Origin of the sequence: Tsukamurella hominis, assembly GCF_965137015.1 — a bacterium.
GTDB lineage: Bacteria > Actinomycetota > Actinomycetes > Mycobacteriales > Mycobacteriaceae > Tsukamurella > Tsukamurella hominis.
Map to the genome: position 1 here is coordinate 56,840 of NZ_CBCRZG010000004.1, position 223,563 is coordinate 280,402.

A 223,563-nucleotide genomic window follows, 5' to 3' on the forward strand; every position below is an offset into this window, starting at 1 on the left:
CGTCTTCGGGCAGCGCTCGCAGCTGTGGTGGGATCTGCCCACCGGCAAGTCGCTGGAGATCCTGGCCGCCGTGCACCGCCTCCCCGACGCCGTGGCGAAGGAGCGTTCGGACCGGCTCATCGAGCAGCTGGAGCTGGGCGCCTACCTCGACCGGCCGGTGCGCCAGCTCAGCCTGGGCGAGCGGATGCGGGCGGAAGTCGCCGCGTCGCTGATGCATTCGCCGGAGCTGCTGATCCTCGACGAGCCCACCATCGGCCTCGACGTGCTCAGCAAGCAGCGGCTGCGCGAGTTCCTCATCGCCGAGCGCGCGGAGCGCGGCCTCACCCTGCTGCTCACCACGCACGACATGGGCGACGTGGAGCGGCTGTGCGAGCGGATCCTCGTCGTCGACCGCGGGCGCACCGCCTTCGACGGCACGCTCGACGGGCTGGTCGGCACCGTCGGGGCGCCGCGCGTGCTGGTGCTCGACCTGGACCGGCCCACACCGGATCTCGAGGTCGACGGTGCGCGGCACCTCGCCAGCGAGGGCGGGGGCCTGCGCCAGCGGCTGGAGCTCAGCGCGCCGCTGCCCCAGGTGCTCGCGGCCGTGGCCGAGCGGGCGACGGTGCGCGACCTCACGGTGGACGAGCCGGACATCGAGGACGTGGTGCGGCGGCTCTACGAGCGCTCGCGCCCGAACACCTGAGCCCGCAGCACGTCCACCGGGTCGCCGCCGGCGCGCGCGGGCGGCGGTCCGGCCTCCGGAACCCCGAGCGGCCCCGTCAGGTCCTTCTCCCACCGCGTCCAGTCGGTGACCGCCCAGCGTTCGGCGATCGCCCACCGCCCGTCCCGCCGCTCGAACCGGTCGACGTAGCGCAGTCCCAGCGTCAGGTAGGCCTGCAGCTCGGCGTCCGGCGCGGACCAGTGCGTTGCGGTGCAGTAGGTCTCGACCACCGCGACGTCGCCCGCGATCTCGGACAGGTGGTTGCCGATCTGGTGGTGCGTGCCGCCGAGCGACTCCAGCTGCCCGCGCACCCAGGGCACGTACTCCTCGACGGGGCCGTCGAAGCCGGTGTGGTGATCGACGGCGCCCGAGTGGTAGCAGGAGCGCACCGCCTCGGGATCGAGGCGGTCGATGCCGCGGCAGTACCGCAGCACCACGTCCTCGATCTCGCGGCGGGCCAGGAGTTCGTCGACGGTCATGGCGCCAGTGGACCACGGGAGGTGGACCGCGCGGGCACGAACCGGTAGGCAGTATCCATGGGTTTCACCCGCGAGCAGCTGCTCGCCTACTCGGATACGACGGTGCCCGACCTCCTCGGTCCCGGCTGCCGCCTGCTGTTCTCCGGCATCAACCCCGGGCTGTGGACCGCGGCGACGGGCGCGCACTTCGCCCGGCCCGGCAACCGCTTCTACCCGGCGCTGTACGAGGCGGGCATCGTCGACCACGTCATCGACGCGACCGACGGGATGAGCTTCGCCGACCGGAACGCGCTGGTGGACGCGGGGATCGGCATCACCAACGTCGCACCCCGGGCCACCGCGAAGGCGAGCGAGCTGACCGCGGAGGAGCTCCGGGAGGGCGGCGAGGCGCTGGTCGAGCGGGTGTTGCAGGTGGCGCCGCGGATCCTCGCCGTCCTCGGGATCACGGCCTACCGCACGGCCTTCCACGAGCCGAAGGCCGTGCCCGGCCCGCAGGACCGCAGCATCGGCGAGACGCAGGTGTGGGTACTGCCCAACCCGAGCGGGCTCAACGCCCACGAGACCGTGCCGACGCTCGCGGCGGCGTACCGTCGGGCCGCCGAGGCGGCGGGGATCACCCTCGCTGCAGCGCGTCCGCCCGGACCTGCACCAGCGTGAGATCCAGCAGCGGTGTCGCGACGCCCAGCTCGCGGGCGCGCGCCGCGAGGTCGCCCAGGATGTGCTCGGCCTCGGTGGGCAGGCCCGCCACCAGGTCGCGGTAGAGCGACGAGGTCATCGCCGACTCCGGGTCCAGCAGCGTTGTGGCGGTCCGCTCGTGGGATTCCGCGGGCACCGGGTGGCCGGCGGCGGACGCGACGGCCTCGGTCTCCGCGATGATCGCCCGCACCTGCGGCTCCCCGCCCGCGGCGATGACCGGCCCGACGGGGCTGCGGAACAGGCAGCAGAGGATGCCGGTGGCCGCGATGAACGCCCACTTCGCCCACAGCGCGCCGGCGACGTCGTCGCTCACCGTGAGCCGGATGCCGGGCACGTCGAGCGCCAGCGCGACGTCGGGCGCACCGTCACCGATGGTGAGGGCCGACCAGTCGGTCATCTGGACGACGGCACCGTCGTCGATGGTGGCGACGATCATCGCGAGCGCGCCCAGCACGCGCGGCCCGAACTCGGCCTCGAGCCGGTCCATGTGCGCCATGCCGTTGAGGATCGGCAGGACGACGGTGCCCTCCCCCACCGCGGGGCGCAGATCGGCGATCGCGGCGTCGAGCGCCGGCGCCTTGACCGTGAGGATCACCAGGTCGAAGGCCTTCGGCGCGGCCGCGAGCTCGTCGGCGGTGAGCGCGGCGACGTCGTGCGTGCGGGTGCCCGCCGGATCGGTGAACCGGAGCCCGTCGCGGCGCAGGACGTCGGCCCGGGCCGGGCGGACCAGGAAGGTCACGTCCCGGCCCGCCTCGATCAGGCGGGAGCCGAAGGCCCCGCCCGTCGCGCCCGCACCCACGATGAGAATCCGCACGACCTACACCTTGTCGAGTTCCACGTCGCGCGTCTCGTGCATCACGAGGAGCGCGATGAGCGTGGCGCCGCCGGCGAGCGCGAGGTAGACGCCCACCCAGCCGACGCCGTAGGAGCTGACCAGCCACGTGGCGATGAACGGGGCGATGGCGGCGCCGAGGATCGACGCGAAGTTGTAGGAGATGCCGCTGCCCGTGTAGCGGACGTTGGTGGCGAAGAGCTCCGGCAGCACGGCGCTCATCGGGCCGAAGGTGAGGCCCATGAGCGTGAGGCCCGCGATGAGGACGGCGAGCATCGTGCCCTGTGTGGTGGTCGACGGGTCGAGGATCCACCGGAAGGACAGGCCGTAGACGATGATCGCGAGCGTCACGCCGATGAGCAGCTTGCGGCGGCCGACGCGGTCGGCGAAGTAGCCGGAGACGGCGACGAAGGCGGCGAAGAACAGTACCGCGACGAGCTGCATCTCGAGGAAGTCGATGTAGGAGATCCCGAGCTTGATGCCCGACTTGTCGACCACCTTGCCCGTGCCGTAGGAGACGATCCACGTGGTGACCAGGTAGAACAGCGTGTAGGTGGCGACCATGACGAAGGTGCCGATGATGAGCGGCCGCCACGCGGTGCGCAGCACCTCGCCCAGCGGCGCCTTGACCTTCTTGCCGTCCTGGACGGCCTTCGCGAAGACCGGCGTCTCGGTCAGCTTGAGGCGGACGTACAGGCCCACGATCACCATGACGGCCGAGGCGAGGAACGGGATGCGCCAGCCCCAGGTCATGAACGCGTGGTTCGAGGCGGAGGTCTTCGAGTCGAAGTCCATCAGCTGCATGATCACGAGGAAGGTGCCGTTGGCGAGGAAGAAGCCGAAGGGCGCGCCCAGCTGCGGCCACATCGCCGCCCACGCGCGCTTGCCCGGCGCGGCCGTCTCCGTCGCCAGCAGTGCCGCGCCCGACCACTCGCCGCCCAGGCCCAGGCCCTGCGCGAAGCGCATCAGCGCGAGCAGCGCCGGGGCCCAGTAGCCCACCTGGTCGAACGTGGGGAGCACGCCGATGAGGAAGGTCGCGACGCCCATGGTGAGCAGCGAGCCCACGAGGGTGGCCTTGCGGCCCACCCGGTCGCCGAAGTGGCCGAACAGGATCGAGCCGAGGGGCCGCGCCGCGAAGGCGAGGCCGAAGGTCGCGAACGAGGCGAGCAGCGCCGCGGTGTCGTCCCCCTTGGGGAAGAACAGGGTGGGGAAGACCAGCACTGCTGCGGTCGCGTAGATGTAGAAGTCGAAGAACTCGATGGTGGTGCCCACCATGGAGGCGACGACGATTCGCCTGCGATTCATTCGCAGGAGATTACGCGGGGCGACCGCGGCCGGACGCGGTGACCCGGGTCACCGTAGACACCTGCGGTACGGTCGACCGATGAACGACGCACCGCCCCGGTTCCGGGCCTCACGGGCGTTGATCCGCTTCCTCCGCACCGAGACCGTCGGCGGCACAGCCCTTCTCGTCGCGGCGGCGATCGCGCTCCTGTGGGCGAACTCCTCCTGGTCGGAGAGCTACGCCCACCTCGCCGAGATCAAGGTCGGCAGCGACGACTGGACGGTCTTCGGGCAGTCCCTCCACCTCCGGCTGACGCTGGCCGACTGGGCCAAGGACGGGCTGCTCGCGATCTTCTTCTTCGTCGCCGGCCTGGAGCTCAAGCGCGAGCTCGTCGTCGGCGAGCTTTCGACGGTGCGGGGCGCCGCCCTGCCGGTGCTGTGCGCGGTGGGCGGCGTGGTGGTGCCCGCGATCATCGCGTTCGGCATCGCCCGCGACAACCCGTACATCGGCAGCGCCTGGGCCGTCCCCATCGCCACCGACATCGCCTTCGCCCTCGGCATCCTGTCGCTCATCGGCTCCCGCCTCCCGTCGGGGGCGCGGGTCTTCCTGCTCGGCCTCGCCGTGGTCGACGACCTCATCGCCATCGCGGTGATCGCCGTGCTCTTCGCCGGCGATCTCAAGGTCGGGTGGCTGGCCGTGGCCGCGGTCGGCTGCGCGCTCTACTGGTTCGGGCAGCACCGTCGGATCGCCACACCCCTCTACTACGTGCCGATCGCGATCGTCGTGTGGGTCGCCATGCTGCAGTCGGGCGTGCACGCGACCATCGCCGGCGTCATGCTGGGCCTGCTCACCCGGGTGAAACAGGACCCGGGCGAGCACGAATCGCCCGCGGAGCGACTCGAGCACAAGATCCAGCCGGTCTCGGCCCTGATCTGCGTACCCGTCTTCGCCTTCTTCGCCTCCGGCGTCGCGGTGAACGGCGACGTCTTCCGCGAGCTGTTCACCGACGAGCTGGCGCTGGGCATCATGATCGGCCTGTTCTTCGGCAAGATCATCGGCATCTCGGGAGCCAGCGTGATCGCGGTCAAGCTGCGGCTCGCGGAACGCCCCGAGGGCCTCGACAACCGGGACATCCTGGCGCTCAGCGTGCTCGGGGCGATCGGCTTCACCGTGAGCCTCCTGGTCGCGGAGCTCGCGCTACCCGAGGGCGAGGCCGATCTCGCCAAGGCCGCGGTGCTGCTCACCTCCGTCGCGGCGTCGGTGATCGGGGCGCTGTTGCTCATGCGGCGCGGCAGGGTGCACGAGGCCCGGTGACGGACCGTGCGGGCGACGCGGAGGTCGACACGTCGTGGTCGCGCGGACACGCCGGGGTGACCTCTGGCACGATGACTAACAAATAGAGGAGGACCAACAGTGAGCTTGGACAGCACACCTACCGGCGGGACCCCGCGGACGCTCTCGGCGATCCCACTCACCGATCCGAATGTGACCGCCTCCGGCGATCCCACGATCGGCAGCCTGGTGCGGGACGCATCGACGCAGGTCTCCTCCCTGGTCCGCGCCGAGGTCGAGCTCGCCAAGGCCGAGACCATGCGCGACGTGAAGAAGGCGGCCACCGGCTCGGCGTTCTTCGCCATCGCGGGCGTCGTGGCCCTGTACTCGTCGTTCTTCTTCTTCTTCTTCCTCACCTGGCTGCTCAACGTGTGGCTGCCGATGTGGGCCGCGTCCCTCATCGTCTTCGTCCTCATGCTGGTCGTCGCCGGTGTCGCGGCGTTCCTGGGCTACCTCAAGGTCAAGCGCATCAAGGGCCCGCAGAAGACCATCGCCTCGCTCAAGGAGTCGCAGTCGCTGCTCGCCACCGGCGAGCGCGACGCGGCGGACGCACCGTCGACCGTCACGCGACGCTGACGGCACGACCCTGAGGCACCACCGGTGACCAGTCCCGATCCGTCGAGCGTCCGGTTCCCCGGCCCGTGGGAGCACCTCGACGTGCGCGCCAACGGCATCCGGCTGCACGCCGTCGAGTACCGGCCCGAGGGGACGGATCCCGACACCGACCGGCCGCTCGTGGTGCTGCTGCACGGTTTCGGCGGCTTCTGGTGGAGCTGGCGGCACGTGCTGCCGCAGCTGCACGAGGCCGGCTACCGGGCGGTCGCCTTCGATCTGCGCGGCTACGGCGACAGCGACAAGCCGCCGCGCGGCTACGACGGCTGGACCCTCTCCGGCGACGTCGCGGGGCTCGTCCGGGCGCTCGGCCACACGTCGGCGGCGCTCGTCGGGCACGGCGAGGGCGGCCTCGGCTGCTGGGCCGCCGCGACCCTGCACCCGCGGGTGGTCTCGGCGATCGCGGTCATCTCGTCCCCGCACCCCATCGCCCTCAAGCGGTCCGCGCTGCGCAACAAGGAGCAGCGCTCGGCGATGCTCGGCCCCATCACCTTCGCGCAGCTCCCCCGCGTCGCGGAAGATCGTCTGGTCCGGGACGACGGTGCCGAGATCGGCGCCGTGTACGCCGCCCGCAGCGGCGCGACGTGGCGGCGCAGCGCCGACTACGCCGAGGCCCTCCCGCGCTATCGCAGCGCCATCCAGATCCCCGGTACCGCGCACAGCGCCCTCGAGTACGCCCGCTGGGCGTGGCGCAGCCAGTTCCGGCCCGACGGGGCGCGATTCCTCAGCAGCATGAACCAGCGGCTGCACATCCCGGTGCTCGCCTTCCGCGGCGAGGTCGACCCGTACGTGCTGCCACAGCCGGTCTACTCCAGCCACGACTGGGCGACCGACTACCGCGTCCGCGCCGTCGAGAACGCCGGACACTTCGCGCACGAGGAGGCGCCCGGCACCGTCGGGCCGCAGCTCGTGGACTTCCTGGCGGGCCTGCCCGGGCCCCGCCTGCTCCCCTGACCTCCCGCGCCCGACGGTGCCGCCGGCTCGGCCTACCGGTTGACGCAGGCCCCCGTCGAGACGCCCGCGGTGGCGGTGGTGCCCGCCTGCAGCGCCGGCTCGACCTGCTTGGCGGTGAGCGCGAAGGCGGTGTCGGCGTCATCGACGGCCACGCCGAAGATCACGCCCACCACGTTGCCCTCACGGTCGAAGACGGGGCCGCCCGAGTTGCCGGGGCGGACCTGCCCGCGGAGCAGGTAGACGTCGCGGCGGACCTGCGCGTCGCGGTAGATGTTGCGGCCCTCGAGGGTCTGCTGACTGCGCACCCGCGACGACGACAGCGTCAGCGGGCCGCCGCCGGGGTAGCCGAGCACGAAGCCGGGGTCGCCCGGCTTGGCGCCGTTGAAGACGATCCGCAGCGGCTTGGCCTGCAGGCCGGGCACGTTCAGCACCGCGACGTCGGTCTGCGCGTCGAAGTAGACGACCTGGGCGCTGTACTTCTTGGTCCCGTCGACGGTCACCTGCACGCTGCGCGTGCCGGCGACGACGTGCGCGTTGGTGACCACGCGGCCCGGCGTCGCCACGAAGCCGGAGCCCTCGAGCGCGCGGCTGCACGACGGGGCCTGGCCGTCGATGCGGACCACGGAGGACCGGACGCGCTGCACGGCCGGGTCGGTGAAGTCGACCCGATCGGGGGTCTCCACGCTGACCACCGGGGTGTTCACGAACGGGCCCAGCGCCTGCGGCAGCCCGGAGTCGTCGATGATCGCGGAGAACTTCTGCGGCAGGCCGTCGGCACCGACCACCTTGGCGAAGTCGTTGACGGCGCCGAGCACCGCCGAGCCGTTCACCGACCGCGAGACCTGCGGCGCGGCCGCCGAGGTGAGCGGGATCGCGACCAACCAGGCCGCCACGAGCAGCGCGCCGACCTGCACCACGGCGCCCACGCCGGAGTCGACGGTGCGCAGGCCCGTGCTGCGGATCGAGCTGCGCACGGCGCGCCCGAGCACCATGCCGGAGAGCTCGCCGATGATCACCAGGCCGGCCAGCAGGCCCACGCCGAGGATCAGGCGGCCCTTGGCGTCGTCGACCGAGCCGAGGACGTGCGGGGCGAGCAGGACGCCGGCGGCGGCGCCGAGCACGACGCCGATGAAGGCGAGCACGGAGGCGGCGGCGCCCTGCCGGTACCCGGAGATCGCGGCGAGGATCATGAGGACGACGACGATCACGTCGACCCAGGTCGAACCGGTCATCGAGCGCTCTCCTGCCAGGTCTGGGCGCGGGCCGCCGCGGCGCGCACCTCGTCGGTGAGCGGCCGCACGTCCTCGGTGTCCCAGGGCTGCTCCCAGCCCGCGGCGCCGATCAGCGCGTTCACCAGGCCGCCGGTGAAGCCCCAGACCAGCATCGGGCCGGCCGCGAACGCGGGGCCGCGGTAGAAGGACTTGCGCACCATGAACCGGTGCGCGGGATCGATGAGCTCGGCCAGCGGGACGCGCCGCACCAGCGCGGTCTCGCCGGGATCGACGACGCGCACCTCGGAGGGTCGCGCCGCGTAGCCGATCACCGGCACCACGCGGAAGCCGGAGACGGGCACCTCGATGGGGTCCAGTTCGGCGACGATCTCGACGGAGTCGGGGTCGAGGCCGGTCTCCTCCCACGCCTCGCGCAGCGCGACGGCCACGTCGTCGGCGTCCTCGGGGTCGCGGGCACCGCCGGGGAAGGCCACCTGCCCCGCGTGCTGCCTCATCGCCGAGGCGCGCTGGGTGAGCAGCACCGTCGCGTCCTCGGGCGGCGTCGCGCCGGACGCGGCCGGGTCACCGTCGAACAGGATGAGCACCGACGCGCGGCGCGGGTTCCGCACGCGCTGCAGGGCGGCGACGGCGCCGCCACGCTGCTCGATCTCGCTCGCCACGTCGCCGAGGTTGCCGAGCAGCGGGTCCAGCCACCGCGGCGCGCTCACAGGGTGACTCCGAGCTCGGTCCGCAGCAGGGCGGCCACCTCGTCGACGGAGGTGAAGGGTTGGGCGTGCACACCGGCCACAGTGCCATCGGAACGCAACAGAACGGTCACGGGGTACGCCCGCGGCGCGCCGAGGGCCGTCGCGACGACGCCGTGCGGGTCCTGCACGGTGGGCAGCGCGACCTTCAGTTCCGCCAGCAGGTCGAGCCCGGCGACCGCGTTGGGGTCGGCGTGCACACCGAGCACCGTCAGCCGGTCGCCGGCGCGCGCCGCGACGTCGGCGAGCACGGGCAGCTCGACGCGGCACGGGCCGCACCACCAGGCCCAGACGTTGAGCAGGACGGGCTTGCCGCCCACGGCGGCCAGGTCGACGGGCGCGCCGTCGCCGAGGCAGGTCAGGGGTTTGCCGGCGAGGGCGGTCGCGCCGATGCCCGCGGGACAGGGTGGCAGGCCGGCCCGGGTGCGCGCGGCGGCCAGTTGGCCGGGGCTCGCGCTGGTCGACGGTGCCGCAGCGGGCGTCGTGGGCGCGGTACCGTCGTCCCCGCGGGGCCAGATGGCCACGGCCAGGGCGACGGCGACGATCGCGCAGACGATGATCCACCGCACGCCGGCGGGGATGCGGCTCCGCTCGCCGGGCAGCAGGGGCGCGGGCGCGCGCTCGGCGCCGGGCTTCTCGGGGTCGGTCACCGGGCGGCCCCCGGCTGGACGCGGCGGCGCCGCGGCGGGGGCGGGGCGATCTCGAGCAGGTGGTCGCGCTCGGGCCCCTTGACCAGCTCGGCGGCCTCCGCGGGGACGATCGGGCCGGCCCCGAAGGAGGGGCAGTCCTTGGCGAGCACGCAGACGCCGCACGCGGGCTTGCGGGCGTGGCAGACGCGACGGCCGTGGAAGATCACGCGGTGGCTGAGCAACGTCCACTCCTTGCGCGGGATCAGCTCGCCGATGGCGTGCTCGATCTTCACCGGGTCGCTCTCCTCCGTCCACTCCCAGCGGTGCACGAGCCGCGAGAAGTGCGTGTCGACGGTGATGCCGGGCACGTCGAAGGCGTTGCCGAGGATCACGTTGGCGGTCTTGCGGCCGAAGCCGGGCAGCGTCACCAGTTCCTTCATCGTGTGCGGCACCTCGCCGTCGAACCGGTCCACGAGCGCTTGGCCCAGCCCCATGATCGACGTGGCCTTGTTGCGGTAGAAGCCCGTCGAGCGGATGTACTCCTCCAGCTCCGCCCGGTTCGCCCCGGCGTAATCGGCGGCCGTCCGGTAGCGCGCGAACAACGCCGGTGTGACTTGATTCACGCGCACGTCGGTGCACTGCGCGGACAGGATCGTCGCGACCGACAGCTCCAGCGGGTCGGTGAAGTCGAGTTCGCAGTACACGTGGGGAAACGCGGTGGCGAGTGTCCGATTCATCCGCCGGGCACGGCGCACCAGTCCGAGGTGGGTCTCCGGCTCCGGGGGCATGGGAACCGATTCTAACGACGGTGCCGTGGCTCGTTCGTTGCCGTATCGAGACCTTGGCTGTGTTTACTGTCCGGCATGCAAGGATTGCTCGGGTTGCTGTTCCCGGTGGTGCTGATGCTCTTCGCGTTGGCCATGGAACGTATCGAGACGCGCGTGACGGCCGAGCCCGTCGCGCCCCCCGCCACCGGCGACGACGAGGTCCCCGACGTCGAGACTCTGGCGCGGATCGGCCTCCCCAAGGCCGTGGACAGCCTCGACCTCGACGGTGGAGCGGAGCGCCGCGCCAGCTGACCCGGAGCGGCCCCGACGGGCCCGGAGCGGCCACAATGCGGAACGCCGTCGTGCCCTTCGTCATGTGAACGGGTAACCTTTCCAGTAGTCGTCTGTGCGATTTCCCACATCTGCACGGAACGCTGCATAAACTCACACTTCAGGTCGCGGCGATGTCCGCCTGCGACGGTCGTCGATCAAGGAACGAGGTACCCCGTGGACGAGGTCCTGGCGCGGGCCGGCATTTTTCAGGGTGTCGAGCCGGGCGCAGTCGATGCGCTCACCAAGGATCTGCACGAGGTCGATTACCCCCGTGGCCACGTCATCTTCAATGAGGGCGAGCCCGGCGACCGGCTGTACATCATCCTCTCCGGCAAGGTGAAACTCGGCCGCCGCTCCCCGGACGGCCGGGAGAACCTGCTGTCGGTGATGGGCCCGTCGGACATGTTCGGCGAGATGTCGATCTTCGACCCCGGCCCCCGCACATCCAGCGCCACCTGCATCACCGAGGTCCGCGCGATGACGATGGACCGCGAGGCCCTGCGCGCGTGGATCCGCGACCGGCCCGAGATCGCGGAGCAGCTGCTGCGCGTGCTGGCCCGCCGCCTGCGGCGCACCAACAACAACCTGGCCGACCTCATCTTCACCGACGTCCCCGGTCGCGTCGCCAAGCAGCTGCTGCAGCTCGCGCAGCGCTTCGGTACGCACGAGAACGGCGCCCTGCGGGTGACGCACGACCTCACGCAGGAGGAGATCGCGCAGCTCGTCGGCGCCTCCCGCGAGACCGTGAACAAGGCCCTGGCCGACTTCGCGCACCGCGGCTGGCTGCGCCTCGAGGGCAAGTCCGTGGTGATCACGGACAGCGAGCGCCTGGCGCGCCGCGCCCGCTGACGACCGGGATCGGGGCGGGGAGACCCTGCTCACTGGGCTTCGCGCCCTCGGCTAGCGCCTCGGACACTGCAGAATCGTTCGCAGGCTCTCCCCGCCCCAATCCCTCGTTAGGCCGTCGCGTTGCGCCGCCCCATCCCGGTCACCAGCGTTCAGCCGTGCTCGGCTAGATACTTGAGCTGGACCTTGACCGACATGCGGGCGGCCGGCCAGGCCTTCTTGTCGACGTCGCGGTAGACGTGCTTGACGACCTTCATCGGCTTGGCGTCCGCCGCACTCACGCCCAGGTCGTCCAGCGCGTCGCGGACCTGCTGCAGCCGGTCCTGACGGTGCGCGGCGTACGCCGCGACGACGGGCCCCGCGTCGGGCAGGTCGGGGCCGTGACCGGGCAGCAGGACGCGGCCGGCGGCTACCGTCGACAACGACTCCAGCGAGCCGAGGTAGTCGGCGAGGGTCCCGTCGGTCGCGTCGAGCACCGTGGTGCCGCGACCCAGGATGGTGTCACCCGAGACCAGTGCGCCGGGTTCGCCCTCGGCACCGTCGACCAGGAAGCTCAGCGAGTCCGCGGTGTGCCCGGGCGTGTGCAGCACCGTGATCCGCAGCCCCGCGACGTCGATCACCTCGCCGCCGGTGAGCGGCGTCGCGGTGTTGATGCAGTACGTCGGGGAGAAGGCGCGGATGGGACTGCGCGTGAGCTCCTCCCACCGCTTGAGGCCGCCCGTGTGATCGGCGTGCCGGTGCGTCACCAGGGTGAGCGCGACCGTGCCCGCGGCCTTCGCGACCCGCTTGAGGTGCTTCTTCTCGCCCTTGGGCCCGGGGTCGACGACGACGGCCTCCGCGCGCCCCGGGGCGCGCAGGATCCAGGTGTTGGTGCCCTCGAGCGTCATCACCGACGGGTTGTCGCAGAGCAGCACCGCCGCGTAGGGCGTGACCTGCCGCAGCTTCCCCGGCGCCGGGTGCTCGGTCATACCTGGACCGTGAGCTCGACCTCGACGGGGGCGCCCAGCGGCAGCTCCGCGACGCCGACGGCCGACCGGACGTGCACGCCCGCGTCGCCGAAGACCTCGCCGAGCAGCAGCGACGCGCCGTTGAGCACCTGCGCCTGGTTGGAGAAGCCGGGCGCCGAGGCGACGTAGCCGGTGACCTTGACGATCCGCTTGACCGAGTCGATGCCGACGAGGGAGTGGATCGCCGCGAGCGCGTTCAGCGCGCACTGCCGGGCCGCGAACTGCGCGTCCTCGAGGTGGACGATGCCCTCGCGGTTCTCGCTGACCTTGCCCTGCGCGACGAGCTCGCCGTCGCGCATGGGCAGCTGACCGGAGGTGTAGACGAAGTCGCCGACCTGCGTGGCCGGGACGTACGCGGCGAGCGGGGGCACGACCTCGGGGAGGACGATGCCCAGCTCGGCGAGGCGCGCGGAGGCGGTCACGACGTGGCCCGCTTCATGTAGGCCACGTGCTGCTCACCCGTAGGGCCGGGGAGCACGGTGACCAGCTCCCAACCGTCGGCGCCCCAGGTGTCGAGGATCTGCTTGGTGGCGTGGGTCAGCAGCGGGATGGTGGAGTACTCCCAGGTGGTCTTCTCGCTCATGGCATCACCCTATCCACCGCGGGCGCGGCGCGACAGGCGCGATCCCTACGCCGGCGCAGAACGTGTTCTCGGTCGCATTGCCGGGGGAGGTTCACGTTAACGGCCCGGCCGTGTACGGACGTATGGATATGCTCCGGACGTGGTGGTGAGTGAGGCGGACCCCGGCGGGGTCGCGCAGGACGCGGGGACGACCTGGCCGGACGGGCTGCGGGAGTCCCGGCTGCACTTCGTGTCGGGCAAGGGCGGCACCGGCAAGTCGACGGTGGCCGCGGCACTCGCCCTGGCCCTCGCCTCCGGCGGCAAGAAGGTCCTCCTCATCGAGGTGGAGGGCCGCGGCGGCATCGCCCCGACGTTCGAGGTGGACGAGCTGCCCCCGGTCGAGACGAAGATCGTGACGGCCGACGGCGGCGGCGAGATCCACGCCCTGGCCATGGACGTCGAGGCGACCTTCCTCGACTACCTCAAGACGAATTACGGCATGGGCCTCGCGGCGCGGGCGCTCAAGTCGATCGGCGCCATCGAGTTCGCCACGACGCTCGCGCCGGGCCTCAAGGACATCCTCATCACCGGCAAGATCATGGAGTGCACGCAGCGCCGCGCGCGCGACGGGCGCTACACCTACGACGCGATCGTGGTGGACGCCCCGCCCACGGGCCGGATCGGCAAGTTCCTCGACGTCACGCGGGCGATGAAGGAGATCGCGAAGGCCGGGCCGATCGCGGGCCAGGCCGACCGCGTGGTGCGCCTGCTGCACTCCCCCGACACCGTCGTGCACCTGGTGACGTTGCTCGAATCCCTTCCCCTCCAGGAGACCGCGGAGGCCGCGAAGGAGCTGCACGCGCTGGACCTCAAGGTCGGCGCCGTGATCGTGAACCGCTCGCTGCCGCAGCTGCTCTCCGACGACGAGCTCGACGCCGCCGCCGACGGGACCTTGGACGGTCCGGCCGTGCGGGCCGCACTCGACGGCGCCGGGCTGCAGCTCTCCGACGACGACCTGGCCGGCCTGCTCACCGAGACCATCCAGTTCGCGCGGACGGTGCGCGGGCAGGACGAGGCGCGCGACGACCTGAGCGCGATCGACGCCCCCGGCCGACTGGAACTGCCGCTGCTCACCGGCGGCGTCGACCTGAACGGCGTCCGCGAGCTGTCGGGCGCCCTGATCGAGGCTGGGGTCCGATGATCGACCTGAAGCTGGGCCCGCAGCTGCTGGACCCGGGCACGCGCGTGGTCGTCTGCTGCGGCAGCGGCGGCGTCGGCAAGACCACGACCGCCGCCGCGATGGCGCTATGGGCGGCGGAGCACGGCCGCCGGGTCGTGGTGCTGACGATCGACCCGGCGCGCAGGCTGGCCCAGGCACTGGGCGTCGCGGACCTGACGAACGAGCCGCAGACCGTCGCGGTCCCGGGCGACGGGACGCTGCACGCGATGATGCTCGACATGAAGCGGACCTTCGACGAGATGGTCACGTCCAACGCGGATCCCGTTCGGGCGCAGGAGATCCTAGCGAACCCCTTCTACCAGACCGTGGCCTCGTCGTTCTCCGGAACGCAGGAGTACATGGCGATGGAGAAGCTGGGCCAGCTCACCGCCGACGACCGCTGGGACCTCGTGGTGGTCGACACTCCCCCGTCGCGCAACGCCCTCGACTTCCTGGACGCCCCGAAGCGCTTCGGCTCGATGCTGGACTCGCGCCTGATGGGCCTCATCGCGGGCCCAACCCGCGGCATCGGCCGGCTCGTCTCCGGCGGCATGGGCATCGCACTGAAGCTCGTGTCCACCATCGTGGGCAGCCAGATGCTCTCGGACGCTTCGACGTTCGTCTCGCAGATGGATTCCCTGATCGGCGGCTTCCAGGAGCGCGCCGACCAGACCTACGCCCTGCTCGCCCGCCCCAGCACCCGGTTCGTGGTGGTCGCCTCACCCGAGGAGGACACCCTGCGCGAGGCGACGTACTTCGTCGAGCGGCTCGCGGGGGAGTCGATGCCGCTGGCCGGCCTCATCGTCAACCGCACGCACCCCGGGCTCGCGGCGATCGGCGCGGACTCGGCCCGCGAGGCGGCGCGCCGGCTCGGGTCCGACGATGCCGCCCGCGCGGCGGAGGGATTGCTGCGGGTGCACGCGTGGCGCGCGGAGATCGCGGCGCGCGAGGTGCAGGTGCTCGGCGCCTTCGTCGGCCGGTGCCCGACGGTACCGGTGGTCGGGGTGCCCTCGCTCCCGTTCGAGGTGGCGAACCTCGAGGCGCTGCAGGCCGTCGCGGAGCAGATCGTCGGGTCCTGAGCCCCTGCCGGCTCCCCCGGCGAAAACGGTAGCTGGACAAACGAAAGGGCCTCGCACCGTCGGACGGTACGAGGCCCTGGTCACTCCCGGACGGGAGCCGGGGAATCAGCCCGCGGCGACGCGCTTGCGGTCGCGCTGGGCTTCGAAGAAGGAGCGCCAGCTGGTGACCTCGGGGTGCTGGCGGAGCAGGGCGCGACGCTGACGCTCGGTCATGCCGCCCCAGACGCCGAACTCCACGCGGCTGTCGAGCGCATCGGCGCCGCACTCGAGCTGGACGGGGCAGTGCCGACAGATGGTCGCGACCTTGCGCTGCGCGGCACCCCGGACGAACAACTCGTCGGGATCGACGTCGCGGCACTTGGCCTTGGAGACCCAGACCAGACGATCTTCGTCGTCGACCAGAACGCGTGCACTTGTCATGTGACTCCCCTTTCGCGTGGTGCGGCCCGAACCCGGTGACGGTCCTTCCCGGTGGTGTGCGGGGGGCCGACCGAGGTGCTCGCCACATCGTCTGCAATAGTGTTACCTGAATCACACGACGGAAACAAGTCGAGGGCCGAGGGAATTCGAACAGTGGTCCAAGAAATCCAGCACGCCCGTACCGATCGCCTGGTCGGCGCGTCGGGACCGGGGTTCACGGCGGGTCGGCACGTATCCTGGTGACCGTGTCGAAACCCGGAGTGATCGCGAAGCTGGCCGGCTGCGTCCTGCTGGCCGGACTGCTGGTCGCCGGCGTCCTGTTCCCCTACGTCGGCGGGCTGGGGCTGATCTCCAACCGCGCCGCGGACACCGTCGACAACATCAGTTCCGAACTGCTGGAGGGCCAGGTCCCGGAGGTCACGACGGTCGCCGACTCGACCGGTGCGCCCATGGCCTACCTGTACGACCAGCGCCGCGTGCAGGTCCCCTTCGATCAGATCTCGCCCGACATGGTGCGCTCGATCATCTCGATCGAGGACAAGCGGTTCATGGAGCACGACGGGGTCGACTACCAGGGCACCGTGCGCGCCTTCCTCAAGAACCAGTCGGCGGGCGAGGTGCAGCAGGGCGCGTCCACGCTGGATCAGCAATACATCAAGAACTACCAGCTGCTCGTGCTCGCGAAGTCGGACGCGGACCGCCGCGCGGCGGTCGCCACCACCCCGGCCCGCAAGCTCCGCGAGGTGCGGATGGCGCTGACCCTCGAGCGCACGCTCACCGAGCGCGCGAAGGAGGAGCACGGCGTCGACGATGCGCGCGCGAAGGTGATCGCCAAGGAGCAGATCCTGGCGCGCTATCTCAACCTGGTGCCCTTCGGCAACGGCGCGTACGGCATCGAGGTGGCCGCGCAGACCTACTTCGGCAAGCGCGCCTCCCAGCTGAACATCCAGGAATCGGCGATGCTCGCCGGGATGGTGCAGTCGAGCTCGTCGCTCAATCCCTACGCCAATCCGCAGGGCGTGATCGACCGCCGCAACACCGTGCTCGACACCCTCGTGGCGAACTTCCCGGACAAGGCGGCCGAGTACGAGGCCGCCAAGCGGACCCCGCTCGGCGTGCTGCCGCGCCCCAACACGCTGCCGGGCGGCTGCATCTCCGCGGTCGCGAATCGCGGCTACTTCTGCGACTACGTGCTGCAGTACCTCTCCGAGGCGGGCATCCCCAAGGAGACGGTGATGCGCGGCGGTTACACGATCCGCACCACTCTCGATCCGCGGGTGCAGGACTCGGTGCAGGCCGCCCTCAACGCCACCGCGAGCCCCACACTCTCGAACGTCGCGCAGGTCATGAACGTGATCAAGCCGGGCGAGAACTCGCACGACATCGTCGCGATGAACTCCTCGCGCGTCTACGGCCTGGACGTGGGCAAGCGGGAGACCGTCCAGCCCGAGCCCTTCGCCCAGGTCGGTGACGGAGCGGGCTCGACCTTCAAGATCTTCACCGTCGCGGCGGCGATGGAGAAGGGCATGGGCCTCGACACCAACGTGACGGTCCCGTCCACGGTGCAGGTCAAGGGCATGGGCCACGGCGGCTACGCAGGGTGTCCGTCGGACTCCTACTGCGTGAAGAACGCCGGCCCGTACCCGTACTCGATGTCGCTGACGCAGGCGCTCGCCACGTCGCCGAACACCCCGTTCATCAAGCTGATCGAGCAGGTGGGCGTGACCCCGGTCGTCGACATGGCGGTCAAGCTCGGCCTGCGCTCGTACACCCAGCCCGGCAGTTCGGGCTTCGGCAACGACAGCCTCGCCGACATGTTCAAGAAGCAGAACCTCGCGTCGTTCACGCTCGGCCCGACCGCGGTGAGCGCGCTGGAGCTGACCAACGTCTCGGCCACGCTGGCCTCGGGCGGCGTCTGGTGCCCGGCGAACCCGATCCAGTCGATCACGCAGCCCAAGCGCAACAGCGACGGCATCCAGACCGTCGGCCCCGACGGCAAGCCGGAGACCACGCCGGTGCCCTACAAGTCGGAGAAGTGCGAGCAGGTCATCGAGAAGGGCCTGGCGAACACCCTCGCCAATGCGCTCAGCGCCGACGACCGCGGCGCGGGTACGTCCGCCGCCGCGGCCTCGCGGGCGGGCTGGACGCTGCCGCTCTCGGGCAAGACGGGCACCACCGAGACCTTCCGTTCCTCGGCCTTCCTCGCGTACACGAACCAGTACGCCGGTGCCAGCTACGTCTACAACGACGGGAACTCCCCCGGGCCCATCTGCACCAGCCCGCTGCGCCCGTGCGGCGACGGCAACGTCTACGGCGGCAACGAGCCCGCCACGGCCTGGTACACGGCGCTCAAGCCGGTCTCGACGATCTACGGCCCGGTCGCCCTGCCACCGGTGGATCCGAAGTACAAGGACGGCTTCGGCCCGGGCAAGATCCCGAACGTCATCGGGCTCACCCAGGCCGCGGCGAAGTCCCGCGTCGAGGCGGCGGGCTTCAAGACCACGGTGGCGTGGGTCAACAACTCCGCGGCCAACGGCACCGTCGTCTCGACGTCGCCGTCGGGATTCAGCCAGCCCGGCTCGACGATCACGCTGAACCTGTCGAACGGGATCGCGCCGGCACCGTCGAACCCGTCGGCGCCGGGCGTGCAGACGGGGCCGGGCGGCACCACCATCACCATCCCGGGCTTCGGCCAGTTCACCATCCCCGGCGCGGGCGGCCGCGGCGGCGGCCCGGTGGAGACCCCGGCGCCGGAGCCCCCGGGCAACTGACGATGCTCGCGCGTCGGTGGGTCGCGGGCCTGGTCGTCGTCGCGACGGTGACCGCGTGCGGCGATCGCTCCGAACCGCCCGCCGGCACGACCGGCGCCTCCGCCGGTTCGGTCGCGGTCTCCGCCGGCCCGTCGACGACCACCTCGTCGGCGGCGCCCTCGCGCGACCTCGGCCCGGTCGGCCCCACCGCGGTCGACTCCCACGGCTACGTTCCCGGACTCGTCCGCAGCACCGGTTCCGACGGTGCCTCCACCTACGACGTGCAGGTCCCGACGCTCACCGGAGGGAACGCCGCCACCGCCGACCGGTTCACCGCATCGATGCGGGCCTCGCTCGCCGAGCGGGTTCGGACTCTCGGCGGGGCCCCGGGCAGGACCACGGTCACCGACGGTGCGCTGGCGAACGGGGAGCGCTCGCGCGTCACCCGCATCGGGTCGCAGGTCGTGGCAGGGCTCCTGCTGACGAACTACTTCATGCAGGGCGCGGCGCACCCCAACAACCAGATCGGGACCGTCGTGATCAATGCCGGGACGGCACAACCGATCCTGCTCACCGACGTATTGCCGACCCAGGGCGCTCGCGCCCGGGTGGCCGAGATGGTGAAGCAGCAGGCGACCGCGGCGGGCGCGCCGGCGCCCTTCCTCTCCGACCCCGAGCGCGACCTCGCGAACTGGGTGCCGTCGGGCGACGGGATCACCTTCTACGTACCCGTGGCGCACGCCGCGGGCGACTACCGGCCGTTCAACCTGTACTGGTTCGACTTCCGCCGTCTCCGGGCCGGGATCCCCGCCGACGTGCAGGCGGTTCTCGCTTCCTGACCGGCGGATCCGCCGGTCGTCCGATCAGCCGATCTTCGGCGTAGCGCGGTCGAGGATCGCGGCGGTGTCGACACCCTGCGGGAGGGTGCCGAAGACGTCGCCGCGGTCGCCCGCGAGGCGGGTGCGGGTGTAGGCGTCCGCGACGGCGGGGTGCCCGTAGCGCACCAGGAGCGAGCCCTGCAGCGCGGCGGCCATGTCGCCGACGAGGCGGCGCGCACCGAACTGCATCGCGACCTGGTCGGTGAGGTCCAGTGCGCCGAAGGAGCCCTTGAGCTTCGCGACGGCCTCGTCGTACGCGGTGTCCGCGCCGGTGGCGGCGTCCAGCTCGGCGAAGAAGGCCGCGACGGCCTGCGGCTCGCGGGCCATCGCACGCAGCACGTCGAGGGCCGCCACGTTGCCGGAGCCCTCCCAGACGGAGAGCAGCGGCGCCTCACGGTAGAGGCGCGGCAGCCGCGAGTCCTCGATGTAGCCGTTGCCGCCCAGGCACTCCAGGGCCTCGGCGGCGTGAATGGGGCCGCGCTTGCACACGTGGTACTTGGTGACGGCCAGCGCGATCCGGCGCAGCAGCGAGGCCTCCTCCTCGCCGGCGACGGACCGGTCGGTGAGGCCCGCGAGCCAGAGCCCGGCGGTGGTGGCGCCTTCGGCCTCGACGGCGAGGTCGGCGAGCACGTTGCGCATGAGCGGCTGGTCGATGAGGTCGGCGCCGAAGGCCTTCCGGTGCGCGGCGTGGTGCGCGGCCTGCGCGAGCCCGGCGCGCATGCCGGTCGCGGTGCCGAGCACGCAGTCGAGGCGGGTCATGTTGACCATCTCGACGATGGTGCGGACGCCGCGGCCCTCCTCGCCGACGAGCCAGCCGACGGTGTCGTCGTACTCGACCTCGCTGCTGGCGTTGGAGTGGTTGCCCAGCTTGTCCTTGAGGCGCTGCAGGGCGAAGACGTTGCGCGTCCCGTCGGGCAGCACGCGCGGGATGAAGAAGCAGGAGACACCCGACTCGGTCTGCGCGAGCGTGAGGAACAGGTCCGACATCGGGGCCGAGGTGAACCACTTGTGGCCCGTGATCCGGTACGTCCCATCGGATTGCGGGATCGCGCGCGTGGTGTTCGCGCGCACGTCGGAGCCGCCCTGCTTCTCCGTCATCGACATGCCGGCGATGAGGCCGCGCTTGCCCAGCGGCGCCCGCAGGCCGAAGTCGTACTCCTTCGCGGCGAGCAGCGGCTCGTACTGCGCGGCGAGCTCGGCGTTGGCGCGGAGCGCGGGCACGACGGCGTAGGTCATGGAGATCGGGCAGCCGTGGCCCGCGTCGACGTGGCCCCACACGCTGAACTTCGCGGCGCGCACCAGGTGCGCGTTCGGATCGACCTCGGCCCACGGCGCGGCGTGCAGGCCGTGCTCGACGGCGACCTTCATGAGCTGGTGGTAGGCCGGGTCGTAGACCACCTCGTCGACGCGGTTGCCGTACCGGTCGTGCGTCTTCAGGACGGGCGGGTGCGCCTCGGCGAGGTCGCCCCATTCGAGTGCCTCGGCCGTGCCGCCGAGCGCGCCGAGCGCGTGGATCGCGTCCACCTGCGCGGCGTCGACGTGGGCGCGCCGCAGCGCGTCGTCGATCATCGGGGTCTCGGCGGTGTTGAAGCCGAGCAGCGGCGGTACCTGGTTGGTCACTTCGTGGGTCGGCACGCCAGCTCCTTCGTTCGACGGTGCGCGGCCCGTCCGGGCCGTCACCCCAGTGTTGCATATCAGCGACAGTCGCACCAGATATGCAATGAAGTGGATGCCTGTCGGACCAGCCGACCGCCCGACCGCCCGCCGGGCCGCGGGGGACGAGGGGCGTGGGGCCGCGCCCTTGCCTTCGGCGCTCACGCCACTCTCGGATTCTGTCCGATTCGGACACGGCCCAGGCCTCCCCCTGGAACGTGGGGATGAGCTGAGCTGCGCCGCGCAGGATGCGCCGCCCGCGATCGACGTCGAGCGGAAGCGACTCGGCGCCACGCAGGAGAATCGGCGTTCGGCGCGGGAGAGCTGGCGCCGCGTGGGGGAATCGGCGCCGCGCGGGGGACGACCGGTCCCCCACCTCACGCACGGCGTTCCGTAGGGGAGCGAACGCCGGGGTCGCCTTTCGGCGCCGCGCGGGGGACGACGGAGCCTGCACCGACGGTACGGCAGCCGCGCTCCTGCACCGACGCGCGGCCGAGGCCCCCCGGGCCGATCGACTGCCGACGCTCGTTCATCGGGCGATCCGCGTTCATCGGGCGATCCGCGGAGCCCGTCGCGCGCGAGGCCGAGGCGCAGCGCCGCCCCCCGCGGCGTCCATGTCCGAACCGGACAGAATCCGAGAGTCACGACGACGCAGCACCGTCAGGCCCCCATCCCCGGCAGATCCGCGAGTACGTCCCGTCGGGCACGCCGCTGACCCGGCGTTCACGCACTCGCGGTGTAGCGTCGACGCCGATGTCCACGCCCCTCACCACCACGGTCTCGGCGCGCTCGGCCGTGCTGAGCCTGCTGCTGGGCGCGCACCCGCCGGAGCTGGAGGGTCGCGAGATCGTGGCCGCGATGCGGCTGTTCGGGGTCTCCGAATCCACGACGCGAGCGGCGATGTCGCGCATGGTGTCCGCCGGTGATCTGGTCCGCGACGGCGGGCACTACGCGCTGTCGGACCGGCTCGCGCAACGACAGGCGCGTACCGACTCCCCCGCGATGCTGCCCTGGGACGGGACCTGGGAGACGGCGATCGTGACCACCAGCGGACGCAGCGCCGCAGATCGCGCCGAGCTGCGCACCGAGATGACCCGGCTGCGCCTCGCGGAGCTGCGCGAGGGCGTGTGGATGCGGCCCGCGAACCTCGACCGGCCGCTCCCGGCGGCGGTGCGGCAGGTGACCACGCGCTTCACCGCGCGGCCGGACGACGACCCCGTCGACCTGGCGCGCACGCTGTGGGACCTGCCGGAATGGTCCCGCCACGGACACGCGCTGCTGGGCGCGATCGCCGACGCCGGCGACGACGGGCAGGCGCGCTTCCTCACGATGGTCTCGGTGGTGCGACACCTCTACCGGGATCCGCTGCTCCCGCCGGAGCTGCGGCCGGCGGACTGGCCCGCGGACGACCTCACCGCCGCCTACGCGGACTTCCGCGCGTGGCTGGCCGCGATGCGGATCGGCCGGGGCTGATCAGGCGAGCGAGTCGACCACCTTCGTGATCCGCGCCTGCAGGCGACGCAGCTGCAGCCCTTGGTCGTCGAGGCGGCGGGCGATGGAGTTGACCGCGTCGCACGAGCCGGTCTCGTGCAGGCTGCGGGCGTCGATCTGGAGGTCGTCGCCGGTCCGGCCGATGGACGCGGCGATGGTCGTGAGCTGAGTGGTGAGATCGTCGAGTTCGCTGCGGACGCCTGCGAGCCCCATGATGTTCCCTACTTTCCGCCGCAATCGGGTGTGCGGCAATGCGCCGCGGTGCGGCTCTCGACGACCCACCCGCTTGACCCTAGGCGGACCGTTCACCTGCACAGTAGGTGGCTGCTGTGACCGGTGTGACGAATTGCAGGTGACCGTTGCGTGTCCGTTACCCGACGAATCGTCGCTATCGCACAGATCCTTCGTCGTGGAACGCGCCGTGCCGCCCCGCACCGTCGGAGAACCGGGTCGCGCCCGCGACGGCGCCGTCGGCGAGGGAGGCGAGTCCGTACCGGTACTCGATCGCGAGGGCCTCGGCCTCGGACTCCGCCTCCCCGTCGAGCATCGAGAGGCGATCGTTGCGCAGGCAGGTCTGCGGGAATCCGGCGAGCTGCTGCCCGAGCTCGACGGCGGCCTCCAGGGCCGTTCCGGGCTCGACGGTGCGGTTGACCAGGCCGATCGCCTCGGCCTCGGCCGCGTCGACGGGCCGCCCGGTGAGGATGAGGTCCATCGCGCGGCTCGCGCCGATGAGCCGCGGCAGGCGCACGGTGCCGCCGTCGATGAGCGGCACACCCCAGCGGCGGCAGAAGACGCCGAGGACCGCATCGGTGGCGGCGACGCGCAGGTCCGCCCAGATGGCCAGCTCGAGGCCGCCGGCCACGGCGTGCCCCTCGATCGCGGCGATGACGGGCTTGCTCAGCCGCATCCGCGAGATTCCCATCGGTGCGTCCCCGTCGGGCTCCACGCGGTTCGGGGTGCCGGCGGCGACGGCTTTGAGATCGGCTCCAGCGCAGAAGGTCCCGCCCCGTCCGTGCAGCACGGCGACGGCGGCGTCCGGGTCGGCGTCGAAGGCGCGGAAGGCGTCGGCGAGGGCCTCGGCGGTGGCGCGGTCGACGGCGTTGCGCACGCCGGGCCGGTCGATCTCGACGACGGTGACCGGTCCCCGCCGGCTGACGAGGACGCTCATGACGACGTGGGTCCATGGACGGCGGAGCCGGTGGCGACCCCGGTGACGGTGCAGACGCCGAACCGGCCGTCGCGGTCGAACATGCTCGCCGAGGAGATGCTGATGCCGTCGACGATGACGAACTGGTCGGCCTCCAAGCCGATCTCGTCGCCGCGGGGTGCGCGGGCGATGGCCATGGAGACGTCGCCGTTGATGGTCTCGACGCCGCCGGTGCCCATACCGGTCACCAGATTGGTGCAGTCGGAGACCATCGCGGCGCGGGCGAAGGGCGTGGTCTCCTCGCCGTCGAGGACGCGCCAGCCGCGGGTCCAGACGCGCTTGCGCTCGGCGGTGGCCCAGTGCTCCGGGGTGTCGGACGAGACGTAGTCGCCGCTGCCGCCGGCCATCGCGAGGCGCGGCGCCTCGGGTGGCGGCGGGGCGGGCACGTGCGGATCGGACCAGACGACACCGTCGGGCTGCCGAGCCCGGTGATAGAAGGTGACGGCGGCACGGACGACGGTCTTGTCGTTCTGGATGATCTCCGCCTCCGCGACGCGGATGCGGCGGCCCGAGCGGACGAGGCGCGTGCGGACGTCCAGGTGGCCGGAGCGGACCATGCGGAACATGTCGCAGTGCCAGCGGGTCCCCACGAGGCCCTCGCCGAACTCGGTGTCGAGGACCTGCGCGAGCAGGCCCGCGATCGCCGGACCCGACAGGGTGCCGGGCGCCCAGCGGCCCTCCGCGGCGGGCAGCGAATCGAAGCCGCCGCCGCTGCGGGCGAACTGCGCGGGTACCTCCGGGGTGGTCATTCCATTGGGTTTACCAGGCGCCGCCGCGCGCCCTGTACTCGCATCCGCCGGAACGCCGCCGCGGAGGCCGCCATGCGGTACTCATGGAGCATGGGCGATTCGTTCTTCGTGAAGATGTGGCCGCGGCTGGTGCGCAACGAGCCGCCGCTGCTGACCGAGCTGCGGCGACGCAACCTGGCCGGGCTGTCGGGCCGGGTCCTGGAGGTGGGCGCGGGCACCGGCACGAACTTCGCGCTGTACCCGCCGGAGGTCACGACGGTGGTCGCGCTGGAGCCCGAGGACGCCCTGCGCTCGGAGGCGTCTGCGGTGGCGGACGCGCGCGTCGAGGTGCGGCCCGAGCGGCTCGACGAGTACGTCGCCGCGGAGCCCTTCGACGCCGTGGTGTTCAGCCTGGTGCTGTGCTCGCTGCCCGACCCCGAGGGCGCGGTGCGGCAGGTCCGCGGATTCCTGGGGCCCGACGGTGAGCTCCGCTTCCTCGAGCACGTCGCCGCGCGGGGCGGGATGCTGGAGGGCCTGCAGAAGGCGGCGGACGCCACCGTCTGGCCGCGCCTGTTCGGGAACTGCCATGCGCACCGCGACGCCGTCGGACTGATCAGCGGGGCAGGTTTCGCGGTGACCACGGTGGAGGATCGGATGCTGGCGCCCGCGTGGGTGCCGATCCCGACGTCGCCGCTGGTCCTCGGTCGCGCGCACGGCTGAGTCCGCCGGTCAGGCGGCCTGCCCGCAGGTGCACTGGCATTCGGTGAGCGTGCCGCCTGCGGCGGCCGTGTGCCGCCAGGCGGGGCTGCCGGGCACCAGCGCGGGCTCGCGCCTGGGGGTACCGTTCGTCGTGCCCGACGGTGCCGTGACGATCGTGTCCGCGGTCGTGGGCGCCGGGAGCGCGACAGGACCGCGGCGCCACAGAGCGGGCGCGAGGATCGCTCCAGCGGCAGCGATTCCGGCGAGAAGCCCCCAGGCCTGGACGAGCCCGAAGCGGTTCGCGCCCCAGCCCGCGATCGGGTAGGCGATGAGCCAGGCGAGGTGCGAGAGGGAGAACTGGGCGGCGAAGACGGCGGCCACATCGCTGGGTGCCGCGGCGGCGCGGAGCACCTTCCCGGTGGGCGTGATCGCCATCGCCGAGCCTGCGCCGCTCGCGAACCAGACGACCGCGGTGAGCGCCCACGACGGGGTGTCGGCGGCGGCCATCGCGACGGCACCGCCCGCCGCGACGGTGAGTAGCACTGCGCCCGTGAGCATCACGGACCTCTCGGTGAACCGGTCCAGGAGGCGCGGAACCGCGAGCGCCACGAGCAGGGTGCCACCGCCGGACGCGGCGAGCATCCACGCGACCTGGGACTCGCTGCCGCCCAGTCGATCGCGGACGTAGTTGACGGTGTTGACCACCACGATCGAGCCGGCGGCGGCCACCGCGAAGTTCACGGCGAAGACGCCCCGCAGGCTCGGGGTGCGCGCGAACAGCCTGACGCCGGACAGGATGCGGTCGGCGGGACCGCCCGCGGGCGCCCGGCGGGCGTCGGGCACCGTCGCCCGGAGGACCAAGAACGCGGAGACGACGAATCCGACTGCGGTACCTACGAACAGGACATCAAAGTCGATGAGCAGGAGCGCCAGCGCGGCGACGACGGGGCTGACCAGGCTCTCCATCGTGTACGCGACCTGCGACGCGGACAGCGCGGTGGTGTACTCGCGCTCGTCGGTGATGATGTCCGGGATCACCGCCTGGAAGGTGGGTGTGAACGCCGCCGACGCCGCCTGCAGGGTGCCGATGAGGACGTAGATCTGCCAGACCTCGGTGACGAAGGGCAGGGCGAGGACGATGCCGGCGCGCACGACATCGAGGGCCACCAGGAACGCCCGCCGCGGGAGCCTGTCGACGTACGCCGCGGCGAGCGGCGCGATGACCACGTACAGCACCATCTTGATCGTGAGCGCGGTGCCGAGCACGACGGCGGCTGAGGAGCCCGCGATCTCGTAGGCGAGCAGGCCCAGCGCGACGGTGGTCAGGCCGGTGCCGAGCAGGGCGACGATCTGCGCGCTGAACAGCAGCCGGAAGTCGCGGTGTGCGAAGGGGCCCACGGTAACTCTCCTGAGCTCGATGGTGAGGTAGTGGATTCGGGTCAGTGGTGGTGCGCGGCGTGATGGCTGCTGTGCGGGCCGGCGTGCGCGACGGGCTCCGCGCCGTCGACCGGCGCCTCCGACTCCGCGGCCGGGGCGGGCTCGCCGGCGACGAGCGTGAAGTCCGCGGTCCGGACGGTGCCGGCGTGCTGGAAGTCGAGGAACAGCCGGTACGTGCCCGCAGACGGGGCCATCGCGTGGAACCGGATGTCCGGGCCGGCGGGGGTGGCGGGGTCCGACGGGTCGCCCTCGGGATGGACGTGCAGGAAGGCGAGGTCGCCGGCGCGGAGCGCGACGAGGTGGCCGTACGCGGCGAGGTAGGGCTGCAGGTCCGTGACGGGGATGCCGCCGCGGGTGATGCGGGCGCGGAGCTCGGCCCCCTCGCCCGGCAGGAGCGCACCGTCGAGCGTGACGACGTAGTCGTCGACCGTCGACACGGTGCGGCGCTCGAGCAGGTCGCGCGGCCGGTAGTCGCCGGGGACGGCGACGTCGGCGCCGAGCACGATGCCCGCGCCGAGCGCCGTCGGGGCGACGTCGGCGAAGAAGCGCCACACGCCCGGCGTCAGGTCCAGCTCCACCGACCAGGTGCCGGCCGTGTCCATGACGGGGTGCACGTGCTGGAAGCCGCTGGTGTCGCGCTGGACGGCGATGAAGTGCAGCTTCCGGTCGTGCTGCTCGTCGAAGGCGGTGACCGGCGCGTCGTCGGGGCCGAGGATCGCGAACTCGACGCGGGTGCGGCCGGCGTCGAGGATCGTCAGCGACGGGGTGATGCGGTAGCCCTGATCCGCGGTCTGCAACCCCTGCGGGAACGGTGCGGCGGCGTGTGCGCTGTGGTCCATGACGTGCTCCTTCGGTGTGCGTGCGCGGCGGATCCACCGTCGTTCGGGTACCCCCTGAGGGTACTTGGATTTATACCCCCTAGGGGTATCCTCGTCAACCGTCTTCATGAAACAGACACCGATGGGGTCTCCCGCCGGCGGAAGGATTCACGCGGCGTCAGTCGTTGGGCACCGCCGCGAGGCGCGGCTTGGAGTAGTAGAGCGTGAAGCTGAGCCAGCTCCCGCCCTCGGTGATCTCGTCGTGCATGACGAGATCCTCGACCTCGATCGTGCCCAGCGCTTCGACCGTATCGGCGAACCTGCGCAGCAGCGCCGGCAGATCGTCCTGCCCGGCGCCCCGCGGGTTCCCCTGCGAGATGGATCTCAGCAGTGTGTGGTCATCAGCCATGCTGCGATGGTGTCACGGTCGTCGTGCCTGGTCGAGAAGGTTTCGCAGTCATACTTGGTCCATGCCTCTCGTTGACGTCACGTGCTCACCGAATGTCACCGCCCCGCAGAAGCGCAGGTTGTCGTCAGAGCTGCCGCATTGGGTGTCGGTCGCCGTCGAATGCAGCGACGAGCCGTACGACGGCGACTTGCAACCGGGGGACGTGATCATCCGCTTCCACGACCCCTCGCCCTTCGACCGTTTCGACCTGGACATCCTCGTTGAAGTGCACTCGAAATGGTTCGAGGACCGCGCCGCCAATCGCGCATCGCGCGCGGCAGCCATACTCGCGGCCGTCGAATCGATTGCACCTTCGTGCACAGCTGGCGTGTATCTCTCACTGCCACATGTCGCCTGGGATCAATCCGAATAGGTCGGGGCGATCAGATCAAGGCCCCTGCTGTCATCTCGACCACCCCAGGACTTCCGGGTTGAAGGGGAGAACCACCGCTCAACGACCTCGCTCCAGCCGCTAGTTGAGCCGGTGGAGTTCCGCACCGTCGGCGTCGCGTGTGATCACCGCGCCGGGTGCCCAGACGGAGACCCCGCCCTGCCAATGGACGATCTCGAGTTCATCGCCATAGGGATCCACGACGTCGGCCAGCATGTACTGCCCACCGCCGAGGTCGTACGTCGTCCCGCTCGGTTCGAACATGACCGTGAAGGGTGCGTCCCCGTCTGCCGTGAGCTTGATCCGCAGAAAGGGCTCTGGTTCAGGAGCCATGTCCATCCCACTCCTCGATCCGCCCCGACGCCCAAGGTCCCAACCAACAAGTAAGGCCCCTGGCCAGTGTTTCCACTGATCAGGGGCCCTGCTGTCGTCTCAACCAACGAGTCGGGGTGGCGGGATTCGAACCCACGACCTCTTCGTCCCGAACGAAGCGCGCTACCAAGCTGCGCCACACCCCGTGGTGACAACCTGCAATAGATTACTACAGCCACCGTCGGGCAGGAAATCGCCAGGTCAGGCCTGTACGGCCTCCGGTGCGATGACGGGGCCGAGCTCGACCTCCCGGTCGCGCACCGGCGCGCCGACGAGGGTGAGCAGCGAGGCCTCCGGCCGGCAGAAGGTGCGGAACGGCGCCCAGGGCGACGTGCCGAGCCCGGCGCTCACGTGCAGCTTCATGTGCGCGCCCCACGCGGAGGCGCCTTTCACCCGCGACCGGTCGAGGCCGCAGTTGGTGATCAGGGCGCCGTACACCGGCAGGCACAGCTGCCCGCCGTGCGTGTGGCCGGCGAGCGCGAGGTCGTAGCCGTCGTCGGCGAACCGGTCCAGCACGCGCGGCTCCGGCGAGTGGGTGAGCGCGAGCCGCAGGTCGACGGACTCGTCGGCGCGCCCGGCGATGGTCTCGTACCGGTCGCGCTCGATGTGCGGATCGTCGACGCCCGCGACGGAGATGGTGACGCCGCCCGCCTCCAGGCGACGCACCGCGTGCGTGGCGTCCAGCCAGCCGCGCTCCGAGAACGCCGCGCGCAGGTCCTGCCAGGGCAGCGGGTCGCCGTGCTTGCGCTCGTGGTTCTTGTCGAAGTACTTGGCCGGGTTCTTGGGCGTCGGCCCGAAGTAGTCGTTGGAGCCGAAGACGAACAGGCCCGGCCGGGCGAGCAGCGGATCGAGGGTCTGCACCACCGACGGGACCGCCCGCGGGTGCGACAGGTTGTCGCCCGTGTTCACCACGAGATCGGGCTCGAGCGCGGCCAGCTCGTGCACCCAGGCCTGCTTGAGCCGCTGACCGGGCGTCATGTGCAGGTCCGAGATGTGCAGGATCCGCAGCGTCGGCGAGCCGGGCGGCAGGATCGGCAGCGTGTGCTCGCGCAGCGTGAAGGCGTTGCGCTCGAAGACGGTGGCGTAGGCGATGGACGCGACGCCCGCGCCCGCCAGGCCGGCTCCGGCACGGAGAAGAGGATGAACTGCCATCACCCCAGGATACTCAGCTGCCGCGTCCTCGCACACCGCGTAACTTGGACGTCATGTCAGAAGTGAAGGCCGCTATCCGCGACGACCTCAAGACCGCGATGAAGGCCAAGGACACCCTGGTCACCGGCACGCTGCGCATGCTGCTCTCGGCGATCCAGAACGAGGAGACCGCCGGCACGGCGCATGCGCTGACCGACGAGGAGTTCCTCAAGGTGGTCGCGCGCGAGGTGAAGAAGCGCGGCGAGGCCGCCGAGATCTTCGCGTCCAACGGCCGCGACGAGCTGGCCGCCAAGGAGCGCGCCGAGGCCGAGGTCATGTCCCGCTACCTGCCGAAGCAGCTCGGCGACGACGAGCTGAACGCCCTCGTCGACGCCGCGATCGCCGAGGTGACCGCCGAGCTCGGCGAGGCCCCGACGGTGCGCCAGATGGGACAGGTCATGAAGGTCGCCAACGCCAAGGCGGCGGGCGCCGCCGACGGCAAGCGGCTCTCGACCGCCGTCAAGGCGAAGCTCGCGTAGTGGCGAGCGTGCGCCGCCCCGGCGCGATGTGGCTGTGGGTCCTCGTCTCGCTCGCCGCCGGCGCGGGGGCCATCGCCCTGTACGTGACGGCGATCATCCAGTGCTCGGCCCTACTCGGCACCACCGGCTATCCGGGGAATTTCCCCGCTTCGCCGCTGGGCGTGCGCACGATCACGATCCTGATCATCGCGATCGCCGGGCTCGTGGTGGTCGCGGCGATGGCCTTCACGGGTCTCTTCGCGCTGTTCGGGCAGCGTTGGGCGACGATGCTCTACGGCCTCGCCGCGTTCGCGAGCTTCCTGCTCGCCGCCGCGTCGGTGTTGCTCGGCAACGCCCGCGGCTACACCGATCCGGTGAGCCGCTTCGGCGTCGACCACAACGGCGCGCCGCTGGCGGGCCTACCCATGTGGGGCGCCCTCATCGTGATGTTCCTGATGCTGTTCTCGCTGGCCCTCACCCGGCCGGTGTACCGGTACGCGGTCGAGCGCAGCGGCGCGTGACGACCCTCGGTGCGTGTCGGCGACGACACGCCGGCCGCGCATCGCAGAGTCGCACCGAAGGTCAGAGCGCGCCGAGGGCGTAGCCGCCCCACACCGCGACGACGCTCGCGCCGAGCGTCGCCAGCCCGTACACCACGCCGTCGCGGTAGCGCTTGTCCCGCAGCAGGGTCAGGGTCTCGACGGTGGCCGTGCTGAAGGTCGTGTAGCCGCCGCACACGCCGGTGCCGAGGACGGCCAGCGCCGTCCCGCCGAGTCCTCCCCCGGCGACGGCTCCGGCGAGCAGTCCGAGCACGAATGAGCCCGAGACGTTGATCGCCGCCGTGGCCCAGAAGGAGAGACGGGCGCGGAGGGCACCGTCGACGAGGTAGCGCAGGACGGCCCCGAGGCCCCCGCCGACGGCGATCAGGAGGGTCGTCATCGTCGTGTCACCGCCGCCCCGGCGAGGGCCGCGACGAGGCCGAGGAGCACCATCGCACCGGCGTACAGCGCGCCGACGACCGGGGCCGCGTCGTGGATGTCCAGCGCGAACGCGCTGTAGGTCGTGAGGCCCCCACAGAAGCCGGTGCCGAGCAGTAGCCGGATCCGACGGTGCCGCTCGTCGTCGGGGCGCTGGGACAGAGCCTCGACGATGACGCCGAGGAGGAACGCGCCGAGCATGTTCACCGTGAAGGTGGACCAGGCGAAGGGGCTGTGCGGCAGCCAGTGCCCCACCTCGGCGCGAACGAAGGTACCGGCCGCGCCGCCCAGGAAGACGAGCCCCAGGGCGGCGGGCCGCAGTAGCGTGCTCAGGCGCCGATCAGACCGCGGTGGTCAGGTCGACGTCGATGTTGCCGCGCGTCGCGTTCGAGTACGGGCAGAGCTGGTGCGCCTTGGCGACGAGGGCCTCGGCGTCCGCCTGGGCGAGGCCGGGCAGCGTGGCCTTGATGGCGGCGTTGATGCCGAAGCCGGACTCGGTCTTGCCGAAGCCGACGGTGACGTCGACGGTGGTGTCGTCCGGGACGGCGACCTTCTCGTTGCGGCCCACGGCGCGGATCGCACCCAGGAAGCACGCCGCGTAGCCGGCCGAGAACAGCTCCTCGGGGTTGGTGCCCTCGCCGTTGCCGCCCATCTCCTTCGGGGGCCGGGTGTCCAGGTCGATGCGGCCGGTGGCCGACTTCACGTGCCCGTCGCGGCCGCCACCGGTGGCGGTCGAGGAGATGGTGTAGACGACGTCCAAGCTCATATCCGGCGCTCCTTCGCGTTGTGCCCGCCCGGTCCGGGCGGCGTTCCCCTTCGACAGTAGTCCCGATCACAACCGCCCTCCGGGCGATGCTCCGATCCGCCGCCGGGCGGTGGATCAGGGCGCGCAGTCGGGGCAGTAGCCCCAGAAGGTGACCTCGGCCTCGTCGATGACGAAGCCGTGGTCGTCGTCGGCGGTCAGGCAGGGCGCGGCGCCGACTGCGCAATCGATGTCGACGATCTTCGCGCACGACCGGCACACCAGGTGGTGGTGGTTGTCGGCGACGCGGGCCTCGTACCGGACGGCGGAGCCGGCGGGCTCGATCCGACGCAGCAGGCCCTTCTCGGCACACACGCGCAGCACGTCGTAGACGGTCTGCGTGGCGACGGTGCCGAGTCTGCCGCGCAGGTACTCGGCCACGTCGTCGGCGGTGGCGTGCGGGTGCCCGTCGAGGTAGCCGAGGGCGGCGACGCGGGGCGCGGTGATCCGCAGCCCCACGCCCCGCAGCCGGTCCTCGGCGGTGTCCACCTCAGTCATGCGAAATAGACTACGCCCGATTTTGGAATGATTCCAGGGTCAGTCGCCTGGTGTGAGCAGTCCGGCCACTCGGCCGCGCCACTGCCGTTTCCCCAGATGGGGCGTCCCCAGGAAGTCGTCGATCACCGGCGCCAACACTTCGGAGCGCGTCACCAGGTCCACGTGGCCGCCGTCGTGCCGGTACAGCGTGGCCCGCGGCAGCAGCGTCTCGAAGATCTTCCCGTTGATCATGGGGATGATCGGGTCGTCCTCGCCGAAGACGAGCAGCGTCTTCTGCCGGATCACCGGGAGCGCGAAGATCGATGTCCACACCGAGCCGGCCAGCAATTGATGCAGGTAGCCCATCTTCGAGCCGGCGTGCATCTGCCGGGAGAAGGTCTCGCCGACGGCCATCCCGTCCTCGCGGACCCCGCCGCCGTACAGCTCGCCCGCGACCTGCGCCGCGTACTCGGGATCGCGGAACCGCCGCGGCGTGACCATCTTCCGGAGCACGCGCGGGTCGCCGGGCACCATGATCGCGCCGGTGCCCGTGGACACGAGGATCAGGCGCCGGCAGCGCATCGGGTTCTGGAACGCGAACTGCTGCGCGAGCGCGCCGCCCCAGGACAGGCCCAGGATGTCGACGACGCCGATGTCCAGCTTGTCCAGCACCCTACCCAGCACCCACGCGAGGTAGGGGAAGCCGTACGGCAGGATCGACGTGGGCGACTCGCCCACGCCCGGCACGTCGAAGCGCAGCACGGGGCGCTGCGGATCGAGGGCGTCCACGAACGGGTCCAGCACCTCGAGGCTCGCGCCGATCCCGTTGCACAGCACCAGCGGAACGCCCACGCCGGGCCGGTAGCGCACCCGGATCCGCTGGCCGCCTGTGGCGATCAGCTCGTCGGGCAGGTCGACCTCGGTCGTCGTCTCACCGGACGTCGTGTCATCGCTCATCGGTACAACACCACCGTCTCGGCGATGCACGCCGGACGGTCGGCACCGTCGACCTCGTAGGTCAGGCGGATGACGGCCTCGATTCCGGCCGGCTTCTCCTGCGCCCCCACGAGTTCCACGGCGGCGCGCACCCGCGCGCCGACCGGGACGGGCGCCGGGAAGCGCACCTTGTTGAGCCCGTAGTTGACGCCGGCCTGGACCTTCTCGATCACCAGCGCCTCGGCGATGAACAGCGGTGCCAGCGACAGCGTGAGGTAGCCGTGGGCGATGGTGCGCCCGTACGGCCCGGCGGCCGCCTTCTCCGGGTCGACGTGGATCCACTGGTGATCGCCCGTGGCGTCGGCGAAGAGGTTGACCCGCTCCTGGTCGATGGTCATCCACTCGGTGGTGCCGAGCGGCTGCCCGACGAGGCCGAGCAGGTCCTGGGGGGTGGGGATCGTGGTGGTCATGGATGTCCTCACTTCTCGTGCACGAAGGTGCCGGGTGCGGGGGCGAGCGGCTCGTAGCCGGGGGCACCCAGCTGGGTGGGCGCGTCGACCTCGGCACCGCTGCGCTCGTTCAGCCAGGCGAGGTGGTGGGGCCACCAGGAGCCCGCCTGCTTCTCGGCCGCCTCGAACCACTCCTCGGGCGTCTGGTCCTGCAGCACCGGACCGGTGCGGAACGACGACTTCGGGTTGCCGGGCGGGTTCACCAGGGCGGCGATATGGCCGGCGGTCGACAGCACGTACGTGTTGTCCTTGCTCCCGAGCAGCGCGGCGCTGCGCTCGGTGGCCTGCCACGGGCAGATGTGGTCCGAGATACCGCCCAGCACGTAGGCGTCGCACTCGACCTTCGACAGGTCGACGGGAGTACCCATCATCATCTGCTCCCCCGGCGTCACCAGGGTGTTGTGGAGCCCCATCGTCACCATGTCCTTGTGCAGGTTCGCCGCCATCCGGGTGGTATCGGCGTTCCAGAACAGCACGTCGAACGGCGCGGGGGACTTGCCCTGGATGTAGTTGTTGACCCAGTACCGCCAGACCAGGTCCGTCGGGCGGAGCCAGGCGAACATCTCGGCCATGGCGGCACCGTCGAGGTACCCCTTGCTGGCAGAGCTGCGGATCGCGGCCTCGGCGCCGCGCTCGCTGGCCAGGGCCGAGCCGAGGCCGGCGTGGCTCTGGTCGAGGACGGTGACGCCCAGGGTGAGCCCGGCGATCCGATCGCCGTGGCCCGTCGCGAACAGGTGCGAGATCATCATCGAGGTGAGGATGCCGCCGGAACAGGTGGCGAAGATGTTCGCCTTATCGGCGCCGGTGATCACCTCGAGGGCGTCGAGCGCCTTGACGATGGACTGGCCGTACTCGTCGAAGCCCCAATCGCGGTGCCGCGCCGACGGATTGCGCCACGAGATCGCGAAGACCTGCTGGCCGCCCTTGACGTAGTACTCGATGAGGCTGCGGCCGGGCGCGATGTCCATGATGTAGAACTTGTTGATCACCGGCGGCACGAGCAGGATCGGCACCTCGCGCACCTGCTTGGTCTGCGGGGCGTAGTGGATCAGCTCGAACATCCGGGTCCGCAGGACGACGGTGCCCTTCGTGGTCGCCAGCGTCTCGCCCACCGTGTAGGCGTCGGGGTCGATCATCGACGGGATGCGGGGCGTGCTCGCCATGTCGCGGGCGAAGTTCTTCGCTCCGCGCAGTGCGGAGAGACCGCCCGTGTCGATGAGCGCCTTCCAGCCCAGCGGGTTGAGCAGCGGGCTGTTGGTCGGCGAGAGGCCCTCGATCGCGTTGTCGAGGACGAAGCGCATCTTCTCGGCGTCCTTCCAGTCGAGGTCCGCGTCCTCGTAGAGCTGGTCGGCGGTGTCCGACGCGGCGAGGTACGCCTGCTCGACGCGACGCAGCAGCGGGTTCTCCTTCCACGCCGGGTCCGAGAAGCGGAAGTCGCCCTTCTTCGGGGCCCGCTGGCTCTTGCCCGCGGCGATGAGGCCGAGCTCCTTGACCAGACCCGCGCCGCGCTCGGCGACGGTGACGGGCTTGCCGGCCAGGGACTGTGCCATCCGCGCCCAGGCGGCGTTGGGCATCATGCGGGAGGCGAAGGACTTCGTCGAGTTGACGAGCAGCATGTCGAGCGGGGCGCCGAACTCGTCCTCGGGGGTGCGATCGGTATCGGTGGTGGTCATGGCAGTGCCTCGACTCTCTGGAGGTTCGGGATTCAGGCGGAGTACTCGGACGGGATGGTGATGTCGCGCTTCTGGACCTTGCCGGTGGCGCCCTTGGGCAGCTCCGTCAGCACCCAGACGTGTCGCGGGTACTTGTAGGAGGCGACGCGCTCCTTGACGAAGTCGCGGACGGCCTCGGCGGTGAGGGTGCTGCCGGCCTTGAGCGCGACGGCGGCGCCCACCTCCTCGCCGAGCGAGGAGTGCGGGATGCCGACGACCGCGGCCTCCGCGATCTCGGGGTGGCTGTAGAGCACTTCTTCGAGCTCGCGCGGGTAGACGTTGAGGCCGCCGCGGATGATCATCTCCTTCTTGCGGTCGACGATCGAGAAGTAGCCCTCCTCGTCGACGATGCCGATGTCACCGGTCGAGAACCAGCCGTCGGCGTCGATCGCGGCAGCGGTGGCCTCGGGGAGGTTCCAGTAGCCCTTCATGATGTTGTGGCCGCGCACTTGGACCTCGCCGCGCTCGCCCTGCGGGACCTCGTTGCCGGCATCGTCGACGACGCGCATGAAGACGCCCTCGATCGGGGTGCCGATCGTGCCGGGCTTGCGGGGCTTGTCCGGGTGGTTGAAGCACGCCACGGGCGAGGTCTCGGACAGGCCGTAGCCCTCCATGATGATCGCGTTGAAGGCCTTCTCGAAGTCGGCGATCACCTGCAGCGGCAGCGCGGCGCCGCCGGAGCCGCAGGCCCGCAGCGAGGAGACGTCGTCGCCGGGCTGCAGCGCGGCGACGAGCGCGGCGTACATGGTGGGCACGCCCAGGAAGACGGTCACGTGGTCGCGCCCGATGACCTCGATGGCCTTGCGCGGGTCGAAGCGCGGGATCAGCGTGAGCGTCGAGGCGAAGCCCACCGCGGCGTTGAGACCGCAGGTGAGGCCGAAGACGTGGAACAGGGGCAGACAGCCCATCACCACGTCGTCGGTGGTCAGGTGCAGCAGTGTGCGGCCGGAGATCTCGCAGTTCATGCCGAGCCCCTGATGGGTCAGCTCCGCGCCCTTGGGCTTACCGGTGGTGCCGGAGGTGTGCAGGATGACCGCCGTGTCCGACGGTTCGCGGGGCTCGACCGCCGCGGTCGGCTCGTACTTCGCGAGGAGCGTCGCGAGGGCCGCGTCGTCGCCGAAGTGGCACGCGGCACCCGCGGCCTTCGCGCCGGCCTCCGCGTCGTCGGCGAAGACCGGGGTGGCGAACAGCGCCTTCGCGGAGGTGTTAGCCAGGTAGTACTCGACCTCGGCGGCCTTGAGGAGAGGATTCATCGGGACGGCGACGGCGCCGCGCCGCATGATGCCGTAGAAGACGATGGCGAAGGCCGGGGTGTTCGGGAGCATGATCCCGACGCGGTCGCCGGGCTCGATGCCCTGCTCCGCGAGGTAGGTGGCGAACCGGGCGGACGCGTCGTCGAACTGCGCGTAGGTGAACTGGAGATCATCGCACTTCAGGGCGATGGTGTCCGCGTGCGAAGCAGCGGCGTCGGTGAGGTTCTCGGCGAGGTTCGTCATCGGAGGTCCTTCGTGGGCGGGTGTCGGATTCGTCCTTTACAGAGTGACCCGGAACACCCTGTCGCGTCGATGGTGACGCAAACACCGTTCCGCCCGCTGGGGTGTCACGAAACACAATCACCACAGCTTGGAATTGCAGTCTTGCGACTACACGGCTTTGCCAGCCTTCATTACTGAACGGCCCCGGCGACGGCGAGCGGCGGCCGGCGCCGGTGGAAGTCGGTGACCCCCTGGTAGGCGTGCCCCGCCTGCAGGACCAGCTGCTCGGCGAACTCCCCGCCGACGAACTGGAAGCCGAGCGGGGTGCCCCGATCGGTGAAGCCGCCGGGGAGGGTCAGCGACGGCAGCCCGGCGATGTCCAGGGGCGCGGTGGGCACGAGTAATCCCGCGAGGAGCGCCTCGTCGCTGCCCAGGTTCGCCATCTGCGCGAGAGTCGGCGAGGCGATGCCCGTGCCGGGGAGCAGCAGCAGATCGACGGTGGCGAACAGCCTGCGGCAGCGACCGATGAAGTCGCGCCGCCACTCCAGCATCCCCTGGTATTCGACGCCGCCGATGCTCTGCCCGAGGGTGATCAGGTCGCGGAGGTCGGGCCCGTACTCGGCCTCCCGGCCGGGGAAGGTCGCGCGGTGCTCGTAGGCGGTCTCCACGGCGCACAGCGGTGCCCAGTGCTGCGCCGCCGCGGGGAAGTCCGGGGTCTCGACCTCGGCCACGAGGAAACCGAGATCGCGCACCGTCTCGACGACCCCCTCGAGCATGGCGCGCGTGGGCGCGTCGAAGGTCTCGTTGAGCCGGGGGTCGACGCCGAATCGTGGGGCGCGGCGCAGGGTGATGTCGCGCAGGTATTCGGGGACGGGGAGCAACGAGGCCGTGGGGTCGTTGACGTCCTGACCGGCGATGACGCCGAGGATGGCGGCGCAGTCCCGCGCACTGCGCGCCATCGGGCCGACGTGATCCATGCTCGCGGCCAGCGCCGTGCTGCCGTAGCGGCTCACCCGCCCCCAGGTGGGCTTGAGGCCGGTCGCGCCGTTCGCGCTGGACGGCAGCCGGATCGATCCGCCGGTATCGGTGCCCAGCGCGCCGAAACACAGCCCGGCGACGGGCGCCACGCCCGAGCCGCTGGACGAGGCCCCGGACCAGGTGTCCGCGTCCCAGGGGTTCACCGGCGTCGGCAGGTCGGGGTGGTGACTCGTGTACGCGCCCTCGGTCATCGTGAGCTTGCCCAGGATCACGGCGCCCGCCGCACGGAGCCGTGCGACGACGGTGGCGTCGTGATCGGAGCGGTGTCCCGCGTGCACCGTGCTGCCCGACGCGGTCGGGGCGTCGGTGGTGTAGAACAGGTCCTTCACCGCAACCGGAACGCCGTGCAGCGGCCCGCGCCACTGGCCGTGCGCGAGTTCGGCGTCCGCCCGCACGGCGGCCTCGCGCGCCGTCTCCCGACCCACATACGCGTAACTGTGCAGGGCCGGATCGAGGGCATCGATCCTGGCCAGGAGCGCCTCGGTCACCGCGGTGGAGGTGACCCGCCCCGAGCGGAGCAGCTCCGCGACGTCGGTCAGATCGAGGTGGGCGAGATCGTCCGTGTCGGGCATGGAGGCTCCTCCGGTCGCTGTGGCGCACGTCACCGTGCCGCGACCTCAGGCTGTCACATCGCGCGAAGCCCCCGCCTGGAAACGGACACGGGCGTCGACCTCGAACGCGAGGCAGAGCTCCGCGACCTCGCGGGGCGAGCCGACCGAGCGGCCCGTCAGCTGTTCGACCCGTCGGAGGCGGTGCCGGACGGTGTTGGGGTGCACGAACAGTGCGTCCGCGGCGTCCTTGACGTTCCCGTCGTGCGCGACCCACGCGCGGAACGTGGCGAACAGCGGCTCGCGGTCGTCGTCGGGCAGGTCGTACAGACCGCGGAGCACGCCCCGCGCCAGGTCGACGGTGGTCTCGGGCGCCGCGATCGCGGCCGTGCCGAGTACGGAACCGTCGAACACCGAGACCCCGGTGCCCGGCCCGACGAGTTCGCGGCGCGCGAAGGTCAGCCCCTGCGGGGTGTCGCGCAGGTCCCCGAAGGGCGCGCTCACGCCGACGCGGGCGACGGCCACCCGGCGCAGCAGGTCGATCACCGCGGTGCGCACCGGCGGCGTCGGGGCGTGGACGATGCCGATCTGCTGGTCCGGCAGCAGCCGCCAGGCGGAGTAGGCGTCGATCGCGCGGAGCCGGTCGGCGATGCCGGGCAGCGGTGCCCGCCCCACCTCGACGGTCGCCGCCGCGACCGCGAGGTACGGGCCGGTCGTGGGGATGCGCAGGATCGTCGCGATCTCCCACAGGCTCTGGTCGCTCGGGATCCGGCCCTGCAGAAGGTATTCCGCGAGCGCGGCGCGTTCGGCGGCGTCGTCGAGGGCCTGCTCGGTGGTCCGGTCGCGGTGCGCGCCGGCCATCGCATCGACGAACTGGTCCTGCGCCTCCCACATGTGCTGCGTCGCCGAGAGCAGCGCCTGCCGGCTCAGCTCGGGCCGCGCCTCCGCGATCGCGTGCACCTCCTGCCAGACGCGGTGCACGCCGATCCGGTAGGCGTGCATGACGGCGGCCAGCGGCACGCCCATCTCCGCCCGGGTGCGGCCCGTCGCGGCGGCCGGCGCGGTATCGAACGACGAGGCTGTCATCGCCTCCACCATGTACGTCAGGTTGTCGCGAACGGCCGCCGCCACCAACTCCTCGGAGACCGCGCCCTCGTCGGCGTAGATCGGGATCGATCGCCGGATCGACTCGACGACCGAGCGCGCGAGGTCGTCCATCCGCGCGGTCAGGGCGTCGCGGATCTGGGCGATCTCGGCGTCCACGGCATCACTCACGCCTGCCGATTGTCCTGGTTCCCGCGGCCGCGCGTGCGCGATTCGGCTGGCTAGACTCCGGCGCATGGATCTCATCCGGCACCTGCGCTTCTTCGTCGCGGTCGCCGAGGAGCAGCACTTCGGCCGCGCCGCGGACCGGCTCGGGATCACGCAGCCCCCGGTCTCGGCGGGCCTGCGCCGGCTCGAGGAGGCGCTGGGCGTCACCCTCATCGACCGCAGCCGACGGGGCGCCGACCTCACACCGGCCGGGCGCGAGCTGCTTCCGCGGGCCCGGGTCATGGTCCGCGACGCCGACCGGTTCGTGGCCGAGGCGGCGCGCCTCGGCGCCGGGGCCGGGGAACGCCGGGTCGCCCTCTGCGATGCGCTCGGCGGAGCGGTGGCCGCCGCCTGCGCCGCCGCGTTGGCCCCCGGGGTCGACGGTGCGCCGCTCACCCTCTCGGCCGGCGCGTCGCCGCAGCTGGCGCGGGCCGTCGCCGAGGACCTGCTGGACGTCGCGGTGGTCGAGCACCCCGTCCTGGGGGACGGCGCACCGTCGGGGCCCGTGATCGCGCTGCCGCGGGACTTCCTGGTGCCCGCGAGTTTCCGGTCGCCGCGCGCGGCGAATCCGCCCGCGGCGGACCTGCTACTGGACCGGCTCACGGCGCGGGGCATCACGTCGACGGTGCTCATCACCGAGACCGAGGCCGCCGCGCACGCCGCGGTGGCGGCCGGGCTGGCGTTCACGCCCGTCGCCGCCGGCGATGACGCACCTGCCGGGACCGCCCGGCGCGCGGCGACGGATTTCCCGTTGCGGGTCAAGGTCCTCGGCCGCCGCGACCACCCGGACGCGGCGCGACTGGAATCGGTGCTGTGGCGGCTGGCGCGATGACGGCGGCGCAGCGGATCGACGCAGTCTTCGCCGACGCCGGGTGCAACGGCTGGCTGCACGCGCGCGTCGTGGGGTCGTCGTCCCGCTGGGCGGCCGTGCTGTCGGTGGGCGGCGAGCAGCCGGTCGTCCCCGCGTCGATCTACAAGGTGGTGCTCCTGGTCGCGGCGGCGCGCGCCGTCGACGCCGGGGCACTCGACCCCCGCGCGCGGGTCGTCGTCGACCCGGCGGCCGCGACGCCCGGCCCGACGGGGATCGCGACGCTGTCGGACCCCGTCGAGATGAGTGTCCGCGATCTGCTGCGGTCGATGGTCGCGGTCTCCGACAACGCGGCGGCGGGCGTGCTGATGGGCCTGGTGGGGCTGGACGCGGTGCAGCGGACCGCGCGCGACCTGGGGCTGCACGGCACGCGGATCGTGGGCGGCGACGCCGAGATCCACGCCGCGATGATGGCGGAGACCGATACGCACACCGTGGCCGAGGCCTTCGCGGCGCTGGCGGACGACGACCTCGCGCGGCCCGTACGCGCCTACGACCCGACCTTCGGCAGCGCGACCACCGCCGCGGACATGACCGCGCTGCTCGCCGCGATCTGGTCGGACACCGCGGCCTCCGCGGAGCAGTGCGCCTTCGCCCGCTCGGCGCTCGCCGGGCAGGTCTTCCGGCACCGCGTCGCCTCGGGGTTCGGCTCGGCACCGTCGATCGCCGGCAAAACGGGCACGCTGGGCGCGCTCCGCAACGAAGTCGCGGTGGTGGAATACCCCGGCGAGCATCCCGTCGCGGTGGCGGTGTTCACGCACGCGGCGCGCAACGATCCGAGCCTGCCACGCGTCGACGCGGCCATCGGGACGGTCGCGGCGATCGCCGTCGACGCTCTTCGCGTACCGCTCGACCTGCACTGATAGCGGATCGCTATCGCCGACGCCGGTTTCGCTCTTTGGCGGGTATCGCCGCTCGCGGGTTGACTGGGCGCATGCGCTCCACCCCGCACCGGCCCGCCCGCCCCGCCCGCGGCGGCGCGGCGATCCTCGCGATCGCCGCCCTCGCGGCCTCGCTCGTCGCCTGTTCCGAGGACGACGTGGTGACCAAGTTCGCGACCGCCCTGTCGGGTCGGGACGCCTCGCAGGCCGCGGGCCTCACCTCCGATCCCGAGTCCGCCACGACCGCGCTGCAGGCCACGTTCGACGGCATGGGTGATGCGAAGCCGACCGTCACCGCCGGCAAGGACGGGGAGGAGCGGACGCTCACGTGGTCGTGGGCGCTCCCCCGCAAGCACGGCGTGCGGTTCACCACCAAGGTCGCCGCCGGGGGCGGCAAGGTCACCTGGAAGCCCACCGTCGTGCATCCCGACGCGACGTCCGAGGGCGCGCGGCTGCTCTACGCCGACGAGAAGCCTTACAGCACACCGGTCGTGGACCGGAAGAACGCGCCGTTCCTGACCTGGCAGACGGTCACCGTCGTGAACCTGGACCCGGCGAAGGCGACCTCCGCGGCGGACGCCCTCGCCACGCGGCTCGCCGCCGCCGACCCGACGGTGACCGCCGCCGGCCTGCGGAAGACGGTGGAGGGCAAGGACTCCCCCACCGCCGTGATCTCGCTGCGCGCCGCCGACGCGAAGAAGGTCGGCAGGCTCACCAGGATCGACGGGGTGACGGTCCGCGAGGAGGGCCGCCTGCTGACCGCCGCGCCGGTGCTGCGGTCGCCCGTCGTCGCGGGCCTGGAGGAGAAGTGGCGCAGCGCCGTCGACGCCGCGGCGGGCTCCTCGGTCACCGTCGTCGACGGGGAGGGCAAGCCCCTGCGCCTCGTCGACTCCTTCCCCGCCGCGCCGGTGCAACCGATACGCACCACGCTCGACGCCGGGCTGCAGCGCGCCGCGAACGCCGCCGTCGCGGGCGAGAAACGCGCGACGATGCTCGTCGCGATCCGCCCGTCCACGGGCGGCATCCTCGCGGTGGCACAGAACGCCGCCGCCGACAAGCAGGGCCCCGTCGCCCTGACGGGCCTCTACGCGCCCGGATCGACTTTCAAGACCATCACCACCGCCGCCGCGCTGGACGCGAAGATCACCACCCCCGACGCGCAGCTGGCCTGCCCGGGCCGCGCCACCTTCAGCGACCGGACGATCCCCAACGAGAACGAGTTCGCGCTCGGTACCGTGCCGCTGCACACGGCCTTTGCGAAGTCGTGCAACACCACCATGGCGGGCCTGGGCACGAAGCTCGGCGACACCGCCCTCACCGACACCGCGAAGCGGTTCGGGCTGGGCGTCGACTTCACCATCCCCGGGATCACGACGGTGACCGGCTCCGTCCCCGCCGCTCGCACCCCCGCGGAGCGCGTGGAGGAATCGATCGGGCAGGGCCGGGTCACCGCGTCGCCCTTCGGGCTCGCCGTCGTCGAGGCCTCGCTCGCGGCCCGCGGCATGGTCCGTCCCTCGCTGTTCGACGGTGAGCCCGCCCCGGCGGACGCACAGCCGCAGCCGATCGACCCGGGCGTCGCGGACGCGCTGCGCACCGCGATGCGCGAGACCGTGACCTCCGGCACTGCGACGGCGCTGCGCGACATCGAGGGGCTGGGCGGCAAGACCGGCACTGCGGAGTTCGGCGACAACACCCACGCGCACGGCTGGTTCGCCGGGATCGTCGGCGACCTCGCCTTCGCGACCCTCGTGGTCTCCGGCGAGAGCTCCGCGCCCGCCGTCGCCGTGAGCGGCGCCTTCCTCCGCGGTGCGGGCGGCGACCTCCCCTGAACCGGCTGTGCGATCACAGCACGCATTGCTAGTCTGAAACTCATATTCGCGAAGAAGGGGTTTCTCATGGCACATCGACGCACGCGCGGCAGTCGCGCACTGGCCACCGGCCTCGCCGCGTTCGGTCTGGTCTCCGCGACGTTCGTCGCGCCGATCTCGGTGGGCGCCGCGAACGCGCTCGAGCCGTGCCCGATGGGCCAAACGCCTTTCTGGAACGGCAAGAACTGCGTCATGCAGCTGTGCACGCCGCCCTACAACCCGACGTTCCCGCCGTGCACCATGCCGATCCCGACCGCTCCCCCCGCGGCCGTGCCGACGGCACCCGCAGCGCCGGGCGCCATCCCCGGGATGCCGTGACCTAGTATCGGCCCGTGTTCGTCAAGGTGTGTGGGCTGCGGACGCCCGAAACGGTGGACGCCGCGGTCGAATCGGGCGCCGACGCGGTGGGCTTCGTCTTCGCCCCCGGCAGCGTCCGGCTGATCTCCTCCGACGATGCCGCACCTCTCGTCGCGCGCGTACCCGACGAGGTCGAGACTGTCGGCGTGTTCCGCGGCCAGCCGATCGACGAAGTTCTGCGCCTGGCCCGCGAGTCCGGTGTGGGCACGATCCAACTGCACGGCGACGAGCCCGACGACCACTTCGCCCGCGCCGCCGAGGCCGGCTTCCGCACGATCCGCGCGATCTCCGCGGCCCGGTTCACCGCGTCGGGCCACACGGGCGGCGAGCGCCTGCTCATCGACGCGACGGTGCCCGGCTCCGGCACGACGTTCTCCCCCGCCGACCTGCCGGTGCCACCGACCGTCGACTGGCTGCTCGCCGGCGGCCTGCGCCCGGACAACGTCGCCGCGCTGATCGCCGCCTTCGGCCCGTCGGGCGTGGACGTCTCCAGCGGTGTCGAGTCGGCGCCCGGGGTGAAGGATCCCGTGCTGATCCGCGCATTCGTCGTCGCCGCCCGGTCCTGACCTGCGGTTCCCGCTCCGAACCCGTCCCCTACGGGGAGTAGTATTCCGCCTGTGTTCCGCCCCGCCCGCCCCGAATCCACGCTGCGTGGCGTCGCGGTGGGCGCGGTCTCCTTCGCGGCGAGCCTGACCGCGCACGCGTTCGCCATGCGCGGCGGCGGTTCCGCGGCCCCGGGCCGTTCGATGCCCGGCCACGACATGAGGGTCATGCCGGGGCACGACATGTCGACGATGACCGGGCACGCCATGGGCGGGCACGCGATGCACTCGATGCCGGCGATGGATGCGCCCGCCGTTGCTGCGGCATCGTCGATCCCGACGACCTCGGTCCTGCTGCTCGCAGCCGTGTGCGCGCTCCTCGGCGTGCTCGCCGCGCGGCCGCGCACGGCCGGGCCACGGGCCGCCACCGCACTGCTGCTGCTCGGCCAGGGCGCCGGCCACCTCGCACTCGGCCTCACGATGGGCCACCTCGCGCTGAGCCCGACCATGGCCGCTGCGCACCTCGTCGCGGCGGTCGTCGCCGGCGCCGTGATCGCCGGCGCCGAGCACGCGCTGCGCGTCGCGCTGGCGACGCTGACGCCCCTGACCCCGACCTGGCGGGAGCGGGCGCGCACCGTCGTCGCCCCGGTCTGGACCTTCCGGGCCGTTCCGCTCCCCGTGCTCGCGCGACACGGGGCGCTGCGCGCGCCACCCGCCTGACACCTCACACCACTTGTCACCCGCCCGGATCGGCCCTGCGCCGCCCGGGCTCCCCGCGCGTACGCGCATTACCTCGTGAGGTGTCCTCATGTCAGTGACCGATTCGGCGGCCGAGAACGCGCCGCCGACCGAACCCACTCCCCCCGCAGCCCCGCCCGCCCGGGCGCGGCCCGGGTGGCGCGCCGCGATCCTGCGGCTGCACTTCTACGCGGGCCTGCTGGTAGGCCCGTTCCTCCTCATCGCGGCGATCAGCGGCGGCCTGTACGCGGCCGCGCCGACCGTCGAGAAGTTCGTCTACGCCGACCAGATCGAGGCGCGGACGGACGGGCCCGCCCGGCCGCTGGCCGAGCAGGTCGCCGCGGCGCAGGCCGCGCGTCCGGGCCTGCCGGTCGCGGCGGTGCGGACGGGCGACGGCCCGGGGCTCACCACCCGCGTGCTGTTCGACGATCCGTCGCTCGCCGCGGACGGCCGCCAGCTCGCCGTCTACGTCGATCCCGCGTCGGCGCAGGTCCAGGGCGCGCTGCCCGTGTACGGCTCCGTCGAGGCGCTGCCGATCCGGTTCTGGATCGACCGGCTGCACGTCGACCTGCACCTCGGCGACGTCGGCCGGTTCTACAGCGAGCTCGCCGCGTCGTGGCTCTGGGTGGTCGCGCTCGGCGGCTTCTACCTGTGGTGGCGGCACCGGCGGGGGAACCCGCGGCGCATGCTGGCCTACGACCGCAAGGCCAAGGGCCGGGGCGGCCGGATGAGCCGGCACGCCTCCATCGGCACGTGGCTGCTCCTCGGCCTGCTGTTCTTCTCCGCGACCGGATTGACCTGGTCGAAGTACGCGGGCGAGAACATCGGCCAGCTGCGCACGGAGCTGGGGTGGACCAAACCCGCGCTCTCGACGTCGCTCACACCGGGCGGCGAGCACGGCGGGGGCAGCGAGCACGCCGATCACCAGATGCCCGCCGCCGCACCGGCGATCGCGCCGGAGGTTGCGGAGCGGACCCGGGCGCGCAACATCGCGGTCCTGGACCGGGCCGTCACGGAGGCCGCCGCGCGCGGGGTCGACGGTGCCGTCCAGGTCTCCATCCCGACAGATCCGAACGCCGCGATCACGGTGGCCCAGACCCGGCAGCCGTGGCGGATGGGGATCGACTCCGCCACCGTCGATCCGAACACCGGGCAGGTGATCACGGTGCTCGCCTTCGCGTCGTGGCCGCTTCTGGCGAAGGCGACGGAGCTGCTCATCAACACCCACATGGGCTGGCAGTTCGGTCTGCTCAACCAGATCGTATTGGTTGCGTTCGCAGCACTTCTCGTGACGGTGATCGTGCGCGGTTACCTCATGTGGTGGCAGCGGCGTCCGAAACGCGGCGGGCTCCCGAAGCCGCCGGCGCGGGGCGCGATCCGGAAGGTCGAACCGTCGCACGCGATTCCGGCGATTCTGGGCATCGCGTTCCTCGGGTGGTTCCTGCCGGTGTTCGGCGTTTCGCTGCTGGCGTTCGTGGTGCTCGATGTTGCGATAGGCGTGGCTAAGCGGGGTAGGGCTAACCTAAGAAATAGCCCCTGACCTGCAGAAAGGGTCGCCTTGCCTGCGTTGCGCGGTGCCTGGAACGGTTCTAGAGTTGCTGACATGAAGCTCACGGATGCACTCGAAGAGAAGTTCAACGACCAGATCACCCTGGAGTTCGAGGCCTCGCTGGTGTACCGCCAGCTGGCCATCGAGATGGAGATCCGGGACCTCCCGGGCATCGCGGCATGGCTGCGCCACCAGGCCGACGAGGAGATCGTCCACGCCAACAAGTGGATCGACCATCTCTCGGATCGCGACAACCACCCGCGGATCGGCGCCTCCGCCGCTCCGAAGGTGGACGTGACGACCGTCCTCGACGTCTTCAACGTCGCGCTGGAGCACGAGCGCCGCGTGTCGGACTCGATCCGCGACCTGTACCGGGCCGCGAACGACGACATCGACTCCAAGAGCCTCATCCAGTGGTTCGTCAACGAGCAGGTCGAGGAGGAGGCCACGGTCAGCGAGATCGTCGGTCGCCTCAAGCTGATCGACGGTGACGGCCCCGGCCTCCTGCGCCTCGACGAGGAGCTGGGTTCGCGCCCGACGCGCACCACCGAGGCCTGATCAAGCCACCTATTGCAGCCCGGGAAACGGGGTCCTCCACCACGGAGGGCCCCGTTTTTCGTTCGCTCCCCTTCCCTTCATATGGCCGACCGTGCTAATTTTTGACCATGCGGCCAGAAAATGAATCGAGCGGCCAGAGGTCGTTCATCGAGGAGGCCCGCCGCCGGCAGATCATCGCGGCGGCGGTCGAGGTCCTCGCGGACGAGGGCTACGGCCGCGCCACCCTGGCCCGGATCGCGCGCCAGGCCGGAATCTCGAAGGGCGTGATCTCCTACCACTTCGACGGCAAGGACGACCTGATGCGACAGGTCGTGGTCCACCTGTTCGTGGCCGGCGCGGAGTTCATGGGCCCCCGGCTCGCCGAACAGCACACCGCGACCGACGTCCTGCGGACCTACATCGCCACCAACCTGGAATACATCGCGTCGGAGCGCCGGTTCCTGGGCGCCATGGTCGAAGTGGTCCTCAACCTGCGCAATCCGGACGGGACGCCCGTGTTCGGCCCGAGCGAGGGCGAGCAGGAGATGCTCGCACCGCTCGCCGAGATCCTCCGGGACGGCCAGGCTTCCGGCGAGTTCTCCTCCGGCTTCGACCCGACGATCATGGCCCGCCTCATCCGGGACGCGATCGACGGTGCCGCCGGCCGCGCCGCGCGCGATCCGGACCTCGACCTCGACACCCACGCGGAGCAGATGGTCCGCGTCTTCCTCGCCGCGGTACAGCCCCCGCCGCGCGAGCACTCTCCCCTCGCACCGTCGGAGGACACCGATGACTGAGACCACGTCCGCCCCCGCCGAACGCCTCGACACCCCCGAGCCCGCGCCCGTCGCGTGGGTCGCCCTCGTGCCCATCCTGCTGCTGAGCGGGATCGCCGCCGCGTTCGGCGCGAGCAAGTACCACCTGTTCGGCGACGAGCTGTACTTCATCGCCGCGGGCCACCACCTCTCGGTGAGCTACGCCGACCAGGGACCGATCCTGCCCCTGCTGGCCCTCCTCGGCGACGCGATGCCCGGCGACTCCCTGGTGCTGTTCCGGCTGCCGTCGGTCCTCATCACGATCGCGGGGATCCTGGCGTCGGCGTTGATCGCCCGCGAGCTGGGCGGCGGGCGGTTCGCGCAGGCCCTCACCGCCGGCGCGTACGCGACGTCCACCTTCCTCCTGCTGCAGTCCTCGCTGCTCGCCACCAACGCGATCGACACGCCACTGTGGGTGGCGATCACGTGGCTGGTGGTGCGCTGGGTGCGCACCCGGCAGGACTGGCTGCTGTTCGCGGCGGGCGTCGTGACCGCGATCGACATGCAGGTCAAGTGGTTGATCCCCGTGTTCTGGGTGTGCGCGATCGTGGCTTCGCTGGTCTGGGGCCCGCGGAACCTCGCGCGCCGCCCGGCGTTGTGGCTGGGCGGGGCGGTCACCGTGGTCACGATGATCCCCGCCCTGGTGTGGCAGGCGGACCGCAGCTGGCCGTACCTGCAGCTCACCGATCAGGTCGCCGAGGAGAGCCAGTACGCGGGCGGGCGCATCGGCTTCGTCCCGATCATGCTGCTCACCGCGGGCGTACTCGGCGCGCTCCTGCTCCTCTACGGCCTCTACGCCCTCATGCGCTCGGATCGGTTCCGCCCGTACCGGTTCATGGCGCCCGCGTTCGTGCTGCTGGTGATCGTCTTCATCATCACCGCGGGCCGGCCGTACTACCCGGGCGGGATGCTGCCCGTGATCATCGCCGCCGGCGCCGTCGCGTTCGAGGCACTCCCGAAGCCGAAGCTGAAGGCGGCCCTGACGGCGCCGCTGTCGATCCTCGCGGTCGTCTCCATCGTCGTGAGCCTGCCGTTCACCCCCGAATCCGAGATCGAGGAGCCGAAGTCGGTGATGGAGGCCGGCATGCAGATCTCCGTCTACGGCCAGTTCGGCTGGCCCGAACTGACCCGCGCCGTCGAGCAGTCGATCGCGGAGCTGCCGGAGGGCGAGCGGCCGCAGGCGATCGTCGCCAGTTCCTACTGGCAGGCCTCCGCCCTGCAGTACTACGGACACGGCCTGCCCCCGGTGTTCAGCCCGAGCCGCGGCTACGGATACTTCGGTGCGCCCGAGGATTCGGCGACCACCGTGCTCCGCGTCATCAACTCCGATGCCGAGCTGCAGGACGACATGTGCGACCGGGCCCGCACGCTGCGTCGATTCGACTACCGGATCGGCTTCCCCACAGCGTCCACCGGCGTGGACATCCGGCTCTGCCACCCGCGGGCGCCGTGGTCGACGCTGTGGCCGGAGCTGCGGCGCATGTGAGACGCCGGCACCGGGGATCCGCTCAGCCGCGGTAGCGCGGCGAGCGGGGCACCGGCCGCGGCTCCAGCGTCCGCAGTAGCGGCATCGCCCGGAAGGGCACGATCTCGGACAACACGACGATGCTGATCGACCGCGCGACCAGCGGGGACCGCCCGATCCGGAGCAGGGTCTCCTGCAGGTCCAGGTGCGATGCGGCGGCCACCCGGCACAGCACGTCGCTCCCGCCCGTGGTGGCGAAGGCCTCGAGGACGTTCGGTACGGCGGCCAGCTCCTCGGCGACGGCGCTCAGCTCGCCCTGCGCCGTCTCCAATTGGACGAAGCACTGCACCCCGAAGCCGGCGGCCGCGACATCGAGGTGCGGCTGGTAGCCCGCGATGACGCCCGCCTCCTCCAACTTCTTCAGCCGCGCCTGCACCGTCGCGCGCGCGACGCCGACCCGCCGCGACGTCTCGAGCACCCCGATCTGCGGGGCGCGGTGCAGCGAGTCGAGGAGCGCGAAGTCGACGTCGTCGAGTGCCACAGGTTCCAGCACGAAGCTCCCCTTTTCTAGTCGATTTGTCTACATCATCGGCCATCCGACCCGTGGTTCGGGGCAGTTTGGGCAATAGGAACTGTCGGCATTGCCACCGGACCGTCGCGCACAGATGGTGGTGACGTAGATGACATCCGGCCCGGAAGGTGAGACGACCATGACGACGAGGACCGCACCCGAGCAGACTCCCCTCGAGCAGACCCTGACCGACGAGGAGAAGCTCGCCGGCCTCGGCGCCGACCAGCTGCAGCAGCTCGTCGGGCTCGTCTCCTACGACGCCACCCGCGACGCCTTCCCGGTCAACGGCTGGGACGCGATCGTCTTCGTCGTGGGCAACGCCACCCAGACCGCGCACTACTACCAGTCCGTCTGGGGCATGGAGCTGGTCGCCTACCGGGGACCGGAGCAGGGCGCCCGCGATCACAAGGCCTACGTGCTGCGATCGGGGTCGATCCGGTTCGTCGTCCAGGGCGCCGTCAGCCCGGACAGCCCCCTCGTCGGGCATCACGCCCGGCACGGCGACGGCGTCGTCGACATCGCCCTCGAGGTCCCCGATGTGGACCGGTGCATCGCGCACGCCCGGGCCTCCGGCGCAACGGTGCTCGAGGAGCCGCACGACGTGACCGACGAGCACGGCACCGTGCGCATCGGTGCCATCGCGACCTACGGCGAGACGCGGCACACGCTGGTGCAGCGCGTGGTCGACGGCGCCCGGTACGACGGGCCCTACCTCCCGGGCTACATGCCCGCCACCAGCACCTTCCGCAAGCGTGACGGCGCGCCCAAGCGCATCTTCCAGGCCCTCGACCACATCGTCGGCAACGTCGAGCTCGGCCGGATGGACGAGTGGGTCGGCTTCTACAACCGCGTCATGGGCTTCACGAACATGGCCGAATTCGTCGGCGACGACATCGCCACCGACTACTCCGCCCTCATGTCCAAGGTGGTCGCGAACGGCAATCACCGGGTGAAGTTCCCGCTCAACGAGCCGGCGATCGCCGCCAAGCGCTCGCAGATCGACGAGTACCTCGAGTTCTACGGCGGCCCCGGCGCGCAGCACCTGGCCGTCGCCACGAACGACATCCTCGCCGCGGTGGACGCGCTGCGCGCCGAGGGAGTGGAGTTCCTGAACACTCCCGACGCCTACTACGACGATCCGGAGCTGCGGGCGCGGATCGGGCAGGTGCGCGTCCCCGTCGAGGAGCTGCGCTCGCGCGGGATCCTGGTCGACCGCGACGAGGACGGCTACCTGCTGCAGATCTTCACCAAGCCGCTGGGCGACCGGCCCACCGTGTTCTTCGAGATCATCGAGCGCCACGGCTCGCTCGGCTTCGGCAAGGGGAACTTCAAGGCCCTGTTCGAGGCCATCGAGCGCGAGCAGGACCGCCGCGGCAACCTCTGACGCGACACCGGAACGAGGAGAAATCCCATGGCCTACTACCGCAGCGTCGGAGCGATCCCGCCCAAGCGCCACACCCAGTTCCGGCGCGACAGTGGGGAGCTCCACTACGAGGAGCTGGTCGGCGAGGAGGGCTTCTCGTCCGACTCGTCCCTGCTCTACCACCGCGGCATCCCGTCGGCGATCACCTCCGCCGAGCCGTGGGAGCCGGGCGACCTGAGCCTGACGCCCAACGCGCCGCTCCTGCCCCGGCACCTGCGCCTGCACGAGCTGTTCGACGACGACGCCCCCGCCACGGACCCGGTCACCGGTCGGCGCCTGGTGCTGGGCAACGCGGACGTGCGGATCTGCTACGTGGTGGCCTCGAACCCGTCGCCGCTGTACCGCAACGCGATCGGCGACGAGTGCGTCTTCGTCGAGGAGGGTTCCGGCGTCGTCGAGACCGTCTTCGGCGCCCTCGAATTCCGCACCGGCGACTACGTCCTGATGCCCCGCGCGACCACCCACCGCTGGGTACCCGCCGCAGGGACGACGGTGCGCGCCTACGTGATCGAGGCGTGCGGCAGGGGCGGCGGGCACATCGCCCCGCCGAAGCGGTACCTCTCGCGGTACGGCCAGCTGCTCGAGCACGCGCCGTACTGCGAACGGGACCTGCACGGCCCGTCGGAGCCCCTGCTGCGCGAGGGCACCGACGTGGAGCTGCTGGTCAAGCACCGCGGCGCGGGCGGCGCGACCGGCACGCGCTACGTGCTGCCGACGCACCCGTTCGACGTCGTCGGGTGGGACGGGTGCCTGTACCCGTACACCTTCAACGTCGCGGACTTCGAGCCGATCACGGGCAGGGTGCACCAGCCGCCGCCGGTGCACCAGGTCTTCGAGGGGTCGGGCTTCGTGGTCTGCAACTTCGTGCCGCGCAAGGTCGACTACCACCCGCTGTCGATCCCGGTGCCGTACTACCACTCGAACGTGGACTCCGACGAGGTGATGTTCTACGTCGCGGGCGACTACGAGGCGCGCAAGGGCACCGGGATCGGTCCGGGTTCGATCTCGCTGCATCCCGGCGGTCACGCGCACGGACCGCAACCTGGCGCGATGGAGGGCAGCATCGGCATGGAGCGGTTCGACGAGCTCGCCGTCATGGTCGACACCTTCGCCCCGCTGCAACTCGGCGAAGGGGCACGAGCCGTGGACGACGGTGTGTACTACCGTAGTTGGTCGCGATGACCCCGCTCCTGGCTGGGCTCGTCGACGACGCCGGCCTGTTCCCGCCGACGGCGCTGTCGATGAGCGAGGCGCTGGTGCGGCACAGCCGCGACCTCGCCGGGCGCGACCCGATGCTCACGCACCGGTTCCTCTGCCCGGTCGAGCGGATCGACGAACTGCGCGCCGGGCTCACCGACACCGACCGGATCGCGGTGGGCCTCATCGCCTCCGCGGGCACGTCCGATGGTGCGCTCGCGGCCGCTGCGGCGACGACGACCGATGCCGACCCGCGCGTGCGGCTCGCACTCGTCGAGATCGCATCCGATCCCGCTGATCTGGACGCCGCGCTCCCGGCAGCGACCTCCTTCGATACGCCGGTCTTCGTCGAAGCTCCCGACCGCGCGGACACCCCGCGCCTCGCCGCAGCCCTCGCCGGACGCGGGGCGGGACTGAAGGTCCGGTGCGGCGGAGCCCGCGCCGCCCTGTTCCCCCGCCCCGACGAGCTCGCGGCCGCGCTCGTCGTGGCTGCCGCAGCGAACGTCCCCGTGAAGGCGACGGCCGGCCTGCATCACGCGGTGCGACACCGGGATCCGGCGACCGGATTCGTCCACCACGGCTTCCTCAACCTCGTGCTGGCCGCCGCGCGTGCCGCGGCCGGCGCCCAGCACGGAGCCGTCACCGCCGCGCTGGCGAACACCGACGGCCCGGCGCTCGCCGCCGAGGCCCTGAGCCTCCCGCCCGACGGTGCCGCAGCTGCCCGCCGGCTCCTGCGCGCCTACGGCTCGTGCAGCACCACGACCCCGCCCGCCGAGGCCGCCGCGTTCGGCCTCGCCCCCGCACCCTGACCGAAGGACAGCGATCGTGACCACCACCTGGGCACCCGTGCCCGCCGGCTCCGGCTTCGGCGTCGAGAACCTGCCCTACGGCGTCTTCCGCCCCGCCGTCGGCGCTCCCCGCGTGGGCGTGCGCATCGGCGACCACGTGCTCGACCTCGCTGCGGCGCTGGGGGATCCGATCTTCGCGGCGCCGTCGCTGAACGGCTTCCTGGCCCGCGGCCGCGCCGACTGGCGCCGGGTGCGCGCGGAGATCGTCGCGCTGCTCACCGATCCCGCGCGCGCGGCCGAGGGGACGGCGGCCCTGCACCCCGTCGCGGAGGTGGCGTTGCAGCGGCCCTTCGAGGTCGCCGACTACGTGGACTTCTACGCCAGCGAGCACCACGCCACCAACCTGGGCCGCCTGTTCCGGCCGGATTCCGCTGCGCTGCTGCCGAACTGGAAACACCTGCCCGTCGGTTACCACGGACGCGCGGGCACCGTCGTCGCCTCGGGAACGCCGATCGTGCGGCCCGCCGGGCAGCGGAAGGCACCGTCGGACGAGGCCCCCGTGTTCGGACCGTCCGTGCGCCTGGACATCGAGGCGGAGCTCGGCTTCGTCGTCGGCGCGGGCAGCGACGCCGGAAAGCCCGTCGACACCGGGGGTTTCGCCGATCACGTCTTCGGCGTCTGCATCGTCAACGACTGGTCGGCGCGCGACATCCAGGCGTGGGAGTACGTGCCCCTCGGCCCTTTCCTCGGGAAGAGCTTCGCGACCTCGATCTCGCCGTGGATCGTGCCGCTGGAGGCGCTGGAGGCCGCGCGCATCGCGACGCCCCCGCAGTCCCCCGAGCCGCTCCCCCACCTGCGCGACGCCGAGGACTGGGGCCTGGACGTCGATCTCGTGGTCGAGCTCAACGGCGAGATCGTCTCGCGCCCGCCCTACGCGCCGATGTACTGGTCGCCCGCGCAGATGCTGGCGCACATGACGTCGAACGGCGCGCGGCTGCGCACCGGCGACCTGTTCGCCTCCGGCACCGTTTCCGGTCCCGAGCGCGACCAGCGCGGCTCGCTGATCGAGCTCACCTGGAACGGCACCGAGCCGCTGCGCCTGGCCGACGGCTCCGAGCGCACCTTCCTGGCGGACGGCGACGCCGTCACCCTCCGCGCCACCGCGCCGGCACCGGGCGGCGGCCGCATCGACCTCGGCGAGGTGACGGGGCGGATCGCCCCGACGCCCGCCTGACCCCGGGGGAACGACGAACGGCCCACGGAGTCTCCTCCGTGGGCCGTTCGATCCGTTCGGTCCGGCAGCGCCTAGACGAGCAGCTCCGCGATCTGCACGGTGTTCAGCGCGGCGCCCTTGCGCAGGTTGTCGCCGCTGATGAACAGCGTGAGGCCGCGGCCGTCGGGCACGCCCGGATCCTGGCGGATGCGGCCGACGAGCGAGTCGTCGGCGCCCGCTGCGGCGAGCGGCGTCGGCACGTCGACCAGCTTCACACCGGGCGCCGCGGCGAGCAGCTCCTGCGCCCGCGCCACCGACAGCGGCGCGGCGAACTCGGCGTTGATCGACAGCGAGTGGCCGGTGAGGACGGGCACGCGCACGCAGGTGCCGGACACCAGCAGCTCGGGCAGGCCGAGGATCTTGCGCGACTCGTTGCGCAGCTTCTGATCCTCGTCGGTCTCGCCGGAGCCGTCGTCCACGATCGCGCCCGCGAGCGGCAGCACGTTGAAGGCGATCGGCGCGACGTACTTGTTCGGCGCGGGGAAGGCCACGGCCGAGCCGTCGTGCACCAGCTTCTCGGCCTCGGGCTCCACGGCGCGCACCTGGGAGACCAGCTCCTCGACGCCGGCGAGGCCGGACCCGGAGACGGCCTGGTACGAGGAGACGATGAGCCGCTGCAGGCCCGCCTCGTCGTGCAGCACCTTGAGCACCGGCATCGCGGCCATCGTGGTGCAGTTGGGGTTGGCGATGATGCCCTTCTTCAGGTCGCGGACCTGCTCCGGGTTCACCTCCGAGACCACCAGCGGCACGTCCGGGTCCTTGCGGAAGGCGCTCGAGTTGTCGATCACCGTGACGCCGGCGGCGGCGAACCGCGGCGCCTGCACGCGCGACATCGTCGCGCCCGCGCTGAACAGCGCGATGTCGAGCCCCGTCGGGTCCGCGGTCTCGGCGTCCTCGACGACGATCTCGCGGTCCCCGAAGGGCAGCTTCTTGCCCGCGGACCGCGAGGACGCGAAGAACCGCACCTCGTCGGCCGGGAAGTTCCGGTCCAGCAGTAGCTGGCGCATGACGGCGCCCACCTGTCCGGTGGCGCCGACGACTCCGACGCGTACGCCCATGACTATCGCCCCGTTCCGGCGTAGACGGTGGCCTCTTCGTCCGAGCCGAGGTCGAAGGCCTCGTGCAGCACCTTGACGGCCTCGTCGAGCTCGGTGTCGCGGATGAGGACCGAGATGCGGATCTCCGAGGTGGAGATGAGCTCGATGTTGATGCCGGCCTTCGACAGCGCCTCGCAGAAGGTGGCCGTGACGCCGGGGTGGCTCTTCATGCCGGCGCCCACGAGCGAGACCTTGCCGACGTGGTCGTCGTAGACCACCGAGTCGAAGCCGATCTCCTTGCGCAGGGCCTCGAGCTTCTCGACGCCCAGCGGGCCGAGCTCGCGCGGCAGCGTGAAGGTGATGTCGGTGCGGCCGGTGTCCACCTTGGACACGTTCTGCAGCACCATGTCGATGTTGATCTCGGCGTCGGCGATCGCGCGGAAGACGCGGGCGGCGTAGCCCGGCTTGTCCTCGAGGCCGACGACGGTGATCTTCGCCTCGCTGCGGTCGTGGGCGACGCCGGTGAGAATTGCCTCTTCCACGGGGATGTCCTCCATAGATCCGTTGACGATGGTGCCGGGCTTGGTCGAGTACGACGAGCGCACGTGGACCGGGACGTTGTAGCGGCGCGCGTACTCCACGCACCGGAGCATGAGCACCTTCGCGCCGCACGCCGCCATCTCGAGCATCTCCTCGAAGGAGACGGTCTTGAGATGCTTGGCGTTGGGCACGATGCGCGGGTCGGCGGTGTAGATGCCGTCGACGTCCGTGTAGATCTCGCAGACGTCGGCCTCGAGCGCCGCGGCCAGGGCGACGGCGGTCGTGTCGGAGCCGCCGCGGCCCAGCGTGGTGACGTCCTTGGTGTCCTGCGAGACGCCCTGGAAGCCGGCGACGAGGACGATCTTGCCGTCGTCGATCGCTGCCTGGACGCGCCCGGGCGTGACGTCGATGATCTTCGCCGCGCCGTGCTTGCTGGTGGTGATCACGCCGGCCTGCGAGCCCGTGAAGGACTGCGCCTCGGCGCCGAGCGAGTGGATGGCCATCGCGACGAGCGCGTTGGAGATCCGCTCGCCCGAGGTGAGCAGCATGTCCATCTCGCGGGCGGGCGGCGCAGGGCACACCTGGTTGGCGAGATCGAGCAGCTCATCGGTGGTATCGCCCATGGCGGAGACGACGACGACGACGTCGTTGCCCGCGCGCTTGGTCTCGACGATCCGTTCGGCCACGCGCCGGATGCGCTCGGCGGAGGAGACGGAGCTGCCTCCGTACTTCTGGACGACGAGTGCCACGTGGAACCTCTCCGTTGCGGTCTTCGATGTGCGTCTCGATCCTACCGACCTGGGTTCTTCGCCCCGGAGGGCACCGCTTCCAAGCGGTGCGCAACCCGTCGTTCAGCGACATCACGGATAATCGGTGGGAACGCGAACACAGGAGATCCCCATGAATCCCTACGGCGGCCAGAACCCCGGCCCGAACGCCGGCGGACGCCCCGCCGGGCAGCCGGGCGGGCAGCCCGGCGCCCAGCCCCGACAGTGGCAGGGCGGGTACCCGCGGGGCGGCCACCCCGGCGCTCCCCAGCAGGGCGGCCACGCCGCGCCGCAGGGCGGGCAGCCCGTCGGCCCGCAGGGCACGCAGCGCTTCGGTCAGCCGGGGCAGGCGCAGGGCGGGTACCCCGCCGGCCCCCCGCCGTACGGGAACGGCCCCGTCGGCGGCGGCGCGGGTGGCGGCAACGGTGGGGGCAACAAGGGCCTGATCATCGCGCTGGTCTCGATCGTCGCCGTGGTCCTCGTCGCCGGCGCGGTCGCCCTGGGCGTGAGCCTGCGCAGCGACGACTCCTCGACGGCGTCGCCCGTCACCTTCTCCGCGGGTGCCACGACGACGACGGCGGGCGCCCCGACGACCGGCGCCGTGACGCCGCCCTCCGAACCGGCCACCCAGTCCGACGGCTTCCTCACCACCGCCCCGAAGACCACCACCGGCGCGGGCACCGGCCAGACGGTGCGGCTGAAGCTATCGGCGACCGGCAACGGCGCGGGCGCGGTCGTCGTCGTCGGCGTGCGGGGCGGCGACATCCCGAAGGCGTCGACGCTGCCGTGGGAGTGGCAGGGCACCGCGACGATCGGCGATCGGATGTCGCTCATCGTCACCGGCACGGGACCGGTGACCTGCACGATCGTGGTCAACGAACAGGAGTTCACCCAGTCCGGGACGAACACCGTCGACTGCACGATCACCCGGGTCGCCGCTCCGTGACATCGGTCGGCGCGCGCGGGGGCGATGCGCCCGGCACCGTCGGTACGATGCAAGCCGTGCCGACCGCCCCCGACCTCGCCGACTCCGGAGCCGCGACGGCACCGTCGTCCCTGCTCGACCGCACCCGCGACGTCTGGCTCCCGATCGTCCTCTACCTCGCGATCCGCGGCATCGGGCTCGCGGTCCTCGCCCGGTTCGCGCAGCTCCGCAACCAGAACCTCGCCGATCTCCTGACGGCCTGGGACGGCAAGTGGATGATCGGGCTCGCCACGTACGGCTACAACGACATGCCGTGGCGGTTCGTGGACGCGCGGGGCGAGCACACCGCAGACACGGCCTACGCCTTCTTCCCGGGCTTCCCCATGCTGGTGCGCGCTGTGGCGCAGCTGCCCGGCTTCGACGCCTACCGCGCCGCCCTCACGGTCAACGTGATCCTGGGCTGCGCGGCCGCGGTGGCCGCCTACCGGCTGGGCCGGCTGTGCGTCGAGCACATGCCCCAGGTGCCCGACCATCTGGCGGAACGCGCCGCTCTCCTCACGACGGTGCTGTTCGCCGCCGCCCCGATGTCCATCGTGTTGACGATGGCCTACACGGAGGCCCTCTACTGCGCGCTGGCCGGGTGGGCGCTGGTGGGCGTCATGGAGCGCAAGTGGATCCTCGCGGGGATCTGCACGGCCCTGGCCGGCTTCTGCCGGCCCACGTCGGTGGTGCTCATCGGGGTGGTCGCGCTGGCGGCCCTCCTCGCGGTCCTCTCGTCCGACGGTGCCGAGCGCATCAAGGCGGCGCTGTGCGTGCTGCTCACGCCGCTCGGCTGGGTGACCTACCTGCTGATCGTGGCGCACCACACCGGCAGCCTCACGGGCTGGTTCCGGATCCAGACCGAGGGCTGGGGCACGACCTTCGACCTGGGCGTGCAGACGTGGCAGTTCGTGAACTACACCCTGATCAACGGATCGGACATCGCTGATCTGTCGGTGGTGGCGCTGCTCGCGGCGTCGGTCGTGTTGATCGTGCTCGCAGTCCGCGCGAAGATGCCGTGGCCGGTCACCCTGTACGGCGCGCTGGTGGTGATCTCGCTGCTCGGGTCCGGCGGCCTCATGATGTCGCGCCCGCGACTCCTGCTGCCCGCCTTCGTGCTGCTGATTCCGATCGCCATCGCGTTGGCGAAGACCGCGAAGCGCACGCAGATCTGGACCTGCGTCGGCGTCGTCACCGTCACGTGCTGGTACGGCGCGCACATGGTGAGCGTGTACCCGCACGCCATGTAGGACGAGGGCACGGCACCGTCGAGCGCTCCGGAACCGGCCTCAGGGCCTGACGTGCACCGGGGCAGGCGGGGCTGCGCCCCGCCGGCCGCGGCGGTATGTGCGAAGGGGTCAGGCGCGCAGGCTGAGCGGACGGATGTCCGACCACGCCGACTCGATGTACTCGAGGCACTCCGCCCGGGAACGGCCGCCCTCGCCGAAGGCAACGGTCCAGCCGCGCGGCGCGTCGCGGAACGTGGGCCACAGCGAGTGCTGGCCCTCATCGTTCACCAGCACGAGGAACTCGCCGGACTCGTTGTCGAAGGGGTTGTTCATATTCGTTTCTCCTTGTTGGAGGGATGGTGGGTCGGTCGGTCTGTGGGCCGTCAGTGCTTCATGTAGGCACGGGCGGCGAGGGGCACGATGATCGCGATCATCGCGAGGGAGACGAGGGCCGAGTACGCGGTCGCGTGCTGCGCGGCCCAGTTGATGGGTTCGTCGACGACGGGCTTCGGGCTCAGGGGATTGCCGAAGGCCTCCCGCAGCGAGCGCGCCATCGAGGTCACGGGGTTCCACGAGGCGATCGTGCGGAGCGGGCCGGGCAGGTCGCCGGAGGCGATGAACGCCGACGAGATGAAGGCCATCGGGAACATGACGATCATGCACAGCGCCTGCGCGGATTCCGGCGTCGAGACGGACAGGCCGATGAGGGCGCCCAGCCACGACATCGCGAAGCCGAAGAGGAACAACACCGCCAGGGAGACCACGGCATCGGCCCAGCTCCCCCGCATGCGCCAGCCGACCGCGAGGCCGACCAGCAGCATCACGGCCACGCTGATCACGTTGACCACGAGGTCGGAGGTGGTGCGCCCGACCATGACCGCGAGGCGCGACATGGGGAGTGAGCTGAACCTGTCGATGATGCCGTTCTTCATGTCCGAGGCCACGCCGATCGCGGTGGGGCCCGAGCTGAACGCGACGGTCTGCACCAGGATGCCGGCGAGCAGGAACTCCCGGTACCGGTCGCCGCCCACCTCGCCGCCGAGCGCGGAGCCGAAGACGTAGCTGAACAGCAGCACGAACATGATCGGCTGTACCGTCGCGCCGAGCAGCAGCTGCGGGATCCGGACCAGCGTCGTCAGGTTGCGACGGGTCATCACCGCGCAGTCGCTGAGGAATCCGCCCAGCGACGGCTCCCGCTCCCGCGGGAAGATGATCGCGGTCATGCGTTGTTCTCCTCGGTCTTGTTCGCGTCCTCGCCGGTGAGGGCGAAGAAGACGTCGTCCAGGGTGGCCTCGCGGAGCATCGCCGACTCGACGTGAACGCCGGCCTCCCGCAGGTCGTTGAGCACGGCGACGAGCTTGTGCTGGCCGTCGGCCACGCGGATCGCGCTGAGGCCGGAGGCCTCCCGGATCGCGGTGCCGTCGATGGCGTGCCGGGCCAGGATCGGCCAGGCGGTCACGCGGTCACGCTCGCGCAGGCCGATCTGGATCAGGTCCGCCGCGGCGGCCGACTTCAGCTCGGGAACGGTGCCGGACCGGATGATCCGGCCCTGGTCGATGATCGTCACCAGGTCGGCCAGGATCTCGGCCTCGTCCAGGTACTGCGTGGTGAGCAGGACGGAGATGCCATCCTCCTTGCTCAGCCGGGCGATCACGTCCCACACGTCCTTGCGGCTGCGCGGATCGAGGCCGGTGGTCGGCTCGTCGAGCACCACCAGGCGCGGTCGGGCGATGATCGCCCCGGCCAGGTCGAGACGCCGGCGCATGCCGCCCGAGTACGTGCCCGAGGCCCGGTCCGCCGCGGCGGTGAGCCGGAACTGCTTGAGCAGCTCGTTCGCGCGCGCCTTCGCCGAGATCTTGTCGAAACCGTAGAGGCGGGCGAACATCTCGAGGTTCTCGCGGCCGGTCAGGTTCTCGTCGACCGCCGAGTACTGGCCCGAGAGACCGATGATCGACCGGGCGCGGCGCGGGTCGGCCAGGGCGTCCACACCGTCGATGGTCACAGAGCCCTCGGAGGGCTTCATGAGCGTCGAGATGATCTTCACCGTGGTCGTCTTGCCGGCGCCGTTCGGGCCGAGCAGCGCGTGCACGCTGCCGGGCGCGATATCGAGGTCGACGCCGCCCAGCGCATACACCGCCTTCTTGCCGCGGCCGTACTTGCGGGTGAGCCCACGGACGCTGACCAGCGGCGTGGTCTCGTCGAGCGTCTTGCTCTTGGACTTGACCACCGCCGTGTAATTGCCGGTGAGGAAGACGTTCATGGTGCGGGCGACTTCGTCGATCGCCGGCGACGAGCCGAGCTGGTTGTGCGTCGCCTCGATGTCGTGCACCTGCACCAGGCCGGTCACGTACGGCCGCCACAGCTGCGGCACGAGGCCGCCCGTGGTCTGCTCCGTCGCGCGGAAGACCAACATGTTGCCGTCGTACTCGCGGGGGCGGTGCGAGTAGCCGAGCGTCGTGTTGTGCCGGTAGTTCGCCAGCAACCGCTCCATCTGGCCGCGCGAGAGCTCACGGGCCGGCCCCCCGGCCGAGGCCAGCCGGTCCAGGGCGTCGTCGGTGCTGAGCTCCGCGTCGTCGTCGACGTCGAGGCCCACGAACTCGCGGAGCAGCGCCGCGATGGACATCTCCTCGCGCGGACCGCGGTAGTCGCCCAGCGGGTAGGCGTCCATGAGGGCCAGGTTGACCTTCTCGCCCAGTTCCCGCAGTTCGACGGCCATCTCGTGCGCGATGAGGCCGCCGAGGGACCAGCCGAGCAGGCTGTACGGGCCGTGCGGCCTGCTCGCGCGGATGTTGCGAACGTAGGTGCGCGCCAGCTCCCGGATCGAGTCGGCGGGCGGCATCGGGTACGAGATGCCGGGCGCCTGCAGGCCGATGATCGGGATGCTCGGGTCGAGCTCGCCCGAGAGCCCGAGATAGTTCCACGCCAGCCCGACCGCGGGGTGCACGCAGTACAGCGGCTCGACGCCCGGCGTTCCCGCGCGCAGCGGCAGGATCGGGTCGGTGATGGCCGTGTCGGAATCCGCTGCCACACCGGTGATCACGGCAGTGGTCGAGACCGGCGCCGGGGCGCCCGCGATCCGGGCCGCGATCGTGCTGACCTTGGCGTCCTCGAAGAACCAGCGGATGCTGGCGTCCTCGGCGTTGAACCGCTCACGCAGCCGGTCGACGGCGATCGCGGCCTGCAGCGAGGTGCCGCCGACGGCGAAGAAGTCGTCGTCCATGCCGAGGGAGGCGACGCCGAGGACATCGGAGAGGATCTCCGCGACGGCGCCCTCGAGGCTGGCCGCCGAGACCGCGCGCTGCTGGGGCGAGGCGGGCCTCACGACGGCCGCGAGCGGCGAGACCGGGGCCTCGTCGGACGTCCCGCCGGACCCCGGGGTGCCGACGGGCGGCAGAGCCTTGACGTCGGTCTTCCCGTGCGCCGTGACCGGCACGCTGTCGATCTCCTGGAAGACCGCCGGGACCATGTGCCGCGGAAGGCGGTCCCCGACCCACGCCCGGAGGTCGCCGACGGTGACGGCGCGCTCGGCCACGTAGTACGCGACGAGGCGGGCCGCGGCCTGCGCGTCGAGCGAGCCGTCACCGCGGTCGACGACCACGACGGCCTGCCGCACGTCCGGGTGGCTCTCGACGGCCGCCGCGACCTCGCCCGGCTCCACGCGGAAGCCGCGCACCTTGAGCTGATCGTCACTGCGCCCGACGAACTCGAGCACCGGCTCGCCGGAGTCGGACGCGCGCCAGCGCACCAGGTCGCCCGTGCGGTACATGCGCTTGTAGCCCTGCGCATCGTTGTACGGGTTCGCCACGAACCGCGAGGCCGTGAGCTCGGGGCGGTCCAGGTAGCCGTGCGCCACACCGGGGCCCGCGACGTACAGCTCTCCGACGGTGCCGGGTGCCACCAGGTTCAGGCGCTCGTCGCAGATCATCAGCTGCGCGTCGGCCACGGCACTGCCGATGCCCACGTTGTCGGGGTCGACGGCGCCCATGGTCGCGGCGATGGTCACCTCGGTCGGGCCGTAGGCGTTGATCAGGATGCGGCCGTTGGACCAGCGGCGCGCCAGCTCCGTCTGCAGCACGTCGCCGCCCACGCTGAGCGCCTCGAGCAGCGGCAGATCACGATCGGGGATCGTGGCCAGCGCGGCCGGCGTGATGAAGGCGTGGGTGACCTCGTTCTCCGCCAGGAAGTCGCCGAGCGGCGATCCGCCGTACAGCGTGACGGGCGCGATCACGAGCTCGGCACGCGACCAGGTCGCCAGCAGCAGCTCGAGGATCGAGGCGTCGAAGCTGGGCGAGGCGAAGTGCAGCACCCGGGCGCCCGCGCCCACGGCGTGTTGCCGGACCAGGGTGTCGGCCATGGCGGCGAGGCCGCGGTGCGGCACGACTACGCCCTTGGGCTTGCCCGTGGAGCCGGAGGTGTAGATGACGTACGCCGGGTCGTCGACACCGACGGGCGCGACCTCGGCCGGCGGGTGTTGGACGCGCGAGGGCGCGAGGTCCACGGTGACCCAGTCAACGGTCTTCGGGAGGCCGTCCATGGCGTCGCGGACCGTCAGGCCCACAGCGGGCTCGGCGTCGTCGAGGATGTAGCCGATCCGCTCCGTCGGGTAATTCGGGTCGACGGGCAGGTACACGGCGCCGAGGCGCGCGACGGCCCAGAAGGCGACGACCGATGCGGCGGACCGCGGGATCGACACGGCCACCCGGGTTCCGGTACCCACGCCGAGCCCGGCGAGGCGGTTGGCGAGAGCGGAGACCGCCGAGTCCAGCTCGGAGTAGGTGTAGTGGAGGTCCCCGTCGCGCAGCGCGGGGGCGCCCGGGCGCTGCCGCACTGCCCGCGCCAGGATCTCGGCCATGGTGTGCGGCTCGATCGTGGTCGAGGCCCGCTGGAACAGCTCCTGTTCCTCGGGCAACAGCACCGGAAGGTCCGCCACGGGGGTATCCGGGGCCGCGACTCCCGCGGTCACCAGGCGTGCGAGTCGTCCGACGATGCCCTCGGCCGTGCCCGGCCGGTACAGGTCGGTGCGGTAGCGCAGGTTGAACCGGAGCCCCTCCTCTACCTCGCGCACCTCGAAGGTGGCGTCGAAGGTGGTGGTGGCCGCGGCCAGCGGCAGCGGCTCCAGTTCGAACATCCCGCCGCCGTCGGAGGTGATGACGCTGAGCGGGTCGCCCAGGTTCTGGTGGCTCAGCACCACCTGGAAGACGGGGTGCCGGTCGCGGCTGCGCGGGGGCTGCAGCGCCTCGATGACCCGCTCGAACGGCGCCGTCGCATGGACCAGATCGTCGAGGTCGCCGCCGCGGATCCGGTCGACGAGGGCGTTGAAGGTCTCGTCGCCGGTCACGGCGGTGCGCAGCGCCACGGTGTTGACGAACATGCCGACCACGTCGCGCAGGCGGCGGTCGGTGCGGCCGATCACCGGCGTGCCCACGACGACGTCGTCGGCGCCGTTGACGCGATGCAGCAGCGCCGCGAGGCCGGCATGCAGCACCATGAACATGGAGACGCCGCGCTTTCCGGCGAAGTCCGCCAGGGCGTCCCGCTCGGCCTTCGGCAGCACGATGGCGACCTCGCCCGCATCGGTCGAACCGATCGTCGGGCGGGGGCCGTCCGCCGGGAAGGAGCTCTCCTCCGGCACACCGGCGAGGCGCTCCGCGAAGTACTCCACCGCGCCGGCGTCCTTCTCCGCCTGGCCGCGCTGCCACACCGCGTAGTCCGCGTACTGGAGCGGCAGCTCGGTCCACTGCGGCTCGGAGCCGGTGCTGCGCGCGAGGTACGCGGCCATCAGGTCGCGGGTCAGGGGCACCACGGAGGCACCGTCGGCCGCGATGTGATGCACCGCGATCGCGAGGATCGAGCCCTTGCCGGTGGGCGCAGTCATGACGCGCAACGGCACGTCGCGGTTGAGCGCGAACGGCCGTGCCACGAACTCGGCGATCGCCGATTCCTGGCCCGCCACAGTGGAGGTGGCGGTGCCGAACTCGGCGGCGAAGTCGCGGACCTCGGGCGCGTCGGCAGACAGGATCTCCTGATACGGGCCCTCCGCGGAGGACGGGTACCGGGTGCGCAGGCTCTCGTGGCGCGCGAGCAGGTCGCGCAGGGCGGCGTCGAGGACGGCCTTGTCGACAGGGCGGCTCGCGAGGAAGGCCGCGCCGATGTTGTAGGTCGGGCCCGGATCGATCTTGTTCTGCAGCCACATCCGCTCCTGCGCGGACGACAGCGGCATGCGATCGCCGCGCTGGACGCGCCGCAGGCCCTGGTCCTCGAGCGCGGACTCGTTGGAGATCCGGTCGGGATCGCCGGTGAGGGCGGTCGCGATGGCGGCGGGGGTGCGCAGGTCGAAGACGGTGCGCGCCTCGATCCCGTTGCCCAGCAGGCCGACCAGCTCGTTCGCGGAGAGCGAGTTGCCGCCCAGGTCGAAGAAGTCGTCCTCGACGCCGATGGCATCGCTGCCGAGCACCTTGCGGAAGGCCTCCACGACGCGGCTCTCGCCCGGAGTGGTGGGCTTCGCCGCGGCGTTACCGGTGCCGCCGAAGTAGGGCTCCGGCAGGGCGGCGTTGTCGAGCTTTCCGGTGTTGCCCATGGGAACCGAGGCGATGATCATCACCGCGGCGGGCACCATGAAGCCGGGCAGGCGGGTCCGGACGTGGGCGCGGACCGCCGACGGGTCCACGTCGCCCTTGACGTACGCGACGAGGGCCGGCGCACCGTCGGGCCCCGGACGCACCTGGGTCGAGACGAAGTCGACGCCGGGCATCGTGTCGATGGTCGCGTCGATCTCGCCGAGCTCGATGCGGATGCCGCGGATCTTGACCTGGAAGTCGTTGCGGCCCACGAAATCGACGATCAGCTGACCGCTGTCGCTGCGGGTCCAGCGGACCACGTCGCCCGTGCGGTACATCCGGTCGCCGGGCTCGCCGTAGGGATTCGCGACGAACCGCGCCGCGGTCAGCTGCGGGCGGCGATGGTAGCCGCGCGCCAGCTGCGGGCCGGCCACGTAGAGCTCGCCGGGCATGCCGACGGGCACGGGACGCAGCTCCTCGTCGAGCACCATCAGCCCCTGGCCGCGGACGGGCGGGCCGATCGGCACGCGGCCATCGCCGGACAGTGCGTCGGAGATTGCGGTCATGATCGTGGTCTCGGTGGGGCCGTAGCCGTTGTGCAGGTGGCGGCCGACGCTCCACTTCTTCGCCAGGCCGGGGCCCAGCGCCTCGCCGCCCGCGAGGACGTGCGTCCACGACGGGACCGCGTCCTGGTTGACGGTCGCGAGCGTCGACGGCGTCAGGAAGCCGTGCGTCACACCGTGATCGGCGATGATCTTCTCCAGCTCGCGGCCGCCCGTGGTCCCCGGGGGCACCACGACGAGCGGCGCGCCGACGCGGATCGCCAGGAGGTGCTCGAGGACCGTCGCGTCGAACGCGGTGGAGGCGAAGGCCATCACCCGGGTGTCGGCGCCGGTCTGCAGGCGAACGTGCAGTTCCTCGGCGAAGTTGCCGAGGCCGCGATGGGTGACCACGGTGCCCTTGGGCTGGCCGGTCGAGCCGGAGGTGTAGATGACATAGGCGGCGTCGTCCAGGTTCGGCACGATCTGCGGGTCGTAGCCGTCGCCGTCCAGGTTGTCCATGGCGACCCAGTTCACGCCCTCCACACCGGTTCCGGTGGCGGTCACGCCCACGCGGGCGCGCACATCGTTCGCGATGTAGTCGCGGCGGTCCTGGGGGTACTTGGGGTCCACCGGGGCCACGGCGGCGCCGGCCAGGGTGATGCCCCAGAACGCGGTGATGGACTCCGCCGAGCGCGGCAGATCGGTGAGCACGGCCTCGCCGGGGCGGGACCCGGCCGCGAGGACCGCCGCGGCCACCTTGCGGGCATCGGCGTAGAGCTCGCGGTAGCTGAGCGTCCGCGGCCCGTCGATCACGGCGGGGCGGTTCGCGTACGTGCGGGCGGCCTCGCGCATGAGCTGGCCGAGCGGGGTGTGGAAGTCGGCCTCCACGCCCCGGACCGGGGTCAGCTCGGCGAGCCGGTCCGCCGACATGATCGGGAGCTCGCCGATGGTGGTCCGCGGATCCTGCCCCACCGCGGTGAGCACCGCGACGAGCGCATCGAGGATCGACTCGGCCTGCTCGGCCCGGTACAGCTCGGAGGCGTACCGCAGCTCGATGGTGCCGTCGGCGCCGAGGGTGAACTCGAGATCGAAGCGGGCGATCGGCACGTCGACGGGGACGACCTCGACGTCGACGCCGGCCATCGGGAAGTGCTGGGTGTCGAAGGGCCGCTGGTTGAGCATCACCTGGAAGATCGGGTGGCGCCCGGCGGCGCGCGGCGGGTCGACGAGCTCGAGCACCGACTCGAAGGGCAGGTCCGAGTGGTCGAGGGCGTCGAGATCCCCGTGGCTGACGGCGGCCAGGTGCTGCGCGAAGGTCATCTCGTTCGCGGTCCGGGTGCGCAGCGGGATCGAGTTGACGAACATGCCGACGAGGCCGTCGAGTTCGGCCTCGCCGCGCCCGGCGACGGCGGTACCGACCACGAGGTCGCTCTGGCCGGACAGGCGCGAGATGGCCGCGGCCAGGGCCGCGTGCACCACGATGAACGGAGTGGTGGTGTGAGCCCGGGCGAGGCCGGCGACCCCGGCCCACACCTCGGGTGCGACGCGGGTGTCGATGGAGCGGGCCCCGGAGACGACGCCGCCGGAGCGCGGCACCGCCGCGGGCGGCACCGACTCGGCCGGCGGGTCCGCCAGCACGTCGGCCCAGAACCGGTCGAGCGCCTGACGCGGCGCCCCGGTGAGACGGTGTTTGTAGGAGCGGGCGTGCTCGGTGTACGTGCGCGGGAGCGGCGCGAACCTCGGTGCCTTGCCGCGCGTCCGCGAGGCGTAGGCGGTGGCGAGATCGCCGGCCAGCGGCATCATCGACCAGCCGTCGGCGGCGATGTGGTGGATCACCAGCACCAGCACCTGGTGCCGCTCGTCGATGCGGTAGAGGCGCGCGCGGATCGGCACGTCGGCGGCGAGGTCGAAGGGCTCGCCCGCGTAGTCCGAGGCCGCCGTCATCAGCCCGTCGAGCGCCACGGAGCGCTCGGTGAAGGGCACCAGGTTCGGCCCGGCGGGCAGTACCTGGACCTCGGGCTCGCCCGCGGTGGGCCCGTTGCGGTACACGGTGCGCAGCGGCGTGTGGCGGGCCACGACGTCGCCCAGGGCGACGCGCATGGCGGAGACGTCCACGTCGCCGCGCAGGTGCAGTGCGACCGGGATGTGGTACGAGCCATCGGGACTCACGCGGTTGCGGACCCACATCTGGTGCTGGGCGGGAAGCAGCTCGGCCGCCTCCTCGGGGTCCGACGGTGCCGCGAACTCGGGCTCGGGATCGGCGGTGGCGGTGGTCTCGACCGCGGCGGCGATCGCGGCTGCGGGCACCGGGGCGCCGCCGATCGCGGCGGCGAGGCCCTCGACGGTGGGATTGGCGAAGACCGTCGCCACGCTCACCCGGGTGCCGGTGGCGGAGCCGAGGCGCGCCGCGATGCGAGTGGCGGACAAGGAGTTCCCGCCCAAGTCGAAGAGGGTGGTGGCGACGTTGAGATCGCCGATGCCGACGCCCGGGATCACCTCGGCGAACGCCGCGGCCACGAGTTGCTCGGCGTCCGTCTGCGGACCGCGGCCTGCGGACACGTCGATCGATGCGCGCTCGGGCTGCGGCAGCCGCTTGTGATCGACCTTGCCGTTGACGGTGAGCGGGAACTCGCCGATGGCGATGATGTGCGCCGGGATCATGTAGGCCGGCAGCTCCGCGGAGATGCTCGCTGCGATCGCGCCCACCTCGGCCGTGCCGGTCACGTAGGTGACGAGTTCCGCGGTGGCGGTGTCGTCGCCGTGGACGACGGTGACGGCGCGCTCGGCGCCCGGCACCCGCATGACGGCGGCGTCGATCTCGCCGAGCTCGATGCGGAAGCCGCGCAGCTTCACCTGCGAGTCGACCCGGCCGAGGAACTCGAGCGTGCCGTCGGCGTCCCAGCGGACCAGGTCGCCGGAGCGGTACATCCGCGCGCCGTCGGGCTCGAAGGGGTTGGCCACGAACCGCTCCGCGGTGAGGAGGGGGTTGCCGTGGTAGCCCCGAGCGATGCCGGGACCGGAGATGTACAGCTCTCCCGCGACGCCGACGGGTGCCGGGCGCAGGTACGGGTCGAGGACGTACAGCCGCGTGCCGGGGATGGGGCCGCCCAGGCGAACGGGCTCGTCGCCCTGGAGCGCGCCCAGGGTGACCGCGATGGTGGTCTCGGTGGGTCCGTAGACGTTGACGAGGGTGCGCCCCTTGGCGGCCCACTTCGCGACGAGCGCCTGCGGCACGGTGTCGCCGCCCACGCCGAGCGAGGTGAGGGCGGGCAGCTTCGCCGGGTCGAGCGTGGCGACGGCTGCGGGGGTGATGAAGCCGCCGTTCACCTCGCCCTGCGCGAGAACGTCTTCCAGCTCTTCGCCGCCGTAGACGTCCGGCGGTACCACGACGAGCGCCGAGGCGCTCTCGACGGCCATGAGCAGCTCGAGGACCGAGGCGTCGAAGCCGGGAGACACGAAGTGCATCACGCGCGAGCCGTCGGCCAGTCCGTGCGAGCGGACCAGCTCGGCGGCGAGGCTCGACAGGCCGGCGTGCGTCACGCTCACGCCCTTCGGCCGGCCGGTGGAGCCGGAGGTGAAGATCAGGTAGGCGGGGTTCGCGAGGTCGATCACAGGCCAATCGGCTTCACTGGCACCGGCGTTCGCGCCGGGACCCCACACGCGGACGAGGTCCGCGGGCGTGAGGGTGGCGACGGGGGCCGCGGCGGTGGCGATGTGCTCGGCGCGCTCGGCAGGCAGCTTGGGGTCGATCGGCACGAAGGCGGCGCCGGTCTTCGCGACCGCCCAGACGGCGATCACGGACTCGAGCGAGCGCGGGATACGCAGCGCAACGCGCGCTTCAGGGGCAGCGCCGACCGTCATCAGGTAGCGCGCGAGGCGATCGCTGTACTGATCCAGCTCGCCGTATGTGATGCTGCGGTCGCCGTCGATGACGGCGACGCGGCCCGGGTGCGCGGCGGCGGCCCGGCGCAGCAGATCAGGCATCGGGACGGACGGCCCCGCGGCCGCGGGTGCGCCAGGTGCGACGCCGCCGAAACGGGCCCACTCGGCAGCCTCGGCTTCGGTGGCGACATCGAGCGCGGTGAGGGGCGTGCCGCCCGGTGCGGCCGCGAAGCGCTCGAGGTACTCCATGAAGCGCTCGAAGTGCGCGTCCAGGTCCGCCGCGGAGTATGAGGCCGGGTTGGCCTCCATGTCGATCCGCAGGGCGCCCTGCTCGGACTCGTAGACGGTGACGGCCACGTCCTCGGCCGGGCCGGAAGTGAGCAGGTTCAGGGTGCCGGCGGCCTCACCCAGGGTGATCGCCGAAGAGAACATCATGATGTTGATGGTGTCGCCGAAGGTGGATCCCACGACGCCCTCGCGCAGCGTGGGTGCCTCCATCCGGGCGGCGGGATAGAGCTGGTGCCGCAGGCCGTTGCGCAGGTCGAGGCCGGTCCCGTCGATGATGTCGGACACGGTGGCGCCGGCGCCCGCCCGCACCGGCACGGGCAGCACGTTGGCCGTCATGCCGGTCGAGCCCCGCAGGGCCGCGGTGGTGCGGGCGGCCACGGGCACGGAGACCGAGATCTCCTCACGGCCCGAGACGGCGGCGACGTAGGCGCCGAAGGCGGCGATCACCAGACCGGTGCGGTTGGTACCCAGGCGCTCCGCCGCGGCCTCCAGCCGGGCGCCCGCCTCGGCGCTGGGGACGCCGTTGCGGCGCCGGTTCAGGCTCGACGGTGCCGCGACCACGCGGCTCAGGCCCGCCGCCTCGGGCAGCGTCGTGACGACGCCCGCCCAATACTCCGCATCGCCGTCGGCGCGCGCGGACGCGAAGTACTTCTCCTCCGCGGCCACGAAGCCCTCGGGGGCCAGCGGAGCGGGCTTGAGGGGCGGGACCTCGGCCCCGGTGGCGCGTGCCGTGTACAACTCGGCGACGCGGCGCTGGAGGATCGAGGCGCCGTAGCCGTCGATGACGGCGTGGTGCGCGCGGGCGTACCAGAGCCACCGCCCCTCGGAGACGCGGATCAGGCGGTTGATGATCAGTTCATCGGTCGCGAGATCGATGGGCCGCGAGTATTCGGCGCGCATCCACGCGACGGCGGCGTCGATCCGCTGATCCTCGGGCAGATCCGCCAGGCCGAGGTCGATGACCTGCGCGGCGCAGTCGATGCTGCGGTCGAGCCACTGGACCGGGGTGCCGGACTCGTCGACCTCGATGCGGACGTACGGGGAGAGGAACTCGTCGCTGGCCTCGCGAGTCGCCGCCTGCATGGTCTCGACGTCGAACGGACCACTGATGTCGACGTACTGCGCGACCGTGTAGGCGACGTCCGGGGACATCTGCTGGCCAAGCCACATTCCGTACTGGGCCCCGGTCAGGGAGTGCACCGCGTGGTCCACCAAGCTCTCCTCTACATCACGATCGCAACGCAGAACGGTTGCAATCGCAGAATTGTAGGGACGCCTTGCTTGAAATTGCAACATCTTCAACCAGGATTTCCGTGAGCGAAGGTCGCAGAAACACCGCAGGTGACAGCGGTCGCGCTCAACAAGATTCACCGACGGGCCGCCATCCAGCGGATTTGCGACTCGCAAGGCCGTCTTGCCCAGCTCCCGATTCAGTCTGTCAAATTCTGAGCAGGCGCTCTTCATCGAGATTTCATGGAAACGTGTTCTCGATCACATCGAAATGTCCGAATTCCGGGCTGGATCTCCCGACACCGCTCCCGGCCGTTCCCTGCGGCGGGTACCGGAGGCGTACGACGGTGCGCTACATTCGAGGCGTGCAGTGGCGCGCTCTTCTCCTCGGTTGCCGCGGCGGGGTCTGATCCAGACCGGCTCCCCGTCGCGGGTTGAGCCGTGCAGTCGCGGCAGCGCCGGTCGAGTCCTCCCGGCCCCTCGCGGCCGAACCGTCCCTGCCCTTCGCAGGGGTGAACCCGAGAAAGTAACCTCGACCCATGAGCCCTGCAGCCGATTCCTACACCTCCGGCGTTTCGAAGATCACCGCTCCCGCCGGCCCCCGCAACCCGGGCCAGCCCGCGTGGAACCAGCAGCGCGGAAGCGCCATGCCCGCCCACCGCTACCGCTCCTTCGGCGACGAGGTCGAGCACGTCGAACTCCCCGATCGCACCTGGCCCGACAAGGTCGCCACCACCGCCCCGCTGTGGTGCGCCGTGGACCTGCGCGACGGCAACCAGGCCCTCATCGATCCCATGAGCCCGGCCCGCAAGCGCCGCATGTTCGACCTGCTGGTCCGCATGGGGTACAAGGAGATCGAGGTCGGCTTCCCGTCCGCCAGCCAGACCGACTACGACTTCGTCCGCGAGATCATCGAGGACGGCGCCATCCCGGACGACGTGACGATCCAGGTGCTGGTGCAGTGCCGCGACGAGCTGATCGAGCGCACCTTCGAGGCCTGCCAGGGCGCGAAGAACGTGATCGTGCACTTCTACAACTCGACCTCGGTGCTGCAGCGCCGCGTGGTGTTCCGCGCCGACAAGGCGGCGATCAAGAAGATCGCCACCGACGCCGCCCACAAGGTGCTCGAGGAGGAGAAGAAGTACCCGGACACCGCCTGGCGCTACGAGTACTCCCCCGAGTCCTACACCGGCACCGAGCTCTCCTTCGCCAAGGAGGTGTGCGACGCGGTCACCGAGATCATCGCGCCCACGCCCGAGAAGCCGATCATCCTGAACCTGCCCGCCACCGTCGAGATGGCGACGCCGAACGTCTACGCCGACTCGATCGAGTGGATGAGCCGCAACCTGGCGCGCCGCGAGAGCATCATCCTGTCGCTGCACCCGCACAACGACCGCGGCGAGGGCGTCGCGGCGGCCGAGCTCGGCTACCTGGCCGGTGCGGACCGGATCGAGGGCTGCCTGTTCGGTAACGGCGAGCGCACCGGCAACGTCTGTTTGGTCACGCTGGGCCTGAACCTGTACAGCCGCGGCATCGACCCGCAGATCACGTTCTCGGACATCGACGAGATCCGGCGCACCGTCGAGTACTGCAACCAGCTGCCTGTGCCCGAGCGGCACCCCTACGGCGGCGACCTGGTGTACACCGCGTTCTCCGGCAGCCACCAGGACGCGATCAACAAGGGCCTCGATCAGATGAAGGTCGACGCCGACGACGCCGACAAGGACGTCGACGACATCCTGTGGCAGGTGCCCTACCTGCCGATCGACCCCAAGGACGTGGGCCGCAACTACGAGGCCGTGATCCGCGTCAACAGCCAGTCGGGCAAGGGCGGCGTCGCCTACATCATGAAGGCCGACCACGGCCTGCAGCTGCCGCGCCGCCTGCAGATCGAGTTCAGTCAGTCGGTGCAGAAGATCACCGACGGCGAGGGCGGCGAGGTCACGCCCAAGGAGATGTGGGACGTCTTCGCCGGCGAGTACATCGACCCGATCCTGCCGCTGGAGCGCATGCGCCAGAAGGTGACCGCGTCCGAGGTCGACGGTGGCGTCGACCGCATCGACGCCGTGGTCAAGGTCGACGGCAAGGAGCAGGAGATCTCGGGCGAGGGCAACGGCCCGCTCGCGGCGTTCGTCGACGCGATCGGCACCGTCGGCTTCGAGGTCCGGGTCCTCGACTACAGCGAGCACGCGCTCTCCGCGGGCGACGACGCCCAGGCGGCGGCGTACGTCGAGGCGATCGTGCGTGTGGGCGACGAGGACCGCACCGTCTGGGGCGTCGGCATCGCGCCGTCGATCACCACCGCCTCGCTCCGCGCCGTGGTCTCCGCGGTCAACCGCGCGAACGGCAGCCGCCGGACCGCGCAGGAGGCTGTCGGCGAGGCCTCGACCCGCACCTGGGCGCCGTAGGCGTTCCGGGACGTGATGGGTGGGTGTGCGCCCGCTCGCTAGATTCGCGAGCGGGTGCGGACCGCCAGGGCTGCGGCGGCGATGACGGCCAGGCCGCCGAGCACCGTCGACCAGCCGATCGGCTCGCCGAGAAGGAGCGCCGCCCAGGCGATCCCGAAGACGGGCTGTACCAGCTGGACCTGGCTCACGGTGGCCATCGGGCCGATCGCGAGCCCGCGGTACCAGGCGAAGAAGCCGAGGAACATGCTGACCAGGCCGAGGTACGCGAAGGACCACCACGCGGGCGCCGTGCCGCTCACGCCGTCGCGAGCGCCGAAGGCGGTGAGCGCCAGCATCACCGGCGCGGCCACGACGAGGGCCCACGAGATCGTCTGCCATGCGCCGAGTTCGCGGGAGAGCAGGCCGCCCTCCGCGTAGCCGACCGCTGCGGCGATCACCGCGCCGAACAGCAGCAGGTCGGACAGGCGCAGCGTGCCGACCCCGCCGCCCTGCACCACGGCGAAGGTCACGGCGCACACCGCCCCCGCGGCCGCCGCCAGCCAGAAGGCCGACGGCGGCCGCTCCCCTGTTCGCCACACGGCAGCGACGGCGGTCGCCGCCGGTAGCACGGCAATGACGACGGCGCCGTGGGACGCCGACGAGGTGGTCAGCGCGAACGACGTGAGCACCGGGAAGCCGATCACCACGCCGAGCGCGACGACCCCCACGCGGATCCACTGCCGCCCCCGCGGGAGCGACTGCCGCGTCACGAGTAGCGCGACCGCGGCCAACAGCGCGGCGATCACCGCACGGCCGGCACCGACGAACAGGGGCGGAAGACCGCCGTCGGACACCGCGACGCGGGTGAACGGAACGGTGAAGGAGAAGGCCAGAACGCCCAGCAGGCCCCACATCAACCCGGCGCGCGCCGGGTGCGGGTCCGGTATCGCCGTCGCCCGATAGAGAGTAGCGCTATCATGTTGCTTCATGTCTGACGATAGCAGTAGCGCCCGGCTCGCGACAGCGCTGCGCGCCTGGATCGCCGCGGCCCCGCCGGGAGCGCAGCTCCCGTCGACCCGCGCACTCGTCGCCGAACATCAGGTCAGCCCCGTCACCGTCCAGCACGCCATCCGCTCTCTGAGCGCGCTGGGCGAGGTCGAAACACGGCCTGGTATAGGTACTTTCACCCGCATCGAACGCACCACACGCCCCGTCGACCTCGGTTGGCAGACCGCGGCGCTCGGCGCCGCGGGTCGTCGCACGCCCATCGCCCCCACGGCTCTACAGCCGTCGGACGGGGACGCGATCGGCCTGCACTCGGGATATCCGGCGCGCGAACTGCTACCCGAACGGCTCGTACGGCAGGCGCTCACCCGGGCCTCCCGCAGCGAATCGCTCATGGGGCGTCCGCCCGTCGCCGGTCTCCCCGAACTGCGATCCTGGTTCGCGGAAGAGCTCGCAGCGCTCACGCCGTCGGGGGTGGGCCCCGTCGGGGCGCGCGATGTGGTGGTGACGCCGGGCAGCCAGGGAGCCCTGCTCACAGCCTTCCGCGCCCTCGTCGGCGCCGGCAGGCCCCTCGTCCTGGAATCGCCGACCTACTGGGGCGCGATCCTCGCCGCCGAGCAGGCCGGGGTCGACGTGGTGCCGGTACCGAGCGGGCCGGCCGGCCCCGATCCGGACGTCGTGCGGCGCGTCCTCGCCGAATCCGGGGCGCGGGCCTTCTACGCCCAGCCCGCGTTCGCGAGCCCGACGGGGGCCGTCTGGGACGCCGAGCGCGCCGGCGCGATCCTGGGCGCGGTGCGGGACGCCGGCGCCTTCCTCATCGAGGACGACTACGCACACGACTTCGCGATCGACGCGGCACCGGTTCCGCTCGCGACGCGGGACGACGCGGGCCACGTCGTGTACGTCCGGTCGCTGAGCAAGAGCGTGGCCCCCGCGGTCCGCGTGGCCGCCGTCATCGCGCGCGGGCCGGCGCGGGACCGGATCCTCGCCGACACCCAGGCGGACGCGATGTACGTGAGCGGAGCCCTGCAGGCCGTCGCGCTCGATGTGGTGACCACGCCCGCGTGGCGCACCCACGTGCGGCGGCTCGGCCGGCAACTGGGCGACCGGCGCGATCTGCTGCTCCGCTCCCTGCGCGAGCACGCGCCCGCAGTGGCCGTGGACGCGGTACCGCGCGGCGGCCTCGCGCTGTGGGCCCGGCTGCCGGGCGACGTGGACCTCGACGCGGTCGTGGACCGCTGCCGTCTCGACGGCCTCGTCGTGGGGCCGGGAGACGAGTGGTTCCCCGCGGAACCGACGGGCAATCACCTGCGCCTCGCCTACGCCGGGCCGCAGCCGGAACGATTCCCGGAGGCGGCGCGGATCCTTCAGGCCGCGATCACACGGTAGGCGTGAAGGCCTCGAACCACACCCGCTCGCGCGGGACCCCGGCGTCCTCGAGTTGCGCGGCCGCGCCGGTCATGAACGGCAGCGGGCCACAGAGGTAGGCATGGGCGTCGGGCGGGATGGGGAGGCCACTCAGATCGATCCGGCCGCGGGACTCCGCTTCGCCCAATGGGTACCCGTCGGGCAGCGCGTCGTACCAGGTGTGCAGCGCAGCGCCCGGAATGCGGCCGACGAGCTCGTTCAGCTCAGCCCGGTGCGCGTGGGTCGCCCGGGTGCGATCGGCGTGTGCCACGATCACCCGGCGCGCGCCGCCCTCCTCGGCGAGGTGGTGGAGCATGCCGAGGACCGGGGTGATCCCGATGCCCGCCGACGCGAGTACCAGCGGGGTGGCGGGGTCGCTGTCGAGCACGATGTCGCCGAAGGGCGGCGAGGCCTGCAGGCGCGCCCCTTCGAACGCGTATTCATGGAGGTGCGACGAGACCTCGCCGTCGCGCCGCACGCCGATCCGCCACCGGCCTTCGCCTGCGCCGGACAGGCTGTACTGCCGGATCTGGCGCGCACCGTCGGGAAGTCCGACCGCGATCGAGATGTACTGCCCGGGAAGGAATCCGGGTAGCGCATCTCCGGACGGGTCGGCGAGCACGAAGGCGACGGTATGCGGGGTCTCCTGGCGACGCTCGTCCACGACCAGGGTGCGCCACACCGTCTCGGGACACACCCCGGCGGCACTGTAGAGCCCCTTCTCCAGGGTGATCAGCTCGTCGGCGAGCTGCCAGTAGAGCGCGCTCCAGGCCTCCGCCACCGCGGGCGTGACGGCGTCCCCGAGCACCTGCGCGATCGCCGCGAACAGGTGCTCGTGGACGACCGGGTACTGCGCCGGCGCCACGCCCAGTGAGGCGTGCTTGTTCGCGACCCGCTCGAGCATCGACCGCGCGGAGAGCTCGCCATCGATGACGGCGGAGGCGTACATCGCGATCGATGCGGCCAACGAGCGTTGCTGGGCACCCACCGCCTGGTTGCCGCGGTTGAACAGGTCGCGTTCCAGGTCGGGGTGCGCCTCGAACAGGCGGCGGTAGAAGATCGGCGTGATCTCATCGATCGCGGCGCCCACGGCGGGCAGGGAGTCGCGGACGACGGCGATCTGGGCTTCGGTGAGCATGGGCATCGGTCCTCGGGCAGCAGGAGTGTTCTACTACGACGTTATGTAGTAGTTCCTTGTCGCCGCCAGGGACGGATGTCCCGAGAAGCCGGGACGTCTACCGCTGGAGGCCGTGCCTGCGGGCGACGATGCTGGAGACCACCTCGACGGGGACCAGACGCTTGAGCAGGAAGACGAGAGGCGCGTTGCTACCCACCGCGTAGAACTCGCGCGGCTTGTCGGACTCGATCGCCTTGACGATCACCTGCGCCACCTGCGCCGGCGTGATACCCGCCCGCTCGTTGGCGTCGAGATTCTCGATCATGGTGTCGAAGTCCGTGCGGTACACGGAATCATCGGCGACGTACTTGGTGCGCCGCTCGCCGATCCCCGTGGCGATGGAGCCCGGCTCCACGGTGGAGACCCACACGCCGAAGGGCGAGAGCTCCTGCCGCGCCGCCGAGGCGAAGCCCTTGAGCGCGGCCTTCGCCGCGACGTAGGAACCGCGGTAGGCGAGGGGGAAACTGGCGAGCATGGATCCGACCATGATCACCCGGCCGTAGCGCCGCAGGCGCATCGCCGGCAGCAAGCGCTGGGTGAGCTGCACCGCACCGAAGACGTTGGTCTGGAACAGGCGATCGACCGCGTCCGCGGGGAGCTCCTCGAGCGGCCCGGACTGGCTCTCGCCCGCGTTGTTCACCACGATGTCGACGGTGCCGGCGGCCGCGGCGCACGCGGCCACCGACGCGCGGTCCGCGAGGTCCAGCGCCAGGTACTCCACCCCGGGGATCCGCTTGTCCGCGGCGATGGTCTCGGGATCCCGGCTGGTACCGAGGACCCGGTAGCCCTTCTGCGCCAGCAGCTTCGCCGTCTCGTAGCCGATGCCGGAGGTCGCTCCGGTCACCAACGCCGTCCGTCCACTCATGCCCGTGCACCTCCGATTCGATCGCCCGTCGCGGCGGCCGCGGCGCGGCCCGCCGTCATGCCCGAGAAGATGCACCCGCCGAGGAAGGTGCCCTCCAGGGCGTTGTAGCCGTGCACGCCGCCCCCGCCGAACCCGGCGACCTCACCGGCAGCGTACAGGCCGGGGACGGGCGCGCCGTCGGACCCGAGGACGCGCGCCGAGAGGTCGGTCTCGAGTCCGCCGAGCGTCTTGCGGGACAGGATGTTCAAGCGCACGGCGATGAGGGGGCCGTGCTCGGGGTCGAGGATGCGGTGCGGCTTGGCGACGCGCACCACCTTGTCGCCCAGGTAGTTCCGCGCGTTGTGCATTGCCTGCAGCTGCGCGTCCTTGCTGAAGGCGTTCGCCGTCTCGCGGTCGCGGGCCTCGATCTGCCCGCGGAGACGGTCGAGGTCGATGTGCCCGCCGCGGCCGATCGCGTTCATCCCGGCGACGAGTTCCTCGAGCGTGTCCGCAACGACGAAGTCCTCGCCGTGCTGCTTGAACGCCTCGACGGGGCCGGGCGCACCCTTCGACTTCACCCGCCCCAGTGCGAGCTTGAGGTCCTTCTCGGTGATGTCCGGGTTCTGCTCCGAACCGGAGAGCGCGAACTCCTTCTCGATGATCGTCTCGGTGAGCACGAACCACGAGTAGTCGTAACCGGTCTCGAGGATCGCCTTCATCGTCGAATTCGTATCGAAGCCGGGGAAGTTCGGGGCCGTGAAGCGGTTGCCGTTCGCGTCGAACCACAGGGACGACGGGCCGGGGATGATGCGGATCGCGTGGTCGGGCCAGATCGGGTCCCAGTTGTGAATGCCCTCGGTGTACGCCCACACCCGGTCGCGGTTCACGATGTTCGCGCCCGCGGCCTCGGAGATCGCGAGCATGCGCCCGTCGACGTGCGCGGGGACGCCCGCGATCATGTGCTCCGGGAACGGGCCGAGCCGCTCCGTGGGCCAGTACTTCTCCATGAGTTCGAAGTTGTGCCCGATGCCGCCGGAGGTCACGAGCACCGTCGAAGCGTGGAACTCGAACTCGCCCACCGTCTCCCGTGAGCTCGCCATGCCGCGCTCGAGGTCCGTGGGTTCGAGCTCCGCACCGCGCACGCCGACGACAGCCCCGTCGTCATCGCGCACCAGCTCGTCCACGCGGCGCCGGAACGCGAAGCGCACCAGCCCCTGCGCCTCCGCGCGCTCGACCGGCTCGCGGAAGACGCGGACCACCTCGGGGCCCGTGCCCCACGTGAGGTGGAAGCGGGGGACCGAGTTGCCGTGGCCGTCGGCCGCGCCGCCACCCCGCTCGGCCCAGCCGACGACGGGCGTGAAGCCGAGGCCGAGGCGCCGGAGGTAGTCGCGCTTGCGGTGCGTCGCGAACTCGACGTAGGCGCGGGCCCACTGCCGGGGCCAACGATCCTCGTCCTCGCGGTCGAAGCCCGCCGACCCCGTCCAGTCCTGCCACGCCAACTCGAAGGAGTCCTTGATGCCGAGGCGCCGCTGCTCGGGCGAGTCCACCAGGAACAGGCCGCCCAGACTCCAGAACGCCTGCCCGCCCAGGTTGTTGCGGTTCTCCTGGTCGAGCACCAGCACGCGGCGCCCGGCCCGGCTCAGCTCGTACGCGGCCACCAGGCCCGCGAGTCCGGCGCCGACGATGATCGCATCCGGCTCGAACCCTGCGACCTGCGATCGTTCCTCGCTCACGCCGCCTCCTCGTCCATAAATAGACTGATTGTTCTAGTTATCGCTATCCTTGCACGGAGCATCGGCGCGGTCAACGGATTCGAGGTGGAACATGGCGAAGGGCGAGCGCACGCGCGCGCGGACCGTCGAGAGGTTCCTCGACGCCGGGCTGGAGGTGTTCGCGGAGCGCGGGTTCCACGCCGCTTCGATGGACGAGATCTGCGCCCGCGCGGAGCTCTCCCGCGGCGCCTTCTACTCGAACTTCTCCGGCAAGGAAGCGCTGTTCTACGCCCTGTTCGACCGGCACGCCGAGGATCAGGTCGGCCGGATCACCGCAGTGATCGACGGAGCGGACTCACTGGACGGAGCCATTGCCGACGCCGCGCGCGCGGCCGCGCCCGACGATCCCGACGAACGCCGTTGGGCCCTGCTCTCGACGGAGTTCACCATCTACGCGGCGCGCGACCCCGAGGCCGCGCGCCGGCTCACCGTCCGCGACGCCGTTCTCCGCGAGCGCCTGTCCGCCGCACTCGCCCGCTTCGTCGGGCCTGACGACGCCACGACGCTCGCCCGGTACGCGATCGCGCTCTACGAGGGCGTCCAGCTCACCCACCTCGTCGACCGCGACTCCTCCGCCGCCCGCGAGCTCCTCCTACGGTTCCTGCCGGCCGGTCTGCACGCCGTCGATCGCTGACGGCGCCGCCACAGTGCGATCGCCGCCCGCGACGATCCCGCACAGCAGGAGCGGAATCAGCAGCACCAGCAGGGCGGTCAGCGGGAGGGTCCAATCCCCGCGCACGCCGTGCAGGATGCCCATCAGCATCGGCCCCCAGGCGGCGAGGAGGTAGCCCACGGTCTGGGACATCGCCGAGAGCGAGACCGCCTCGGACGTGGTGGCGGCGCGCAGGTTCATCATCGTCACAGCCAGGGAGATCATGGCGCCCAGGCCGAAGCCGACGAAGATGTTCGCGATCCACGCGCCGAGGCCGTTCCCGAAGGCGAGGACGCCGAACACGCCGATCCCCTGCAACGCGACGGCCGCGACCGCGACGATCCGCTGGTCCCGGCGCCGCGCCGCCCACTGCGGGAAGCTCAGCGCCGTCACCACGCTGAGCAGGCCGCCGATCGCGAGCATCGCCCCGCCGGCCTCCGCAGACATCCCGCGGTCGCGGTAGATGGTGGGGATCCACCCGATGAGGGCGTAGGCCTGCAGCGATTGCAGGCCCATGAACCCGGTGACCGCCCACGCGACGGGGCTGCGCAGCACCGTCCGGGCGGCGCCGCGCGCGTCGGCACCGTCGGCCTCGGGGACGGTCCGGCGGAAGCGGAGGTACCGCACGGTCACCGTCGCGAGCAGCGCCGCGGCGACCAGCGACGGGATCGCCCACAGCGCGAGCGAGCCGCGCCAGCTGCCGTCGAGCACCGTGGCACCAGGCACAGTCAGCGCCGAAGCGAAGCCGGTGGAGAGGCAGACCATCGACGTGAACAGGCCCGTCATCAGCCCGATCCGGTGGGGGAAGAAGATCCGCACGAGAACGGGCCCGAGCACGTTCCCCAGCGCGATACCGGCGCCCGCGAGCATGGTGCCGCCCAGCAGGACGGCCCAGCTCGGCGCGATCCGTAGGGCGCTACCGACGGCGATCATCGCGACGGCGACCGTCGCCACCACCACCGCGGAGTACCGGCGGGCCAGGCGAGGCGCGGCCGCGGAGAACAGGCCCAGGCAGATCACCGGACCGGTGGTGAGCAGCGCGACCTCGGCACCGCTGAGTCCGTAGGCATCGCGGATCTCGTCGAGCACGGCGGACGAGCTGCCGAAGATCAGGCGGAGGCAGATGCCCATCGTGACGAGGGCCGCCGCGCACGTCAGGGCGCCGACGGCCCGCAACGCGGCGGGGGCGGGGTCGTGCGGACGCGACGTCATCCCCGAAATCATGGGATGAATCGGCGTCGCCCGTCAACTCACCGCCGCGACCTCCTCGTCGAGCGCGCGGAGCACCGCGGCCACCGCGGGCCGCCGCTCGGCCCCGGGACGCGTCGCCACCTCGAGGATGCGGGCGGCGAGGACGCCGACGATCTCCAAACTGCGCACGCCGGGATGCGTCACCGCGTGGCGCGCGACGAACGCCACCCCGAGGCCGGCCGCGACCATCGCCTGAATCGTGTGGAAGTCGTTGATCCGCTGGACGACCCGCGGCTGGACGCCGGTGATCGTCGCGAGGGAGCGGAGCACGTCGTCGACCGGGAAGCCGTCGCGCACGCTGATCCAGTCGAGGTCGGCGAGTTGCGACGCATCGACCCGGCCGGCCTCGGCGAGCGGGTGGTCGACCGGCACCACCAGGTCGATCGGCTCGCGCATGAGGACGCGAGAGGCGATCCGGGGCCCACCCAACGGCGCCGCCCGCTCGTCGCGGTGCGCGACCACGACGTCCGCGTCCGCGAGCATCGCCGGCAGTTCGGTGCCCGGCAGGTCCGCGTCGGCGGCGGCCACCTGGATCCCGGCCGCGGCGGTGCGACGCAGCACGCCGGGCAGGAGGAGTTCGGCCGCCGACGGGAAGAGCGTCAGCCGGACCACGCCGATCGGCGTCGAGCGGTAGCGGTCCATCTCCGCGCGCGCCCGATCCAACTCGCCCAGAACGGATTCCGCGCGGACCACCAGCGCCAGCCCGGCGTCGGTGAGGCGCACCCGCCGTCCGTCGGGCTCGAGCAGGTCGACGCCCGCCTCCCGCGCGAGCACCTTGAGCTGCTGCGACACCGCGGACGGCGTCATGTCCATCGCCCGAGCCGTCGACGCAACGGTGCCGCGGTCGGCGAGTTCGCGCAGGATCCGGAGACGGTGCACATCCATGTAGCCAAGCTACATGGACGGTCAAGAAGTATTCGATTGTCCTTCCGTTCTTCACGCTGGAGAGTGGAGTTCATGAGCCCCCGCCACCGCCTCGTCGCCCTCACCGTCGTCGTGCTGTGGGGGCTCAACTTCCTCGCCATCCGCTACAGCCTCGACTACTTCCCGCCGCTGTTCCTCGGCGCGCTTCGCTTCCTCGTGCTGGCCCTCCCCGTGCTGCTCTTCGTGCGGCCGCCGAAGGGTCCGGTGAAGTGGCTGCTGCTGTACGGCATCGGCTCGGGCACCTTCCAGTTCGGCCTGCTGTTCACCGCGATGCACATCGGCATGCCCACCGGCCTCGCCTCGCTGGTGCTGCAGTCGTCCGCCCCCTTCACCGTGCTGCTCGGTGCCGTGCTGCTGCACGAGAAGCTGACCCTCCGGCAGGTCGCGGGCATCGGGATCGCCGTCGTCGGCATGGGCCTGATCATCGCCGACCGCGCGGACGCCGCGGCCGGGGTCGGGGTGCTCGGAGTGATCCTCACCCTGCTCGGCGGGCTCAGCTGGGCGTTCGGCAACATCGGACAGCGGCTGGCGGCACCGTCGGAGCCCTTCCGCTTCACGCTCTGGATGTCGGTGATCCCGCCCCTGCCGATGCTGGCGCTCAGCGCCGCGGTCGAGGGCCCCACCACGGGCTGGAAGGCCCTGGCGCACAGCCTCGACGGTGTCGACGGGCGCCTCGCCCTCCTGGGCGTCGCGTACATCGCGATCCTGAGCACCGTCGTCGGATACGGGCTGTGGGGCGCTCTGATGGCCCGCTACCCCGCCTCGACGGTCGCGCCCGCGACGCTCCTCGTCCCCGTCGTCGGCATCGCCGCGAGCGCCGTGGTCCTCGGTGAGCACCCGACAGCGCTGGCCCTCACCGGCGCGGCGATCGTCATCACGGGCTGCCTGCTGGGAATGCTCAAGCCCGCGCCGTTACCGCTCGGCGATGAGGGCGATGGTGCCGGCGGCCAGCTCGACGTCACCGTCGCCGATGACCTCGGCGAGCGCGGCGCGCAGGGCGACCCGGCGGTCGTCCGGCAGGGTTGAGTGGCCCGAGTAGGTGAAGACGAGGTCGAGCCACCGGTCCTTCTCCTGCGTCTCGGTCCACGAGTCCTCGCGCTCGGTGACGGTGAAGCCCGCGGCCTCGAACCGGCCGCGCAGCTCGGCCATCGCGTACATCTGGTCGTGGGCGGTGCCCGCGCCAGCGGCCTCCACGTTGACGTAGTCCTCACTCGCGGCGCGCAGGTCGTCGTTCGACGGTGCCGTCGGCCGCAGCTTGTTCCACAGCAGGACGACGCGGCCGCCCGGGTTGAGCAGGCCGGCGAGCCGCGGGACCGCGGTCTCGGCGTCGACCCAGTGCCACGACTGGCCGAAGGTCACCAGGTCGAAGGTGCGGCCCCGCGCGTCCCACTCCTCGAAGGTCGCGACCTCGGCGGGGACGCCGGAGGCGCGCGCGACGTCGGCCATGGCACCGTCGGGCTCGACGGCGAGGACGTCCAGCCCACGGTCCCGCAGCTGCCGGGCGAGGATCCCAGTCCCGGCGCCGACGTCGAGGGCGGTGCCACCGGTCGCGATCGCGTCGAGCGTGACGTCGCTGTAGCGCGGGCGGAGCCGGTCGTAGTCGTCGGCGATCGCCCCGAAGGAGAGGGCGCGGCGACGATCTTCGTGCAGTTCAGCCATGAATCCAGCTTGCCCTATCCTGGAGCGCATGCCCGGACTCCCCCTCCGCGCCCGCGCGGCGCTGCTCGCCGCCCGATCCGCAGCCTGGGCGTCGCAGCGCGCCGGGCGCGGCAAGGGCTCGATGATCGGCGGCCTCGTCGCACTCAAGATCGAACCGAACCTCATGTCCCGGCTCGCCGCCGGCAAGCGCACCGTCGTCGTGACCGGCACCAATGGCAAGTCGACGACGACCCGGATGACCGCCGCCGCGCTCGGCACGCTGGGCCGCGAGGTCGCCACGCAGGCCGACGGGGCCAACATGGACGCCGGCATCGTCGCCACGCTCACCGCGCACCAGCGCGCGCCACTCGCGGCCCTCGAGGTCGACGAGCTGCACGTGCCGCACGTGCTCGACGCGACGGCCGCCGAAGCGCTGGTGCTGCTGAACCTGTCCCGCGACCAGCTCGACCGGGTCGGCGAGATCAACGCCATCGAGCGCAGGCTGCGCGCAGGCGTCGACGCGCACCCCGACCTCACCGTGATCGCCAACTGCGACGACGTGCTCGTGACGTCCGTCGCGTACGACGCGAAGAACGTCGTCTGGGTCGCGGCCGGCGCCGGATGGACCAGCGACTCCACCTCGTGCCCCCGCTCGGGCGAGCCCATCGTCCGCGACGGCGCGCACTGGTACTCGACGGGGACCGACTTCTCCCGTCCCGAGCCCGACTGGTGGGTGGACGACACCTCCATCCACGGGCCGGAAGGCTTCGTCGCGCCGCTCACCCTGAGCCTGCCGGGCCGCGCCAACCGCGGCAACGCCGCGCAGGCCGTCGCCGCGGCGGTCGCCATGGGCGCCGACCCGCGGGCCGCGGTCGAGGCCGTCGGCACCGTCGGCGAGGTCGCCGGACGGTACGCGACGGTGACCGTCGGCGAGCACACCGTGCGGATGCTGCTCGCGAAGAACCCCGCCGGCTGGCAGGAGGCCATGTCGATGATCGACGGCACCGCCGAGGGCCTGGTCATCGCGGTGAACGGGCAGGTGCCCGACGGCGAGGACCTCTCCTGGCTGTGGGACGTGCAGTTCGAGCGGTTCGAGAACGGCAAGGTCGTCGCGTCGGGCGAGCGCGGCGCCGATCTCGCGGTGCGGCTGACCTACGCCGGTGCCGAGCACTCGCTCGTCGCCGACCCGCTGGCGGCGATCGCCTCGTGCCCGCCCGGGCGCGTGGAGGTGCTCGCGAACTACACCGCGTTCCGCGACCTGAACACGGCTCTCGAAGGGCGGCGCGCGTGATCGACTTCTCCGGATCCGAGGCCCGGATCACCGAATCCACCCTGGTCATCGGCCTGGTGCTGCCCGACGTGATGGGCACCTACGGCGACGGGGGCAACGCCCTCGTGCTCCGCCAGCGCGCGCGGCTGCGGGGCATCGACGCCGAGGTGCTGCCGATCACGCTGGCCGATCCGGTGCCCGCGACCTGCGACATCTACACGCTGGGCGGCGCCGAGGACTACGCGCAGCGGCTCGCCACCCGCCACCTCACGCAGTACCCGGGGATGCAGGAGGCCGCGGCGAAGGGCGCGCCGGTGCTCGCGATCTGCGCCGCGATCCAGGTGCTCGGCCACTGGTACGAGACCTCCGAGGGCGAACGCGTCGACGGCATCTCGCTGTTCGACCTCACCACCACCCCGCAGGCGGAGCGGTCGATCGGCGAGATCGAGGGTGTGCCGCTGATCGACGGGCTCACCCAGCCGCTGACGGGGTTCGAGAACCACCGCGGCGGTTCGGCTCTCGGCCCGGACGCCGCGCCGCTGCAGCGCGTGGTGCGGGGTACCGGCAACGGTGCGGGCGCCGCGGTCGACGGGGTGGTCCAGGGCAGCGTGCTCGGCACCTACATGCACGGCCCCGCGCTCGCCCGGAACCCGGAGCTGGCCGACCACCTGCTGTCCCGCGCGACCGGGCGTTCGCTCGAGCCGCTGGACCTGCCGGACGTGGAACTATTGCGGCGCGAGCGCCTGCGGAAGTAGGACCGGCGGGCTGCCCGGGTTCACGCGGTCGGCCCGGGCCCGCGGGGCAGGTGTCTCGTCGCGCAGCCATGCGTGCGACGCATACCCGCGTCACCCGCTGCGCTGGATCCCGGCGGCGCCTACGTCGCCGACGAAACATGTCGGCGCGGCGTCCTATCCCTTTCTCGTCATCGAGAGTTCGGGGGACATCGTGAGTAGAACCAGCAAGCAGCGGCGCGACGCGCGGAAGAAGACCGGCAAGGCTCATCGGCCGAAACCTCGGCGGCGGCACGCGTCCGGCGCAGGAAAGCACGACGCCGCCGCGTCGCCAGTGGCCGATTCGCCTCACCGGAAGCGACCGTGACATGAGTAGCACATCAAGTGCTACATTCGAGCACATGGAGCAGATCGGGGTCCGTGAGCTGCGGCAGCACGCGTCGAAGTACCTTGCCCGCGTAGAGGCGGGCGAGGAGATCGAGGTGACCAACCACGGCAAGTTGGTCGCCCGGCTGGTCCCGGTCAGCGAGAAGGAACGTCAGTTCCGCGAATTGGTCGCGGCCGGAAAGATCAAGCCCGCCAAGCACCCGTTCGACCTCGAGAAGCTCGTCGCGATGCGGAGGCCGCTACGGCCCGGCGAGAAGTCGCTGACTCAGATCCTCCTCGAGATGCGGGAAGAATGATTTACATGGACACCTCCGCACTGACCAAGCTCATCATCGCGGAGCACGAATCGGACGCGCTCACCATGTGGGTCGCCGAACAAGCCGAAGCCCACGAGTCGTTGACAACCAGCGACGTCGGCCGCATCGAGCTGATGCGCACGGCGGCGCGCCTCGATGACGAAGAGATCTTCGACAACGCCCGATACGTCGCGAACTGGATCAACGGCGCTTCAGTGACTGAGGAGATCGTTGCCGGAGCCGAGCGCATCGGACCACCGACTCTGCGATCGCTCGACGCGATTCACCTGGCGTCGGCCGTGAGCATTCGCGAGATGGTCAGTGCGTTCGTCAGCTACGACAAAAGACTTCTGGACGCCGCGCGAGCGGAGGGGCTCACCGTCGTCTCGCCCGGCGCGGAGTAGTCACCAGAGCCCCAGCACTGCCTGCTCCGTTGCGAGGAGGCGCATCTTGGTCTCCACGCCGCCGCCGGCGGAGAAGCCTCCGGTGCGGCCGTTCGCCGCGGTGACGCGATGGCACGGAACGACGGGCGGGTACGGGTTTTCGCCCAGCGCCCGGCCTACCGCGCGAGCCGAGCCGGGAAGGCCGATCTCCGTGGCGATCTCGCCGTAGGTGCGAGTCGAGCCGGGCGGAATCCGTCGCGCGACGTCGTAAACGGCGCGCTGGAAATCGGTGAGCCCCTGCATGTCCAGTGGGACCCAGGCGAGGTCGTCGTCGAGGTTCGTGCCGGAGACCAGGTCGACGACGGCCGCGATCACCCGCGCGACGGACTCCGGCGGTTCGGACGGCTCCGCGCCGTCGCCGAGATACTCCGCAGTGATCTCGTCGGATTCCTCCGGCAACCGGACGGCGGTGACGGCATCGTCGGCGCCCCAGGCGATCCCGCACCGGCCGACAGCGGTGTCGAAGAGGGCGTACCCGGCGGCCACGTCAGCCCACCTCCCGCGCGAGCAGATCGAGGTTGGCCTCCATGTAGTCGTGCCAGAGGCCGAGGCGGAAGTCGATGATCTGCGCCTCCCGCTCCGGGTGCTGCGCGATGTACTCGCTCAGCGGCGAGGTACCGGTCCCGGCGCGCGCCCACTGCCGCACCAGCGTGCCGCCCTCGGCGGGTTCGACCTCGAATCCCCACGTGGCCAGCGGATCATCGGCCGGGCCCACGCGCCAGACCCAGCGCCGACCGTCCTCGACCTCGGCGACCTCGGGCTCGGTGAACCACTCGCCGATCTCCGGATCGGCGTTGTGGCCGCGGAACCGCGCTCCGACGGCGACGCCGGCGGCACCGTCGAGCCATTCGGCGCGCTGCAGCTCCCCCTCCGCCCGGGTGGGCAGCGTGATGTCCGTGACGAGGCGCCACGCCTCCTCCGGCGAGCAGGGCAGCTTCCGGGAGACCTCGATGATCGGGTGGTCGCGCAGGCGCATGGGGCGATCTTATTCCGCGGCTCCGACATGTTCGTCGACGACGATGCAGCGATCACGCGTCCCGTCGACCGCGAACCAGCCGCGCTCGAACTCCTGCCAGCGCACGAGCTCGGCGCGCGACTCCTCGCCGTCGCGCGCGACGGCCCGTTCGAGTCGCTGCTCCGCGGTGCCGCCGTCCAGCCAGAGGCCCAGCGACAGGCGGTCGGCGAAGGAGCGGCGCGCGCTGGACACGCCCTCGATCACGATGAGGGACGCCCGTGGCACTCGCAGCTCCTCCCCCGGCGTCGGCACGCCGTCGCGCCAGACCATGGGGCGGTAGAAGGCGTCCCGGCCGCGGACCAGGGGTTCGATCACCTCGTCGACGAGCTGCGGCCACCACGACACCGGGTCGTCCCAGGTGGCGTAGTGGTCCGTGCGGATCAGGGCGACCCGGGCACCGTCGGCCCGGAGATCGCCCACGAGGCGCTGTGCGTACGTCGACTTGCCGGCCCCGGAGGGACCGTCGATCGCGACGATGCCCTCGGCGCCGCCCAGCCGGGCCAGCAGTTCGGAGGCCTCCATGCCTCACCCGCCCGCGGGCGGGAACTCCTCGAGCACGCGCGGCGGCTCGGACAGGGATCGGCGGCCGCTCATGGCGCGGCCGAGGGTCAGCTCGTCGGCGAACTCGAGCTCGGCGCCCATCGGCAGGCCCGCGGCGGGGCGGGTGACGGTGAGGCCGGGGAAGTCCTTGAGCATCCGCACGAGGAAGGCCGCGGTGGCCTCGCCCTCGGTGTTCGGGTCGGTCGCGATGATGACCTCGTCGACGTCGACCCCGTCGACCGACGTGCCGAGGCGGACGAGCAGCTCGCGGATCCGCAGCTTGTCGGGCCCGACCGACTTGATCGGGTTCAGCGCGCCCCCGAGCACGTGGTAGAGCCCGCGGTACTCGCGGGTGCGCTCCACGGCTTGGACGTCCTTGGCCTCCTCGACCACGCAGATCTTCGAGGCGTCGCGGCGCGGATCGGAGCAGATCCGGCACCGGGTCTCGGCCGAGACGTTGCCGCACACCTCGCAGTAGCGCACGTCGTTGCGCACGCGGGTGAGCGCGTTCGTGAGCCGATCGATGTCGGTGGGCTGCACCCCCAGGAGGTGGAACGCGATGCGCTGGGCGCCGCGCGGCCCCACCCCCGGGAGCTTGGCCAACTCGTCGATCAGCTCCTGAACGGGTCCTTCGTACACGTGCCGACCGTCAGAAGGGCAGGCCGCCGGCCAGCGGCCCCATCTTCTGCTGCGCGACGGCGGCGGTGTTCTCCGCCAGGTTCGAGAGCGCTCCCAGGACCAGGTCCTGCAGGGTCTCGACGTCCTCCGGGTCGACCACCTTGGGGTCGATGGTCACCGACTGCACCTGGCCGTCGCCGGTGCCGGTGACCTTCACGAGGCCGCCGCCGGCCTGTCCCTCGACGGTGGTGACCGCGAGTTCCTGCTGGGCCGCCATGAGCTGCTGCTGCATCGCGCCGACCTGGGCCATCAGGTCTTCCATCGAGCCTCCGGGCTGCATGCTTGTCTCCCTAACGCCGGTCGCGTGACCCGCTATGTCCGATTCGTGTTACTTGTGTTACCACTGTGCCGGTTGGGGCGGTACAGTGCGATCCGTGACGAACCGCCGTTCCGCCCTCCTGGCCGCGACCGTGCTCCCCGCACTGATCCTCTCCGGCTGCACCCTCGGTGACGCCGGACAGCAGCGGAACGCGGCCGCACCCACCAGCCTATCGCCCGACGGCCCCGCCCTCGTGAACAACGCGGCGCCGCTCGCCGCCGGCGCGCTGAGCGGGAAGAAGATCTTCGTCGACCCGGGACACAACGGCGCGAACGACGCCTCGATCAACAAGCAGGTCCCGACGGGCCGCGGCGGCACCAAGCCGTGCCAGACCACCGGAACGACCAGCGTGAACGGGGTGCCGGAGCACACGTTCAACTACGCGGTGGCGTACAAGCTCTATCAGGCGCTCACCGCGGCCGGCGCGCAGGTGATGCTCTCCCGCAACGACGACACGTCCGTCGCGTCGTGCATCGACGCCCGCGCCGCGGCCGCGAACTCCTGGGGCGCCGACGCCGCCGTGAGCATCCACGCCGACGGTTCCACCCCCGGTAACCGAGGGTTTCACGTGAATCTCTCCTCGCCGCCGCTCAACCCCGTGCAGCAGACGGCGAGCCCCGCGTACGCGGCGAAGATGCGCGACGCGCTGGTCGCCGGCGGTTTCACGCCGGCGGCGTACATCGGCTCGGGCGGGCTCTCCCCTCGCTCCGACCTCGCCGGGCTCAACCTCGCGACGGTGCCGTCGGTGCTGGTCGAGGCGGGCAACCTCCGCGACGCGACCGAGGCCAAGGTGCTCGAATCGGCCGACGGCCAGCAGCGGCTCGCGGACGCGATCGCCGCCGGGCTCGCCGCGTACCTGGGCTCTCCTGCGACGCGATAGTCGCGAATCCGGCCGAATTCGGGGTTACGAAGCCGAATCCGGCTCGCTGATGCGCTGAGCCGCCGAACTCACGACCGCCAGGTCCCGCCCGCTCACGTATTCGCGCTCGGTGCCGTCCACTGGATCGGCGAAGGCGAGCGTGCGCGCCAGCAGGCGCAGCGGGTCGGAGAAGTCGCCGTCCACTAAGTCCCGCGGTTCCGGATACAGCGGATCCCCCAGGATCGGCACGCCCAGGCCGGACATGTGCAGGCGGAGCTGGTGCGTCTTGCCCGTCTCGGGGCGCAGCCGGTACCGCCCGACGGTGCCGCCCCGCCCGTCCGGCACGTCGGCCTCGAGCGCGACGTGCGAGCGCGCGTTCACCGGGCCGTCCACCTCGTAGGCCCGCATGATGCCGGGCGTCTTCTCGATCCGGGACTCCACGACCGTCGGCAGCTCGAGACCGGCGCGTAGCGGCGCGAGGGCCGCGTACTCCTTGCGGGCCCGCCCGGTCGCGAACAGCTGCTGATAGGCGCCGCGCACTGCCGGGTCACGGGTGAACAGCAGCACGCCGGCGGTGAGCCGATCGAGCCGGTGCGCGGGCGAGAGAAGCGGCTCGTCGAGCTCCCGACGCAGCCGCACCAGGGCGCTCTGCACGACCCGCGCGCCGCGCGGCATCGTCGCCAGAAAGTGCGGCTTGTCCACGACGACGATCCGCTCGTCCTCGTACAGGATCGGCATCGGGAAGGGCACGTCGATCTCGTCGGGCAGCTCGCGGTACATCCACACCGCCTGCCGGGCGGCGACGACCGAACCGGGTGCGAGCGGCGCACCGCCGGAGGACAGGACGCGTCCCGCGGCGCTCTCCCGCGCGACGTACTCCGCGGTGCCCGGGAAGCGGGCCTCGAGCACCTCGCCGAGGGTGCGCCCGGCCTCCTCCTCGGCGATGACGAGCCGCGTGGGGTCGACCCCGTCGCGCAGCGGCAGGGGTGCGACGGGGGCGCCCCGGTGCCGCCGCGGCCGTCTAGCCGTTGGACTCGACCTGCACCTTGAGGTTGGTGAGCAGCTCGTCGTAGATGCGGCCGAGCCCCTTGGGGGCGAAGGTCTTCTCGAAGAAGCCGCCGATGCCGCCCGCGCCCTGCCAGGTGGTGGTGATGGTGACGGTGGTGGCGTCGCCCGCGCTGTCGGCGGCGACGGCGCGGTAGGTGGTGACCATCGAGCTGTTCGCGTCGGTCTCGGTCACCGTGGCGCCGTCGACGGTGACGGTGGCGCGCACGTCGCGCGAGCGCTTCTCGGTGGCCTGCAGGATCCACTCGGCGACGGTGCCCGAGCCCTGGCCGCCCTCGATCACGCGGTACTCGCGGTAGTTCGGGGGCAGGATCTCCGCGCGGCGGGTGTAGTCCGCGATGGCCGCCAGGACCTTCTCGGGCGCGGCGGCGATGGTGATGGACTTTGTGGCGGTTACCTGGGCCAACGTACTTCGATCCTCTGAGTATCGGTGCCCTCGAGCAGGTCGGGGGCGTGGATGTCGGCACCGCCGACGGGTTCGATGCCAGCCTAACCAATCGGTAACGGCCCGCGCGCGCCGCGGCCGAGAGGTATAGCGTCGTAGATCGTGAGTGCTCGCAATAGAACGCCGGCGCGAACCCCGTCGACGATCCCGATCGCAGGCGAGGCCGCCTATCAGGAAGGTCTGGCGCGCCTGCGCGACAGCTACCGAGCGATCCCGCCGAACTCACGGGTCCGGCTGGCGAAGAAGACCTCCAATCTGTTCCGCGCCCGCGCGGCCACGGACGCCCCCGGGCTCGACGTCTCCGGCCTCGCCTCGGTCATCTCCATCGACCCCGAGGCCCGGACCGCCGACGTGGGCGGCATGTGCACGTACGAGGACCTCGTCGCGGCGACCCTGCCCTTCGGCCTCGCGCCCACCGTCGTCCCGCAGCTGAAGACGATCACGCTCGGCGGCGCTGTGAGCGGGATGGGCATCGAGTCGAGCTCGTTCCGGGCCGGGCTGCCGCACGAGGCGGTGCTGTCGATGGACATCCTCACCGGCAGCGGCGACGTGGTGACCGCGACGCCGGACGGGCCGGACGCGGAGCTCTTCTTCGGCTTCCCCAATTCGTACGGCACGCTGGGCTATTCGACGCGGCTGACGATCACCCTGGAGCCCGTCGCGCGGTACGTGGAGCTGCGGCACGTGCGCTTCCACACGCTGGACGACCTGCAGGAGGCGATGGCGGACATCGTCGATGGGCGGGAGTACGACGGCGAGCCCGTCGACTACCTCGACGGAGTGGTCTTCTCCGCGACGGAGTCGTACCTGGTCCTCGGCCGCAAGACCGACGAAGCCGGACCGCTCAGCGACTACACGGGCCGGGAGATCTACTACCGGTCGATCCAGCACGCCGACGGCGTGACCCGCGACCGGCTCACCACCCACGACTACCTGTGGCGCTGGGACACCGACTGGTTCTGGTGCTCCCGCGCCTTCGGCGCGCAGAACCCGAAGGTCCGGCGGCTGTGGCCGAAACACCTGCTGCGCAGCAGCTTCTACTGGAAGCTCGTGGCGCTGGACCGCCGGTGGGACATCGGCGACCGGCTCGCCGCGCGCAAGGGCGAGCCGCCCGGCGAGCGCGTGGTACAGGACATCGAGGTGCACATCGACGAGACCGTCGACTTCCTCGAATGGTTCCTGGACGAGATCCCCATCGAGCCGATCTGGCTGTGCCCGTTGCGGTTGCGTGAGCCGCTGCCGACCGGCGCGGACCCGGACCGGCCGTGGCCGCTGTACCCGCTGAAACCCCGCGAGACCTACGTGAACGTCGGTTTCTGGTCCGCGGTCCCGAAGCAACCCGGCCAGATCGAGGGCCGGGCGAACCGCCTCATCGAGGAGAAGGTGTCGGAGCTCGGGGGACACAAGTCCCTCTACTCCGAGGCCTTCTACGAGCGCGCCGAGTTCGACGAGCTCTACGGCGGAGTCCACTTGGAGAAGTACAAATCCCGCTACGACCCGGAGGATCGTCTGCTGGGGCTGTACGACAAGACAGTCAGGAGGCAGTGAATTGACGCGATCCACTGAGCATCTCCCCAAGCTCAGCCTCGCCGAGATCATCGAGAAGGTGGCGGGCGGGAAACTCGCCATACGGGTGAAGGCCTACGACGGCTCGTCGGCCGGGCCGGACGACGCGCCCTACGGCCTCGACCTGCTCACCCCGCGCGGAACGACCTATCTCGCCACCGCACCCGGCGACATGGGCCTCGCGCGCGCCTACATCGCGGGCGATCTGGAATTGACCGGCGCGCCCCCCGGAGACCCCTACGAAGCGCTGCGGGCCCTCTCGGACGACCTGAAGTTCGCCAAGCCGGGGCCCCGGCTGATCGCGCAGATCGCGCGCTCGGTCGGTGCCGAGCACATGATCCCCATCGCGCCCCCGCCGCAGGAGGCGATCCCGCGCTGGCGGCGGATCGCGGAGGGCCTGCGGCACAGCAAGTCCCGCGATGCCGACGCGATCCACCACCACTACGACGTCTCCAACCGCTTCTACGAGCTGGTACTCGGGCCGTCGATGACCTACACCTGCGCGTGCTACCCGGATTCCGGCGCGACGCTGGAGGAGGCGCAGGAGAACAAGTACCGCCTCGTCTTCGAGAAGCTGCGCCTCAAGCCCGGCGATCGGCTGCTGGACGTGGGCTGCGGTTGGGGCGGCATGGTTCGCTACGCGGCCCGCCGTGGGGTGCACGCCATCGGCGCGACGCTGTCCAAGGAGCAGGCGGAGTGGGCGCAGGCCGCGATCGAGGCCGAGGGCCTCGGCGAGTTCGCCGAGGTGCGCTACAGCGACTACCGCGACGTACCCGAGGGCGACTTCGACGCGATCAGCTCCATCGGTCTCACCGAGCACATCGGCGTGCACAACTACCCGGCGTACTTCACGTCGCTGCGGGAGAAGCTGAAGACCGGTGGGCTGCTGCTGAACCACACGATCACGCGGCACGACAACAAGCTGTCGGGCAAGGGCGGCCAGTTCATCGACCGGTACGTCTTCCCCGACGGTGAGCTCACCGGCTCCGGCCGCGTGATCGCCGCGATCCAGGACATCGGCGGCATGGAGGTGCGCCACGAGGAGAACCTCCGCGAGCACTACGCGCTGACCCTCGCGGAATGGTGCAAGAACCTGGTCGCCAACTGGGACGAGGCCGTCGCCGAGGTGGGCCTGGGCACCGCCCGCGTCTGGGGACTGTACATGGCCGGCTCGCGGCTGGGCTTCGAGCGCAACGTCGTCCAGCTGCACCAGGTGCTGGCGGTGAAGCTCGACGAGAAGGGCGGGGCCGGCGATCTGCCGCTGCGCCCCTGGTGGGACGCGTAGCTCCACAGCCGAATCCGGCGCTCGCCCCGATCAGATGGGGCGGGCGCCGAGTTCGTTCTTGAGGAGCTCGAGCGCGATCTCGTCCGGGTCGCGGCGCGGGGCGGTGGTGCCGCCCGAGGCGGCGTCCTCCCGATGCGCCGCGTCGATCATCTCCTCCTCGGAGATCTCCTCGACCGGCGCCGGCTCGGGGTCCGGCTCGGGCGGGAGCGGGATGTCGTCGTGATGCGACGGTGCTCGGTTCTCCCGGCCCGCCGGCCGCGGGTCCGGCCGCTGATCGCCTGCGCGGCTGCGGCGCTCGAAGGTGGGCGGCGCCTTGCGCGGCTCGGCGGCCGGGCGCTGCTGCTGCGCGGGCGCCGCGGCGGCACCCTGCGCACGGGGGCCGCTGCCGTCGCCGACCTCGACGTTCCACTGGGTACCGAAGACCTCGCGGACGGCGTCACGCAGGTTGCCCACGTGCTGCTGATCGCTGAACCGGCTGAGCAGCGCGGGGATCGGCAGTGCGAGGTGCAGGACATCGCCGGCGAGGCCGAGCACCTGCACGTTCGGCATCAGAGCGAAGGTCACCGTGCTGCGGTCCTTGACCGCGCGGAGCACCTTCGGCCAGGCCGTGCGGACCTCCTCCACGGACGGACCCGACGGTGCCTGCGCTGCCGGAGCGGCAGGCGCGGGCTCCGGATCCGGCACCGGCCGGGGCTCGGGTTCCGGCGCGGGCTCCGGATCCGCGGCGCGCGGCGGCGCCGGGGACTCCGCGGGCGGAGCGGTCGTCGGCGGCTGGGGCTCCGGGGCGGGCTCGGCGCGGTGCAGCACCGGCTCGGACTCGACGGGGCGAGCGGGTTCGGCCGGGGCCGCGGGTTCCGGTGCGGACGGGACCTCGTGCGGAGCGGCTTCCGCCGGCGGGGCAACGGCCGCGGCGGGCGCCGACGGCGCTGCGGGCGGCGGGGTGGGCTCCGCCTGCTGGGCGGGAGTCGGCTGAGCCGGGGCCGACTCGGTCGCGCCCTCGGCCTGGCGCTGGCTGGGCCGCACGAAGCGGGACGGCGGACCGTCGGATTGCGGGGCACCACCGGTGGCCGTGCTCGACGCGGTCCCGGGCAGGGCGGGGGCGGCGCCGTCGGCGGGAGCGCCCGCCGGGCGGCGCTCCAGCGCCTCGATGCGCTGCAGCAGCGCGGCCTGCGAATCATCCGCGGCGGGGAGCAGCATGCGAGCGCACATGACCTCGAGCAGCAGGCGCGGCGAGGTGGCGCCGCGCATCTCGGCGAGCGAGGCGTGCGTGACCTCGGCGCAGCGCGTGAGGGTGGCGAGGCCGAGCTTCGCGGCCTCCCCGCGCATGGTCTCGAGCACGTCCTCCGGCACATCGATGAGGCCGCGGTCGGCGGCGTCGGGGACGGTGTGCAGGAGGATCAGGTCGCGGAGGCGCTCCAGCAGATCGGTGGCGAAGCGGCGGGGGTCGTGCCCGGCCTCCATCACCTTCTCGACGGCGCCGAACAGGGCAGCGCCGTCGGCGGCGGCCAGCGCGTCGACCGCGGCGTCGATGAGCGCGGTGTCGGTGACCCCGAGCAGGCCGAGGGCGCGCTGGTAGGTGACGCCCTCCGGCCCGGCGCCGGCGAGCAGCTGGTCCATGATCGACAGCGAGTCACGCGGCGAGCCGCCGCCGGCGCGGATCACCAGCGGATACACCTGGGGCTCGACCGCGACGTGCTCAGCTCCCGTGATCTTCTCAAGCAGCGGCCGCATCACGTTGGGCGCGAGCAGCCGGAACGGGTAGTGGTGCGTGCGGGAGCGGATGGTGGTGAGCACCTTCTCCGGCTCCGTCGTGGCGAAGATGAAGATGAGGTGCTCCGGCGGCTCCTCCACGATCTTCAGCAGCGCGTTGAAGCCCTGGGGCGTGACCATGTGCGCCTCGTCGACGATGAAGACGCGGTAGCGCGACTCGGCCGGCGCGTAGAAGGCACGGTCGCGCAGCTCGCGCGCATCGTCCACGCCGCCGTGGCTGGCGGCGTCCATCTCGGTGACGTCGAGGTTGCCCGGGCCGCCGGGGGCGAGCGCGACGCAGGAGTTGCAGACGCCACAGGGCGTGCTCGTGGGGCCCTGCTCGCAGTTCAGCGAGCGTGCCAGGATGCGGGCCGACGAGGTCTTGCCGCAGCCGCGAGGGCCGGAGAACAGGTAGGCGTGGTTCACCCGGCCGGAATCGAGCGCGGTGCTCAGCGGCTCGGTGACGTGCTCCTGCCCCACGACCTCGGCGAACGTCGCTGGACGGTACTTGCGGTAGAGGGCCACGGTGCCAGGTTACCGGCAGGGTCCGACAGCGGCGCAGCTCGCTCCGACACCGTCCGCGCGTGCGGCGGACGACGCCGTCACGGCCGCTTCTCCTCCTGCGGCGGGACCGCGGGGAACTGCCCCGACGGGTGCGGCGGATCGGCGGGGAACTGCCCGGTGGGGTGCGGCGGGACCGCGGGGAACTGCCCCGTCGGATAGGGCGGAGGTGGCACGAACGCACCCGGGCCCGGCATGGGCGGGCCCGCGGGGCGCGGGCCGCCGAGCCGACCGGCGAACGACAGCGCGAGCAGCATGCACAGGGCGACGAACAGCACGAGGACGTAGGCCGGGTGCACCGGCACGGCCATGAGCCCCAGTAGCATCAGCGCGCCCCAGATGCAGCAGCTCGCGACCCGGGCCGGCAGGGAGCCGCGCGCGACGAAGACTGCCAGGCCGATGAGCGGCACGAACAGCAGCGCCACCTGGATCAGCGTGGGCGTCAGCATGAGGAACATCATCACGCCGAGACCGAAGTCGTCGTCGTAGTCCTCGCTCATCGTCGGGTACGTCGCCATCCACCAGATCACGAGGCCCACCAGGGTGAGCGCGGCGATCGTTGCCTGGACCAGCGCGAGCGCGCGATAGATGCGTGGCACCGGCGGTGCGGCGTTCGGATACATGCGGGCCCTCCCCCTCGACGTTTGCGTCTGCACCCACGGTAGCGGGCGGACCGTCGGCGGAGAAGGGCGAAAGCCGACAGCGGCGGCCCGGAAATCGATCCGGGCCGCCGCTCAGCGGGCTGCTACTTCTTGTCGCGATCCAGGCCCAGCACGTCCGTGATGTAGAAGAACGGGTCGGTCTGGTCGGTCAGCCCCACGACGTTGGCGGCGCCGGGGCCGTACGCGGCGATGCGGACCTGGCCGCCGGTGTGCTGCTCCTCGCCCGGGTCGAGCGACGTACCGTAGTTGACGGTGAGCAGGCCGCCGTCCTTGGTGTTCAGCGTGCGGGTCAGGCCGGGCGTGACGGTGCCCGCCTCGATGATCTGGCTGGTGTGCGCGTGATCGCCGGTGACGATGACGAGAGTGTCCTTGTCCTGCTTGGCGAACTCGAGCGCCGTGGTGACCGCCTCGGAGAGCTGGACCGTCTCGCCGATCTGGCCGCAGGGATCGGCGTCGTGGTTGGCCTTGTCGACGGATCCGGACTCCACCTGGAGGAAGAAGCCCTTGTCGCCCTTGAGCAGGTCGATGGCCTTCTTCGTCATCGACGCGAGCTTCGGGGTGGCGCCGAACGCGGGGTTGGGCGCGCAGGTGACCGCGGGCTCGCGGCCGCCGTCCTTGGTGGCGGTGGCCTTGTCCCACAGGCGCGGCAGGTTGCCGTCGGCGAAGACGCCGAGCACCGGTTTGTCCTGGTTCGCGGTGCTGATCGCGTCGAGCTCGGAGCCCGACCGCACGATCTGGTAGCCGCGCTCCTTGGCCTGCGCCTCGAGCGTCTTGTCCCGGTACTCGCCGGCGGTCGCGGTCTCCTGGAAGGTCTTCCATCCGCCGCCGAGAGTGACGTCGGCGCGCGCGGCGATCAGCTGCTCGGTGATCGACCCGAGGCCGCCGTTCTCCAGCGCGTCCGAGCTGCACTTCTCCTTGGTGGCGACGGGGCCGTAGCACTTGCGCTGGGCCACGTGCGCGACCTGCACGGCCGGGGTGGCGTCCTGCAGCTCGGTGGTGGTGACGTTGCCGGTCTTGCGGCCGTTGGCCCGGGCGATCTCGAGGATGGAGCGCTGCGGCTTGCCGTTCACGTCGACGCCGACGGCGCCGTTGTAGGTCTTGGTGCCGGTGGACCACGCGGTGCCGGACGCGGCGGAATCGGTGGTGTAGTCGGGCTTCTTGGTGGTCTTATCGAGGGCGTAGGTGGTGTAGTCGCCGGACAGCGGCAGCTCGTCGATGCCGGGGATCTTCCCGCCCGCGCCCCACTGGTAGTCCCGGGCGAGGGTCAGCTCCTGGTTGGCGGTGCCGTCGCCGATCACGAGGATCACGTTCTTGGCCGTGGAGCGCTGGATGGACTCGGCGATGGCCTGCGTCTGGTCGCCGGCGAGGCGCTTGGCGCCTCCGTGCGTAGTGATGTCGCCCGCCGCCTGGCGGTTGATCTCCACCTTCGCGGCGGTGTCGCCGGACGTGCCGGGGCCGCCGTCGTTGCTGCCGCACGCGCCGACCACGCCGAGAACCGCCACCGCGCTGACGGCGAGCGCCGTCCGGGCCTTGCCCCTACCGAGTTTCGTCATTGCTGCAGCGAAACATGCGCATGTGAACATAGGTCCATGCGCGGGTGAACTTCCCGTGATCCCGGCTAACGAACCCGCTCGGCGCGCCCGATCATCGCCTGCGCGAGCGCCGAGCCGAACAGCAGGCCGAGAGCGAGGGCGCAGATCACGGCCGCCACGTCCACGACGGTGCGCGCGCCCTGCTCGGGATCGATGCCCACCGACGTGACCGACAACAGCCCGAGACTGCCCGGCACCAGCACCCAGAACGCGGGCAGGAAGACCACCAGACGCGGGAGCTGCGGCCGTAGGTACGCGACCAGCGCGGCGCCGAGGCTGCCCGCGATCGCGCCGAGGAAGCCGCCGAGTACGGCGCCCGAGACGTGCTGCCCCGCGAGCTGGGCCCCGAAGGCGGCCGCGACCACGAGGCCGATCGCCGGCAGCAGCCGCATCGACGCGCCCTCGTTGAGGCACACCCCCACGCAGATCAGCGCCAGGCCCACGGGCGGGCCCCACCAGCCCAGCTGGTTCACCCGCTCGTTGACCAGCAGCTCCGGCCCGACCCCCAGCGCGGTCGTCGCGGCGAGGATGCCGAGCGAGAACATCAGCAGCTGGACGGTGCCGAAGGTGAGCCGGGCGCTGCCCGCGACCATCGCGCCCGCGGCGAGCTCCGACATCCCGGTCACCATGAGCGCGCCCGGGAGGAGCACCGCGAGCGGCGCGAGGAGGGTGCGCAGCGGACCGTCGAGCCACCCGGCCTGCGCGGCGGCGAAGACCCCCGCGCCCACCGTGAAGGCGGCGATCGTGGGCAGCAGCGTCGCGGCCAGCCGCACTCGGCCGGCGAGCTTGACCAAGAGCATCACGACGACGCCGCCGATCGCCGCGGCGGCGATGTTGGGCCAGCCGGGCTGCAGCAGCATCGCGATGCCGACGGCGATCACCGGCCACGAGACGTCCTGCACCCACTGGGGGTAGTGGTGCGGCAGCGAGCGCAGGGTGCCGAGTCGCGCGAAGGCCTCGTCGACGGAGAGCGTCCGGGCGACGAGGCCCCGGCGCACGTCGGCGACCACGGCAGACTGGTCGAGCCGCATCGGCCCGTCGACGGACTCGAAGGTCGCGGCGGCGCCCGGCTCGAGGCCCAGCGTGAGCCCGGTGGGGGTGGCGCCGATCTGCGCGAGCGGGTGCCCCATCGCGGTGGCGACGCTCTTGAGCTCGTCCTCGACCTCGTGCACGGGCTGGCCGCCCGCGATCATCGCGGCGCCGAGGTAGGCGAGCAGGCGGCGGTCGTCCTCGACCCGGTCAGGCTGCACGGGCGGCCGGCTCCGCGCTCGCCGGCACGGACCCGTCCGTGCTCCGCAGGTACCAAGCCGACCCGATCAGGGTGACCACGAAGATCCACACGTAGACCCCGCCCGCGAGCGCCTTGAGCACGGGGTTGTCCATCGGCCGCAGGAAGATGCCGATCGCGTAGGTGTCGTGGACGTCGTCGACCCCCGTCGGCTGCAGCGTCGGGAAGTAGGTGACCCAGATGAAGGTCGCGGCGACGAGACCGGCGGCCGCGACCAGCGCGAGCACCCGCCGGCGCGGGTCGTCGGTGAGCATCGCGAGGGCGAGGAGGAGCACCAGCAGCGGCACGATCCACACCCAGTGGTGGCCCCACGAGAACGGGGAGACCGCGCACGCCGTGAGCCCCACGACGGTGACCGCGAGCAGCACCACGCCGCGCCGGTACGCCCACGCCGCGACCGCGAGACCCGCGAGGGCCGCGGGCACGGCGACCGCCAGCCAGACGACCGTCGACGGCTTCTCCGCGTCGGTGAGGTAGGCGATGAGGCCGTTGATGGACTGGTTGCCCACCTGGTTCGGTTCGCCCACGCGGTTCGCGTCGAGGAACGTGCCCGACCAGTACTGCCACGACTGCTGCGGGATCACGATGAAACCGATCACGACGGTGCCGGCCAGCGTCGCCAGCGCCGTGCGGGCCTCGCGCCACTGCCGCGTGACGACGAGGTAGGCGAGGAAGAACAGCGGCGTGAGCTTGATGCCGGCGGCGATGCCGATGCTGAAGCCCTTGAACCGCGCGCCCGGGGGCCGACCGAGGTCCCACAGCAGGAGCAGCATGAGGAAGACGTTGATCTGGCCGAACCAGAGGGTCGTGCGGACGGGCTCGAGCACCGTCGCCACCAGCGTCAGGCAGATCGCCGCGAACCACACCCGCCCGTCGCGGACGAAGCCGACGAGCCGGAGCGCGATGAGGATGCAGGCGAGCAGAGCGAGCATCACGGCGATGGACCACACCCACCGCAGCACGTCGGTCGACATCCAGCTCAGCGGCACGAACAGCACGCCGGCGAACGGGGTGTAGGTGAAGGGCAGGATCTCGTTGAGCAGCGGACCGTCGTACAGCCCGTCGCCCCCGTGCGCGACGATCTCGCCGCCCTTGCGGTAGACCTCGGCGTCGATCTGGTTGTGGAACAGCCCGTACATCGGCGTGGAGAACGGGATCCGGACGAACTGCTGCCAGACGGCCACGCCCGCGGACACCGCGAAGAGGGCCAGCACCCACCACTGCCGGGGGAACCGCCGGCTGTTCTCGTCCGCCACCGGCGCGATCCTCCTGCTCAGGCGCGGCCCCTATTCGGGCTGCGACATCAGCTTTTCAGCAGAAGCCAAGAGTACACAGGTCGCCACGCCGTCCATTGCGGTCTCAAGCTCCGCGATGGACGGGAAGGTCGGCGCGAGCCGGATGTTGCGGTCGTGCGGGTCCTCGCCGTGCGGGAAGGTGGCGCCGGCGGCGGTCAGGGCGATGCCCGCCTCCTTCGCCAGGTCGACGGTGCGCTTGGCCGTCCCGTCGAGCACGTCGAGGCTGATGAAGTACCCGCCCGTGGGCTCGCTCCAGGACGCGACCTTCGCCGCGCCGAGCCGGTCCTCGAGGATCTCCAGGACCCGCGCGAACTTGGGCGCGATGAGGTCGCGGTGCTTGCGCATGTGCGCGCGCACGCCCTCGGCGTCGCCGAAGAAACGGGCGTGCCGCAGCTGGTTGACCTTGTCCGGGCCGATCGAGGTCAGGCCCGTGTACTTGCCGTACCAGGCCAGGTTCTCGGCCGAGGCGCCGAGGAAGCTGACGCCGGCGCCCGCGAAGGTGATCTTCGAGGTGCTGGCCAGCACGTACGGCCGGTTCGGGTGGCCGGCCTCGGCGGCCAGGCCCAGGATGTCGGGGTCCGACGGTGCGTCGCCCACCAGGGCGTGCACGGCGTAGGCGTTGTCCCAGAAGATCCGGAAGTCGGGCGCGGCGGTCGGCATCGACGCCAGCTCGCGGGTGACCTCCTCGGAGAACACCGAGCCCGTCGGGTTGGAGAACTTCGGCACGGCCCAGATGCCCTTAATCGCGGGATCGTTCGCGGCGAGCTCCTTGACGACCGCCATGTCGGGACCGTCGGGGTTGAGCGGCACCACGATCATCTCGATGCCGAACTCGGCGGTGATGGCGAAGTGCCGGTCGTAGCCGGGCGCGGGGCAGAGGAACTTCACCGTCTCCTCGGCGCCCCACGGGCGCTCGCCGTCGACGGTGCCGTGGATCCACGCCAGGGTGATCAGGCGGTGCATGATCTCCAGGCTGGAGTTGTTCTGCGCGTAGAGGTTCGCGACGGGAATGCCCAGCAGCTCACCGAAGATCGCGCGCAGCTCGGGCAGGCCGGCGAGGCCGCCGTAGTTGCGGGTGTCGGTGCCGTCGGCGGCGCGGTAGTCGCCCTCGCCGGGCAGCGCCAGCAGCGCGTTCGACAGGTCCAGCTGGTCGGGGGCGGGCTTGCCGCGGGTGAGGTCCAGCTTCAGCCCCTGCGCCTTCAGCGTCTCGAACAGCCCCGTCAGCTTCGCGTAGACGTCGGCGAGTTCGGACTGACTCAGGGACACGTACGTGGACATCGGATGCGCCTCCGGCGGTCTTCGGGCCCGGACATAAAAGGGGACTCCGCGCACCCGCCAGAGCCCGTTGACCCTTGCTGCGTTCCCGCCCTGGGGGAGTTCACAGGATGGACGCCGCGCGGAGTCCGTGGACCACTATACGGGTCCGGGCTGGTTTGGGTCGACGGGGGCCTTCGTCTACAGTGGTCCACGGAGGATTCGCCTAGTGGCCTATGGCGCTCGCCTGGAACGCGGGTTGGGTTAATAGCCCTCAGGGGTTCAAATCCCCTATCCTCCGCCACGGATCGGCCCGTGACCAGCACTGTTGGTCACGGGCCGTTCCTGTACCCGCGGACTTCCTGTCAGACTGGGGCGGAGCCAGGGGGATGCGATGACCGACGACCGATTCCGCAGCGACGAGGGCGCCCGCGCGGTGCGCGACGAGTACGACCGGCTGCTGTCGGCATACCTGCCGGACGTGGAGCGCACCGTCGTCGACGGGACGCACGTCCTCAGCGCCGGGCCCGACGGTGCGCCCGCGGTCGTGCTCCTGCACGGCTCGGGCGGCACGTCGCTGAACTGGGCGACGGAGATCTCCCGGCTCGCGGAGTCCCATCGCGTGCACGCCCTGGACCTCCCCGGCGAGCCGGGCGGCACCGTCGTCGCGCGGCTGCCGCTGGAGCCCGGGGCGCACGCCGCGTGGCTCGCGGGCGTGACCGACGCCCTGGGCGCGCCGCACGCCGCGGTGGTCGGCGAGTCGCTCGGCGGATGGGTGGCACTGGACTACGCCACCGAGCACCCGTCGCGGGTGCGGTCGCTGGGCCTGCTGGTGCCGGGCGGGCTCGGGCCGCGGCGTACTGCCCCGCTGCTGGTCGCGGGCCTGCTCAGCCTGTTGGGCGCGCCCGGCCGGCGGGCCGCGATGCGCTACTTCACGGGCTGGACGCCGTCGGACGAGCCGGGCCTCGAGCGCGACCTCGCCGCCTTCAGCGACCTCACGTTCCGGGCGTTCCGGCCTCGCACCGACGGCCTGCCCGTCTTCGCCGACGAGGCGCTGGGCCGGATCACCGCGCCGGTCACCGCGGCGTTCGGTGGGCGGGACAAGATGCTCGACGGTCCGCGGGCCGCAGCACACGCGCGCGCGGTCTTCGGCGACGACGCGGTGACCCTGCTGCCCGGCGCGGGGCACCTGCTCCCCGACCGCGCGAACCGAGCGCTGGCGGCCACGGACCGATAGCGGCCTGCGGGCGATTGAGTTCGCAAGCACAACGAGACGAGTCGTGCGAAACTGAGCGCAACCTGAACACGAGAGGTCGCCACGTCATGCGCGATACCGCCCGCAAGCTCGGATACGCCCTGGTCGCAGTCCTCGGTGCGATCGCCCTCACCTGCGTCTCCGCGGTCGCCTGGGCGGCCACGACGGTGCTCGTCGTCCCCGGGACCGGGACGAAGGACCCGTCGAAGGTGACGGGTTACCAGGAGAACGTCATCGGCTACTACGTGCAACCGACCGGCGCGTGCGGGGCGACCGCCTGCGTCGCGAAGCCGGTGCCCTACATCGCCGAGTTCTGGCCGATCCCGCTCGCGGGCTGGGGCGGGCTCGAGGGAGCGAAGTGGGACGACTCGGTCGCGAGCGGCGTGACGAGCCTGAACGAGCAGTACGCCGCCGCCGACAAGGACTCCCCGATCGTGATCTTCGGGTACTCCCAGGGCGGCACCGTGGTCACGGCGGTGAAGAAGCAGCTGGCCGAGAACGGCGGCATCCCCGACAACGTCTCCTTCGTGGTCATCGGCAACGCCAGCCGCCCCAACGGCGGCCTCTTCACCCGGCCGTCCTTCCTCGGGCACATCCCGATCCTCGACGTCACCTTCGGAACCGGCACCCCCACGAACACCGGCACCCCGACCCGTCCGATCAACACCACCGACGTGGGCTTCCAATACGACGGCGTCACCGACTTCCCCAAGTACCCGGCGAACCTGCTGGCGACCGCGAACGCGCTCGCCGGGTTCTGGTACGTACACGGGAAGATGCTGACTCCCAAGGGCTCCGACGCCCCGTCCGCCACGCCGATCGGCTACACCCCGGACGAGGTCCGCGCGGCCGTCGAGGCGGCCACCGCGAACTGCTCCGCCGGAAACCACTGCCAGGTGAGCGGCGACACCCGCTACGTGACACTGCCGGCGAAGATCCTTCCGCTCATGCTGCCGCTGCTGGATCTGGGTAAGGCCACGGGCACCACCGGACTGGTGACGCCCTTCGTCGATCTGGTCTCGCCGGCGGCCCGCGTGCTGATCGAGACCGGTTACGACCGTCGCGATTACGGCGCCGCGAGCCCCTTCGGGCTGTTCCCGGTGATCGACCCGCTGCGCCTCGGCGTGGACCTGATCGGCGCCGCCGTGCAGGGCATCGGCCAGGCCGCGACCGGCACCGGCGACGCCTCGAAGTTCCTGGCGCCGAAGCCGACCGCCCCCGCAGCGACCGACGCCGCGGACACAGCCGCGTCGAAGACCACGGAGACCTCCGCGCCGCAGACGACGCAGGAGCAGTCGCCGGTGCTGCAGCTCGTGAAGACCGCGGAGCCGAAGACCACGGAGCCGCAGTCCGATCCGTCCCCGACGACCGCACCGACCGGCACCGTCGCGCCGACCGGCACCGTCGGGACGAGCGAGCCGAGCGAGCCCGCCGAGCCGAGCACGACGGCCGAGCAGACCACCGAGCCGGCAGCGAGCGCGACGGAGAAGACCACGGCACCGACGGCGACCGAGCCGAAGACCGAGACCTCCGAGCCCGCCGCGGACGAGCCGACGGTGGCGGCGTCCGCAGCCTGAGCGACTACTCGCCCGAGAAGAAGGCTGCGGTCCGCTCGCCCTGCGCGACAGCCTGATCCGCGGGCACGCCCGCGGCGATGGTCGCCTCGGCCCACGCCTTCGCCGCCGCCGCGACGAGGTTCTTGGCCGCGGGCGTCGCGAAGAACGCCTCGGCGTCCTCGGGGCGGTCCTGCCCGGTGGTGAGGAACGCATTCAGGCCGAGGAACGCGAGATCCCAGCCGACGCCCGTGGCGCCGGGGCCGAACTGCTCGTAGAAGTCCCGCACGTTCTCGCCCGAGTGGGTGAGCGTGAGGCGGGCGCCGTCACCGTCGGGCTCGACGACGACCTCGACCTGCGAGGCGCCACCCATGATCTCCCAGGAGATGAGGTAGCGGTGCGGGGCGTCGCATTCGAGGACGGTGCCGGCGGCGTTGCCCTCCACCTGGAAGCGGCCACCCAGGGCGAGTTCGCCGTGGACGGGCGCGAACCAGCGCGGCAGGCGCTCGGCGCTGGTCACCGCGTCCCAGAGGTCGGCGACGTCGGTGGGGTAGGTCTGGCTGAGCGAGCCGGAGACGTAGACGTCCCCCTCGCCGCTGTCGCGCACCTCGGCGCGCCGGGTGACCGCTGCGGGCTGGGCCGCGGCGAGATCGTCGATGTCGTAGGTCATGATTCGTCCTTCTCGGTAGCCGTTCGGCGCGCCTTCTTGCCGCGCGAGATCTCGGTCCCCAGGGCCCACAGCTTGGGCTCCCAGAAGTGCCGGAACGGGACCAGCCAGTCGTCGACCTCCCGCAGGGGTTCGGGCTGCACCGCGTACAGGCGGCGCGTCCCCTCCGGCCGGACGGTGACGAATCCCGCTTCCCGCAACACCTTCAGGTGCTGCGAGACCGCGGGCTGGCTGATGCCGAAACGTGCACGCACGTCGTCGCTCAGCTCGCCCGCCGAGAGCTCGCCCTGAGCGAGGAGCTCGATCAGGTGGCGGCGGACGGGATCACCGAGGACGTCGAAGGCGTGCACGAGATCGAGTATTTCACTTTGAACTTATATAAGTCAAGAATGAAATACCTGGAATCCGGGAAAGTTCTGGTCGCGCTACCCGACGGTGACCGTGATCGTGCGCTCGACGGTGGGCTCGTTCAGCTTGGTGGTGTCGACCTTGAGCACCTCGAGGCTGTCCTGCAGACCGTTGGCGAGGATCTTCGCCTTGAGCTGGAACGGCGTCTTCGGGCCCGCGATCCCGGCCAGGCCGAAGTCGCTGTCGTTGGCGATGAACAGCGTCTTGCCGCCGTCGGGCGAGGCGAGGCCCTCCACCTTGTCGTGGCCGAAGAACTTCCCGGCGGGGTTGAGCTTGTCGACGAGCCCGCTGAGGTCGAGGGCCACCGACTTGCGGACCGGGGTGATGCCCGCGCCCTTGAGCGCGGCCTCCGCCTCCGCGGTGCCGGTCACGCCGGCGATGGTCTCGGGGTTCTGCTCGCCGAGCGGGGTCGCGCCGTCGAGACTGATCCGGTAGATCGTCTTGTTCGCCTTGGGCGCGGTCTTCCCGTCGCGCTCGTCGACGAGGAACTCCGTGTTCGAGATCGCGGTGATCTCGGAGACGGCCTTCTTGGTGTCCTTTGGGTTGTCCAGGAGGTAGGCGTACTGCTGGACGGCCTTGGAGGCGAGGTCGATCGCGACGATCCGCGTGACGGGCACCTCCTTGGCGTTGCCGCTCAGGCCGGGAACGTTCAAGGCGGACTGCATGATTCCCACGAGCCGCTTGCCGTCGGGGGTCACCGTCAGACCCTCCATGCCCTGGTTGGGCGTGCGGCTCTTGAGGACCTCGGGCAGGCCCTTGCCGGGCAGGAGGCGCTCGAGCTCCTGGCCGTTGGCGTCGAAGTGGACGAGGAAGGGGCCGTACTCGTCCGAGACCCAGAACGAGCCGTCGGGCAGGGCGACGAGGCCCTCGGAGTCGATGCCGTGGTCGGTGGGCGGGAGCTCGGCGCCGTCGAGGTCGAGCATCTTCTCACCCGTGGGCGCGGCGGTGTCGTTGCGACCGTTGAGCGGTCGGCCGTCGCGGCCCTTGAGGGTGATGACGCTCTGCAGGACCGCGGCGCCGTCCTCGAGCTTGAACCGGCCGATCTGCGGGGTGAAGTCCGGCGTGACGGCGATCTTCTCGTCCTTGCCCGGGCCGTCGACGTTGGGCCCGCGGTCGGTGAGGCCGTAGAACTCGCCGGGCGCGCCAGGGACCGGCGTCCACGACGAGCCGTAGCCGCTGCCGTCGATGGAGACGCCGCCGACGGTGGCGAGCGGCGGGATGTCCGACGAGTACAGCGCGACCGCCGGCGAGACGACGGCCTTCAGCTGCACCGAGCCGGTGAAGCCCGCCTTGGGCTTGAAGACGAGGGCGCCGCCCTTCGCCGCCTCGACGGTGCCGTCGGGCGTGGGCTTGACGTCGACCACGGCGCCGCCCTGCGCGAGCCCGGCGAGCTGCGCCGCGGTGATGGTGAGCGGCGAATTCGTGCCGGTCTTGAGGTCGAGCTTGGCGGCGTCGTCACCCCCACCCGAGGAGCAGGCGGCGAGCGAGCCGCCCGCGAGGACGGCGACGAGGGCAACGGCGAGGCGGCGGTTCGAGCGCATGCCCTGTGCTTACCAGACCTCCGTGAACCGCGCGTGGACGGTGATCGGCTACTCGATGCGGTTGCCCTCGGCGTCCCAGTGCTCGGCGACCTTCTTGCTGGGCTGCACGCGCGGGGGCTCTCCAGGCATCTTGGGGTAGTCGGGCGGGTAGTTCAACTCGACGGGGTGCTGCTCCCAGAGGTCCAGCAGGGGCGTGAGGTCGTGCGCGACCTCGTCCATGTCGGCCCACGGGTTGCCGTCGGCGAGGCGCTCGGGCACGGAGAACAGGTTGAGCTCGTGCGGGTCCTGCAGCTCGGCCAGCTGATCCCACGTGAGCGGGGTGGAGACGGTGGCGCCCTGCACGGCGCGCAGCGACCACGCGGAGGCGATGGTGCGGTCGCGGCTGTTCTGGTTGTAGTCCACGAAGATCCGCTCCCCCCGCTCCTCCTTCCACCACGCGGTGGTGACGCCGCTGTCGCGCTTCTCCAGCTCGCGGCCGAACGCGATGGCGGCGTGCCGCACATCCACGAAGTCCCACCGCGGCGCGATGCGGATGAAGACGTGCACGCCGCGGTTGCCGGAGGTCTTGCAGTACGCCCGGAGGCCGAGGTCGTCGGCGAGCTCGCGGGCGACGCCCGCGACCCGCACGGCGTCGCGGAAGTCGGTGCCGGGCTGGGGATCGAGGTCGATCCGCAGCTCGTCGGGGTGGTCGACGTCGGCGCTGCGCACCGGCCACGGGTGGAACGTGATGGTGCCCATCTGCGCGCACCACACCGGGATCGCGATCTCGGAGGGGCACAGCTCGTCGGCGGGGCGGCCGGACGGGAATGCGATCCGCACCGTCTGCGCGTACTCGGGGGCGCCCTTCATCATCCGCTTCTGATAGAAGCCGTCGGCGTCCTTGTCCTGCGGGCCCTGCGCGAGCCGGCCGCCGGGGTGCACGCCGCCGGGCCAGCGTTCGAGCGCGGTGGGGCGGTCACCGATGGCCGCGAGCAGCGGCTCGCCGACGGCGGCGAAGTACTGCGCCACCTGAAGTTTGGACACCTCGGGCGTGAGGTCGGTGGCGGGGTAGATGATCCGGTCTGGGCTCGAGACCCGAACGGGGCGGTCACCGTCGGGCCCGGGGACGATCACCTCGGCTGCCGGGGCCTTGGCCATCACTCCCCCTCCTGCAGGACGTCGTCGAGGTCGTAGTTGACGGGGACCTCGAGCTGGTCGTAGCCGCAGCTCGACGGTTCGCGGTCGGGGCGCCAGCGCCTGAACTTGGCGGTGTGCCGCAGGCGCATGCCCTCCATCTGGTCGTAGTCGAACTCGACGACCAGCTCGGGGCGCACGGGCACCCACTCCCCCGTCTTCTCCGGGGTGGCCCAGCGGTTGGGCTCGCCCTGCACGGAGTCGGCGGTACGCATGGGCTCGAGGAGCTGCAGGTACTCCTCCCGCTTGGCGGCGGTGAAGGCACCGATGCCGCCGATCGGCAGCAGCTGCCCGTCCTGGTAGAGGCCGAGCAACACCGATCCGACGGCGTTGGGCTGCGACTTGTGCGGGCGGTAGCCGATGACCACGGCCTCGCCCGTGCGGGCGTGCTTGACCTTGATCATCTCCCGCTTGCCGGGCAGGTAGTGACCGTCGACCCGCTTGGAGATCACCCCGTCGAGGCCCGCCCCCTCGAACCGCTCGAACCAGTCGGCAGCGGCCTCGGCGTCGGTGGTGACGCGGCTGATCTTGCAGGTCCCGGTGCCGGCGTAGGCGGAGACGAGCACCTGACGGCGCGCGCTGAAGGGCTTACCGGTGAGATCCACGTCGGCCATGGCGATCGCGTCGAAGCCGATGAAGATCGCCGGGGTCTCCTCCGAGAGCTTCGTGATGCGCGACTCGGCGGGGTGGATGCGGGCGGAGAGCGATTCCCAGTCGAGCCGCTTGCGGCCCTCGCGGTGCACGGCGACGGCGATCTCCCCGTCGAGCACGCAGCGCTCGGGGAGCTCGGCCCGGGCCGCGGCGACGACCTCGGGGAAGTAGCGGCCGAGGTCCTTGCCGCTGCGGGAGCCGATGAAGACCTCGTCGCCGTCGCGGAAGATCAGCGCGCGGAAGCCGTCCCACTTCGGCTCGTGGGAGTAGCCCTCGCCGGGCACTGCTTTCGCGGCCTTGGCGAGCATCGGGTCGAGCGGCGGGTTCACGGGGAGGTCCACGCCTCGATCCTAGGCGCGGACACCGACCAAAAGGCCGTAAGCGGGACCCCGCCACCGCGAGGCCCCGCTCCCGAGGGGCGTTCAGCCCATGCTCTTCTGGCCGTCGATGGTCTCGCGGATGATGTCGGCGTGCCCGGAGTGGTGGGCCGTCTCACCTGCGATGTGCAGGAAGACGCGGCGGACGGTCCAGAAGACGCCGGGCGGCTGCCACGGCGCCTCCGGCAGCTCGAAGGACGTGTCGAGATCAAGGGTGCGCACCAGCTCGTCCGTGACGGCGGCGACCCGCTCGTGCTCGGCGAGGACGCCCTCGACGGTCTCGCCGTCGGTGAGGCGGAAGGTGTCCGCGAAAGCGGCCTGCTGCTCGGGGGTGATGCTCTCGAAGTCGATGCCGTCCATCGCGTGGCCCTTGCCCTGAGCGAAGTCCTGCCAGCCCTTCTCGACCTCGGTGACGTGCTTGATGAGGCCGCCCACCGTCAGCTCGCTGACGGTGCTGCGGGTGTTGGCCTGCTCGTCGGTCAGGCCCTGCGCGGTGAAACGCAGGAAATGGCGGCGCTCGGCGAGGAGGCTGAGGATGTCGTTGCGCTCGGCGGAGATGTTCTGTGTCTCGGTCATGGGAAGAAGGCTATGAGGTATTACTGTCAGTTTCTGTCCTTAATGCAGAACACACTGGAAAACATGGCGAACACGAGCTCCCGAACCCTGCGGCTGCTGTCCCTCCTGCAGACCCACCGCTACTGGCCGGGCTCCGAGCTGGCGGACCGGCTCGAGGTGTCGGTGCGCACCCTGCGGCGCGACATCGAGCGCCTGCGCGACCTCGGCTACCCCGTCTCCGCGTCCCGCGGCGTCGACGGCGGCTATCAGCTGGCGGCCGGCGCCGCGCTGCCGCCGCTGGTCCTCGACGACGAGGAGGCCGTCGCGATCGCAGTCGGGCTGCAGACCGCCGCGCAGGGCGGGATCGCCGGCATCGCCGAGACCTCGGTGCGCGCGCTGGGCAAAGTTGCCGCGGTGATGCCGCCGCGGCTGCGCAAGCGCGTCGAGGCACTGGGGGCCGTGACCCAGCCCGCCGTCCTCACCGGCGGCCCTGCCGTCGACCCGCGGATCCTCACCGGCCTCGCGGAGGCCTGCCGCGCGGAGGAGCGGATCGAGTTCGGCTACACCGCCGCCGACGGGGCGCGCACCGATCGGCTCGCCGAGCCGATGCGACTCGTCCCGCTCGGACGCCGGTGGTACCTCGTGGCCTACGACCTGTACCGCCACGACTGGCGCAGCTTCCGGCTCGACCGGATCAGCGGACCGTCGAGCACGGGCGTGCGGTTCCGGCCGCGCGAGCTCCCCGCCGAGGACGCCGCCGCGTACGTCCGCGCGTCCGTCGGCCAGCGCACGCCCGCGCATCGGATCGAGTTCCACGTGGCCGCGCCCGTCGAGCACGTGCGGTCGCTCATCGGTCGGTGGGCGCGCCTCGAGGAGGTGCCCGACGGCACCGTCGTGCGGATGGAGGCCGACACGCTGGACTGGCCCGCGATGGCGATCGCCGTCCTCGACGCGGAGGTCACCGTCGTCGAGCCCGCCGAGCTGACGGCCCACCTGGCCCGCTGGGCGGGAAACCTCGCCCGCGTGCGCTCGTAAGCTGGGGCGGTGACAGCTGGACGGTACGCGCCGAGCCCGTCGGGCGACCTGCACGTGGGCAACCTGCGCACGGCCCTGCTCGCCTGGCTCTTCGCCCGCTCGACGGGGCGGGACTTCCTGATGCGCGTCGAGGACCTGGACATCGGGCGCACGGCCGACGGGGCCGAGGCGCGCCAGCTCGCCGACCTCGCCGCGCTGGGCCTGGACTGGGACGGCGACGTGGTGCGCCAGTCGTCGCGGACGGAGCGCTACGCGGCCGCGCTGGAGCGGCTCGGCGTCTACGAGTGCTACTGCACCCGCCGGGAGATCCTGGCCGCCCCGTCGGCGCCGCACGCCCCGGAGGGCGCGTACCCGGGCACGTGCCGCGATCTCACGGAGGCCGAGCGGGACGTGCGGCGGCGGGAGCGGCCGGCGGCGGTGCGCCTGCGCGCGACGGTCCCGTCGTTCACCGTGACGGATCTGCTGCACGGCGAGTGCACCGGCGCCGTGGACGACTTCGTGCTCCGGCGGGGCGACGGGACGTACGCCTACAACCTGGCCGTGGTGGTCGACGACGCCGCGCAGGGCATCGACCAGGTGGTGCGCGGCGACGATCTGCTCTCCTCCGCGCCGCGCCAGGCCTACCTGACGACGCTGCTCGGCGCAGTGCCGCCGACCTACGCCCACGTGCCGATGGTGCTGGGACCCACCGGCGTCCGGCTCGCCAAGCGCGACGGTGCCGTCACCCTCGCCGAGCGCGGCGGGCCGTCGGTGGTGTTGCCGGAGCTCGCCGCGAGCCTGGGCCTGCGTGGGAGCACGCCGCGGGAGATGCTCGACGGCTTCGACCCCGCGCGGCTACCGCGCGAGCCCTGGACGCTACCGATCTGACGCGTGCCGCCCCGCGGGCGCCTGCCCCAGGCGGGGCCGCTCGCAGATCCGCGCGGTGTGCGCGCCGGGGACGCCGGCGCCGTGCCGGACGAGATTGCCCGCAGCGACGCCGGAGGCGAACTCCCGCAGCCATCCCGGGGATCGGTTCGTCGCCGTCGGGGCCGCCCGGGTGCCGCCGAAGACCTTCCTCATCTGCTGAATCCTCATGTCCGAAACGCTATCCGGGGTGCACCACGCCGCCCAGGTGTGCGGTGCCGGAATTCCTCAAGATCCGGCCACGGGCCGGGCGGAGCTGGGCCCGACCTCGCTGCCGCGGAAGCGCTCGCGGTAGGCCGTCGGCGCGAGGCCGGTCTGCCGCTTGAAGTGGTAGCGCAGCGTCTCCTCGGCGTCGAAGCCCGCGCGGCCGGTGATCGCGGTGACGGAGTCGTTCGTCGTCTCCAACAATCGCATGGCGCGGTAGACCCGTTGCCGCATCAGCCATTCCAGCGGCGCGACGCCGGTGTACTGCCGGAACCGGCGGTGCAGGGTGCGGCGGGAGACGCCTGCGCGGGCCGCCATGTCGTCGAGGCCCTTGATCCCGCCGATGCCGTGCGCGAGCCCCTGCAGGAAGTCGGCGAAGCGCTTGTCCATGTCGGGCCGCAGGGTGTCGATGTTGACGAATTGCGACTGGTCGCCGTCCCGGTGCGGCGCGACGACGAGGCGGCGGGCGACCTCGTTCGCGGTGCCGGCGCCGTGGTCGGAGCGGATGAGGTGCAGGCACAGGTCGAGGCCCGCCGCGGAGCCCGCGCCGGTGAGCACCGGGCCGTCCTGGATGTACAGCTCGGACGGCGTGACGTGCACCCGCGGGAAGCGGTACTGCAGCAGCCCCGCGTGCCGCCAGTGCGTCGTGGCCCGCCGGCCGTCGAGCAGGCCGGCCGCAGCGAGCGCGAAGGCGCCGGTGCAGATGGAGACGATCCGCGCGCCGTTCGCCGCGGCCGCGCGCAGCGGCTCGTGCCACTCCGGGTTCGAATCGATCCGCGGATCCGAGACCGCCGTGATGATGACGGTGTCGGCGCCCGCGATCTCATCGAGGCCGTACGCCGGCCGCAGCACGGCACCGCCGAGCGTCCGCACCCCGTCGGCCGGGCCGCAGCCGCGCACGTCGTAACCGAGCGACGGGAGGTCGTTCCACTCGAAGCTCAGCGCCTCGAGCACGGTGCCGTACTCGAGCATCGTCATCCCGTCGCAGACGGGCAGCGCCACCACGTGGGACATGTCCGAATCCTACGGGGCGGCGGGCCCCCGCGGCCTAGTCGGACTTGGCCAGGTGCTGCTGGGTGCCTTTGTAGTAGCGCCCCAGGAACTCCTCCTTGAAGTCCCAGTACGTGCCGTCGAGCATCGACTGCCGGATCTTCGCGACCAGGGAGACGATGAACTGCTCGTTATGGATGGTGGCCAGCGTCGCCGCGAGGCCCTCCTTCGCCTTGAACAGGTGATGGATGTACGCGCGGGTGTACTGCGACGTGTAGTTCTGCGTCTCCGGGTCCAGCGGGCGGAAGTCCGTCTTGAACCGCGAATTGGTCACGTTGTAGCGGCCGTCCAGCGAGTAGATCGCGCCGTTGCGGGCCACCCGCGACGGCGAGACGCAGTCGAACGTGTCGATGCCCTGCTCGACCGCGGCGAAGATGTCGTCCGGCTCGGAGATGCCCAGCAGGTGCTTCGGCCGGTCCTCCTCGAGCTCCTGGTTCACCCAGCGCACGATGGTCGACAGGTTCGCCTTCTCCAGCGCGCCGCCGATGCCGTAGCCGCCGAAACCGAGGCCGCCGGAGAGCCGGTCCTCCTCGCTCAGCGCCCGCAGGTCGCGGGCCGCCTTGCGGCGCAGATCCTCGTACTGCGCGCCCTGCACGACGCCCCACAGCGAGATCGCGTCCCGCCGCTGCGCGGTGAGCCAGTTGTGCTCGGAGAGGCAGCGCCGCGCCCACAGGCGGGTGCGCTCCAGCGACTCCACCTGGTACGCGCGGCTGTTGTGCAGGGTGGTCAGCTCGTCGAAGGCGAAGATGACGTCGGCGCCCAGCTGATGCTGGATCTGCATCGACACCTCGGGGGTGAACCGGTGCTCGGTGCCGTCGAGGTGGCTCAGGAAGGTCACGCCGTCGTCATCGACGCGGGAGAGCCGGTCCTTGCCCTCGGCGATCGCGTCGTCGCCCTGCAGCTCCTCGCCGCCGGTCATGTCGATGACCTTCTTGAAGCCGGAGCCGAGCGACATCACCTGGAAGCCACCGGAATCGGTGAAGGTGGGGCCGTCCCAGTTCATGAACGCGCCCAGGCCGCCGGCCTGCTCCACGATCTCCGGGCCGGGCTGCAGGTACAGGTGGTAGGCGTTCGCCAGCACCGCCTGCGCCCCCAGCTCCGAGACCGCCTCGGGCAGCACCGTCTTCACCGTGGCCTTGGTGCCGACGGGGATGAAGGCGGGGGTGAGCATCTCGCCGTGCGGCGTGAGCAGCCGGCCGGCGCGGCCCAGCGGACCGTCGGGGCCCTCGAGGCGCCCCTCGATCTCGAACCGCGTGGGGTCGCTGATGTGCTCGCTCTGCAGTCGCGTGCGGCTCGTCATCGAGCGGTAGTCGGAGCGCAGCGCGCTGAGCTCCGCCGCGATCGCCTTGTTCTGCTCGCGCAGCTGGGCGATCTCGTCGCGGGTGCGGTCGCGCGCGACGATCGGGCCGGTCGCGGTCTGGTCCGGGCGCGGGACGCCGGGCCGTGCGACGGGGTACTCGGCGGTGTCCGGCGCGACCGTATCCGGTGCCGCGGTGGCGACCTGTTCCGTGTCGGCGTACACGGGCGCCTGCTCCGTGACGTGCTCGTCGTCCTTGCCGAGGGGCACCAGCGGCACGGGCACCGTTGGTGCGGCCGTGGGGAGCTCGGCGCCGTTGGCCGTGCCGTTGGCGTGGCCGTTCACGCCGGCCTGCGCGACCCGGGCCTTGCCGCGGGCGTGCACGTCGGTCGCGCCGGCGGCGACGAGCTGCTCGGTCGGGACCGGGATCTCGGCCGTGGTCTGCGCGGGGATCGCGGCGGTGTCGGCGTTCGCGTCGCCGCGGCCGAGCTGGGCGACGAGCGCCTCGCCCTCGATGTCGACGTTCGGCAGGATCTTGTCGAGCCACTTCGGCAGCCACCAGGCCCACTTGCCGAGGAGCGTCATCACCGACGGGATGATCACGAGGCGCACCACGAAGGCGTCCAGCAGCACGGCGGCGGCGAGGCCGAAGCCGATCTCCTTGATGAAGACCTGCTCGTTGAGGATGAACGAGGCGAAGACCGAAATCATGATGATCGCCGCGGCGGTCACCACGCGGGCGCCGTACTGCACGCCCGTCACCACGGACTGCGTGGCGTCGCCCGTGTGCACGAACTCCTCGCGCATCCGGGAGACGAGGAACACCTGGTAGTCCATCGCGAGGCCGAAGACGATGCCGATCATGAAGATCGGCAGGAACGAGACCAGCGGCTGCGTGTTGTCGATGAGACCGAGGGCACCGTCGGTGAAGATCGCGGAGGTGACGCCGAAGGTCGCGACCACGGACAGCAGGAAGCCGAGCGCGGCCGTGAGCGGCACCAGGATCGAGCGGAAGGCGACGAGCAGCAGCAGGAACGCGAGCCCGACGACGATCGCCAGGTACTTGGGCAGCGCGTTCTTGTTGAGCTCCTCCGAGATGTCCATCTCGATGGCGGTGCTGCCCGCGACGCCGAGGTCCACGCCGAGCCGCGCCTTCGTGCCGGCCTCGCCGTTGACCATGGTGCGGAGCTTGGTCACCAGGGTCTTGGTGTCGTCGTCGTTGGGCCCGGACTTGGGCGTCACGATGATGGTCGCGGCCTTGTTGTCGGCCGCGAGCTGCGCGAGCTGCGCGTTCGCGATCAGCGGCGCGATGTTGGGGTTGCTGTTCAGCTGGTCGACGATCTGCTTGTACGCGCCCAGGCGCTGATTGGGCTGGGCGCCGGCACCGTCGACCGCGACGAGGAGGGTGCCGTTGGCGCCCTTGCCCCAGGCGTCGGCGATGAGGTCGTAGGCCTGCCGCTCCGACGTGCTCTTCTCGCTCATGCCCGAGCCCGGCAGGGCGGTCTTCATGTCCTTCATCGGGATGGCGAGGATGCCGAGGATGGCGACGCCCGCGACGAGGGTGACGACGGGGACCTTCTTCACCAGGTTGGCCCAGCGCAGGCCGTTGGCGACGCGGCCCTCGCCCTGGTCGGTGTCCTGCGGGTGCAGTCCCTTGACCCGGCCGGCGAAGACCTTGGAGCCGAACAGGCCGAGCAGGGCCGGGAGCAGGGTCAGCGCGACGATGACGGCGATGAAGACGCCCCACGCGGCGGCGACGCCCATCTGGCCGAGGAAGTCCATGCCGATGAAGGCGAGCGCGGCGAGGGCGATGATCACCGTCAACCCGGCGAAGATCACGGCCGTGCCGGCGGTGCCCACCGCGATGCCCGCGGCCTCGGCCCGCTGCTCCTTGGTGGTGGCGCCGAGGCGCCGCAGTTCGTGCCGGTACCGGGACACGATGAAGAGGGCGTAGTCGATGGTGACGGCCAGGCCGATCATCGAGGTCAGGACCGTGGGGAACGTGCCGAGCTCGATGAAGTGCGAGGCGATCATGACGCCGCCGATGGCCACCGGCACCGCGATGATCGCGTTGAGCAGCGGCAGGCCCCACGCGACGAGCGAGGCGAAGGTGATGATCAGGACGATCGCGGCGACGATCATGCCGATGATCTCGCTGGTCATGCCCATGTCCTCGGCACCGCGGGCGGCGGAACCGTCGGCCTCGACCTGCAGGGTGCCGTTGGAGGCGGTCTCGCCGGCCTCGCGGGCCTTCTTGATGTCCTCGGAGAGGGTGTCCGGCAGCTCCGTGACCTTGCCGATGAAGTCCACGGTGATCTTGGCGGTCTTGCCGTCGGGGCTGACCGACGAGGCGGCCGCCGCGTCGGCGTCCTTCTGCGCCTGCGTCTTGGTGGACGCGATGGTCTTGCCCTGCTCGGTGACCGTCTCGAGCTTCGAGCGCTGCTCCGGGGTCAGCGCGTTCGGATCCAGCTTGCCCGTCGGGTTGTGCAGCAGCTCCGGGTCCTGGACCACGGAGACCTTGCGGCCGTCCTCGTCCTTGGTGAGGTTCTTGAGGTCGGCGATGGTGCGGTCGATGCCCGCCGCGGCCGCCGGATCGGTGAGCTTGCCGTCCTTGGTATGGAAGACGATGGTCGCCGAGGCGGTGGTGAACGGGTCGCCGCCGCTGTCGCCGAAGTTCTCGGAGACGATGTCCGTCGCCTTCGCCGAGGGCAGGCCCGGCAGCGAGAAGTTGTCGACGGTCGCGCCCTTGAGGAGCGCGCCACCGGTGAGCATGCCGGCGAAGATCAGCAGCCACGCCACGATGACTTTGAAACGATTGAGGTAGGCGAACCTCCCCAGCCGGTACAGGAACAGTGCCATGCGAGTCACTCCGAGTCGTCGAGGCGCGACGGGCTGCGCGATGCGGGTCGTGTTCGAGTGTACCGATCGTTGCCGCCCGCAATAATGTCGCTGACCGGCACTTTTGTGAGGCTCATCACCAGTTCGCAGGTAGCGTGCAGGGTATGACCGCATTTCAGCACTTCGCAACGCCTGCCACAGCCGTCGCAACTGCAACAGTGTGCGGCCTGCTCCTCGCGGGCTGCGGCAGTTCGTCGGACTCGGCCCCCGCGCCGTCGGGCGCCCCGTCGGCCACGACGACAGTGGCCGAGACCCGCGCCGAGATGTGCGGGCAGACCCGCGGCCCCGACGGGGCCCTGTACGTCCACGCGCTCGGCACCGTGAAGGTCGACTGCGCCGAGGCGATGCGCGTCGCGAACGCCTTCGGCCCCCAGATCGCGATGGCGAAGCCCGTCACCGTGGACGGCTGGAACTGCACCTTCCCGCAGACCCCCGGCATGCTCGCGCGGTGCGACAGCGGCGACAAGGCGATCGGCTTCTTCAGCTCCCACTGACCGCCTCAAGCGCGGCGGCCTCGTCCTCGGGCAGGTCGATCGCGAAGGTCGCGGCAAGGATCGCCCGACGGTCCGCCGCCGCGTACGGCACGGACCCCTTGAACCCGTCGGGGCGGGTGGTGATCACCGCGTCGCGCGTGATCACGTGCCGCTCGCCGGGCCGGTTGACCACCGCCATGAGCCGCCCGCGGAAGGGCGAGTGCGGCGAGGTCGCGACGTAGAAGTTGGTCATCCGCAGGTCGGACCACGTGCGGTCGGTGAGCGCGAACCGGTACTGCGGCCGCCACTGGGCCGAGCTCGGGTCGAGGAAGTCGAGCTGCCACTCCTCGCCGAAGCCGACGGTCGACGCGGTGAGCCGGTAGCGCCAGCCGTCGGCGTCCTGCTCGAGGCCGCTCTCCAGCCGCAACGGAGCGAGCGGGACGGTGCCGAAGCCGACCTCGGCGAGGTGCGGCGCACCGTCGACCTCGACGAGCAGGAGAGCGTGCGTGCTCGCCGACGGACGGCCGTCGACCAGCACGCGGCCCGACGCGGCGCCGAACCGGAAGCCCGTCCGCTGCAGGACCGCGGCGAGGAGCGGGACGTGGCCCGTGCAGCCGTAGCCGCGGCGGCCGTCGATCATGCGGCGCTGCAGCGCGCCGACGGTGAGGTCGCCCGGGATGCCTCGGACGGCGTCGAAGTTCTCCCACGGCAGGGTGGTCGCGTGCGCCCGGACCAGCGCGGACAGGCCGGCGAGGTCGGGCGCGGGCGGGGCGCTGAGGCCGACGCGCTCCAGGTACCGCGGCAGGTCGAGGGCGGGCGCGCCCCAGGCACCGTCGTCGTTCATCGTTTCCCCCTCGAAGGATCCCGCGACCATCGTGCCTCACCCGTGCGGACTACGCAGGTCCACCCGCGCGGGTGATCCGCCGCCGCGGGCTCCGTCCCTAGCGTTCCCCGTATGAAGAAACTGCTGGTGGGCGCCCTGCTGGTGCTCGTCTTCCTCGCCTACTCCCTTCCTCCCTACCTGACGGGCGGCAGCCGCGTCCCGCTCGAGGATCAGCCGAACTGGTACTACGGGCTGCTCGTCGGGCACATCCTGCTCGGGTCGATCGCGATGCTCGCCGGGCTCGTGCAATTGGGTCGCCGCTGGTTCGCGAAGTACCACTGGATCGCCGGCCGGATCTACGTCGCGTGCGCACTGCCCGTCGGGCTCGCGGCCATCGCGATCGGCACCGTCACGCCCTTCGGGCCGGTGAACGCCGCCTCCAACGTCACGCTGGGCTCGCTGATGCTGCTGTTCACCGCGCTCGGCGTCCGCGCGATCGTGGGCGGCGACGTGGCCTCCCACCGGCGTTGGATGCTGCGCAGCGCGGCGCTCATGTACTCGGTGATCATCAACCGGATCCTGGGGCCGATCTCGTTCCTCGTGCTCGACGCCGCGGGCGTGCCGGAGTCCTTCATGGACTCGTGGGGGCCGGCGATCGTGGCCTGGCCGAGCTGGCTGATCGCGATCGGCTTCTGCGAGTGGTACCTGCGGCGCACCCCGCGGAAGCGGCGCCGCGCGGCCGGCACACCCGCCCGGAACGGAGAAGACCCTCTCCGACCGGGGTCGGAGAGGGTCTCTCTCGGCGGTGGCGGAGGGATTTGAACCCTCGGTACGGGGTTACCGCACACAGCATTTCGAGTGCTGCACCTTCGGCCGCTCGGACACGCCACCGTCGCGAAACTTTACCGGAAGACGACCCGAGCGTTAAATCGGCAGGTCAGGACCGGTGCGGCTGGAAGAAGTCGTGCAGCAGCGCCGCGCACTCGGCCTCCCGGACCCCGCCGCGCACCGTCACCCGGTGGGTGACGCGGGGGTCGCGGACCACGTCCCACACGGAGCCGACGGCGCCGGTCTTGGGCTCGAAGGCGCCGAAGACCAGGTGGCCGATGCGGGCCGAGACCAGCGCGCCGGCGCACATGGCGCAGGGCTCCAGGGTGACGGCCAGGGTGCAGCCCTCGAGCCGCCAGCCGTCGCCGAACCGCGTCGCGGCCTCACGGATCGCGAGGATCTCCGCGTGGGCGGTGGGGTCGCCGAGCGCTTCCCGGCGGTTCCCCGCGAGCGCGAGCACGGCACCGTCGGGCGCGATGACGGCGGCGCCGACGGGTACGTCGTCGGGGCCCGCGAGGCCCGCGGCCTCCAGGGCGGCGCCCATGGCCTCGCGTTCGGCGTCGAGCAGTGCCACTAGCCCAGCGAGTCGAGGATCGCGCCCAGCTCGGCGTCGAACTGGAGCCGCTCGGCGATCACCTGGAGCTGCTCGTCGGGATAGAGGTCCGGGTCGGCCAGGAGCACGCTGAGCTCCTGCTCGCCCAGGCCGAGGTCGCCGAGGATGCCGAGGTCGCCCTCGGGCCAGGGGTCGGTGTCCTCGATCTCCTCGGGGTCGATGTCCGGCACGTCGACGTTGAGCCGGTCGAGCGCCTGCACGGCCAGCTCGTCGAAGACGGCGGCCGTCGCGTCGGAGAGCAGGATCCGCGAGTCCGACGGCCCGGGGCGCACGATGACGAAGTACTCGTCGTCCACGTTGAGCAGGCCGATCACGGCGCCGGTCGCGCGCAGCGCCTTGAGCTCCTGTTCGGCCTTGGCGATGCTGCCCAGCGCGCCGGGGTCGAGCAGGTGCACCGTCCAGGCGGTCTCCCCGCGGATCACGGCCACGGCGTAGCCGTCGGTGTCGTCGTAGCGCTCCGGTGAGGTCTCTGCGGCCATGCAGAGAACCGTATCCGTAAACGCGCGTCCGCGACACGTCTCATACGGCTTCCTCACGCCGTTGTGGAACGCTGTCGGGGTGTCCACACCACATTCCGGCGTCCCCGTGTGCGTCCTCGGCCTCGGCCTCATCGGCGGATCCATCCTCCGGGCGCTCGGCCGCGCGGGGCGGCCCGCCTACGGCTGGAACCGTTCGGCCGCCGCCGTCGACGATGCCGGGGCCGCGGGCTTCGACGCCTCGTCGGACCTCGCGGCGACGCTGCGTCGCGCGGAGGAGGGCGCGCACGTCGTCGTGGTCGCGGTGCCCGTCCCCGCGCTCGACGGGGTGCTCGCGGCCGTCGCCGAACACGCGCCGAACGCGTGGCTGACGGACGCGGTGAGCGTCAAGGGCGACGTCGCGCGCCGGGTCGCCGCCGTCGGCCTGACGGGGCGCTACGCGGGCGGTCACCCGATGGCGGGGACCGCCTTCTCCGGCTGGGAGGCCACCGACGCCGCCCTGTTCGACGGCGCGACGTGGGTGGTCACCGCCGACGACGAGACCCCCGCGGAGGCCTGGCGGCTCGCGGCCTCCGTGGGCCTGGACTGCGGCGCGGTGATCGTGCCCGCGGGCTCCACCGAGCACGACGCTGCGGTCGCGCGGATCTCGCACTCGGTGCACGTGGTGGCCGAGGCCGTCGCGATCACGGCGCAGCTCGACCCGGCCGCGAAGCAGCTGGCCCTCTCGCTGGCCGCGAGCAGCTTCCGCGACGTCACGCGGGTCGCGGGCACGGCCCCGTCGCTGGTGAACGCGATGTGCGAGGCGAACGCGGAGGCCCTGCTCGACGCGCTGGACGACACCATCGCCGAACTCATCGCCGCCCGCGCCGAGCTGGCCGAGAAGGGCACCGTCGGGGACATCACCGGACGCGGCTACGCGGCGCGCCGGCGGTACGAGAACGCCCGCCGCACCCCGTTCTCCCCCGTGCTGGACGGGGCGGGGTGGCAGCGGGCGCTGCGCGAGGCCGGTCACGCCGGGGGCGTGATCACGGCGCTCGACTGACTATTCGACGCGGCTCGACAGGCCCGGGTAGTCGACGATGAAGCCGTCGGCGTCGACGGACACCTTCGAGCTGCTGATCGGGGAGATCACCGTGATGCCGTCGGCGGCACCGTCGTAGTTGATGACCGTCTCCTTGACCGCCAGCGTCGGCAGGTCGACGTACACCACCGGCACGTCGATCTCCTCGGGGTGGCTCTGCAGGTCGAACCGGCGGATCGTCAGGGCGTTGAAGAACGCGGACTTGAGCACGTCGACGCTGAGCGCGCCGGAGAAGAAGCCGCGCTCCGAGCCCTGCGCGCCCTGGACCAGCCAGTGGTTCTCGCCGTCGCGCGCGATCGTCACCTGCGCCTCGCCGGCCTCGGTGAGGGCGTGCACGGAGAGGCGCTTGGTGACGCCCTCGTCGTCGGTGACCAGGTCGTACGAGGCGTTGAAGGCGGGGCCGTCGGCCGACGGGGCCGCGATGATCCGGCCGTAGGCCTTGATCCGGTCGCCGGTGAGCTGCACGCGCACCGACTCCAGGAGGTTCCCGTCCTCGGAGCGCCAGGTGAGGATCCTGGGCCAGCTCGCGCCGGTGATCACGGTGGCCACTGCGTCTGCGGATGAAGGGGTACTCACGCCCCTACGGTAACCCCTCGCATCCGGCGCGAACGAACCCCTGTGGCCGTCACTCGCTCAGCGCTGTCGCTGTGCCGACGCTCACAGGGGTCCGTCCGTCACGCGCGCCCGTCGCGCCCGCTCAGAGGGCCGCGACGGCCTCCAGCTCGACCACCTGATCGTCGTAGCGCAGGCGGCTGACGCCGACGATCGACACGGGCGGCAGGTCCACGAAGACCTCGGCCAGCGTCTCGCCCGCGACCTGCAGGTCCACCTGCAGGTGCTCGGCGACGAACACGGTCAGTCGCGCGACGTCGGACAGCTGCGCGCCGCGCTCGCCCAGGATCACCCGGAGGTTCGCCACGGCCGCGCGGACCTGGCCCTGCACGTCACCGGGGGCGACCGTGGTGCCGCCCTGGTCGAGCGGCGCCACACCGGCGACGTGGAGGGTGGCGCCCGCGGGCACCGTCGCGCTGTAGGCGTGCTCGACCGCGGTGGTCAGCTGGTCCGAGCCGTGGAGCTGCACGTCGCCCATGATCAGGCGGCGTTCTTCTGGACGGCCGCGCCGACGCGCGGGAGCGCCGCGACGACGTTCTCCTTGGCCTTGCCGCGCAGGCTCGAGTAGGCCTTGCGCAGCGCGGGCTGGCTGGTGGACTCGGCCTTCTTGTCGGTCACCGCGAGCAGCGCGTCTCCGACGGCGTCGCCGCGGGCCGCGAGGAACTGGCCGAAGTCGCCGGGGCCCTGGGCCTGGAAGTCGGTCCAGAAGGGGTCGAGCGCGGCGGCGAAGTCGGGGAGCAGCTTGGTCAGCGCCGACTCGATGACGTTCGGCGAAACCTTCTTGACCGCGGCGTACGCGGTCTTGATGACGGTGCCCGACAGCCCGCTCTTGTCGCCCACCTCGGATTCGACGACCGACGCGAAGTCGGCGACGACGGCCGGCTGGCGCGCGGGGTCGAGGAGCGTGGTGGTCAGCGACATGGGGGTACCTCCGGGTCTTCGCGGTCGATTGCGATGACGAGCTTATCGGGCCTTCCGGCGGCGTGCGGAGTGCTGAATCCACGCTGAGCCGGACCCGCCGGGAATGCAACCGTTCTGCATCGGATCTGCAACAACGGCTACCGCGGTTTGTGAGGTACGTCACCCGTGCTCTAGGTTGACGGTTGAAGGAAGGGGTTGCAATGGTGACCAGCCGATCCGGCAGAGCGAACGCACGACTGTCCGGTGTGCGCTTCCCGCTCTGGGACCGCAGCCCCGCGCTGCCCTCCCCGTCGGGCGGCGAACACCACCCCCGCGTCGACCACACGCTCCCGCTCGGCGATCCCACCGGCGGCGCCGACGCCCTCGCCTGGCGCGAGGCCGTCGACGGCCGGCTCACCTATCCCCGGGTCCACATCGACCGCAACGTCGACATCCGCATGTCCGACGGTGTCGTCCTGCGCGCGACCGTCGTGCGGCCCGCGGAGCTCGACGGGGTGCCCGTGGAGCGGCCCTACCCGGCGATCCTCAATCTCAACCCGTACAACCGGATGATCGTCGACGCGATCGACGAGACCACGCACGCCGCCTTCGTCGGGCCGGCGTTGACCAACGCCTCGAAGGCGCTCACGGGCGGCACCGTCGACTTCTCCGGCGGGCTGCTGCAGGGCTTCGGCATCAACCGCCGCCTGGTGCGCAGCGGCTACGTGCAGGTGATCGTCGATGTGCGCGGCACCGGCACGTCGCACGGCGTGTGGCAGATCCTCGGCCCGCGCGAGCAGCAGGACTCGGTCGAAGTGATGCGCTGGGCGCGCGGGCAGGACTGGTGCGACGGGAAGCTCGGCATGGGCGGCTGGTCGTACTCCGCGATCAACTCGCTGCAGGCGGCCGGGCACGCGCCGGAGGGCCTGGGCGCGGTCTTCGCGATCGAGGGCAGCGAGGACATCGTCCGCGACATCTACATCACCGGCGGCCTCCCGTCGGTGTTCATCCCGCTCTGGCTCGGCGCGGTCAACGCGCTCAAGTGGCTCTACAACCCCCGCACGCTGCTCCGCGACACCGTGAACGGCAACGTCTTCCGCTGGCTGCACAGCCGCATCGTCTCACCCGCCACGGAGATCCCGTCGGTGGTGACCGGCGTACTCACCGGCCGCGACCCCCGCGTCAACGACAACCCGTACTTCACCGAGCGGAACGCGAAGATCGAAGGCATCACCGCCCCGACCTTCCTGTTCGGCGGCTGGCACGACCTCTTCGGCCGCAGCACGCCTCGCACCTTCGCCCGCCTGAACCTGCCCGCGGGCCGCAAGCAGATGGTGATCACCGACGGCTTCCACGTCGACATGGGGGCGGGCTTCGGCGGCACCCAGGCGCCGCCGCGCATCGACGTCCTCGAGCGGGCCTGGTACGACCGCTGGCTCAAGGGCATCGACAACGGCGTCGACCGCTACGGCCCCGTCACCCTGCAGCAGCAGGGCGGCGGCTGGACCGCCGGCGAGTCCTTCCCGCGCCCCGGCGCCCGCACCCGGCGGCTCTACGCGACCCCGGCACCGTCGGGCACGGCGGAGCACGCGAAGTACGACGGTGGCCTCGCGACCTTCCCGGCGCGCCGGCGCGCGTCCGCGTCCACGCGGATCGACCTGCGCGGCCTGGCCTCGCCCGACCTGACGCAGGTGCTCGCGGGCCTGACCAAGGCCGTCCCCGCGCTGGGGCACGCCGGCGTCCAGGAGCGCGGCGCGATCTGTTTCACCTCCGCGCCGGCCGCGGTGCCGGTGCAGATCAGCGGCGCGATCAACGTGCACCTGGTGACGCAGTGCGAGGGCGAGGAGGCGATCTGGACCGTCACCGTCAACGACGTGGCGCCCGACGGCACGTCGAGGGTGCTCTCGGGCGGCGCCGTCATGGCCTCGAACCGGGCCCTGGATCCGGCGCGCAGCACCTACGACCTCGACGGCGAGCTGCTCGGCGCCTTCCACCCGCTCACCTGGTCGGCGAAGCAGAAGGTCGTGCCGGGCGAGACGATCGAGATCGACGTTGACGTGGTGCCCACCGACGCCCTGCTCGAGGAGGGCCACCGCCTGCGGGTGGACGTCTACGCCGGCAGCGTGCCCCGCTACCTGGCGACGGTCCCCGACCTGGTGAAGACCCGGTTCGGCAAGCAGACCATGCTGCTCAGCCCCGAGCAGCCGTCCTACGTGAGCCTGCAGATCGTGGGCGATCCGGGCTGGTGACGGCCGCTTCCGGGCTATCGTCGGAAGCACGATGGTGACCGGTTCCCACGCCGTCGCGTCCGCGGGTGCGGCCGCGCGGCTGCACAGCATGTTCGTCGACGGTGCGGTCGACGAGGCCGCGCTGCGCGCGTCCCACTTGCGGCACCTCATCGCCGAGAGCTGGCAGCGCAGCCGCGACCTGGGCGTGAACCCGGACGGGGAGGCCCCGTCGGGCGACGGTGCGCTCGACGCCCTGCGCGCCCGGAACCCCCTGTCCGGCGTGATGCCGGTGATCCGGCGGCTCCTCGTGGACGACTCCGCCGGCGCGATGGTGGCCGTGGGCGACCGGGACGGGACCCTGCTGTGGGTGGAGGGTGACGGTGCCGCCGTCCGCCGGGCCGCCGCGATGAACTTCATCCCGGGCGCGAACTGGAGCGAGACCGCGGCGGGGACCAACGCACCCGGCACCGCGCTGGCGCTCGACACGGAGGTGCAGATCGCCGGGTCGGAGCACTTCGCGCGGCGGGCGCACCGGTGGAACTGCACCGCCGTGCCCGTGCACGATCCGGTGACCCGCGCGCCGATCGGCGTGCTCGACGTGACCGGCGGCCCCGAGGTCGCGACGCCACAGGCCCTGGCCCTGGTGCGGGCCGCCGCGCTGGCCGTCGAGGGGCAGCTGGCGATCCTCCGGCTGGCCCCGCCCGCCCCCGCGGCGGGCCCGCGGCTGCGGCTGCTGGGCGGCCGCCCCGTGCTGGAGCGGGACGGCCGCGAGGTGCCGCTGACGGGCCGGCACGCCGACATCCTCGCCCTCCTCGCGCGGCATCCGGAGGGCCTCACCGCGGATCACCTGGCCCTGCTGCTCGACGAGCGCGATCTCGACGTGGTGACGGTCCGCGCGGAGGTCTCGCGGCTGCGTAAGACCGTCGGCGCCGACCTGCTGGGCTCGCGCCCGTACCGGCTGCTGGGCTCGCTGGCGTCCGACGCCGACGACGCCGCGCTCGCCATCCGCGCGGGCCGCGTGGCGGACGCCCTCGCCGTCTACCGCGGGCCCCTGCTCCCCAACTCCGCGGCGCCCGGCGTCGCGCGGCTGCGCACCGAGCTGGCGGAGAGTCTCCGCTCGGCCGTGCTGGCGAGCCGGGACCTGGGCCTACTCCGACGGTGGCTCGACCTGCCCGACGCGCGCGACGACGAGCACGGCTGGCGGGTGCTGCGCGCGCACGGCGATGCGCGTGCCCGCGCGGAGGCCGACGGCCGGCTCGCGGCGATCGCGATCGACCTGGCCTGACCTGGGCGGATCGGGGCTGCAACCGACTGCAACGTTGTTGCAACGGTCACTGCGTAGGGTGGAATGTGACTGACATCACGCCACTCATCTGGAGGTCCGCCATGACCGTTTACGCACGCCCCGGGGCCGCCGGCTCCCTCATGAGCTACCAGTCCCGCTACGACAACTGGATCGGCGGCGAGTGGGTCGCCCCGGTCAAGGGCCAGTACTTCGAGAACGTCACCCCGGTCACCGGCCAGGGCTTCTGCGAGGTGGCGCGGTCCACCGCCGAGGACATCGAGCTGGCGCTGGACGCCGCGCACGCGGCCGCCCCCACCTGGGGCAAGACCGCGCCGGCCGTCCGCGCGGGGATCCTGCTCAAGATCGCCGATCGCATGGAGGCCAACCTCGAGTCGATCGCCCTCGCCGAGTCCTGGGACAACGGCAAGCCGATCCGCGAGACCCTCAACGCGGACATCCCCCTCGCCATCGACCACTTCCGGTACTTCGCGTCGTGCCTGCGCTCCCAGGAGGGCGGGATCTCGGAGATCGACGAGAACACCGTCGCGTACCACTTCCACGAGCCGCTCGGCGTGGTCGGCCAGATCATCCCGTGGAACTTCCCGATCCTCATGGCCGTGTGGAAGCTGGCGCCCGCGCTGGCCGCCGGCAACGCGATCGTGCTGAAGCCGGCCGAGCAGACCCCGGTCTCGGTGCTGTACCTGTGGTCGCTCATCGGCGACCTGCTGCCCGCAGGCGTGGTGAACATCGTCAACGGCTTCGGCCTGGAGGCCGGCAAGCCGCTGGCCTCGTCGAAGCGGATCCGCAAGATCGCCTTCACCGGTGAGACCACCACGGGCAAGCTGATCGCGGGCTACGCCGCCGACAACCTCATCCCCGTGACCCTGGAGCTGGGCGGCAAGAGCCCGAACGTCTTCTTCAAGGACGTCATGGCCGCGAACGACGACTACCAGGACAAGGCGCTCGAGGGCTTCACGATGTTCGCGCTCAACCAGGGCGAGGTCTGCACCTGCCCGTCGCGCGCGCTGCTGGAGAAGCCGATCTTCGACGAGTTCCTCGAGCTCGGCTCCATCCGCACCAAGTCGATCATCCAGGGCGACCCGCTGGACACCGACACCATGATCGGCGCGCAGGCGTCGAAGGAGCAGCACGAGAAGATCCTGTCGTACATCGAGATCGGCAAGAACGAGGGCGCGACGCTGGTGACCGGCGGCGAGGCGGCCGACCTGGGCGGCGACCTCTCCGGCGGCTTCTACATCCAGCCGACCATCTTCTCCGGCACCAACGACATGCGGATCTTCCAGGAGGAGATCTTCGGCCCGGTGCTCGCGGTCACGTCCTTCGACGGCTACGACAACGCCATCGACATCGCCAACGACACGCGCTACGGCCTCGGCGCCGGCGTGTGGTCGCGCAACGGCGACGTCGCCTACCGCGCGGGCCGCGACATCCAGGCCGGCCGCGTCTGGACGAACACCTACCACCAGTACCCGGCGCACGCGGCGTTCGGCGGCTACAAGGACTCGGGCATCGGCCGTGAGAACCACAAGATGATGCTCGATCACTACCAGCAGACCAAGAACCTGCTGGTCTCGTACGCACCGGGCGCGCAGGGCTTCTTCTGATCCCCTGCCCGGGCTACGCCTGAGGGTGTCAGCGGCGCCGTCTCCCATCTGGGGGCGGCGCCGCTCGCACGTCCGGGTGCTCTCTTGGGCGGCCGGGGCCCGCGCCGTCGAACGCCCTCCAATCTTCGGTGCAATCCTGCGACGACACGCCGACGATCCTTCGCCGACACGCACCGAAGATCGGACTGAGCGATCCGCTGTCCGCTGTTCCCGCCCGACGGTGGAATATGTCGATGCGGTCGCACAATCACCCGCGTAGCCTGGGCGGATGCCCGACTCCTCCCTCGTCCCGGACCGCGTCCTGCGCGTGTATCCGGACAACGAGCCGACTCCGCTCCTCGGCGTGGACAACCTGCGCCCGCTGACCGGCGCCGACGTTGGACTGTCCGCGCAACTGACCGCCCGCATCGATGCCTGGCACGCGCTCTTCCAGGCGGAACACCTCGAACGCCACGAGTGGCGCTCCGCCGACGCCGCAGCCACCTACGCCCGCGACGGCCGCGCGATCGTCGACGCACTCGTCACCGAACTCCCCGGCTTCCTCATCGAGTACAGCCTGTGGCCGGTCGGGGACGGCGGCGGCTACGCCGGAGGCTGGGCGACGGGGTGGTCGCCGTCGGGCGAAAAACCGCTTCCGGCGGGCACAGTGGTGCGCTCCTTCGACGTCGCACGGGAGCGGTGGATCCGCCTCATGAGCGACTACAGCAGCACCGCGCTGTGGGCCACATCCGGCAACGTCGGCCCCGACAGCCTGGATCTACCGGCGGGACTCGCCGCCGAACTCCAAGCCTGGCAAGACCTCTGGGAGCGCGAGCTGGACTGGGAGACGGGCTGGAGCTCCGACGCCGCGGCGCAGCGGTACCGCGACGAGGGCCTGCGGCTGCTGCCCCTCGTCGCCGCGGAGTTGCCCGGGCACGTCGTCGAGCTGATCGCCGGCGGCAACCGGGTCTACGCGGGCGCGTGGGTCGACGGCTGGCTGCCGACCCTCCCCGAGGGGTACTACACCGCGTACCGGAACTGACTCAGTCCACCGGGATGGTGGTGGTGCCGAGCAGATCCCCGAGCTGCCACGGGTCGAGGCCGTTGGCGGCGTTCATGTCACACCGCACGCGGCCGTAGCCCTCGGGCAGCCCGCCGCCGTAACCGCTGCCGTCGGTGTACTGGTGGATCGCGAAGCGCCGCCCCAGCTCCGGCGCCCGGGCGAAGTCGGGCAGCGCGCCGTAGGAGGGCACCACGAAGGGCATGTCGGGCAGCGTCGGCCAGATCCCGATGTCGTTGGGATTGAGGTAGCCGATGCACCGGGTGGGCCGCGGGTCCGCGCCGCCGCCGCGCCAATCCGAGGCGCCCCAGGTGAAGCCGTTGAAGGCCTCCGAGTGGTCCCCGACGATCTGTCCGCCCCAGGACTCCGCGTCGGCCATCGTCACCACGTCGGGCCGGTCCTCGCCCTGCATCTCCAGGTGGACCGCGAGGGTCTCCTCCCAGTTGGGGCGGACCACGGCGTAGACGATCGCGCCGACCAGCCGGCCGTCGTCGAGCATGCGCCGCACCGTGTCCCAGTTGGCCGCGAACCTGCGGTCGCGGTAGGTGCCGTCGTTGGAGCGGATCGCGACCCACCGGTAGGGGTACTTGTCCGGCAGCTCCGGCTGCCATTCGGAGACGTCCGCGTACAGGGTGTCGCGCTGCAGCCGCGCCGCGCGCGCCCGCCTCAGTCGCTTCCTCACCCCGACCACGCTACTCCCGACACCCCTGGTCATGAGGTGCGCTTTACCCGGTCTTGGGTTGCGCGAACGACTTTCGCGCGGGCAATCTGGACCGATGCCCACTCTCGACCGGCTCGGCCGGTACTACCTGGCCGCCGCCGTCGCGCTCGTCGGCGCCGTCGTCGCCCTCGGCCTGCTCGTCGGGTGGCGACCCGTCACCGAGGCCGACGGCGAGGTGCTGGAGGAGATGATCGAGCACCGCGACTCGGCCACCACGTCGGTGATGACCCTCATCACCGACGTCTTCTCGCCGGGCGGCACCATCGCGCTCGGGGTGCTCGTCGCCGCGCTCCTCGCGTGGCGACGGTCCGCCGCCTCCGCCGTCTTCGTGCTCGGCAGCACCGCCGTCGCCTCCGCGGCCACCCTCGCGCTGAAGTACGCCTTCGCGCGGCAGCGGCCCCCGCTGATCGACCACCTCGCGAACGAGACGGACTACGGCTTCCCGTCGGGCCACGTCACGGGCACGACGGCCCTGCTCCTGGCCACGACGGTGGCCGTCACCGCCGGCTGGACCGCCCGCCGGCGGCTGCTCGCGCTCCTCGTCCCCGCCGTGGTGATCGGCGCCGTGGCGGCGAGCCGCCTGTACCTGGGCGTGCACTGGTTCTCCGACACCGCAGCCGGGTTCGCGATCGGCCTCGCGGGCGTCGCCGTCGGCCTGGCGCTGCTCCCGCCCGCGTCGTGGTCGCGCTGGGACCGCAGGCTGTCCGACACCGTCAGGAGTCGTCGCGCTCCGCGAACACGTCCCGCGCGACCAGCGTCGCATTGATCGCGCGCGGGAAGCCCGCGTACGGCACGGTGTGCAGGAACGCCTCGACGACCTCGTCGCGGGTGATCCCGACGTTCAGCGCGGCGTTGATGTGCACGCGCAGCTGCGGTTCCGCTCCCCCGAGCGCGGTGAGGACGCCGAGCGTCACCAGTTGGCGGCTGCGCGGGTCGAGGCCGGGCCGGGCGTAGACGTCCCCGAAGCCCCACGCCGCCACGTGATGTGCGAGGGCGGGACTGATCTCCCCCAGGGAGTCGATGACGGCCTGGCCGGCCTCGCCGTCGATGGCCGCCAGCACGGCGAGCCCCGCTTCGCGGCGGGCGATCGATTCGGCGCTGTCGATGTCGTACTGCTCGGGCATGGCGCTCACCTTCCGGCGGCCCGTCGTTCGCGGGCCTCGCGGCCGAGGCTAGGACTTCGAGCGCGCTCGAACGCAAGTCACGACTGCGGGACGGGGCAGGCGGCACCGTCGGCGCCGGCGATCCGGACCCGAGAGACGAAGCGCTTGCCCGTGGAGCCCTCGAGCGAGAAGCCGGCGGCGCGGCCGGGCTCGAGGTCCAGGACGAGCACGCTGTTCTCCCAGACCCGCGCCTCGCCGTCGGACACCCAGACCGGCACGTCGCGCCCGTCCCCGAGTTCGACGGTGCCGAGCCGCACGTTCGCATCGCCCACGCGGAACTCGTCGACGGGGAAGACCATCGGCGCGGAGCCGTCGCAGCAGCCGCCGCTCTGGTGGATCAGCAGCGGGCCGTTGCCGTCCCACAGCTCGCCCAGCATCTCCCGCGCCGCCTGCGTCGATTCCACCCGCTCGTCCATGCCCGCTCCCGTCGTCGCCTTCGACGGTAACGCAGCCGGAACGCAGAAACGCCGGGTCAGATGAACTGACCCGGCGTCTGCCTGTGCGCCCGAAGGGATTCGAACCCCTGACCTTCTGATCCGTAGTCAGATGCTCTATCCACTGAGCTACGGGCGCATACCCATATTCAATTCTCGCCGGTCCGAAGACCGACGTGGCGGAGGCGAGAGGATTTGAACCTCCGGTCCGGTGTTGGCCGGACAACTCATTAGCAGTGAGTCCCATTCGGCCGCTCTGGCACGCCTCCAAATCGGACGCGATGCGCGAGCGATCCTTACGGGTCACGCGCAACCGCCGAGCAGCTACATTACACAACCTCTCCGCAACCCACAAAACCGCTGGTCATCTTCCGTTCACGTGCGGGCCGCGCGCCGCTCAGATCGGCTCCGGCGTGAGCACGTCCTCCCAGGTGAGGTCGATGCGCGCGTCGGCGGTGCCGACCATGCGCCGCACGACGTCGGCCGTCAGTGCCCGGAGGCGCTCGCCACCGTCGAACAGCGTGCGCGAACGCCCGTCCGCCCCTACCGCGACGAGGTGGACGTGGAGGGCGGTCAGCGCGCCGCCGGTGAGATCGAGCGCGACGTCGGCGACGGCGGCGGACTCGGCGGCCGCGGTGTCGGAGAGCGCCGCCGTGATCGCCTTCGAAAGGGCCAGCTCGGTCACCGAGACCCCCTGCCGCACCGTCGCGATCGGGCGGGAGCGCCGGGGCAGCGCGGACACCTGCTGGGCGACGGCCTCGCGCAGCCGGTCGATGGCGTCGGCGCCCCAGCGCGGATCGACCTCGGGCGCCTCGGTATCGGGTCCGGACAGCCCGGCGAGCCGACGCGTCGCGTCGGCAATCCAATCGGTGGCCTGCGCCGGTCCGGCGTCGCCACTCTCCACTCGCCTGAAACTCATCGCTCCCCCAGTGTGACCACGTCCTGTCGGATTGCACAACGGTCCGGCCTCGGTGGGCCGCGTCGGATCGCTCATGGCCAGTACTCCCCCAGCGTCTCCGCGAGGCGCTGCCGCGTCCGCTGGAGGTGGCCGCGTACCGACCCCTCCGTCGTCCGCAGAACGCCCGCGATCTCGGCGATGGAGAGCCCGTCGACCTCGCGGAGCCACCACGCCGCGCGGGCCGGGTACGGCAGGCGCCCCAGCTCCCGGGCGAGCGCGTCGAGGAAGTCCCGGTCGGTCGCCTTCTCGACGGGGCCGGGCTCCCGCGCGACGGCCTCGTCGACGGCCTCCGAGTCGACGACGGGCGCGCGGCGACGCAGCACGTCAGCGGTCTTGCGGGCCGCGATCGAGAACAGCCACGTCCGCAGGGTCGAGCGGAAGGCGAAGCTCGGGAGCGCCTTCCACGCGGCGATGAGGGATTCCTGCACGATGTCGTCGCAGTCGCTGCGTTCGGGCATCGTCCGCGCGACGAAGCGATGCAGGGCGGGCGCGTGGCGCTGCACGAGCACGTCGAAGGCCGCGGCGTCGCCACGCTGGGCGCGCCTCGTCAGGGTCTCGTCGGACAGCGACGGCAGCAGCTCCGAGTCGAACAACCACCCTCCAAATGTGAGATGGGTCACAATCGCGTGCCGATCTCCGCGAGCCGGCGACTCACCCAGTGTGCCGGAACGGATCCCGGTACATCAGTCGACACAAGGGAGACCGAACATGACCTCGACCACCACCAAGCCCGCCGCGACCGCCGACGAGTCGACGGCGACGAAGCCCGGGACCGCGGTCGCGACGCAGGTCGGGCGCGGCAGCACCAACATCGCCGACGTGGTCGTGTCCAAGATCGCCGGTATCGCGGCCCGCGAGGTCGACGGTGTCTACGACCTCGGCGGCCAGGCCGCCCGCGTGGTCGGCCGGATCCGCGAGACCCTCCCCGGCGCACCGGACCTCACGCAGGGCGTCACCGTCGAGGTCGGCGAGCGGCAGGCCGCGGTCGACGTGACGATCGTCGCCGAGTACGGCGTCGCGATCCACGACCTGGCCGCCGGCATCCGCAGCAACGTCATCGACGCCGTCGAGTCCATGACCGGTCTCGAGGTGACCGAGGTCAACGTGACCGTCCACGACGTCCACTTCGCCGACGACGACGATGTCGCCACCGGTGAGACGTCGACGGAGTCGCGGGTCCAGTGAGCGCCGCACGCGCCGCCCGGGTCGACGGCGTCGTGGCCGCCGTGACGGCGATCGACGGCGTCGTCGGCGTCCACGCCGGCGGGCCCGGCTCCCCCGCCACGTACCTCCCGGGCCGGACGGTGCGCGGCGTCCGGCTCGACGACGACGGCGGACAGGTCTCCGTCGTGCTCGAGTTCCGGCGCGATCTCGACCTCGTCGACCTCGCGGACCGGGTCCGCGCGGCCGCCTCCGACGCCGCGGGAGTCCCCGTGGACGTCGTCGTATCCGATATAGCGGTGTCCGACCAGGGCGCCGCAGCAGCGAAGGAGTTCACCGCATGACGCCAGGACACTTCACCGTGTGGGGAGGCGTGATCGGCCTGCTCGTGGCGATCGCCGTCGTGGTCGGCGGCCTCGTCGGCCTCCTGCTCGCGATCGTCCTCGGCACGGCCGGCGCGGCCGTCGGCGCACACCTCGACGGTCTCATCGACCTCACCGCCCTGCGGCGCCGCGACCGGAGCTGACCATGACCACCGATTCGGTGACCCCGGACGCCCCGGTTACCCCCGACGACACCGGCGCCGAGCGTCCCGCCGACACCGCCGGCCGCGGCCGGACCGTCATCGACGACCGCGTGCGGCGTCGGCTGATCGAGCACGCCGCGCTCTCGGTGCCCGGCACCGAACGGGTCCGCGGGCTCACGACGCGGCAGCTGCCCGCGGTGCGCTTCGCCGACCGCGCACGCAATGACATCGACGTGCAGATCGCCGCGCAGTGGCCGCTCGACTCCGCCCGCCTCGTGCCCGCGGTCCGGTCCGCGGTCGACGACGAGCTCGCCCGCAGCCTCGGCGCGGCCCCGAAGGAGGTGCACGTGCACATCACCCGGATCAGCGACGAACGCTCCGGCCCCCGCACCGCGCACGCGCCCGGCACCGTCACCACCACGGCCGACGACGCTCCCACGGCCCGGGACCTGCGCCGCCACGCACCGCGCCGCACCGCCGGCGCCAGCATCGCGACGGTGCCGTTGCTGCTCGCCGTCGTCGCGCTGGGCGTGATCGCGGTCCGCGACGCCCTGGTCTCGCTCGGCTGGGTCGCCGGGAGCCGCTGGATCGACGCGGTGCCCCGCATCGCCGACGACGTGCGGTGGTCCTGGTGGGCCTGGCCCGCGACGGTCGGCGCCATCGTGCTGGGCCTCGTGCTGCTGATCGCCGCACTGAAGCCGCGCCGGCGCAGCCACACCCCCGTCTCCGACGAACTCTGGTTCCACCGGCGGATCGACCCCGACCGCCGCAGCGCCGAGGAGGTGGCCCGATGAAGGGCTCGACCCGCGTCATCGACCGGATCGTCGCCGGCCTCGTCGGGCTGGTGCTGCTCGGCGGGGGCCTGTGGGCGCTCGGCGACCGGCTCGGACAGCGGACCGCGGCCGACGCCGCCGACCGCGTCTCGGTCCCGACGATCGTGCGCCTGCCCGACCAGCCGTGGTGGCCCGCCGTCACCGGAGCGGCCGGCGCGGTGCTGGTGCTGGTGGCGCTGTGGCTCCTCGTCCGGCACCTGCGCAGCTCCGCCTCGCGGACCGCGCACGTCCCGGGCGACGGCACCGTCGACCTGGGGCGCGTGGCCGACGCCGTCGCCGCCGACCTGGGGCGCAGCCCCCTGATCCGGCGCGCCCGCCCGTCGACCGTGATCGAGAAGGGGCGGCCCGTCATCCGGGTGGCGGTCGCGATCTCCCCCGGCGCGCCCGTCGACGAGCTCACCGCCCTGGCGGCCGCCGCCCGCCACGACGTGGCCGCCGCGACCGGGCCCGGCGTCGCGTTCCAGGTCCTCGTGAACGACCGGCGCGGCGGCGGAGGACGCGACCACGGCATCGCCGACGACGCCGATTAAACGCTCTCCGATCGTTGAAAGCCGCAGCTCCGTCGCGATCGCAATCGATAACGCAGCGCGGTTGGCCGTCTCGGCGCACAATCAAGGCCTCGAGGATCCGCCTCGGGGGAACACATCGGGTGTATCGGAAGGATCACGCATGGGCATCGCAGACGACGCGAAGAGCAAGGCCGAGGAGCTCAAGGGCCGCGCCCAGGAGGCCGCCGCGGCCGCCGGCGAGAAGGTCGACCAGGCCACCGCCGCCGCCAAGGAGAAGGCGGGCGAGTTCGCGGACAAGGTCAAGGGCGACGCGGACTCCCTCAAGGACAAGCTCTCGGGCAACTGATGTCCTCGGCCACCGGGGCCGGTCCACGAGACCCGCCTCGGTGGCCCCGCGGGGCGGACCGTCGGTCTACCCTGGCCGGGTGGCCATTGAGAACTCCTCCCGTCCCGCGCCGCTGAGCATCCGCTCCGATCTCGACGCGCTCCCGGCGTACGTTCCGGGGAAGTCCGCGCCGGGCGCGATCAAGCTCGCCTCCAACGAAATCGTCGACGGTCCGCTGCCGTCGGTCGCCGCGGCCCTCGCCGAGGTGCTCCGCAACGCCAACCGCTACCCCGACAACGGGGCGGTGGCCCTCAAGGCCGAGCTGGCGAAGCTCACGGGCGCCACCGAGGAGCAGTTGCACGCGGGCTGCGGCTCCGTCGCCCTCTGCCAGGACCTGGTCCAGGTCACGTGCCGCCCCGGCGACGAGGTGATCTTCGCGTGGCGCAGCTTCGAGGCCTACCCGATCGTGACCCGCGTCGTCGGCGCGACGCCGGTCCAGGTGCCGCTCACCGCGGAGCACGCGCACGACCTCGACGCCATGGCCGCCGCGATCACCGACCGCACCCGCCTGATCTTCGTCTGCAACCCGAACAACCCGACGGGCACGACGGTCTCCGAGGAGGCCCTCGAGGCGTTCCTCCAGAAGGTTCCGTCGCACGTGATCGTCGCCCTCGACGAGGCGTACTACGAGTACCACCGCGCCAACGAGGTGACCGGCGAGCGCATCGACGGCGCCGCCCTGATCGCCCGGCACCGCAACGTGATCGCGCTGCGCACCTTCTCCAAGGCCTACGGCCTCGCGGGCGTGCGCGTCGGCTACGCCATCGCCGACCCGGAGCTCATCGCCGCGCTCACCAAGGTGCACCTGCCCTTCTCCGTCAGCGTGCCCGCGCAGGCCGCCGCCATCGCCTCGGTGCACGCCAACGACGAGCTGCTCGCCCGCACCGAGGCCGTCGTCGCCGAGCGCGCCCGCGTCCGGGACGCGTTGCTGCAGGCCGGTTTCGAGGTCCCGCACACGCAGGCCAACTTCGTCTGGCTCCCGCTGGGCACTGACGCGGTGCGGTTCACCACCGACGCCGCCGAGACCGGCCTCCTGGTCCGGGGCTTCGACGGTGCCGGCGTCCGCGTCACCGTCACCGTGCCGGAGGAGAACGACGCCTTCCTCGCCTTCGCCACGAAGTGGCAGCGATGAGCCTCGGCAAGTACGAGTTCGCCTTCACCGCACACGTTCCCGTCCGCTGGTCGGACATGGACGCGCTGGGCCACGTGAACCACGCGCGGATGGTCACGCTGCTGGAGGAGGCCCGCATCCAGTGGTTGCTCTCCGCCGGCGAGAAGTACGCGCCGCTGATCAAGAGCGCCTTCATCGCCGACGTCGCGATCAAGTACAAGGCGCAGCTGTACCACGAGGATTCGCCGGTGCAGGTGGGCATGTACATCGCGTCGAACCGCAGCGTCGACTTCACCATCGGCTACGAGGTCCGCGCGAAAGGCGCCGCGCCCGAGTCCAAGCCGGCGATCCTCGCGACCACGCAGATGGCGGTCGTCGACATCGAGAAGCGCAGCCTGCGCCGCCTCACCGACGAGGAGAAGACCTACCTCGCGTCCTGGTCGCGCGGCTGAGCCGGCGCGGGCTTCCACGCCTTCGGAGCCTCCCCCGGAAGGGCCGAATCCGGTAGCACCGCACCGGTCCGCGCGCCCGCACCGGCCCCACCCGAACCGGCGCCCGGCCCCGAGCCGGGCAGGGCGCGCCGCGTACCGTCGGGCAGCGCGGGCGGGAGGTCGCCCCGCGCGCCCATGATCTGCCCGGCGACCCGACGCGCACTCTGCGTGGAGATCTCGCGCTCGCCGGCGCGCTGCACCAGCTCGTGGATCTGCTGGTCGATCGACTCGATCGACATCCGTCGCGGCCGCTTGGAATCGGCGACGTCCACGAGGTCGCCGACCCGCGTGAGCGCGGTGACCCGGTCGACGAGCTCCTCCCAGACCTTGTCTAGTTCGCTCGAGCGCGTGCCGTCGGCGAGGCCGGGCGCGTACCGCAGCTGACCCCAGACGGACTTGAGCTGCACCACGTCGGCAGAGATCTGCACCAGGTCGGTCGGCAGATCCAGCTGGCCGAGCTGCTCGTCGAATTCGCCGGCGCTCACCGACCGCGAATAGCTCACCTTGTCGTAGACCAGGCCGGCGACGAACAGCAGCACGTCGTAGCGGTCCTCGAAGACGAGCAGGCCCTCGTCGGGCGCGCCGTGCCCGTCGACCCAGCCCGCGAGCTGCGGGGCGAGCCGCAGGGCCGGCCCCGCCACTCGCGCGACGGTCCGCGCCGCGACTGCGGCGGCCGACGGGGTGACCGGCAGCGGCGTCAGGCACAGCGCGTCGAACAGGGCGTCGCGCTCGTCGAGGTCGAGGTGCACCGCGTCCTTGCGGGCGCGGCGCACGGCGCGGACGCCCGCGGCGAACGAGATGCGGTTCAGGGTGAAGGCGTGCCGGAACCCGGCGAGCTTGCGCCGCGCGTCCGCGCCGCGGACCGCGTCGGCGGCCGCCTTGGCCTGCTGCAGCGGGTTGGGCGGGGCCCCGTCGGCCGAGGGCGGCGGCGCCTCGTGCTCGGCGATCCGGCTGAGCCGGCGCAGCTTGGAGTACCCGCCGATGTCCGGGAAGGCGCGCTCGGTGTCGAACCGGTTGAGCACCACCTCGCGGGCGGCGGGCTGCAGGTGCCCCGCGGCGATGAGCAGCGCGGCCTCGTCGGAGAGCTCGCGCCGCGGCATGGGGATGGCGCGGGCGTCGCACCAGCGGCGCACCGGCGCCTCGATGTGCACTTCAGGCTCCTGCGCGGACATCCGTCACCCCCTTCTGCGTCGACGTGCGCCTCTCATCATCCCCGAAGGGCAGCGCCGCGCGCAGCGCCCACGCGAGCACGATGGTGACGACCGAGGTCGCGAGGAAGGCCACAGCGATGTTCCCGGTGAACGGCCGCCAGCCGAAGACGTCGAGGAGCAGCACGTCCATCGCGATGAGGTGCACCAGGAAGTACTCGTACGAGATCCCGCCCAGCCACACCATCGGGCGGCTGCCGAGCAGCCGGTGGTACGGCGACCGCGACCCCGGCGCCAGCCCCAGCGGCGCGATCAGCGCGGCCGCGATCAGCAGGTACAGCGCCGACTTCACCAGCGCCTCCACCTGGCTCGCCGGCACCATCGTCGGCGGCCCGCCGATCACCGGCAGGGCGGAGACGACGAACCCCGTGAGGGCGACGGCGAGGCAGGCGGGCGTGGCCCACGCCGGCCACCGCCGGACCAGCGGGACCGCGACCGTCAGCGCCATGCCCCCGACGAACCACCACAGGTAGGCGGGCGGCCACATGCGCGCGGTGCGCTCGATCTCGGGGGCGATCATGATCCACACGGGCGTGATCGCGGCGACGCCGGCGAGGCCCGCCAACAGCCGCGCGGGCCGCCACCGGTACCGGCAGAGGAGCGCGGTGAGCGCCCAGCCGATCAGCGGGAGCGCCAGATAGAAGGCCACCTCCACGGCGAGGCTCCACGCCTGGGTGAGCCCGACGCGCAGATGCCCGAAGCCGTAGATCTGGGTGAAGGTGAGGTTCCGCAGCAGCCCGTCGACGCCGCGGCCCGACGGGTTCGGCTCGTGCCGGACGAGGCCCAGGGCGTACACGGCGACGACGACCACCCAGTACGCCGGTACGACGCGCCGGAACCGGTGCCAGGCGTAGCGCCGCAGGTCGGGTTGGTGCCCCGCGCCGTCCTGCAGCAGCCGCACCCACGGCCGGAACAGCAGGAAGCCCGACAGCGCGAAGAAGATGGGGACGCCGATCTCGAACCGCGCCCAGAGGTGGCCGGCGAAGTCGTCGGTGTAGTGCCCCGTCGAGAAGGCGGCGTGCGTCAGGCACACCGTGGCCGCCGCGACGGCACGCAGCCCGGTGAGCGGCGCTACCCGACTCTGCATCCCCTCATTTTGCCCGGTGCCCCCCGTGCCCCGTCCAGCCGCCCGGGCGGCGGCCGCCCGGGCCCGACGGTGCGCGGCTCACGCGACCGGGGCCTCCCGGAAGACGCGACGGTAGCCGAGCGGCGTCATACCGGTATCGCGCCGCAGGTGGGCCCGCAGGCTGGCGCCGGTGCCGAGGCCGGAATCCCGGGCGACGGCGTCGACAGACAGCTCGCTGGTCTCCAGCAGCTCGCGGGCGCGGTCGAGGCGGCGGCGCAGGATCCACGCCCCCGGCGTCTGCCCGGTCTCCTCGCGGAACCGCCGATTGAAGGTGCGCACCGACATCCCCGCGCGCCGCGCGAGCACCTCGACCGAGAGGTTCTCGTGCAGGTTCCGGACGGCCCAGTCCCGCGGTTCGACGGTGCTGCCCGCCCCGCTCACGGGCACGGGGACGTCGACGAACTGCGCCTGCGTCCCTTCGCGGGCGGGCGGCACCACGCAGTGCCGCGCGACCTTGTTGGCGACGGCCGCGCCGTGGTCGGAGCGGATCAGGTGCAGGCACAGGTCGAGGCCGGCGGCGAGCCCGGCGGAGGTGAAGACGTCGCCGTCGTCGGTGAACAGGACGTGGTCGACGAGGCCGACGGCGGGGTAGAGCTTGCGCAGCTGCGCGCCGTACTTCCAGTGCGTGGTCACAGCACGACCGTCGAGCAGGCCCGCGGCGGCGAGGACGAAGGCGCCGGTGCAGATGGAGACGATGCGGGTGCCCGGGCGGATGGTCGCGAGGGCGGCGCGGATGTCGTCGGGGAGCGTGCCGTCGAACCGGGGGCCGTTGATCTTCGTGCCCGGCACGATCACCGTGTCGGCGAGGGCGAGCGCCTCGGGGCCCGCCTCGGGCGTGATCGCGTAGCCGCCCGTCGCGCGGACGGGATTGCGGTCGACGCCGCACGTGATGACGCGGTACAGGGGCCGGTCGGCCTCGTCGGTGGCCTCGGAGAAGCACAGCGGCGGGATCGCGGCGTCGAAGCCGACGATGGGTTCCAGCAGCAGGACGGCGACGGTGTGCATGGCACGATTCTTTCATATCTTGTCATTGATGCCACTGGTTCGGGTCCGCCGAATCCGGGAATCTGGTCCGGTGACTACACCGCTGAGGCGCCTGCGCGCGCCGCACTACGCCTGGATCGTGGCCGGCATCGCCTTCGTGACGATGCTGGGTGCGGCCGGTTTCCGGTCCGTGCCCGGCGTCATGATGGACCCGCTGCACGTGGAGTTCGGCTGGTCGCACGCGACGATCGGCGCGGCGATGTCGGTGAACATGGCGCTGTTCGGGCTCACCGCGCCGTTCTCCGCCGCGCTCATGGACAAGCTGGGCGTGCGGCCGGTGGTCATCGGCGCGCTGACGCTCGTCGCCGCGGGCACCGGGCTCGCCGTGTTCATGACCGACGCCTGGCAGCTGGTGCTGCTGTGGGGCGTGCTGGTCGGCCTCGGCACCGGCTCGCTGTCGACGGCCTTCGTCGCCACCATCGCGATGCGCTGGTTCGTCGCCCGACGGGGCCTCGTGACCGGCGTCCTGACCGCCGCCAGCGCCACGGGCCAGTTGATCTTCCTGCCCGTGGTCGCGGCGCTGTCCGAGGCGCACGGCTGGCGGACGGCGACGCTCGTGGTGACCGCCGTGGCGGTCGCGGTGATCCCCGTCGCCGGGCTGTTCCTCCGGTCGTGGCCGGCGCAGCTGGGCCTGCCGCCCTTCGGCGCCGACGAGGTCGCGCCGCCGCCCCCGCCGACGCGCGGCGCGGTGCGCGCGGCCTTCGCGGGCCTGGCGATGGGCGCCCGGCGCCCCGCCTTCTGGCTGCTCGCCGCGAGCTTCGCGATCTGCGGCGCGACGACCAACGGCCTGCTGCAGACGCACTTCATCCCCGCCGCCGGCGACCACGGCATGCCCGCGACCACGGCCGCGTCGCTGCTCGCGGTCATCGGCGTCTTCGACGTGGTCGGCACCATCGCCTCGGGCTGGCTCACCGACCGCGTCGACTCGCGGATCCTGCTGGTGGTCTACTACCTCGGCCGCGGGCTCGCGCTCGCGCTGCTGCCCGCGCTGCTCTCCCCCGGCATCGCGCCCGGTCTGCTGGTCTTCATCCTGTTCTACGGCCTCGACTGGGTGGCGACGGTGCCGCCCACGATGGCGCTGGCCCGCGAACACTTCGGGGAGTCCACGCCGGTCGTCTTCGGCTGGATCTTCGCCTCGCACCAGCTGGGCGCCGCGGTCGCGGCCTTCGGCGCCGGCTACATCCGCGACGCCTCGGGCGGCTACGACCCGGCCTTCTACACCGCGGGCGCGCTCTGCGTGGCCGCCGCCGCGATGTGCTGGGTGGTCCCGCGTGCCCGCGCTCGCGCGGCCGAGCCCCAGCCCGTCGCGGTCTGATCGCCCGACAGCAGGATCAGACGGAGGCCTCGCTGAACAGGCGCAGCCCCTCGGCGCGGACCCGCGCCGGATCCGCGGCCGGGAGAACGCCCGCGAGCCGGACCCCGGCCACGACCCCCGCGGCGGCGGGACCGCCGGCCTCGGGCCGGTCCTCGGGCCACATCGTGGCCTCACGCACCTCGCGGTAGTCGACGGTGGCGGGGTCGATGTCCAGCTCGCCCGAACGCTCGCGCACGTAGACGCCGGTCTCCTCGAGCAGCACCTCGACGGTGCCCAGCATCGTCGGCGCAGGCCCGGCGTCGTGCCAGCCCAGGCTCACGATGAGGTCCGTGCGGTAGGGATCGGTCACGGAGAAGCCGAGCTGCGCATACAGGTCGCCGACCCGCACCAGCCCCGTCTCGGGATCCCAGTCGAGCACCTCGGGCGCCGGGTATCCCGGCCGCCGGCTGGGGTGCAGGGTGAGCGAGCCGCGCACGGCCCCGCCGACGCGGGGTACCGCGCCGCAGCACTGGTACTCCCAGTTCGAGATGTGCACGTACAGCAGCGATACGTCCAGCGACAAAGGAGAATTCACGACCTTGTACCGAGCGTTCGACGATCCGCGGTAGTGGTTCCGCGGGGTCCCGGCGTACCTCCGCGGCTATCGTAGCCACGCTCTGGCCGGACCGATGCGATTGCATTCGCCGTGCCGCTGAGACGTGCGCTCCAGCGGCGCCGGCGGGCGTGTCGACGAGGTCTCGCGGCTCAGGCGCACGTCCCGGCGGGCACGTCGTATCCGAGGGTCAGCAGAAGCCGCACTCTCCGTTGGCGGCGAGCTGGGTGAAGCAGTTGGGGCACAGCTTCGCCGGGCGGGGTTCGGGCTTGGCCGGTGCCGCGGCCTTGGCGGGCCGGGCCGACGGCGCCTTCGCCGCCCGCGGTGCGGCGGGGGTGCGAGCCTTGACCACGCGGCCGTTCGACGCGGCCTTCGCGGGCTTCACCTTGGCGACCCGCGCGGCGGCGACCCGACGGGCCTCCTCCAGCTTGGGGGTGAGCTGCGGTGCCGCGCCGGCGGGCATCGTCGCCCCGAAGTGCAGGTAGCAGGCGAATCGCGCCGCGGCCGCGTGCTGATCGAGGTTCTCGGGAACGGGCAACCCCGCCGCGGCGACGGCGTAGGCGTAGCCCTCGCCGACGGTCTGGTCGTGGGCGACCATCAGCGCGACGAGGGGCGGCTCCCCGGCGGCCTCGCAGCGGTCCGTCACGCGGCGCTGCAGCGCGGCGATCCACAGGCGCACGGGGGCACGAGTGGCGACGCCGGCGTCGGCCTGCGCGCGGGCGGCGAGTTCGGCGAAGGAGATGAACGATCCGTACCGGCCGGCCAGCTCGACGAGGGCGGCGTGCGCCGTCTCGGCCCACAGATCCAGCGCCTCGGAGAAGGGCACGGACAGTTCGTTGGCGGTGCGCCACGCTTCGAGGTCGGTCGGGTCTTCGGGGACGGCAGCACCGGCTTCACTCACCGACTCATTTTACGGCGATCCATGGGGTGCAACGCAAACCGTCGACGTCGACGTGAACTCGACCACACCCGTGCGCCCGCCGAGACCAAGTCGGGTCGGAGTTTCTTGGAGGTTCGGACAAGCCCGGAGAGCGCCCGCGCCGATAGCTTGGTCAGCATGCCGAACGAAACCAGCGCCGCCCCGCTGACCCCCGAAGAGATCAGCGCGCGCACCGCGAGCGCCGTCGGCCACCACTACGTGCACCGCGACACGTACCTCGTGGGCCGCGAGAAGATCCGCGAATACGCACTCGCCTCCCAGTTCTCCGACCCGGTCCACTTCGACGTCGAAGCGGCGCGCGCCGCCGGCTACACCGACCTGGTCGCGCCGCCGATGCTCGTGAGCGTCGCGGGCATCGTCTCCAACCGCCCGCTCTTCGACGACTCCGTGATCGGGTACGGCGCCAGCCAGTTGATCCAGGCCGACGAGGCGATGACCTACCACCGGCCCGTGGTCGCGGGCGACGAACTCACCATCCACGTGTACGTCGACAAGCACCGCCGCGTCGGCGGGTACGACATGGTCACGCTCCGCAACGAGATGTACGCGCAGGACGGCGAGCACCTGGTCACGCTCTCCACCACGCTCATCGGCGGCTCGCCCGACGGCGACGAGGCCGGGGACTTCAGCGAGGCCGCGAAGAGCGTGGTGATGCACGGCGTCGTCATCGCCTGACCGCGACGACGCCGCCGGGCGGTCACCGCGCGAACTGCCGCACCACGTCGTAGCCGAGCTTGCAGATGAACGCCGAGACGACGACGAGGAAGACCACCTTGACGAAGCCACTGCCCTTCGCAACGGCGGTCCGCGCGCCGAGGTAGCCGCCCGCGACGTTGGCGCACGCCATGGCGACGCCGAGCTTCCAGTACCCCGCGCCCTGGGGTAGGAAGACCACGAGCGAGGCGAGGTTGGTCGCGAAGTTGGCGACCTTCGCCTTCGCGGAGGCCTCCAGGAAGGCGTAGCCCATGAGGCCGACCATCGCGAAGACGAGGAACGATCCGGTGCCCGGGCCGAGCGCACCGTCGTAGACCCCGATCGCGAACCCGGCCACCCCGGCCGTCACGAGATGACGGTGCCCGCGGTAGCGCAGGTCCGTCTCGTCGCCGAGGTCGGGCTGGCGCAGCGTGTAGACGAAGACCGCGACGAGCGCGGCCAGGATGATCGGGTTGAACGCCGATCGCGGGATGTGCGAGGCGATGAGCGAGCCCGCGATCGCGCCGGCGAACGCGGGGACGGCCAGCGCGACGGCGGTCCGCCAGTCGGGCCGTACGCGCCGCCAGTAGGTGACGCTGCTCGTCGTCGTGCCGGCGATCGAGGCCATCTTGTTGGTCGCGAGCAGGTGGACCGGCGCGGCGGTCGGGAAGGCGATGAGCAGCGCGGGCAGCTGGATCAGCCCGCCCCCGCCCACGACGGAGTCGACCCAGCCGGCCGCGAGGGCGGCGAGCAGCAGGAGCAACAGGGTCGTCGTGGTGATGTCGGGCACCGGTCGATCGTGCTGTAATGGCCTTGTGCATATCAACCCTTACGGCGAGGGGCCGGTGCTGCTCGCGGTCGACCTGGCGAACGCCCCGGCCGTCGACCTCGACGACCTGGTCCGACGGTGCGATGCGCACGACATGCTCGTCGAGACCGTCGGCGCGGAGGACTTCGCAGGCTGCCGCGCCCTGATCGACGCCTGGCTCACTGTGGTGGACGCGGACGATGTCGCGACCCGGGTGCAGCGGCTCAACGCGCTGCTCGCCGAGCACGCCTCCCATCCGCGCGTCACCGACCATGCCGGCACCGGCTGGCACATCCACTACCGCGAGTCCGGCGCGACGCTCACCGGCCAGCTCGCGGTCCTGATCCTCACCGGGACGGCGCTGCACCTGACCACGCGCGGCATGGGCCGGCTGGGCCGGTGCGCCTCGTCGGACTGCGCAGCGGTGTTCGCGGACGTCTCCCGCAACGGCCGGCAGCGGTACTGCTCGCCGCGCTGCGGCAGCCGGGAGGCGGTGCGCCGCCACCGCGCGGCCTGACCCGGCGACGAATCCTGTATTCAGGATCACAGGATTTGATATTCCGAATGAGGGTTGTCGATACTTGCCCTCATGACCACCCCCACGGCCGGCCCGACGTGCCGGTTCTGCGACGCCGCACCCGCCCTCGAGACGACGGTGCGCGGCCACCAGGGCTTCCTCATCGCGATGCGTTTCCTCAAGCAGAAGGGCCCGTTCTGCCGCACCTGCGGCGTCGCGACCGTCCGGGACATGTCCGCGAAGAGCCTCTGGCAGGGCTGGCTCACGCTCGTCTCCGTCGTCGTCAACCCGCTCACCCTGCTGTGGAACCTGTCCGTGTGGGTGCGCCTGCGCCGCCTCCCCGAACCGGAACCCGCCTCGGCGCCGCACCTGGATCCGGGCAAGCCCCTGTACCAGCGGCTCGCGATGCTGGGCCTGCTCATCCCGGTGGCGATGATCGGCACGATCGCCTACTTCGGCCAGCGCGACGTGGCGGGAGCAACGGTCGGCGACTGCGTCTCGATGTCGGGCACGGGGAGCAACGCCGATTCCGACAAGGTGGACTGCTCCGATGCGAGCGCCCGGTACCGGATCGTCGGCAAGCTGAAGAACACGACCGACGACTCCGGCTGCGCGGAGTATCCGACCGCCACGGTGTCCTACACGATGAAACGCAAGACCGGATCGATCGTCGTGTGCCTGGAGCCGCTCAAGGCCGAGTAGTCGACTCGTCCGCCAGCGGCCTGCGCGCCAGCCAGGCGGCGACCACGGCACCGGAGACGTTGTGCCACAGCGAGAAGACCGCGGAGGGCAGTGCCGCGAGCGGCGAGAAGTGGGCGGTGGCCAGCGTGGCTGCCAGGCCCGAGTTCTGCATCCCGACCTCGAACGCGAGGGCGCGGCGGGCGCGGTCGTCGAGGCGCCCCACCTTGCCGGCCAGGTAGCCCAGGCCGAGCCCGAAGCCGTTGTGCAGCACCACTGCGAGGAAGACGATGCCGCCCGCCGCGGCGAGCTTGCTCGCGCTGCCGGCCACCACGATCGCGACGATGAAGGCGATGACGAGCGCGGAGGCCCACGGCAGTACGGGAAGCGCCCGCGCGACCAGGCTCTTCGCGAATCGCCGCGCCAGGACGCCGAGGATCACCGGCAGCAGAACGGTTTTGACGATGTCGATCACCATGCCGCCGGCGTCGATGGGCAGGTAGGAGCCCGCGAGGAACAGCACCAGCAGCGGCGTCACGATCGGGGCGATGAGCGTGGAGACGCTCGCCACCGCGACCGACAGCGCGACGTCGCCCTTGGCCAGGAAGGCCATGACGTTCGACGCCGTGCCGGACGGCGCACAGCCCACGAGGATCACGCCCACCGCCAGCTCGGGCTCGAGGTTCAGGCCGTGGGCGATGACCCAGCCCGCGCCCGGCATGATCACGTAGTGCGCGACGATGCCGAGCACGACCGCCCAGGGCCGCTTCGCCACGGAGGCCAGGTCGGGCGGGGTCAGCGTGAGGCCCATGCAGAACATGATCACGCCGAGCAGGTACGGCACCGAGGGCGCGAGCGGCGTGAACGTGCTCGGCGTCAGGTAGCCCACGACGCCCGCCACCAGGACCAGGAGCGGGAAGACGGTGACCGCCGTCCGCGCGATCCGTGCCTCCGCCGCGAGGGCGGGGTTCTCGGGGGTTCCGGGCGGCGGGGACGCAGACATTCTTCGATAGTCTCACTTCCCAGTCGTGCGGGTCCATCGCCCTCCCCAACACTCCACACCGATCTCACGGCAGCTCACCGAGCCGGAGTTCGACCGAGCCAATCGAGCGGCTCGAAGGCCTGAGCGGCGAGACCACCAACCAGGACCACGGCAAGCGCCACCCAACTCCGCGTTAAGGCCCGCACGGAAACCTCATCAACGACACCACGAGAGAGCGCGTACCGCACACGTCCACCTCGAGTTCGGCACCGCGGAAGCTCGACGCCTCCTCGCTCCGGACACCACCCCGCCACAGGTTAGGAAGCCATGAACAAGTCCACTCGAATCGGTGCGGCGCTCGCACTGTTCGCCCTCGCCGCCACCACGCTGGGCGCCACGGCGTCTGCGGACACGATCACCTACGGAGCCGCCGCGAACTTCGAGTTCCGAGACCCGGGGTTGGAGACGACCGTCTACTTCGCCCCCGGACACCCCGCGCACAATGTCCGGTTGTGGGCTGACAGCGAGGCCGGGAACCTTACGTTCAGCATCCGGATGTTCGCAGGAGAGGACGTCGTTTGGACCGCCTCCGGTCAGTCGGACCGCGTCTACTTCGTGGGAAGCAACGTCACGAAGATCGAGATGTCGAGGGACTGCATGTGCCGCGGCCGGAACGGAGTCCAGGCCCGCGACTAGCGGCGATTGCGGCGCTCGGCCGGCGTGCGGCCCTGCTCGCCCAGCGGCGCGTCGAGGATCTTCTCGGGTCCGAGGATCGACCCGCGCAGCCGCAGCCGCAGGCGGAGGTCGAGGAGCATGAGCTGCGCGTAGAGCCGAATCGCCTGCGGATTCACGACATCGGCGACGCGGAGCACGCGGAGGAGCCGTTCGAACCAGAGCTGTTCGGCCTCGGACCACTCCCAGCCCATCAGGTCTCGGAACTCCGGCGGGAGGTTCCCGCGGGTGAGGAAGTGGTTGAGGGGGCCGAAGATCTTGGCGAGGATCCAGCCCGGGGCGCCGAGGGCTTCGTTGAGGAACATGAAGTCCGAGAGGGACTTCAGATCGTCCCGGACCTCCGGGGCGATCGAGAGGCGGGGCAGCATCGAGTCCCAGTAGTCCTCGAACTCCTGCCAGCTCTGCGGCCATTCCGTCTCTTTGACGTTGACGCCGGTCGCGAGTGGGGCAGCGGCGGGGGTGAGGATGTCGAGGGTCGCGCGGTCGAGCGGACCGTAGAGGAACTCGTACTGGTCGATGTAAAAGCGGTACAGGCACGCCGCGACCCAGAGCTGGAGATCGCGGGCGTTGCCGCTGTACTTGACCGGGCTGCTCGCGGTCGAGTGGACGTGCGCGTGCACCTTCCGCATCTCCTCCCGGAAGGCTGACCGGTCGGACTCGTTCCCGACCACCGAGACCACGAGGTGCTGCCCCGTCGTCCGCAGACGCTTGAAGGGCCTGCGGCGGGGGCTCCCGGAGACCACCCGGCTCTCGTGCACGCCGTGCCCCACCGCGGGCAGCGAGAGTTGCATGATGATGTTCGCGACGCCGCTCGTCAGGCCCACAATCGTCATGAGGTCGGCGAGGGTTTCGGGCTGCCGCGCACGGCGGGAGCGGGTCAGAGCCTGATCGATGACAGCCATATCTCTATCATGCAGTCGCAAGTCGACACTTACAGCCGATTCGAGAATATTCGATAACTTCGGGCCGACTCGGCAGACGACCGCTTCGCGCCCTGCGTCGTGTGGGCACCGGCCAGAGCCCTGCCGGAGCCGCTACCGTTACCTGTGTGGCTTGTGAACCGCACGCGCTCGGCCGAGAGCCGATGACTGCCCCTGCGACGACGCTGGAGCCCTGTGCCGCGCTCCACCTCGGGTCGAATCACGAAGACTGCATGGCTGCCAGGACGCGGTGAACCACATGCCCGAGATCGGAGATTCTGTCGCCGGGTACATCATTCTCGGGCACCTCGGCCGTGGCGGTACCGCGGACGTGTTCCTCGCGCGGAGACAGGGCGAGCAAGGCGTCGCGCTGAAGGTGGCTCGTCGGGCGGCCATTGACAAGAGAATCGATCAGCGGTTCCAGCGGGAGTTCGCTACCACGCGAAGCATCCACAACCCGAACGTCATCACAGCCATCGATTTCGGCGGGGCTCCCGTCATGCGCGAGGGCCGCGTCGTCGACACCGCACGCCCGTGGATCGCCCTGCAGTACGTGGACGGACGCCCAGCCTCCAGCCTCGTGCCACGCGGCGCCGTCGAGCCGGACCTCGCGGTCGTCCTTCCCGTCCTGGTCGATATCGGCCGCACGCTCGACGACAGTCATCGAGCCGGGGTCCTACATCGGGATGTCAAGCCCGGCAACATCCTCGTCGAAGAACGTGCCGGACACAGCGCCCGCGGGTACCTGTCCGACTTCGGTACAGCACAGGCTCTGGTGCCGCCGACGACGGTCCCCTACGACGGCGATCTGCTCCTCTCGGTCCCCTATGCCGCGCCCGAACTGTTGCGAGCGCAGGATCTGTGGCCGCAGACCGACGGATACGCCTTCGCAGCCACCGCGTTCGAGCTCCTCACCGGGCAGCCGCCCTTCGTTCGCAGCACCGACCTCGCCATCAGGTACGCACAGCTCCACGATCCCGTGCCGCCGCCGGACTCCCTCCGACGGTGGCTCCCCTCCAGTCTCACGTCGGTGTTCCGCAAGGCGCTGGCCAAGCGGCCCGAGGACCGATACGCCACGTGCTCGCGACTCGCGGAGATCCTCTACCGCGCCCTCCATGATGTGCAGCCGCCACCGTCGCGCGGCGGTAAGTAGCGCGGCCGTAACAGAAACAACACCGTTCTCGTCACGAGCCGCACCTACCGTTCCCGGGCATGACGTCACAAACGGATTACGACAACTCCGTCCTCGCACACGAGGAGGAGGGGTATCACAAGACCCTGAAACCGCGGCAGATCCAGATGATCGCGATCGGCGGCGCGATCGGAACGGGGCTGTTCATGGGCGCCGGCAGCCGACTTCACGATGCCGGCCCCGGCCTGTTCCTCGTCTACGCGGTGTGCGGCCTCGTGGTCTTCTTCATCCTCCGCGCCCTCGGCGAGCTGGTGCTGCATCGTCCGTCCTCGGGATCGTTCGTCTCGTACGCGCGTGAATTCTTCGGGGAGAAGACGGCGTTCGTCACCGGGTGGCTGTACTTCTTCAACTGGGCGGCGACGGCGATCGTCGACGTGACCGCGATCGCCCTGTACGTCCACTATTGGGGCGCCTTCGAGGCGATACCCCAGTGGACGATCGCCCTGATCGCGTTGGCGATCGTCATGGCCATGAACATCATCTCCGTCAAGCTCTTCGGCGAGATGGAGTTCTGGGCGGCGATCATCAAGGTCGTCGCACTGGTCGGATTCCTCGTCGTCGGCATCGTCATCCTCGCCTCGCGCATGAAGGTCGACGGACACACGACCGGCCCCTCGCTCATCGCCGACAACGGAGGCCTGCTCCCGGTCGGCGCCCTGCCGCTGATCATCGTCGTCTCGGGCGTCGTCTTCGCCTACGCCGCAGTCGAGCTCGTCGGCATCGCGGCGGGCGAGACCGCCGAGCCCGCCAAAGTCATGCCGCGCGCCATCAACTCCGTGATCGTGCGCATCGCCGTCTTCTACGTGGGCTCGCTCATCCTGCTCGCACTGCTCGTGCCGTACACCGAATTCGCCAAGGGCACCAGCCCGTTCGTCACCTTCTTTTCCAAGATCGGCGTCCCGTACGCCGGCGACGTCATGAACCTCGTCGTTCTCACCGCAGCTCTGTCCAGCCTCAACGCAGGCCTGTACTCCACGGGTCGAATCCTGCGATCGATGGCACTCAACGGCAGCGGCCCGGCGTTCACCGGCACGATGAACCGCAACGGCGTTCCCTTCGGCGGCATCGCCCTCACCGGTGCGCTCACCCTGCTCGGCGTGGTGCTCAACATGTTCGTCCCGGAGGAGGCCTTCAACATCGCGCTCGACCTCTCCGCGCTGGGCATCATCTCGACGTGGGCGATGATCCTGCTGTGCCAGATCCAGCTGCACCGATGGGCCGACAAGGGCATCGTCACTCGGCCGGCGTTCCGACAGCTCCTGTCTCCGTGGAGCAGCTACGCATCCCTCGTCTTCCTCGCGGCTGTCATCGTCCTCATGTGTTACGAGAACATCTGGAACCTGTACGCGATCATCGCCCTGGTGCCGATGCTCATCGGTGGCTGGTACGCGGTGCGCGGCAAGGTGATGGCCGTAGCGGCCGAGCGCGTGGGCTACACCGGCCGATACCCCGTACTCCCCGAGCCGCCCATCCCGACCGACCACGGTCGCGACGCCGAGTGAGCGTGCGGAGTTCCGCCGCCCGGCCCCCGCGCTCGAAGTTCACGATATCGATGACCATATGTGTCGATTAGATAACAACCGTTAGCCGGACTTCCCAAAAGTCTCCACCTCTGCTTGAGTGTTACGAGAGTTACGTATGTGACTATCGTAAATCCTGTAGAGATGGGGAAACATGAGGAGTGCTGGCATGAAGAGTGCCGGGCGGCGGGGGAGCCTCGAGCAGCGGCGCCGGGATCGCGCGATCCGGAAGCAGTTGTGGCGGACGGGCGCGGTCGGCGTCGTCGGGGCGACGGTGCTCGCGGGTGGCGTCGTCGGGGCGGCACCGCCGGCTGCGGACAAGGCGCCGCGGCCCGGTGCCATCCGGACGGGGTTGTTCGCCGACACCTCCCGCGCACTGGAGACCCGCGAGGGGTACGTGATCCGGGCGTGGAAATACGGCGAGGAGCTGCGGTCGATCATGCCGCTCGGTCGTGCCTTGAACACGTATGAGGCGATCGTCTCGATCGCCGGTGAGGGGCTGATCGAGTTCAAGGATCCGAAGCACAAGCCGAAGGTGCCGATCCGGAGTGCGTCGATCACGGTGGGTCTGACCTTGGCGTGCGCGGCCACCCCGCAGAATCTGCAGATCGGCGGCACCCTGTCGAACGCGGTGAACGCCTCGGTGACGCCGTCACTGTCCGGCACTGTCGGTGCCACCGCGGGCGGCCAGGGCGGTTCGAGCGGCGGGCAGGGCAGCGGCTCGGTGAACGGGTCCATCACGCCCGGCATCTCGGGAACACTCGGCGACACGATCACCACGTCGGGCACCATGACCGGCACCATCGCTCCGGGCACGTCGAAGGACTTCCCGATCGCCAAGAAGAGCCTCGCCGGGCAGTCCGGGTACGTGGTGACCAAGGAGACGCGGATCGCGATGGACTCGTGCCTCGGCGGAGCGCAGGTCCGCGCGTACGCCACCGCGACGCTGTCGACCGATCAGGGCGACTCCGCGATCACCACGTACGGCAAGCCGCTGTTCATCGAGCGCGACAACCCCGGTCCGGCGAAGAACCCGCCGAAGATCACCGAGGACCCGAAGCCGGCACCGGCGCCCGCCGTCGCGGGAACCACGATCGCCGCTGCGAAGACCACCGAGCCGGTCAAGCCCGCCCCGAAGCCCGCAGCGCCGGCCGTGAAGCCCGCGGGTGTGGCGCCGAAGCCGGTCGCCGTGTCCCCGTCGAAGCCCGCACAGGCGCCGTCGTCGGCCGCCGTACCGCCGGCGAAGCCCGCACCGGTAAAGCCCGCCGCTGAGCAGCTGGTGCAGGTCCGGTGACCGCGCACCGTCAGGCAGGGGAGCGGACGGATGGCTGAACAGGGACGCGGGAGCGTGCTCAAGGATGCGCTGGGTTTCGCCGCCGGTGCCGTGTTGATCGTGTGCTGCGCGGTGACGCTGCCTCAGCTTCCGAAGGCCGCCGAGGCGATCGGCCCCTGGCCGGTATGGGGCGGGTTCTTCGTCATCACGATGGTGGCGGGCTGGCTGTTCTGGTCGAACATTCAGAACCTCTACGACCACCTGAAGCGATGACCGGCCCCGGCGAACTGAACCTCGCCCAGACGCTGCAGCGAGCGTTCATCGAGGCCGGCGAGCCGAGCATCAGCTCGGTCGCAGCCGGGTCGGGCGTCTCACGCCAGCGGCTCTCCGACTGGCGCTCCGGCAAGCACGTACCGAGCCGGTTCGATGACGTCGAACCCGTCATCGCCTACATCCGACTCGTCGCCGACGCGACCGGATCCGTCGCAGTGAACGGCGACCGAGTCACCGGATGGACCGACGAGAACTGGCAGCAGGCGTGGAAGCGCTCGACCTCGGTTGCGTCTTCCACTGCGTCCCGCGCGTTGCCGCAAGCGGTGCTGTCGACCGAGAAGGTGGATCGACGACCCATGGCGATCGTCGTCGTCAGCCTGCTCGTTTTCCTCGTCGCGGCCCTCGCGGTAGCGGCCTTCCTCGCCAGCTGGGCGTACCGATAGGTGCGCCGGACCGCCGGTCCGGTGCGATCCGGCGACCTTCGGCAACAACCGGCGGAGATCACGGTTCAGTAACGAAAACTCCTCTGACCAGCTCTGATTCGCTGCGGGATCCCGCCGGACATGGCCGGATCGTTGAACCGGCAGACGAGGCCGTGCTCTGGTGAATCCATCAACCGCCGATCGTGAATACACCGGCCGCGCGGCACCCCCCCTTCTCCGCACGAATCGAGGCACACGTGGCATCCCCCTCCGACCCACCCACTCTCCGCGCCGGCGACACGGAGCAGTTCCCCGTCACGCGCGTCAGCACCGCCGCGGCGACCGATACCGACGACGTGCCGTCGACCGGTGGGCCCGCGCACGCCGTCACTGCTGGCACTCCGGGGATCAGCCGCGGCGGCTGGTGGGCCATCACGATCGCGGCCGCGGTCTTGTTGGTTCTCGGGTTCTTGCTGACCTTCGGCCCGGCCCGCTACTGGACTCCCGTGCCGGTGGTCTTCCTCGGCTACTTCCTCATCTCCGGCCTCATCGGCCTGGTGTTCTGGAAGGGCGTCCGCGAACTCCGGGACACGAACCCGACCCTGCACTCCGGCGACGGGCCCGCCTCGCCCGACGCCAGGGTCGCCGCCGCGATCGGTGCGGTCGGCGTCGCCTCCGCACTCGTGCTTCTCCCGGCCGGACTCACCGATGCGCCCGCCAACGCAGCGCCCTGCCCGGACGGCAGCAACACCTGCGGGCCGCAGCCGACCATGGGCCCGCAGCCCACCCAGGGCAACGGCGGCAACACCACCGCCCCACAGGCACCGAACACGACCGTGCCTGGCTACACCCCACCGGACACGCCTCCGCAGCAGGGCAGCGGCAGCACCCCGACCGCGCAGGGGCAGGTCCCGACCATGCCCACCGGCGAGAGCCCGTCGAACGGCTGCATCCTCAACTGCGGCCCCACCCAGGCCCCGCAGACCGGGCAGGCGAACCCGCCGCAGACTGCGCAGAACCCGGTCACCACGGCGCCGAACACGCCCGCGACCACCCCTCAGGCGCCGACCACGACGCCGCAGCTGCGCACCCCGACACCGGAGACCACCACCTCGACGACCTCGAGCAAGGCCCGCGACCGCGAGGACGACCAGCAGCGCAGCAGCGATGAGGACCGCGACAAGAACTCGCCGTACCCGTACCAGGCCGCCGAGCTCGCAGCCGTGGCCGGCACGTACCGACGGCGGAAGATCTCGGAGTCCGCCGTGCGCAGTGGGCGAGTTGTATCAGAGAACGTGACGCGGTCCCTGTACTCGAACGGGACAGTCGTTTCCGGCCCCGTCCGCGGTATCCCAATCGATACGCCGCACACGGACTGGATCCGAGCGGCGGAGTTCATCACCCAAAAGATGAAGGAGAATGCACTCGGAAACGACGTTCGACTGCAGAAGCTCGGCCTTCGCTCCGCTTCCCCGATCGCAATGGCCGCCTCAGGGTTGCGCTTTGCCCGACTGAATCTCTCCCATGCGCAGTGGGACTATAAGGACGTGCTGAATCCGATGTTCGGAGGGTCACGCGACGTTACCGCGTTCCTCGTCTATCCTGAAGACCCCAAGTGGCGAGTCGCCGCTGACATCTGGACGAACATTCACTTCGGCTACATCGGCCGCCAAATCGGGTATCCCGAGGAGGTTCTTATCGCAGCATCGCACGCGGCGGGCGACCCAGACCCTAACGACGACCTTGCGGTTCGAATCGGGTACAGGTGGGGAGGCATCGACCCCGAAACGCTATCTGTTGACGACACCCTGCGGATGGCCGGGGAGGTGTCGCAGGCGCTTATCGCGAAGGAGGCTGGCGGCAACGACATCTTCCAAGTGAGGCCCGCGTGAGGGGTGACTGGCCGTGTTTCTAATCGCATCCACCGCATTCTGCGCAATCATGTTTCGCTACCCGAACGTCTGTGACGACACAAACCCAGGTTACGGCTTCGCGTACCTGGCCAGGATATTCCTGGCCCTGGTGCTATCCGCGATCTTCGAGCCAATTCTAATCTCCGCCGCGGTATTTCTCCGACGTCGGGCTGGAACTGCTCTCGCAGTCGTCACGTACGTGTGGAGTTCGATCGTCGCAACTGCAGTGACGATCGTTCCGATCGGCCTATGGCTGAGCGGGGCATGTCCTTCTGTACGGCAGGACTCAATCGCGCCATACTGGCCTTGTGCTATTGCATTCCTCGCGGTTGGAACGATCCTGCTCGTAGCGACAGTAGTCGCAAAGGTCAGGCGGCCGCAGTCGCGGCTGGGACCACGCGATGCGCGCTGAGCGAGAGGGAGAACGTATAGAGTCTTCTAACGGGGAAAGCGGAACTGACGTGGTCCTTATCTGCGGTACGGTCTCCACCTATGTGCTGCACCCCGAGGTGGCCCTCATAGCGGTGCCCTGGCTCGGATTCGGCGCACTCTACGGATCGATTCTCTACGGCCGCGAGGGCGCCCACACGACGCACCTGCCGCCAGCGCTGAGGTGCAGCGTCCCGCTACTATCGACCTCGCCGTAGGCGACGTCGGCGTACACCACGGGCGTGCCGCCGTCCGCCGGGTACGCGTCTCAACACGGGTGACATAGTCGGGTCTTCTCGCGATGGCTCGGCACTTCATCTCAAGCAGGAGGGAGAGCCGAGCCGCTCTGGCCGACACGCCGATAGGTCATCGCCCCGACGAATGGCTCAATCTGGGTCAACGGGCGATTCCCGGACCACAGTCGTGATCCTGGAAACCGCCCCTGACCTGCGGAAGCGGAGGGATTTGAACCCCCGGTGGTTTCACCCACGCTCGCTTTCAAGGCGAGTGCATTCGGCCGCTCTGCCACGCTTCCCTAGCGCCGTACGATACCGGACCCACCAGGGGCTCACCGCTCAGAGACGCTCGATGATGGTGCCGTTCGCCATGCCGTTGCCCTCGCACATCGTCTGCAGGCCGTAGCGGCCGCCGGTCTGCTCGAGGTGGTTGACCAGCGTCGCCAACAGGCGAGTGCCCGACGCACCGAGCGGGTGGCCCAGCGCGATGGCGCCGCCGCGCGGGTTCAGGCGGGCGGGGTCGACGTCGAACTCGGCGGCCCAGGCCATGGGCACCGAGGCGAAGGCCTCGTTGACCTCGAAGGCGTCGATGTCGTCGGCGCGCAGGCCGGCGCGGGCGAGCACCTTGTGCGTCGCGGGGATCGGGCCGCTGAGCATCACCTCGGGATCGGAGCCGACCACCGAGAAGGCGTGGAACCGCGCCCGCGGGGTCAGGCCCAGGGCCTCGGCCTTCTCGGCGCTCATGATCAGCGCGGCGGAGGCGCCGTCGGTCAGCGGCGACGAGTTGCCCGGCGTGATCGACCAGTCGATCTCGGGATACCGCTCCGCGAAGCGGGGATCGGCGAACGCGGGCTTGAGACCGCCCAGCCCCTCCGCGGTCGTCGAGCCGCGCACGGTCTCGTCGACGGCATGCACTCCACCGTCCGGAAGCGCGACGGGCACGATCTCCCGGTCGAAGCCGCCGGCGGCCTGTGTCGCCGCGGCCCGACGGTGCGATTCGGCGGCGAACGCGTCGAGGGCCTCGCGGTCGAACTTGCCTCGCGCGGCGAGCAACTCGGCGCCGATGCCCTGGTGCGGCAGGCTCGGGAAGCGGGCGGCGAGCGGCGCGAAGGGCGCGCCCCCGGTGGGGCTGGTGCCCATGGGCACGCGGCTCATGGACTCGACGCCGCCGGCGATCACCACGTCGTACGCGCCGGCGATCACGCCCTGCGCCGCGAAATGCGCTGCCTGCTGCGACGATCCGCACTGGCGATCGATCGTGGTGCCGGGCACCTCGATCGGGAGCCCGGCGGTGAGCGCGGCGACGCGCGCGATGTTGAGCGCCTGATCCCCCACCTGCTGGACGCACCCGCCGATGACGTCCTCGACGAGGGCGGGATCGAGGTCGTTGCGCTCGATGAGGGCGGAGATGACGCCCGCGAACAGGTCGACGGGGTGGACGGGGTGCAGGGCGCCGCCGGGCTTGCCCTTGCCGGACGGGGTGCGGACGATGTCGACGATGACGGCGTCGGTCATGGCAGAGTTTCCTTCGATCTCAGATGACTAGGGGGTTCAGCGCGGGGCCATGCGGATGGCGCCGTCGAGGCGGATGGTCTCGCCGTTGAGCATCGGGTTGCCGACGATGGCGGCGACGAGGTCGGCGTACTCCGACGGGTCGCCGAGCCGCGCGGGGTGCGGCACCTGCGCGCCGAGGGAGGCGCGGGCCTCCTCGGGCAGCGTGCCGAGCAGCGGCGTGAGGAACAGGCCCGGCGCGATGGTGACGACGCGGATCGCGAGCGACGCGAGATCGCGGGCGATCGGCAACGTCATGCCCACGACGCCGCCCTTCGACGCCGAGTACGCGGCTTGGCCGATCTGGCCGTCGAAGGCCGCGACGGACGCGGTGTTCACGATGATGCCGCGCTCCTCGCCGTCGAGCGCGTTCTCGGCGATCGCGGTGGCGGCCAGCCGGATCACGTTGAACGTGCCGATGAGGTTCACCGAGATCACCTTCGAGAAGGCGTCGAGCGGGAACGCGCCCTTCTTGCCCGTGGTCTTGATCGCGTTGCCGATGCCGGCGCAGTTCACGACGATCGCGAGGGTGCCCTGGTCGTTGGCGAGGTCGACGGCGGCCTGCACCGCGGCCTCGTCGGTCACGTCCGCGGGGGCGAAGCGCACGGCGTCACCGAGGGCGGCGAGCGCCGAGGTGTCGGCGCTCGGCAGGTCGATCGCGACGACGCGGGCCCCGCCGGCGACGAGGCGGGTCACCGTCGCCAGACCCAGGCCGGAGGCGCCGCCCGTGACGAGTGCGGTCTTGTTCTTCAGGTCCATCACGGTCTCCTCGCCGTCGCGCCACCGTTCCAAGTGACAGAATGTTCATTCACTTCTAACACATGGCGGCCCTCGCTACCGCATTCCCGCGAAGCCGGGACCCACACCACAGCCCGCGCGACGGCCGCGCCCGGTGTGCTACCCATGAACCATGAGGGCCATCGACGTCGACGAAACCACGCAGGACCTGCGGCTCATCGACCTCCCGATCCCCGAACCCGGCCCCGGCGAGGTGCGGATCGCCGTCGCGGCGACGGCGGTCAACCGGGCCGACCTGATGCAACGCCGCGGCCTCTACCCGCCGCCGCCCGGGGCCAGCCCGATCCTGGGCCTCGAGGTCTCGGGCACCGTCGACGCCGTCGGCCCGGAGGTCGAGGGGCTCGCCGTCGGCGACGAGGTGTGCGCTCTCCTGTCCGGCGGCGGCTACGCCGAGTACGCGATCGCGCCCGCCACCCAGTGCCTGCCCGTCCCCGCCGGCGTCACCCTCGTCGACGCCGCGGCGCTCCCCGAGGTCGCCTGCACCGTCCACTCCAACCTCATCACCGAGGCCGACCTGCGGGCCGGCGAGACGCTCCTGCTCCACGGCGGCGGCAGCGGCATCGGCACGCACGCCATCCAACTCGGCAAGGCCCTCGGGGCGACGGTGGCCGTCACCGTCGGCTCGGAGTTCAAGGCGCAGCGCTGCCGCGAGCTGGGCGCCGACATCGTGATCGACTACCACGACGAGGATTTCGCGGAGATCCTGCGCGACCGGGCCGACGTGATCCTCGACATCATGGGCGCGAAGTACCTGCCCCGCAACGTGAGCGCCCTCGCCCCGCACGGCCGGCTCGTGATCATCGGCCTGCAGGGCGGCGTGAAGGGCGAGCTGAACATCGGTGCGCTGCTGGGCAAGCGGGGCCGGGTCAGCGCCACGAACCTCCGGGGCCGCCCCGCGACCGGACCGCACAGCAAGGCCGAGGTCGTGGCCGCGGTCCGGGCACAGGTCTGGCCGCTCATCGCCGACGGTGCCGTGCGCCCCGTCGTCTCCGCGCGGCTCCCGCTCGCCGACGCGGCCGCCGCCCACGACCTCCTGGACTCCCCCGAGTCCGTCGGAAAGGTGCTCCTGACCCCATGATCGACGACCTCGCCGCCCGCCTTCTCGAGGCGCAGATCGCCTTCGCGCGCAAGCAGCTCCGCGATACCGCCTATCACTCGCTGGTCATCGACGAGGTGGACCACGCGCTCGCCGTCGCCTCCGAGCTGACCCTCGCGGAGGCGGTGACGCCCGACATGATCAAGGCCGTCGCCGCGAAGTACGCCGTGCAGGTCCCGGTCGAGGGCGCCATCCCCGAGCTCGTCGGGGAGATCGCCGGCCGCCTGTACCGGCACACCGTCAACGACACCACGCGGCTCGACGAGGTCATCGACAGCCACAGCTTCGAGCAGTTGCTGAGCACCGTCACGGAGATGGACCTCACCGGGCGGATCCTGCAGGCACTGTCCGAGAGCCCCGTCACCGAGGACGCCGTGGCCTCGGTCCTCCACGCCGCCGCCTCCTCCGCGGCCGACGACGCGAACCGCGCCCTCGCCCGGAACGCGGTGACCCGCACCGTCGCCGGCGCCGCAGCCCGCGCCCTCCGGCCGGCGCTCCCGACGCTCGGCCAGCGCGCCGACGCCGCCGCCCGGCACGGGGTGCGCTTCGCCCTGCGCCGGGTCGCCGCCGAGGGCGACGAGACCCTCGCCGAGGCCGTCCGCGACTTCTGGCGCCAGCACCGCGAGAGCGCCGTCGCCGAGTACCGCGGGGTGCTCACCGACGGCGACGTCGAGGACGTGGTGGTGCTGATCTTCGAGTTCTGGCGCACCTTCCGCGACACCGACTACTTCCGCGCGCTGCTCGACGAGGGCATCGACCACGTCTTCGACAAGTACGGCGACGCCTCGCTGTACGAGCTGCTCGCCGAGCTGGGCGTGGGCCGTGAGGACATGATCGAGGAGGCGCTGCGCTTCGGCCCGCCCGTGATCGCGACGCTCGACGAGCGCGGCGTCATCGAGGACCTGCTGCGCCGCCGGCTCACCCCGTTCTTCGAGTCCGAGGAGTACCGCGCCGCGATCGGCGACTGACCGGATCTACACGAACGCGGTCACCAGGATCACCACCGCGCACACCGCGACGATCGCCCCGCCCACGGCCGTGACGATCCGCCGCATCCGCGCGGTCGACCGCGCCCGCAGCACCGCGCCCAGGCCGATGAGCACCAGATTCCAGCCGAGCGAGGCGATCCCGACGCCGATCGCGAAGGCCGTCGCCACCGGCGGCCGGTGCAGCCCCTCCCCCAGTCCGACGGCGATGGCGCCGAAGTACACGAGCGGGAAGGGGTTGACCGCCGTCAGCCCGAAGAACATCGCGTACCGCGCCCACCCGGCACCATCATCGGTGGGTTCGGCACCGTCGGACTCCTCGGCGACGGGGCGGAAGGCCGTGCGCACCATGAGCGCAGCGACCACGAGCAGGAGGACGCCGCCGACGGCGGCCGGCCACCGCCCCCACTGCGCGACCAGCGGTGCCAGGACCGAGCCGGCGGCCAGCGCCAGCACGGCGAAGATCAGGTCGGCGGTGCCCACGCCCGCGGCGGCGGGGACGGCGCGCCGCCAGCCGCGGGACGCGCCCTCGTGGAGCAGCATCACACCGACGGCACCGAGCGGGAGGACCACCCCGAGGCCCGCGAGGATCCCCGCGCCGAAGGCAGCGGCCAGCGCCGCCGGTTCCACCGGCTAACCCAGGGAGGCGAGGGCGCGGACCAGCTGGTCCACGTCGTACGGGGTCGAATAGGGCGCGAGGCCGACGGTGACGGCACCCCCGTACTCGGGCACGCCCAGGCCGGCGAAGTATCGGCTGGGCACGTTCGACAGGGCGCACACGCCGTTGTCCGCGAGGCGCTTGGCGGCCTTGGCCGCCGGCACGCCCGGCATCGTGAACGAGACCGTGGGCACGCGGCGCTCGGCGCGGCCGATGATCGCCACCTGCGGCGCGGAGGCCAGGGAATTGAGCAAGTAGAACAGGAGCCGCTGCTGGTACTGGCGCAGGCCGAACATCGAGTGCTCCAGCCGATCCCGCCGCGTGCCGACCGACGACTCGTCGAGGCCCGCGAGATGATCGATCGAGGCGATGAGCCCTGCGAGCATGGCGTACTGGTGCTCGCCCAGCTCGAACCGCTCCGGGCCGGTGAGGGTGCGGTCGGGGTTCACCGCGCGCAGCCGGCCGAACAGCGACGGATCACGGAAGGCCATCGCGGCCACCTGCGGGCCGCCCCACCGGTTGGCGCTGACGAGCAGCACGTCGGCGCCGAGCCGCTCGATGTCGAGCAGCTCGTACGGCGCGGCGCTCGTCGCGTCCACCACGAGCAGCGCGCCCACCCGGTGCGCCGCCTGCGCCGCCGCGGCCACGTCGATGACGGTGCCGATCGTCGACGAGGCGTACGGGACCGCGATCACCGAGGTGCTGGGCCCGGCGAGCTCCTCGAACTGCCACGCCGGGACCTCACCGGTCTCGATATCTGCCTCGACCCACCGGACGCGCCCGCCGCCGCGATCCGCGACGCGGAGCCAGGGCGACTGGTTCGCGTCGTCGTCCAGTCGGCACAGCACGATCTCCGAGCCGAGCCCGAGGCGCGCGCTCAGCGATTCCGCGAGCGAGTTGAGCAGCTGCTCCCGGCTGGGCCCGAGCACCACGCCCTCGGGCTTGCCGCCCACCAGGTCCGCCACGGCGACGCGGGCGGCCTGCACGATCGAGCGGGTGTGGGCGGCCGCGGCGTAGACGCCGTAGGGATTGCTCACGAATCCGCGGAAGGCGTTCGCGACCGCCGAGGAGACCGCTCCCGGGATCTGCGCACCGGCCTGGGGATCGAAGTGGATCCACCCGTCTCCCAGGGCAGGATAAAGCCCCCGGACGCGGGCAACGTCGAATGCGGATACCGCAACCGCAGTCGATGCCCGGCCGGGTGCACCCTGGCCTTCTGAGAACGTGTTCACTGGGACGCAGGTTACACCGCCGCCCTGACTACACGGTGGTCCGCCCGCGGGGAGCTGCCAGAATGGTGGTATGAGCGATCGCAACGAGGTGGAGATCATTCCCGCAGGAGCGGACACCGGCGCAGCCGGGAGCGCGGACGAACCCGACAACGCCGCGGAGGAACTGCACGGCATGGTCGAGCAGCCCGCGAAGGTCATGCGGATCGGGACGATGATCAAGCAGCTCCTCGAGGAGGTGCGCGCCGCACCGCTCGACGAGGCCAGCCGCGCCCGGCTCAAGGACATCCACCGGACGTCGATCAAGGAGCTCGAGGACGGGCTCTCGCCCGACCTGCAGGCCGAGCTGGAACGCCTCGCGCTGCCCTTCACGGACGAGTCGACGCCGTCGGACGCGGAACTGCGGATCGCGCAGGCGCAGCTCGTCGGCTGGCTGGAGGGCCTGTTCCACGGCATCCAGACCGCCCTCTTCGCGCAGCAGATGGCGGCACGGGCCCAGCTCGAGCAGATGCGACAGGGCGCCCTTCCCCCGGCGATGACCCCGGGCCCGGAGTCGCAGACCGGTCACGGGCAGTACCTGTGACGGTGCCCCCCGCGGGCGTCGAGCGCACCGTCGGGGAGCGCCCCGGCCGCTCGCGCTCGACGTGCGCCGGGCGGACCGTCGGGACGGGTACCCTGGCCTACCGTGCCCGTCGATAGCCCCCACGCCGCCCAACCGGCGCCCCTCGTCTCGGACTCGCGCACCTTCTCGCGCGCGATCCGCGACCTGGTCGACGGCGCCACCGTGCATCGCGAGCTCTGGCTCGAACTGGGCTGGCAGGACATCAAGCAGCGCTACCGCAGGTCGGTGATCGGCCCGTTCTGGATCACGATCGCCACCGGCGTCACCGCCAGCGCGCTCGCGCTGCTGTGGTCGGTGCTGCTCGGCGCCGACGTGAAGACGCTGCTGCCGCAGCTCACCGTCGGCTTCGTACTATGGGCCTTCATCCAGAGCTCGATCATCGACGGCGCCGAGGTCTTCATCGCCAACGAGGGCCTGATCAAACAGCTACCCGCCCCACTGTCGGTGCACGTCTACCGACTGGTGTGGCGGCACATGCTCTTCCTCGCCCACAACATGATCATCGTGGTGGTCGTGCTGGCGATCTTCCCGCCGAAGCAGTGGTCGTGGACGCAGCTCAGCGTGATCCCCGCGTTCGCCATGCTGGCGATCACCGGCGTGTGGGTCTCGATGTTCTTCGGCATCCTCGCCACCCGGTTCCGCGACATCGCGCCGCTGCTCACCGCCCTGACGCAGCTGCTCTTCTACATCACCCCCGTGGTGTGGACCCTGGACACGGTGCCCGGCGGCAACAGCGAGCGCGCTCAGCTGGTGAAGCTGAACCCGCTGTACCACTACCTGGAGCTCGTCCGCGGGCCGCTCACCGGCAAGCCCTTCGATCCCCAGCACTGGTACGTGGTGATCGGATGCACGATCGTCGGCATGGCGCTGACCCTCGTGCTGATGAAGCAGTTCCGTTCCCGAGTCGCGTATTGGGTGTGAGATGAGCGTTTCCATTCGGACGCAGGACGCCTGCGTCGACTTCCCGGTGTTCGACGCGAAGTCCCGCTCGCTCAAGCGCGCGGTCATGGGCTCGGCGGGCGGCAAGGTGATGGCCGACGACAACGTGGTCGTCGTCGAGGCGCTGCGCAACATCACCATGAACCTCAACGAGGGCGACCGCGTGGGCCTGGTGGGCCACAACGGCGCCGGCAAGTCGACGCTGCTGCGGCTCCTCGCCGGGATCTACGAGCCCACCCGCGGCTCCGCGCTCGTGAAGGGCCGCGTGGCCCCCGTCTTCGACCTCGGCGTGGGCATGGACCCCGAGATCTCCGGCATGGAGAACATCATCATCCGCGGGCTGTTCCTGGGGCAGACCCGCAAGTCGATGCTGCGCAAGGCCGACGAGATCGCCGAGTTCACCGAGCTGGGCGACTACCTGTCGATGCCGCTGCGCACCTACTCCACCGGCATGCGCGTGCGCATCGCCCTGGGCGTGGTCACGTCGATCGACCCCGAGATCCTGCTGCTCGACGAGGGCATCGGCGCCGTCGACGCGGAGTTCATGCGCAAGGCCCGCAAGCGGCTCTCCGCGCTGGTGGAGCGCTCCGGCATCCTCGTCTTCGCCTCGCACTCGAACGAGTTCCTCGCGCAGCTCTGCGACCGGGCCATGTGGATCGACCACGGCGAGATCCGGCAGGAGGGCGGCATCGAGGAGGTCGTGACCGCCTACGAGGGCCTCGACGCCGGCGCCCAGGTGCGCAAGGTCCTCGACATGCTCGAGGCCGAGGATGACTGACGGGGCCGGGGAGGCGGGTCCCGACCGCGTGTCCGACGGTGCCGGCACCGTCGTCGCCGTCGTCGTCACGCACGACCGGGCGGGCCTGCTGGCGAAGTCCCTCGAGGTTCTCAGCTCGCAGGAGCGGCCCGTCGACCACCTGATCGTGGTCGACAACGCGGCCCAGGACGAGGTGCGTGCGCTGGTCGAGTCGCAGCCCGTCGACACCACGTACCTGCCCTCGCAGTTCAACCTGGGCGGCGCCGGCGGCTTCGCCCTCGGCATGCTGCACGCGCTCGCGCTGGGCGCCGACTGGATCTGGCTCGCCGACGACGACGGCCGTCCCGAGGGGCCACAGGTGCTCGGGACGCTGCTCGACTGCGCCGAGCGGCACGGGCTGGCGGAGGTCTCGCCGGTGGTCTCGACGATCGACGATCCCGAGACGCTGGCCTTCCCGCTGCGCCGCGGCCTCGTCTGGCGGCGCAAGCGCTCCGAGCTGATCGACCCGGAGGCACCGTCGGACGACGTGCTGCTGGGGATCGCCTCCCTGTTCAACGGCGCGCTGTTCCGCAAGGACACCGTCGCGGCGGTGGGCGTGCCGGACCTGCGGCTGTTCATCCGCGGCGACGAGGTGGAGGTGCACCGCCGGCTGGTGCGCTCGGGCCTGCCCTTCGGCACCTGCCTGACCACCGCCTACCTGCATCCCAACGGCGCCGACGAGTTCCGGCCGATCCTGGGCGGGCGCATGCACACCCAGTACCCGGACAACGAGACCAAGCGCTTCTTCACCTACCGCAACCGGGGCTACCTGCAGTCCCAGCCCGGGATGCGGAAGCTGATCCCGCAGGAGTGGGCGCGGTTCGGCTGGTTCTTCCTGGTGCAGCGGCGCGACGTCGCGGGCTTCCGCGAGTGGCTGCGCCTGCGCAAGCTGGGTCGCGACGAGCGGTTCACCCGGCCCTGATCCCGGTGGCGCACACCTCTTATTGAAGGGGGCTCAACAGAGCTCCCGCGGTGCCTCTATCATCGTCGTCATGGGAACGAGCCTGGTCTCCGATCTTCTTCCGCAGGGCCACGCCCTGCTGCGCATGCTCCAGCGCCGGGTCGTCGACCCGGCACGCCCCGACGTCGCGTTGCGCGCGCTCGGCTACAACCGGCAGTACGGCCCGCAGGCCGCGCTGGTGATCAAGGGCGCCGCGGAGAACCCCGACCGCATCGCGATCGTCGACGAGCGCGGCACCCTCACCTACGCGCAGTACGAGGCGCAGTCGAACGCGCTGGCCCGCGGCCTGCGCGCGTCCGGCCTCAAGTCCGGCGACGTGATCGCCGTTCTCGCCCGCGACCACCGCGGCCTGCTGCTCATCATCAGCGCCGCCGCCCGCGCGGGCATGCGCCTGGCCATGATGAACACCGGTTTCGCCAAGCCTCAGTTCGCCGAGGTCTGCGAGCGCGAGAAGGTGCAGGCGGTGTTCCACGACAGCGAGTTCACCTCCCTGCTCGACGCCCTGCCCGACGACATGCCGCAGTACCTGACCTGGGTCGACGAGGCCGACGACGTGCCCGCGGGCGCGAAGACCATAGACCAGCTGATCGCGGGCCGCGACGCCAAGCGCGTCCCGCCGCCCGAGAAGCAGGGCGGCTTCATCATCCTGACCTCGGGCACCACCGGCCTGCCCAAGGGCGCGACCCGCAGCAAGGTGCCCTCGCTGGCGACCGCGATGCTCGTGGACCGCATCCCCTTCCAGCGCCGCGGCACCGTCGTCATCGCCTCGCCGATCTTCCACTCCACGGGCTTCGCCATGTGGTCCGCCGGGATGTCGGTCGGCTGCACCACCGTGACGATGCGCCGGTTCGACCCGGAGAACACCCTCAAGCTGATCGCGGACAACCGCGCCGACATGCTGGTCGCGGTGCCCACGATGCTCACCCGCATGCTGAGCCTGCCCGCGGAGACGCTCGCGAAGTACGACACCAGCTGCCTGAAGTCCGTGGTCGTGGCCGGGTCCGCGGTCTCCCCCGAGCTCTCGGAGAAGTTCCAGGACGTCTTCGGCGACGTGCTCTACAACGTCTACGGCTCGACCGAGGTCGCCGTCGCCACCGTCGCGACGCCGCGCAACCTGCGCACCGCGCCCGGCACCGTCGGCAAGCCCCCGGTCCTGACGACGGTGCGCCTGTACGACGAGAACGACGCGCTCGTCGAGGGCGTCGGCAAGCGCGGCCGCGTCTTCGTGCGCGCCGGCGCGCCCTTCGAGGGCTACAGCGACGGCCGCACGAAGCAGATCATCGACGGCCACCTCTCGTCGGGCGACATGGGCCACTGGGACGAGCACGGCCTGCTGCACATCGACGGTCGCGACGACGACATGATCGTCTCCGGCGGCGAGAACGTCTACCCGCTCGAGGTGGAGAACCTGCTGGTCACCCGCGACGACGTGGTGGAGGCCGCGGTGATCGGCGTGCCCGATCCCGAGTTCGGCCAGCGGCTGCGCGCCTTCGTCGTGATCGAGGGCGGCGCGCCCTCCGACGAGGAAGCGCTCGTGAAGGACCTCAAGGAGTTCGTCCGCGGCAACCTGGCCCGGTTCAAGGTCCCGCGCGACGTGGTCTTCCTCGACACGCTGCCCCGCAACCCCACGGGCAAGATCGTCCGCCGGGAGCTCCCGAAGGACTGAAAATGTGCGGTCATCCGTCTCAAAGATCATGAGTACAGATGACCGGACATTCCCGGGCCGGAACCCCGTGGCCGCCTGATGCGTCCAATGAGTATGTGGAGTCGCGCTGCGCTGGTGTTCGCCGCCCAGGACGGGGTCGCCACCCGGGAGCAACTGCACGCCGTCGGCGTGACTGATCCGATGATCGCCGTGCGGATCGACTCCGGCGAGATCGTCCGGATCCGGCCCGGACTCTTCCGGACAAAACACCATCCGCACACGGACAGGACCGCGATCCGCATCGGAGTCCTGCTGTCCGACGGAATCGCCGACCGACACACCGCACTGTTCTGGCACCGGATGAGCGACACGACGCCCCTACCGATCAGCGTCACCGTCCCTGTCGAGCGGCGCGTCCGCTCGACATCCGGCTATGCGATCCGAACGCGAAGGCGCCCCCTTGACCCGGCTGACGTGACGGAGGTGGACGGGCTAGCGGTGACCGGGAAGGCGCTGAGCGTGCTGGAGGTGGCCGACGCGAAAGCCATGGACCGCGCGCTGCAGCGGGAGGACGTGACGCTCGACGAGTTGTCGGCCGCACTCGACCGGAACGCGAACGCCAAGGGCATCGGCGCGGCGCGCGCCGTCTTCGGGGTGGCCGCCGGCGACACCGAATCGGAGGCGGAGAGGCTGTTCGTGGCGTTACTCGACCTCCATGGCATCACGGGATGGCATCCTCAGCTGGGATTCCGCGGGTGGGCCATCGACTTCGCGTTCCCGGAGCTGAAGCTCGCGGTCGAGATCAACGGGTGGGCCTTCCACCGGTCGCGCGCCAGGTGGCAGAGCGATCAGGACAAGGCGAACGCGCTGACCGTCGCCGGGTGGTCTGTCCTCAACTTCTCCTGGCACCACCTCACGGACGATCCCGAGGGCGTCATCACCACTCTGGCGGAAGCGATCGGCGCTCGCGCGGCCTGACGACGCAATCCGCCGGGGACGCCGAAAATGTCCGGTCATCCGTCTCAATGATCATGAGTACGGATGACCGGACATTCGATCGCCCAGGCGGGGCGGGATCACCAGGCGGGGAACAGCGGGCCGGTGAGGCCCAGCGGCACCGACTGGGTGACGTTGACGAAGTAGAACAGGATCAGCGCGCCGCCGATGAGCGCGAGGTTCTTGTTGAAGGAGATCATCTCGGTCTGCTTGACCTGCGGATCCACGGCCTTCCAGAAGTCGTGCATCATCACGGTGACGGGCAGCAGGAACAGCACGAGCAGCAGCGCGCCGAGGTCGATCCACACGCCCAGGATCAGCGACAGGCCGCCGAGCAGCGCGATCACGCCGCTGCCGACCACGGCCAGCTTGGCGGCGGGGACCTTCTTGGCGGCGGCGTACTGCGCCATGCCGTCCGCGGCGGTGAAGTGGCCGACGGCCGACATCACGAACAGGACCGCGAGCAGGATGCGGCCGATCAGGAATACGACGTCCATGGTGGAGCTCCTCGTTCGAGGCGACGCACCGTGCGCCGCGATACGGGAACTATAACCGGACCTCGGTCCGCATGATTCCCGAACCGTCGTGTTCCGCGTCACGCCCTCGTGCGGGTGGTCCCCCAGACGATGGCGGCGAGAGCGAGCAGCGGCAGGCCGATCGCCACCGACGTGCTCACCGCCGACCGCAGGTGCAGCGCCTCGATCACCACCGAGTAGACCGCGCCGGCCCCCATCTGGAGGAAGAAGAACAACCCGGCGCCGACGCCCTGGGCCTTGAGGTCCAGCTCCAGCAGCCCGGCCTGCGCGAACGGGATCGCCGCGCCCACGCCGAGGAAGCCGACGGCGAGCGGGATGACCACCGCTGCTGCCGTCGGGACCCCCAGGGCCGCCAGCGCCACGAGGGCGCCGCCGCCGAGGGCCGAGCCGATCGTGCACAGCCGCACCGCGGTCCGCGCGGAGGTGGCCCGCCGGATCACCACGCTGCCCGCGATGTACCCGAGCGCGGGGACGATGAGCAGCAGCCCGTACTGGATCTCCGTCGCGCCGTGCAGCCCCTGCAGGATGAACGCGGACTGCTCGATGAACAGGAAGTACCCCATCCAGGCCAGTGAGATCACCACCGCGTGCCGGTGGAAGCCCTTGCGCGCAAAGGCCTCCGCGACGCCCCGCCCGATGGCGCGCGGGGTCGGCGTGACGGGCGTGGCCGGCACCGCCGTGGGCACGAGCCGCAGGAACGCGAGGGCGAGAACCAGACCGACCGCGGCCAGGCCGAGGAAGAGGGCGCGCCACGGCGCGACCTGGACCAGCGCCGAACCGAAGAAGGGCGAGAGCGCGGGCGTCGCCGCGATGACGATCGACAGCGACGTGAGCAGGTGCATCCGCGCATCCGTCGGGTACCGGCGCTGGATCACCAAGCGGCACAGCACCGTCGCCGAGGTGCCGCCGACGGCCTGCACGAACCGCGCCACGCCGAGCACCGCCACCGTCGGTGCGGCGGCCGCGAGCACCCCGCCCAGCGCGAACAGGACGAGGCCCAGCGCCTGGAGGGCCCGTGCGTCGAAGCGGTCCGCGAGCACGCCCGCGGCGAACATCGAGACCGCGTAGCCGGCCATGTAACAGGACAGCGTGAGCTGTACCGCGGAGACGGAGGTGTGCAGGTCGATCGCCATCTGCGGCGTCGACGGGTTGAGCAGGCTCAGGCCCAGCTGCGGCGCGGTGACCGCGACGAGCAGCATGATCGTGGACCACCTGCCCGGCGCAGTCACCGCTGCCGCCGCCCGCTCGGCGACCGCGCTCGCCTCAGCCACCGGTCACCGCTACCGACGCGGGCACCGGTTCCGCCTGCGGCACCGCCGGATTCACCCGCTCGGCGATGGAGCGGGCCACGGCGCGGGCGCGCCGGCGGATCTTGGCGATGCTGCTGATGTAGTAGAGGTCGCCCGAGGCGATCTCGCCGAGTGCGTACAGCCCCGGCACCGACGTGCCGTCGCGGCCGACGATCGCGTTGTCGGCGACGTTGATCCGCAGCCCGCCGTAGGGATTGCGGCGGGCGGTGCCGCCGTAGACGAGCGAGGAGACCAGGCTCGCCGCCGCACCCGAGGGCGCGCCGGCCGGCGTCCGGGTCGCGTTGACCACATGCTGGACGGCCTCGTCACCGTCGGCGCTGCTCACCACCAGCCCCGAGGCCGACGGGGCCACGTCGCGGACGCCGTGCCGGACGGTCAGCGCACCGTCGACCACCATGTCCCCCAGCACCTGCGCGCTCCGGGCGGGCAGCGGGTTGGCGAGCGCCTGGAAGGGCGCGTGCACCGTCGCGACCATCGCCGACCGCGCCGAGCGGGTCATGGCGGACCACAGGTCGTTCGCGTAGTACTGCGCCACGCAGATCACCAGGCGCTGCACCTCGGGCGCGATCGAGACGGGGCGGCCGGCGAAGCCCGCGAGCCGAGGCCCGGCGGGCTCGGCGATCGCGCGGAAGGCGGCGCGCACCTCGGAGCGGCGCAGGCCCTCGCCCACGGCGAGGTAGTCGACGATGTTCACGACGTCCTCCCATTCGAGGCCGCCGTGCTTGAGCTGCACGCGCCGGATGAGCGCGCCCACATCAGGATCGAAGTCGAGCGGCTCGAGGTCGCTGCGCACGTCCGGGAGGATGCCCTGGCGCGAGGCCATCAGCAGCCGGCCGTCCCAGTTGCGCGATCGCACGGCCAGCGCGACGTCGATGGCGCTGAGGCCCGTGCCGATCACCGCCGCGGACTCCCCGGCGAGGACCGTCGGCAGCCACTCGTCGACGGGGTACGGGTCCTGCGTGTAGTGCTCGGTCCCCTCGAGCCGGTACGGGTCGGCGGGCGGGCTCGACCCCAACGCGAGCACGACGACGTCGTGCCGGTAGGTCTCCGGCGCGAAGCCCGGACGGTGCACGACGAGCCGCCAGAGATCGCCCTCGCGCGCCGCGTCGGTGACGCGGCCGGTGATCCGCGTGAGCGAGTCGCCGAAGTCCACCGCGCGGGCCTGCGTGCACTGCCGCAGGTAGCGGCCGTACGCCCAGCGCGGGACGAAACTGTGCCCGCCCTCGACGAGCAGCTCCGGCTCGTTCGCCCGGCACCAGTCGACGAACTCGTCAGGCTCCTCCGCGGAGATGGACATCGCGAAGGCCTGCCGGTTGAGCAGGGCGGAATCGGACTCCTCGGCGTACGCCCGGCCTGGGCCGATGACCCGGTCGGCGTAGACGGAGACGGACAGATCGTCGCTCACGGGGAGCTGCCGCAGCAGGCTCACGGCCGCGGCACCCCCTCCGACGATCCCGACTGACACCACGACGCTCTCCCCTCGATCATTACCTGTGCGTAACGATCGTCGCGAAGGTCCGCGCGGCGGACAACCCCGCATATGTCACATCGGACAAGGGTGGACACGACGGACAAAGTCGTATATACGTCTAACGAATCGCTTTGCGATTGTTCACCAGTAGGTATGGCGCGTCTGCGGCAGCGGCTGCGGGTCCGGCCCCTCCGCGGGTGGCGGCTGCACCAGGTGCACCACCTGGAGGATGTGGAACTGCTCCTGGTGCACCACCGCGAGCCCGCCGTAGTCGAGCGAGACCTGCATGTCCGTGCCCATGAACCGGAACGGGCGGAAGGTCCACCACAGGTTGCCGTTCTCCTGCCGGAAGTCGTCCTCGGACCGGTCGGCGTCGGCGAGCACCCAGGCCGCGGTGCACTCGTCGGCCGCCCACGACGCCCACTGGTTGACGCCCTTCTCCTTGTCCCAGAGCTTCCCGTCGGTGCGGCGGTCGCCGTCGTTCCCCATGTCCCGCAGGCCGTCGAACATCCCCGGCAGGCCGTCGTGCGCGATGCGCAGCGAGGGCCACGCCCAGCTCGGCTGCACCTGGAAGAACACGCAGTCGCCGGGCCGCGCGTTGTCACGGATGTAACGCGCCGCGTAGCTGAAGTCGCTGCCGCCCGGCTTCGACAGCGGGCTGTGCTGCCACAGGTAGCCCGGGATCGCGGCCACCGTCAGCACGGCGAGCAGGGCCGCGCCGGCGACCCGCGGGCGCGGCAGCGCCCGCGCCACCGTCGTGACCGCGGCCGCGAGCACGAGCACCACGCCGGGCACCGTGAAGCTCACATACCGCCCCACGTACGACGGGACGACCGGCGAGACGAGCAGGATCGCCGCGAGCGGCACCAGGGCGCCCGCCAGGCCGTAGCGGAGCGCGCAGGTGAGGTCCATGGGGGACGTGCCCGACGGTGCCGCATCCGCCGGTCCACCGTCCCTCGCCCGCGCGGATCCGTCGACGCCGCGCCGCCACCACAGCAGCGCGGCGACGGCGATCACGATCCAGGCCGCGATCGCGAAGGCGTACGAGTGGTCGAACCACTGGTCGACCAGCACGTTCTGGAAGATCCGCCACCCCGGCCACTGCAGCCAGGACACCTGGTCGCGCTGCGTCGCCGCGAGGATCACCACGGGGCTCGCCAGCGCGATCGCGGCCGCCGAGGCGATCGCCGCGGGTTTCAGCACGGCGCGGGTGCGGGTCCGCTCGTCGGCGACGAGGACCGCCGCGACGGCGAGCACGAGGGTCGCGGAGTAGAGGAAGAGCACCGTCGCGAGGAGCAGCGCCGCGCCGTAGGCGAGCCAGGCCCGACGGGCACCGGGCTTCCCGGTCGACGATGCCGCCCGGTGCGCCGCGATCAGCACGAGCGCCGCTGAGGCGATCACCCACGAGTAGGAGCGGGCCTCGACGCCCGACCAGGTGAGCCGCGGCAGGATCAGCGCGATCACGCCCGCGACCAGCGCGAAGGTCTCCCCGCCGAGCCGCCGCGCGAGGCAGTAGCAGGCCGCGACGGCCGCGCCGACGCCGAGCGCGGAGAAGGCCCGCAGCGCGGTCTCGTCGAGCCCGAAGGCGAGGGAGAAGGTGCGGACGCCCCAGTAGTAGAGGCCGTGCACGGCGTCGATGTTCGTCAGCAGGTGCCACAGCTCGCCGGGCGAGCGGTCGATGGCGGAGGCGGTCGCGAGTTCGTCGAACCAGACGGACGGGCGCCCGCCGTGCCAGAGCGACAGCAAGACGCCGAGGAGCGCGAGGACCCCGGGGACGAGCAGTGTTCGCCGCGGCCGAATTGCCCGGGCCATCACATCAGCTTGAAGATCACCGTGCGCTGGACGATGAAGTTGACGACCGTCGCGGTGCCCTGGGCGACGACGAAGGCGACGAGGCGGTTCACGTAGCTGCCGATGCCGTCCTCGGGCGGCGGGAACAGCGTGTAGAAGGCCATGTAGATGCCCAGCTGCACGCCGTACATGGCGATGTACAGCGCCCACACCGCGATCAACCGCTTGGTGGAGGGCTCGGCCTGGAAGGTCCAGCGCCGGTTGAGCAGGTACGCGGTGGTGGTGCCGCAGATGAAGCCGATGGTCTTGGCCAGGGCCTCGTCCAGGCCGAGGAACTTGCCGAGGAGGAGGGTGATCCCGAAGTCGACCACCGCCGAGAAGCCGCCGGTCAGCACGAAGCGCACGAGCTGGGTCTTGAGATCGAGGGGTACCCGATCAGCGGCTTCGGAGGCGGTCACGAGGTCACAGCGTACCGATGGATCCTTCGTTATTCGAATACGTCGTCGTCGGCGGCCGCCGCGGCCTCCCGCCGACGCTCGGTCCGGGCCGCCAGGAACACGGCGCCGGCGGCGATCCCCGCACCCACGAGCCCGCCCACCGCGGCGCCCGCGATCGTGCTCGGGTCGCGGTCCAGCTGGAGAGCGCACCACACCGCGAGGTACGGGATCAGGATCGCCGCCATCACGGCCTTGCGCTTCGGGGTCATGAAGGCGCGGGTGATGGACGCCAGCGGCACGTCGTGCCGGGTGCAGTACCGGTACGTGGCGAGTTGCGTGGCGAGCAGCAGCAGGAGCACCGCCATCGCGGTGACCCGGGCGCCCTCCGCCGCCGCGATCAGGGAGGCCACGAGCGCCGCTGGAGCGGCCCAGTAGTAGCCCACCGCCATCGCCCGGTAGTACTCCTCGCGGTTGCGCTCGTCGCCCCACGCGGGGTCCGACGGCGCGAGGATGAAGTCCTCGATACGACTCTCAGCCGACATGATCGTCCTCCTTCAGGGGAAACAGCTCTTCGACGGTGGCGCCGAGGGCCCGGGCCACCTTCAGCGCGAGGTACACGCTGGGCGCGTAGTCGCCCTTCTCGACCGAGACCACCGTCTGCCGGCTCACGCCCACGGCGGCGGCCAGTTCGGCCTGGGTGATGCGCTGGACGCGTCGCCGCGCCCGCACCGGGTTCTCGTCGTCGTCCACATCTCGAAGTCAAGCAGCCTTGACATACTGTGTCAAGCATTCTTGTCATCGATGGTTCTTCTGGCTCAATTCGGGCGGAATCGGTCTCAGTTCTGCCCGATTGCGGGCAGATAATTGACATGACACCGTCGGGGCCGGAAGATCGAAGCCGTGCCGGATAGCGATCTCGTGGATCACATCGCGCGGACCACGGGGCTCTCCGCCACCGAGGCCGTGCGTGTCATCGACGACGTCACGGCCTACTACCGGGAACCGGTCGAGGAGTTCGTCCGCCGCCGCCACCGCGATCTGCAGGGACGCGGCGCCAAGAACGCGGAGATCTTCGCGACCCTCGCCGACGAGTTGAGCAGCCGGCTCGTCGCCGCACCCGATCTCACCGAGCGGCAGCTGCGCCGCCTCATCTACAGCTAGGAGCCTTCCGAAGCATGTGCGGAATCGTCGGATACATCGGTGGCCAGACGGCCGTGGACATCCTCGTCGACGGCCTCACCCAGCTCGAGTACCGCGGGTACGACTCGGCGGGCATCGCGGTCCTCGGCCCGTCCGGCGCCAAGCGCGTCCGGAGCGTCGGCCGCGTGCGCGACCTGGAGGCCGCGCTGCCGAAGCGGCTCGCGGGCAAGACCGGCATCGGCCACACCCGCTGGGCCACGCACGGCGCCCCGTCCGAGGCCAACGCCCACCCGCACACCTCCGCCCCCGACGCCGAGGGTCACGAGCGGATCTTCGTCGTGCACAACGGCATCATCGACAACGCCCGGGACCTGCGCCTCGAGCTCGAGGCCGACGGCGTCGAGCTCACCTCCGACACCGACACCGAAGCCGTCGCCCACCTCATCGCCCGCAGCGGCGCCGAGACCCTCGAGGACGCGGTGCGCCAGACGCTGCACCGGCTCAGCGGCACCTACGCCCTGGCCGTCATCGACACCGAGCATCCCGACCGGATCGTCGTGGCCCGCAACGGCTCCCCGCTCATCATCGGCGTCGGCGACAAGGAGATGTTCGTCGCCTCCGACATCTCCGCCGTGGTGCGGCACACCAGCCAGGTCGTGCACCTCGACGACGGCGAGTGCGCCACCGTCACCGCCTCCGGCTTCCGCATGTTCAGCGCCGACGACAACCGCGCCGTCGCGAAGTCCGCCACCACAGTGGACATCTCACCCGACGACCTGGAGCTCGGCAACCACAGCCACTTCATGCTCAAGGAGATCGCGGAGCAGCCGAGCTCGCTCGAGCGCATGCTCTCCGGACGGCTCGACGAGCGCTTCGCCACCGCCCGCCTCGACGGCCTGAACCTGGACGCGCAGGCCATGCGCCGCTTCAAGCGCGTCAAGATCCTGGGCTGCGGCAGCGCCTACTACATGGGCCAGCTGGGCGCCTCCGTCATCGAGGAACTCGCCCGCATCCCCGCGGACGCCGAGCCCGCCAGCGAGTTCCGCTACCGCAACCCGATCGTCGAGCCCGACACCCTGTACGTCGCGGTGAGCCAGTCGGGCGAGACGGCCGACACCGCGTTCGCCGTGCAGGAGGTCAAGCGCAAGGGCGGCACCATCGTCGGCCTGGTCAACGTGGTCGGCTCGACCATCGCGCGTGAGGTCTCCGGCGGCATCTACCTGCACGCCGGCCCCGAGGTCTCGGTGGCCTCCACCAAGGCCAACACGCACATGGCGGTCGGCTTCGCGCTGCTCGCGCTCGCCCTGGGCCGCGTGCGCGACCTCTCGATCACCGACGGGACGCGGATCGTCAAGGGCCTCAAGGCCCTGCCCGCGCAGATCGGCGAGATCATCGACTCCCCCGGCGATGTCGAGGACGCCGCGAAGCTGCTGGCCGAGGCGCCGAGCCTGTTCTACATCGGCCGCGTGCGGGGCTACCCCACGGCCCGCGAGGGCGCGCAGAAGTTCAAGGAGATCAGCTACCGCCACGCCGAGGCGTACCAGGCCTCCGAGCTCAAGCACGGCCCGCTCGCGCTGATCAGCCCCGAGATGCCGACCGTCGCGATCGTCCCGGACGACGAGCTGTTGGACCGCAACATCGGTGCGCTGCACGAGATCGCGGCCCGCGGCGGCGACATCGTGGCCATCACCAACCCGGGCGTCGAGCTGCCCGAGGCCAAGGTGACGCTCACCGTGCCGAAGAACGAGCCCGAGCTGGACCCGATCCTGCTGATGATCCCCACCCAGCTCCTGGCGTACTACGCCGCACTGAGCCTGGGCCTCAACATCGACCGGCCCCGCAACCTGGCGAAGTCGGTCACCGTCGAGTAGTCAGTCCCGCTTCGGCCCCACCCAGACCTGCTGGGCGTTGACGAACTCGTGGATGCCGGCGCGGCCCAGCTCGCGGCCGTAACCGGACCGCTTGACGCCGCCGCTCGGCAGCCGCGGGTCCGTCTTGACGATGCCGTTGACGCTGACCTGCCCGGCCTCGAGCTCCCGCGCGATGGTCTCGCCACGGGCGGCGTCGGTCCAGACGCTCGCGGCGAGGCCGTACGGCGTGGCGTTCGCGAGGTCGACGGCGTGGTCGGCGTCGACAGCCGTCATCACGGAGGCGACGGGGCCGAAGGTCTCCTCCGAGCACGCCGCCATCCCCGGCCGCACGCCCGTCAGCAGCGTGGGCGGGTAGAAGAAGCCCGGTCCGTCGGGCACCGTCCCGCCGAGGAGGCAGGTGGCGCCGGCGGTCACGGTCTCCGCGACCTGGCGGTGCAGGTTGTCCCGCAGGTCGGCCCGCGCGATCGGCCCGACCTGGGTGTCGTCCCGCCGCGGGTCGCCCATCCGCAGCGCGGCGAGCCGGACGCGCAGGGCCTCGACGAGGTCGTCGTGCACGGACCGCTCGACGATGATCCGCTTCGCCGCGATGCAGGACTGGCCGGCGTTGATGATCCGGGACAGGGCGAGCACCTCGGCGGCGGCCTCGATGTCGGCGTCCGCCAGCACGATCGACGGGTCCGAGCCGCCCAGCTCCAGCACCGCGGGCTTGATCTCCGAGGCCGCGACCGACGCCACAGCGGCACCCGCGCGGTCGGAGCCGGTGAACGAGACGGCGCGGATCCGGCGGTCGCGGATCACGCCGGCCACATCGGGCGTCGCCACCGGGAGCGAGGCGAAGACCCCGTCCGGAGCACCGACGGCGCGGAAGGCGCCGGCGATGGCGGCGGCGCAGCCCGGGACGTGCGGGTCGTGCTTCATAACGGCGGTGTTCCCCGCCATGAGCGCGGGCGCACAGAACCGGAAGGCCAACCAGAACGGGGCGTTCCACGGCAGCACGCCGAGGACCGGGCCGATCGGCAGGTACTGCACGTAGCTGGAGGTGGCGTCGGATTCGACGGACTCGGCCGCGAGGTACTGCTCGCCGTGCTCGGCGTAGTGCTCCGCGGCCCACGCCGCCTTCACCACCTCGCCGCGCGCCTCGGTGATCGGCTTGCCCATCTCCTCGGTCATCACGTAGGCGTAATCCTCGACGCCGCGGCGCAGTTCGGCGCCCACCGCGCGCAAGAGTTCCGCCCGCGCGGCGAAGCCGGCCCGCCGCCAGTCGTGATACGCCGTCTCGGCGCGCTCGAGTGTCGTCTCGATCTCGACGGGGCCCGCGGCCGGGACCTCCCGGATCGGTTCGCCCGTCGAGGGGTCGATCGCGGTCAACATCGTGGTCATGGCAGCACCTCCGCCTCGGTCGTCTCCTGCTGTGGCCCTGGATCGATCGCGGCGCCGTTGACCGCGGGACCCGAACCGGCGCCGTCGTGCACGGCGAAGTCCTCGTCGAGCGTGAAGAAGGACTCGCAGCCGTCGTCGGTGATCCGGATCGTGTCCGAGATGCCGACGGTCTTGTCCCCGTCGACGCCCCACATCCACGGGATCACGTGGAAGGTCATGCCCGGCTCCAGCGCGGTGAAGTCGCCCGGGTTGAGGCTGAGGATGTAGCCCTCGTCCCACGACGGCGGGAAGGCGATCCCGATCGAGTAGCCCGACCGGGTGATCAGCCGCGCGCCGACGGTGTTGTCGGAGATGATCCGCCGGACCAGCGAGTCGGCGTCGGACACCGTCATACCCGGCCGCATCAGCGATTTCAGCTCGGAGAGGGCCAGCTTCATCTTCTCCTGCGCCTCGTACATGGTGGGCGAGAGCTCGCCGTTCACCGCCGTGCGCATGAGCGCGGCGTGGTAGCGGCGGTAGCAACCGCCCACCTCGAGGAAGACGTGCTCGCCGGGCTCGATGGTGCGGCCCTCCCACGTCGCGTGGCCGATCATCGACCGCGGACCGGAGGCGACGTAGGGCATGACGGCGGGGAACTCGCCACCGGCGCGGAACATCGCGGCGCTGATCGCGGCCGCCACGTCGTTCTCGGTGTTGCCGGGGACCGCGGCCTCCAGCCCGGCGGCCATGCCGGCCTCCGCGGCGCGGGCGGCCTTGCGCATCACCGCGATCTCGGCGTCGGACTTGGTGGCCCGCCCCGCCTCGACGATCCCGAAGCAGTCCATGAGCACGCCCTGCTGGAAGGAGGTGTGCACGCGGTCCTGCTGGTAGGCGGGGAAGAAGTAGCTGTTGCGCTCGTAGCCCACGCGCTTGGTCCCGAGGCCGCCCTCCTTGAGAGTGAGCACCAACTCCTGGATGGCGTCACCGGTGTCGGGATACGGACGGGTGCGCTCCACCCAGGTCCGCGCGATCACGTTGGACTCCTCCATCGCTCGGGTGATCATCACCGGCTCGTCGTCGAGCGGCACCACCAGCGCCTGGAAGAAGGAGTAGCCGGTGGTCTGGTAGTCGGTGAGGTACATCAGGTTCTCGGGGTCGGTGATGACCACCGCGTCGAGCCCGCGCTTGTCCATCCGCTCGCGCAGCTCCGTCAGCCGCCGCTCGTACTCCTCCGGCGGGAAGGTCATGTCGTCGCGCCGCTTCATCGCGCCACCTCCGTCACGGCCGCCTCCAGGATGTCCAGGCCCGCGGCGAGGTCCTCGTCGGGGATCGTCAGCGGCGGGATGAGTTTCAGGACGCGGCCGCCGCTGCCGCACGGCCCGACGAGCAGCCCGGCGTCGAAGCAGGCGGCCTGGACGGCCTTGGCGAAGGCCCCGTCGCCGGTGTCGAGCGCCTGCATCATGCCCTTGCCCCGCACCTCCCAGTCGCGGTCGGGGTGGGCGGCGGCGAGCGCGGCCAGGCGCTCGCGCATCGCCTCCCCCTTCGCGGCGACGGCGGTCATCAGCTCGTCGTCGGCGAAGTAGTCCAAGGCGACGGTGCCGGCCACCATCGACAGGCCCTGGCCGCGGAAGGTGCCGGTGTGCGCGCCGGGCGACCAGTGCGCATCGACGGCGGGCTTGTTGAGGTTCATGGCGATCGGCGTGCCGTAGCCGCCGAGGCCCTTGGCGAGGGTGATCACGTCGGGGTCGAGGCCGTAGCCGTCGAAGCTGAAGTAGCTTCCGGTGCGGCCGCATCCGGCCTGAATGTCGTCGATGATGAACAGCGCCCCGGTCTCCCGCGCGAGGTCCTGCACCGCGTGCAGCCAGTCGGCGCTCGCGACGTTCACGCCGCCCTCCGCCTGCACCGCCTCCACGAGGAAGGCCGCGGGTGGGGTGTGACCGCTGGACGGATCCGCCAGCGCGGCCGCGTAGTCCGAGAGGGCGGTCTTGCCGCCGGAGGCCGTCTCGAAGGGCAGCCGCACCACGTCGCGCAACGGCACTCCGGCCCACTGCCGGAAGGCGTGGTTGGCGGTGGCGGCGAGCGCACCGAGCGTCATGCCGTGGAAGCCGTGGCTGAAGGCCACCACCTCGCGACGGCCCGTCGCGAGGCGGGCCAGCTTGAGCGCCGCCTCCACCGCGTTCGTGCCGGTGGGGCCCGTGAACTGCATGCGGTGGTCCATGCCGCGCGGCGCGAGGATCACGTCATGGAAACGGGTGAGGAAGTCGCGCTTGGTGGTCGTGTAGGTGTCGAGGCTGTGCGCCACGCCGTCGGCCTCGAGGAAATCGATCATGGCGCGCTTCATGTTCGGGTTGTTGTGCCCGAAGTTGAGCACGCCGGCGCCCGCGAAGAAGTCGATGTAGCTCTTCCCGGCCTCGTCCACCTGCCGTGCGTTGGACGCGGAGGCGAAGACGGTCGGGAAGTTCCTGCAGTACCCACGGACTTCCGATTCCCAGTTCTCGAACGCAGCAGTGTCCATGCGAATTCCTTTCGTTCCGTGCGACTCTCGATGTCGATCAGGGTGGTTCCGGCGCCCCCGCGAGACCCACCAGCAGGCGCGCGGCGGGGTCGAGCAGGGCATCGTCGAAGTCGTATTCGGCGCTGTGCAGCGGCGCCTCAGTGCCGGAGCCGAGGAGTGCGAAGGCCCCCGGGATCCGCTGCAGGTAGTAGCTGAAGTCCTCCGAGGCGAGCACGGGCGTCGCGGCAGCGGGCTCGGGCCAGTCCGGGCCGAGCACCGTCGACAGGCGCTCCCGCAGTTCGCCCGCCGGCCGAGGATGGTTGACGGTGGCCCCGTAGCGCACCGTGGTCACGGTCTCGGCGCGCACGCCGTGCGCGGCCGCGGTGGCGCCGGCGATCTCGTCGATCAGGGCGAAGACCCGGGTGCGGGCCTCGTCGTCGGCGGCCCGCACGCTCCCCGCGAGGCGGGCCGTGTCCGGGGTGACGGTGGCGGCGCTCTCCGCGCGCAGGGAGGTCACGGCCACCACGGCGGCCTGCTGCGGCGACGTGCGGCGCGCGACGATCTGCTGCAGCGCGACCACGACGGCGGCCGCGGCGAGCACCGGATCCCGGGTGGCCTCGGGCTGCGACGCGTGGCCGCCCCGGCCGACCAGCTCGATCTCGAAGGTGCCGTTGGCGGACATGACCGCGCCGTCGGGGCAGAGGGCGCGACCGAACGGCAGACCCGGCCAGTTGTGCCAGCCGAAGACGGCCTCCACGCCGTCGAGCGCACCGTCGGCGATCATGCCGCGCGCCCCGTGCCCGCCCTCCTCGGCGGGCTGGAACAGCAGGGTCACCGGGCCGGGGAGGCTCGATTCGTGGGCGCGGAGCCAGCGGGCGGCGGCGAGCAGGGCGGCGGTGTGGCCGTCGTGCCCGCACGCGTGCATGACGCCGTCGGTCGCGGAGGCGTACGGCAGGCCCGTGGCCTCGCGGATCGGCATGGCGTCGAGGTCGGCACGCAGCGCGACGTGCCGGCCGCTCGCGGTCGGGGCGAGGCGGACGACGGTGCCCGTGTCCGCGCAGGGCCGCCACGCGATGCCGATCGCGTCGAGTTCGGCGCGCACGGCCGCAGCGGTGACGTGCTCCGCCCAGGCGAGCTCGGGGCGGCGATGAAGTTCGCGTCGGAGTTCGGTGGCCCGGGCAACGGTCTCGGCCCAAGAATCGTTCATCGGACCTCCTCGGATGGGTGTCCGTTTCGGTCCTGACCAACGTACCGCGCTCCGACGAAAGGCGCGCGGACATCACCCGAACGGCGGATGTGCGCGAGCTCACACGTGCCTAGCGTGAATCCCCATGGGGCGAAGGACACGGACCACCGACGCGCGGCTGCGCGCGGCGTTGCCGCCGGAGCTCTACCGCGTGCTGCAGCTGCGGGTCGTCCAGGGGCGGACCGTCGACGAGACTGCCGCGCTGCTGCGGATCACGCCCCAGGCGGTGCAGCTCCGGCAGCACCGCGCGCTGGAGCGGATCCGCTGCGGCCTCGCGCGTTCCGGCGCGGAGGCGGGGTAGCGGCCCGGTCAGAGACTGCGGGCGATCAACTCCTTCATGATCTCGTTGGTGCCGCCGTAGATCTTCTGCACGCGCGCGCCCGCGTAGAGCTGGGCGATGGGGTACTCCATCATGTAGCCGTAGCCGCCGAAGAGCTGCAGCACGTTGTCGACCACGCGGCACTGCATGTCGGTGGCCCACAGCTTGGCCATCGAGGCGGTCGCGGCGTCGAGGGTGCCGTCGATGGCCCGGCCGATGCAGTGGTCGATGAGCGTCCGGCCCGCGAAGACCTCGGTCTTGGCCTCGGCGAGCACGAACTTGGTGTTCTGGAAGTCCGCGATCGATCGGCCGAAGGCCTTGCGCTCCTTGGTGTACGCGATGGCCTCGAGCACCGCCTTCTCCGCCGCGTCGACGCCGCCGATGGCGATGCTCAGCCGCTCGCGGGGCAGCTGGCGCATCAACTGGTAGAAGCCCTGGCCCTCGACGCCGCCGAGCAGGTTCTCCACCGGGACACGCATATCGGTGAAGGCGAGCTCCCGGGTGTCCTGCCCGTGCTGCCCGATCTTCTTGAGCACGCGCCCGCGCTCGAAGCCGGGGAGGTCCTTCGTCTCCGCGACGATCAGGGAGATCCCCTTGGCGCCCTGGCTCGGATCGGTCTTCGCCACGATGATCAGGAGGTCGCAGTGGCTGCCGTTGGAGATGAAGGTCTTGCTGCCGTTGATGACGTACTCGTCGCCCTCGCGGACCGCCGTGGTGCGCACCGCCTGCAGGTCCGAGCCCGTGCCGGGCTCGGTCATCGCGACGGCGAGCACGGCCTCGCCCGAGGCCGCCTTCGGCAGCCAGCGCGCCTTCTGCTCCTCGGTGCCGCAGTCGTCGATGTAGTGCGCGCAGATGGTGGAGTGCACGCCGTAACCGAAGGCACCGTCGCCGGAGAAGACGAGCTCCTCGAGCACGACGGTGTCGTGCCCGAAGTCGCCACCGGCACCGCCCAGGGACTCGGGGAGCTCGGTGCACAGCAGGCCCGCGGCGCCCGCCTTGTTCCAGAACTCGCGGTCCACCTGGTGCTGCTCCGCCCACCGCTCCTGGTTCGGGGTGGCCTCGCGGCGGAAGAACGCGGCGGCGTGCTTGCGCAGCTCCGTGTGCTCTGCGGTCTCCCAGGCGGGGCGGTATTCGGGGAACAGTGCGGTCATGGGTGGTCTCGTCTCTTCGGCACTCGGGCGGGCAATACACTCGTATAGTTCACGATGCGCGTGTACAGCGCAAGACCCCGGCCGCTAGGATCACGCAGGTGGAAGGGACACCAGCGACCGGCCTCCCCGCGTCGAACGACGACCTGACCGCCAAGGCCCGGATCCGCAACGCCGCGCTCGAGCTGTTCGCCGCGCACGGCACGAGCGCCGTCTCGCTGCGCGCCGTCGCCGCTCGGGCCGGGGTCACCGTCGGGCTGGTGCAACACCACTTCACGACGAAGGACGGCCTCCAGCGCGCCGTCGAGGAGCAGATCGTCGAGTACCACGCGCAGGCGATCGCCCGCGTGCCCGACGAGGGGCCGCCCGCCGACGTCGCCGCGGCCCGCGACACCTCCGTTCGCGACATGCTCGGCCGGCACCCCGCGGTCGTCGATTACCTGCGGCGCTCCTTCCTCGACCCGGCGGGCTCGCAGCTCCTGATCCGGCTCACCGAACTGGGACGCAGCGAGGTCGTCCGCCTGCGCGCCGCGCACCTCGCCTCCACCGACCGGGCGGAGTCCGACCAGGTGATCGCCATGATGGTGCGACAGATGGGCACCCTGTTCCTGCAGCCGCTCGTCGACGCGATGTGGGAGCACCTGCGCGAGCCGGACGCACCGTCGGACGACAAACCGCGACTGTCGGTGAGCACCGAGTCCGCGGGGTCGCACGGCTCCGACGTGTGACCACGACGAGGTCACAGCAGCTTCAACCTCAGCATCGACTCAGGTTGGGCGCGGTAATCTGATGGGCGATGTCCGAGACAACTCTTCCCTATCTGCCCATCTCGACGCGCAAGCTGGTGGGCTGGTCGCGCACCACGCCGATCGAGGGCCACGTGCTGTCCACCCCCGACGTGGACCAGATCGCCAAGGCCGTCGCCGTCGTGGCTGACGCCGAGGCCGACAAGCCCGCCTACCTGCGACGCGGCGTGATCGCGCGCGGGCTGGGTCGCTCGTACAACGAGTCGGCGCAGAACACCGGCGGCCTCACCATCGACATGACGCCGCTGAACGCCATCCACGACATCGACGCCGAGTCCGGCATCGTCGACGTGGACGCCGGCGTCGATCTCGACACCCTGATGCAGGCGGCCCTGCCGTACGGCCTGTGGGTCCCCGTCCTCCCCGGCACGCGCCAGGTGACGATCGGCGGCGCCATCGCGCACGACATCCACGGCAAGAACCACCACAGCCAGGGCTCGTTCGGCAATCACATCACCGAGATGACGCTGCTCACGGCCGACGGCAAGGTGCTCACCCTGACCCCGCAGGGCTCGTCCGACGACCCCCAGGGCGAACTGTTCTGGGCGACGGTGGCCGGCGTCGGCATGACCGGCATCATCCTGCGCGCCAAGATCCAGATGAAGCGCACCGAGAGCGCCTACTTCATCGCGGACACCGAGCGCACCAACTCGCTGCAGGAGACCATCGACCTGCACCTGCAGGACGGCTTCGAGGACGGCTACGAGTACGCCTCGGGCTGGTTCGACGCCATCAGCGCCCCGCCGAAGCTGGGGCGCGGCACCTTCTCCCGCGGCAACCTCGCCACGCTCGACGAGTTGCCGGAGAAGTACCGCAAGGACCCGCTGAGCTTCAACAACAAGCCGCTGATCAGCTTCCCCAACGTCTTCCCCAACGGGCTGGCGAACAAGTTCGACTTCTCGCTGGTGGGCGAGGCCTATTGGCGCGCCGGGCCGCCCAGCCAGGGCAAGGTGAAGAACCTCGCCGGCTTCTATCACATGCTCGACGTCTTCGGCGGCTGGAACAACGCGTACGGACGCACCGGCGGCTTCTGCCAGTACCAGTTCATCGTGCCCACCGGTAACGAGCCCGAGTTCATCAAGCTCATCGAGGACATCCAGGCCTCGGGGCACGTCAGCTTCCTCAACGTGATCAAGCTCTTCGGCGACGGCAACCAGGCCCCGCTGAGCTTCCCGTTCAAGGGCTGGAACGTGTGCCTCGACTTCCCCGTGAAGCGGGGCCTCGCCGAGTTCCTCAACGAGCTCGACGTCCGCATCATGGCCATGGGCGGCCGGCTGTACACGGCGAAGGACTCGCGCACCACCGCGGAGCGCTTCCACGCCATGTACCCGCAGATCGACGAGTGGATCGCCACCCGCCGGCGGATCGACCCCACGGGGGTCTTCATCTCCGACCTCGGCCGCCGCCTCGAACTCGCCTAAGACCCGTAAGGAAGCAGTCACATGATCAACGCCGTCGGCGTTCCCCAGTCCCTCCTGCTGCTCGGCGGCACCTCCGAGATCGGCCTGTCGATCGTCGAGGAGTACCTCGCCAAGGGCACACAGCGCGTCGTGCTCGCCGCGCTGCCGAACGATCCGCTGCGCGAGCAGGCCGTCGCGCAGGTCGAGGCCGCCGGCGCCACGTCGGTCGAGGTCATCGACTTCGACGCGACCGACTTCGACGGTCACCAGAAGACCATCGACGCCGCCTTCTCCGGCGGCGACATCGACGTCGCGATCGTGGCCTTCGCCCTCGACTTCGACGCCGAGGAGCTGTGGCAGAACCAGCGCAAGGCCGTGCTCCTCGCGCAGGTCAACTACACCGGCGCCGTGTCCGTCGGCGTGCTCCTGGGCCAGAAGATCAAGGAGCAGGGCCACGGCCAGATCATCGCCATGAGCTCCGTCGCCGGCCTGCGCCCGCGCCGCAGCAACTTCGTCTACGGCTCCTCCAAGGCCGGCTTCGACGGCTTCTACCTCAACCTGGGCCAGGCCCTGGAGCCCTTCGGCGGCTCCGTCCTCGTGGTCCGGCCGGGCATGGTGCGCACCAAGTTCTCGGCGCACGTCAAGGAGGCGCCGCTGACGATCGACAAGGACGTCATCGGCAAGCTCGCCGTCGACGCCGCGATCAAGGGCAAGTCGCTGGTGTACGCGCCCGCGCCGTGGGGCTTCGTCAGCTTCGGCCTGAAGAACATCCCGCAGCCGATCTTCAAGAAGCTCCCGATCTAGGGGGCGCGTCCGATTCTCGGAACCACCCTTTACGCTGGCCCGCGTGACTGACACGCGCACCGTCGACGCCCCCGAGGCCCCCGCCCGGGGGCGGGACCTGGCCCTCGACCTCGCCGCCGCCGCGATCCTCGCGGCGGCGGTCGGCGTCGTCGGGTGGTTCGCCATCAGCTCCGTCGAGTGGCCCGCGTACAGCAGCTCCAACGTGACCCGCGCGTTCTCGACCGTCTTCCAGGTGATCGCGATCGTCGTGCTCGCCGGCTGCGCCGTGCTCCTGTCCCGAGCCGTGCCGGCCTGGCAGGCGCGCCTGGCCCGCCTGCTCTCGTTCGCGACGGTGGCCGGGTTCGTCACCGTCACCCTGGCCCTGCCGCTCGGCGGCACCAAGCTCTACCTCGGCGGGATCTCCGTCGACCAGCAGTTCCGCACCGAGTACCTGACCCGGTTCACCTCGTCGCCGCGGCTGGCCGACATGACCTACATCGACATGCCGCCGCTGTACTCCCCCGGCTGGTTCTGGCTGGGCGGACGCTTCGCGAAGCTCTTCGGCCTCGAGGGCTGGGCGGCGTTCCAGCCCTGGTCGATCATCTCGCTCGCCGTCGCCGCCGCCGTCGCGCTGGCCCTGTGGCTCACCGTCGTCGGACCCGCGCGCGCGATCGCCGCCACGCTCGCCACCACCGTCGCGATGCTGCTCTACGGCTCCGCCGAGCCCTACGGTGCCGCGGTCGCGATCCTGCTGCCGCCCGCGCTGATCGTCGCCTGGTCCGCCATCCTCCGCGGCCGCCGCGGGGCGATCGTCCTCGTGGGGGTCTACCTCGGCGTCGCGGTGTGGTTCTACACCCTGTACCTGGGCGTCGCGGCGTTCACCATCGTGCTGATGGGCGTGGTCGCGCTGGCCGCCACGTGGATCCGCGAGCGCCGGTTCGAGTGGCGCTACCCGGCGCGGGTCGCGGCGATGGGCGTCATCGCCATCGCCATCGGACTCCCCGCGTACGGCCCCTTCCTGCTGCGCGTGGCCCGCGACGGCACCGACTCCAAGGGCTCCGCGTTCCACTACCTCCCCGAGCAGGGTTCCGTTCTCTCGCTGCCGATGCTGCACTTCACGCTGCTCGGCGCGCTCGGCATGATCGGCGTGATCTGGGTCCTGGTGAAGGCCCGCTCCAGCCTGCCCGCGCAGGCGCTCGGCCTCGGCATCGCCGGCTCGTACCTGTGGGCGATCCTCTCCATGGCCGCCTCCCCCGCCGGCACGACGCTCCTCGGCTTCCGCACCGAGCCGGTGCTGCACATCCTGCTCGCCGCCGCGGGCGCGCTCGGCGCGGTGACGATGGTCGGCGCGCTCGGCGACGGCTACCCCCGCTACCGCGACGCCGGCGTCGTGCTCGGCGTGCTCGCCGCGATCGGTGTGGCGCAGACGATCCCGGCACAGCTCGCCGGGGAGATCGCCGTCGCCTACTCCGACACCGACGGCCACGGCGAGCGCGGCGACCGCCGGCCCGCGGGCGCGGAATCGTCGTACAAGGACGTGGACGCCGCGATCCTGGCCGCGACGGGCAGGCCGCGGACCGACACCGTGGTGCTCACGGCGGATTACGGCTTCCTCGCGATCTACCCGTACTGGGGCTTCCAGAACCTCACGTCGAACTACGCGAACCCGCTGGCGCACTTCACCGCCCGGTCCGCGGCGATCGAATCGTGGGCGAAGCTGGAGACGCCGGACGAGCTGGTCAAGGCCCTCGACGAGACGCCGTGGCGCGCACCGGACGCCTTCGTCTTCCGACGGTCCGCCGACGGCCTCTCCCTGCGCCTCGCCGAGGACGTCTACCCCAACGACCCGAACGTGCGCCGGTACACCGTCGTCTTCCCCGAGAAGCTCTTCGAGGACTCGAGATTCACCGTCACCGAGACGGGCCCGTTCGTCGTGATCGTGAGGAAGTGACCATGTCCCTGTCCCGTTCCGTGCGCGACCTCATGCAGCGCCGCAGCCTGCTGCCCGACTCCGTGGACGCCGCGCTCTCCGGCAAGGGCCGCACCCTGCGCGGCCTGCGGATCGTCGTGACCGGGGCGTCGGCGGGCATCGGCCGCGAGGCCGCCCTGCAGCTCGCCGAGCGCGGCGCCCACGTCATCGCCGTGGCGCGGCGCGAGCAGGAGCTCGAGGAGCTGTGCGCGCTGACCGGCGGCGAGTACCGGGTCTGCGACCTCACCGACACCGACTCGATCGACGGGCTGCTCACCGACCTCGGCGAGGTCGACGTGCTGGTCAACAACGCCGGTCACTCCATCCGGCGGACCATCGCCGACTCCACCGAGCGCTTCCACGACTACCAGCGCACGATGAACCTCAACTACTTCTCCGCCGTGCAGCTCTCGCTGGGCGTGCTGCCGGGGATGATCGAGCGCGGCCGCGGGCAGATCGTCAACGTCTGCACCTGGGGCCTGCTCGCGAACACCTTCCCCAAGTTCTCCGCGTACGGGGCGTCGAAGAGCGCGCTCGCGATCTTCGGCCGCAGCCTGAACGCCGAGCGCCCGCACCCCGGCGTGCACGCGACCAACGTCTACTTCCCGCTGGTCCGGACCGAGATGATCGCGCCGACCGCCGAGTACTCCGGGGCCTCCGCCCTCGAGCCCGACGAGGCGGGCCGCTGGATCGTCCGGGCGATCACGCACCAGCCGGTCGAGGTCTCGCCCGCGGCGCTGCGCGCCGTCCTGCCGGTGATGGACCTGCTGTCGCCGGGAACCACCGACCGCACGATCTCGTCGCTGACCTGAGCGATCCGGCCGGGCGAGGTATCGGGATCCCATCCCTTACCCGACGCAACTTTGATTTGCCTCACCTAACGTGCGCGGTACGCTTCGGCGCGTGATGAAACGATCCTTCGCCCGCCGGCTCGCGCCCGCGGTCGTCCTGCTGGCCGCCACCGTCGGCCTCAGCGCCTGCTCGAACTCGACCGACGACGCCAAGACCCCGGGCAACACCGAGGTCGCGACCGGCGGCGAGCGCTTCGGCACCGCCGACGCCGAGACGGCCAAGCTCGGCACCGACGCAGCGCCCGGCGTCTTCCCGCGCACCATCAAGCACGCGCGCGGCGCGACGGAGATCCCGAAGAAGCCCGAGCGCGTCGTCGTGCTCGACAGCGGCGAGCTGGACTCCGTGCTCACCCTGGGCATCAAGCCCGTGGGCATGGTGGTGACCGACGGCGCCAGCCCGATCCCGACCTACCTCGCCGACAAGGTGCAGGGCGTCGAGACCGTCGGCAAGAACACGAGCCTGGACCTCGAGGCCATCGCCAAGCTCAAGCCCGACCTGATCCTGGGCAGCCAGTTGCGCGTCGACAAGCAGTACGACCAGCTCTCCGCGATCGCGCCGACCGTCTTCTCCATCCGCCCCGGCTTCCCCTGGAAGGAGAACTTCCGGCTCATCGGTGCCGCGGTCGGCGAGGAGACGAAGGCGGTCGCCGCGCTCAACTCGTACGCGGACAACGCGAAGGCGCTCAGCGCGAAGTTCACCGGCGCCAAGCCGACGATCTCGCTCGTGCGGTTCATGCCGAACCGGCTGCGCCTCTACGGCAACAAGTCGCTCATCGGCGTCATCCTGCAGGACGCGGGCCTGCCGCGCGCCGGCAACCAGGGCGTCGACGAGCTGGCCACCGAGATCTCGCTGGAGAACCTCTCCCAGGCCGACGGCGACTACATCTTCTACTCCAGCTACGGCAAGCCCGAGAACACCGGCGAGACCGCGGCGCTGGCGAACCCCGCGTGGTCGCAGCTCAGCGGCGTGCAGAAGGGCAAGGCCTTCCGCGTGGACGACGACGTCTGGTACCTGGGCCTGGGCCCGACCGGCGCCAACCTCATCGTCAAGCAGCTGGGCGAGTACCTGGCGAAGTAGGCGGCACCACCGCTCGGCGGCGGCACGCAGCCGCCGCCGGACGGTTACCAATGTTACGCGTGTTGTTCATGTGTCTCATGTGACTTGTGGCTAGGGTCTCTATCCATGACCACACGCCGGGGATTCCTGCGCGCGGGCGCCGTCGCCGCGCTCGCCACCGCCAGCGCGGCCGCCACCGGCCGCATCGCGCACGCGCTGCCCGGCAGCACCGTCGCCGGGAACATCACCGGCACCACCCTGGAGCGGGTCAGCGTGCCCGGTCAGGCCCGCGCCGGCGGCTACCGCCCGCTGGTCGACGGTGCCGGCTGGCCCTTGTACGTGCGGCAGGAGCTCGCGACCGCGGGCGGCACCCGCGAGGCCGTCCGCGCCCCGCTCGCCTCCTTCGTGCAGCTCACCGACATGCACATCGTCGATGCGCAGAGCCCCGCCCGGTTCGAGTTCGTCCACCCGTTCCAGGCCCCGGCCTTCCGCCCGCAGGAGACGCTGACCACGCAGGGCGCGGTCTCCCTCGTCGAGCGGATCAACGCGATCGCGTCCGGCCCCTTCACCGGCCGCGCCTTCGACTGCGTCATCACCACCGGCGACAACACCGACAACCGCGAGTTCGCCGAGCTCACCTGGTTCCAGACGGTGCTCTCCGGCGGCACCGTCGTGCCCAACACCGGCGCCCCGGATCGCTTCGAGGGCCTGCAGGCGCACGGCGCCGCCCTGTACTGGCAGCCCGAATCCCCCTATTGGGACATGTACAAGGACAAGGGCTTCCAGCAGATCCCCGGCTTCCTCCGCGCCGCCATCGGCGCGCACACCAGCCCCGGGCTGCGCATGCCCTGGTACGCGGTGGTCGGCAACCACGACGACAGTCTGCTCGGCACGCTGCCCAACGGCATCGCCGACTGGCTCTACCTCTCGCCGGTCAAGCTCGACATCCCGCACACCGACCCCGCGGCGCTCGCGATCGCCCGCGCGCTCACGACGGACCCGTCGCAGGTGGGGCCGATGCTCACCAAGCTCAAACTCTCCGGGCCGGTGATCCCCGTGACCGTCGATGCCAAGCGGGCCCCGTTCAGCCCCCGCGACTTCGTCCGACGGCACTTCGACCCGGCGGTCACCGGCCCCGGCCCCGTCGGGCACGGCTTCTCCAGCCCGGACGGCCCCACCTGGTACACCTTCCAGATCGCGCCCGGCGTGCTCGGCATCGCCCTCGACACCACCAACAACCTGGGCATCGCCGAGGGCACCATCGGTGAGAAACAGCTCGCCTGGCTCGTCGCGCAGCTCACGGCCCACCCGGACCAGCTGGTGATCGTCTTCAGCCACCACACGTCGAAGTCGATGACCGCCAAGCTCCCCGACCCCGAGGAACCGGGCGAGAAGCAGTACGACGGCGGGGTGGTCGTGAAGACGCTCACCGACCACCCGAACGTGATCGCCTGGGTGAACGGCCACACCCACAAGAACGAGATGATCCCGCACACCGGCCCCACGCCGAAGCAGAGCTTCTGGGAGATCAACACCGCCAGCCACGTCGACTTCCCGCAGCTGGCCCGGATCATCGAGGTCGCCGACAACCGCGACGGCACGATCAGCCTGTTCACGCCGCTCATCGAGGCCGCGAGCCCCGCGACGGCCAACCCGTCGGACCTCAGCGCCAAGGGCCTCGCCAGCCTCTACCGCGAGCTCGCGTACAACGACATCCACCGCGATGATGCGCTGCTCGGCGCCGCCGCCGACCGCAACTGCGAGCTGCTCCTCACCCACCCGCTGCGCTGACGCGGGCCTACAGGCCGCGGGCGGCCAGGGCCTCGCCGAGCAGGTCCGCGTCGCGGATCAGGCGGACCAGCACCGTCGGGAGGACGCGGACCAGGGAGGCGCGCTGCCCCCGCGCCCACGCGGCCTCGCGGGTCTCCCGGACGACGGCGATCACCGTCGGGATGGAGCGGATCGTCAGGGCGACCAGCAGCTCCACGCGCCAGCCGAGCACCAGCCCCGCGAGCGCGGCGAGATCCGTCGCGCGGGTGGTGAAGACCAGTAGGTTGCCCGCGAGCACGCCCACCACGAGCTGCCCGACGGGGCCGACGGCCGCACGCGCACCGTCGGAAACGCCCTGACTGAGCAGGTAGAAGACGGTGAGCACCACCGCGAAGAGCAGCGCCGGGCGCAGCGCCCGCCACAGGTGCACCGGGCGCAGCCGGGCCACCGGGAACAGCGCCGCCACCACGAGCGCCGACACCGCGAGGGGCACCGGGCGCGGGACGATCGCCAGGAACGTCACCAGCGCCAGCATCGCGACCAGCTTCGCCGCGGCCGGGGCGCGGTGGATCGGCGAATCGCGGGGGACGTAGCGGCCCAGCATCAGCGCGCCGCCAGCTCGCGGTAGAAGGCGATCGACTCGGCGGGCGGACCGTCGTGGACGAGGGCCCCGTCGTCCATGACCAGCACCCGGTCGAAGTCGTCGAGCATGTCGAGGTGGTGGGTGAGCAGGACGACCTGCTGCTCCAGTTCGGCGAGCCGGTCCCGGACCTTGAGCACGTTGCGCAGGTCGAGCAGCGTCGTGGGCTCGTCGCAGACGAGGATCTCCGGGTCGGTGACCAGCACCGACGCGAAGGCCAGCATCTGCTTCTGCCCCGAGCTCAGCAACTGCGCGGGGGCGTCGGCGTGGTCGGCGAGGCCGAACTCGGCGAGCACCGCCATCACCCGCTCGGTGTCGACCGGCGCCCGTCTGCCGCGGCCCGGCGGGCGCAGCGACAGCGCGACGTCCTCGGCCGGCGTGGGCATGATGATCTGCGCGGCCGCGTCGGCGAACATGAAGCCCACCTTCCGGCGCACCTCGGAGCGCTTCTTCCGCACATCCATGCCCAGGGTCTCGACGGTGCCGGAATCTGGCACGACGAGGCCGTTGAACGTGCGGGCGAGGGTCGACTTGCCGGAACCGTTGGCGCCGATGATGCCGATCCGCCGCTCCGAGAGCTCCGCCGTGATGCCGCGCAGGACGGGTCGTTCGTCGTAGGCGTGGTGGACGTCGTCGAGCCAGATCATGCGCCGGCCCGCGCGACCTGGACCGCGATGACGTCCCGAGCGCGCCCGCGTCGGGTCATGCCCTCTTCTTCGCGATCGCGGGGTAGGCCCGCGCCACCGTCACCACTACGAGCGAGGTGATGACCACCTTGATCAGGTCGCCGGGGACGAACTGGAAACCGAGCGTGAGCTTCGCGAACAGGCCCGAGCCCGTGCGCCAGCCCAGCCACGGCAGGCCGATAGCGTAGACGATGAGCACCAGCCCGATGACGTTGGCCAGGCCCACCGTGAGCGGGTTGGTGCGGCCCCACTTGTCGACGAGCCAGCCGGTCACCAGGGCGCCGACGATGCCGCCGAGGAGAAAGCCGCCCGTCGGGCCGGTGAGCACCGCCAGGCCGCCGCGGCCGCCCGCGCCGATCGGCAGCCCCACGACGATGAGCAGCACGTAGAGCGCCACCGACGCCCCACCCCAGGGATAGCCCAGCAGCGACGCGGCCAGCATGAACCCCAGGGTCTGCAGGGTGATGGGCGCGATGCCGCTGATCGTGATGGTGGGCATCGCCAGCACGGCCGTCAGGGCGGTGAAGACGGCGACGAGGGCGAGATCGCGCGGCGTGGCGCGATACGTGGCGGCGTTGAACACGGTTCAAGAAGTAACGGGGCGCTCGGCTAGAGTCAAGTCCGTGGCCATCAACCGCTCCGACGTGCTGACCTCCGCGATCGGCGTCCTCGACCGGTCGGGCCTGCCGGACCTGACGATGCGCCGCGTCGCCGCCGATCTGGGCGTCGCTCCGGGCGCGCTGTACTGGCACATCCCGAACAAGCAGTCGCTGCTCGCCGCGATCGCCGACACCATCCTCGCGGACCCGTCGCTCGCCGCGGCGGCGTCGAAGTCGCGGATGCGCTGGGACCGCCAGCTGACCGGCTACGCGCACGCCCTGCGTGGGGTGCTGCGCAAGCACCGCGACGGCGCCGAGGTGGTCTCGGCGTCCCTCGCCTCGCAGCTGGGCACCAGCAACCTGCAGTCGCAGATCGCCGAGATCGCGGCCGCGGCCGGTGCCGGGCCCGCGGACGCGAACGCCGTCGCGCTCACGCTGACGCACTTCGTCGTGGGTTTCACGTTCGAGGAGCAGACTCGCGAGGCGATGGCCCGTGCGGGCGCCGCCGCGGGCGAGATCGACCAGACCGCCACCGACCGGGCCTTCGCGGGCGGCGTCGACCTCATCGTCGACGGACTGCGCGCCCGCACCGCCGCCCCGGACCGACGTCAGGACAGGTCGACGGCGCGGTCCACGGCGTAGCCGTACCCGGCGATGCCGAACCCGGCGATCACCCCGGCCGCGATGGGCGACACGTAGGAATGGTGGCGGAAGACCTCGCGCGCGTGCACGTTGGAGATGTGCACCTCGATGATCGGCACCTCCGGAATCACGAGCGCATCGGCGACGGCCACTGAAGTATGGGTCCACGCTGCCGGATTGATCACGATGGCGGTGAATTTCTTCTCGCGTGCGACATCGTGGATCCAGCCGATCAGCTCGGCCTCGTCATTGGTCTGACGGACCTCGACTTCGGCATCCCGCGCGACCGCCGCGCGACGGCAAACGTCGATGACGTCGGTGTACGAATTCTCCCCGTAGACCTGCGGCTGCCGCACGCCCAGCATGTTCAGGTTCGGTCCGTTCAGCACCAGAATGCGGGCTCCCATACGGTCACAATAGCCGTCCTCGGAACCGCGGAATTGGGATACTTGTCCCACGCCGTGCGCATCCGCCCGGGGGATCATGTAATCTCCCAGTATTCGCAATCTGGAAGGGAGGGCCTCATGACGACGTTCGCGGCCAAGCTGAATCGACTTTTCGAGGTCGTGCATCCCGCAGACCGGGGGCCCTACACCTCGTCGGAGTTCTGCAGGATGGTCGAGGAGAGCGGCGGCAAGCTGTCCGTTCCCTATCTGTCGCAGCTGCGCTCGGGCCGGAGCTCGCGCCCCGCGTACGACATGGTGGCGTCCATCGCCCAGACCTTCGGCGTCCGCGCCGAGTACTTCTCGGATCCGCTGTACGAACGTGAGGTCCTGGGCGATCTCGAGCTGACCCGCGAGCTGCGCGAGTCGGGCATGCTCGAGATGGCACGCCGCTCGACGAAGCTGTCGGCGGACCGTCGGGCAGCGCTCGCCGGTCTCCTCGCCGAGCTCGAGGCGGAGGACGGCAAGGAGGGCACGGCCTAGGCCGTGCACCTCTCCGGGCCTCTGGCCCGCCGGGCCGGTAGCGGCCCACCGGGGCTCAGCGCACCCGCTCCAACAGGGGCGACGGGGTGTGCTGGGCCCTTTTCGTCACTGCGGCCGTCCAGCGCGAGGTCCGCCAGCCCGACGGGGGCTCCAGGTCGACGGCGTGCACGGAGCCGTACGGCGCCTCTCGGTCCAGCCAGCGTGCCACCGCGGCGGCGCGGTCGGCCGGCGACGCCTCGACGAGCCGCCCCTCCCCGGGGCTGGCCAGCATCGCCCAGCCGTCGAGCACGACGACGGCTCGCGCCTCCGCCGTCTCCACCCAGCCGCCGCCCTGCCGCACGACCGCCTCGAGGTCGGGGAACAGCTCCTTCACCTGCTCGTACGCCGGCCGGAAGTGCAGCCACTCGCGCGCCGAGATGAGGATCGAGGCGAGCCAGGAGGCCATCAGCACCAGCGTCCAGCTCGCGAACGCGGCGTCCAGCATGAACCGGTTCAGCCGGAGCACCCACACGCCGACCTGCAGCTGCTGGAGCAGGACGCCGCCGGCGATGACGTTCGCGACCGCGACGATAGCGAGCAGGACCCCGCCCAGCGCGAGCAGCCGCAGCTGCGCGCGATGCACCCGGCTGCGCTTGGACACCCGCCACGTCGAGACCGCCACGACGAGGGCCGTGGCCCCGAGGCAGGTGTAGATGAGCGCCGTCTCGACAGCGAGCCCGAAGTCGCCGCCGAAGCCGAACCCCGTCGGGTCACCGAGCCGACCGAGGACGGATCCCGTCACGATGATCACGCCGACCAGGACGAGCGGCGGGGCCCACACCAGGAGCCGGGCGCGGCTGAGGCGACCGTCGAGCGCGAACGCGAAGACGAGCGCCCCGTAGCAGGCCACGAGCAGCAGGACCCGCTCGATGGTCACGACCTCGTACTCGGACAGGCCCAGACGTCCCAGGGCCTCGATGGACACGGGGGTGTCGATGGTGACCATCAGTGCGAGCGCGATGGCGGTGAGCAGGGCGCCGCCGGCCGGGGGGTTCCGGTTGGTCTGCCACCTGCTGAATCTTTCCAGCGCACCGAGCCACAGGATCGGTGCGACGAGCGACGCGATCATCCGAGCAGTTCGTCGACCACCGAGTCGACGCGGGTGATCGTGTGCCCGGCCTTGACGCGGCGCACGAGCAGCGTCGCGAAGGACTCCGCCTCGGCCTCGCACCGCGCGGCCCGGCCGCTGTCGGGGTCGGAGGAGCAGCCCTGCTCGTGGCCGAGCACGAGGTGGCCGAGTTCGTGCGCGAGCGTCTGCTCGAAGGTGGCGACGCCGCTGGAGACCACCAGCAGGTCCCGTTCGTCGGACCGCAGCCACATCCCGAAGACCCCGACGGGCATCGTCATGCGCTGGACGTCGATCCGGCGCCCGAGGTGCTCGGCATACGCGGCGACCACTTCTGCGACGGTCCCCGGACCCGATCCGGACTGCGGGGTCACCGCACGCACGACGGCGCGGACTGCGCGTGTCGGCCGGTCGGATCCCCTCATGACCGAAACGATACGTCGGTTCGTCGGCTCGTTGTACACCAAGCCGCTCATAGAACCGGTTCGCCCGGATTCCGCCAGGTCGCGGCGTCTAGACTCGCGGGGTGCCCGAACCGTCCGACGCTGCCCGCACCGCCCGCTCCACGGCCCGGGTCGCTGCACTGACCGGCGTGCTCGGCGTCCTGTTCGCGCTGCTCACACCCTTCATGCCGGTCAAGCAGACGACCGCGGCACTGGACTGGCCGCAGCGCGGTTCCCTCGAGGCCGTCACCGCTCCGCTCACGTCCTACGTGCCCGATAGGATCGACGTCACAGTCCCCTGTTCCGCTGTCGGCGGACTGCCCGGCGGCGTGGGGACCCTCGTCGCGACGGGGCCCGTCGACTCCCCCGATACGATCCGACGGGGCATGACGATCGGCGTCACCACACTCCCCGACCAGCGACGCATGCTGGAAGTGGTGGTCCGCAACACTCCCCTTCTCACGGTCGACGTCGCGGCGCTGACCGCGCCGGGCTGCCGCGCGATCGTCTTCTCCGGCGACAACGAGACGGTGAAAGCCGAGGTCACGGGCGTCTCCGCCCCCGACGGCACGCCGCTCGCAGGTGGCAAGGACAACGGCTTCGACTACCGGCCGCAGGTCGTCGGGGTGTTCACGGACCTGCACGGCACAGTCACGGACAACACGAGAATCCAGTTCCGTGCGGATATCGACACGCGGTACTCGACGGTTCCGGCGGCGGCGCGCTGGGTGGTGATCGTCCTCGCCCTCGCGCTGATCCTCGCGAGCCTGGTCGCCCTGCACCGGCTCGACGTGGCGGCGGACGGCCGGCGGCACCGTCGGATCCTGCCCGAGGGCTGGTGGCGCCCGACGAAGCTCGACAGCACCGTCATCGCCCTGCTCGTGACCTGGCACGTGATCGGCGCGAACACCTCCGACGACGGCTACATCCTCACCATGGCCCGCACCGCGGAGGCCGCGGGCTACACCGCGAACTACTACCGCTGGTACGGCGCGCCCGAGACCCCGTTCGGCTGGTACTACCAGGCCTTCGCCTGGCTCTCGCACCTCTCGACCGCGAGCCCGTGGGTCCGGCTGCCCGCCCTGATCTGCGGTATCGCGACCTGGCTGATCATCAGTCGGGAGGTGGTGCCCCGGCTGGGCCGGGCTGCGCGCTCGCGGTTCGCGCTGGGGGCCGCCGCCGGGGTCTTCCTGGTCTACTGGTTCGCCTTCAACAACGGCCTGCGCCCCGAGCCGGTGATCGCCCTCGGCGCGCTGCTCACCTGGTGCTCGGTGGAACGCGCGATCGCGACGGGGCGGGTGCTGCCCTTCGCGGCCGCCGCGGTCTTCGCCGGGTGGACGGTGGCCGCCGGGCCGACGGGCATCATGACGGTGGCGGCGCTGCTCGCGGGCGTGCGCCCGGTGGGCCGGCGGATCCTCTCCCGGGCCCGCACGAGCGCGGCCGGGTTCCGGCTCACGGTCGCCGCGTACGTCGCCCCGGTGCTGGCCGCCGGGGTCCTGCTGGTGCCGATCATCTTCTCCAAGCTCACCGCGTCGGCCTTCGTGCAGAAGACCCTCATGCAGTCCGACGTGGGCACGGTCGTCGACACCAAGAAGTGGTACAACGAGATCGACCGGTACTCGGCCCTGTTCACGTTCACGGCCGACGGCGGCGTCGCCCGACGGTTCGCTGTCATCATCACCGTCGCCTGCCTGCTGCTCGCGGGCGCCGTGCTGCTGCGCAAGGGCCGGATCCCCGGCGCCAGCCTCGGGCCCAGCCGGCGCCTCGTGGCCGTCACGCTGGGCGGCCTGCTGCTGCTCATGTTCACCCCCACCAAGTGGACGCACCAGTTCGGCGCCTTCGCCGGCCTCGCGGGCGCTCTGGCCGCGCTCGCGGCGATCGCGCTGGCCCCCGCGGCCCTGCGCAGCGCCCGCAACCGCGCGCTGAGCGCCTCCGTGGTCCTCTTGGTGCTCGGCCTGTCCTTCAGCGGCCCGAACGGCTGGTGGTACGCCAGCAACTACGGCGTGCCCTGGGGCGAGTCGACGGTGCTCGCCCTCGGCACGGTCTTCTTCGCCGGGGCGGGCGTCGCGCTGCTGATCGCCGGGTGGCTGCACTTCCACGAGCCCGATCCGGCCCCGGTGCCGCCACGGGCGAAGCGGGTCGTCGACTTCTTCGGCCGCCAGTCGTCGATCACGTGGGCGGCGTGGGCGGTGGTCGTGCTGTGCGTCGGCTCGATGCTCGCGACGACCGGCATCACCCAGTTCTCCTCGTTCTCCAACGGCAAGGCGAACCTCCGGGCGTTCGGCGGCGACGGCTGCAACCTCGCGGACTACGTGCTCACCGAGCCGGATCCCACGTCGGGCCTGCTGCCGCCGCTCGACGGCAACATCCGCGACGGGCTCGCGGGCCCGGGCACCACCGGCGTCTCGCCCGACGGGGTGCCGACCATCATCAACGCCACCACCAGCTCGAACACCGACGACTCCAGCACCTCGCTGGACGCGATGGCGCGGCTGCCGCAGGACACCACGTCGGGCCGCACGTCGACGGCGGGGATCAACGGCTCCCACATGCGCCTCCCCTACGGCCTCGACCCGGCGCGCACCCCGGTGCTCGGCTCCTATTCGCAGGAGGGCCAGGCCAAGGCCCAGGTGGTGTCGAAGTGGTACCCGCTGCCGGAGAAGGCCGCGGACCGCCCGCTCATCACGCTGTCGGCCGCCGGCAAGTTCACCGACGACGAGCTCTACGTCGAGTACTCCACCGATGCGCCGGCCGCCGGCGCGCAGCCGAAGGTCGCGGGGAAGAAGTCCTTCATCGACATCGGCCCGAAGCCGGCGTGGCGGAACCTGCGCCTGCCACGCACCGACCTCCCCGCCGACGCCACCGCGATCCGCGTGGTCGCGGTCGACGACGACCTGGCGATCGACCACTGGCTGGCCGTCACCCCGCCGCGGGTGTCGAAGCTGGTCACGGCGCAGGAGCTGATCGGCTCCACCGAGCCGGTGCTGCTCGACTGGACGTCCGGACTGGCCTTCCCGTGCCAGCGGCCGTTCAGCCACAGCAACGGCGTCGCGGAGGTCCCGCAGTGGCGGATCACGCCCGACCAGAACCTCTCGCCCGTCACGACGGAGTGGGAGGGCACCCTCGGCGGCGGACCGCTCGGCTGGACGCAGATGCTGCTCCAGCAGGAGAAGATCCCCGGCTACCTCCGGGGCGACCTCGGGCAGGACTTCGGCGACGTGATGCGGCTCGTTCCGTACTCCCAGGCGCGTGCGGCGGATCTCACACTCGGCACGCGCACCGTCTGGGGGACGCACGTCGAGGCGCCGATCCGCAAGGACCGGACCGATTCCTGACGGGGATTCCTGACCTGCGGCATCGCACGGACTGAGAATCCGTTAAGCGATCCGGCCTTCCCCGGACGGCGAATCGGTTCTCGCAGCTGACTCGCATACCATGAGCACCCGTGTCCGTGCCTACGTCCCGCTCCGAGTCGGAGCCCGGCCCCCAGCGTCGAGCCGCTGCCGCAGCTCCGTCGCGAGCCGCCGGCATCGCCCGCCTCGCCGCGGTCGTCGCCGGTGCCGTCGGCCTCCTCCTCTGCCTGCTGACCCCCCTGCTGCCGGTGCAGCAGGCCACCGCCTCGCTCGACTGGCCGCAACTGCGGCCGGGCGCCGAGAGCGCGGAGGTCACGGCCTCCCTCGTCACGCAGTCGCCCGCCGACCTCACGGCGACGGTGCCGTGCTCGGCGATCGCCCGTGCCGCCGGCTCCGGCGGCACGGTCCTCTCGACGCTACCCGTGGGGTCCGGCGCGGCCCGGGAGCTGGGCCTGAACGTCACCGTCGGGGCGCCCGGACCGGGCCAGGCGGTCACCGTCTCCTCCCGCAACACCGTCATCGCCGCGGCGCCGGTGGACCGGCTGCGGGGCTGCTCGCAGCTGCGGCTGTGGTCCAACGCCGCCGAGGTCGGCGCGCGGTTCGAGGGCATCGACGTGGCCGGCTCGATCCCGACGGAGAACCGGCCCGTCATGGGCGGCGTCTTCACGTCGCTCACGGCCGCCGACGTCGCCGCCGCGGGCCCGGGCCTGCGCCTGCACGCGGACCTCGACACCCGGTTCGAGCTCTCCCCGTCGCCGCTCAAGGCGGCCGCGATCGGCGTCGGCCTCCTCAGCGTGCTCGCCTCGCTGGTCGCGCTGTGGCTGCTGGACCGGAACTTCGGCCACCATCGCCGGGCGCCGCACCGGAGCCTCGGGCAGTTCCTGCGCCCCCGCCCCGTCGACGTGGCCGTGCTCGGCGGCCTCGCCCTGTGGACCGTGCTCGGCGCGGGCAGCTCGGACGACGGCTACATCCTGTCGATGGGCAAGGTCGCGCCCGAGGCCGGCTACACGGCGAACTACTACCGCTTCTTCGGCGCCCCGGAGGCCCCGTTCGACTGGTACTACACCTTCCTCTCGCACTGGGGCTCGGTCAGCGCGAACGCGATCTGGATGCGCCTGCCCATGCTGGCCGCGGGCGTCGTGGTGTGGCTGCTGCTCAGCCGCGTGCTACTGCCCCGCCTCGGGCCCGGTATCCGCCGGTACCCGCTGGCCGTGTGGGCCGCCGGCGCGATGCTGCTGGCCTTCTGGTTCCCGCTCGCCTCGGGCCTGCGCTCGGAGCCGATCATCGTACTCGGCACCATCGTCACCTGGGCCGCCGTCGAGCGCTCCGTCGCGACGCACCGCGCGCTGCCCGCGGCGGTCGCCGCGATGGCCGCGGGCCTGACGTTGGGCCTCGCGCCGCAGGGCGTCATCGCCGCGGCGCTGCTGCTGGCCTCGTCGGCCGCGGTGCTCCGCGTGCTCGTCGCGCGCCGCCGGGAGGCCGGACTGGCCGCGCTCGTGCTGCCCGTGCTGGCCGCGGCCGCCGTGATCGTGCCGATCGCCTTCCGCGATCAGTCGCTGGCGTCGGTCGCCGAGGCCATCCGCATCCGCCTCGAGGTGGGGCCGGCCGCGCCCTGGACGCAGGAGTACCTGCGCTTCTTCTTCCTCACGGTCGAGACCACCGACGGTTCGCTGGTCCGCCGCGTGCCCGTCTACCTGTTCGTGATGTGCCTGTTCGTGGCGCTGTTCGTCATGCTCCGCGGCCGCCGCATCGCGCGGATCGCACCCGGCCCCGTGTGGCGGCTCGTGGGCGCGGTCTTCATCGCCGCGGCCCTGCTCTCGCTCACGCCCACCAAGTGGACCGTGCACTTCGGGGTGTACGCCGGGCTCGCCGCCGCCCTCGCCGCGGTGACGACGGTGGCGGTGGTCGAGGCGGCGCGCACGTCCGTCCGGAACTTCACGTTCTTCCTCTGCGGGATGCTCTTCGCGCTCGCCGCGGCGTTCGCGGGCTTCAACCTGTGGTCCTGGCCCTACCTGTGGGGCGTGCCCTGGTTCGATCGGGCGCCCGAGGTCGCCGGCATCACCTTCAGCAAGGCCTTCCTGATCCTGGCCGGCCTGGCCGGAGCGCTCGCCGCGTGGCAGCACTTCCGGATCGACTTCCGCGGCAGGGGCGAGGGCGGCCTGGTCGAGGAGGGCACCGTCGACGACACCGCCCTGGAGGACACCGAGCTCGCGACCCACACCCGGGCCGACCGGGACCAGGCCCTACGCAGCCGGCGCCGGCTGCAGCTGGCCTCGCTGCCGCTGGTCGTGGTCCTCGGCATGCTCGTGCTGGGCGAGGGCGCGATCTTCGCGAAGGCCTACGTCTCGAACCCGGCCACGTACACGGTCGCCAAGGGCAACCTGGACGCGCTCCGCGGCAAGAGCTGCGGGATGGCGCGCTCGGTGCTGGTGGAGACCGACCCCAACGCCGACATGCTGACCTCGGCCGAGGGCCGCTCGGCCGCGCAGGCGCTCGTCGGCCCCGGCTCGACGGGCTTCACGCCCGACGGCATCCCGAACGAGCTCAAGCCGCTGGCGATCAGCTCGGCGCCGGGTCAGATCAACATGGCCTCCCCCATCACCTCGCCGTTCACGTCCACTGCGGCGACGGCGGGCACCGGCGGCGGCACCGGGCCCCGCACGATCAACGGCAGCACCGCAGCCCTGCCCTTCGGACTCGACCCGGCGCGCACCCCCGTCGTCGGCTCGTACGGCCAGAACACCGTGCCCGCGGAGCTGTTCAGCGACTGGTACGGCCTGCCCGCGCGGTCGGCGGACCGCCCGCTGGTGGCCTTCGCGGCCTCCGGCGCCATCTCCTCGGTCGGCCCGACCGGCAAGAAGGAGTACGGCCAGCCCGTGACGCTGGAATGGGCCGAGCGCCGCGCCGACGGCTCGATCGGCGCCCGCGGCGTCGTCGACCCGATCGACCCGGGCCCGAACAAGCCGTGGCGCAACCTGCGCGTGCCGATGGAGGCGATCCCGCCCGCGGCGAACGTCGTCCGCATCCACGTGCGCGACCCGAACCTCGGCGCGCAGCAGTGGGTGGCCGTGACGCCGCCCCGCGTGCCGCGCCTGCGCACCCTGCAGGACGTGGTGGGCGAGACGGACCCCGTGCTGCTCGACCTGCTCGTGGGCCAGCAGTTCCCGTGCCAGCGCCCGCTGACGATCCGCAACGGAACCTACGAGGTACCCAAGTGGCGCATCCTGCCCACGCGCAAGGACGCGCTCTCCACGTCCTCGACGTGGCAGGCCCGCGAGGCCGGCGGCCCGCTGACGGTGCCGGACACGCTGCTCAAGACGACGACGCTGCCCACGTACATGACCGGGGACCTCACCCGGGACTGGGGCGAACTGCAGCAGTACGCGCCCCTCGCCGACGACGCCCCCGCGGCGAACCTGACGGTCGGTGTCCAGACGCGGTCGGGATGGTGGCGCCAGGGCCCCATCCGCGCGCTGACCAACCAGACGGTGAAGAACTAGGAATCGATGATGACCAGCGATAACTCGACCGCAGCCGCGACGGTGCCGCCGGAGCAGCGCTACGGGAAGTGGCGGATCGTCGCCGCCGTGGCGGGCCTGCTCGGCTTCGTCCTGGCGATCCTCACGCCCTTCCTGCCGGTCAAGGAGACCACCACCGCGCTGCACTGGCCGCAGAACGGCAAGGTCTCGAACGTCGAGGCGCCGCTCGTCTCGTACACCCCGATCCGGCTCGACGTCTCGCTGCCGTGCTCGGTGGTCGACGAGCTGCCCGCCGCGGGCGGCACCCTGCTGCGCACGCTCCCCGAGGACGGGCCGCGCCCGGGCCTGCAGGGCCTGGTGATCCGTGCCGACGCCAAGAACGTCATCATCGCCGACCGCGACGTCGCGCTGGCGACCGCGAGCCGCGCCGACGTGGCACGCGCGGGCGCGGGCTGCGCCATCCGCTTCGTCTCCACCCCCGAGGCGACGACGGCGGAGTTCACCGGGATGCCGCAGGGCGCGCAGACCTCGAACCAGCTGTCGAACACCGTCGCCGATCCCAACCTGCGGCCGCAGATCGCCGGCTTCTACACCGATCTCCCCGCCTCGACGCCCGTCGCCGGGATCGACGTCTCGACGCAGGTGGACACCCGGTTCGTCACCACCCCGTCGACCATCAAGCTGATCGCCATCGTCGTGGGCATCGCCTCCACGATCCTCGCGCTGATCGCGCTGGGCTTCGTGGACATGCGCGACGGCCGCGGCCACATCCGCTTCATGCCGCAGGGCTGGCTGCGCCCGCGGCCCGTGGACTTCACCGTGATCGGCGTGCTCGGGATCTGGTGGCTGATCGGGCCGAACACGTCCGACGACGGCTACCAGATCACGATGGCCACGCAGACGAAGTTCAGCGGCTACATGATCAACTACTTCCGCAGCTTCGGCGTGCCGGAGAACCCCGTCGGCTGGAACGACTACCTGTTCACCGCGATCTCGCACGTCACGACCGCGGCGCCCGCGATGCGGGTGCCCGGGCTGATCTTCGGTCTGCTGACCTGGCTCGTGATCTCGCGCGAGATGATCCCGCGACTCGGCCGCGCCGTGCGCAACAACCCCGCCGCCCTGTGGGCCGGCGCGGGCGGCTTCCTGCTGATCTGGCTGCCGCTCAACAACGGCCTGCGTCCCGAGCCCGCGGTGGTCTTCTTCTCCCTGCTGACCTGGGTCTCGGTGGAGCGCGCCATCGCGACCGGCCGCATGCTGCCCGTGGCGATCGCCGTCCCGTGCGCGGCGCTCTGCGTGGGCGCCGCGCCCGGCGGCCTCATCGCCGTCGCCGCGCTGCTCGCCGCGTCGCGCCAGATCATCACGCGCATCGTCAAGCGCCGGGGGCGCGACGGGCTGCTGCCGCTGATCGCGCCGATCCTCGCCTCGGGCATGGCGTACCTGTTCTACGCCTTCTTCACACCCACCGCGGCGGCGCTGCGCGAGGCCATCACGGTCAAGGGCGTCACCGGGCCCACCCTGGACTGGTACGAGGAGGGCGTCCGCTACTACTACCTCATGCTCGAGACGGAGGACGGCTCCGCCGTGCGCCGGATCGGCGTGCTCACCGCCTTCCTCTGCCTGCTGACGGTGCTGACCTTCATGCTGCGCCGCAAGCGCCCGGCCGGCATCTCCTCGGGCCCCGTGTGGCGCCTCATGGCGGTCTTCTTCGCCACCGTGGTGCTGCTGGCCTTCACCCCGACCAAGTGGACGCACCACCTGGGCCTGTTCGCCGGCTATGCCGCGGGCATCGCCGCCGTGGCCGCGACGCTGACCATGGCGCCGATGATGCGGTCCAAGCGCAACCGCGTCTTCTTCGCCGCCGCAGCGCTGTTCATCGCCGCGATCTCCTTCGCCGCCCGCGTCGGCTACTACTGGGTGGGCACCTACGGCATCCCGTGGAACACCATGCCGCCGCAGCTCTTCGGGCTCGAGATCTCCTGGATGCTGTTCTTCGCCTCCGTACTCACGGCCCTCTACGGTCTGTGGCTGCACTACCGGCGCGACTACGCACCTGAGCCGACCAAGACCCGCGGCCGGACCCTCCCGACGCTGGCGATCCTCACCATGCTCATGGTCCTGTTCGACGTGGGCACCATGGCGAAGGGCGCCTACGCGCAGCGCGGCAGCTTCTCCTGGACCGCGTCGAACGTCCGTGCGCTGCAGGGTGACACGTGCTCGATGGCGGACTACGTCCTGATGGAGACCGACCCCAACGCCGGGCAGCTCAAGCCCGCCCCGCGGCCCGACGGTTCCGTGCCGAGCGCGACTCAGGCCCTCGCCGGTAAGTCGACGGGCTTCTCCCCCACCGGGATCCCCGGGTGGCTGTCGCCCGTGAAGTCGAACCCGGGCCACAACACCGACGTGACCAACTCCGACGTGCCGGAGACGGTGGGCGGCAAGCGGAACCCCGACCCGAAGACCGACGGGGTGCCGCTGCCCTTCGGCCTCAACCCGGCGACCACGCCGGTGCTGGGCTCCTCGGGCGCGACGGGCCTGGCGAACCTCACCACGGACTGGTACACGCTCGGCGCGATCGACGAGTCGACCCCGCTCGTCACGCTGTCCGTAGCAGGGCCCGTCGCCGCGACGGGCATCAACGGCGTTGCGCGCGACGGCCGGACGCTGTTCCTCGAGGCCGGGCACCGGTCCGAGAACGGCGCGGTGCAGCCGCTGGGCCGCCTGGCCCCGCTGGACGCGTGGACGAACAACAACTGGCGCAACCTGCGTTTCCCGACGGCCGACCTGCCGCGCGGCACGAACACCGTGCGCGTGGTGATCGACGACAAGGTGCCCGCCGCCGACGCCATCGTCGTGACCCCGCCGCGGATGACGCCCATGAAGACGCTGCAGGAGTTCCTGGGCCGTGACACCGTCGTGGCGTTGGACTTCATGGTCGCCTTCGCCTTCCCGTGCCAGCACCAGGTGCGCGCGGTCAACGGCCTGTTCGAGCGGCCCGAGTACCGGATCTCGCCCGATTACATGGCGACGGTGCTCACCTCGAACACGTGGCAGGGGTGGAAGACCGGCGGCCCGCTCGGCGTGACCGACGCGCTGTACCACGAACAGATCGTTCCCACGTACCTCAAGGGCAAGTGGGCGATGGACTGGGGCACGCTGACGAAGTTCACGCCGTGGACGGCGGCGGAGCCCGCGCAGCTGGAGCTCGGCACCGCCACCCGCTCGGGCTGGTACACGCCGGGGCCGATGCGCTCCGCGCCGTACTGATCCCCGGCGGGCCCGGCGGCACCGCCCGCCGGGCCCGCCGCGGGCGTACCGTCGAAGCATGGAACCGGTCACCCGGCACCGCATCGAGGACGTCACGCCGCGCACGCTGTGGGCGTCGTTCGGGGTGCTCGCCCGCGCCTTCGCCGACGATCCCGTGATCCGGTGGGTCCAGCCCTCCCCGCGGCTCGACCGCGTCACCTTCGCGGGCATCCACGTGGCCTCGCACGGGGCCCCGGGGGCGAGCCACCTGCTGTTCGACGGTGCCGAGCCCGTCGCCGCGGCGTCCTGGGACCCGCCGGGCCACGCGCCGCACCCGCTGCGGCAGGTCGCGTCGCTGCCGCTGCTGGCCGCGGGGATCAGCACCGGGTTCGGGCGGGGCGCCGCCCTGGTGGCCGCGCTCGAGGAGCGCCGGCCGACGGAGCCGCACTGGTACCTCGCCACGATCGGATCGGCCGTTCCGGGCCGCGGCTTCGGCTCGGCGTTACTGCGGTACGGCCTCGAGCGGGTCACCGGCACGGCCTACCTCGAGTCGAGCAACCCCCGCAACGTGCCCCTGTACCAGCGGTTCGGGTTCGAGCCGCTGGCCCCGATCCGCCTGCCCCGCGGCCCCGAGCTCATCCCGATGCTGCGGCCCGCGCGGTAGACCGCGCTCAGCGCACCCCGTCCCAGAGCGCCCGCAGCTCGGGCGCCGGGTCGACGACGGTGCCGCCCTCGCCGCCGAACACCCGCACGGTGCGGGCGGGAAGGTAGGGCGCCCAGCCGGGGTCCTCACCGCGGGTGAAACGCACCCAGGCGCCGTGGGTCTCGTCGGCGACGGCCTGCGCGGGGGCGGGCCCCGTCAGGTTGGTGACGCCCTCGGCGTGGAGGTTGTCGAAGGCGAAGGCCAGCTCGACGGCGTGGCACGCGCCGAGGCGGCCGCCGAGCGCGGTGGACGGCTCGTCGAAGCGGTAGAAGAAGGTGGCGGCGGGCGCCTCCGCGCGCGCCTCGGCGATCCGCACCGCGGGGATGCCGAAGAACCAGTCGGCCATGATGCGGCAGAACAGGTCCCCGGGCGAGGCGGCGGGCTCGGCCGCACGGTAGGCGGCGACCGCGGCCGCCGGGTCGGGCAGGCCGTACTTCGCCGCGGTGGGGGCCAGCGCCGCCTCGGGCAGCAGATCGATGAGCCCGCCGGGCACGATGAAGAAGCGGGCCTCGTCGGCGTTGGCGCCCACCAGGACCCGTACGCCGGCGCCCGAGCCGGCGCGGATCGCGTCGATCGGCAGCTGCGGCAGGACGTCGCCGTCGATCACGGGCTCGAAGATCATCACGTTCCGCGAGAGCTCGCCCCAGGCACTGGGGTCCGGATTCGCCTGGATCTCCGCGTCGAGCGCCGTCGTGGCGTCGACGAGCGCGGCGGGGTCGACCGCCGCGAAGCCCGCGCGGGTGGGTTCGACGCCGAGGCGCTCGGCGAGGGCGCGGGTGACCTGCTGTGCGGTCTCCCGGGTGATGGCGTGGTGGCCCGCGCCGCTCTGCAGCACGGCCTGCGCGAACAGACCCTGCGCCAGAGGGGATCCGAGCAGCGAGCCGACGCTCATGCCGCCCGCGGACTCCCCGGCGACGGTGACCCGCGTCGGGTCGCCGCCGAAGGCGGCGATGTTGTCGCGCACCCATTCCAGCGCCATGATCTGGTCGCGCAGGCCGAGGTTGGTGTGCTCGTCCCCGGTGTCGAGGAAGCCGAGCGCGCCGAGGCGGTAGTTGATCGTCACGCACACGACGCCGTCGCGGGCGAAGGCCGCGCCGTCGTAGTAGCCGCTACGGCCGCTGCCGTTGCGGAAGGCGCCGCCGTGGATCCACACGAACACGGGTAGCGCGTCGGCGCCCTCGGGCGCCCACACGTTGAGGTTGAGGCACTCCGGCCCGGGGAAGTCGGGCTCGGCGGTGAGGATCTCCGCGACCGGCCCCTGGTAGCCCGGCTTGGGCACCGTCGGGCCGAAGGCGGAGGCGTCGCGCTCGCCCGCCCACGGCGCCGGCGACGCGGCCGGCAGGAGCCAGCCGGCACCGTCGAGCGGGGCGGCGTAGGGCAGGCCCAGGAAGCGGGCCACACCCTGCTCGACGGTGCCGCGGACGCGGCCGGAACGGGTCTCGGCGGTGACGGAGGAGGTCATGCCTCCCTGTCTACCGGGAGGTGTCGTCCTTCGGATCGATTTCGATCGGCCCGGAGTGATCGGCGTCGTAGACCTCGATCGTGACCAGCTCGCCGGTGTGCGGCGGGTGGTAGAGGTCCTCCGGGACCTCGCCGTCGGAGTAGACCGGCAGGTCGGCCGACGGGAGCACGTCCGTGCTGTCGTCGGTCACCGCGAGCGTGTTGGCGTGCCAGCGCATGCGCTCGCCGAGCTCGTCGCGGTGCGCCCGCTCGGCCACGATCAGGGGATCGTGCCAGAGGTCCATCATCAGGCCCACACACATGCCGATCATCACCACGAGGAACGGCGCGGCGGCGATGATCGCCATCTGTTTGATACCGGTCAGCGCGTCGTCACCGCTCACCCAGAGCAGCAGTGCCGCAACGCTACCGGTGAGCACGCCCCAGAAGATGGTGATGAGCCGGTTCGGTTCCTCGGCGCCGCGCTGCGACAGGGTGCCCATCACGATGGACGCCGAGTCCGCGCCGGAGACGAAGAAGATGCCGACCAGCAGCACCACGAGGAAGGCGGTGATCGTGGGCCAGGGCAGGTTGCCGAGGACGTCGAAGAGCAGGACCTCCTCGTTCGCCGCCTTGCTCACTTCGAGGCCCGCCTGCTCCTGGTGGATCGCGGTGCCGCCGAAGACGGCGAACCACACCAGCGAGACCAGGGTGGGCACGGCCATGACGCCGATCACGAACTCGCGGATGGTGCGGCCGCGGGAGATCTTCGCGAGGAACAGGCCCACGAACGGGGTCCAGCTAACCCACCAGGCCCAGTAGAAGATGCTCCAGGTGGCGAGCCACTCGCCGGCCTCGGGCTCGTTGGCCGCGGACCGGGCGGACATGTCCATGAAGTCGGCCGCGTACGCGCCCATCGACGTGGGCAGCAGGTTCAGGATGAACACGGTGGGGCCGACCACGAAGACGAAGAGCGCGAGCACGAGGGCGAGCACCATGTTGGTGTTCGAGAGCCACTGGATGCCCTTGGCGACGCCCGAGACCGCGGAGGCCACGAAGGCCAGCGTCAGGACGGCGATGATCGCGACGAGCAGCAGCTTGCTGGAGCCGTCGTCCGCCCAGCCGAGCCGCTCGAGGCCGGCACCGACCTGCGCGGCACCCAGTCCCAGCGAGGCCGTGGTGCCGAAGAGCGTGGCGAAGATGGCGAGGATGTCGATCACCCGGCCGCCCACGCCGTGCCCGCCGGTGCGGTTGAAGATCGGCGCGAACACCGAGCTGATCAGCTGGCTGCGCCCGCACCGGTAGGTGCTGTAGGCGATCGCGAGGCCGACCACCGCGTAGATGGCCCACGGGTGGAAGCCCCAGTGGAACATGGTGGTCGCCATCGCGACGGCCACGTCGTGGCCGTTCATGCCGGGAGGCGCGCCCACGTAGTGGGCGATCGGCTCGGCGGCGCCGAAGAACATGAGGCCGATGCCCATGCCCGCGCTGAACATCATCGCGATCCACGACACGGTCTTGAACTCGGGCCGTTCCCCGTCGCGCCCCAGGGGGATGCGACCGAAGCGGGAGAAGGCCAGAAAAGCTGCGAAAAGGACGAAGAAGCTGGCTGAGATGAGGAACAGCCAACCCAAATCGGTGATGATCCAATTGAGGACATCGGAGGTCGTCTGCTTCAACCCGTCCGAATCCAGGAAACCCCAGAGGACGAACGCCAGGACCACGGCGGCCGTCACACCGAAAACGACCCAGTCGGTCGTCCGGCGATGGTCTCCTGTCTTATTAGTTACAGTAGCCATGATCCCACTAGATCACAGTGGTCATGGCATTGGTCAAATCTCCGGGGAAGTCCCCCGGGCCCGATCGCGCCGAACTAGACTGCCCGACCTGCAGGTTCGTGCGCTGCAGGAATCCGTCCGGTCAGGCCGACGGCGCCACCGACCGGATCCAGCTCTCGAGGCCCCGCGGGTTGCGGGTCTGCAGCAGCACCCGGCCGGGGCCGGTGAATTCGAAGACCATCCCCTCGCCGGACTTCATCGACTGGATCCACTTCCCCTGCACGGCGCGGCGCATGGAGAACTGCATGTTCAGGTCGTAGGCCACCACGTGGCCGGTGTCGATCACCACCTGCTCGCCCGGGCGGAGGTCGATGACGTCGATGGCCCCGTAGCAGGCGACGAGCACCTCGCCCTGGCCCGCGGCCTGCAGGCCGAAGGCGCCCTCGCCGCCGAAGAAGGTCTTCGCGCCACCGAACTGCGTGGTGGTCTGCACGCCGTGGGAGCTGGCGAGCCAGCCGCCGCGCGTCACGTAGTAGGGCCGGTCCGGCTGGATCTGCAGCACGGCGACGTCGCCGGGCAGCGTGCCCGCGATGTCGACCCAGCCGCCCTGCTGCGGCGCGGTGAAGGTGGAGACGAAGAAGGACTCGCCCGAGAGCAGGCTGCGCTTGAGGCCCTGCATGATGCCGCCCTGCGCCTGCGACTGCAGGTTCATCCCGGCGGAGTGCGCCACCATGGCGCCCGATTCCACGGTCATCGGCTCGTTCGGCGCCAGCTGGCACCGGGCCATGGTGAACGACGGGTTGTGACGGAGCTGTACCTGCATGCCGCCAATCTAGCCGAATCCGGTCACCCGGCGACACGCTCCCGGCGGCGGGCGTCGCGCTCGAGGGCGCGGTCCCGGGCGGCCTCGAACTTCGCCGCCCGGACGTCCAACTCGTCGACGAAGTCGCCGATCAGGTCGCGCATCCGCGCGGCCTCGCCCGACAGGTCGGTGCGCTCGAGCAACCCCCAGTGGCGCAGCACCGGCACCACCACGGCGTCGCGGTGCTGGCGCAGGTCGTAGATGCCGCTCTTGGCCATGAGGACGGCGTCGCGCCGGAAGTGCGGCAGCGCCGCGCCGGGCATCTGGAAGTTGGTGAGCACGGCGTGGATCGCCGCCAGGGCCTGCGCCGGCGCGACCTCGATCGCGGCGCCGAGGATGTTGCGGTAGAAGAGCATGTGCAGGTTCTCATCGGCCGCGACGCGGGCCAGCATCCGGTCGGCGACGGGGTCGTCGCAGACCGCGGCGGTGTTGCGGTGGCTGATCCTGGTCGCGAGCTCCTGGAAGGTCACGTAGCTCACCGACAGCAGCATCGAGTTCATCCCGGGCGCGAAGCCGTGCTGCATCTGCGTCATGCGCAGGTCCTCGAGTTCGACGGGATCCACTCCACGGGTCACGGTGAGGTAGTCGCGCAGCACGATCGAGTGCCGTGCCTCCTCCGCGGTCCACCGGTGCACCCAGTAGCCCCAGGCCCCGTCGAGGGTGAAGTTCTCGGCGATCTCGCGGTGGTAGCTCGGAAGGTTGTCCTCGGTGAGCAGATTCATCACCAGCGATGCCCGGGCGACGGGCGACAGCGCGGAGTCGCTCTCCCGGAAGTCCTCGCCACCGAGCGCGGCGAAGTCGCGGCCGCGGCTCCACGGCACGTAGTCGTGCGGGTGCCAGTCGACCGCCTGCCGCAGGTGCCGGTCGACCTCCCGCTCGGCGGTCTCCGAGAGCTCGTACAGCAGTTCCAGGTCGGTCAGATCACTCATGGTTCCCAGCCTGGCGCGGCGCGGCCAGCGCGGGCAGTGGCGATGGTCCCCGAGGATGTCCCGATCGACGCCGCGGCGTTGCGTCACCGCAGGTGGGGACGTGCGTACCGGCCCGCCCGGGACGTATGTCCCGACCTCGTCCGCCGACGGTCCGCCGAGGAGTGCACCCGCCCCGCGCGGGCCTACGCTGAGGGCATGTCCTCGGTATTCCTCGTCGACGACCACGAGATCGTCCGGCGCGGCCTGGCCGACCTCCTCGCCTCAGACGGCAGCCACACCGTGGTGGGCGAGGCGTCGACGGTCCGCGAGGCGCTCGCCCGCATCCCCGCCGTGCGCCCCGACGTCGCGGTGGTCGACGTGCGCCTGCCCGACGGGTCGGGCATCGATCTCGTCCGCACGCTCCGTGAGCAGGTGCCCGACCTGCCCTGCCTCGTACTCACCTCGTACTCCGACGACGAGGCCCTGCTCGACGCGATCACCGCGGGCGCGCAGGGCTACGTGCTCAAGCAGATCCGCGGCACCGAGCTGGTCTCGGCGATCCGCACCGTCGCGGCCGGCGGATCCCTCCTCGACTCGGCGAGCACGGCCCGGGTGCTGCAGCGGATCCGCCGGGACCAGACCGCGCCGCCGGCCCCGTCGGGTCTGACCGGGCAGGAGGAGGCGGTGCTCGAGCTGCTCGCCGAGGGACTGACGAACAAGCAGATCGCGGAGCGGATGTTCCTGGCGGAGAAGACCGTCCGCAACCACGTCACCGGCATCCTGGCGAAGCTCGGCGTGGAGAACCGGGTGCAGGCGGCCCTGCGCGCGGCGCAGTGGCGCGACGCGGGCGGAGCGCGGCGATGAGCGCCTCAGGCCAGCGCCGCACGGGCCTGCCGCCACGCGTCGACGGCGGGGGTGCCGCGCTGCACGGCGCGTTCGGCGAGCAGCCGGCCCAGGAGCCGGCACACCAGGTACTCCCAATCCAGGTCGTCGAGGGACGCGGTCGTGCGCACCTCGTTCCAACGGGAGAGGCGGCCGGTGTAGGCGGCCTCGGCGAGATCCACGACGAGGGTGCGCACGTCGGACCGGTCCAGCGGGTCGATGTCGATTCCGTTCACGCCGCCCAGCGTGGCGGCCGGAGGGGCTCCGCGCCAGGGACGTTCGTCCCGACGGTGCTCCCCCGTCGGCGGGGAGCGGTCCGGTGACGGCGGAGCACGGCGCCGACGCGCCGCGTCGGGACGCCGACCTGCAGGACATCCTCAGCGCGGTGATGGTCGTGGCGCAGGGATTGGACCTGCCCGCGACGGTCCGCCGCATCGTCACCTCGGCGATGGCGCTGGTCGACGCGCGGTACGGCGCCGTGGGCGTGAGCAACGACGACGGCTCGCTGCAGGAGTTCATCTACGTCGGCGTCGACGCGGAGGCGGCGGCGCTGATCGGCGATCCGCCGTGCGGCCGCGGCCTGCTCGGCTACCTCCTCGAGGTGCAGCAGCCCGTCCGGATCGCGGAGCTCTCCGAGCACCCGTCCTCGGTCGGGTTCCCGCCGAACCATCCCCCGATGCACAGCTTCCTGGGCGCGCCGATCATCGTCGGCGGAGAGCTGTTCGGCTGCATCTACCTGGCGGAGAAGGCCGACGGGGCCCCGTTCACCGCCGGCGACGCGAAGGCGATCGAGATCTTCGCCGCCGCCACGGCCGTCGCCATCGACAACGCCCAGATGCACGCGGAGACCCTGCGCCAGCAGCAGCGGCTCGGCGAGCTCCAGGTCATCGAGGAACGCGAGCGGATCGGCCGGGATCTGCACGACCACGTGATCCAGCGGATCTTCGCCGCAGGCCTCGGACTGCAGGTGGCGCGCGCCGCCGCGGCCGACGAGCCCGTCCGCGAGCGGCTCGACGCGGCGATCGGGGAGCTCGACCGCACGATCGCCGACATCCGCTCGACCATCTTCGAGCTGTCCACCGACGGGAGCGGGCTCCGGAGCCGCCTGGTCCGGGCGGTGCGGGCGGTCGCGCACGGCGGCGGCGCGTCCGTCGACGTCGGCTTCTCAGGACCCGTGGAGAGCGCGGTCGGCGACGACGGCCTCGCCCGCGACCTGGAGGCGGTGGTGACGGAGAGCGTCTCCAACGCGGTGCGTCATTCGGGCGGCACCCGCGTCACCGTGACGGTCATCGCGAGCGGCGACGCGGTCACCGTGGAGGTCACCGACGACGGGACGGGCATCCCCGACGGCGGCCGGCGGAGCGGGCTGCGGAACCTCGCCACGCGCGCAGAACTGCGGGGCGGCACCGTCGACCTGCTGCCCGCGGATGCGAATGCCGAGCGGCCCGGCACCGTCGTGCGGTGGTCCGTGCCGCGACCGTCCTAGCCCGAGGTCGGAGCGGCGGGCGCGGACGACAGCGCCTTGTACCCGCCCGCCAGGTCGGCGGCGCGGTGCAGCCCGATGTCGCGCAGGGCGGCGGCGGCGAGGGAGCTGGAGTAGCCCTCCTGGCACATCACGATCCACCGCACGTCCCACCCGGTGGCCTCGGGGATGCGGGCGTCGGACGACGGATCGAGCCGCCATTCGAGCACGTTCCGCTCGATGATCAGGGCACCGTCGACCTCACCCTCGGCGGCGCGCTGCGCCGCGGGCCGGGTGTCGACGAGGATCGCGCCGGCGTCCAGCTCGGCCCGTAGGTCGGCGGCCTCGACGCGGTCGATGCGGTCCCGCGCGCTCGCCAGGAGCTCGTCGATGCCGCGCCCGCCGGTGGGGCCCTCGGGTTCGTCGGTCAGTTCGCTGCGCACCCTGCGGAGCCTACCGCCGGGCGTCACCTCGTAGAACGACATCGCGGTCAGCGGCGGGGAGTAGGCGTGCACGGAGAGGGTGGGCGTGGCCGCCTCGCCCGTCGCCGCGTCGTGGGCGTCGGCGTGCCGGGTCACGTCGTGCACCCAGCCGCGGTCGAAGGAGGCCTGCCCGCCGGCGTCGATCCGCCGCTCCCGCAGGGCCTCCCCGTCCCAGCTGCGCTCCGCGAGCGCGCCCGAGACCACGGTGAGCGCGCCCAGCGAGCCGGCGTGGTCGTGGAGCTCCGTCGAACGCTCGGGCACCCAGCTGATGAGCCAGACGTCCACATCGTCGTCGCCCCACAGTCGGGTCGACCACCGCTCCCCCACCGGCCAGTCGGTGGGGATCACGCGGTCGTAGTCACCGGCACACACCTTGGCGGCCTCGGTCGCGGTGAGCGCCAGCAGGTCCGGTGCGGTATCGGTCATGCGCTTCAGTGTCGGACGGGGCGCGCACCGGGTGAACCCTTCCGCTCACCGCGACCGAAAGCGCCTCCCCGGTCGGGGCCGGCGATCAGCGGACGAGGCCCACCTTCTTGAGCCAGGTCGCCGCCACGTCGGCGGGGTCGCGGCCCTCGATGTCGATCTGCCCGTTGAGCTCCTGCATGGTCTCGTTGGTCAGTAGGCGGCTGACCTTGCCGAGCACGTCCTTGATCGCGGGGTACTTCGCCAGTGCGTCGGTACGCACCTCCGGCACACCGTCGTAGGGCAGGAAGAACTTCCGGTCGTCCTCGAGCAGCTGCAGCCCGAGCTTCCGGATGCGGCCGTCGGTGGCGTAGACGTCGCCCGCGAGGCAGGTGCTGCCGGAGATCGCGGAGTAGATCACGCCCGCGTCCATCGTGGTGATGGTGTTCGCCGGGGTGCCGCTGCCGAGCGGCACCTCGTACTTCTCCAGCAGTCGCCCCAGTCCGTCGGGGCGCGACTGGAACTCGGGGTCCACGCACAGCGAGCGCTGCGCCGGCGGCAGCCGGAACAACTCGCTCAGCGTGTTCAACTTCAGCTGCGCCTTCTGCGCCGGCGTGACCGCGAAGGCGTAGGTGTTGTTGAACGGGGCCGGGGTGAGGACCTCGATCCCGTTCGCCCGCTCGGCGTCGCGGACCCGGGTCCACAGCGCCGTGGAGTCGCTGATGGTCTCGGTCTGGCCGAGGTAGCTGACCCAGATGGTGCCGGTGTACTCCCACGAGACGTCGGCGGCGCCGCTCGTCATCGCCTGCCGGGAGGACATCGAGCCCGGCGCGTTGGTGAGGTCGGTGATCTCGGCCCCCGCGGCCTGCAGGATCGTCGTGCTGATCTTGCCGAGCAGGATGCCCTCGGAGAAGGACTTCGAGGTCACGGAGATCTTCGCGCCCGCCAGCGGCGTCTGACCGTCCGCGGGTTCGGCGTGGACGAAATGGCCCGACGAGCTCTCCAGGCCGCATCCGGCGAGGACGAGCGACAGGGCGGCCACCACGGGCAGCAGTGCGCGCCGCACGCGCGCCCGCCGGGTCACGCGGTCACCCCGCGCAGGCCGCGCGGCGCCAGCAGGTACTCGGCGAGCCGGGCCAGCCAGTCGATGGCGAGCGCGAGCAGGGCGACCAGCAGCGCGCCGGAGAACAGCAGGGCGGGCAGGTACAGGGTGACGCCGGTGGTGATGAGCACGCCCAGCCCGCCGGCGCCGATGAAGGTGCCGAGGGTCGCGGTGCCGACGAGGATGACGAGAGCCGTGCGCACGCCGTGCAGGATCACCGGCACCGACAGCGGCAGCTCCACCCGAAGGAGGGTCTGGAAGGCCGAGAAGCCCTGGCCGCGCGCGGCTTCGATCACCCGGTCGTCCACCTGGCGGAGGCCGGTGACGGTGTTCTGCAGGATCGGGAGGACCGCGTACACGACGAGCGCGGCGACCGCGGTGCGGAAGCCGGTGCCGAACCACATGGCGAACAGCACGACCATGCCCAGTACGGGCGCGGCCTGGCCGACGTTGGCGAGGGCGACGATGACGGGCCCGACGCGGGCGAACCGCTTGCGCGTGACCAGGATCCCCAGGGGGATCGCGATGAGCACCACGAGCACGGCCGAGACCACAGTGAGCTGGATGTGCTCCCACACCGAGCCGCCCAGCTCGGACCACTGCAGCTGCACCGCCTCGGTCTCCGAGAAGTCCTGGCTCGCGTGCCAGATCAGATAGCCGACGAAGCCGACCACCACGAGCAGCGGTTCGAGGATCAGGTCGATCGGCACGCCGCCCGCGAACCGCGGCGTGGGCCCGACGCGCGCCTCCCTGGGCGCCTTGGCCGCGGCGGTCACGACGGGGCCGCCCGGTAGGTGTCGGCGGCCTGTTCCGGGTTGGCGATGGCCTGCCGCTCCCGGATCCGCTGCGCGACCTGCTCGATGGTGAGCGCGCCGATCACCTTGCCGCGCTGCGTGACCAGTACGCCGCCCTGACTGGCGGCCAGCATCACGTCGAGCGCGTCGGCCAGGGTCGCGGTGCGCTCGGCGACGGGCAGCCGCTGGTCGACGTAGGTCGAGACGACGGGTTTGCTCAGCACCTCGGACACCGAGGGCCAGGCGCGCGGCCGGTCCTCCTCGTCGACCACGACGACCCAGCTGAGCTTGGCCTCCTTGGCCCGCGCGGCCACCTCCTCCGACGGGTCGCCGGGGCGGGCGAGCACGACGGGGGCGCTGGGGATCTCGCCGACGGAGCTGAGCGAGAGGTGCTTGAGGGTGGCGCCCGAGCCGACGAACTCCTCGACGAAGGCGTTGGCCGGCGCCGTCAGGATCTCCTCGGGCGTGCCGAACTGCTCGATCTGGCCGCCCTCGGAGAGGATCAGCACCCGGTCGCCGAGCTTGATCGCCTCGTCGACGTCGTGGGTGACGATGACGATGGTCTTGTGCAGCTCCTCCTGGATCGCGAGGAGCTGGTCCTGCAGCCGCACGCGGGTGATGGGATCCACCGCGCCGAAGGGCTCGTCCATGAGGAGGACCGGCGGGTCGGCCGCCAGCGCGCGTGCGACGCCGACGCGCTGCTGCTGGCCGCCGGACATCTCCTTGGGGAACCGACCCCGGAAGACGTCGGGGTCCAGCCCGACCAGTTCGAGCAGCTCGGTGACGCGGGCGCGGGTGCGCGCCTTGTCCCAGCCGAGCAGGCCCGGCACCGCGCCGATGTTCTTCTCGACGGTCCAGTGCGGGAACAGGCCGCCGGCCTGGACCACGTAGCCGATGCCCTGCCGGAGGCCGTCGGCGTCCGCCTTGGTGACATCCGTCCCGCCGATGAGCACCCGCCCCGAGGTGGGCTCGATCAGCCGGTTGATCATCTTCAGCGTGGTGGTCTTGCCGCAGCCCGAGGGCCCGACGATCGCGACGGTCTCGCCCGCCTCGATGACGATGGACAGCTCCTTGACCGCCGGCTTCTCCTGCCCGCGGTAGCGCTTGATCACCTTCTCCAGCTCGATGGCAACGCCCGTGGTTTGACTCATCGCAGTCCCTTCGAGACGGTGAAGCGGCCCAGGAGCACCAGCAGACCGTCGAGTACGAGCGCGACGGCCACCACGAGAACGGTGCCCACCAGCGCGGATTCGAGTGCACCGGCGCCGCCGAGGCGGGCGAGGCCGGAGAAGATCAGGGAGCCCAGGCCCGGGCCGAGCACGTAGGCGACCACCGTCGCGACGCCGACCACGAGCTGCGTGCTCACCCGGATGCCGGTGAGGATCACGGGCCACGCGTTCGGCAGTTCGACGGTGGCGAGCACCCGCCAGCGCGGCATGCCCAGGCCGCGGGCCGCCTCGACCAGCGCCGGGGGCACCGCCTGCAGCCCGACGATCGCGCTGGTCAGGATCGGCAGCGTCGCGTAGAAGGCGAGCATCGTGACCGACGGGGTGACGCCCAGCCCGAACACGATGAGCAGCAGCGCGAGCAGCGCGAGGGAGGGCACCGTCATCCCGACGGAGGCGACGGCGGTGGCGAACGCGGCCCCCGCGCGCGAGCGGTACACCAGGGCTGCGATCGCAAGCGCGATGACCGCCCCGATCACCACGCACTGGATCACCAGGGAGGCGTGTTGATAGGTGAGGAAGCCGAGCTGACCCCCACGACCGTCGAGGAATCTTCGGAGGTCCACTCGTCCGAACCTACAGACGAAGCGGGATTCGCGCGCGGTTCGCGTCAGAGTGGCCGGAATGCTGTTGCACTTATAAGTGCAACTCGGTAGGCTGGGCGGACGAGGAGGTGGTCAGGGTGGCTACGACACTCCGGCGGTCCATCACCACAGATGCGGTCACCATCGAGCAAGCCAGAGATCTGTCCCTGCAGGTCACGACGCACGCTCAACCCATCACTGTGGCGTCCGAGGGCTCCGAGCCCGTCGTCGTGCCGCGGGAACTGGCGGACCTGCTCAAAGAGGTGATCGCCGCGATGTCGACCGGGAGCACGATCACCATCGGCTCCATACCGAAGGAGATGTCGACCACCGAAGCAGCACGCCAGCTGGGCATCTCCCGGCCCACCCTGATGAAGCTCGTTCGCGCGGGCACCATTCCTTCGCACATGGTCGGCAGCCACACCAGGCTGCTCTCGTCGGATGTCCTGGCCCACATCGAGCGGGATCGCCTCGAACGTCGCCGAGCGCTGGACGAGCTCCGCGAACTCGACGACGAGATAGGGCTGTAGCGGGGCTTGCCGGCCGAGTGGACCCTCGCGGCGTGTGCAACCGCTAGGGTCCACTCATGGCTCCGTCGAATCGAATCCTCCTCGACGCGAACGTGTTCTACTCACGAACGCTTCAGGACTGGTTCTCGATGATCAGCCTGCACCGGTCCGGACTCATCACGGTGATGTGGACCGAGGACATCCTCGCTGAGGCTCGTTACCACCTCCGGCGCGACAACCCGGAGATTCCGGATGGTGCGCTCACCACCCGATTCGACCGGATCCGCAAGATCCACGGTGGGAGCCGCATCGACGGATT

At 71.4% G+C, this 223,563-nt stretch carries 218 protein-coding genes, 6 tRNA genes, 1 other RNA gene and 2 pseudogenes (2 of these 227 only partly in view); 103 read left to right on the forward strand and 124 right to left on the reverse strand.

Features of this window, described 5'->3' with window-relative positions:
- Positions 1-685: the 3' portion of an ABC transporter ATP-binding protein gene (locus tag ACM9LD_RS06945; RefSeq protein WP_415676016.1), read on the forward strand. It extends 275 nt beyond the left edge of the window; the window shows 685 of its 960 coding nt (coding positions 276-960); its start codon lies off the left edge, out of view; the stop codon is at positions 683-685.
- On the opposite strand, the gene ACM9LD_RS06950 is transcribed toward ACM9LD_RS06945, so the two are convergent.
- The gene (locus ACM9LD_RS06950) at positions 658-1,182 is read right to left on the reverse strand and encodes a nuclear transport factor 2 family protein (protein WP_415676017.1); all 525 of its coding nucleotides are present in this window, start codon (positions 1,180-1,182) and stop codon (positions 658-660) included. The two genes, ACM9LD_RS06945 and ACM9LD_RS06950, sit on opposite strands and share 28 nt — an antisense overlap.
- A gap of 57 nt (positions 1,183-1,239) precedes the next feature.
- On the opposite strand from ACM9LD_RS06950, the gene mug reads away from it, so the two are divergent.
- Positions 1,240-1,839 (forward strand): G/U mismatch-specific DNA glycosylase, encoded by a 600-nt coding sequence (gene mug / locus ACM9LD_RS06955; protein WP_415676018.1) that lies wholly within the window; start codon positions 1,240-1,242, stop codon positions 1,837-1,839.
- Here the strand turns inward: mug and ACM9LD_RS06960 are convergent.
- On the reverse strand, positions 1,796-2,692 hold the full coding sequence (locus ACM9LD_RS06960) for a ketopantoate reductase family protein (protein WP_415676019.1): 897 nt from the start codon (positions 2,690-2,692) through the stop codon (positions 1,796-1,798). The two genes, mug and ACM9LD_RS06960, sit on opposite strands and share 44 nt — an antisense overlap.
- A 3-nt stretch (positions 2,693-2,695) precedes the next feature.
- Positions 2,696-4,015: an MFS transporter gene (locus tag ACM9LD_RS06965; protein WP_415676020.1), complete on the reverse strand. Its 1,320-nt coding sequence runs from the start codon at positions 4,013-4,015 to the stop codon at positions 2,696-2,698.
- Between the two features lie 79 nt (positions 4,016-4,094).
- Between ACM9LD_RS06965 and nhaA the strand changes: the two genes are divergently transcribed.
- The 3 genes from nhaA (at position 4,095) to ACM9LD_RS06980 (ending at position 6,893) form a co-directional block, all read left to right on the forward strand.
- Complete coding sequence (nhaA, locus tag ACM9LD_RS06970) at positions 4,095-5,309, forward strand: Na+/H+ antiporter NhaA (RefSeq protein WP_415676021.1); 1,215 nt, start codon at positions 4,095-4,097, stop codon at positions 5,307-5,309.
- A 99-nt stretch (positions 5,310-5,408) separates the two neighbouring features.
- Positions 5,409-5,903 carry a phage holin family protein gene (locus ACM9LD_RS06975; protein ID WP_415676022.1) on the forward strand — a complete coding sequence of 165 codons (495 nt, stop codon included), beginning with the start codon at positions 5,409-5,411 and terminating at the stop codon, positions 5,901-5,903.
- 24 nt (positions 5,904-5,927) lie between these two features.
- On the forward strand, positions 5,928-6,893 hold the full coding sequence (locus ACM9LD_RS06980; protein WP_415676023.1) for an alpha/beta fold hydrolase: 966 nt from the start codon (positions 5,928-5,930) through the stop codon (positions 6,891-6,893).
- 32 nt (positions 6,894-6,925) lie between these two features.
- On the opposite strand, the gene ACM9LD_RS06985 is transcribed toward ACM9LD_RS06980, so the two are convergent.
- From ACM9LD_RS06985 to nth, 4 genes are read right to left on the reverse strand one after another with little or no spacing between them, the layout of a single operon-like run.
- Positions 6,926-8,125 (reverse strand): MarP family serine protease, encoded by a 1,200-nt coding sequence (locus ACM9LD_RS06985; RefSeq protein WP_224650647.1) that lies wholly within the window; start codon positions 8,123-8,125, stop codon positions 6,926-6,928.
- Positions 8,122-8,832, reverse strand: a complete 711-nt coding sequence (locus tag ACM9LD_RS06990; protein WP_415676024.1) for an NUDIX hydrolase — start codon at positions 8,830-8,832, stop codon at positions 8,122-8,124. The genes ACM9LD_RS06985 and ACM9LD_RS06990 overlap by 4 nt, the downstream gene beginning before the upstream one ends.
- Positions 8,829-9,518 (reverse strand): TlpA family protein disulfide reductase, encoded by a 690-nt coding sequence (locus ACM9LD_RS06995; RefSeq protein WP_415676025.1) that lies wholly within the window; start codon positions 9,516-9,518, stop codon positions 8,829-8,831. Before ACM9LD_RS06995 ends, ACM9LD_RS06990 begins: the two co-directional genes overlap by 4 nt.
- On the reverse strand, positions 9,515-10,285 hold the full coding sequence (gene nth, locus ACM9LD_RS07000; protein WP_415676026.1) for an endonuclease III: 771 nt from the start codon (positions 10,283-10,285) through the stop codon (positions 9,515-9,517). Before nth ends, ACM9LD_RS06995 begins: the two co-directional genes overlap by 4 nt.
- 75 nt (positions 10,286-10,360) lie before the next feature.
- On the opposite strand from nth, the gene ACM9LD_RS07005 reads away from it, so the two are divergent.
- Both ACM9LD_RS07005 and ACM9LD_RS07010 read left to right on the forward strand, forming a co-directional pair.
- Positions 10,361-10,576 carry a hypothetical protein gene (locus ACM9LD_RS07005; protein ID WP_415676027.1) on the forward strand — a complete coding sequence of 72 codons (216 nt, stop codon included), beginning with the start codon at positions 10,361-10,363 and terminating at the stop codon, positions 10,574-10,576.
- Positions 10,577-10,771: 195 nt separating this feature from the next.
- Positions 10,772-11,446, forward strand: coding sequence for a Crp/Fnr family transcriptional regulator (locus ACM9LD_RS07010; RefSeq protein WP_068523121.1), 675 nt, complete (start codon positions 10,772-10,774; stop codon positions 11,444-11,446).
- Positions 11,447-11,595: 149 nt separating this feature from the next.
- Here ACM9LD_RS07010 and ACM9LD_RS07015 read toward each other — a convergent pair whose 3' ends face one another.
- Genes ACM9LD_RS07015 through ACM9LD_RS07025 form a run of 3 tightly spaced genes read right to left on the reverse strand, consistent with a single transcriptional unit; the run spans position 11,596 to position 13,033 of the window.
- Positions 11,596-12,411 carry an MBL fold metallo-hydrolase gene (locus ACM9LD_RS07015; protein WP_415676028.1) on the reverse strand — a complete coding sequence of 272 codons (816 nt, stop codon included), beginning with the start codon at positions 12,409-12,411 and terminating at the stop codon, positions 11,596-11,598.
- Positions 12,408-12,872, reverse strand: a complete 465-nt coding sequence (locus tag ACM9LD_RS07020; RefSeq protein WP_415676029.1) for a RidA family protein — start codon at positions 12,870-12,872, stop codon at positions 12,408-12,410. Before ACM9LD_RS07020 ends, ACM9LD_RS07015 begins: the two co-directional genes overlap by 4 nt.
- Positions 12,869-13,033, reverse strand: coding sequence for a DUF4177 domain-containing protein (locus ACM9LD_RS07025; RefSeq protein ID WP_019201840.1), 165 nt, complete (start codon positions 13,031-13,033; stop codon positions 12,869-12,871). Before ACM9LD_RS07025 ends, ACM9LD_RS07020 begins: the two co-directional genes overlap by 4 nt.
- Positions 13,034-13,172: 139 nt before the next feature.
- Between ACM9LD_RS07025 and ACM9LD_RS07030 the strand changes: the two genes are divergently transcribed.
- Entirely contained in the window at positions 13,173-14,213 is a 1,041-nt protein-coding gene (locus ACM9LD_RS07030; protein WP_415676030.1) for an ArsA family ATPase, read from the forward strand.
- Positions 14,210-15,310 carry an ArsA family ATPase gene (locus tag ACM9LD_RS07035; protein WP_415676031.1) on the forward strand — a complete coding sequence of 367 codons (1,101 nt, stop codon included), beginning with the start codon at positions 14,210-14,212 and terminating at the stop codon, positions 15,308-15,310. The genes ACM9LD_RS07030 and ACM9LD_RS07035 overlap by 4 nt, the downstream gene beginning before the upstream one ends.
- A gap of 105 nt (positions 15,311-15,415) precedes the next feature.
- On the opposite strand, the gene ACM9LD_RS07040 is transcribed toward ACM9LD_RS07035, so the two are convergent.
- Positions 15,416-15,730, reverse strand: a complete 315-nt coding sequence (locus ACM9LD_RS07040; RefSeq protein ID WP_415676032.1) for a WhiB family transcriptional regulator — start codon at positions 15,728-15,730, stop codon at positions 15,416-15,418.
- A gap of 245 nt (positions 15,731-15,975) precedes the next feature.
- Here ACM9LD_RS07040 and ACM9LD_RS07045 point away from each other — a divergent pair, with 245 nt between their 5' ends.
- Positions 15,976-18,501, forward strand: a complete 2,526-nt coding sequence (locus tag ACM9LD_RS07045) for a penicillin-binding protein (protein WP_415676033.1) — start codon at positions 15,976-15,978, stop codon at positions 18,499-18,501.
- A gap of 2 nt (positions 18,502-18,503) precedes the next feature.
- Complete coding sequence (locus ACM9LD_RS07050) at positions 18,504-19,319, forward strand: hypothetical protein (protein ID WP_415676034.1); 816 nt, start codon at positions 18,504-18,506, stop codon at positions 19,317-19,319.
- Between the two features lie 24 nt (positions 19,320-19,343).
- On the opposite strand, the gene ACM9LD_RS07055 is transcribed toward ACM9LD_RS07050, so the two are convergent.
- Entirely contained in the window at positions 19,344-20,993 is a 1,650-nt protein-coding gene (locus ACM9LD_RS07055) for an acyl-CoA dehydrogenase family protein (RefSeq protein WP_415676035.1), read from the reverse strand.
- Positions 20,994-21,764: 771 nt separating this feature from the next.
- Here ACM9LD_RS07055 and ACM9LD_RS07060 point away from each other — a divergent pair.
- Positions 21,765-22,484 (forward strand): PaaX family transcriptional regulator, encoded by a 720-nt coding sequence (locus tag ACM9LD_RS07060; RefSeq protein WP_415676036.1) that lies wholly within the window; start codon positions 21,765-21,767, stop codon positions 22,482-22,484.
- On the opposite strand, the gene ACM9LD_RS07065 is transcribed toward ACM9LD_RS07060, so the two are convergent.
- The 3 genes from ACM9LD_RS07065 to ACM9LD_RS07075 all read right to left on the reverse strand — a co-directional run bounded on the left by ACM9LD_RS07065 (position 22,485) and on the right by ACM9LD_RS07075 (position 24,458).
- A complete protein-coding gene (locus tag ACM9LD_RS07065) occupies positions 22,485-22,715 on the reverse strand; it encodes a hypothetical protein (protein WP_224648277.1) in 231 nt (76 codons plus the stop codon).
- A 175-nt stretch (positions 22,716-22,890) separates the two neighbouring features.
- Positions 22,891-23,670: a crotonase/enoyl-CoA hydratase family protein gene (locus ACM9LD_RS07070; protein WP_415676037.1), complete on the reverse strand. Its 780-nt coding sequence runs from the start codon at positions 23,668-23,670 to the stop codon at positions 22,891-22,893.
- Positions 23,667-24,458: an acyl-CoA thioesterase domain-containing protein gene (locus ACM9LD_RS07075; RefSeq protein WP_415676038.1), complete on the reverse strand. Its 792-nt coding sequence runs from the start codon at positions 24,456-24,458 to the stop codon at positions 23,667-23,669. The genes ACM9LD_RS07070 and ACM9LD_RS07075 overlap by 4 nt, the downstream gene beginning before the upstream one ends.
- 90 nt (positions 24,459-24,548) lie before the next feature.
- Between ACM9LD_RS07075 and ACM9LD_RS07080 the strand changes: the two genes are divergently transcribed.
- Positions 24,549-25,157, forward strand: a complete 609-nt coding sequence (locus ACM9LD_RS07080; protein ID WP_415676039.1) for a class I SAM-dependent methyltransferase — start codon at positions 24,549-24,551, stop codon at positions 25,155-25,157.
- Positions 25,158-25,166: 9 nt separating this feature from the next.
- Here the strand turns inward: ACM9LD_RS07080 and ACM9LD_RS07085 are convergent, their stop codons facing one another.
- The 3 genes from ACM9LD_RS07085 to ACM9LD_RS07095 all read right to left on the reverse strand — a co-directional run bounded on the left by ACM9LD_RS07085 (position 25,167) and on the right by ACM9LD_RS07095 (position 27,800).
- Positions 25,167-26,534 carry an MFS transporter gene (locus ACM9LD_RS07085; RefSeq protein ID WP_415676040.1) on the reverse strand — a complete coding sequence of 456 codons (1,368 nt, stop codon included), beginning with the start codon at positions 26,532-26,534 and terminating at the stop codon, positions 25,167-25,169.
- Positions 26,535-26,575: 41 nt separating this feature from the next.
- Positions 26,576-27,412, reverse strand: coding sequence for a hypothetical protein (locus ACM9LD_RS07090; protein ID WP_415676041.1), 837 nt, complete (start codon positions 27,410-27,412; stop codon positions 26,576-26,578).
- Positions 27,413-27,569: 157 nt separating this feature from the next.
- A complete protein-coding gene (locus ACM9LD_RS07095) occupies positions 27,570-27,800 on the reverse strand; it encodes a hypothetical protein (RefSeq protein ID WP_415676042.1) in 231 nt (76 codons plus the stop codon).
- A gap of 61 nt (positions 27,801-27,861) precedes the next feature.
- Here ACM9LD_RS07095 and ACM9LD_RS07100 point away from each other — a divergent pair, with 61 nt between their 5' ends.
- A complete protein-coding gene (locus ACM9LD_RS07100; protein WP_415676043.1) occupies positions 27,862-28,212 on the forward strand; it encodes a hypothetical protein in 351 nt (116 codons plus the stop codon).
- 99 nt (positions 28,213-28,311) lie between these two features.
- On the opposite strand, the gene ACM9LD_RS07105 is transcribed toward ACM9LD_RS07100, so the two are convergent.
- The 3 genes from ACM9LD_RS07105 to ACM9LD_RS07115 form a co-directional block, all read right to left on the reverse strand.
- Positions 28,312-28,494 (reverse strand): hypothetical protein, encoded by a 183-nt coding sequence (locus ACM9LD_RS07105; RefSeq protein WP_415676044.1) that lies wholly within the window; start codon positions 28,492-28,494, stop codon positions 28,312-28,314.
- Between the two features lie 180 nt (positions 28,495-28,674).
- Positions 28,675-28,748, reverse strand: a tRNA-Pro gene (locus ACM9LD_RS07110).
- A 55-nt stretch (positions 28,749-28,803) separates the two neighbouring features.
- On the reverse strand, positions 28,804-29,754 hold the full coding sequence (locus tag ACM9LD_RS07115; RefSeq protein ID WP_415676045.1) for a metallophosphoesterase: 951 nt from the start codon (positions 29,752-29,754) through the stop codon (positions 28,804-28,806).
- 53 nt (positions 29,755-29,807) lie between these two features.
- Here ACM9LD_RS07115 and ACM9LD_RS07120 point away from each other — a divergent pair, with 53 nt between their 5' ends.
- Both ACM9LD_RS07120 and ACM9LD_RS07125 read left to right on the forward strand, forming a co-directional pair.
- Positions 29,808-30,272 carry a GatB/YqeY domain-containing protein gene (locus ACM9LD_RS07120; protein WP_415676046.1) on the forward strand — a complete coding sequence of 155 codons (465 nt, stop codon included), beginning with the start codon at positions 29,808-29,810 and terminating at the stop codon, positions 30,270-30,272.
- Positions 30,272-30,772, forward strand: a complete 501-nt coding sequence (locus ACM9LD_RS07125) for a hypothetical protein (protein WP_415676047.1) — start codon at positions 30,272-30,274, stop codon at positions 30,770-30,772. The genes ACM9LD_RS07120 and ACM9LD_RS07125 overlap by 1 nt, the downstream gene beginning before the upstream one ends.
- A gap of 61 nt (positions 30,773-30,833) precedes the next feature.
- Here the strand turns inward: ACM9LD_RS07125 and ACM9LD_RS07130 are convergent, their stop codons facing one another.
- The 10 genes from ACM9LD_RS07130 to ACM9LD_RS07175 all read right to left on the reverse strand — a co-directional run bounded on the left by ACM9LD_RS07130 (position 30,834) and on the right by ACM9LD_RS07175 (position 40,000).
- Complete coding sequence (locus ACM9LD_RS07130) at positions 30,834-31,190, reverse strand: fluoride efflux transporter FluC (RefSeq protein ID WP_415676048.1); 357 nt, start codon at positions 31,188-31,190, stop codon at positions 30,834-30,836.
- The gene (locus ACM9LD_RS07135) at positions 31,187-31,561 is read right to left on the reverse strand and encodes a fluoride efflux transporter FluC (RefSeq protein ID WP_415676226.1); all 375 of its coding nucleotides are present in this window, start codon (positions 31,559-31,561) and stop codon (positions 31,187-31,189) included. The genes ACM9LD_RS07130 and ACM9LD_RS07135 overlap by 4 nt, the downstream gene beginning before the upstream one ends.
- A gap of 7 nt (positions 31,562-31,568) precedes the next feature.
- Positions 31,569-31,994 carry an organic hydroperoxide resistance protein gene (locus ACM9LD_RS07140; RefSeq protein WP_068525953.1) on the reverse strand — a complete coding sequence of 142 codons (426 nt, stop codon included), beginning with the start codon at positions 31,992-31,994 and terminating at the stop codon, positions 31,569-31,571.
- 114 nt (positions 31,995-32,108) lie between these two features.
- Positions 32,109-32,528, reverse strand: a complete 420-nt coding sequence (locus ACM9LD_RS07145) for a Fur family transcriptional regulator (RefSeq protein WP_336670818.1) — start codon at positions 32,526-32,528, stop codon at positions 32,109-32,111.
- 39 nt (positions 32,529-32,567) lie between these two features.
- A complete protein-coding gene (phaZ, locus tag ACM9LD_RS07150; RefSeq protein WP_415676049.1) occupies positions 32,568-33,464 on the reverse strand; it encodes a poly(3-hydroxyalkanoate) depolymerase in 897 nt (298 codons plus the stop codon).
- A complete protein-coding gene (locus ACM9LD_RS07155; RefSeq protein ID WP_415676050.1) occupies positions 33,461-33,913 on the reverse strand; it encodes a MaoC family dehydratase in 453 nt (150 codons plus the stop codon). Before ACM9LD_RS07155 ends, phaZ begins: the two co-directional genes overlap by 4 nt.
- Before the next feature lie 8 nt (positions 33,914-33,921).
- A complete protein-coding gene (locus ACM9LD_RS07160) occupies positions 33,922-35,625 on the reverse strand; it encodes a PHA/PHB synthase family protein (protein ID WP_415676051.1) in 1,704 nt (567 codons plus the stop codon).
- A 32-nt stretch (positions 35,626-35,657) separates the two neighbouring features.
- The gene (locus ACM9LD_RS07165; RefSeq protein ID WP_415676052.1) at positions 35,658-37,160 is read right to left on the reverse strand and encodes a long-chain-fatty-acid--CoA ligase; all 1,503 of its coding nucleotides are present in this window, start codon (positions 37,158-37,160) and stop codon (positions 35,658-35,660) included.
- Between the two features lie 170 nt (positions 37,161-37,330).
- On the reverse strand, positions 37,331-38,749 hold the full coding sequence (locus ACM9LD_RS07170) for an amidase (protein ID WP_415676053.1): 1,419 nt from the start codon (positions 38,747-38,749) through the stop codon (positions 37,331-37,333).
- 45 nt (positions 38,750-38,794) lie between these two features.
- A complete protein-coding gene (locus tag ACM9LD_RS07175; protein WP_415676054.1) occupies positions 38,795-40,000 on the reverse strand; it encodes a PucR family transcriptional regulator in 1,206 nt (401 codons plus the stop codon).
- Positions 40,001-40,064: 64 nt separating this feature from the next.
- Here ACM9LD_RS07175 and ACM9LD_RS07180 point away from each other — a divergent pair, with 64 nt between their 5' ends.
- From ACM9LD_RS07180 to ACM9LD_RS07225, 10 genes are all read left to right on the forward strand, one after another.
- Positions 40,065-40,868, forward strand: a complete 804-nt coding sequence (locus ACM9LD_RS07180; protein WP_415676055.1) for a LysR family transcriptional regulator — start codon at positions 40,065-40,067, stop codon at positions 40,866-40,868.
- Positions 40,865-41,767 carry a serine hydrolase gene (locus ACM9LD_RS07185; RefSeq protein ID WP_415676056.1) on the forward strand — a complete coding sequence of 301 codons (903 nt, stop codon included), beginning with the start codon at positions 40,865-40,867 and terminating at the stop codon, positions 41,765-41,767. The genes ACM9LD_RS07180 and ACM9LD_RS07185 overlap by 4 nt, the downstream gene beginning before the upstream one ends.
- A gap of 71 nt (positions 41,768-41,838) precedes the next feature.
- Positions 41,839-43,614: a penicillin-binding transpeptidase domain-containing protein gene (locus ACM9LD_RS07190; RefSeq protein ID WP_415676057.1), complete on the forward strand. Its 1,776-nt coding sequence runs from the start codon at positions 41,839-41,841 to the stop codon at positions 43,612-43,614.
- A 66-nt stretch (positions 43,615-43,680) separates the two neighbouring features.
- Complete coding sequence (locus ACM9LD_RS07195) at positions 43,681-43,971, forward strand: hypothetical protein (RefSeq protein ID WP_415676058.1); 291 nt, start codon at positions 43,681-43,683, stop codon at positions 43,969-43,971.
- 14 nt (positions 43,972-43,985) lie between these two features.
- Complete coding sequence (locus ACM9LD_RS07200) at positions 43,986-44,576, forward strand: phosphoribosylanthranilate isomerase (RefSeq protein WP_415676059.1); 591 nt, start codon at positions 43,986-43,988, stop codon at positions 44,574-44,576.
- A 51-nt stretch (positions 44,577-44,627) separates the two neighbouring features.
- On the forward strand, positions 44,628-45,272 hold the full coding sequence (locus ACM9LD_RS07205) for a hypothetical protein (RefSeq protein WP_415676060.1): 645 nt from the start codon (positions 44,628-44,630) through the stop codon (positions 45,270-45,272).
- 88 nt (positions 45,273-45,360) lie between these two features.
- The gene (locus ACM9LD_RS07210) at positions 45,361-46,830 is read left to right on the forward strand and encodes a PepSY-associated TM helix domain-containing protein (protein WP_415676061.1); all 1,470 of its coding nucleotides are present in this window, start codon (positions 45,361-45,363) and stop codon (positions 46,828-46,830) included.
- Between the two features lie 63 nt (positions 46,831-46,893).
- A complete protein-coding gene (locus tag ACM9LD_RS07215; RefSeq protein ID WP_415676062.1) occupies positions 46,894-47,397 on the forward strand; it encodes a ferritin in 504 nt (167 codons plus the stop codon).
- Between the two features lie 107 nt (positions 47,398-47,504).
- Positions 47,505-48,173, forward strand: coding sequence for a TetR/AcrR family transcriptional regulator (locus tag ACM9LD_RS07220; protein ID WP_415676063.1), 669 nt, complete (start codon positions 47,505-47,507; stop codon positions 48,171-48,173).
- Positions 48,166-49,677 carry an ArnT family glycosyltransferase gene (locus ACM9LD_RS07225; protein ID WP_415676064.1) on the forward strand — a complete coding sequence of 504 codons (1,512 nt, stop codon included), beginning with the start codon at positions 48,166-48,168 and terminating at the stop codon, positions 49,675-49,677. Before ACM9LD_RS07220 ends, ACM9LD_RS07225 begins: the two co-directional genes overlap by 8 nt.
- Positions 49,678-49,699: 22 nt before the next feature.
- Here the strand turns inward: ACM9LD_RS07225 and ACM9LD_RS07230 are convergent, their stop codons facing one another.
- Positions 49,700-50,209, reverse strand: a complete 510-nt coding sequence (locus ACM9LD_RS07230; protein ID WP_415676065.1) for an Lrp/AsnC family transcriptional regulator — start codon at positions 50,207-50,209, stop codon at positions 49,700-49,702.
- Between the two features lie 157 nt (positions 50,210-50,366).
- Here ACM9LD_RS07230 and hppD point away from each other — a divergent pair, with 157 nt between their 5' ends.
- From hppD to fahA, 4 genes are read left to right on the forward strand one after another with little or no spacing between them, the layout of a single operon-like run.
- Positions 50,367-51,611 (forward strand): 4-hydroxyphenylpyruvate dioxygenase, encoded by a 1,245-nt coding sequence (gene hppD / locus ACM9LD_RS07235; protein WP_415676066.1) that lies wholly within the window; start codon positions 50,367-50,369, stop codon positions 51,609-51,611.
- 27 nt (positions 51,612-51,638) lie between these two features.
- Positions 51,639-52,832, forward strand: coding sequence for a homogentisate 1,2-dioxygenase (locus ACM9LD_RS07240; protein ID WP_415676067.1), 1,194 nt, complete (start codon positions 51,639-51,641; stop codon positions 52,830-52,832).
- Positions 52,829-53,656, forward strand: coding sequence for a hypothetical protein (locus tag ACM9LD_RS07245; RefSeq protein ID WP_415676068.1), 828 nt, complete (start codon positions 52,829-52,831; stop codon positions 53,654-53,656). Before ACM9LD_RS07240 ends, ACM9LD_RS07245 begins: the two co-directional genes overlap by 4 nt.
- A gap of 16 nt (positions 53,657-53,672) precedes the next feature.
- The gene (gene fahA, locus ACM9LD_RS07250) at positions 53,673-54,869 is read left to right on the forward strand and encodes a fumarylacetoacetase (RefSeq protein WP_415676069.1); all 1,197 of its coding nucleotides are present in this window, start codon (positions 53,673-53,675) and stop codon (positions 54,867-54,869) included.
- Between the two features lie 71 nt (positions 54,870-54,940).
- Here fahA and ACM9LD_RS07255 read toward each other — a convergent pair whose 3' ends face one another.
- Both ACM9LD_RS07255 and ACM9LD_RS07260 read right to left on the reverse strand, forming a co-directional pair.
- The gene (locus tag ACM9LD_RS07255) at positions 54,941-55,966 is read right to left on the reverse strand and encodes an aspartate-semialdehyde dehydrogenase (protein WP_415676070.1); all 1,026 of its coding nucleotides are present in this window, start codon (positions 55,964-55,966) and stop codon (positions 54,941-54,943) included.
- A 2-nt stretch (positions 55,967-55,968) separates the two neighbouring features.
- Positions 55,969-57,234 (reverse strand): aspartate kinase, encoded by a 1,266-nt coding sequence (locus tag ACM9LD_RS07260; RefSeq protein ID WP_415676071.1) that lies wholly within the window; start codon positions 57,232-57,234, stop codon positions 55,969-55,971.
- 151 nt (positions 57,235-57,385) lie between these two features.
- Here ACM9LD_RS07260 and ACM9LD_RS07265 point away from each other — a divergent pair, with 151 nt between their 5' ends.
- Positions 57,386-58,198, forward strand: a complete 813-nt coding sequence (locus ACM9LD_RS07265) for a hypothetical protein (protein ID WP_415676072.1) — start codon at positions 57,386-57,388, stop codon at positions 58,196-58,198.
- A 47-nt stretch (positions 58,199-58,245) separates the two neighbouring features.
- Complete coding sequence (locus ACM9LD_RS07270) at positions 58,246-59,466, forward strand: mannosyltransferase family protein (RefSeq protein WP_415676073.1); 1,221 nt, start codon at positions 58,246-58,248, stop codon at positions 59,464-59,466.
- Positions 59,467-59,574: 108 nt separating this feature from the next.
- Here the strand turns inward: ACM9LD_RS07270 and ACM9LD_RS07275 are convergent, their stop codons facing one another.
- From ACM9LD_RS07275 to ACM9LD_RS07285, 3 genes are read right to left on the reverse strand one after another with little or no spacing between them, the layout of a single operon-like run.
- Positions 59,575-59,778: an MbtH family protein gene (locus ACM9LD_RS07275; protein ID WP_224648152.1), complete on the reverse strand. Its 204-nt coding sequence runs from the start codon at positions 59,776-59,778 to the stop codon at positions 59,575-59,577.
- 50 nt (positions 59,779-59,828) lie between these two features.
- The gene (locus ACM9LD_RS07280; protein WP_415676074.1) at positions 59,829-60,668 is read right to left on the reverse strand and encodes an ABC transporter permease; all 840 of its coding nucleotides are present in this window, start codon (positions 60,666-60,668) and stop codon (positions 59,829-59,831) included.
- Complete coding sequence (locus ACM9LD_RS07285) at positions 60,665-71,926, reverse strand: amino acid adenylation domain-containing protein (RefSeq protein ID WP_415676075.1); 11,262 nt, start codon at positions 71,924-71,926, stop codon at positions 60,665-60,667. The genes ACM9LD_RS07280 and ACM9LD_RS07285 overlap by 4 nt, the downstream gene beginning before the upstream one ends.
- Positions 71,927-72,483: 557 nt before the next feature.
- Between ACM9LD_RS07285 and leuA the strand changes: the two genes are divergently transcribed.
- Positions 72,484-74,352 carry a 2-isopropylmalate synthase gene (gene leuA, locus ACM9LD_RS07290; protein ID WP_415676076.1) on the forward strand — a complete coding sequence of 623 codons (1,869 nt, stop codon included), beginning with the start codon at positions 72,484-72,486 and terminating at the stop codon, positions 74,350-74,352.
- A 38-nt stretch (positions 74,353-74,390) separates the two neighbouring features.
- Here the strand turns inward: leuA and ACM9LD_RS07295 are convergent, their stop codons facing one another.
- Complete coding sequence (locus ACM9LD_RS07295) at positions 74,391-75,320, reverse strand: DMT family transporter (RefSeq protein WP_415676077.1); 930 nt, start codon at positions 75,318-75,320, stop codon at positions 74,391-74,393.
- On the opposite strand from ACM9LD_RS07295, the gene ACM9LD_RS07300 reads away from it, so the two are divergent.
- Positions 75,319-76,725, forward strand: a complete 1,407-nt coding sequence (locus tag ACM9LD_RS07300) for an aminotransferase-like domain-containing protein (RefSeq protein ID WP_415676078.1) — start codon at positions 75,319-75,321, stop codon at positions 76,723-76,725. The genes ACM9LD_RS07295 and ACM9LD_RS07300 overlap by 2 nt on opposite strands.
- Here ACM9LD_RS07300 and ACM9LD_RS07305 read toward each other — a convergent pair.
- From ACM9LD_RS07305 to ACM9LD_RS07315, 3 genes are all read right to left on the reverse strand, one after another.
- Entirely contained in the window at positions 76,715-77,881 is a 1,167-nt protein-coding gene (locus ACM9LD_RS07305; RefSeq protein WP_415676079.1) for a globin domain-containing protein, read from the reverse strand. The two genes, ACM9LD_RS07300 and ACM9LD_RS07305, sit on opposite strands and share 11 nt — an antisense overlap.
- Positions 77,882-77,978: 97 nt before the next feature.
- Positions 77,979-78,785, reverse strand: a complete 807-nt coding sequence (locus tag ACM9LD_RS07310; protein ID WP_415676080.1) for an SDR family oxidoreductase — start codon at positions 78,783-78,785, stop codon at positions 77,979-77,981.
- Positions 78,782-80,497 (reverse strand): FAD-binding dehydrogenase, encoded by a 1,716-nt coding sequence (locus ACM9LD_RS07315; RefSeq protein ID WP_415676081.1) that lies wholly within the window; start codon positions 80,495-80,497, stop codon positions 78,782-78,784. The genes ACM9LD_RS07310 and ACM9LD_RS07315 overlap by 4 nt, the downstream gene beginning before the upstream one ends.
- 91 nt (positions 80,498-80,588) lie before the next feature.
- Between ACM9LD_RS07315 and ACM9LD_RS07320 the strand changes: the two genes are divergently transcribed.
- A complete protein-coding gene (locus tag ACM9LD_RS07320) occupies positions 80,589-81,170 on the forward strand; it encodes a TetR/AcrR family transcriptional regulator (RefSeq protein WP_415676082.1) in 582 nt (193 codons plus the stop codon).
- On the opposite strand, the gene ACM9LD_RS07325 is transcribed toward ACM9LD_RS07320, so the two are convergent.
- Together ACM9LD_RS07325 and ACM9LD_RS07330 are read right to left on the reverse strand one after the other, a co-directional pair.
- Complete coding sequence (locus tag ACM9LD_RS07325) at positions 81,129-82,400, reverse strand: MFS transporter (protein WP_415676083.1); 1,272 nt, start codon at positions 82,398-82,400, stop codon at positions 81,129-81,131. The genes ACM9LD_RS07320 and ACM9LD_RS07325 overlap by 42 nt on opposite strands.
- Positions 82,401-82,433: 33 nt before the next feature.
- Positions 82,434-83,324 (reverse strand): LysR substrate-binding domain-containing protein, encoded by an 891-nt coding sequence (locus ACM9LD_RS07330; RefSeq protein ID WP_415676084.1) that lies wholly within the window; start codon positions 83,322-83,324, stop codon positions 82,434-82,436.
- A 72-nt stretch (positions 83,325-83,396) separates the two neighbouring features.
- Between ACM9LD_RS07330 and ACM9LD_RS07335 the strand changes: the two genes are divergently transcribed.
- The gene (locus tag ACM9LD_RS07335) at positions 83,397-84,389 is read left to right on the forward strand and encodes an EamA family transporter (RefSeq protein WP_415676085.1); all 993 of its coding nucleotides are present in this window, start codon (positions 83,397-83,399) and stop codon (positions 84,387-84,389) included.
- Here the strand turns inward: ACM9LD_RS07335 and ACM9LD_RS07340 are convergent.
- On the reverse strand, positions 84,276-85,022 hold the full coding sequence (locus ACM9LD_RS07340; RefSeq protein WP_415676086.1) for a class I SAM-dependent methyltransferase: 747 nt from the start codon (positions 85,020-85,022) through the stop codon (positions 84,276-84,278). The genes ACM9LD_RS07335 and ACM9LD_RS07340 overlap by 114 nt on opposite strands.
- Before the next feature lie 28 nt (positions 85,023-85,050).
- Between ACM9LD_RS07340 and ACM9LD_RS07345 the strand changes: the two genes are divergently transcribed.
- The 4 genes from ACM9LD_RS07345 (at position 85,051) to ACM9LD_RS07360 (ending at position 88,089) form a co-directional block, all read left to right on the forward strand.
- Complete coding sequence (locus ACM9LD_RS07345; RefSeq protein WP_415676087.1) at positions 85,051-86,292, forward strand: Mur ligase family protein; 1,242 nt, start codon at positions 85,051-85,053, stop codon at positions 86,290-86,292.
- Positions 86,293-86,318: 26 nt separating this feature from the next.
- Positions 86,319-87,026, forward strand: coding sequence for a type 1 glutamine amidotransferase (locus ACM9LD_RS07350; RefSeq protein ID WP_224650772.1), 708 nt, complete (start codon positions 86,319-86,321; stop codon positions 87,024-87,026).
- 377 nt (positions 87,027-87,403) lie between these two features.
- Positions 87,404-87,685, forward strand: a complete 282-nt coding sequence (locus ACM9LD_RS07355; RefSeq protein ID WP_415676088.1) for a type II toxin-antitoxin system Phd/YefM family antitoxin — start codon at positions 87,404-87,406, stop codon at positions 87,683-87,685.
- 5 nt (positions 87,686-87,690) lie between these two features.
- On the forward strand, positions 87,691-88,089 hold the full coding sequence (locus ACM9LD_RS07360) for a type II toxin-antitoxin system VapC family toxin (protein WP_415676089.1): 399 nt from the start codon (positions 87,691-87,693) through the stop codon (positions 88,087-88,089).
- Here the strand turns inward: ACM9LD_RS07360 and ACM9LD_RS07365 are convergent, their stop codons facing one another.
- The 5 genes from ACM9LD_RS07365 to ACM9LD_RS07385 are packed head-to-tail and all read right to left on the reverse strand — an operon-like array spanning position 88,090 to position 90,623.
- Positions 88,090-88,614, reverse strand: a complete 525-nt coding sequence (locus ACM9LD_RS07365; RefSeq protein WP_415676090.1) for a methylated-DNA--[protein]-cysteine S-methyltransferase — start codon at positions 88,612-88,614, stop codon at positions 88,090-88,092.
- 1 nt (position 88,615) lies between these two features.
- Entirely contained in the window at positions 88,616-89,104 is a 489-nt protein-coding gene (locus tag ACM9LD_RS07370) for an SRPBCC family protein (RefSeq protein ID WP_415676091.1), read from the reverse strand.
- 9 nt (positions 89,105-89,113) lie between these two features.
- The gene (locus ACM9LD_RS07375) at positions 89,114-89,665 is read right to left on the reverse strand and encodes a uridine kinase family protein (protein WP_415676092.1); all 552 of its coding nucleotides are present in this window, start codon (positions 89,663-89,665) and stop codon (positions 89,114-89,116) included.
- Positions 89,666-89,668: 3 nt separating this feature from the next.
- A complete protein-coding gene (gene recR / locus ACM9LD_RS07380; protein WP_068742415.1) occupies positions 89,669-90,322 on the reverse strand; it encodes a recombination mediator RecR in 654 nt (217 codons plus the stop codon).
- A gap of 10 nt (positions 90,323-90,332) precedes the next feature.
- Complete coding sequence (locus ACM9LD_RS07385) at positions 90,333-90,623, reverse strand: YbaB/EbfC family nucleoid-associated protein (protein WP_224650774.1); 291 nt, start codon at positions 90,621-90,623, stop codon at positions 90,333-90,335.
- Positions 90,624-90,735: 112 nt separating this feature from the next.
- Between ACM9LD_RS07385 and ACM9LD_RS07390 the strand changes: the two genes are divergently transcribed.
- The gene (locus ACM9LD_RS07390; protein WP_415676093.1) at positions 90,736-91,560 is read left to right on the forward strand and encodes an Rv3717 family N-acetylmuramoyl-L-alanine amidase; all 825 of its coding nucleotides are present in this window, start codon (positions 90,736-90,738) and stop codon (positions 91,558-91,560) included.
- 24 nt (positions 91,561-91,584) lie between these two features.
- On the opposite strand, the gene ACM9LD_RS07395 is transcribed toward ACM9LD_RS07390, so the two are convergent.
- Positions 91,585-92,517: a pseudouridine synthase gene (locus tag ACM9LD_RS07395; protein WP_415676227.1), complete on the reverse strand. Its 933-nt coding sequence runs from the start codon at positions 92,515-92,517 to the stop codon at positions 91,585-91,587.
- Positions 92,518-92,560: 43 nt separating this feature from the next.
- Positions 92,561-93,010, reverse strand: a complete 450-nt coding sequence (locus tag ACM9LD_RS07400) for an SRPBCC family protein (RefSeq protein WP_415676094.1) — start codon at positions 93,008-93,010, stop codon at positions 92,561-92,563.
- Between the two features lie 189 nt (positions 93,011-93,199).
- Here ACM9LD_RS07400 and ACM9LD_RS07405 point away from each other — a divergent pair, with 189 nt between their 5' ends.
- Positions 93,200-94,597 carry an FAD-binding oxidoreductase gene (locus ACM9LD_RS07405; protein ID WP_415676228.1) on the forward strand — a complete coding sequence of 466 codons (1,398 nt, stop codon included), beginning with the start codon at positions 93,200-93,202 and terminating at the stop codon, positions 94,595-94,597.
- 1 nt (position 94,598) lies between these two features.
- The gene (locus tag ACM9LD_RS07410; RefSeq protein WP_415676095.1) at positions 94,599-95,900 is read left to right on the forward strand and encodes a class I SAM-dependent methyltransferase; all 1,302 of its coding nucleotides are present in this window, start codon (positions 94,599-94,601) and stop codon (positions 95,898-95,900) included.
- A gap of 30 nt (positions 95,901-95,930) precedes the next feature.
- On the opposite strand, the gene ACM9LD_RS07415 is transcribed toward ACM9LD_RS07410, so the two are convergent.
- From ACM9LD_RS07415 to ffs, 7 genes are all read right to left on the reverse strand, one after another.
- Positions 95,931-98,174 carry a DNA polymerase III subunit gamma and tau gene (locus tag ACM9LD_RS07415; RefSeq protein ID WP_415676096.1) on the reverse strand — a complete coding sequence of 748 codons (2,244 nt, stop codon included), beginning with the start codon at positions 98,172-98,174 and terminating at the stop codon, positions 95,931-95,933.
- Between the two features lie 77 nt (positions 98,175-98,251).
- Positions 98,252-98,833, reverse strand: a complete 582-nt coding sequence (locus tag ACM9LD_RS07420) for a hypothetical protein (RefSeq protein WP_415676097.1) — start codon at positions 98,831-98,833, stop codon at positions 98,252-98,254.
- 122 nt (positions 98,834-98,955) lie between these two features.
- Positions 98,956-100,425 carry an alkaline phosphatase gene (phoA, locus tag ACM9LD_RS07425; RefSeq protein ID WP_415676098.1) on the reverse strand — a complete coding sequence of 490 codons (1,470 nt, stop codon included), beginning with the start codon at positions 100,423-100,425 and terminating at the stop codon, positions 98,956-98,958.
- 65 nt (positions 100,426-100,490) lie between these two features.
- A complete protein-coding gene (locus ACM9LD_RS07430) occupies positions 100,491-101,714 on the reverse strand; it encodes a threonine/serine exporter family protein (RefSeq protein ID WP_415676099.1) in 1,224 nt (407 codons plus the stop codon).
- Positions 101,704-103,008 (reverse strand): glycosyltransferase 87 family protein, encoded by a 1,305-nt coding sequence (locus ACM9LD_RS07435; RefSeq protein ID WP_415676100.1) that lies wholly within the window; start codon positions 103,006-103,008, stop codon positions 101,704-101,706. The genes ACM9LD_RS07430 and ACM9LD_RS07435 overlap by 11 nt, the downstream gene beginning before the upstream one ends.
- 30 nt (positions 103,009-103,038) lie before the next feature.
- Positions 103,039-104,325: an aminotransferase class I/II-fold pyridoxal phosphate-dependent enzyme gene (locus ACM9LD_RS07440; RefSeq protein WP_415676101.1), complete on the reverse strand. Its 1,287-nt coding sequence runs from the start codon at positions 104,323-104,325 to the stop codon at positions 103,039-103,041.
- Positions 104,326-104,360: 35 nt separating this feature from the next.
- Positions 104,361-104,455, reverse strand: an RNA gene (gene ffs, locus ACM9LD_RS07445) — signal recognition particle sRNA small type.
- A gap of 61 nt (positions 104,456-104,516) precedes the next feature.
- On the opposite strand from ffs, the gene ACM9LD_RS07450 reads away from it, so the two are divergent.
- From ACM9LD_RS07450 to ACM9LD_RS07460, 3 genes are all read left to right on the forward strand, one after another.
- Positions 104,517-104,605: transfer RNA gene (locus ACM9LD_RS07450), tRNA-Ser, on the forward strand.
- Positions 104,606-104,695: 90 nt separating this feature from the next.
- Entirely contained in the window at positions 104,696-105,538 is an 843-nt protein-coding gene (locus ACM9LD_RS07455; RefSeq protein ID WP_415676102.1) for an alpha/beta fold hydrolase, read from the forward strand.
- 86 nt (positions 105,539-105,624) lie between these two features.
- Positions 105,625-107,133: a PE-PPE domain-containing protein gene (locus tag ACM9LD_RS07460; protein WP_415676103.1), complete on the forward strand. Its 1,509-nt coding sequence runs from the start codon at positions 105,625-105,627 to the stop codon at positions 107,131-107,133.
- A gap of 4 nt (positions 107,134-107,137) precedes the next feature.
- On the opposite strand, the gene ACM9LD_RS07465 is transcribed toward ACM9LD_RS07460, so the two are convergent.
- From ACM9LD_RS07465 to ACM9LD_RS07490, 6 genes are all read right to left on the reverse strand, one after another.
- Positions 107,138-107,779 carry an SRPBCC family protein gene (locus ACM9LD_RS07465; RefSeq protein WP_415676104.1) on the reverse strand — a complete coding sequence of 214 codons (642 nt, stop codon included), beginning with the start codon at positions 107,777-107,779 and terminating at the stop codon, positions 107,138-107,140.
- Positions 107,776-108,126, reverse strand: a complete 351-nt coding sequence (locus ACM9LD_RS07470) for an ArsR/SmtB family transcription factor (protein ID WP_224647790.1) — start codon at positions 108,124-108,126, stop codon at positions 107,776-107,778. Before ACM9LD_RS07470 ends, ACM9LD_RS07465 begins: the two co-directional genes overlap by 4 nt.
- Before the next feature lie 75 nt (positions 108,127-108,201).
- Positions 108,202-109,725 carry an esterase-like activity of phytase family protein gene (locus ACM9LD_RS07475; RefSeq protein WP_415676105.1) on the reverse strand — a complete coding sequence of 508 codons (1,524 nt, stop codon included), beginning with the start codon at positions 109,723-109,725 and terminating at the stop codon, positions 108,202-108,204.
- 48 nt (positions 109,726-109,773) lie between these two features.
- The gene (locus ACM9LD_RS07480) at positions 109,774-110,862 is read right to left on the reverse strand and encodes a DNA polymerase domain-containing protein (protein ID WP_415676106.1); all 1,089 of its coding nucleotides are present in this window, start codon (positions 110,860-110,862) and stop codon (positions 109,774-109,776) included.
- Complete coding sequence (locus tag ACM9LD_RS07485; RefSeq protein WP_386110659.1) at positions 110,862-111,890, reverse strand: ATP-dependent DNA ligase; 1,029 nt, start codon at positions 111,888-111,890, stop codon at positions 110,862-110,864. Before ACM9LD_RS07485 ends, ACM9LD_RS07480 begins: the two co-directional genes overlap by 1 nt.
- A gap of 81 nt (positions 111,891-111,971) precedes the next feature.
- Positions 111,972-112,502 (reverse strand): DinB family protein, encoded by a 531-nt coding sequence (locus tag ACM9LD_RS07490; protein ID WP_415676107.1) that lies wholly within the window; start codon positions 112,500-112,502, stop codon positions 111,972-111,974.
- 63 nt (positions 112,503-112,565) lie between these two features.
- On the opposite strand from ACM9LD_RS07490, the gene ACM9LD_RS07495 reads away from it, so the two are divergent.
- Positions 112,566-113,516 (forward strand): helix-turn-helix transcriptional regulator, encoded by a 951-nt coding sequence (locus ACM9LD_RS07495; protein WP_415676108.1) that lies wholly within the window; start codon positions 112,566-112,568, stop codon positions 113,514-113,516.
- A 9-nt stretch (positions 113,517-113,525) separates the two neighbouring features.
- Positions 113,526-114,383, forward strand: coding sequence for a tRNA glutamyl-Q(34) synthetase GluQRS (gluQRS, locus tag ACM9LD_RS07500; protein WP_415676109.1), 858 nt, complete (start codon positions 113,526-113,528; stop codon positions 114,381-114,383).
- Here gluQRS and ACM9LD_RS07505 read toward each other — a convergent pair.
- From ACM9LD_RS07505 to ACM9LD_RS07520, 4 genes and pseudogenes are all read right to left on the reverse strand, one after another.
- Positions 114,372-114,590, reverse strand: a complete 219-nt coding sequence (locus tag ACM9LD_RS07505; RefSeq protein ID WP_415676110.1) for a hypothetical protein — start codon at positions 114,588-114,590, stop codon at positions 114,372-114,374. The two genes, gluQRS and ACM9LD_RS07505, sit on opposite strands and share 12 nt — an antisense overlap.
- Positions 114,591-114,647: 57 nt before the next feature.
- Complete coding sequence (locus ACM9LD_RS07510; RefSeq protein ID WP_415676111.1) at positions 114,648-115,637, reverse strand: GlxA family transcriptional regulator; 990 nt, start codon at positions 115,635-115,637, stop codon at positions 114,648-114,650.
- Positions 115,638-115,671: 34 nt separating this feature from the next.
- The gene (gene tgt, locus ACM9LD_RS07515; protein ID WP_374201326.1) at positions 115,672-116,973 is read right to left on the reverse strand and encodes a tRNA guanosine(34) transglycosylase Tgt; all 1,302 of its coding nucleotides are present in this window, start codon (positions 116,971-116,973) and stop codon (positions 115,672-115,674) included.
- 558 nt (positions 116,974-117,531) lie between these two features.
- A pseudogene (locus ACM9LD_RS07520) lies at positions 117,532-119,982 on the reverse strand (MMPL family transporter); the annotation flags it as partial.
- Between ACM9LD_RS07520 and ACM9LD_RS07525 the strand changes: the two are divergent.
- The gene (locus ACM9LD_RS07525) at positions 119,973-120,362 is read left to right on the forward strand and encodes a hypothetical protein (RefSeq protein WP_415676112.1); all 390 of its coding nucleotides are present in this window, start codon (positions 119,973-119,975) and stop codon (positions 120,360-120,362) included. The pseudogene ACM9LD_RS07520 and the gene ACM9LD_RS07525 sit on opposite strands and share 10 nt — an antisense overlap.
- On the opposite strand, the gene ACM9LD_RS07530 is transcribed toward ACM9LD_RS07525, so the two are convergent.
- Positions 120,349-121,185, reverse strand: a complete 837-nt coding sequence (locus tag ACM9LD_RS07530; RefSeq protein ID WP_415676113.1) for an arylamine N-acetyltransferase family protein — start codon at positions 121,183-121,185, stop codon at positions 120,349-120,351. The two genes, ACM9LD_RS07525 and ACM9LD_RS07530, sit on opposite strands and share 14 nt — an antisense overlap.
- A gap of 111 nt (positions 121,186-121,296) precedes the next feature.
- Here ACM9LD_RS07530 and ACM9LD_RS07535 point away from each other — a divergent pair, with 111 nt between their 5' ends.
- Entirely contained in the window at positions 121,297-121,986 is a 690-nt protein-coding gene (locus tag ACM9LD_RS07535; RefSeq protein WP_415676114.1) for a DUF2306 domain-containing protein, read from the forward strand.
- Here the strand turns inward: ACM9LD_RS07535 and ACM9LD_RS07540 are convergent.
- The 3 genes from ACM9LD_RS07540 to ACM9LD_RS07550 all read right to left on the reverse strand — a co-directional run bounded on the left by ACM9LD_RS07540 (position 121,968) and on the right by ACM9LD_RS07550 (position 123,084).
- A tRNA-Ser gene (locus ACM9LD_RS07540) sits at positions 121,968-122,055 on the reverse strand. The two genes, ACM9LD_RS07535 and ACM9LD_RS07540, sit on opposite strands and share 19 nt — an antisense overlap.
- Before the next feature lie 46 nt (positions 122,056-122,101).
- On the reverse strand, positions 122,102-122,536 hold the full coding sequence (locus ACM9LD_RS07545) for a nucleoside deaminase (protein ID WP_415676229.1): 435 nt from the start codon (positions 122,534-122,536) through the stop codon (positions 122,102-122,104).
- Positions 122,537-122,565: 29 nt separating this feature from the next.
- A complete protein-coding gene (locus ACM9LD_RS07550; protein ID WP_224647752.1) occupies positions 122,566-123,084 on the reverse strand; it encodes a tRNA adenosine deaminase-associated protein in 519 nt (172 codons plus the stop codon).
- A gap of 79 nt (positions 123,085-123,163) precedes the next feature.
- Here ACM9LD_RS07550 and ACM9LD_RS07555 point away from each other — a divergent pair, with 79 nt between their 5' ends.
- Positions 123,164-124,123, forward strand: coding sequence for a prephenate dehydrogenase (locus tag ACM9LD_RS07555; protein ID WP_415676115.1), 960 nt, complete (start codon positions 123,164-123,166; stop codon positions 124,121-124,123).
- On the opposite strand, the gene ACM9LD_RS07560 is transcribed toward ACM9LD_RS07555, so the two are convergent.
- The 3 genes from ACM9LD_RS07560 to ACM9LD_RS07570 all read right to left on the reverse strand — a co-directional run bounded on the left by ACM9LD_RS07560 (position 124,124) and on the right by ACM9LD_RS07570 (position 125,695).
- Positions 124,124-124,738, reverse strand: a complete 615-nt coding sequence (locus ACM9LD_RS07560) for a putative glycolipid-binding domain-containing protein (RefSeq protein WP_415676116.1) — start codon at positions 124,736-124,738, stop codon at positions 124,124-124,126.
- Positions 124,739-124,859: 121 nt separating this feature from the next.
- Positions 124,860-125,252 carry a RidA family protein gene (locus tag ACM9LD_RS07565; protein ID WP_415676117.1) on the reverse strand — a complete coding sequence of 131 codons (393 nt, stop codon included), beginning with the start codon at positions 125,250-125,252 and terminating at the stop codon, positions 124,860-124,862.
- A gap of 2 nt (positions 125,253-125,254) precedes the next feature.
- Positions 125,255-125,695: a DUF6918 family protein gene (locus ACM9LD_RS07570; RefSeq protein WP_415676118.1), complete on the reverse strand. Its 441-nt coding sequence runs from the start codon at positions 125,693-125,695 to the stop codon at positions 125,255-125,257.
- Positions 125,696-125,895: 200 nt separating this feature from the next.
- On the opposite strand from ACM9LD_RS07570, the gene ACM9LD_RS07575 reads away from it, so the two are divergent.
- The 4 genes from ACM9LD_RS07575 to ACM9LD_RS07590 all read left to right on the forward strand — a co-directional run bounded on the left by ACM9LD_RS07575 (position 125,896) and on the right by ACM9LD_RS07590 (position 131,833).
- Entirely contained in the window at positions 125,896-127,923 is a 2,028-nt protein-coding gene (locus tag ACM9LD_RS07575; RefSeq protein ID WP_415676119.1) for a CocE/NonD family hydrolase, read from the forward strand.
- A 31-nt stretch (positions 127,924-127,954) separates the two neighbouring features.
- The gene (locus ACM9LD_RS07580) at positions 127,955-129,187 is read left to right on the forward strand and encodes a GAF domain-containing protein (protein ID WP_415676120.1); all 1,233 of its coding nucleotides are present in this window, start codon (positions 127,955-127,957) and stop codon (positions 129,185-129,187) included.
- Positions 129,188-129,288: 101 nt separating this feature from the next.
- A complete protein-coding gene (gene exaC, locus ACM9LD_RS07585) occupies positions 129,289-130,812 on the forward strand; it encodes an acetaldehyde dehydrogenase ExaC (protein WP_415676121.1) in 1,524 nt (507 codons plus the stop codon).
- A gap of 268 nt (positions 130,813-131,080) precedes the next feature.
- Positions 131,081-131,833 carry a hypothetical protein gene (locus ACM9LD_RS07590; protein ID WP_415676122.1) on the forward strand — a complete coding sequence of 251 codons (753 nt, stop codon included), beginning with the start codon at positions 131,081-131,083 and terminating at the stop codon, positions 131,831-131,833.
- Position 131,834: 1 nt separating this feature from the next.
- Here the strand turns inward: ACM9LD_RS07590 and ACM9LD_RS07595 are convergent, their stop codons facing one another.
- Complete coding sequence (locus ACM9LD_RS07595; RefSeq protein ID WP_415676123.1) at positions 131,835-132,533, reverse strand: hypothetical protein; 699 nt, start codon at positions 132,531-132,533, stop codon at positions 131,835-131,837.
- 94 nt (positions 132,534-132,627) lie between these two features.
- On the opposite strand from ACM9LD_RS07595, the gene ACM9LD_RS07600 reads away from it, so the two are divergent.
- On the forward strand, positions 132,628-133,338 hold the full coding sequence (locus ACM9LD_RS07600; protein WP_415676124.1) for a phosphatase PAP2 family protein: 711 nt from the start codon (positions 132,628-132,630) through the stop codon (positions 133,336-133,338).
- Here ACM9LD_RS07600 and ACM9LD_RS07605 read toward each other — a convergent pair.
- From ACM9LD_RS07605 to ACM9LD_RS07630, 6 genes are all read right to left on the reverse strand, one after another.
- Positions 133,286-133,696 carry a carboxymuconolactone decarboxylase family protein gene (locus ACM9LD_RS07605; protein ID WP_415676125.1) on the reverse strand — a complete coding sequence of 137 codons (411 nt, stop codon included), beginning with the start codon at positions 133,694-133,696 and terminating at the stop codon, positions 133,286-133,288. The genes ACM9LD_RS07600 and ACM9LD_RS07605 overlap by 53 nt on opposite strands.
- A 77-nt stretch (positions 133,697-133,773) precedes the next feature.
- On the reverse strand, positions 133,774-134,151 hold the full coding sequence (locus ACM9LD_RS07610) for a DUF779 domain-containing protein (RefSeq protein ID WP_415676126.1): 378 nt from the start codon (positions 134,149-134,151) through the stop codon (positions 133,774-133,776).
- An 84-nt stretch (positions 134,152-134,235) separates the two neighbouring features.
- A tRNA-Arg gene (locus ACM9LD_RS07615) sits at positions 134,236-134,308 on the reverse strand.
- Between the two features lie 38 nt (positions 134,309-134,346).
- Positions 134,347-134,438: transfer RNA gene (locus tag ACM9LD_RS07620), tRNA-Ser, on the reverse strand.
- A 128-nt stretch (positions 134,439-134,566) separates the two neighbouring features.
- On the reverse strand, positions 134,567-135,088 hold the full coding sequence (locus ACM9LD_RS07625; RefSeq protein WP_415676127.1) for a hypothetical protein: 522 nt from the start codon (positions 135,086-135,088) through the stop codon (positions 134,567-134,569).
- Positions 135,089-135,159: 71 nt separating this feature from the next.
- On the reverse strand, positions 135,160-135,720 hold the full coding sequence (locus ACM9LD_RS07630) for an RNA polymerase sigma factor (protein ID WP_224647766.1): 561 nt from the start codon (positions 135,718-135,720) through the stop codon (positions 135,160-135,162).
- Between the two features lie 115 nt (positions 135,721-135,835).
- On the opposite strand from ACM9LD_RS07630, the gene ACM9LD_RS07635 reads away from it, so the two are divergent.
- The 8 genes from ACM9LD_RS07635 (at position 135,836) to ACM9LD_RS07670 (ending at position 140,104) form a co-directional block, all read left to right on the forward strand.
- Positions 135,836-136,312, forward strand: coding sequence for an Asp23/Gls24 family envelope stress response protein (locus ACM9LD_RS07635; RefSeq protein ID WP_415676128.1), 477 nt, complete (start codon positions 135,836-135,838; stop codon positions 136,310-136,312).
- Complete coding sequence (locus tag ACM9LD_RS07640) at positions 136,309-136,632, forward strand: hypothetical protein (protein ID WP_415676129.1); 324 nt, start codon at positions 136,309-136,311, stop codon at positions 136,630-136,632. The genes ACM9LD_RS07635 and ACM9LD_RS07640 overlap by 4 nt, the downstream gene beginning before the upstream one ends.
- Positions 136,629-136,814, forward strand: a complete 186-nt coding sequence (locus tag ACM9LD_RS07645; RefSeq protein WP_259141377.1) for a DUF2273 domain-containing protein — start codon at positions 136,629-136,631, stop codon at positions 136,812-136,814. Before ACM9LD_RS07640 ends, ACM9LD_RS07645 begins: the two co-directional genes overlap by 4 nt.
- A 2-nt stretch (positions 136,815-136,816) precedes the next feature.
- The gene (locus tag ACM9LD_RS07650) at positions 136,817-137,608 is read left to right on the forward strand and encodes a hypothetical protein (RefSeq protein ID WP_415676130.1); all 792 of its coding nucleotides are present in this window, start codon (positions 136,817-136,819) and stop codon (positions 137,606-137,608) included.
- On the forward strand, positions 137,605-138,177 hold the full coding sequence (locus ACM9LD_RS07655) for an alkaline shock response membrane anchor protein AmaP (protein WP_415676131.1): 573 nt from the start codon (positions 137,605-137,607) through the stop codon (positions 138,175-138,177). The genes ACM9LD_RS07650 and ACM9LD_RS07655 overlap by 4 nt, the downstream gene beginning before the upstream one ends.
- 139 nt (positions 138,178-138,316) lie before the next feature.
- On the forward strand, positions 138,317-138,502 hold the full coding sequence (locus ACM9LD_RS07660) for a hypothetical protein (RefSeq protein WP_068526054.1): 186 nt from the start codon (positions 138,317-138,319) through the stop codon (positions 138,500-138,502).
- A gap of 112 nt (positions 138,503-138,614) precedes the next feature.
- A complete protein-coding gene (hisC, locus tag ACM9LD_RS07665) occupies positions 138,615-139,673 on the forward strand; it encodes a histidinol-phosphate transaminase (RefSeq protein ID WP_415676230.1) in 1,059 nt (352 codons plus the stop codon).
- Positions 139,670-140,104, forward strand: a complete 435-nt coding sequence (locus ACM9LD_RS07670) for an acyl-CoA thioesterase (RefSeq protein WP_415676132.1) — start codon at positions 139,670-139,672, stop codon at positions 140,102-140,104. Before hisC ends, ACM9LD_RS07670 begins: the two co-directional genes overlap by 4 nt.
- On the opposite strand, the gene ACM9LD_RS07675 is transcribed toward ACM9LD_RS07670, so the two are convergent.
- The 3 genes from ACM9LD_RS07675 to ACM9LD_RS07685 all read right to left on the reverse strand — a co-directional run bounded on the left by ACM9LD_RS07675 (position 140,077) and on the right by ACM9LD_RS07685 (position 143,482).
- Complete coding sequence (locus ACM9LD_RS07675; RefSeq protein WP_415676133.1) at positions 140,077-141,315, reverse strand: hypothetical protein; 1,239 nt, start codon at positions 141,313-141,315, stop codon at positions 140,077-140,079. The two genes, ACM9LD_RS07670 and ACM9LD_RS07675, sit on opposite strands and share 28 nt — an antisense overlap.
- Complete coding sequence (locus ACM9LD_RS07680; protein WP_415676134.1) at positions 141,296-142,438, reverse strand: acyltransferase family protein; 1,143 nt, start codon at positions 142,436-142,438, stop codon at positions 141,296-141,298. Before ACM9LD_RS07680 ends, ACM9LD_RS07675 begins: the two co-directional genes overlap by 20 nt.
- A gap of 78 nt (positions 142,439-142,516) precedes the next feature.
- Positions 142,517-143,482, reverse strand: a complete 966-nt coding sequence (locus ACM9LD_RS07685) for a GlxA family transcriptional regulator (protein WP_415676135.1) — start codon at positions 143,480-143,482, stop codon at positions 142,517-142,519.
- A 28-nt stretch (positions 143,483-143,510) separates the two neighbouring features.
- On the opposite strand from ACM9LD_RS07685, the gene ACM9LD_RS07690 reads away from it, so the two are divergent.
- On the forward strand, positions 143,511-144,836 hold the full coding sequence (locus tag ACM9LD_RS07690; protein ID WP_415676136.1) for an MFS transporter: 1,326 nt from the start codon (positions 143,511-143,513) through the stop codon (positions 144,834-144,836).
- Positions 144,837-144,852: 16 nt separating this feature from the next.
- On the opposite strand, the gene ACM9LD_RS07695 is transcribed toward ACM9LD_RS07690, so the two are convergent.
- Together ACM9LD_RS07695 and ACM9LD_RS07700 are read right to left on the reverse strand one after the other, a co-directional pair.
- Positions 144,853-145,410, reverse strand: coding sequence for a hypothetical protein (locus ACM9LD_RS07695; RefSeq protein WP_415676137.1), 558 nt, complete (start codon positions 145,408-145,410; stop codon positions 144,853-144,855).
- A gap of 208 nt (positions 145,411-145,618) precedes the next feature.
- Positions 145,619-146,329, reverse strand: coding sequence for a hypothetical protein (locus tag ACM9LD_RS07700; RefSeq protein WP_415676138.1), 711 nt, complete (start codon positions 146,327-146,329; stop codon positions 145,619-145,621).
- Positions 146,330-146,485: 156 nt separating this feature from the next.
- On the opposite strand from ACM9LD_RS07700, the gene ACM9LD_RS07705 reads away from it, so the two are divergent.
- The gene (locus ACM9LD_RS07705) at positions 146,486-147,043 is read left to right on the forward strand and encodes an FAS1-like dehydratase domain-containing protein (RefSeq protein ID WP_415676139.1); all 558 of its coding nucleotides are present in this window, start codon (positions 146,486-146,488) and stop codon (positions 147,041-147,043) included.
- A gap of 22 nt (positions 147,044-147,065) precedes the next feature.
- On the opposite strand, the gene ACM9LD_RS07710 is transcribed toward ACM9LD_RS07705, so the two are convergent.
- Positions 147,066-147,851, reverse strand: coding sequence for a sulfite exporter TauE/SafE family protein (locus ACM9LD_RS07710; RefSeq protein WP_415676140.1), 786 nt, complete (start codon positions 147,849-147,851; stop codon positions 147,066-147,068).
- Between the two features lie 25 nt (positions 147,852-147,876).
- Between ACM9LD_RS07710 and ACM9LD_RS07715 the strand changes: the two genes are divergently transcribed.
- Both ACM9LD_RS07715 and ACM9LD_RS07720 read left to right on the forward strand, forming a co-directional pair.
- Complete coding sequence (locus ACM9LD_RS07715; protein ID WP_415676141.1) at positions 147,877-148,386, forward strand: CGNR zinc finger domain-containing protein; 510 nt, start codon at positions 147,877-147,879, stop codon at positions 148,384-148,386.
- A gap of 72 nt (positions 148,387-148,458) precedes the next feature.
- Positions 148,459-149,088, forward strand: coding sequence for an LppU/SCO3897 family protein (locus ACM9LD_RS07720; protein WP_415676142.1), 630 nt, complete (start codon positions 148,459-148,461; stop codon positions 149,086-149,088).
- Here the strand turns inward: ACM9LD_RS07720 and ACM9LD_RS07725 are convergent.
- Positions 149,075-150,067, reverse strand: coding sequence for a bile acid:sodium symporter family protein (locus ACM9LD_RS07725; protein WP_415676143.1), 993 nt, complete (start codon positions 150,065-150,067; stop codon positions 149,075-149,077). The two genes, ACM9LD_RS07720 and ACM9LD_RS07725, sit on opposite strands and share 14 nt — an antisense overlap.
- A 306-nt stretch (positions 150,068-150,373) precedes the next feature.
- On the opposite strand from ACM9LD_RS07725, the gene ACM9LD_RS07730 reads away from it, so the two are divergent.
- Complete coding sequence (locus tag ACM9LD_RS07730; protein WP_415676144.1) at positions 150,374-150,742, forward strand: hypothetical protein; 369 nt, start codon at positions 150,374-150,376, stop codon at positions 150,740-150,742.
- Here the strand turns inward: ACM9LD_RS07730 and ACM9LD_RS07735 are convergent.
- Positions 150,739-151,680 (reverse strand): oxygenase MpaB family protein, encoded by a 942-nt coding sequence (locus ACM9LD_RS07735; protein ID WP_415676145.1) that lies wholly within the window; start codon positions 151,678-151,680, stop codon positions 150,739-150,741. The genes ACM9LD_RS07730 and ACM9LD_RS07735 overlap by 4 nt on opposite strands.
- Positions 151,681-151,957: 277 nt before the next feature.
- Between ACM9LD_RS07735 and ACM9LD_RS07740 the strand changes: the two genes are divergently transcribed.
- The 6 genes from ACM9LD_RS07740 to ACM9LD_RS07765 all read left to right on the forward strand — a co-directional run bounded on the left by ACM9LD_RS07740 (position 151,958) and on the right by ACM9LD_RS07765 (position 158,270).
- Entirely contained in the window at positions 151,958-152,851 is an 894-nt protein-coding gene (locus ACM9LD_RS07740) for a serine/threonine-protein kinase (RefSeq protein ID WP_415676146.1), read from the forward strand.
- 59 nt (positions 152,852-152,910) lie between these two features.
- Positions 152,911-154,392, forward strand: coding sequence for an amino acid permease (locus tag ACM9LD_RS07745; RefSeq protein WP_415676147.1), 1,482 nt, complete (start codon positions 152,911-152,913; stop codon positions 154,390-154,392).
- Positions 154,393-154,579: 187 nt separating this feature from the next.
- Positions 154,580-155,704 (forward strand): MspA family porin, encoded by a 1,125-nt coding sequence (locus ACM9LD_RS07750; protein ID WP_415676148.1) that lies wholly within the window; start codon positions 154,580-154,582, stop codon positions 155,702-155,704.
- Between the two features lie 30 nt (positions 155,705-155,734).
- The gene (locus tag ACM9LD_RS07755) at positions 155,735-155,956 is read left to right on the forward strand and encodes a hypothetical protein (protein WP_415676149.1); all 222 of its coding nucleotides are present in this window, start codon (positions 155,735-155,737) and stop codon (positions 155,954-155,956) included.
- Positions 155,953-156,399 carry a hypothetical protein gene (locus ACM9LD_RS07760; protein WP_415676150.1) on the forward strand — a complete coding sequence of 149 codons (447 nt, stop codon included), beginning with the start codon at positions 155,953-155,955 and terminating at the stop codon, positions 156,397-156,399. The genes ACM9LD_RS07755 and ACM9LD_RS07760 overlap by 4 nt, the downstream gene beginning before the upstream one ends.
- A 236-nt stretch (positions 156,400-156,635) precedes the next feature.
- On the forward strand, positions 156,636-158,270 hold the full coding sequence (locus tag ACM9LD_RS07765) for a polymorphic toxin type 44 domain-containing protein (RefSeq protein WP_415676151.1): 1,635 nt from the start codon (positions 156,636-156,638) through the stop codon (positions 158,268-158,270).
- 900 nt (positions 158,271-159,170) lie between these two features.
- On the opposite strand, the gene ACM9LD_RS07770 is transcribed toward ACM9LD_RS07765, so the two are convergent.
- The 3 genes from ACM9LD_RS07770 to ACM9LD_RS07780 form a co-directional block, all read right to left on the reverse strand.
- Positions 159,171-159,255: transfer RNA gene (locus ACM9LD_RS07770), tRNA-Ser, on the reverse strand.
- A 40-nt stretch (positions 159,256-159,295) separates the two neighbouring features.
- Complete coding sequence (locus ACM9LD_RS07775; RefSeq protein ID WP_415676152.1) at positions 159,296-160,471, reverse strand: thiolase family protein; 1,176 nt, start codon at positions 160,469-160,471, stop codon at positions 159,296-159,298.
- A 36-nt stretch (positions 160,472-160,507) separates the two neighbouring features.
- A complete protein-coding gene (locus ACM9LD_RS07780; RefSeq protein WP_415676153.1) occupies positions 160,508-161,266 on the reverse strand; it encodes a 3-hydroxyacyl-CoA dehydrogenase in 759 nt (252 codons plus the stop codon).
- A gap of 151 nt (positions 161,267-161,417) precedes the next feature.
- On the opposite strand from ACM9LD_RS07780, the gene ACM9LD_RS07785 reads away from it, so the two are divergent.
- Positions 161,418-162,383, forward strand: a complete 966-nt coding sequence (locus ACM9LD_RS07785) for an NAD(P)H-quinone oxidoreductase (RefSeq protein WP_415676154.1) — start codon at positions 161,418-161,420, stop codon at positions 162,381-162,383.
- Positions 162,380-163,369 (forward strand): hypothetical protein, encoded by a 990-nt coding sequence (locus ACM9LD_RS07790; protein ID WP_415676155.1) that lies wholly within the window; start codon positions 162,380-162,382, stop codon positions 163,367-163,369. Before ACM9LD_RS07785 ends, ACM9LD_RS07790 begins: the two co-directional genes overlap by 4 nt.
- Positions 163,370-163,375: 6 nt before the next feature.
- On the opposite strand, the gene ACM9LD_RS07795 is transcribed toward ACM9LD_RS07790, so the two are convergent.
- Together ACM9LD_RS07795 and ACM9LD_RS07800 are read right to left on the reverse strand one after the other, a co-directional pair.
- Complete coding sequence (locus ACM9LD_RS07795; protein WP_415676156.1) at positions 163,376-164,017, reverse strand: LysE family translocator; 642 nt, start codon at positions 164,015-164,017, stop codon at positions 163,376-163,378.
- A 3-nt stretch (positions 164,018-164,020) separates the two neighbouring features.
- On the reverse strand, positions 164,021-165,277 hold the full coding sequence (locus ACM9LD_RS07800) for a cysteine desulfurase-like protein (RefSeq protein ID WP_225536115.1): 1,257 nt from the start codon (positions 165,275-165,277) through the stop codon (positions 164,021-164,023).
- 70 nt (positions 165,278-165,347) lie between these two features.
- Between ACM9LD_RS07800 and ACM9LD_RS07805 the strand changes: the two genes are divergently transcribed.
- From ACM9LD_RS07805 to ACM9LD_RS07830, 6 genes are all read left to right on the forward strand, one after another.
- The gene (locus ACM9LD_RS07805) at positions 165,348-165,857 is read left to right on the forward strand and encodes a bacterial proteasome activator family protein (RefSeq protein ID WP_415676157.1); all 510 of its coding nucleotides are present in this window, start codon (positions 165,348-165,350) and stop codon (positions 165,855-165,857) included.
- A 102-nt stretch (positions 165,858-165,959) separates the two neighbouring features.
- On the forward strand, positions 165,960-166,817 hold the full coding sequence (wzm, locus tag ACM9LD_RS07810; RefSeq protein WP_415676158.1) for a galactan export ABC transporter permease subunit Wzm/RfbD: 858 nt from the start codon (positions 165,960-165,962) through the stop codon (positions 166,815-166,817).
- A 1-nt stretch (position 166,818) separates the two neighbouring features.
- A complete protein-coding gene (gene wzt, locus ACM9LD_RS07815) occupies positions 166,819-167,613 on the forward strand; it encodes a galactan export ABC transporter ATP-binding subunit Wzt/RfbE (protein WP_415676159.1) in 795 nt (264 codons plus the stop codon).
- Complete coding sequence (gene glfT1, locus ACM9LD_RS07820) at positions 167,606-168,553, forward strand: galactofuranosyltransferase GlfT1 (protein WP_415676160.1); 948 nt, start codon at positions 167,606-167,608, stop codon at positions 168,551-168,553. The genes wzt and glfT1 overlap by 8 nt, the downstream gene beginning before the upstream one ends.
- A 70-nt stretch (positions 168,554-168,623) precedes the next feature.
- Positions 168,624-170,258, forward strand: coding sequence for an acyl-CoA synthetase (locus ACM9LD_RS07825; RefSeq protein ID WP_415676161.1), 1,635 nt, complete (start codon positions 168,624-168,626; stop codon positions 170,256-170,258).
- Positions 170,259-170,372: 114 nt separating this feature from the next.
- The gene (locus tag ACM9LD_RS07830) at positions 170,373-171,215 is read left to right on the forward strand and encodes a DUF559 domain-containing protein (protein ID WP_415676162.1); all 843 of its coding nucleotides are present in this window, start codon (positions 170,373-170,375) and stop codon (positions 171,213-171,215) included.
- A gap of 98 nt (positions 171,216-171,313) precedes the next feature.
- Here the strand turns inward: ACM9LD_RS07830 and ACM9LD_RS07835 are convergent, their stop codons facing one another.
- From ACM9LD_RS07835 to ACM9LD_RS07865, 7 genes are all read right to left on the reverse strand, one after another.
- Entirely contained in the window at positions 171,314-171,730 is a 417-nt protein-coding gene (locus ACM9LD_RS07835) for a DoxX family membrane protein (RefSeq protein WP_415676163.1), read from the reverse strand.
- A 98-nt stretch (positions 171,731-171,828) separates the two neighbouring features.
- Positions 171,829-173,040 carry an MFS transporter gene (locus tag ACM9LD_RS07840; RefSeq protein WP_415676164.1) on the reverse strand — a complete coding sequence of 404 codons (1,212 nt, stop codon included), beginning with the start codon at positions 173,038-173,040 and terminating at the stop codon, positions 171,829-171,831.
- Positions 173,033-174,547: an FAD/NAD(P)-binding protein gene (locus ACM9LD_RS07845; RefSeq protein ID WP_415676165.1), complete on the reverse strand. Its 1,515-nt coding sequence runs from the start codon at positions 174,545-174,547 to the stop codon at positions 173,033-173,035. The genes ACM9LD_RS07840 and ACM9LD_RS07845 overlap by 8 nt, the downstream gene beginning before the upstream one ends.
- A 144-nt stretch (positions 174,548-174,691) precedes the next feature.
- On the reverse strand, positions 174,692-176,362 hold the full coding sequence (locus ACM9LD_RS07850) for a glycosyltransferase family 39 protein (protein WP_415676166.1): 1,671 nt from the start codon (positions 176,360-176,362) through the stop codon (positions 174,692-174,694).
- Positions 176,362-176,799, reverse strand: coding sequence for a GtrA family protein (locus ACM9LD_RS07855; RefSeq protein WP_415676167.1), 438 nt, complete (start codon positions 176,797-176,799; stop codon positions 176,362-176,364). Before ACM9LD_RS07855 ends, ACM9LD_RS07850 begins: the two co-directional genes overlap by 1 nt.
- A gap of 29 nt (positions 176,800-176,828) precedes the next feature.
- Entirely contained in the window at positions 176,829-177,320 is a 492-nt protein-coding gene (locus ACM9LD_RS07860; RefSeq protein WP_415676168.1) for a hypothetical protein, read from the reverse strand.
- Positions 177,310-177,528 carry a helix-turn-helix transcriptional regulator gene (locus tag ACM9LD_RS07865; RefSeq protein WP_336672191.1) on the reverse strand — a complete coding sequence of 73 codons (219 nt, stop codon included), beginning with the start codon at positions 177,526-177,528 and terminating at the stop codon, positions 177,310-177,312. Before ACM9LD_RS07865 ends, ACM9LD_RS07860 begins: the two co-directional genes overlap by 11 nt.
- A 150-nt stretch (positions 177,529-177,678) precedes the next feature.
- Here ACM9LD_RS07865 and ACM9LD_RS07870 point away from each other — a divergent pair, with 150 nt between their 5' ends.
- Positions 177,679-177,939, forward strand: a complete 261-nt coding sequence (locus ACM9LD_RS07870; RefSeq protein ID WP_224645625.1) for a hypothetical protein — start codon at positions 177,679-177,681, stop codon at positions 177,937-177,939.
- A 14-nt stretch (positions 177,940-177,953) separates the two neighbouring features.
- Positions 177,954-179,789, forward strand: coding sequence for a glutamine--fructose-6-phosphate transaminase (isomerizing) (gene glmS / locus ACM9LD_RS07875; protein ID WP_415676169.1), 1,836 nt, complete (start codon positions 177,954-177,956; stop codon positions 179,787-179,789).
- Here the strand turns inward: glmS and ACM9LD_RS07880 are convergent, their stop codons facing one another.
- The 4 genes from ACM9LD_RS07880 to doeB2 are packed head-to-tail and all read right to left on the reverse strand — an operon-like array spanning position 179,790 to position 184,849.
- Complete coding sequence (locus ACM9LD_RS07880; RefSeq protein WP_415676170.1) at positions 179,790-181,169, reverse strand: NAD-dependent succinate-semialdehyde dehydrogenase; 1,380 nt, start codon at positions 181,167-181,169, stop codon at positions 179,790-179,792.
- Positions 181,166-182,413 (reverse strand): ectoine hydrolase, encoded by a 1,248-nt coding sequence (doeA, locus tag ACM9LD_RS07885; RefSeq protein WP_415676171.1) that lies wholly within the window; start codon positions 182,411-182,413, stop codon positions 181,166-181,168. The genes ACM9LD_RS07880 and doeA overlap by 4 nt, the downstream gene beginning before the upstream one ends.
- Entirely contained in the window at positions 182,410-183,663 is a 1,254-nt protein-coding gene (locus ACM9LD_RS07890) for an aspartate aminotransferase family protein (RefSeq protein WP_415676172.1), read from the reverse strand. Before ACM9LD_RS07890 ends, doeA begins: the two co-directional genes overlap by 4 nt.
- 37 nt (positions 183,664-183,700) lie before the next feature.
- A complete protein-coding gene (gene doeB2, locus ACM9LD_RS07895; RefSeq protein ID WP_415676173.1) occupies positions 183,701-184,849 on the reverse strand; it encodes a N(2)-acetyl-L-2,4-diaminobutanoate deacetylase DoeB2 in 1,149 nt (382 codons plus the stop codon).
- A gap of 124 nt (positions 184,850-184,973) precedes the next feature.
- On the opposite strand from doeB2, the gene ACM9LD_RS07900 reads away from it, so the two are divergent.
- On the forward strand, positions 184,974-185,189 hold the full coding sequence (locus ACM9LD_RS07900) for a sigma factor-like helix-turn-helix DNA-binding protein (RefSeq protein ID WP_415676174.1): 216 nt from the start codon (positions 184,974-184,976) through the stop codon (positions 185,187-185,189).
- An 8-nt stretch (positions 185,190-185,197) separates the two neighbouring features.
- Here the strand turns inward: ACM9LD_RS07900 and ACM9LD_RS07905 are convergent, their stop codons facing one another.
- On the reverse strand, positions 185,198-186,358 hold the full coding sequence (locus tag ACM9LD_RS07905; protein WP_415676175.1) for an acyl-CoA dehydrogenase family protein: 1,161 nt from the start codon (positions 186,356-186,358) through the stop codon (positions 185,198-185,200).
- 98 nt (positions 186,359-186,456) lie between these two features.
- On the opposite strand from ACM9LD_RS07905, the gene ACM9LD_RS07910 reads away from it, so the two are divergent.
- The 7 genes from ACM9LD_RS07910 to ACM9LD_RS07940 all read left to right on the forward strand — a co-directional run bounded on the left by ACM9LD_RS07910 (position 186,457) and on the right by ACM9LD_RS07940 (position 195,012).
- On the forward strand, positions 186,457-187,083 hold the full coding sequence (locus ACM9LD_RS07910) for a TetR/AcrR family transcriptional regulator (protein ID WP_415676176.1): 627 nt from the start codon (positions 186,457-186,459) through the stop codon (positions 187,081-187,083).
- Between the two features lie 68 nt (positions 187,084-187,151).
- Complete coding sequence (locus ACM9LD_RS07915; RefSeq protein ID WP_415676177.1) at positions 187,152-188,582, forward strand: FAD-binding protein; 1,431 nt, start codon at positions 187,152-187,154, stop codon at positions 188,580-188,582.
- A 21-nt stretch (positions 188,583-188,603) separates the two neighbouring features.
- A complete protein-coding gene (locus ACM9LD_RS07920; RefSeq protein WP_415676178.1) occupies positions 188,604-189,365 on the forward strand; it encodes a decaprenylphospho-beta-D-erythro-pentofuranosid-2-ulose 2-reductase in 762 nt (253 codons plus the stop codon).
- 43 nt (positions 189,366-189,408) lie between these two features.
- Positions 189,409-191,295 carry a galactan 5-O-arabinofuranosyltransferase gene (locus tag ACM9LD_RS07925; protein WP_415676179.1) on the forward strand — a complete coding sequence of 629 codons (1,887 nt, stop codon included), beginning with the start codon at positions 189,409-189,411 and terminating at the stop codon, positions 191,293-191,295.
- A gap of 2 nt (positions 191,296-191,297) precedes the next feature.
- Positions 191,298-192,125 carry an SDR family NAD(P)-dependent oxidoreductase gene (locus ACM9LD_RS07930; protein WP_415676180.1) on the forward strand — a complete coding sequence of 276 codons (828 nt, stop codon included), beginning with the start codon at positions 191,298-191,300 and terminating at the stop codon, positions 192,123-192,125.
- Positions 192,126-192,219: 94 nt separating this feature from the next.
- Positions 192,220-193,242: an ABC transporter substrate-binding protein gene (locus ACM9LD_RS07935; protein ID WP_415676231.1), complete on the forward strand. Its 1,023-nt coding sequence runs from the start codon at positions 192,220-192,222 to the stop codon at positions 193,240-193,242.
- A 105-nt stretch (positions 193,243-193,347) separates the two neighbouring features.
- Positions 193,348-195,012, forward strand: a complete 1,665-nt coding sequence (locus tag ACM9LD_RS07940; protein WP_415676181.1) for a TIGR03767 family metallophosphoesterase — start codon at positions 193,348-193,350, stop codon at positions 195,010-195,012.
- 7 nt (positions 195,013-195,019) lie between these two features.
- Here ACM9LD_RS07940 and ACM9LD_RS07945 read toward each other — a convergent pair whose 3' ends face one another.
- Genes ACM9LD_RS07945 through ACM9LD_RS07955 form a run of 3 tightly spaced genes read right to left on the reverse strand, consistent with a single transcriptional unit; the run spans position 195,020 to position 196,900 of the window.
- Positions 195,020-195,595 carry an energy-coupling factor transporter transmembrane component T family protein gene (locus ACM9LD_RS07945; protein WP_415676182.1) on the reverse strand — a complete coding sequence of 192 codons (576 nt, stop codon included), beginning with the start codon at positions 195,593-195,595 and terminating at the stop codon, positions 195,020-195,022.
- Entirely contained in the window at positions 195,595-196,278 is a 684-nt protein-coding gene (locus ACM9LD_RS07950) for an energy-coupling factor ABC transporter ATP-binding protein (RefSeq protein ID WP_415676183.1), read from the reverse strand. Before ACM9LD_RS07950 ends, ACM9LD_RS07945 begins: the two co-directional genes overlap by 1 nt.
- A gap of 55 nt (positions 196,279-196,333) precedes the next feature.
- Positions 196,334-196,900, reverse strand: a complete 567-nt coding sequence (locus ACM9LD_RS07955) for a biotin transporter BioY (RefSeq protein ID WP_415676184.1) — start codon at positions 196,898-196,900, stop codon at positions 196,334-196,336.
- A 40-nt stretch (positions 196,901-196,940) separates the two neighbouring features.
- Here ACM9LD_RS07955 and ACM9LD_RS07960 point away from each other — a divergent pair, with 40 nt between their 5' ends.
- Positions 196,941-197,558 carry a TetR/AcrR family transcriptional regulator C-terminal domain-containing protein gene (locus tag ACM9LD_RS07960; RefSeq protein ID WP_415676185.1) on the forward strand — a complete coding sequence of 206 codons (618 nt, stop codon included), beginning with the start codon at positions 196,941-196,943 and terminating at the stop codon, positions 197,556-197,558.
- Here ACM9LD_RS07960 and aroQ read toward each other — a convergent pair.
- Positions 197,525-197,965 carry a type II 3-dehydroquinate dehydratase gene (gene aroQ / locus ACM9LD_RS07965; RefSeq protein ID WP_415676186.1) on the reverse strand — a complete coding sequence of 147 codons (441 nt, stop codon included), beginning with the start codon at positions 197,963-197,965 and terminating at the stop codon, positions 197,525-197,527. The genes ACM9LD_RS07960 and aroQ overlap by 34 nt on opposite strands.
- 117 nt (positions 197,966-198,082) lie before the next feature.
- Here aroQ and ACM9LD_RS07970 point away from each other — a divergent pair, with 117 nt between their 5' ends.
- Entirely contained in the window at positions 198,083-198,484 is a 402-nt protein-coding gene (locus ACM9LD_RS07970; protein WP_068526120.1) for a hypothetical protein, read from the forward strand.
- A 55-nt stretch (positions 198,485-198,539) separates the two neighbouring features.
- Here the strand turns inward: ACM9LD_RS07970 and ACM9LD_RS07975 are convergent, their stop codons facing one another.
- On the reverse strand, positions 198,540-199,592 hold the full coding sequence (locus ACM9LD_RS07975; protein WP_415676187.1) for a hypothetical protein: 1,053 nt from the start codon (positions 199,590-199,592) through the stop codon (positions 198,540-198,542).
- Positions 199,589-200,014, reverse strand: coding sequence for an ImmA/IrrE family metallo-endopeptidase (locus ACM9LD_RS07980; RefSeq protein ID WP_415676188.1), 426 nt, complete (start codon positions 200,012-200,014; stop codon positions 199,589-199,591). Before ACM9LD_RS07980 ends, ACM9LD_RS07975 begins: the two co-directional genes overlap by 4 nt.
- A gap of 101 nt (positions 200,015-200,115) precedes the next feature.
- Between ACM9LD_RS07980 and ACM9LD_RS07985 the strand changes: the two genes are divergently transcribed.
- The 4 genes from ACM9LD_RS07985 to ACM9LD_RS08000 all read left to right on the forward strand — a co-directional run bounded on the left by ACM9LD_RS07985 (position 200,116) and on the right by ACM9LD_RS08000 (position 210,774).
- A complete protein-coding gene (locus ACM9LD_RS07985; RefSeq protein WP_415676189.1) occupies positions 200,116-203,367 on the forward strand; it encodes an arabinosyltransferase domain-containing protein in 3,252 nt (1,083 codons plus the stop codon).
- Between the two features lie 110 nt (positions 203,368-203,477).
- Complete coding sequence (locus tag ACM9LD_RS07990; RefSeq protein ID WP_415676190.1) at positions 203,478-206,885, forward strand: arabinosyltransferase domain-containing protein; 3,408 nt, start codon at positions 203,478-203,480, stop codon at positions 206,883-206,885.
- A gap of 9 nt (positions 206,886-206,894) precedes the next feature.
- A complete protein-coding gene (locus ACM9LD_RS07995; protein WP_068526125.1) occupies positions 206,895-210,131 on the forward strand; it encodes an arabinosyltransferase domain-containing protein in 3,237 nt (1,078 codons plus the stop codon).
- 58 nt (positions 210,132-210,189) lie between these two features.
- Positions 210,190-210,774 carry a GNAT family N-acetyltransferase gene (locus ACM9LD_RS08000; RefSeq protein ID WP_244967672.1) on the forward strand — a complete coding sequence of 195 codons (585 nt, stop codon included), beginning with the start codon at positions 210,190-210,192 and terminating at the stop codon, positions 210,772-210,774.
- 7 nt (positions 210,775-210,781) lie between these two features.
- Here ACM9LD_RS08000 and ACM9LD_RS08005 read toward each other — a convergent pair whose 3' ends face one another.
- From ACM9LD_RS08005 to ACM9LD_RS08020, 4 genes are all read right to left on the reverse strand, one after another.
- Positions 210,782-212,275 carry a carboxylesterase/lipase family protein gene (locus ACM9LD_RS08005; RefSeq protein WP_211132451.1) on the reverse strand — a complete coding sequence of 498 codons (1,494 nt, stop codon included), beginning with the start codon at positions 212,273-212,275 and terminating at the stop codon, positions 210,782-210,784.
- 10 nt (positions 212,276-212,285) lie between these two features.
- Positions 212,286-214,052, reverse strand: coding sequence for a BCCT family transporter (locus tag ACM9LD_RS08010; protein WP_068526128.1), 1,767 nt, complete (start codon positions 214,050-214,052; stop codon positions 212,286-212,288).
- A 121-nt stretch (positions 214,053-214,173) separates the two neighbouring features.
- Positions 214,174-214,854: a TIGR00266 family protein gene (locus ACM9LD_RS08015; RefSeq protein WP_211132452.1), complete on the reverse strand. Its 681-nt coding sequence runs from the start codon at positions 214,852-214,854 to the stop codon at positions 214,174-214,176.
- Between the two features lie 23 nt (positions 214,855-214,877).
- Positions 214,878-215,822, reverse strand: a complete 945-nt coding sequence (locus ACM9LD_RS08020) for an acyl-ACP desaturase (RefSeq protein ID WP_415676191.1) — start codon at positions 215,820-215,822, stop codon at positions 214,878-214,880.
- A gap of 195 nt (positions 215,823-216,017) precedes the next feature.
- On the opposite strand from ACM9LD_RS08020, the gene ACM9LD_RS08025 reads away from it, so the two are divergent.
- Positions 216,018-216,665 carry a response regulator transcription factor gene (locus tag ACM9LD_RS08025; protein ID WP_415676192.1) on the forward strand — a complete coding sequence of 216 codons (648 nt, stop codon included), beginning with the start codon at positions 216,018-216,020 and terminating at the stop codon, positions 216,663-216,665.
- A gap of 5 nt (positions 216,666-216,670) precedes the next feature.
- Here the strand turns inward: ACM9LD_RS08025 and ACM9LD_RS08030 are convergent, their stop codons facing one another.
- Positions 216,671-216,919, reverse strand: coding sequence for a hypothetical protein (locus ACM9LD_RS08030; RefSeq protein WP_415676193.1), 249 nt, complete (start codon positions 216,917-216,919; stop codon positions 216,671-216,673).
- Positions 216,920-217,002: 83 nt separating this feature from the next.
- On the opposite strand from ACM9LD_RS08030, the gene ACM9LD_RS08035 reads away from it, so the two are divergent.
- Positions 217,003-218,169, forward strand: a complete 1,167-nt coding sequence (locus ACM9LD_RS08035) for a GAF domain-containing sensor histidine kinase (protein WP_415676194.1) — start codon at positions 217,003-217,005, stop codon at positions 218,167-218,169.
- Here the strand turns inward: ACM9LD_RS08035 and ACM9LD_RS08040 are convergent.
- The 6 genes and pseudogenes from ACM9LD_RS08040 to ACM9LD_RS08065 all read right to left on the reverse strand — a co-directional run bounded on the left by ACM9LD_RS08040 (position 218,166) and on the right by ACM9LD_RS08065 (position 222,717).
- Positions 218,166-218,576, reverse strand: coding sequence for a rhodanese-like domain-containing protein (locus ACM9LD_RS08040; protein ID WP_415676232.1), 411 nt, complete (start codon positions 218,574-218,576; stop codon positions 218,166-218,168). The genes ACM9LD_RS08035 and ACM9LD_RS08040 overlap by 4 nt on opposite strands.
- Positions 218,556-219,053 (reverse strand): annotated as a pseudogene (locus ACM9LD_RS08045) (cupin domain-containing protein); the annotation flags it as partial. The gene ACM9LD_RS08040 and the pseudogene ACM9LD_RS08045, both read right to left, overlap by 21 nt.
- 85 nt (positions 219,054-219,138) lie before the next feature.
- Entirely contained in the window at positions 219,139-220,113 is a 975-nt protein-coding gene (locus tag ACM9LD_RS08050; protein ID WP_415676195.1) for a glycine betaine ABC transporter substrate-binding protein, read from the reverse strand.
- Complete coding sequence (locus tag ACM9LD_RS08055) at positions 220,110-220,907, reverse strand: ABC transporter permease (protein WP_415676196.1); 798 nt, start codon at positions 220,905-220,907, stop codon at positions 220,110-220,112. The genes ACM9LD_RS08050 and ACM9LD_RS08055 overlap by 4 nt, the downstream gene beginning before the upstream one ends.
- Positions 220,904-222,076 (reverse strand): ATP-binding cassette domain-containing protein, encoded by a 1,173-nt coding sequence (locus tag ACM9LD_RS08060; RefSeq protein ID WP_415676197.1) that lies wholly within the window; start codon positions 222,074-222,076, stop codon positions 220,904-220,906. The genes ACM9LD_RS08055 and ACM9LD_RS08060 overlap by 4 nt, the downstream gene beginning before the upstream one ends.
- Complete coding sequence (locus ACM9LD_RS08065) at positions 222,073-222,717, reverse strand: ABC transporter permease (protein ID WP_415676198.1); 645 nt, start codon at positions 222,715-222,717, stop codon at positions 222,073-222,075. The genes ACM9LD_RS08060 and ACM9LD_RS08065 overlap by 4 nt, the downstream gene beginning before the upstream one ends.
- Positions 222,718-222,833: 116 nt before the next feature.
- Here ACM9LD_RS08065 and ACM9LD_RS08070 point away from each other — a divergent pair, with 116 nt between their 5' ends.
- A complete protein-coding gene (locus ACM9LD_RS08070; protein ID WP_415676199.1) occupies positions 222,834-223,265 on the forward strand; it encodes a helix-turn-helix domain-containing protein in 432 nt (143 codons plus the stop codon).
- Positions 223,266-223,321: 56 nt separating this feature from the next.
- Positions 223,322-223,563: the start of a PIN domain-containing protein gene (locus tag ACM9LD_RS08075; protein ID WP_415676200.1), read on the forward strand. The gene runs 334 nt beyond the window's last position; 242 of the gene's 576 nt are visible here — the first part of the coding sequence; it begins with the start codon at positions 223,322-223,324; its stop codon lies beyond the right edge, outside the window.

Bases quoted from the DNA above. Each gene is read 5' to 3' on its own strand.
- ACM9LD_RS06950 (WP_415676017.1), bottom strand. From the start codon at position 1,182: ATGACCGTCGACGAACTCCTGGCCCGCCGCGAGATCGAGGACGTGGTG.
- mug (WP_415676018.1), top strand. From the start codon at position 1,240: ATGGGTTTCACCCGCGAGCAGCTGCTCGCCTACTCGGATACGACGGTG.
- ACM9LD_RS06965 (WP_415676020.1), bottom strand. From the start codon at position 4,015: ATGAATCGCAGGCGAATCGTCGTCGCCTCCATGGTGGGCACCACCATC.
- nhaA (WP_415676021.1), top strand. From the start codon at position 4,095: ATGAACGACGCACCGCCCCGGTTCCGGGCCTCACGGGCGTTGATCCGC.
- ACM9LD_RS06985 (WP_224650647.1), bottom strand. From the start codon at position 8,125: ATGACCGGTTCGACCTGGGTCGACGTGATCGTCGTCGTCCTCATGATC.
- nth (WP_415676026.1), bottom strand. From the start codon at position 10,285: ATGCCCCCGGAGCCGGAGACCCACCTCGGACTGGTGCGCCGTGCCCGG.
- ACM9LD_RS07005 (WP_415676027.1), top strand. From the start codon at position 10,361: ATGCAAGGATTGCTCGGGTTGCTGTTCCCGGTGGTGCTGATGCTCTTC.
- ACM9LD_RS07015 (WP_415676028.1), bottom strand. From the start codon at position 12,411: ATGACCGAGCACCCGGCGCCGGGGAAGCTGCGGCAGGTCACGCCCTAC.
- ACM9LD_RS07025 (WP_019201840.1), bottom strand. From the start codon at position 13,033: ATGAGCGAGAAGACCACCTGGGAGTACTCCACCATCCCGCTGCTGACC.
- ACM9LD_RS07035 (WP_415676031.1), top strand. From the start codon at position 14,210: ATGATCGACCTGAAGCTGGGCCCGCAGCTGCTGGACCCGGGCACGCGC.
- ACM9LD_RS07040 (WP_415676032.1), bottom strand. From the start codon at position 15,730: ATGACAAGTGCACGCGTTCTGGTCGACGACGAAGATCGTCTGGTCTGG.
- ACM9LD_RS07050 (WP_415676034.1), top strand. From the start codon at position 18,504: ATGCTCGCGCGTCGGTGGGTCGCGGGCCTGGTCGTCGTCGCGACGGTG.
- ACM9LD_RS07060 (WP_415676036.1), top strand. From the start codon at position 21,765: ATGTCCACGCCCCTCACCACCACGGTCTCGGCGCGCTCGGCCGTGCTG.
- ACM9LD_RS07065 (WP_224648277.1), bottom strand. From the start codon at position 22,715: ATGGGGCTCGCAGGCGTCCGCAGCGAACTCGACGATCTCACCACTCAG.
- ACM9LD_RS07070 (WP_415676037.1), bottom strand. From the start codon at position 23,670: ATGAGCGTCCTCGTCAGCCGGCGGGGACCGGTCACCGTCGTCGAGATC.
- ACM9LD_RS07075 (WP_415676038.1), bottom strand. From the start codon at position 24,458: ATGACCACCCCGGAGGTACCCGCGCAGTTCGCCCGCAGCGGCGGCGGC.
- ACM9LD_RS07080 (WP_415676039.1), top strand. From the start codon at position 24,549: ATGGGCGATTCGTTCTTCGTGAAGATGTGGCCGCGGCTGGTGCGCAAC.
- ACM9LD_RS07090 (WP_415676041.1), bottom strand. From the start codon at position 27,412: ATGGACCACAGCGCACACGCCGCCGCACCGTTCCCGCAGGGGTTGCAG.
- ACM9LD_RS07095 (WP_415676042.1), bottom strand. From the start codon at position 27,800: ATGGCTGATGACCACACACTGCTGAGATCCATCTCGCAGGGGAACCCG.
- ACM9LD_RS07100 (WP_415676043.1), top strand. From the start codon at position 27,862: ATGCCTCTCGTTGACGTCACGTGCTCACCGAATGTCACCGCCCCGCAG.
- ACM9LD_RS07105 (WP_415676044.1), bottom strand. From the start codon at position 28,494: ATGTTCGAACCGAGCGGGACGACGTACGACCTCGGCGGTGGGCAGTAC.
- ACM9LD_RS07115 (WP_415676045.1), bottom strand. From the start codon at position 29,754: ATGGCAGTTCATCCTCTTCTCCGTGCCGGAGCCGGCCTGGCGGGCGCG.
- ACM9LD_RS07120 (WP_415676046.1), top strand. From the start codon at position 29,808: ATGTCAGAAGTGAAGGCCGCTATCCGCGACGACCTCAAGACCGCGATG.
- ACM9LD_RS07130 (WP_415676048.1), bottom strand. From the start codon at position 31,190: ATGACGACCCTCCTGATCGCCGTCGGCGGGGGCCTCGGGGCCGTCCTG.
- ACM9LD_RS07140 (WP_068525953.1), bottom strand. From the start codon at position 31,994: ATGAGCTTGGACGTCGTCTACACCATCTCCTCGACCGCCACCGGTGGC.
- ACM9LD_RS07145 (WP_336670818.1), bottom strand. From the start codon at position 32,528: ATGACTGAGGTGGACACCGCCGAGGACCGGCTGCGGGGCGTGGGGCTG.
- phaZ (WP_415676049.1), bottom strand. From the start codon at position 33,464: ATGAGCGATGACACGACGTCCGGTGAGACGACGACCGAGGTCGACCTG.
- ACM9LD_RS07155 (WP_415676050.1), bottom strand. From the start codon at position 33,913: ATGACCACCACGATCCCCACCCCCCAGGACCTGCTCGGCCTCGTCGGG.
- ACM9LD_RS07160 (WP_415676051.1), bottom strand. From the start codon at position 35,625: ATGACCACCACCGATACCGATCGCACCCCCGAGGACGAGTTCGGCGCC.
- ACM9LD_RS07165 (WP_415676052.1), bottom strand. From the start codon at position 37,160: ATGACGAACCTCGCCGAGAACCTCACCGACGCCGCTGCTTCGCACGCG.
- ACM9LD_RS07170 (WP_415676053.1), bottom strand. From the start codon at position 38,749: ATGCCCGACACGGACGATCTCGCCCACCTCGATCTGACCGACGTCGCG.
- ACM9LD_RS07180 (WP_415676055.1), top strand. From the start codon at position 40,065: ATGGATCTCATCCGGCACCTGCGCTTCTTCGTCGCGGTCGCCGAGGAG.
- ACM9LD_RS07185 (WP_415676056.1), top strand. From the start codon at position 40,865: ATGACGGCGGCGCAGCGGATCGACGCAGTCTTCGCCGACGCCGGGTGC.
- ACM9LD_RS07190 (WP_415676057.1), top strand. From the start codon at position 41,839: ATGCGCTCCACCCCGCACCGGCCCGCCCGCCCCGCCCGCGGCGGCGCG.
- ACM9LD_RS07195 (WP_415676058.1), top strand. From the start codon at position 43,681: ATGGCACATCGACGCACGCGCGGCAGTCGCGCACTGGCCACCGGCCTC.
- ACM9LD_RS07210 (WP_415676061.1), top strand. From the start codon at position 45,361: ATGTCAGTGACCGATTCGGCGGCCGAGAACGCGCCGCCGACCGAACCC.
- ACM9LD_RS07215 (WP_415676062.1), top strand. From the start codon at position 46,894: ATGAAGCTCACGGATGCACTCGAAGAGAAGTTCAACGACCAGATCACC.
- ACM9LD_RS07220 (WP_415676063.1), top strand. From the start codon at position 47,505: ATGCGGCCAGAAAATGAATCGAGCGGCCAGAGGTCGTTCATCGAGGAG.
- ACM9LD_RS07225 (WP_415676064.1), top strand. From the start codon at position 48,166: ATGACTGAGACCACGTCCGCCCCCGCCGAACGCCTCGACACCCCCGAG.
- hppD (WP_415676066.1), top strand. From the start codon at position 50,367: ATGACGACGAGGACCGCACCCGAGCAGACTCCCCTCGAGCAGACCCTG.
- ACM9LD_RS07240 (WP_415676067.1), top strand. From the start codon at position 51,639: ATGGCCTACTACCGCAGCGTCGGAGCGATCCCGCCCAAGCGCCACACC.
- ACM9LD_RS07245 (WP_415676068.1), top strand. From the start codon at position 52,829: ATGACCCCGCTCCTGGCTGGGCTCGTCGACGACGCCGGCCTGTTCCCG.
- ACM9LD_RS07255 (WP_415676070.1), bottom strand. From the start codon at position 55,966: ATGGGCGTACGCGTCGGAGTCGTCGGCGCCACCGGACAGGTGGGCGCC.
- ACM9LD_RS07265 (WP_415676072.1), top strand. From the start codon at position 57,386: ATGAATCCCTACGGCGGCCAGAACCCCGGCCCGAACGCCGGCGGACGC.
- ACM9LD_RS07270 (WP_415676073.1), top strand. From the start codon at position 58,246: ATGCAAGCCGTGCCGACCGCCCCCGACCTCGCCGACTCCGGAGCCGCG.
- ACM9LD_RS07275 (WP_224648152.1), bottom strand. From the start codon at position 59,778: ATGAACAACCCCTTCGACAACGAGTCCGGCGAGTTCCTCGTGCTGGTG.
- ACM9LD_RS07280 (WP_415676074.1), bottom strand. From the start codon at position 60,668: ATGACCGCGATCATCTTCCCGCGGGAGCGGGAGCCGTCGCTGGGCGGA.
- leuA (WP_415676076.1), top strand. From the start codon at position 72,484: ATGAGCCCTGCAGCCGATTCCTACACCTCCGGCGTTTCGAAGATCACC.
- ACM9LD_RS07300 (WP_415676078.1), top strand. From the start codon at position 75,319: ATGTCTGACGATAGCAGTAGCGCCCGGCTCGCGACAGCGCTGCGCGCC.
- ACM9LD_RS07295 (WP_415676077.1), bottom strand. From the start codon at position 75,320: ATGAAGCAACATGATAGCGCTACTCTCTATCGGGCGACGGCGATACCG.
- ACM9LD_RS07305 (WP_415676079.1), bottom strand. From the start codon at position 77,881: ATGCTCACCGAAGCCCAGATCGCCGTCGTCCGCGACTCCCTGCCCGCC.
- ACM9LD_RS07310 (WP_415676080.1), bottom strand. From the start codon at position 78,785: ATGAGTGGACGGACGGCGTTGGTGACCGGAGCGACCTCCGGCATCGGC.
- ACM9LD_RS07320 (WP_415676082.1), top strand. From the start codon at position 80,589: ATGGCGAAGGGCGAGCGCACGCGCGCGCGGACCGTCGAGAGGTTCCTC.
- ACM9LD_RS07325 (WP_415676083.1), bottom strand. From the start codon at position 82,400: ATGACGTCGCGTCCGCACGACCCCGCCCCCGCCGCGTTGCGGGCCGTC.
- ACM9LD_RS07330 (WP_415676084.1), bottom strand. From the start codon at position 83,324: ATGGATGTGCACCGTCTCCGGATCCTGCGCGAACTCGCCGACCGCGGC.
- ACM9LD_RS07335 (WP_415676085.1), top strand. From the start codon at position 83,397: ATGAGCCCCCGCCACCGCCTCGTCGCCCTCACCGTCGTCGTGCTGTGG.
- ACM9LD_RS07340 (WP_415676086.1), bottom strand. From the start codon at position 85,022: ATGGCTGAACTGCACGAAGATCGTCGCCGCGCCCTCTCCTTCGGGGCG.
- ACM9LD_RS07345 (WP_415676087.1), top strand. From the start codon at position 85,051: ATGCCCGGACTCCCCCTCCGCGCCCGCGCGGCGCTGCTCGCCGCCCGA.
- ACM9LD_RS07355 (WP_415676088.1), top strand. From the start codon at position 87,404: ATGGAGCAGATCGGGGTCCGTGAGCTGCGGCAGCACGCGTCGAAGTAC.
- ACM9LD_RS07360 (WP_415676089.1), top strand. From the start codon at position 87,691: ATGGACACCTCCGCACTGACCAAGCTCATCATCGCGGAGCACGAATCG.
- ACM9LD_RS07370 (WP_415676091.1), bottom strand. From the start codon at position 89,104: ATGCGCCTGCGCGACCACCCGATCATCGAGGTCTCCCGGAAGCTGCCC.
- ACM9LD_RS07375 (WP_415676092.1), bottom strand. From the start codon at position 89,665: ATGGAGGCCTCCGAACTGCTGGCCCGGCTGGGCGGCGCCGAGGGCATC.
- ACM9LD_RS07385 (WP_224650774.1), bottom strand. From the start codon at position 90,623: ATGGAAGACCTGATGGCCCAGGTCGGCGCGATGCAGCAGCAGCTCATG.
- ACM9LD_RS07420 (WP_415676097.1), bottom strand. From the start codon at position 98,833: ATGTATCCGAACGCCGCACCGCCGGTGCCACGCATCTATCGCGCGCTC.
- phoA (WP_415676098.1), bottom strand. From the start codon at position 100,425: ATGACGAAACTCGGTAGGGGCAAGGCCCGGACGGCGCTCGCCGTCAGC.
- ACM9LD_RS07440 (WP_415676101.1), bottom strand. From the start codon at position 104,325: ATGTCCACGTACGTGTCCCTGAGTCAGTCCGAACTCGCCGACGTCTAC.
- ACM9LD_RS07455 (WP_415676102.1), top strand. From the start codon at position 104,696: ATGACCGACGACCGATTCCGCAGCGACGAGGGCGCCCGCGCGGTGCGC.
- ACM9LD_RS07460 (WP_415676103.1), top strand. From the start codon at position 105,625: ATGCGCGATACCGCCCGCAAGCTCGGATACGCCCTGGTCGCAGTCCTC.
- ACM9LD_RS07465 (WP_415676104.1), bottom strand. From the start codon at position 107,779: ATGACCTACGACATCGACGATCTCGCCGCGGCCCAGCCCGCAGCGGTC.
- ACM9LD_RS07475 (WP_415676105.1), bottom strand. From the start codon at position 109,725: ATGCGCTCGAACCGCCGCCTCGCCGTTGCCCTCGTCGCCGTCCTCGCG.
- ACM9LD_RS07480 (WP_415676106.1), bottom strand. From the start codon at position 110,862: ATGGCCAAGGCCCCGGCAGCCGAGGTGATCGTCCCCGGGCCCGACGGT.
- ACM9LD_RS07490 (WP_415676107.1), bottom strand. From the start codon at position 112,502: ATGACCGAGACACAGAACATCTCCGCCGAGCGCAACGACATCCTCAGC.
- ACM9LD_RS07495 (WP_415676108.1), top strand. From the start codon at position 112,566: ATGGCGAACACGAGCTCCCGAACCCTGCGGCTGCTGTCCCTCCTGCAG.
- ACM9LD_RS07505 (WP_415676110.1), bottom strand. From the start codon at position 114,590: ATGAGGATTCAGCAGATGAGGAAGGTCTTCGGCGGCACCCGGGCGGCC.
- ACM9LD_RS07510 (WP_415676111.1), bottom strand. From the start codon at position 115,637: ATGTCCCACGTGGTGGCGCTGCCCGTCTGCGACGGGATGACGATGCTC.
- tgt (WP_374201326.1), bottom strand. From the start codon at position 116,973: ATGACGAGCCGCACGCGACTGCAGAGCGAGCACATCAGCGACCCCACG.
- ACM9LD_RS07525 (WP_415676112.1), top strand. From the start codon at position 119,973: ATGACCGCATTTCAGCACTTCGCAACGCCTGCCACAGCCGTCGCAACT.
- ACM9LD_RS07530 (WP_415676113.1), bottom strand. From the start codon at position 121,185: ATGAACGACGACGGTGCCTGGGGCGCGCCCGCCCTCGACCTGCCGCGG.
- ACM9LD_RS07535 (WP_415676114.1), top strand. From the start codon at position 121,297: ATGAAGAAACTGCTGGTGGGCGCCCTGCTGGTGCTCGTCTTCCTCGCC.
- ACM9LD_RS07545 (WP_415676229.1), bottom strand. From the start codon at position 122,536: ATGGGCGCCGCCCTGGAGGCCGCGGGCCTCGCGGGCCCCGACGACGTA.
- ACM9LD_RS07550 (WP_224647752.1), bottom strand. From the start codon at position 123,084: ATGGCCGCAGAGACCTCACCGGAGCGCTACGACGACACCGACGGCTAC.
- ACM9LD_RS07565 (WP_415676117.1), bottom strand. From the start codon at position 125,252: ATGGGCGACGTGCAGCTCCACGGCTCGGACCAGCTGACCACCGCGGTC.
- ACM9LD_RS07570 (WP_415676118.1), bottom strand. From the start codon at position 125,695: ATGTCGCTGACCACCACGCTCCTCGACCCCGCGCGCCAGCCGGCCGTC.
- ACM9LD_RS07575 (WP_415676119.1), top strand. From the start codon at position 125,896: ATGGTGACCAGCCGATCCGGCAGAGCGAACGCACGACTGTCCGGTGTG.
- ACM9LD_RS07580 (WP_415676120.1), top strand. From the start codon at position 127,955: ATGGTGACCGGTTCCCACGCCGTCGCGTCCGCGGGTGCGGCCGCGCGG.
- exaC (WP_415676121.1), top strand. From the start codon at position 129,289: ATGACCGTTTACGCACGCCCCGGGGCCGCCGGCTCCCTCATGAGCTAC.
- ACM9LD_RS07590 (WP_415676122.1), top strand. From the start codon at position 131,081: ATGCCCGACTCCTCCCTCGTCCCGGACCGCGTCCTGCGCGTGTATCCG.
- ACM9LD_RS07600 (WP_415676124.1), top strand. From the start codon at position 132,628: ATGCCCACTCTCGACCGGCTCGGCCGGTACTACCTGGCCGCCGCCGTC.
- ACM9LD_RS07605 (WP_415676125.1), bottom strand. From the start codon at position 133,696: ATGCCCGAGCAGTACGACATCGACAGCGCCGAATCGATCGCCCGCCGC.
- ACM9LD_RS07610 (WP_415676126.1), bottom strand. From the start codon at position 134,151: ATGGACGAGCGGGTGGAATCGACGCAGGCGGCGCGGGAGATGCTGGGC.
- ACM9LD_RS07625 (WP_415676127.1), bottom strand. From the start codon at position 135,088: ATGAGTTTCAGGCGAGTGGAGAGTGGCGACGCCGGACCGGCGCAGGCC.
- ACM9LD_RS07635 (WP_415676128.1), top strand. From the start codon at position 135,836: ATGACCTCGACCACCACCAAGCCCGCCGCGACCGCCGACGAGTCGACG.
- ACM9LD_RS07645 (WP_259141377.1), top strand. From the start codon at position 136,629: ATGACGCCAGGACACTTCACCGTGTGGGGAGGCGTGATCGGCCTGCTC.
- ACM9LD_RS07650 (WP_415676130.1), top strand. From the start codon at position 136,817: ATGACCACCGATTCGGTGACCCCGGACGCCCCGGTTACCCCCGACGAC.
- ACM9LD_RS07655 (WP_415676131.1), top strand. From the start codon at position 137,605: ATGAAGGGCTCGACCCGCGTCATCGACCGGATCGTCGCCGGCCTCGTC.
- ACM9LD_RS07660 (WP_068526054.1), top strand. From the start codon at position 138,317: ATGGGCATCGCAGACGACGCGAAGAGCAAGGCCGAGGAGCTCAAGGGC.
- ACM9LD_RS07670 (WP_415676132.1), top strand. From the start codon at position 139,670: ATGAGCCTCGGCAAGTACGAGTTCGCCTTCACCGCACACGTTCCCGTC.
- ACM9LD_RS07675 (WP_415676133.1), bottom strand. From the start codon at position 141,315: ATGTCCGCGCAGGAGCCTGAAGTGCACATCGAGGCGCCGGTGCGCCGC.
- ACM9LD_RS07680 (WP_415676134.1), bottom strand. From the start codon at position 142,438: ATGCAGAGTCGGGTAGCGCCGCTCACCGGGCTGCGTGCCGTCGCGGCG.
- ACM9LD_RS07685 (WP_415676135.1), bottom strand. From the start codon at position 143,482: ATGCACACCGTCGCCGTCCTGCTGCTGGAACCCATCGTCGGCTTCGAC.
- ACM9LD_RS07690 (WP_415676136.1), top strand. From the start codon at position 143,511: ATGCCACTGGTTCGGGTCCGCCGAATCCGGGAATCTGGTCCGGTGACT.
- ACM9LD_RS07705 (WP_415676139.1), top strand. From the start codon at position 146,486: ATGCCGAACGAAACCAGCGCCGCCCCGCTGACCCCCGAAGAGATCAGC.
- ACM9LD_RS07720 (WP_415676142.1), top strand. From the start codon at position 148,459: ATGACCACCCCCACGGCCGGCCCGACGTGCCGGTTCTGCGACGCCGCA.
- ACM9LD_RS07725 (WP_415676143.1), bottom strand. From the start codon at position 150,067: ATGTCTGCGTCCCCGCCGCCCGGAACCCCCGAGAACCCCGCCCTCGCG.
- ACM9LD_RS07730 (WP_415676144.1), top strand. From the start codon at position 150,374: ATGAACAAGTCCACTCGAATCGGTGCGGCGCTCGCACTGTTCGCCCTC.
- ACM9LD_RS07735 (WP_415676145.1), bottom strand. From the start codon at position 151,680: ATGGCTGTCATCGATCAGGCTCTGACCCGCTCCCGCCGTGCGCGGCAG.
- ACM9LD_RS07740 (WP_415676146.1), top strand. From the start codon at position 151,958: ATGCCCGAGATCGGAGATTCTGTCGCCGGGTACATCATTCTCGGGCAC.
- ACM9LD_RS07745 (WP_415676147.1), top strand. From the start codon at position 152,911: ATGACGTCACAAACGGATTACGACAACTCCGTCCTCGCACACGAGGAG.
- ACM9LD_RS07750 (WP_415676148.1), top strand. From the start codon at position 154,580: ATGAAGAGTGCCGGGCGGCGGGGGAGCCTCGAGCAGCGGCGCCGGGAT.
- ACM9LD_RS07755 (WP_415676149.1), top strand. From the start codon at position 155,735: ATGGCTGAACAGGGACGCGGGAGCGTGCTCAAGGATGCGCTGGGTTTC.
- ACM9LD_RS07760 (WP_415676150.1), top strand. From the start codon at position 155,953: ATGACCGGCCCCGGCGAACTGAACCTCGCCCAGACGCTGCAGCGAGCG.
- ACM9LD_RS07775 (WP_415676152.1), bottom strand. From the start codon at position 160,471: ATGACCGACGCCGTCATCGTCGACATCGTCCGCACCCCGTCCGGCAAG.
- ACM9LD_RS07780 (WP_415676153.1), bottom strand. From the start codon at position 161,266: ATGGACCTGAAGAACAAGACCGCACTCGTCACGGGCGGCGCCTCCGGC.
- ACM9LD_RS07785 (WP_415676154.1), top strand. From the start codon at position 161,418: ATGAGGGCCATCGACGTCGACGAAACCACGCAGGACCTGCGGCTCATC.
- ACM9LD_RS07790 (WP_415676155.1), top strand. From the start codon at position 162,380: ATGATCGACGACCTCGCCGCCCGCCTTCTCGAGGCGCAGATCGCCTTC.
- ACM9LD_RS07805 (WP_415676157.1), top strand. From the start codon at position 165,348: ATGAGCGATCGCAACGAGGTGGAGATCATTCCCGCAGGAGCGGACACC.
- wzt (WP_415676159.1), top strand. From the start codon at position 166,819: ATGAGCGTTTCCATTCGGACGCAGGACGCCTGCGTCGACTTCCCGGTG.
- glfT1 (WP_415676160.1), top strand. From the start codon at position 167,606: ATGACTGACGGGGCCGGGGAGGCGGGTCCCGACCGCGTGTCCGACGGT.
- ACM9LD_RS07825 (WP_415676161.1), top strand. From the start codon at position 168,624: ATGGGAACGAGCCTGGTCTCCGATCTTCTTCCGCAGGGCCACGCCCTG.
- ACM9LD_RS07835 (WP_415676163.1), bottom strand. From the start codon at position 171,730: ATGGACGTCGTATTCCTGATCGGCCGCATCCTGCTCGCGGTCCTGTTC.
- ACM9LD_RS07850 (WP_415676166.1), bottom strand. From the start codon at position 176,362: ATGGCCCGGGCAATTCGGCCGCGGCGAACACTGCTCGTCCCCGGGGTC.
- ACM9LD_RS07860 (WP_415676168.1), bottom strand. From the start codon at position 177,320: ATGTCGGCTGAGAGTCGTATCGAGGACTTCATCCTCGCGCCGTCGGAC.
- glmS (WP_415676169.1), top strand. From the start codon at position 177,954: ATGTGCGGAATCGTCGGATACATCGGTGGCCAGACGGCCGTGGACATC.
- ACM9LD_RS07880 (WP_415676170.1), bottom strand. From the start codon at position 181,169: ATGACCACGATGTTGACCGCGATCGACCCCTCGACGGGCGAACCGATC.
- doeA (WP_415676171.1), bottom strand. From the start codon at position 182,413: ATGAAGCGGCGCGACGACATGACCTTCCCGCCGGAGGAGTACGAGCGG.
- ACM9LD_RS07890 (WP_415676172.1), bottom strand. From the start codon at position 183,663: ATGGACACTGCTGCGTTCGAGAACTGGGAATCGGAAGTCCGTGGGTAC.
- doeB2 (WP_415676173.1), bottom strand. From the start codon at position 184,849: ATGAACGATTCTTGGGCCGAGACCGTTGCCCGGGCCACCGAACTCCGA.
- ACM9LD_RS07900 (WP_415676174.1), top strand. From the start codon at position 184,974: ATGGGGCGAAGGACACGGACCACCGACGCGCGGCTGCGCGCGGCGTTG.
- ACM9LD_RS07905 (WP_415676175.1), bottom strand. From the start codon at position 186,358: ATGACCGCACTGTTCCCCGAATACCGCCCCGCCTGGGAGACCGCAGAG.
- ACM9LD_RS07915 (WP_415676177.1), top strand. From the start codon at position 187,152: ATGTCCGAGACAACTCTTCCCTATCTGCCCATCTCGACGCGCAAGCTG.
- ACM9LD_RS07920 (WP_415676178.1), top strand. From the start codon at position 188,604: ATGATCAACGCCGTCGGCGTTCCCCAGTCCCTCCTGCTGCTCGGCGGC.
- ACM9LD_RS07930 (WP_415676180.1), top strand. From the start codon at position 191,298: ATGTCCCTGTCCCGTTCCGTGCGCGACCTCATGCAGCGCCGCAGCCTG.
- ACM9LD_RS07935 (WP_415676231.1), top strand. From the start codon at position 192,220: ATGAAACGATCCTTCGCCCGCCGGCTCGCGCCCGCGGTCGTCCTGCTG.
- ACM9LD_RS07940 (WP_415676181.1), top strand. From the start codon at position 193,348: ATGACCACACGCCGGGGATTCCTGCGCGCGGGCGCCGTCGCCGCGCTC.
- ACM9LD_RS07945 (WP_415676182.1), bottom strand. From the start codon at position 195,595: ATGCTGGGCCGCTACGTCCCCCGCGATTCGCCGATCCACCGCGCCCCG.
- ACM9LD_RS07950 (WP_415676183.1), bottom strand. From the start codon at position 196,278: ATGATCTGGCTCGACGACGTCCACCACGCCTACGACGAACGACCCGTC.
- aroQ (WP_415676186.1), bottom strand. From the start codon at position 197,965: ATGGGAGCCCGCATTCTGGTGCTGAACGGACCGAACCTGAACATGCTG.
- ACM9LD_RS07970 (WP_068526120.1), top strand. From the start codon at position 198,083: ATGACGACGTTCGCGGCCAAGCTGAATCGACTTTTCGAGGTCGTGCAT.
- ACM9LD_RS07975 (WP_415676187.1), bottom strand. From the start codon at position 199,592: ATGATCGCGTCGCTCGTCGCACCGATCCTGTGGCTCGGTGCGCTGGAA.
- ACM9LD_RS07980 (WP_415676188.1), bottom strand. From the start codon at position 200,014: ATGAGGGGATCCGACCGGCCGACACGCGCAGTCCGCGCCGTCGTGCGT.
- ACM9LD_RS07995 (WP_068526125.1), top strand. From the start codon at position 206,895: ATGACCAGCGATAACTCGACCGCAGCCGCGACGGTGCCGCCGGAGCAG.
- ACM9LD_RS08000 (WP_244967672.1), top strand. From the start codon at position 210,190: ATGGAACCGGTCACCCGGCACCGCATCGAGGACGTCACGCCGCGCACG.
- ACM9LD_RS08005 (WP_211132451.1), bottom strand. From the start codon at position 212,275: ATGACCTCCTCCGTCACCGCCGAGACCCGTTCCGGCCGCGTCCGCGGC.
- ACM9LD_RS08010 (WP_068526128.1), bottom strand. From the start codon at position 214,052: ATGGCTACTGTAACTAATAAGACAGGAGACCATCGCCGGACGACCGAC.
- ACM9LD_RS08015 (WP_211132452.1), bottom strand. From the start codon at position 214,854: ATGCAGGTACAGCTCCGTCACAACCCGTCGTTCACCATGGCCCGGTGC.
- ACM9LD_RS08020 (WP_415676191.1), bottom strand. From the start codon at position 215,822: ATGAGTGATCTGACCGACCTGGAACTGCTGTACGAGCTCTCGGAGACC.
- ACM9LD_RS08025 (WP_415676192.1), top strand. From the start codon at position 216,018: ATGTCCTCGGTATTCCTCGTCGACGACCACGAGATCGTCCGGCGCGGC.
- ACM9LD_RS08060 (WP_415676197.1), bottom strand. From the start codon at position 222,076: ATGAGTCAAACCACGGGCGTTGCCATCGAGCTGGAGAAGGTGATCAAG.